We start from the raw sequence: 222,577 nt of genomic DNA, 5'->3' as shown, positions 1-222,577 counted from the left end.
TGTGTTGTCATAATACTTAATCTGTTTTAAAGTTATTTAATTTGATATAACTGTCAGATTAAGTATTGACTAATTCAGGTTATGCTAAAAAATCTCCACCTTGCAGGTCGTATTTTTCATCATAAACTTGCTTTTTAAAATCTTTCATAATGAATTTTGTGCTTTCTTTTTTTCCTTTTTCTTTTGAAAAATATAATTAATCGTCAGAATTAGGGTAAGAACTCCAAAATTTTCAATGGAAAAAACAATTAAACGACTATTAAAATTGGAAATATATTTGTTTTTAGATCCTTTTAGAATATTTATTACAGCATTAATAATTTAGCCAGATAACTCTATTTTGTTCAGTTAAAAAATTATATTTCGTTTCTTCCTTTTTGAGAAAGAAATTTCTTCTGATTGAGTCAAGAGCTAAAGCCTCTTGTTTTATTCAAAACTTTATTGTAAAGCGTTTTGTGTTTTTCTCTTATATATTTTCTGTTCAATATTACAAGTAAAAAAAGAACCCACGCCGTTGTATATACTATTATGTATTTAGTGAGAGTTCATAACCTCACCCTACGGGTTTACAAGCACCCTCGTTATTTTTTTTAGCTATCCAATGATTAATTCGATACCAGCTTTTTCTGCTTTATATTTTATTTTGGTCTGTAATTCATAATAACTCCAGTTGCGAAGCACAAATTCCTGTTCTTTTGCGATACCAATTTTGTCCTCTTGATTTTTAAGAATTAGTGTGCCCGCCTGTTGCTGGATGCAGAAATCGATAAGTTTCCGGCTGTACACATGAAGTCGATGACTTACATATCGGCTCTCCAAATTTTCAGTTTTATACAATGCCTTTTGTTTGCGTTTAGCTCCTTTTCCAGAGCGCGCATAGGCAATACTGGATTGAATTCTCTTTTGACTTGCCTGAATGGCAAGCCTGCGATATAAAAACTCTTCTTTTGTGCCAATATTGATTCGTACATTGCCAGTTTTTGCAACTATTGGATGTTCCAGAGACAAGGAAGCCTCAGCGATGATTTCGGGTTTTAAATGATTCTCTTCTTTTTCAAATTCAAATACTGCAAGCCAATAGATTTTCCCGACTTTCAGCTGTATCTGTGATGTGCAAAGTTTTATTTCTCCCCTTAAAAGACGTTCCATTACTAAGCGCTTATCGGAGAAGTCTCTCCCTAAATATGTTTTAACGGGAATAGCAAACATGTTGAAACAAAACGCTTTCTTGTCAGGATCATACTTCATTTTGCTGATACATTTAACCGGAAGCGGAATGGGGATGTCTCTTTTATAGTTTCTAAGTGATTTTAAGCCCTGCCAGTAGTCGGCTTTGTTTTTAGAAAAAGTAGATTGAATGGTGTTATTAAGACTTCCCAGAATATCGGTCGGGACCTCTCCTTTAAAATGGTCAAATACCATACGTGCCGTTGTGTTTGTTTTCGAACGTGTAAATATTCCCAATTGATCTTTGTTTGCATCGGCCAGCTTATATTGGATTTTTTCTGTGAGGTAAAAGAAATCCTTAATCATTTCCTGAACATACAGATGGGAAACGATTAAATTAGCCGCTCGGAAACAGCGGTTCTGATAACGGTAGAGTTTTTCCCACATCTCTTTTTTTTCATTACTTGGAACGTCGATCAATAGCTGAATTTTTCGGGTAAGTGTAATCGTTGATTTTTCCATTTCAAAAAGGGATTTGAGAGGTATTTCGATTTTGTAGAAATTGATAAGCATATAGAAATTCCCGGTGGACCTGCTTTTCAGAAAGTTTGAGTTCCTTGGCAATTACTATGAAAGAAGATTTTTGTTCAACCCTCCTTTTTAATATCTCTAGCTGTTGACTACTAAGTTTATCTGGCTGCTCTTCATTACCGGAAGCTTTTTTCTGTGGCTCGAAAGACGTTCCTTTAATGATTTTCCGCAGATCATCTATGGCTCTGTTAACTTCGTTGCTTATATCTTTCACACTGCTTCCCATTGCTTCTGCAATTGGTTTATACCGGAAGCCATATTCAAGGCATAGTTTGATTAGCTGTCTTCTTTTGGGGTTTATCACCTTTAAAACCTTATTAACTTCATCAAAATCTTTTTGAGCGGATTCCTGACGTAGAAGATGTTCCTTGTCTTGCAGAGGATCATATCCGACAAGGTAATCCTGATAATTCTCAAAACTTTCAAGTGAAGCCGTTAAGCGAGCGAATTTATTTTTTGGAGCATTGAAATACGATATACAGTCTCTTTTCAAAACAAACCGTAAAAAGCCAAGAATATGATTCGGGGTTTCAATGGAATCACGGTGTAGCCAAAGTTTGAGAAATGTATCCTGAACAAGTGTTTCTACTACAAAATCATCCTCAAGCATTTGTCTTCCGAGCCACAAAAGAAGTCTTTTATATCGTAAATAAATATGTTCTAAAGAGGTTGGATTACCTTTTTTCAGCAGTTCATATAGCTGGTTATCATTTAACATGCGGGGCAATGGTAATGAATCTGTACTTTTCATAAGCAGTGTATTAGCTGAATTATTGCTGGAAGGAACTGCTTAGATAAAAAGAATTCACTACATCTTGCTCAAAAGAAAAGGCGTGGAACTCAACTTATTGACTAGAGGTACTGGTATACCCGTGTACGATAAGAGAGCCCACGCCGCGGTCGTGAGCTAATTTACTTATCTTCTCGTACACATAAAATTACCAGTTTTCTAGTCGAGAATCTAAGCAATAGCTTCGATTATTTTTTTGAAGTATTGCAAAGTTACCATTATTGTAACTTATTTAGCAAATATAAAACATTTTTCTTTATGTAGGTTAATTCGACTACAATAATTTATTTAGATTTTATCATTTTTTCTATTCAAAGTTAACTGCGATGGATAAATTAGAATTTAGAATAGCATTTGGTAAAAGAGTTGAGAAGTTTAGAAAAAAGTTGAGTTTGAGTTATAGAGAGTTGGCTCAGAAATGTGATGTAGATCATAGTAATATTAGTAAAATAGAAAAAGGGGAAGTAGATCTTAGAATTTCTACTATTCAAGAGTTAGCCAAAGGACTAGATGTGCATCCACAGGAGCTATTTGATTTTAAATTAAAATAAAAAAACTACTCTTAAACAATTTTTTAAATAAATAAATGAATGAAATACTAATGACAATTGGTATTTTATTGTCTTATAAATGTAATGAGAGTATTTTAAGTATTAAATCAGATCAGAGAACTAAATTTTACTTTGTGATGTAGCTCATAGATACTGAATAGGGAAGGGCTTGCTGATGGAGCATTGCTTGAAAATTCTGGTCACAATTAAAAAATGATTCTATGACAAATACATTAATAATAGATTTTTTATATTTGTAATTCGAAACTAAAGAGTTCTTTAGTCAAGATTTAAGATTTTGCAGAATATAAATATAGAGTTGTGTCAAATTCGTGGCAATTGTCTGGATTGTATTTTAATTATTCCATATTCAGATAGTTTTTGTTGCCAAGTTCGAATCCCTCACTCTCCGCTTAGGGGACGTTTATTTATTAACGTCTCCTTTTTTTATGTCCTAAATGGCTTGATTTCCGGTCAATTCATCTTTTCTTCTAATTCCCGCTTCAAAGTAGAAATCCGCTCATCTTTATCGTTATGATGCCAGCCCGGAGCATTGAATATATACCCCAGTTTCGCTTTCCATGTCGGTGCATTCCGGACATCCTTTATCATATTTCCAAACTCATCAAAGACGATATGAAAAACATTATAAGTATGAATATTATGATAGATTCCGTAATCCGTCGTTTTCTTTTCTTCCGCTTTGTATGTGCCGAAAAGATGATCCCAAATCATCAGAATGCCCCCATAATTATTATCTAAATCCTCAATTTTTCGGGAATGATGCACCCGATGGTTGGATGGAGAATTGAATACTTTATCGAAGCACCCTAATTTTCCAATAGCATTGGTATGCGGCCAAAATTGAAAAATCAAATTAAACTGATGCATCATAGCCACCATAATAGGATGAAAACCAATCATGATAAAAGGGATATACCAAATGTCCCGATATATAATTTCAAACCATCCCTGACGCAATGCAATAGCAAGACTCAAATGAGTAGCCGAGTGATGATTGACATGACCTGTCCAGAATAATCTGATTTTATGACTCAACCGATGATGCCAGTAAAAACCAAAATCCTGAACAATCATAACCAATAACCACAACCACCAGTGATCTGCATGCCATTGTAAAGTGAAGAATTTATTGAAATCTTTGATCCCGAAAATATCGGTAAGTCTAAAATGATTGTAAATCCAAAAAAAGTAGGATAATGATATAGCTTTCATCCCAAAGTCTAACATTACTGCCCCTATCCCCAATCCGATACTCGATACATTATCTTTGATGAGTCTTTTTGTGAATACTTTTTGAGGAATCTGATACAAAAATATTTCCCCTACTATCAACAAGATAAACACAGGAATAAAATAAGTAACAGGATCAGTAAAATCCAATGGATAGAATAGGGCAATACTATGAAAAAACCGGTTATCTTTTCTTTTCATAAGTCTTGATTTTATCGGATAATTCTGTTCTTTTTTTCAATACCAACCACTCCCAGCACCAAAATCAATTGGGCTAAAACATAAGTAATCATCACAACAAGTTCTTTCCCAATACTACGCTGTACAAACATATTAATGGCCAATACAGAATCTGATATTACAAACAAAACAGCTCCCAGGATTAATAATAAAGAATAAGTTCTGATACTAAAATACAGCATCGTAGCAATGGTAATTCCGTAAATCACCACGGGGATCTTCATTTCGTTTAAATAAGGAAATATATAGTAAATAAATGAGCCTAAATAAAGCAAAACAAAGGGAAGCCAAATCCAGACATTTTTCTTTTTAATCCTTAAAAAATAAACGATGTAACAAATATGAGCCAACAAAAAGCTTCCCAAACCGGGCATAAATCCCCATCCAAATAACAAAAACACATCACCCAAAAAGCTCAGAATTAATCCAGATAAAAACCATTGGTTGATCCGAAATACATTTTGTTTAGCATAAGTAAAATAAAACCAGATAATAACAGGTAACAACAGTGGTTTGGTAAAAAACCGCCAGGAACTATGATCCATAGCAATAAATACTAAGTCAAATGCAAAAACAATGGAAAGAAGGGCTAATAACAATTTGATATTGAAAGATTTTATCATGGTATTATTTATCTTTTTACTTGTTACAATATCGATATCTCAGGTTTGCACCAAATTATTCTATATTCGACACTTAGCTCAGATTGTTAAATTACAAATAAAATGAAGATAAAAATACTTTTGAAATGTAAAATACAATGCATCACACTTTAGTTTATTTTATATTTTAGAAATACACTATTATTTGAAATATTGTTTAAGTTTATACAGTTTAATCACATCTTTTCCAAAGTAATTTTCGAATTTTTTGGAAAATTCTTCATCCTTGAACTTTAGGGTTGCATGACTACTATCAAAAGTGTTAAAGATGGGATTAGGAGTTCGACAGGGCTCCCTTGCGTTTAGGGAGACGTTAATAATAAACGTCTCCTTTTTATGACCTAAATTGCTTGATTTCCGGTCGGCTATACCCTGGTAGCTTGGTCTGGATTTTGTATTCAGATTTGAAAATAACTAATAACCAAAACATGTAATAAGTTAGAGTTTATTATTAATAATTTTGTTATGATAATCAATGAAAATTTTTTACTGGAGTTCGGTGCAGAATGTTTTGACTTTTTTCCTGAGAAGGTCTTATGCAATAAAGATGAGATCACTCTTTATTTTTTTTCAATTAAAAACAGTATAGTTGAACTGATCGGTTACCACAAGGATGGTACAGACCTCAATATTCTTCACACAGACAGAATTTGAGGAAATTCAACATAAGACAATACTATTAAATACGAAATTATCTCAATCTAAAACGTTATCAATATGCTTTGGACTGTATGTATTTTGTGTATGACCATCTTAGGACTGATGTTTTTACTGAAGAAATTTAATCAGCCCTATCTTATTGCCTATATTGTTGCCGGGGTGTTATTGGGGCCTTATGTACTAAAGCTATTTAACAAACCGGAAGAAATAGAAACGATTGGCGAAATAGGAATATTACTGCTGATGTTTTTTATCGGAGTGGAAATCAATATTCCCAATAAAAAGAGCCTTATCATTAAGCCATTATTGGCTCAGGGGATGAAAATACTCTTAAGTTTTATATTTGCGTATTTTGTGGGTGAATTACTCCATCTGAATATTGAAAGTGTGCTCCTCATTGCCATTCTGTTTATGTTCAATAGTACTGCAGTGGTAGTCGAGTTTCTGAAGAAGCACGGAACCCTGCATACTGCCTTTGGAATCATTATCCTCAATATTTTGTTATTACAGGATCTACTTCTGGCTCCGGTGCTCACGGTGTTGAAATTTTGGAATAGCAAAGAGTTCAGTATATTGAATATGATGCTTCCGATAGCGATATGTCTCGGCATTTTTTTGATATTCCGGAAAATCAGACATCTGAAGGAAATCAAATTGTCAAGTACATTCCTTGAAAATGACCATGAGCTTCAGGTATTTTCAGGCTTACTGATCTGTCTCGGCTTTGGTCTTATAGCAGAAACGGTAGGTATGAGTGCTGCACTTGGAAGTTTTATGGCAGGGGTCTTAGTCGGAAAAATTCAGGCATTTCAATGGCTGGAACATTCCTTGCTTCCATTCAAGGTTTTCTTTGTGGCATTGTTTTTTGTATCCATTGGTTTACGGCTGGACATCAATTATCTGTTATCGAATTATAAGCTGATCACGATAGGAACTTTAATTGTACTGATAAGCAACAGTATTATGTCGGCTCTCTTTTTCAGAATGCTGAATTTTAAATGGCAGGATAGTTTTTATGGAGGTGCTCTGCTTTCTCAAACAGGTGAATTTGGAATACTGGCTATTTCGATTGCTTACAAAACCGGTATGGTAGAGTACGATCTTTATAAAGCCGGCCTGGGTATTACCTGCTTATCACTTTTATTGTCCACAATATGGATCAGTTGCGGTACGTTTTTCAGGCTTCGTAAAAATTTTTCGTATTGAGAATAAAGAATAAAAACAAAAGAGTAATGAATGTTCTAAGGATCAGGGTTTTGTGTCAGAAATTCTGAAAAAATGACAGAAAACCGGAAAAAATTTCATTCGAACTCAAATGGTATTTTTTTTGTAAAATTTTATGTACAGCTGGCCAGCTGACGTGTTTTTAATGATTGTTAAACTTAATTAAAAATGATTACAATGAATAATCTAATAAGAAGAAACGGAAACAGCAACCTGGGCTTTTCAAATGTCTTTGACGATTTTTTTGGTCGTGAACTTTTTAACTGGGGCAATAACAATTACTCATCTACCAGTACAACCGTACCATCGGTAAATATAAAGGAGAATGGAGATGCTTACGAAGTTCAGGTTGCAGCTCCAGGTATGAATAAAAATGATTTTCAGATCAGGCTGGATGGTAACCTGCTTACCATTTCATCAACGAAGGAAGATCGTAAAGAGTCAAAAGATGACAATTTCACACGAAGAGAGTTCAGTTACCAATCCTTCCAGAGAAGTTTTGAGCTTCCAAAAGATGTGGTGGATCAGGATAATATTAATGCAAAATATGAAAATGGCCTTTTAATGTTAACCATCCCGAAAAAAGAAGATGCGAAGCAGAAACCTCCAAGAATGATTGAAATATCATAGAAAAATTATAAAAAAATTGGCTACTAAAAAGTAGCCAATTTTTTTATAATTTTTAAGAGGGCAGATTAACTTAAATCTTTGAATCGAATGATTCACGGTCTTTAATTGTAGCATATACTGTGACTGCCAGAAAATCTATTCTATCCAAAAATGCCCTGCAGAATACGTTTGGGCTTTCCCTGCCACAATTACTCTTTCATTTTTATTTTCACAATAGAGCTGACCACCTCTTTCAGAGATCTGGCGGGCAAAAAGCTTATCCTTCCCTAATCTTGATGACCAGAAGGGAATCAGTGAACAGTGTGCAGAGCCTGTAACAGGATCTTCAAGAATAGAGGACTGCGGGGTAAAGTATCTTGATACAAAATCACTGTCAGTGCCTGCTGCTGTCACGATAACACCGCCCGGGTCCAGGTTGATAAGGTCAAAAACGGATCTTTCAATGTTGATATTTTTTACATCTTCTTCAGAATCGTATACCAGAACATAATCTCTTGCTTTGAAAACTTCCTTAGGCTGTATATTAAGTGATCTGGATATGATTTCCGGAAGAGTAGAGGCTTCGGGCATTCTGGACGGAAAATCCATATAATACATCCCATCTTTAACATCAACTGTCAGTTCGCCACTTTTGGTTTCAAAAATGATTCTATTGCGCTCATAATTTAAGATGGAAACAAGACAATGGGCAGTAGCCAGGGTAGCGTGGCCGCATAAATCCATCTCTATTTCAGGGGTAAACCATCTCAGGTGAATGCTATCACCGTTATCAATGAAAAAGGCGGTTTCTGCCACTGCATTTTCACGGGCTATTTTTAAAAGGATTTCATCGGGTAACCAGTTTTTTAATGGCACAACACATGCCGGATTTCCATGGAAAACAGATTCTGTAAAAGCATCTATCTGATATAATTCTAACTTCATTATTAATAAAAATTTCGTTCCCTATAAAGATAATCTATTTCTGAGATAAAGTCCTTATTTGTCTATAATTCCATACAACATTTAATGGTCTCTGATTTATTTTCTTATACAGATAAATATTTATTCCTTCGTTCTCCGGTTTGTAATAATTTTTCCACAACCGGATGGCCATTTTCTTACAGATGTTTTTTGGGGCTGTAATTGTTCTTGATTGCTATAATTCATTATATTAGCTTTCTAAAGTATTTAATTTGCATTTATCATGTGCGTACTATTGTAGATGCAGCCATCTATTTTAGAGAAAAACTTAACCATAAAGAATTTAACCATGAAGCAGACTGTTGCTACAGCTTTCTTTTTCTTGTTTGTATTAGGTGTAAAAGCACAAACGCAATCTACTTCCCCTGATACAGTTTCTATTTTTTTCGATGAGTTAAAAACAGCTTCAAAGAAGAATATCGGACTTTGGAACAAAGATTTATATGGTCCTATGATTTTAATTGATCCGAAAACCAGGGAGCTTTTTGCCAATGAGCCGGATTTGGAGGGCATTCTGAAAGGTAACGGTACTACTTATTCTGGAATTTTACCTGCTGCTGTCAATATTGCCAATACCGCGGTCAATTGGGGTGGAAAAAGATGGGCAATGGCTATGCTCCCCCTTTCTGAAAATAAAGAAAACAGGATTAATCTTTTGGCTCATGAATCTTTTCATAGCATTCAGCCTTCATTGGGATTTACACTTAACAATGTGGAAAATAATCATCTGGATCAGAAGAAGGGCAGGATTTACCTGCGTCTCGAATTGGAAGCGCTAAAGCAGGCAATCCGCTCAAATTCAGAAAAAGAAATGAAGCAGCATCTCACCAGTGCCTTTACTTTTAGGAAATACAGGAATACACTTTACAAAGGTTCTGAAACAACAGAAAATCTGCTGGAACTGAATGAAGGAATTGCTGAGTTTACGGGGCTCATTGTGAGCGGCAGAAATAAAGAGCAGGCAAGGTCTTCTCTTTTGAATGGTATTGATGGTTTTATGAAAAATCCCACATTTGTACGTTCATTTGCTTATTATACAACACCTGTTTATGGATATTTGCTGTATCAAAAAGATCCGGACTGGAATAAAAAAATTGATGCAAAAACTAACTTGACCAGCTATTTCAGTAAAGCACTCGATATAAGAATTCAGGCTGACCTGCAAAAAGAAGTTAAGAAACGATCTGATCATTATAACGGACAATCAATTATAAAGGAGGAAACCGAAAGAGAAGAACAAACTAAGAGGCTTATTGCTGAATACAAGCTGAAATTCATTCAACAGCCTCATTTTGAAATCAAATTTGAAAAAATGAATGTTTCCTTTGATCCGAGAAATATTATGCCTGTAGAAGATCTAGGGACAGTATATCCCAATATCCGGATTACTGATTTGTGGGGTATTCTGACAATTGAAAACGGAGCATTAATGAGTCCAAACTGGGATAAAATTTCAATATCCAATCCAGTGAAAACTGAAAATAGAAAAGTGTCAGGTGACGGATGGACTCTTGAACTGAAGGATGGTTATACAATCACTAAAGATGAAGGCAGTGGAAATTATAAATTGAGTAAGAACTGATATCCATAAAAAAAGCATCACTGTTTCGGCGATGCTTCTTGTTTTGGTAATGAAATTAATGGTACCATTTCTTTTTCATAAATAAACTGGCTTTTACGAGAAGTATTAATACCGGAACCTCTACCAATGGACCAATCACCCCTACAAATGCCTGAGGCGAATGAATACCAAAGACTGAGATGGCCACAGCAATAGCCAGTTCAAAATTATTTCCGGTAGCAGTAAAGGCTATGGATGCATTTTTATCATAAGGAATTTTTAATGTTTTATTGATGATAAAACTTACAAAAAACATCAGAGCAAAATAGATTACCAAGGGGACTGCTACCTTAATGACATCCATTGGCAATTCCAGTATTTTAGAGCCTTTCAAACTAAACATGAGTACGATGGTAAATAACAGAGCGTACAATGTCACAGGAGAAATTTTAGGTGCAAATTTTCTGTTGTACCACTCAGCATCTTTTGATTTGATCAGGACATATCGGGTAAGAAAACCTGCAAGAAAAGGAATTCCAAGGTAGATCAATACACTTTCTGTGATATCCTGCATAGAAACACTCACATTAAAGCTTGCAAGACCTAACTGATCGGGAAGGACATTGATAAACAGCCATACCAGGAAGCTATAGGTGAATACCTGAAAGATACTGTTTAAAGCAACCAGCAATGCCGCATATTCTCTGTTTCCTTTAGCGAGGTCATTCCAGACAATCACCATAGCAATACATCTGGCCAGTCCAATGAGGATTAATCCGGACATATAATCAGGTTCATGTCTTAAAAAAAGAATAGCGAGAACAAACATCAGAACCGGACCAATAATCCAGTTGAGCAATAAAGAAATGCCGATTACTTTTTTATCCCTGAAAGCCAAGGGCAGGAGAGTATAATCAACCTTTGCCAGGGGCGGATACATCATCAGAATGAGACCGATGGCCAGAGGAATATTAGTGGTTCCAAGAGACTGTGAATTGATGATATCAGGAATAGCCGGGAAAAAATGCCCCAAAGCAATCCCTGTCCCCATAGCCAGAAAGATCCATAAGGTAAGATAACGGTCTAAGAATTTTAATCTGGACTGCATGATTATCTTTTGATTTTAGAAAAAACATACAACATTTCTTCTGCAATTTGTAAGCTTCTTTCAGTATATATTGCTGACTGTTCCGGTGTGTTATCTGAAATCTTTGGATCTTCAAAGGTGATCGGAATTCTTTTTTCCGCACCAGGGATAAAAGGACATCCGTCATCTGCCTGCGAACAGGTCATAATTGCTGCAAAATCAGATACAGGATTGAACGGACTGTCATATTTTTTTGAAAAACCAATTACCGGAAGACTGTTGTCATCATATTTTACAGCATATACAGAATTGGTGGTCTCAGCAATGCTGAAAACCGAAAAGCCTTGTTTCGCCAGGACTTCCGCGACTTTAGGAAATAATGCCGTTGTTTCCGTGCCTCCGGAATAGCAGTGAACTTCCGGAATGGCAAACAAAGAAGCCGCTGTCTGTGCCCAAACTTGTGCCAGATGGCTCCGGCGTGAATTGTGGGTACAGATAAAATTCAGGTTGATTTCTTTGCGGTCATCCACCTTTTGCTGGATAAAACTGATCAAAGGCTCCAGAACTTCTTTTCTGTCGGCATCTATACTTTCCCATTTCAGAGATTGAATCGTGTTTAATAATTCCTGATACATAATTAATAAAAATTAACAGCAGCCGGATCCCGGAGTGCAGGCCGATGTTGGGGTTACAGATAGTTCAGACAGATTTTTCTTTTGTTTTTCGGAAGGAATTCCGCAGGCGTCCTGAGCAAGACATGCTGTTGTTTTGCTTTTCAGTACGAAGTTTTTTCCGTTAAATTCAAGGTCATATTTACCAATGGTTTCTCCCTGATATTCAACTTCAATTTCCGAGTCTTCTATTCCAAGCTTTTCTTCGGAAAGCTGAATGATATGAAGTAACTTTCCAGGTTTTAGACGATGTTCGTAATCATCAGCATCCCAAAGTTGAAAATTAACCACTTTTTCATTTCTGATGACCCCGCCGCAGTCGATGAAATTTTTTGTGATCTGACCCACTTCTGTTACGTGGAAATGTTCTGGAACAAAATTTCCGTTTTCTAATTGAAATTCAACATTTTCCAATGCAGGAAGAATTTCTTTGATTTCTGATAGTCTCATAGTAGATTAAAATTTAGTGTTATAATTTTGTAATGATATATTGCAATATTACGATGTTCGTGTTCAAAAAAATGCCTTAACAGCATTGTTTTATAGTAACATCCTGATTAAAAAACAGGTTGAATTCATTCTGAAACTGTTTCCATGTACTTTCATTAATGCAGTAACATACAGACTTTCCTTCAATGGAACCTTTGATGATTCCTATATTCTTAAGCTCTTTTAAATGCTGCGAAATAGTGGCCTGTGCCAATCCTAGTTCTTCAACGAGATCATTACAGATACACGCTTTTTGATTAATGATGTACTGTAAAATAGCGATTCTTGCCGGATGTCCCAAAACTTTAAGCAGAGAAGCCAGCTTATTTTGTTCTTCAGTATAAAAGTCTGTTTTAGTAACTCCCATTGTTGTAATTTTATATTGCAATATTACGATGATAAATTAATATAACCATGAAAAAACTTATTAATTTCAGATAAATAAAATTAAATTATTGAATTTCAGTATATTAAAATTGTTTTGTTATGAATGATACAGTTGTAAATCAAAAAAGATGAAGCCTGTTTCCGCTTCATCTTTTAATTTATTGTTAGGGTAAACTAATCTTTTTACCCTGTTCCGGGAAGATATACCTCACTTTTAGAGGATTGTTCTCTAATAATTCCTTTTTGATCAATTCTGGATTATCACCTGTCGGCTTTCTATGAGTAACCACAATATTAAGGCCTTCAAGGCTGCTTTGTCCGGTCTTTTCTTTAAGTTTACTCAATTCCTCAATCAGCAGATTCGGAGTAAGGTGCCCGAACAGCAGATGTTCTGGCTGACTGTTGGGGAAAGAAACTTCAATTAATATCGTGTTGAGCTGTCTTTTTTTAACAAGTGGAGCTGTCCTATTCCAAAGTTGATCCAGACGGTCAGATTTTTCTATACGGTCTGCACCGGTATCTCCAAGATAAAGCAGATAATGATTTTCTCTTCTTACCAATGCGGCACTGCTTTTATATGGATTTACGTGGCTCAGTTCATAGCCAGTTATAAAAAAAGGTGTTTTAGGCGCTGGAATCTCAGTTCCTTCCTGGAGTTCATTATAATGGTATTTTCCAAGGATTGGTTTTTGTCCCTGATCTGCAAAATTAATCCAGGTATCTGTAATAAAGTAATGATTCTGTAAAATCTGAATCACAGGAGCTATGGCGAAAATATCTTTCTTGGAATCAGCCGGAGAATTGATGATAAGCCCTGACAGATGATCGAGATGACCGTGGGATACAAAATATCCTTTGATCTGATCTTTTAAAACCGTTTCTGCTGATCCTTCAAGACTTTTCAGTTCAATCGCTTTTCGTATTCCGGTATTTACGGTACCGGCATCCAGGCAGAGAAATGCATTGTCTTTTGGAGCGCCTACCAGATAGGCTGATAAATTGTCTTCCTGCTCACCACCATATATTCCTAAGGGAATTACATCAAAATTCTGTGCCTGGCAAACCATATTCAGAAGAACCAATAAAGAAAGTGCTGTTTTTTTCATAATACGTATAATAGAAAACCATCTTTTTCGGGATGGACAGGGCAAATTTACGCTATTTTTTTGACGACTGAAGCTGTCTATCAGTAAAGCCTGCTGAAATGAGCAGGCTTTATTCTTACGATTATTTTATTGAGGTTGTTGCTGGGTGACACAATGTACCATTCCGCCATTGGCAAATAAATTCCGGCAGTCTATACCAACCACCTGTTTGCCAGGATAAAGCTGTTGGATAATATTGTTGGCAACTGCATCGTTAGGGTCGTTATAATTAGGAACCAATACACGGTTATTGGCAATATAATAATTGATGTATGAAGCGCGGCCCACATTTTTCCCGTAAGTAGTGATCACATCATTTCTTGTTAAAGGTACTTTTACAAACTGATAGGCAGCTCCGGTTTTTGTGGTTGCATCATACAGTTTATCAATATCTCCATTGGGAACCTGCCAGTAGTTAAGATCGTCCGGATTCATTGTGATAATGGTAGATGAATTAGCAAATCGGGCAAATCCATCGATGTGCATGTCTGTGATATCCAGACCGGCTTTTCCATTCAGCCAGATAAATTTGGTTACTCCGAGGTTTTTAGTAAATATGGCTTCTGCCTGTTGTTGCGTCATTCCCGGATTTCTGTTATTATTCAGAATAGAACTTTTACAAGCCATCAACACTCCGTTTCCGTCAATTTCCACACTTCCTCCTTCATTGATCATGACTGAATTAAGATTGATTTTTGGTATATTGGTATCGGCTGCTATTTTTGAAGGTATTACGTTACATTTGCTGTAATCGGCTTTGTTTCCCCAACCGTTAAATCCCCAGTCCTGAATGAATAACTGCCCGTTCTGGTCTTTTACATAGATAGGACCATTGTCTCTTACCCAGAAGTCATCCGTTGGATAAATTTTGAAGTTGATATTGGTGAGAGAAACTCCAGCATTGTTGAGCAGACCTATAATACGATTCTTTTCTGCACCATCATAAGCAATAATGTGAACTTTTTCACTTTGTACAAGTTCTTTGGTCATCGCTAACCAGGTGGCATCCAGTCTGTTGCGGTAAGTCACTCCATACTGATACTGATGAGGCCATTGAAGCCAGGTTCCTTCATGTGGAGCTGATTCTTCAGGCATTTTGTAAACAATGGTTTCCGGATTTACCGTACCCGGTAATTCTGTTAAGTCCGCTGATGAGCAGGATAATAGAAGAAGAGGTAATAATGGGAACATGATTTTCTTTTTTTGCATAACTGATCTATTTTTAACAGGGCAAAATTAGATCGATTGTTTTTCTTAAAGTTGTCCCAAATTGACAACTTACTTCAAAGGTAATAAAATATAGGTCAGTTGTTTTTCCTGATCATCTTCGTTTTCAGCATGATTTTCATACTTTTCAATGATAGGAGTGTGTGAAAACTCAAGACCTGAATTGAAAATCCAGCGTGAATAGATCTTCGTATACGTGTCGTCTATTGTTTCGTAGCTTCCATGATGGGTAAAACGGGCATATTTACCTCCGAACATCATTTTTGAAGGTAGCTTTTTATTTCCGGACTGAACGGATGAGCATGCATCATAGCGGCAGTTGATTTCTGTTTTTATTAATGGTTCATCGGCTATAACTCCAAAATATTCTATCCCGGAGTCAGGAAAATCATTTTCCATGAACTTTTCCCACAGCACTTCAATCTCTTCATTGTTATAACAGGTGTTAATGCTCTGATAATATACCTGGACAGGTTTCAGATAAACAATTTCGGGTTCCAGCAAGACCTCTGAGGTAACAGGAATGATGGCACCTCCACAAAGGAGTTGTTCCTTACTTTGTCTTGCAGCTTTAGGGGAAATCCCAAAATGTTGTTTAAAAGCTTTGGAAAAGGAAGCGATATTGGCAAAACCAACTTCAATGGCAATGGAGGTAAGATTTTCCTGAGTATAAAGAATGCGTTTATAGGCATTTTCTACTTTTAATCTTTGCTGGAAAGTACCTATTGTCTCCCCACAGCTGTACTTGAAAATGCGCTGGATATTCCGGTAAGAATAATGAGAAATGTCTTCCAGTTCCTTTACAGAAACAGGCTGGTCGTAATTCTTCTCCATAAAATTGATAACTCTGTAAATACAATTCAGGTTGTCTTCCATAAGCATTGAACTTTTTCAGAAACTGGTGATATGAAATAAATTACAAATAAAAGAAATAAAAAAATATCTTGACAATATTGTAATTTAGCTTTCGGTAAAAATAGATTTAAAAAAAATGAATTTTACCGCTCTAAAACGAAAAACCAAGAAATACTATTAAATATGGAAAAAGATTTGTCAGAATTAACGGATCAGGAGTTGATAGAGAAAAAAAGAACTATTGAAGCCAGAAATGTTGTGAATGCTATCATCCTGGGAGTATTGGCTGGAATTGCTATTTATAGTACCATAACCAAAGGGATCAGTTTCACTACTTTTTTACCGATACTTCTTGCTTTTTTTGTGGCCAACAGCTGGAATAAAGGTAAGAAAGGCTTGAAAAGGGAAATGGACTCCAGAAATGTGAAGTAATGCAGGAATTTAACAGAAAAACAGAAACTGGTGCTGTAGCCTATTTTCGGCATTGCATCAGAAACGGAGATGTAAAAGGAGCATTAAGTTGTTTTCATCCAGAAGCAGTCTACATAGACCGCGATGGAAGAGAGTGGAGAGGGTTTGAGCAGATAGAAAGGGCAATGAATGAGATTTGCCGCTTACAACTGGATATTCAAGGTGAAACTCCACATATCACTGTTGTAAATGATCTGGCGATGTGGCAGGATCAGTGGGAAATAACGGGAACTGCTCCGGATGGGCATTCTATTCATATGACAGGCAATACTTCCTGTATCATGAAAAGAAATGAAGAAGGAGAGTGGCTATGGTTGGTTGACAATCCTTTCGGTTCTGCTGTGCTTAAAAATGACAATCTGGTATAAAGTCTTTCAGAAACAAATAAAAAACCTTCAGATGAACTGAAGGTTTTACTTTTATATTATTTTACTGATTTTTAGTTACGTAAGAATTGGCCAATCCCGGGAGAATCAAAAGTGAATGCATTCTGATTTTCAGATTTGTCAATTTTATTGCTGATCGTTAATGCCCAAAGCACCAGTTCTTTGCAGAAGTTCTGATCTTCTTTGCTCAATTCGGAAGCATTTTCTTCCACTACAGTTGTCAGAGGTTCTATCTTATCAAGTTTAGCATAGAATTCTTCATCTGTATCATTGTAATTAAGTTCTAAATGATTTTTGTTGAACCACCTGATCAGGTCAGTGTACGGTGTTTTGATCCCTTCTTTTTCCAGTTTTGAAATACGTGGGAACAGGCTTTCAAATTGGGTAATTACGGCTTTATCAATTAAGATTTTGGCTACGTAATCAGCACCTTCCTGTTCACCTTCATAGACCAGTTCGATTTTCCCTGTGATTGATGGAATGATCGACATGAAGTCAAGCAGACGTACAGTAGTTCTCTCTGCTCCGGATTCAATTAAACGTAATTTGGCTGCTGCCATTAAATTTTCCATAGCACTGATGGTAAGACGGGCACTGACACCACTTTTCGCATCCACATATTCGCTGATACGGGCTGCAAAAGCAACTTCTTCCAGGAGATCTTTCGCCAGATCAGGAATCTGGATCTGTGCTTTATCTTCAGCAGAAATCAATGCTTCCTGTTCTGTAATTTGTCTTGCAAGAGCGATAGTTTTTGGATAATGGGTGAAAATCTGAGACCCGATCCTGTCTTTCAGCGGTGTTACAATACTTCCTCTGTTGGTATAGTCTTCCGGATTGGCTGTGAAAACAAACTGAATATCAAGCGGCATTCTCAGCTGGAATCCACGGATCTGAATATCTCCTTCCTGTAAAATATTAAACAGGGAAACCTGGATTCTGGCCTGCAGATCCGGCAATTCATTTAAAACAAAAATAGAACGGTTGGCACGTGGAATCATTCCGTAATGTAAAACACGTTCATCGGAATAGGGTAGTTTCAAGGTAGCTGCTTTAATAGGGTCTATATCACCAATTAAATCTGCAACATTCACATCGGGAGTAGCCAGTTTTTCGTAGAAACGATGAGAACGGTGTACCCACGAAATTGGAGTTTCATCTCCTAATTCAGCAAGCAGATCTTTGGCAAACTTTGAAATGGGATGAAACGGGCTGTCATTGATTTCAGACCCTTTTACGATAGGCATATATTCATCAAGCAGATTTACCATGCTTCTTGCAATCCTGGTTTTTGCCTGTCCGCGCAGTCCCAGTAAATTGATGTGGTGTCCGGCAAGAATTGCCTTTTTCAGTTGGGGAACAACCGTGTCTTCATAGCCCCAAAGCCCTTCAAACACAGGTTCTTTAGATTTGATTCTGGCAATCAGATTGGCCTGGATTTCCTCATTAATCGTTTTGTGAGTATAACCGGATTTTTTTAATTCTTTGAATGTAATATCGTTTTTCATTGTCTTGTAATACTATTTATCTGATGAGATTTTTATTTTTAAATAATGTAAAATCTGATCTTTATATTCTTCTTATTCTGTTTTTTTCGTAATCTTCAAAAATCATCTGCCCTAATCCTGACAGTCCGGTCAGGAAGGCTTTTCCTTTATTCTGGGCTGTAAACTCTTCCACAAACTGACGCAGGTAAGGATCCTGGGCAATCATGAAAGTCGTGATAGGAATTTTCAGTTTTCTCGCCTGCGCTGCTCTGTTGAAACATTGGTTGACAATCTTTTCATCCAGCCCAAAGCTGTTCATATAAAACTCACCGCTGGGCAACTGAATACAGCTGGGTTTTCCGTCGGTGATCATAAAAATCTGCTTGTTGGTATTTCTTTTTCTGCGAAGGATATCCATGGCGAGTTCCAGACCTGCTACGGTATTGGTATGATAAGGACCAACTTTTAAATAGGGAAGGTCTTTGATCTTAATCGGCCATGCCTCGTTTCCAAAAACAATAATATCGATGGAATCTTTAGGATATTTTCTTTTAATCAATTCTACGAGTGCCATGGCTACTTTTTTGGCCGGCGTAATCCGGTCTTCACCATATAAGATCATAGAATGGCTGATATCAATCATCAGAACAGTACTCATTTGTGCCTTATGCTTGGTTTCCTCTACGATCAGATCATCTTCTGTGAGACGAAGGTCTGAGATTCCGTTGTTGATCTGTGCATTCTTTAAACTTTCGGTCATGTTCACAGCAGCAAGATCATCCCCGTATTGGAAAGAACGGTTTTCACCATCACGTTCATCTCCGATTCCTGTTTTATGGGTACGGTGATTTCCGGCTCCGTTTTTCTTCAGTTTACCAAAGATCTGATCCAACGCATATTCACGAAGGGCAGCTTCCAGTTTAGGGGTTAATATATTTTTACCTTTTCCACTTCCCGTATTGCCTTTTTCAGGGTCTTCTTCCCTGATATAACCTCGTTTTTTCAAATCCTCTTCAAAATCCTGAAGGGTATACTCATCATTGAAAATATCATATTCCTGATCAAGCATGTCCAGCCAGTCGAAGGCTTCTTCAATATCTCCGGAGGTATGGGTAAGCAGATCTTTGAAAACATCAAAGACACGCTCAAAATGTGATAATTCCTCCGGCACATGTTTGCTGAATATCAAGCCTTTTCCGGGATTAAAATTTTTATCTGTCATAAGATGATAAAGCGGTTTTTGCAGTTAATTGCTTTTGAACATTTCAGAGAATTCGGTGAATGGTCTGAAGTATTCTTTAATTCCTTTCAAACTGAAAAGTTAGGAAAATATCACCTCATGTTTCCCTTAGAAAAATAGAAAATACTAATGATTATAATATGGAATCGAAATATAATTCTGGGCTTTTTTGCTTACTGTGAATTTTACATCTGAACTTTATCAAAGTTTTGTGAGTTTCTAATGTGTTTATTTTCAAATGTTTGAATTGTTTTTTGGAATGAAATAAACAGAAAAAGAACATTTTGCCGGAAGCCTGCTTTTTTGCTATTGATCTAAAAAAATAGATTTACATACATAAAACTGAATGTTGAGAAGCAGTTTTAATTGTAAAAAGAATTAAATTCTGTGTGTTTTATCAAATATTCATTATTAGTAAGAAGACAAAAATTACTTTAACTTTGCCAGTTAGATAATATATGGCTATTATGAAATTACTGAAAATAATGCTATATTGTTGAAGACTAATATCTAATGGACTTATGTAGTCAGGAAATTAATTTAACTGATAAACAAATATGAAAAATAAATTCTTAAATTTTAAATTGAGAAAACTTGTTCATTATTCCTTGATCCTTTGTATTTTACTGATACAGGTGATTATTGCCATATTTTTCTACAACGAATTTGTCAACGGGAAAAAGCTGAAGTTTATAAAAGATCAGCTTGAAGAAAGCCGTGCCCTGGGAGGATTAACTGATAATTCCAGGAAAGATTTCATGGATGCACAGGATCATCTTCAGAAATATATGGCGACTCAGGATAATGATGATCTGCAGCTCTATTTCCAGTCGCTGAGAAAACTTAAAACTAATTTTGATAAAATTGGTGAATACGAAAATACAAGTCCAAGATTGAAAAAAAATCTGGCTATTCGTAGTAAGGATACCTTAAAGACCGCAAAACTGAAGACGTTAATAGATTCAGTGTACCAGACATCCCTCAATCCGCCGGCAAAAATTGAGGACAAACAATATGAACCTGCCAAGTATAAAAACGATTTTGAAGATTTCAATATTCAGACCCGTACTTATGCGGATACCATTAAAAAGAAAGGCTTTTTCGGGCGTCTGAAAGATGCGGTAACAGGGAAAGTGGATGTTCAGAAGGAGAGTACTGTAATCACAATGACCAATAACAAGACTCTGGATATTTCTCAGGTAAAATCCAAAATGGACAATACCCTAAAATCTATGGACAAGCATTACGCTGCCGAAGTAAAAAAGGTTCAGCTGCTTGCGGCCATTAGTCAGAAGAATAATTTACAGTTTTACAGCAATTTCAGTAAGCTGCTGGTATATAGTAATAACTTAATAGAGGTTTACGAAAATGCCATCAAGGATTTTCAATCTGAACTGGAAAAAGAATACAACGACCAAAGCTCTAATAATAACAAGATAAGAACCTATCTGGTATTGGGACTGATGATTCTGATGTTTATTGTTTCTATTCTGATTATGTATTTTACAAGAATGGCGTTTATTTATGAACAGAAACTGGATGCTGCCAATAAAGAGATTAAAAAGAATCTTAATTTCAAAAACAGGATTCTGGGAATGTTAAGTCATGACCTGAGGTCTCCTTTAAAAATCATCAATATTTTCATTGACAAAATCCACAGAACCACCGAAGATGAAACGATAAAGGATTATCTTAAATCCATCAAGTTCACCAACAGTACCTTGCTTCTGCAGTCTAATCAGATTCTGGAATATACCAAAAACGAGAATGCTGAAAAAGAGCTTATACAGTCGGTCTTCAATCTTAAAGATGAAATCAGCTCTATTGTAAAGGTCATTACCCCTTATCTGGAAACGAGAAACAACAGGTTTGCTGTGACAGACAGAATCCCTGAAAATCTGGTGGTCTATTCGGATAATATCAGAATCAATCAGATTTTTATGAATATTCTGGGGAATGCCAACAAGTTTACAGAAAACGGACAGATTGATCTTGTATTGGCTACAGAATCCCTTGGAGAAAATAAAATTTGCCTGATCACAACAGTAGCAGATACGGGAGTAGGAATATCAGAATCTGATCTTGGTAAAATTTTTGATCCTTATTATCAGGGGATGGTTTCTGATGAAGTAGATAATCTGGGAGCAGGACTTGGGCTTAACCTTGTAAAAGAAATTGTAGAGCTTTTTGACGGTAATATATCGGTTGAAAGCAAATTACATAAAGGAACTAAAGTGACATTCAGGATCAATTTAAATATTAATAATAATGGAAACACCAATACAAAATAAAGAGATTATATTCCTTCTGGCAGACGATCACAGCATTGTACGCCAGGGAATGGAGATTGTTATCAGCGATATTGTTCCTAACGCTAAAGTTTATCAAACTTCATCCTTACATCAGGTATTGGAACTGATAGAATCGAAAGGAATCGAGATCGCTGTTATTGATGCCCATTTCCCGGACGGAAACAGTCTTCATATTTTGCCACAGATGAAAAGCGTAAATCCTGATATTAAAATTTTGATTTTTACAGGACTTGAAGAAGAGCTGCACGGCCTTAAATTTATTAAAGCCGGTGCTGATGGCTACCTGAGTAAACTGAGTGAGGAAGAAGACGTAAGAAAAGCAATTACAACCTTCATCGAAAAAGGAGAGTACTTCTCTGATCTTCTGAGAAACCTGCTGGTACAGTTTGTTTACAATCCGGATCTGATAAGCCCGCTCAACAGTTTAACCAAAAGAGAAATGCAGATTGCAGAACTTTATGCTGAAGGATATGGAAACCTGGAAATTTCAAACAGTCTGAATATCAAACAAAATACAGTAAGCACAATCAAAAAAAATATCTTTGAAAAACTCAAGATTGAAAATATGGTTGAGCTTGTGGACCTTGTCAAAACCCACCATAAACTATAGTGTTTTTTAAGGTGATCTCCACTTCTTATTGTCAGGGTATTATATTTCATCGATAAATATCTATAAGTCGATCGACATGTATCGATGGGGTTTATAGAGAATTTTATTTGGAAATGTTGTTCCTTTGTAATGTAAAATTTAAGTAATGAAAAACAACTGAGAAATGTTTTTTAACTTCTTAAGTTTCACAAGCAAAAACAACAAATGATGATAACTCAATAAATGGTGGTTATTAGAAACACAAATGATGAAAAATTAAAAAACACTGATGAAATTAAAGAAGTGTATGAAAAACCTTAGACGGACTTCTTAAAAAAGCCAAATGATCAGAAAAAAACACAAACACATATAGTGAGGTTCAGTTAACAGGTTACAGTACAAACACAAAAAGGAGGCATACAGCCTCCTTTTGTGTTTTTGGGCAAGAAATATATTTTCTCACTTCAACAGAACCATTGTGTTTTTTATCAAATGATAAACAAATACTGCCATCTATCCCTTAGTTTTGTATCAAAAAAGATGTCAGGAGAGAAAGACTTGGCCATACTGATTCAGAATATGGAACCAGTATTGAATACCGGAGAATATGTATTTTGTACTGTTGAAATTTTAGCAGCAATACCGGATCTCGAAAAGGTTCTGTTTTTTTTCCGGGAAAATGAAGCCGTTACCATTGTGGTAGAAAAAACAGTAGCAGATGAATGGAATATGGATTACAGTTATATTTCTTCATGGATTACCCTTACTATTCACTCTTCTCTGGAAGCTGTGGGGCTTACTGCAGCTTTTGCCAATGCTTTGAAAAAGGAAAATATCAGTTGTAATGTCGTTGCCGCTTACTTCCATGATCATATTTTTGTTGCCCGAAAAGATGCTGAAAAAGCAATGGAAGCCCTTTATGCATTGAGATCAGCTCAGGAGCTGTAAAATAATTTTTTTGGAGAAATTTTATTTCACCTTTTAAAATGTCTGATTGAGCTGCTAAAATGTCCTCTTGATAATGAAATTGAGTGTTCTGCCTGTTTTTGTGTTTTATGTTTGCACCATAATCATACAAAAATAAACAACAATGAAAACAATCAGAAAAATCTCAGCCTTAAGCTTATTATGTTTAACTCTTTTTACTGTAGTGACAGTTTCCTGCACTGAGGAAAATGAGCCTCCCACGGCGCAGGAGATACAAAACAGAAACCACCAGACTGCCAAAACCCAATTCATAACCGTTAAAGGAAATGCCATCGCATACCGTGTTTTAGGAAAAGAAGACGGGATTCCTTTGGTTCTCCTTCCGGGATTAGGCGGCTCAATGGATGACTGGGATCCTGCAGTGACAGATGGACTGGCTAAAAACTATAAAGTCATTATCTTTGATAACAAAGGAGTCTCTTCCTCAAAAGGAACCACTCCCAATACGGTTCAGGCGATGGCTGACGATGCGGTAGACTTTATTAAGGCTTTGAACCTGACCAAAGTGAATATCATGGGATTTTCTATGGGAGGATTTGTCGCACAGCGAATAGTACTTACCAATCCGTCACTGATTAATAAAGTGATTTTAACAGGTACAGGGCCTCAGGGAGCCATAGGATTGTCTAATCTGCCCAATATTATTGCCGGAACTGCTGGCTTAAGCCCGGAAGCTTCATTCCTGAAATTTGGTTTTACAGAATCAGCTCAGAGTATTGCGGAAGGAAAAGCTTCTTTTGCAAGAGTTCAGCTTCGTACGACGGACAGAGATCTTCCGTTAAGTGATGCTGCCTCCGGTGCTCAGTTTACTGCAGTATTGAGCTGGGCTCAGCCTGATGCTGATGCGCTTACAGAAATAGAGAAGATTAAAAATCCCGTACTGATTGTGCATGGTGAAAATGATCTTCCGGTATCTGTTCAGAATGCAAAAAATATGGCTCAGCATTTAGACCATGCAGAACTGGTGATCTTCCCGGATTCAGGACACGCTTCTTTTTATCAATATCACGATACATTTGTTGCGAAAGCTACAGAATTCCTTGGAAAATAAATATGTTCTTAAAAAATTATAACAAGAAGACCCGCTGATGAACAGCGAGTCTTTTTTATTGATATCAGGATTTAGCCGAATTTCTTCACAGCCTCTTCACTTACCGGAGTAAAAAAGTTAATCATATTGCCATCCGGATCACAGAACAGGAGAGATCTGTTTCCCCATGGCATCGTTGTCGGCTCCTGAATAATTCGGGAAGTCATACTTTTAATCCTTTCGTATTCTTCGTCAACATTTTTAACCATAAATTCAATAATGGTTGATTTTGTTCCTGCGAAATCTGTAAGATCTTCTGAGAACATTTGCATGGTCCGGGTACTTCCGATAGCAATTGTGATAGAATCAGTAGAGAGTTCTGCAAAATCTTCTGTATACCATGTGGCAGAAAATCCGGTAATCTGTTCATAAAATTGTACTGCTGCTTTAATGTCCTTACTAATGAGTCTTAATGAGGTAAGTTTCATAAGAATATTTATTTAAATTTTAAAAAACAAAGGTATGAGCTTGTTATGACAGTAAATTGTCAGTAGCCATTAACAGTCTTTATTTTTTTTGATTAAATTTGATAGCGCCAAAATCATAACCTATGAAAATCAAAGTATTAACTCTTTTTCTTCTTTTCCTTAGTCATGCCTTTTATGGCTGCAGTATGTTTAAAATGACCCATAAGGGAAAGACAATCGTTGGAAATAATGAAGATTGGGTAAGTCCCAATGCTGAAATCTGGTTTGAGCCTAAACAGCAGGATAAATACGGAGTAGCCTATGTCGGTTTTATCAATCGGTTTCCTCAGGGAGCCATGAACGAAGCCGGGTTAGTTTTTGATGGATTTGCCACTCCGGAAGTTTCAGTTCCCAAACAGGAAGGAAAGATTCAAAAGCCGGTTCGGGATATTGTACATTATGTGATGGCAAATTTTAATACAGTTCATCAGGTAAAAGACTATCTGTTTACCGTAGATATGAGTTTTCTGACTTCCAGTGTGATGATGTTTGTTGATAAAACAGGAGAATATTTACTTGTAGAAGGCGGAGCTTTGGTTCTTGGAAATCAGGAATACTATATCCAGTCGAATTTTAATCCTACAAAAAGTACCGTTGATGAAGATAAGAAAAAGCTGGATTATTATATGAAAGGTGTCAGCTTTCTTAAAGCCCGGAAACCCGACGGAACGCCAGCTTTCTGTTCTTCAGTGATGGATCAGATGCAGGTGAAAGATACACAGTATACCAATATCTATGATCTGAATAAAGGAACAATACAACTTTTTCTCCATCATGATTTCTCTCAGTCAGTCGAGATTAATCTTGAGGAAGAATTGAAAAAAGATACCCATTCCTACATGATGGCAGACCTTTTTCCTGCCACTTCAGAAGGAGTATTATTTTATAAAAAATATAATAATGCAGATAATCCTGCGGGATACCTTCAGGATATCTGGGCAAAAGGAACAGCTGGTAAAACCAAAGAAGAAATCGAAAATTATAAAGCTACATCAGGTTTAGCCTGGCTCAGCAATTATATCGGATATGAATGGATGCGGGACAAAAAACAAATAGGCGCGGCTATTAAGATTTTTACCTTTGCTACAGAAATGTACCCTGAAAATGCTAATTTATTTGATAGTCTGGGAGAGGCTTACTGGATGGCAAAAGATTATAAGGCTGCTATTATGAACTATGGTAAATCATTATCCCTTAACCCTAAAAATCTGGATGCTATTGATATGCTCATGAAAATCAAACAAGAGCAGGAAAAAATTGAAAGCAAAAAGATAAATTAATAAAAATTAGCGATATGAATTAATCGCTTAATATCAGTAATTTGTATTTTCCGTCCTTCAGATCTGATCAGTTTTTCCTGCTTGAAATCATTGATGATACGGGCTAAGGTTTCTCTTGCTGTTCCCACCATATTGGCAAGATCCACACGGGAAAGGGTAATGAATACTTCATGGTCAGGTGTGTCATTTGATGTATACTTATCATGAAGAATCAGTAAACTGAGAGCAGCTCTTTCACGGACTGTACGGTGGGATAAAACTGCAATAAGGTTCGCCATTACGCTGAATTCATGGCTTAAAGATTTCAGCAGCAGCCTCGAAAGCACTGATGACTGACTCAGAATATCCAGAAAACTGTCTTTTGAAATAAATGAGATCACAGAATTTTCAAGGGTTGAGGTCGTATCTCCGTAAGATTCATTGCTCAGAATAGCAGAATATCCGAAAAATTCACCGGAACTGTAAATGTAAATAATCTGCTCCCTTCCGTCATTATCAACCTTGTATTTCTTTATTTTACCTTCGTTCAGGTAGTAAACGCCATTGGGTTTCGTTCCGTCAGTAAATATGGGTTCATTTTTACGATAGTTCCTGGTTTTCATAGCTCCTGTAAGAAGATTTTTATCATACTCAGGGAGTTCATCAAAAAGATACTGATTGTTAAAAATAAATTTTGAGATCATAATTTTTCTATACAGGATATTGGGTGTACGTTCAGTTTTTAACTTAAATCACATTTTAAACCGATCTAAATCACAAGATTTTTTTCCTGAACGAATTACTTTTACAAAAGTAATGAAATTGATTCTGAAATAAGAAAAAGAAGATCTCACAGAGGCCTTGAAGCCTTTTCAGAATCATTATTTATTACTAAAAAATAGGATTTTACGTTAAAGGGGAAATAGTAGACCTATAAAGAACACTGGATAAATATTTAAGCGGACATGTTTTTCACAGTTTGACGCTGACATTTCTAATTATTTTTTTTACTTATTTATTTTATCCGGTTGTTCTTTTCCTGAAGGAGAAGCCCCTATAGAAATTTAAAATGTTCAGACACAGAGGGAAAAACAGAACCTATTTTCACAATCTTAAGCTTGCATCAGTACTTTCATTTGTTGCAGGGATAGTGAATATTGCAGGTGTTTTATCTGTGAAAGTGCTTACTACGAATATAACCGGACATTTTGCCTTCTTTTCTGAAGAAATTCTTCTCGATCATTACAACAAGGCACTCACTTATTTTATCTTTATTATATGTTTTCTGGGAGGAGCATTTTCATCCAGTTTTATGGTTGAGTTTTCGTCCGGACACAAAATGTTCCGTCCGCATCTCATTCCTTTGATCACCGAAATTCTGATTTTAGGTTTTGTGGGAATAACAGGTGAGGAAACATTGAAACTCTCAATATCTCCCTATGCAATTGCCGGGCTTTTGCTTTTTGCAATGGGGGTTCAGAACTCACTGGTAACAAGAGTATCACAATCTGTGGTAAGAACCACTCATCTTACGGGCTTATTTACTGATCTGGGAATAGAGCTTTCAAAACTTTTTTTTAAGGAAAGGGAAAACGAAAAGAGGCAGCTTAAAAAAAATATCGCCCTGAAACTGGTGGTTATCGCCTGCTTTTTTGCAGGATGTATGATTGGCGGTTTTGTGTACAGCATGATTCAGCTTAAAACGCTGCTTGTAACTGCGGGATTGCTCTTTGGCGTAATCAGGTATGATAAGTTCCTGTACCGGTATTACGCTTTAAAAAGGAAATTCAGATAGAATACAATAAAAGAAGGATATTCCGTTGTTGGGAATATCCTTTTTAAATTTATGGCGTTACAGGCTGGATCACAAAAGTTTCCGTATCTGTTGTGTGGGCTGAAAAATAGCCTAATGCTCCGTTGCTGATATTACTCGGAGGATTAGCTGGAGTAGCAGTTCCGCCGTTGCCGCCCGAAATCTGAAGCAATGCACTGTAATAAGTGAACACATTGGTGTCGATAGACTGCATTTCCACATGGATTTTGTCTCCCGGCACTACTTCATGGTCGCGGCCCTTGTTATCGTCATTGGGAAGAATCAGAGGCTGTTGGTTCGGTAAGCCGTTATTGACATTGTCTGAAAAAGTATTCATGTATTTTTTAGGCAAATCATTAATCGTAAAACTAAAAAGATAACGGTTTCCTAGTGGCATCGGGTCTGTAAAGAGTGGTAAAAGAGTGTAGGTGGTCTTATCACCAAATTTAAAAGAACTCTGTTGCAGTCCGTCAAAATATACTACTTCAGGCATTGTACTCTGAGCTGTATATTGTTTTCCTTCTGCCTGTATTTTTAATGTATACGTTCTTCCGGGCGTACCTACAAAAGTAGTGGTCTGATACATTCCGTTTCCTGTATAGTGAAGCGTTTCAGTCTGGCCTGTATCATCGCTTAAAACCACCTGGGCTCCGGTTACTGCCGGATACTGATTAGGTTCTGAAAACCCAACGGACTTTGTGATTTTTACAGTATAAGGTCCTGACTGATTGGTTACATTGCCTTCAATGACAATATTCCCGCTCTGATCGTTCAGATCCAGGTCTATTTCCTTTTCACAGGAGGTTAAGGCAAAGAGGGAAACTATGATATAAAAAGTATTTTTCATGAGTTAGAATTTGAAATTATAAGTGATATTAGGGACCCATCGGAATAAGGAGGTCTGCATGGCACGTGTTGTTCCCGGGCGGTCAGGATTGTCTTCAAAATTGATGGTATAAGCATTTTCTCTGCCGTACAGGTTGTAAATACCAAATGTCCATGAACCACGGAACCGCTTATTGGAACTTGGTTCATAAGTCGCACTCAGATCCATTCTGTGATATGCAGGCATTCTGTCTGCATTTCTGTTGCTGTACTGGAAGACTGTTTGTCCGTTCAGCTCATATTTTCCGGTAGGGAAGGTAACTGCATTTCCGGTACTGTATACAAATAATCCTGAAAAACTCCATTTCGGATTAAGCTGATACGTTGCAACGACGGATAAATCGTGGGTTTTATCCATTCTGGCGTTATACCATTCATTATTATTGATTCCGTTGATCTTTCTTTCTGTTTTAGAAAGGGTATAGGAGATCCATCCTGTCAGTTTTCCGCTCTTCTTTTTGGCGATAAGTTCCAGACCGTAGGCTCTTCCTTTTCCGAACAGCAACTCGCTTTCTACATCAGCTCCTGTGTCAAAACCAATCTGAGCACCATTTTTGAAATCGATCTGGTTTTTCATGTCTTTATAATAGACCTCAGCGTTCAATTCGTAATTATTGTTGTTGAAGTTTCTGCTGTATCCTAAACTGATCTGATCTGCAATTTCCGGTTTTACCGTATAGCTGCTTCCTATCCACTGATCGGTAGGATTTCCACTGTTGCTGTTGCTTAAGAGGTGAAGATTCTGAGTGTTCCTGGAATAACCTGCTTTTACACTGCTCACTTCGTTGATGCGGTAGTTGGCGCTGATACGCGGTTCAATATTCACATAGGTCTTCCCGAATTTTCCTTTCTCTAAAAATTTACTGTCGGTAAGCACACCGTTTTCATAGGTATTGAAAGTATCTCCTCCCAATATACTGAACATGGAAAGCCTTGCTCCATAATTGATGGTCAGCTTTTCCGTTGCTTTATAATCATCATTAATGTAAACGGCATTTTCCCACGAGTATCTCGGATTTCTGGCAAAACTGCTCACGGTGGTACCGGAAGCACTGCTCGGAGTAAGGGTATGATAAATAGACTGCAGACCGAAACGTACAGAATGCTTATTTCCGGCAAACCAGGTAAAATCCTGCTTAAGATTCCAGTCACGGATTTTTGAATTTAAATCAAATACCGTATCATCATTTTTCAGACTGATCTTATAGTCATAATTACTGTAAATAAATGAAGTATTGGAGAATAGCTTACTGCTGATGATGCTGTTCCATCTCAAAGTGGCCGTCGTATTTCCCCAGTCTGTATTGAAAGTATCTCCCAATCCCAGAACATCTCTTCCAAAATACCCGGACAGGTAAATACGGTTGTTTTCGTTGATCTGATAATTGGCTTTCAGGTTCAGATCGTAAAAATATAATTTGTTGTCTTTATAATCTTTATTGGCTTTAAGAAAAAGATCCGCATACGTTCTTCTTCCCGAAACAATGAATGATGATTTTTCCTTTTGAATAGGCCCTTCCACACTCAGCCTGCTGCTGATAAGTCCGATTCCTCCGTTAACGTTATAATCTTTGTTGTTTCCGTCCTTCATTTTAACATCCAATACAGAAGAAAGACGTCCTCCGTATTGTGCGGGGCTGTTTCCTTTGATAATGCTGGCATCTTTCAGGGCGTCACTGTTGAATGTACTGAAAAAACCAAGAAGGTGAGAGGCATTATAAACAGGAGCTTCATCCAGCAGGATCAGGTTTTGGTCGGTAGCACCTCCTCTTACACTGAATCCGCTGCTTCCTTCACCGTTACTTTTAATCCCGGGTAAAAGCTGTATGGTTTTCATGACATCTTTTTCACCAAAAAGTACAGGAAGTTTCTCTATATTTTTAATACTTAACGTTTCTGCTCCCATTTGAGCTGAGGTCAGGTTTTTATCCTTTTTGATACCCGTTATCACCACCTCATCAATGGCTTTTTCTACAGATTCTGATGGAAGCAGCGGAAGATCGAGCTTTATATTTTGATCCACATTGATCTTCTGTTCAAAATCCTGATATCCCGGGTAGGAAATAATCAGGGTATAATTTCCTTCAGGTAATGAAAGAGAATAAAATCCATATTCGTTGGCAACAACATTAATGGTGGGATCTTCGCTTACTTTTACAGAGACTCCGATGAGCAATTCCCCGTTTTTTTTGTCTTTCACGGTTCCACTTACGGAATACGTTTGTTGGGCCATTGCCAGTGTACTGAAGCAGAGCGCAGCGGTGGCAGCGGTAATTTTTAGAAAGGATGTTTGCATTAGTTTATTTTAAAGTAGTAGATCTCTTGTCTATGAGTTAATGTTTTGATACTGTTCAATGAGTTGGATGAATAGGGGATTTGTTACAGGTAACAAATTAATTATGAAATAAATCCATTGGAAAAGCAGACTTCAGGAAATGATAATGGCAAGGATAAAAGAGGACTGTCAGATAAAAAGCAGTATTATGCATTGGATATTAATTTATTGTTGTTTTTTTGGTAGATTTTATTGAAAAACAAATTATTAACGACTGTTATTTAGTTTTTATTATTACCCGGAATTAAAAAAATACAAATAAGCTTTTACAAGACTGTACGATGCTATCTGCTTCTGAGCCGGCTTGGCAGGATATTGAATTTTCGTTTAAATGCTGATGAAAAATGTCTCGGATTTTTATAGCCGATATGATCAGAAATTTCACTGATATTCAGATCGCTGTCGAGAAGCATTTTTTTGGCCTGCTCCATTTTGAGATCATTCCAGAATCCGAAAACGGTAGTCCCGAAGAGCTCTTTGAATCCTTTCTTTAAAGTAAATTCGTTGGTTCCTACCAGATGGGCAAGATCATTCAGAGAACTATCTGCATTCAGGTTTTTTACAATATAATCCCTCACAGCGTACATTTTCTCTATATCTTTTTTCTGAAGAGAAGAAGATGAGGATTCACTGTCAAAAAACTGTTCAAGCTGCAACAGAAGAAGTTCATTTACTTTAGCTTCAAGATAAATTCGTTTGAAAGCCCCTTTTCTGTTGCAAAGAATGATGTCGTTCAGAATCTGATACATATCATGGGTGATGCGGATATGCTCAGTCTGAATGAGAGATGAATTCTGCTTGTCAATCGAATTTCTGAATATTTCAAACAGTCCTGAATACTCAGGTAGAAATTTTTTAAAGAACTCAGGAGCAAGATTGATTTCGAATACATACATTTCCGGACCTTCGAATTCCATCCTGCCTTCCATATGATGGGCATAAATAATATTGTGCTGGTAGTTATCAAACACTATTGTTTTTTGAAAGTTACCCGAAATGGCTTTGCTTTTTCCTTTCAGGGTAAAATGCATTTCTACCGAATCAAAATCACTCTCAAGGTACAATTGAAGCGGTTTATTCAATACAATATTCCCAAAACTGATGTGGACATGGGTAAAGCTTATTTCGTGATAAAAACCATTTCCATAAGGAGGAGTCAGCTGGGTAATGGATTCCTGGATGCCTCCATCATCTAAGAAATAAGAGGAAGGATAATCCCGCTCCATAAGCATGTTTCCAAAGTTTTCATCATATAGCCGTACTGTCATTTCCTTTTGTTTGTTTGAATTTCCTTTTTACGGACTTTTTATTCCGTTTTACAGACCCTTTCTGTTGAATGTTTAGACTAAGTTTGCACAAAGGTAATGATTATTTAGAATCGTTCTTAATAATTAAATTGCTTTTAAATAAAAGAAAGAAATAATGAAACGATGTACATCTTATATACAATTAATTATTAAAAATTATGAAATATTCAGGTAAAATAAACTGGTCTTTTGCTGCAGCAATAGCAGTGTCAATATGTTGGATTATTGGTGATATTTACGTTGCCGGATTTGATCCAGATCCATCAGATTATCCTTTGTTTTCAAAAACCTATGCAGATCAGGTAAATCTGGAATTTGCAACTTTAATGCTGGAAGGTTCCACTCCAAGGCTGATGTTTGGAGCTTTGATTGGTGCTCTTACCGGGCCTTTACTGCTTCCTGCCACGTGGCTGGTGTATCAGTTTTTCAAAGACACTCAAAAATGGTATGCAGTCTTTGTGTATTGGATCTTACTGGCAGGGGCGGTTTTATCACCTTTAGGACATGCCGGATTTTTCTATGTGGGGGAGATTTATAAAGCAGTTTATCATACAGACTCTGTCTCTCACCCTTATCTTCTGGAGATGGGAAGAGGTTTCATGAAAATGCTGAACATTGCCTGGGGAACAGCTATTGGTATACTGGCAGTGGGATGGATTTCCTTTGCTGTTTGTATTCTTTTCAATAAAACCCTGTTGCCGGGGTGGATGGCTCTGCTGACACCATTTGCCCTTACTTTGTTTATCATTCCTATAAAAAATCTTTTACCGCTTCCTTTTTCAGGATGGGTAGGAGGAGCCATATTCAATATTGCCTATCTGACATTTTTCAGTTCACTGCTTTTCTTTTTCAGAAAGAAATTGCTGAACAGGATTTAGCTATAAAAAATATGACCATGATCTTAACTTGAAATAAATGGAGAGGAAAGCCTTTAAATCTTAGAATTTAAAGGCTTTTTTACATTAAAAACTATCTTTTTGGGAATATTGATCGGAATATTAACCTTATATTGGCTGGGAATTAAGCGGAAGAATATGAAAAATCTGAAGATCTGGTTAAGAAAAAATGCTTCTACGGCAGTACTTACCGTATTGTTTATTATCGTTTTGGTGAATAAAGATGCAAAGGCATGGCTGATGAGGCAGGTGGCTTCCACCGGAATTCTCAATTCCAGCATATCAGAACCACAAAAAAAACAGAATAATGCAGCCAAAGTTTCCTATGCCGGATTGATGCTGAAAAATGAAGAAGGAAAAATTGTAGATACTTCTGCTTTACAGAACAAAGTGGTCTTTATTAACTTTTGGGCATCGTGGTGCCCTCCGTGCCGTGCTGAGTTTCCGTCTGTTCAGAAACTATATGACCGGTACAAAAGCAATCCCGATATGGTATTTATTACAGTGAACCTTGATGATACTTCTGCTCCTGGAAAATCTTATTTAAAGGAAAAAGGTTTTACAGTTCCTTTTCTTACACCGGCTGGAAATATACCTGATGCATTGTATAGTGGTTCATTGCCAACGACTGTTGTATTAGATAAAAAAGGAGAGATCCGTTTGCATCATAAAGGGCTGGCAGATTATAGTAAAGATTCATTTTATAAACAAATTGATGAATTGTTGAAAGAAAAGCCATAATTTTTAATAATGATGATTCCCTTTATACTGCCTGCTCCTACTGCAATAGAAAATGAAATCCTTAAAGAAAAAAGCGCCGTGCAGAACTTTCCAAAGGTTATAGATTTTCCTTTCTCTGAAAACTATAAAAGGCTGGTTACTCAAATAAAAACAACAGAAATCTCTTCTGAAACCATTCTGTACAATTCAGTGGATGCAGTCAATGAAAATAAAGAATTTAACTTGCCGGAGTACTGGTGTTTTGCTGGCAACGGACAAGGTGACCGATGGTTTCTGGATAGGGATCAGAAGGTTTTTTTCTATGATCATGATGATGACGGGAAGCTGAAGCCGATGCATATTGATTTTGAAGAATGGCTGCAAATGGCATTCATTATCGGTCAGCTGGATGACTGTTTTGATCAATATGACCATATCCCGGAGCTGGTTCGGCAAGAGTTTTATAAAACCCTGAATACCATTCATCCTACATTAAGTGATGTGTATCCGTTTACATTGTAACGCTGGTTTCTACCCGTAATAATCTGAAGTTTTTTCTTACATTTATCTATACCAATTACAACATCCAAAGATCTTATGAATATTCAACTCTTTTCAAAAAATGCTTTAGTAGGAGGGGCAACCCAGGGAATTGGTGCCGGAATTGCCATTGAATTGGCAAAATGCGGAGCCAATGTTACCGTTATGGCTCGTAATGAAGCCAAACTTAAAGACTTTGTTTCATCTCTGCCGGTCATCAATACTGATCAGAACCATGGATATCTGGTAGCAGATTTTTCAGATTTTGAAAGTTATAAGAAAATTATAGGAAGATTTTTTAATAATCATTCTGTAGATATTCTGGTGAATAATACCAACGGTCCGGAACCCGGCCTGGCAGCTGATAAAAACCCGGATGATTATCAGAAAGCATTTGATCTTCTTTTTAAAACCGTTTGTGAAACAACATTGCTGGCTTTGCCTCATATGATCCAACAGAAAAAAGGGCGTATTATTAATGTTTCTTCTCTTTCAGTAAAAGAACCGATCGGAAATCTGGCCTTGTCCAATTCTATCCGTTCAGCAGTAATTGCGTGGGCCAAAACGCTTTCCAACGAAATTGCACAGCATAATATCACGGTAAATAATGTCTTAACAGGATATTTCGATACTGAAAGAATTCAGAAACTGGTAGCTCATGAAGCGCAGCAAAGTGGCAATTCTGAAGAAGAAATAAAAAAGGCGAGGGAAAATAAGATTCCGATGAAAAGATTCGGACAGCCTGAGGAATATGGTCATCTCGTGGCTTTTCTGGCTTCGGAATATTCAAATTATCTTACCGGAACAAGTATTCCTTTGGATGGAGGATTGAATAATACGTATTAAAAATTTACCATTTAAGAAATATAAATTCTTTTAAACCGCAAAAGTCACAAAAGTTTTTGAATTTGTTTCTAAGCTTTCTATTTTGAGTGTTAAAGTACACTTAAGTTATTTGAAATCTTTGCTTTACTTCTTCTTATATGAACTTTTTGCAGCAATGTTTTTAAACTTAATTAGACTACGCCAAGACTTTTATGACTTTTGTGGTTTGAGAATAAAACAAGGTAAATGTAATAAACCCTTTGTTTCAGTTGTCATATACATATTGGAAAATATGATATGAAAAACTGGTCTTTTAAAAAATGGAACACCGTACTGGGATGGTTCCTTTTCGCTATTGCGCTTATTACTTATCTTTCAACGATAGAACATTCTTTGAGTTTCTGGGACTGCGGAGAATATATCTCTTCAGCTGTAAAGCTGGAGGTAACGCATGCCCCGGGAGCCGCTTTATTCCAGATTGTGGGAGCGGCAGCGAGTATTTTTGCATTGGGAAATACTGAAAATTATGCTGTGGTGATCAATGCCATGTCGGCGTTATTCAGTGCATTTACCATTCTGTTGCTGTTCTGGACGATCACCCATTTTTTAAGACGGCTTTTGCATAAAGACTTTGAAGAGATTACAAAACATCAGGAAATCTCTATCCTTTTTGCCGGAGCTATCGGGGCCTTATGCTTTACCTTTTCAGATACCTTTTGGTTTTCGGCTGTAGAAGGTGAGGTGTACGCAATGGCTTCACTGTTTATTGCGTTGCTGGTATGGCTCATCACGAAATGGGAAAACGAATATAAAGCTATTGACAGTGAGAGATGGGTCATCCTTATTTTCTTTATCACAGGGCTTTCCGTAGGAGTACATATGATGTGTATGCTGGCTGTTCCGGCCATATGCCTGGTGTATTACGCCCGTAATTATACCTTTTCCTGGAAAAGTTTTATCATAGCGAATCTTGTTACTTTGGGAATTCTTGCCTTTGTGTTCAAGATTATTTTCCCTTTGATTATGACCCTCTTTGGACAGCTTGAAATTTTCTTTGTGAACGGTTTAGGACTCCCTTTTCATTCAGGGACAATTGCAGCGTTTGTTCTTATGTCCGTAATAAGTTATCTCCTGATTCAATATGCCAGAAAAACCAAAAAGAAGGTATATCAGACTGTGGTTTTATCCCTTGTCTATATGATCATTGGTTTTTCCTGCTGGCTGGTGATTCCCATCAGAGCCAATGCGAATCCACCGATGAATCTTAATGATCCGGATACCGCGATCGGAATGAGAGATTATTATAACAGGGTTCAATATGGTGACTGGCCTACGATTTACGGGCAGAATTATACCGCTTTTCTCGACAAAAACGGGCTGGAAAAAGAGGAAGACGGAAGTTATAAAAGAGACATCACCGGAGATATTTATGAAAAAGATGAAAAAACCGGAACTTACAGAAAAACCGGAGAAAGATTCAACTATGTTTTTAATAAATCTCACATAAGTTTTATGCCAAGGATGTTCAATGAAGATAAAGAAGTGATGGCTAATTATATCTCATTGTATGGAGCTCCTGATTTTACCTTCAATTACGATAATGAAGATGTGGCAGACAATCCTGAGGCTAAACGTATTTTTGAAGAACTGAGAGCAAAATATGAAGGAGATTCTATCACTGCAGAAGATTATCTGAAAGTAAAACCTTATGATCTGATTAAGGTACAGCGCCCTTCATTTGCTCAGAATATGGATTATTTTATTTCTTTCCAGAACGGATATTACTTTGTGCGATACCTGATGTGGAATTTTGTTGGAAGACAGAACGATCTTCAGGGACATATGGAAAATACCAACGGGAACTGGATTTCAGGATTTTCTTTTATTGATAATGCTCTGTTGGGTGATCAGGATCATATGCCTGCTCAATTTAAAAATGAAAGTACCGTAAAGTTTTTCTTTTTACCATTGATTCTGGGTTTGATTGGTTTCTTTTTCCAGCTGAACAGAGATTTTGGAAGATTTTATGCCATACTTTCACTGTTTATTCTGACCAGTGTGGGAATTGTTTTCTATACCGGAGTAAAACCGTTTGAAGTGCGGGAAAGAGACTATGCCATGGTAGGTTCATTCTATGCCTTTGCCGTGTGGATTGGTCTGGGAGCCGGAGCCATCCTTTGGCTGATTCAGTCTAAGATTAAATCCAATGCAGCCAACATTATACTGGGAGCTGTATTGCTGGGAATCCCTTTTATGATGGGATTCCAGAATTATACTTCCCATGACAGAAGCAAAAAAACGGCAGCCCGCGATTATGCCTATTCATTTTTACGGTCATTGCCTAAACATGGTATCATTTTTATTTATGGTGATAATGATACTTTTCCGGTGTGGGCTATTCAGGAAACAGAAAGATTCAGGGATGATGTGAAAACGGTCAATTTTACCCTTTTAGCCACTCCATGGAATATTGATCAGGTGAAAAGAAGAACCTACAATGCCATGGGAATTCCGGGTGAGCTGACCCATGAAGAATATAGAGACGGTGTCAATGATCAGGTGTATCTGATGAAAAAAGAAGATTGGGAAGGACTTTTCCAGATGCTGAAAGAACAGGGAGCGCCGGAAACGGCTTTCCAGGAGTTCAGAAAATATCTGACTCAGGATTCAATGATCCTGAAGGATGCTATAAAATTTCTGAAATTACAATCGTCCGAAAAAGATGAATTGCTGAAAATGTACTTCGGCGAACAACAATATGAAAAATACAATATTATTCCTGTCAGTAAATTTATTCTTCCTGTCAACAAAGAAAATGCCGTAAAAGCAGGAATTATTAAGCAGTCCGATCTTCCGGGTACTGTGGATCAGATTATAATCAATTATGAAGCGAATACCCTTTATAAAAGCAATCTGATGATGCTGGATATGCTGGCCAATTTCGACTGGAAGCGCCCGATAAGTTTCTCTTCAGGCGGAATGTATGAAAGCGAAAATATCTTTTATCTGGATGAATATCTGCAGTTTGACGGTTTCAGCTACAGATTGGTTCCCATTCATACGCCTCAGGGGCCTGATGGAGACAAAGGAAGGGTAGATGCCCAATCTCTTTATCAGGTGGTGAAAAATTTCAGATGGGGAAATTTTAAAGATCTGAGTATTTATTATGATGAAACAGCTACGTCAAATATTTTGGGCTACAGAATGTCGGTGAGTAGAGCTGTATCTGCACTTGTGGCAAGCGGGCAGAAAGCGAAAGCACTCGAGTTACTGGAACTTGCAGCAAAAGAAATTCCTGCTGAAAAATACAACGATCCACGTTCACTGAGCGCCATGGTTACCGGATATATTGTTGCAGGGCAGGAGCAAAAAGGTCTTCAGCTTGCAGAAATGCTCAAAAAAGGAATATTTGAAGAATATGATTATTACCAGAATCTTTCTCCTTCATTTAAAGCAATGGCGAAAAGACAGATGAGGTCCAAGCCGATGGAATATGCATTGGTGGTTTCTGCTGTTACTGAAGGCTACAAAAAGCTTGGGCAAAATGAAAAAGCACATGCGTATCTTTTAAAAGCAATGGAGCCTATCGACAAAAAATTCAATATCTTCATAAAAGGTCTGCAGCAGATGGGTAAAGAAAAAGCAATAAAAGAGTCTGAAAATGTACGCCAGATTGCTCCCTTTTATCAGTATCTGTTTAATGTTATGGAACCTTTTGATTCCACCTATTCCAGGAAAAAAGAAATTGAGATTACCAATGTGATGATGAAAGTGACACAGTAATAATCAGTGATAAAGCCTTTAAGCATAATGTTTAAAGGCTTTTATTTAATTCAGGGTCCAATTTAATCTGTAAAATTCTGAATGGCTTTATTGCTCTTCCTTAAATCAGAAGGTCTGGATTGGGTAAACTCATGGAAGGTGTCGCTAAAGGCACTGATAGAGCTGTATCCAACGTCATCCGCTATTTCATTGATAGGCTTATCGGTATTTAAAAGCAGTTCAATGGCTTTAATGATTCTTAATGTTTTCAGGTACTGCAGAAAAGAAATGTCCATATCCGCTTTGAAAAGACGCGACAAAGAGCGTTCACTCAAACCAAATTTACTGCTTACATTAGCCAGAGTCAGTTTTTCTCCGATATTCCATTCCAGATAAGATACGATTTTCATCATCTGTTTGTTATGAGTGGCAGGAAGAATAATAGGTAATGGCTGTTGATGGGTTTTGGGAAGGATCTTTTTTAATGCTACCAGAAATTCAAAGTTTTCATCTTTTGCAGTTACATGCTTTTCATCCCATATTTCAGAATATTTGATCATCTGAATCAGCAGTTCGGATGCAGGGTATATTCCTAATCTGTTATAAAAAGGATCTGAAAAATCATCGTGGGCATAAAAATAAAGGGAACGCAGGACTGTGGCTGTATGTCCGATCTCTAAAATATGTTCCATTCCCTGCGGAATCCAGAAAAAGTGTCTTGCCGGAACCACATAGGTCCTGTTGTCAATCGTAATATAGGCGATACCCCCTTCCACATAGCTCAGCTGTCCTTTTGTATGCTTGTGAAAAGGAATCAGTTTTTCAGATTTTTCGTGCATGACAAATACACTTTTATCGTCTTTATCAATATCAGGAAGCGCAGCAATTAATCCCATAAAAATTTAAAATACCAATAAGAATACAAATATAATCATTTGGCCGGAATCATGTAAAAGTTGACTATTTTAGATAAATAAAATTTCCGGATTGCCAATAAATTTGCAGTGCAATAATTCAAAAATTCAAATGAAAATTTATGTCGCCGGATTGCTGATGTTTGGAGTTTTCTCCATCGTATCAGCGCAGACTGGCAGTCCAGCAAAGGATACCATACGACTCTCCCTGAAGGAAGCATGGCAGAAAGCGGAGGAAAACAGCCGCCATATCAGAATCAATACAATCAACGTAGACATTGCCGAAGCCGAAGTAAAAGACGCTAAAAGAGAGCGACTCCCGGAAATAGAAATTAAAGGTTCTGCAGAAAAAGCTTCCAACATTCCTATCTATGAAAACGGAATCTTTTCCAAACCAACCCAGCATGAAGTTATCCATACGCTTTACAGAGCCGGAGCAGATTTTTATCTGAATATTTATAACGGAAACAAACTGAATCTTAAGATTAAGGAAAATCAAACGCTTCAGAAAATTAAGGATATCCGGAAAGAACAGTCCGTTTCAGATATTCACTACAAAACAGCATCACTTTATCTGGAATTACAGAAAACCTTAATTTTCAGAGATCTTATCAAGCAGGATATTGATGATCAGAAAACACAATTAAAAGAAATACAGACTCTTTATAAAAACGGAGTGGTTTTAAAAAGTGATGTTTTAAGGATTGAACTTGAACTTTCAAAACGAAAAATGGCACTGGTGACCATAGAAAATGATATCCTCATCGCCATGCAGAAACTGAATATTATTCTTGGAATTCCGGATGAACAGGTTGTTATTCCTGAAGCGCCGTTTAATCAGTGGAATGAGAATACAACGTACAACGAATACCTGAAACTGGCACTGGATCATTCCTTTGATTACCATGTTTCTGAACAGCAGACAGCGCTGAGTATTATCAAACTGAAACAGGTAAAAGCGAATGTAAGACCTAAAATAGGGATGTATGGCGAATTTTATTATGCCAATCCACAGATTTTTCTCTATCCGTACAATCCGTATTGGTATTCATTGGGGATTGTGGGAATTAAAGCTTCATTTTCCATCTCTTTCCTTTACCACAATACCCACAAAGTAAAGGCAGCCCAGCTTGAATTTGAAAAAGAAGAGGAAGTGCACAGGGATACGGAGGATAAAGTAAGACAGCAGGTGAAAGAAGCTTATTTAAGGTACCAGGAAGCTTTGGAACAGATAAAAGTGGCAGAAGCCAATGTCGCTCAGGCAAAGGAAAATGCACGTATTATCAAAAATACTTACTTCAACCAGACTTCTCTTATTACAGAATTGCTGGATGCAGATATACAGCTGCTTCAGACAAAATTTGAACTGGAAGCGGCTAAAATTATGGCACAGAACAATTATTATTTATTACAAAATATTACAGGCGTTTTATAAAACAATGAAAAAAAAATACACTCCCACCGATAGAATGATCACGAAGATCACAGGATGGATTTCAGTTGTAATCGTTGCTGCACTTGCAGTGTGGGGCGGGTTTACCTTAAAAAATTATTATGCCTATGAGCAGACTAATGATGCGCAGGTTCAGGAATATGTAAATCCTATTATTTCAAGAGCCGGAGGATTTATTGTTGCCGTGAAATTTGAAGAAAATCAGGAAGTAAAAAAGGGCGATACTCTTTTAATTATTGATAACCGTGAATATGTCCTTCAGGAAAAACAGACTCAGGCAGCCCTTCAGAAAGCCCGTGCCCAGCTGAGAGTATTGGAAAGTACTACAGGAACTACAGAAAAGGAAGCTGCCGCAGCGATGGCCCAGGTGGATGCCAATAAAGCAAAAGTCTGGAAACAGCAGCTTGATTATAACAGGTATAAAAAGCTGTATGATGAAGAATCTGCTACCAGACAGCGACTTGAAGATGTGAAAGCAACACTGGATGTCAACGAAAGTGATTATAAATCTTCGCAGGATAATTATGCAGCTTCTGTATCCAAGATTAATGATATAAGGGCAGAAAAAGCCGTTGTTCTGGCAGAAATTGCAAGACTGGAAGCATTGCTGGACCGTCACAAACTAGACGTAAGCTATACCGCTGTTACTGCTGCTTATGATGGAAGAATGGGACGACGAACCGTAGAAGTAGGGCAGATGATTGATGCCGGAGAAACGCTGGCATTCATTGTCAATAATGAAACTGATAAATGGGTAGTGGCTAATTATAAAGAAACCCAGATCAGGGATATGCATATCGGCGATCATGTGAAAATTGTTGCTGATTCTTATCCGGACAAAGAATTCCAGGGAACGATTATTTCCCTTTCTCCTGCAACAGGTTCAAGTTTTTCTTTGCTTCCACCGGATAACTCTACCGGGAATTATGTCAAGATTGTACAGCGTATTCCTGTGAGAATAAGACTGGATGGGCAAAGAAGCCAGATTGATGTTCTGAAAGTGGGAATGAATGTAAATGTTTATGCTAATAAAAAGCATTCCAATGGCTAAAAGACAAATGCCCTATTTCAAAAAATGGGCTCCGGAATGGTTGGTGAAAATCATTCTTTTTTCAATGACACTTCCTGGAATTATTATCTTTTTTCTCCCTTTAGCCAATATAAATGCAGCAGCAGGATATTACGGAAGTGAGCCGGCAGACATTCAGTTTTCGGTAGCATTATTTTATGCCGGGTATGTAGGTTTTTATAGCCTGGAAAGACGATTTTTCAGTTTTCTGGCTGCAAAAGAATATTTTCTTCTTTTTACCACACTGCAAATTCTGGCCTGTCTGCTATGCTATTCTACCCGTGAAATTTATATCCTGTTTCCGGTGCGTTTTATGCAGGGAATGTTGTTTGCCGGGAATGTAAACCTGTCACTAACCCTTATTTTCACCCGGCTGAGCAGTGAAAGGGGCCGGGAGATCAGCTTTTCAGTGTTTTTCGGGATCTTAATTTGTGCTTTGCCATTTAATAACCTTATAACCGCCGACCTCATAGATTCGTATAATTTTAATATTGTCTATAAAACAGCCATCTTCTCCTATCTTCCGGGACTTATTTTCCTCACCCTGGCGATGAGCAATTACAGAACCCATGCAAGATTTCATCTCTATAAACTCGACTGGCAGAGTTTTGGACTGTTCAGTACGATGCTGGTGCTCATAGGATATATAACCATTTTCGGGCAGGAATATTATTGGCTGGAGGATAACAGGATTTTGGGAAGTGTCATTGGAATTATTGTCCTGGGTGGAATATCAGTATTTCGCCAGCAGGCTATTAAAAGGCCTTATATTGATCTGCGTGTTTTCAGATACCGGAATTTTAAAGTAGGTCTGCTGATTCTTTTTGTGATGTATATATGCCGTTTTGCTTCAGGAATTGTCAATACCTATTTTGCATCGGAGCTGCATCTGGACCCATTTCATATTTCCTATATTAATATTTTCAATCTTACAGGGTTGGTTATGGGAGTCATTATTGCCTGCTGTATGGTTTTGCAGAAGAAAAATATACGGTATATCTGGGGACCGGGTTTTTTAATGCTGCTCATTTTTCATGCGGTCATGTATTATTCCTTTGATGTTCAGGCTGATGAGTTTAATTATTATATCCCGTTATTTATTCAGGGATTGGGTGTGGGATTGATTATGGTTCCGACGATTATCTTTATTATTTCGTCAGTTCCTGCAGCCATTGGCCCTTCTGCTGCGGCAACAGCATTAGCAATACGGTATCTTGGATTTTGTATCAGTATTGCCCTGATCAATTTTTTTGAACTGTTTGAGAAAAGCCGTCATTATAATGCCTTTCAGGATCATTTAAGTGCTGTCGATCCGGAAGTTAAAAGCTTTCTCCATCAGCAGACTGCTAAGCTTATTGCTCGCGGAATGCCGGAAGATAAGGCTGTTAAAGCTGCCAATAAGCTATTGATTGGCAGAATGAATGTTCAGGATCATGTCCGTTTTGCGATGGATTATTATGAAATGATGGTATGGCTTCTTGCCGCCTCACTGTTATTGATTTTCCTTTTCCCATATCTTAACCGCACTGCTCTTTATTTAAAATCACGCAGATTATCTCCTGCGTAAAGAGAATTTTAATGCTAATCATCGAAAAAGTATAGCTTGTAGCTAATTTTATAGTAGAGTGCTGAGACTGTCTGATAAGGCAGTCTCTTTTATTTTGATAAAGAATAGTAATTACTTCTGGCCGGAATTGTATGTTTTTTGTCATTGCAGACAAAATCCTTTCTTTCTACATTTGTACTCATACAGAACGAGATATGAAGAAAGAAGGGCGAAAAACAGGAATTAAAAATATAGTGCTTTTAGCATTGCCGGAGGTACAGCTGCTTGATATTGCCGGACCATGGGATGTTTTTACATCAGCAAACCGTTTTTTAAATGATAAACAGGATTCCGGTTATCATGTGTATCTGGTATCAGGAACTTCAGAAAAAATAATATATTCAGGTTCAGGAATGCCTTTATCATGCAGCCATACTATATATGATATTGATTTTCCTGTAGACACTTTACTGGTGGCAGGTACCACGTTGAATGTACTGGATGAGGTCAATCCGGACATTTATCACTACCTTCAAAATATAGCTCCCGGCGTGAGACGAATGGGATCTGTCTGTGTAGGAGCGTTCATCCTTGCCAAAGCGGGTCTGCTGGATGGCAAACAGGTAACGACTCACTGGAAGTTCGCAGATACTTTACAGAAATCTTATCCAAAATTGGATGTGAATATTAATCCTTTTTTTATCCGTGACAGGCCAATTTATACTTCAGGAGGTGTTTCTTCAGGGATGGATCTTGCATTGGCTCTATTGGAAGAAGACTTTGGAAAACCTTTGGCGGCCGAAGTTGCCCGTCATCTCGTCCTGTATTTAAAAAGATCCGGAGCACAGTCTCAGTTTGGAAATGCATTGCCGGAATATGAAATAATGTCTCCTTTTACAAAACAAATCCGTGATTTATTGAAAGATAAGCTTGGAGAAGCTATTACGGTGGAGTATATGGCAGAGTTCCTGAACATGAGTGCCCGTAACTTTTCCAGGGTATTTGTAAAAGAGTCAGGAATGACTCCCGGCAGATTTCTCGAAAAAATGAGGCTGGATCAGGCTAAAAATATGCTGGAATATACTGATATGAGTATCGACATGATAGCGGATAAATGCGGATTTAGCAATGCTGTTTCTCTCAGCCGCTTATTTCTTAAAAACATTTCCCTCTCTCCGGCACAGTACAGGAAGGCATTCAAGACTACAGGATAATAGCTTTTTCTTATTGATTTTACATAAAACTGGCAATCATCAATTGTCAGCAGGGAAGACCTGTGCCATGATCTGAAAATAATAATCTTAAATAATAAAATTATGAATCACGTACAAAACAGCAAGACAATGAATGTAGCATTTTTAATCTATGATCAGGTGGAAGCACTTGATCTAAATGGTCCTTTAGATGTTTTTGTTAAAGCGAATGTTCTGGAACCGGGCAGCTACAATTGCTTTACAGTTGGGAAAACAAAAGATCCGGTATATATGGAGGCAAACACAATGGCTCTTATTCCTACCTACGATATCCATACATGTCCTCAGCCGGATATGATTGTCGTTCCGGGAGCAAATCCTGAATACATTATGAAATATATTGAGGACAGGGACTTTCGGGAAACTGCCCTGAAATGGATTGAAAATCATTATGATGCGGGAATAGTAGTATTTACGGTATGCACCGGAAGTATGCTTCTGTCAGGGACAAAAATGCTTGCTGATTATGATGTTACTACGCATCATATGTTGTTGGATGCACTTGAACAGCATAATCCAGAAACCAATGTAATCAGGAATATACGGTATATTGACCAGGGCAGCCTGATAACTACGGCAGGTATCACAGCCGGGATAGATGCCGCCCTTTATCTGGTTGGAAAACATCTCGGACAGAAAACGGTGAACACGATTATAGAGATTTTTGAATATCAGAATGCAAAATCTGGAAACTTAGCGTAAAAGAGAATCTGTTGATTTGCAAATTTCGCCGATCTCTGATCGGCGAAATTTATATTTTAGATTGAGGTCTACTGACGAAAACTGAGTACTTTAATACAAAGAGGAATAAAACCAATTGACACCGCAATATAAACAGCAACCCGAATATAGTTAAGGGTTTTCCAAAGTGAAATTCTGTTTATGATTTCCTGTGAAACAGAAGAGGCGGATGCTAGGTTCTGAAACTGTATAATGTTCGGAGCAAAAAAAGCTAATGTCCAGAATCTTACAGCTGCGTGAATAATGAGTAAAATCAAAAGCCAGTTCCTTACCGGATCAATTTTCCAGCAAAAAGCAATCGCAAGGATAAAGGTTATTTCATGCAAAGAGTGAAGGATGATCCAAAAAAACTTCAGGCTTACTCCATTTCCGCCCTGAAGCAGCTTCAATGTATCGGGTGGGGAAGAAGCCCATTTGGGTACAAAGAGGAGGGTTTCGAAAATCTGTGCCCCGTTCATAAGAAAATAAAGTAATGTTGTAATGCAAAGCCATATTTCTGCACGGGTTATATAAGTAGCAGTTAAACTTTCCATGGTCGTGTATTGATTTATGGGTTATTTAAATGATCTGTTGTTTCTTTCATAAGAAGGGTGGCTTCCCTGAAATAACGTTCAATAGTTTCTATTTCCTTTTTAGAAAAAGTGGAAACGAGTTTCATGGTTTTTTGCTGCAGCTCTTCAAAAATAGGACCGAGTAATTTCATGCTGTTTTCTGTATTCGGGATGATCATTACTTTTCTGCGGTCTTCTTTAATAAACTGTCTTTTAAGAAGTTCTTTTTTCTCCAGCCGGTCAATTAAACCCGTAACAGCGCCGGTTGTAAGACCTGTCAGCTTAGATATTTCACCTGCTGTTATGGATTCGTACTGCAGAATAAGTCCCAGATATTTATGATCTGTGCTGGAAAGCCCTGCTTTTCTGGCAATGGCCTCATGCATAAAGATTGAAGCGTCAGAATAGGCTCTGCTGGCTTCACGGAAATTTTGTATATTATTTTTAGTCATTAATTAAATTATTTTATAATTATCTTAGTTGCTAAGATATTATTGTTTTTTGATTTATCAAAATAAATTTTTTGCTCAAAAAATGATATTATCCGTCAGCTACTATTAATGCTGGGAATTTGAATTAAAAAAAATAACAGCGTAATTAATTTATAAACAGGTGTTTGACTTTTTTGTTGCAAATTTTATGATAAAAAAGCTTCAAATAATTTGGATTTAATGAGGGTTTTCCTATCTTTGCAGTCCCTTAAACAAAGGGATTTACTTGAAAAAGTAAGTGGCCGACTCGGTAGCTCAGCTGGTAGAGCAATACACTTTTAATGTATGGGTCCTGGGTTCGAATCCCAGCCGGGTCACAATATTAAGATGCAAAAATAAAGCATCAGAAAAATACAAAAAAACCTGCAAATTATTTTTGCAGGTTTTTTTATTTATAGTTTTTGCTATAATGTTTCAAATGGCCGGTTATTATAAATTTGAATTAACTGATCCGTTTGATTGTTCTCGTTCTATTGCCATTGAAGTCAGCAATATCTTTACTCTTCATTTTTGGGTTTAAAATTTCTCCCGACTCCCTGGCGGAGAAATGTAATTTTTCCTTGTACTTTTTTTGCTTTTTCAAGGACTTCCAATGCTTTTGTTCTTTCGTTAACTTTGCCAGCGTGTGTTATATTGTCCTGACGTTCATTTTTTTTCATATATCAATATAGTGAATTTATTTGAAAAAAACAAATTATTGATAGTAAAGTTGTTTCAAATTTTATGAAAATAAGATTGTTTTGTTAATCGGACCACGAGAAACAAAGGGATTCACTGCATTTCTCAATTTTTTATTGAAGCCTTTTTGGTCCATTTTTGAAATTTACATTCAGAACCTCCTCAGGCGTGTGAAATTTTTGTGTCTGATATTGTAAAAGTTAGCGGAATCATAGGCATAAAATGTCCGGAAAGTATTGTAAATAAAGAAAAAGTTTCTATCTTTGCAGTCCCTTACAGAAAGGGATTTACTTGAAAAAGTAAGGGCCGACTCGGTAGCTCAGCTGGTAGAGCAATACACTTTTAATGTATGGGTCCTGGGTTCGAATCCCAGCCGGGTCACATAACAGGACAAATCATTTTTATGAATGGTTTGTCCTTTTTATTTTTCGTTATTTGTTGTCTGCCAAATGTATGTTGCAATTCGAAGCTATTCCACGATATTTTAATAATAAAAGCATCCATAACGAACATCATACAACAGATATAAATAGCAATTTTTGTTTTTATATCGGTTGTATATTGTAATGCTATTGTGGTCAATAACTACTTTTTTACATTGCCGGATCTTCCCTGCGTATTGTGCGCACTGTCTGAAACTGCTGCATTGATATTGGCTGTGCCATTACCCGTATTATTATTGCTCGTTTTTCTTCCCCCAACGTGATTTTTTGTATTAATACTGTCATTACCTGTTGTATTGTCTTGAGTATCCCTGACCGCAGATGCTGCTGTATCAGAATAATTTCTTTGCATGTTGACTGAATCGGCAACGGGGGTACTACTTGTTGTGTCCTTCTTTTTACAGGCCAAAATCATAAAACTGGCTGCTGCTATTGATAAAACTAATTTTTTCATAGGATTTTGTTTTGTGTATAGAGTGAAGCCAAATTTCGGTATTTAACCCTGACAGTGATATGAGCAGAATCATAATGGAGATCTAAAGGTGTATTACTGAAATAATGTCGTTTTTTATTACCGTTAAATGCTGTTCAAAATGTAAAAATTAAAATAAAAAACAAAAAATAGTTTATTTGTAAACTTATATAAGTATATTTGTGTACTAATTTGTTTGATATGAATTTTGAACTTATAAAATCAGTGGTAGAACTCGTTCAGCAATTTATGGAACAAAATGAAGGTAAGGCTCTATATAGCAATGATCTTCATGGTTTTACAGAATGGATCAATGCTGCTCATCAGCAGGATCTTGGAAATCCTGACTGGATAGGGAAGGAATCAGGAAGAAGCTCAGACAGTATTATAAATACTTTGCTGATCAGAATGAACAGATATGCAAAGTCTTATTCAAGATCAGCAGTAGGCAGTTCAGTTTTTTCCAGCCAGGATGACTTCATTTATCTTATCAGTTTGAAGAACATGGGAGCGATGTCAAAAATGGAGCTGATAAAACATAATGTACATGAGAAATCTTCAGGTATACTTATTATTAACCGGCTGCTCCATAATGGCTGGATTGAACAGGCAGTTTCCCCAAAAGATAAAAGAATAAAAAATATACAGATAACAGAGAAAGGGCTGGCGATACTGGATGAACATATGGAGGAAATCCGCAGGGCTTCCAGGGCTGTCGTAGGAAATCTTACCCATGCTGAACAAATGCTCCTCATTGCAGTGCTTTCCAAATTGGATGAATTTCATGATTCTTTTTACCGTATGAATCTGGAAACAAGGGATCTGCTGAACACCGTATATAAAAAGTTAAACTGATTGCGTAGTGAAAATGTCTTTAAACAACTGTTAAAAAAATGACGATGAGTACTGAAAATTCAAGAAAGAGAATAGCGGTAATAGGTTCAGGGTTCTCCGGGCTCTCTGCGGCTGCTTATGCGGCAAAGGCCGGAAATGAAGTACATGTTTTTGAAAAACATAATCAACCGGGAGGACGTGCAAGGCAATTTAAAACGGAAGAAGGCTATGTGTTTGATATGGGGCCGAGCTGGTATTGGATGCCTGATATCATTGAAGGATTTTTCAATGATTTTGACTGTAAAGCAGCTGATTATTTTAAACTGGTATCCTTAGACCCTCAGTTTGAAATGGTTTTTTCAGAAGAAAAGATTTCAGTTCCTGAAAAAAATGAAGACATCCGTGAGTTATTTGAAAATACAGAGGCCGGATCAGGTAAAAAGTATGATCAATTTATGCAGTCTGCTCAGTTTAAGTATGAGGTCGGGATGAAAGACTTTGTGACAAAACCCTGTTACAGCTGGCTGGAATTTGCTTCTTTAAAAATAGCGGGCAGTGCATTGAAGCTTGATCTTTTAAGTAATTTCAGGAAATATGTTTCAGGATATTTTTCTGATCCAAAACTCAGATCGCTGATGGAATTTCCGGTGATATTTCTGGGCGCTTCACCCCGTAATATTCCGGCACTTTACAGCCTTATGAATTATGGAGGATATGTATTGGGAACAAAATATCCTATGGGAGGTTTTTATCAGCTTGTTATGGCTATGAAGGACGTAGCCGAAAAGCAGGGAGTGACCTTTCATTTTAATCATGATGTTCAGAAGCTGAATACAGAAGACGGGAAAGTGATGTCTTTAACAGTAGGGGATAAAGACTATGAATTTGATGCAGTTATTGCTTCATCAGATTACCATCATACGGAAACATTAATTCCTAAATCTCTGAGAAACTATAATGATGCCTACTGGAAGACAAAAACCTTTGCACCTTCATGTCTGATTTATTACCTCGGCATCAAAGGAAAAATCTCTCATTTAAAACACCATACGCTATTCTTTGAAAATGAGCTTGATAACCATATAGACTGTATTTATGTTAATAAAAAATGGCCTTCCAGACCTCTTTTTTATGCATGCTGTCCTTCAAAAACAGATCCCGATGTAGCTCCGGAAGGCTGTGAAAATCTCTTTTTACTGCTGCCGCTTGCACCTGGAATACATGATGAGGAGGCTATAAGAGAAAAATACCTGAAGGAAATGCTTGAAAGAATCGAAAAACATACAGGAGAAACCGACCTTATTTCCAGGATTGAATACAAAAGAAGCTACTGTGTGAGTGATTTTATTTCGGATTATAATGCTTATCAGGGGAATGCCTACGGACTGTCCAATACTTTATCGCAGACTGCTGTTCTAAAACCTAAAATAAGAAACAAAAAGGTAAGCAATCTTTTTTATACCGGGCAGTTAACGGTTCCGGGGCCCGGAGTTCCTCCATCCGTTATCTCCGGGAAGATAGTAGCGCAAGAGGTTAATAAACTAAAATAAAATAATATGAAAAAGTTGTTTGATGAATTGTCTTACGAGGTCAGTAAGTGCACTACTCAAAAATACAGTACCAGTTTTTCATTAGGGATATTGGCTCTGAAGCCTTCTATAAGACCTGCCATTTATGCTGTTTATGGGTATGTACGCCTTGCGGATGAAATTGTTGATAGCTTTCATGGATATGATAAAGAAAAGCTATTGAAAAGATTAAAAGCAGAAACGTATGATGCATTACAGCAGGGAATATCACTCAATCCTATTTTACATTCTTTTCAGGAAACCGTGCGTCAGTATGATATCAATATTCAATTGATCGACCAGTTTCTGCACAGCATGGAAATGGATCTGCAGAAAATAGATTACAATTCAGATCTCTATAATGAATATATCTACGGCTCTGCTGAAGTAGTGGGACTCATGTGTCTGCAGATATTTACAGGAGGTGATAAGCAGCAATTTGAAAAACTTAAACCATTCGCTATGAAACTGGGTTCCGCTTTTCAAAAGGTTAATTTTTTACGTGATCTGAAAGATGATTACCAGATTTTGGGCAGAACTTATTTTCCATCATTGAATATGTCTGTCTTTGATAATACCGTTAAAGCTCAGATCGAAAAAGAAATTGAAGAAGAATTTAAAGAAGCATTGCAGGGTATCAGGAAACTTCCGGGTTCTTCTAAGTTTGGAGTGTATCTCGCATACAGGTACTATCTGTCATTATTTGAAAAGATCAAGAAAACAAGTTCGCAGCATATTTTGCAGCAAAGAATCAGGATTGCTAATTCACAGAAATTATTGGTAGCATTTAAAAGCTATATAAGATATAAATCTGCTTATTTCTGATCACTCATTTGTTTGGAAGATTCTTTAGAATTTATAAATCAATAAAAAAATAACGATGTACAGATTATATAGAGAACAACATTTGAATTGTGATATCGAGACCGCATGGAAATTCTTTTCCTCTCCTCATAATTTATCTGAAATAACACCAAAAAGCATGAATTTTGTGGTGCTTTCAGATATACAGGACGAATCTATTTTTGAAGGAATGGAAATAGATTATACCGTCTCTCCGGTATTGGGAATCCCGATGAAATGGAAAACGATTATCAGCCAGGTAAAAGAAGGCAGAAGCTTTACAGATTATCAGAAAGAAGGACCTTATAAGCATTGGAACCATTTTCATGAGTTCATTCCTGATCAGAACGGGGTATTAATGAAAGATACTGTATTTTATGAACTTCCGTTGGGGGTTCTTGGAAGGGCTGCTCATGGTTTATTTGTTAAAGAAAAGCTCAAAAACATTTTCGATTTCAGATACAGCGTTCTGAATGATCTTTTTAACCGTAAACATCATTAACATGAATTTCCTGATCGTTTTACTCGTTTTTATTTCCATGGAAGGAGCCACATGGCTTATTCATAGGTATATTATGCACGGTTTTCTGTGGAATCTGCATAAGGATCATCATGATCATAGCAACGAAGGGAAACTTGAAAGAAATGACCTGTTCTTTTTCATTTTTGCCAGCCCTGCTATTGCTTTGTTATATGCAGGAGTAAGGCAGGAATTCAATTATCTGTTTTTTGTCGGTTTAGGCATAAGCCTTTATGGAATGGCCTATTTCTTTGTTCATGATATTTTTATTCATCAGAGAGCAAAAGTTTTTACCAAAACAAAAAATCCGTATTTTCTTGCCATCAGGCGTGCCCATAAACAGCACCACAAACATTTGGGGAAAGAAAAAGGAGAGTGCTTCGGATTTTTGTGGGTTCCTATGATTTATTTTAAAATGTATTTCAATAAAAAATGATGCAATACACTTACATACTGATCAATTTTTTCACCGTCATCATCTGCTTTTTGGCTTCTTTTGACCGTAGGATACAGTTTAATAAGCTTTTCCTGAAGTTTTTCCTGTCGTCCACTATTGTAGCAGTTCCTTTTATACTATGGGATATATGGTTCACCGCAAAAGGAGTGTGGTGGTTTGATTACCGTTACACATTAGGATTTAAAATGGCAGGCCTTCCCCTGGAAGAATGGCTGTTCTTTTACTGTATTCCTTTTGCCTGTGTTTTTACATACTACTGCCTGGAAAAATTTTTTACATTCAATCGGGCAGACCTCTTTAATAATCTGATTGTTTTTACCTCAGTTATTGTTCTCAGTGTTGTGGGACTTCTTTACTACGACAGGATCTATACTTTGCTGACCGTTATTGTAACAGTGCTTACCCTTTCTTACCTGCATTTTATTGCCAAAAAAGAATGGATCGGTAAAGCAAGTTTTGTATATCTGGTTTTGTTGCCCGGATTTTTTGCAGTGAATGGAATCCTGACGGGATCTTTTATTCCGTCCCCTGTTGTGAACTACAATCCTGGTGACTTTTTAGGCGTCAGAATGGGGACTATTCCTGTTGAAGATGCTGTCTATGGTTACAGTCAGTTTTTACTCAATATTTACTTCTTTAAAAAAATAACTAAAAATGAAAAATAGAATCATTCTTACATTATTACTAAGCTTAGGGCTGTTAAACAGCTTGACTTCCTGTTCTTCCATGCCCGAAAAAGCGCAGCCTGTTGATCAGTTTGATGTGAACCGGTATTTGGGGACATGGTACGAGATTGCCAGATTTGATTATCGCTTTGAAAAAGACCTTGACAATGCAATCGCCCAGTATAGCCTTACTGAAGACGGAAATGTAAACGTAGTCAACAGCGGATATAATTTTAAAAAGGATAAATGGGTTTCCGCCAATGGTACTGCTAAATTCAGAGGAGAAAAAAATGTGGCAGCTCTGAAAGTGAGTTTTTTCGGACCTTTTTATGCCGGGTATAATGTAGTTGCTCTTGAAGAGTACAAATATGCACTGATTGCAGGAAAAAATCTGGATTATCTCTGGATTCTTTCCCGTGAAAAAACCATTCCTGAAAATATAAAGCAGAAATTTATCAGCAAGGCGCAGGAAATAGGGTATGATACCTCTAAGCTCATCTGGGTGAAGCAGGATAAGAAAAGTCCTTTTGATAAATAAATTCTCAAATTTAATTAAAATCGAAACGTATGCTTACAATACAGGCGCAATCAAAAATACCCACAGATTACGGACTATTCACTATATATGCATTCTCGGAAAATGAAAAAGACTGGAGTCCGCATTTGGTTCTGGTAGCAGAAAATACAGATTATGATAAGACTGTTAATGTCCGCTTTCATTCTGAGTGCATTACCGGAGAAGTTTTTCATTCTAAAAAATGTGAATGCGGTCAGCAGCTTGATGCAGCGATGAAATATATGTCTGAAAAAGGAGGAATGATTGTTTATCTCCGTCAGGAGGGAAGAAATATTGGGATCATCAATAAGCTGAAAGCATATGCACTTCAGGAACAAGGATTAGATACTGTTGAAGCTAATCTCAGACTTGGTTTGCCTGCTGACGGAAGAAATTTTGATGTTGCCGTGGAAATGCTGAATCTGCTGGATGTTAAGGAAATCAATCTGTTAACCAATAATCCTGATAAGATTAAATCTGTTGAGAACAGCAGCATCATTCTCAAAAGCAGGATTCCTTTGGAAATTGACTCCAATGAGATCAATGCAGGCTATCTTGTTAAAAAGAAAGACTATTTTGGTCATTTTTTAGAAAAAATATAATGGACTCAAACAGGCGGAATATTTATTGATCTGTTTAATGCAATAATTATGGAAAAAATACTGCTTACAGGAGCAACCGGCTATATCGGTAAAAGAATGATCAGTGTGATTGCCGCACAGGGATATAAAGTCGTTTGCTGCTGCAGGGATACAGGTCGTTTTACAAGAGATATGGATATCGACGACCAGCTCATTGAAGTTATTGAAGTTGATTTTCTAAAGCCGGAAACACTTAAAAATATTCCCGAAGATATTGCAGGTGCTTACTATCTGATGCATTCCATGAGCAATACTGCTGATTATGAAGACTCGGAAAAAAACTGTGCCGCCAACTTTTCCGGTTATATTGAGAAGACGCAATGTAAACATATTGTCTATCTTTCGGGGCTGGTGAATGAAAAAGAACTGTCAAAACATTTGAATTCAAGGTACGAAGTTGAAAAAATTCTGATGGAATGCAGGGTTCCCGCAACAGTTCTTCGCGCAGGAATTATCATTGGGTCAGGAAGTGCATCATTTGAAATTATAAGGGATCTTGTTGAAAAACTGCCTGTCATGGTGGCTCCCAAATGGCTGTATACACAATCTCAGCCAATAGGAATTGCCAACGTGCTCGATTTCCTGATTTTTGTTTTGTTTAAAGAAGCTGCTTATCAGAAAAATTTTGACATTGGATGTGATGATGTGCTGACTTACAAAGACATGCTGTTGCAGTTTGCACAAGTAAGAGGCCTTAAAAGAAAGATTTTTACACTACCTGTAATGACGCCCAGACTGTCTTCGTACTGGCTCTATTTTATTACTTCAACCTCTTATAACCTGGCCAAAGCTTTGGTTGGAAGCATGAAGGTAGAGGTGGTCTGCCGTCCCGAAAGTCTTGCTGAGATCAAATTAATTACCGGTGTGCAGCCGTTTTCATATGACACAGCACTGAAGAGAACTCTTGCAAAAATTCAGGCCAATGAAATCATTTCCAGCTGGAAAGACAGTTTCATCAGCAGCCGTCATGATTCAACCTTGAAAGAATACCAGGATGTACCGAAATACGGTTGTTTTACGGACCTCCGGAGTGAAGAGTATGATGACAGGGAAGCCTGTATGAGCCGGGTCTTTCAGTTGGGAGGCGAGCATGGATGGTATGGGCAGAATCTTTGGAAAATAAGAGGCCTTTTTGATAAACTTGTTGGTGGTCCTGGACTGAGAAGAGGGCGCAGGCATCCTTCAGACCTTAAAGATGGAGATGCATTAGACTTCTGGCGGGTTTTATATGCTGACCGTAAAGAAGGCAAGCTTATATTATTGGCTGAGATGAAACTGCCCGGAGAAGCCTGGCTGATGTTTAAAATTTACAGAAATAAGATCTGGCAAAAAGCTGTATTTCGTCCAAAAGGCCTTTGGGGAAGATTATATTGGTTCATGGTGCTGCCATTTCATGGTTTTATATTCAAAGGAATGATCAGGACCCTCAGTGGAAAGAAAAAATAAAGTTCTTTCATTTTTAATTTTAAGAATATTTTAACATAATGTCTGTTTTTTAGGCATGAACATTGTTTATTTATATACCAAATACCTAAATATTATATTATATTATGAATAATTCAGATTACAACAAAGCAGAAAATGCAGTAGACCAAACAGAAAACTCATTAAAAAATGCAGCTGATAATGCAAAATGGAAAATCAGTGAATTAGCGGATAAAGCTAAAGATTATATCAATGAAAAAAGAAATAATGATCAGGAAGCAACTCAGGAAGACTGGTTGGACAGAGTAAAATCAAACGTCTCAGATGCGTGGGAAGATATCAAGGATAAGGCAGATGAAGCATGGGAAAGCACGAAGGATGCCGCTGAAGATGTGAAGGCAGAATGGAGGAAAAAAACAAATTAAGGTTAGTTTAAAACAGATGGCCAGAATTTTTAAATTCCGGCCATCTGTTTTGTTTTATGGTTTATTTATAATCTATATTTAAAGAAATAAGATGAGTTTATGATAATGCAATCAATATACAGTTAGTATAAAATCCTGCGCCCCTCAAGTTTTATTATTTTATTATTCACCATTTTTTTTATCGTTCTGATGACGGTTTCAACCCTCAGCCCTGTAAGATCAGCAATTTGCTGACGGGTAAGTTCTATAGGAAAACAGTGCTGGCAGTCTCCGTCATGGTAGCTTTTCAGATAATCCATTACACCTTTCAGCCGTTGAATGGGATCTGCTAATGCCAGATTGCGGACCATTAAATTATTATAATACAGTCTTTGTGATAAACACATGTTCATATCCAGGGAAATATCCGGATTACTTTTAAGCATTTGCATAAAATTATATTTAGGCATTCTTATAATTTCTGTGATCTGTAAGCTGATGGCATTGGTAGGATATACTTTTTCAATAAAAAGAAGCGGATCTCCAAAACTTTGATTTTTACCTAATATATTATGAATAAATTCTTTTCCATTTTCAGTAAAGGTGTTCAGCTTTACTTTTCCGCTGATAATCTGAAAATAATATTGTGAATAATCACCTTCTTTGAAAATAAACTCTTTAGCCTTATAGATGACTTTTTCACCCCCGAACGAGTAAAGGATCTCCTGATCGATATTCATACAGCTTATTGTTTTTTTCATAATTATGGTTTTTCTGAAAATTAGAGAGAATCTTTAAAAATATTGTAAATAATTTCAATCATTATGCCATTGCTGTTTTTCTTAAAAAATGTGGTACGAAATCCTTATGCATAAACCTTTAAAAATTACTGTTTTTTCAAATATTGTGAGTATTTTTGAAGCTAAAGTATCCGTAACTAATTATTGATTTTAACTTCTATGATTTTAATTGTTGATGACAACCAAAGTAATCTTTATTCGCTTCAAAAATTACTTGAATCTAAAGATTTCCAGGTTGAAACGGCCAGCTCCGGTGAAGAGGCTCTCGGCAAAGCATTGAAAAATGACTATGCCTTAATTATTTTAGATGTTCAGATGCCTGATATGGATGGCTTTGAAGTTGCAGAAACTCTTGCAGACTACAGTAAAACCAAAGATGTTCCTATTATATTTTTATCCGCTGTTAATACCGATAAAAAATTCATTACCCAAGGTTACGCTTCTGGTGGTAAAGATTACGTAACCAAGCCCGTGGATCCTGAAATTCTTCTGCTTAAAGTGAAAACTTTTTATAATCTCCAGGAGCAGAATATTGCTATGAAAAAAACACAGCAGAATCTGGAACTGGAAGTAAAAGGAAGACGGGAATCTCAGGTGACCATGAAATCCCAGATAGACCATTTTCATCTTATGCTGGAGTCTCTTCCACAGATTGCATTTACTCTGAATGAAGAAGGTGCAGTTGATTTTGTTAATGGTAAGTGGTACCAATATTCAGACAATGAACAGGATTTTCCGGAAACACACCCTGATGATCATAAGATCAGCGAAGAACTGGAAAGATGCAGAAAAAAAGGAAAAGCTCTTGAATTGGAGATCAGAATTAAAAATGTTATTTCGGGCCATTACCGTTATCATTTGCTTAGGGTAACCCCTGTATATGATGAACACCGTATTAAAAACTGGGTAGGAACATTTACCGATATTGACGATCAGAAAAAAGTGGAAAAAGAAAAAGATGAATTCTTAAGTATTGCAAGCCACGAATTAAAAACCCCTTTAACCAGTATTAAAGCCTATGTTCAGCTATTGGAAAGAAAGCTGAAATTAGATAAAGACAGCTCCGAAGCAGGATTTGTTACAAAAGTCCAGAGCCAGATTGAAAAGCTGAATACACTCATCACGGATCTTCTTGATGTTTCAAAAATTGAAAACGGAAAACTGAAAATCAATAAAAAGCCGGTGAATCTGGAAAATGTGATCAGTAATGCCATTGAAACCATAAAACAAACCCATGAACGGCAGGTGAAAATTGAACGCCATGGGGTAAAACCTGATATTTTAATTCCCCTGGATGAAATCCGTATCGAGCAGGTGCTGATTAATTTCCTGACCAATGCGATCAAATATTCCCCTCATAATAACCAGGTGATTGTAACCACCTTTGTGGATGAAGAAGCTCAGGAGGTGAGAGTGAATGTTACAGATTTTGGAATCGGAATTCCTGACTTTAAACAGGAGGCCGTATTCAAGAAGTTCTATCGTGTGGAAGAATCTTCACTGCAGTTCCAGGGAATGGGAATCGGTCTGTTTATATGCTCTGAAATCATCAAACAGCACCACGGAAGTGTTGGTGTTTCCAGTATTGTAGATGAAGGATCTACGTTTTATTTTACCTTACCATTAAATTAATTTTCATGCCGAAAAAAATTATACGAAATCTCCAGTTTGGAATAGGTCTTTCGCTTTTGATATTGATAGCCAGTTCGATAGCTTCATACTGGAGTATTCAGAATCAAATGAATCACCGTGAGAGTCTTTCCAAAAGCAGGCGTTCTGTAACAGCTGTTAAGGATGTTCTGGTAGCCTTGCTGGATGCTGAAACAGGAAACAGGGGCTATCAGCTGACCGGAAGAGAAGATTTTCTCGAACCCTATAAACGCGGATTAAGAGAATACTCCAAAGCGCTGGTGCTTGCAGAATCATTGGGATTGAAGGATAAAAACCAACAGGAAAGACTTGCCGGATTAAAAGTAGCGGTGAGCCAGGTGATGGATAACCTGAAAAATCTTGTGGAAAACAGACGGAAGGGTATTGTGATGACCCAGCAGCAAATCGTTACCGGTAAAGCTTATATGGACGAGTGCCGTAAAATTGTAAAAGATTTTGTGCAGTATGAAGAGAGCCAGGTTGAAATCAAAAACAAAGATTTAACACGCTCATCAGAAACGACCGTTCTTTTTATTGTTTTTTCTGCGCTGGCTGCGGTAGTTGTGACCACATTTTTCTATTTTAAAATGAGGGCAGATCTCATCAGAAGAGATGAGCTGGAAAAAATGCTGAGGGATAAAGATCAGGAAATGACGCGCCGTGTAAGTGCCATTCAAAAAATTGCAAACAGAGTAGCCAATGGTGATTACAGTGAGAAAGCTGTGGATAATGCAGAGGATGATCTCGGAGATCTTGTAGAATCATTGAACCACATGACCGAATCTCTTAAAACATCTTTTGAAAAAATTAATAAAAGCGACTGGCGCCAGAAAGGTCTTGCTTTACTGAATGAGTCCCTTGTCGGAAATAAATCAGTAAAAGAAGTTGCCGGCAGGGCTTTACATCAGTTGATTGAATACGGAAACTGTATCAACGGTTCATTATATCTTTTTGACGAAGGTGTCCTGAAGCTCAACAAAGCATTTGGTCTGGAAGCCAATATGAAACAGACTTTTGAGCCGGGTGAAGGAATGGTGGGGCAGGCTTTTATGAATGCTAAAACACAGGTGTACAATAATCTTCATGAAGATGATTTTGTAGTAACCTTTGCGAGCAGTACCATTAAGATCTATGGCATCATTCTGATACCTGTTTTTGCAGACGGCCATGCCATAGGAGTCCTGGAATTAGGATCTACCTCTAATTTTGAAGAAGACAGAATCAGCTATTTTGAAGAGTGCTGCATCAATATAGGAATAGCCCTGAATGCGGCAAAAGGAAGAGAAAAAGAACAGCAGCTGCTGGAAGAAACCCAGGCACAGTCTGAAGAATTACAGGTACAGCATTCTGAGCTTGAAAACCTCAATACTGAACTGGAAGCACAAACGCAGAAGCTTCAGGCTTCAGAAGAAGAATTGAAGGTACAGCAGGAAGAGCTGATGCAGGCCAATGCCGAATTGGAGGAACGCTCACGATTGCTCGAAGAAAAGAATCATTTAATTGCTGAACGTAATAATGAGATTCAGAAAAAAGTAGAGGAACTGGCACTCAGCACCAAATACAAGTCTGAATTTTTAGCCAATATGTCTCATGAACTTCGTACACCGCTTAATTCAATCCTTCTGTTATCGCGGTTAATGGCAGAAAATCCGGATGAAAACCTTAACGAAGACCAGGTGGAATCTGCTAAAGTTATTCAAAGTTCAGGAACAAGCTTATTAACATTAATAGATGAGATTCTTGACCTGGCCAAAATAGAATCCGGTAAAATGACTCTGGAATATCAGGAAGTGGTTATTGAAGAAATTGTAAAAGATCTGAAGAGCCTGTTTAATCCTGTATTTCAGGAAAAAGCCCTTCCTTTCAATATCGAAATTGATTCGGACGTGAAGCCCGTTATTGAAAGCGACCGCCTCCGCATAGATCAGGTATTAAGAAACCTGCTGTCCAATGCTTTAAAGTTTACAACAAAAGGAAGCATCAGTTTATTGATTAAAAAACATTCTGAAAAACCTGATTTTATTATATTTTCAGTAAAAGATACCGGTGTCGGAATAGCTGAGGATAAGCAGAAAATTATCTTTGAAGCATTTCAGCAGGCTGACGGATCTACAAAAAGAAAATTTGGAGGTACAGGTCTGGGACTTTCAATAAGCCGTGAAATTGCAAGACTTTTAGGAGGTGAGCTTGTTCTGGAAAGTGAACTCAATAAAGGAAGTGAATTCAGCTTTATTATTCCTGTACATCAGGTAACTGAAATTGTTCATTCCGAAACGGATCAGGATCTGGTGGAAATTATACGGGAAGATGTTGAAGAAATTCAGAATATCCTTGATGAAGGAGAAACTGTTAAAACGAACACATTGGAAATTCCTGAAGATGTGGAGGACGACAGAGAGAATATTCAGAAAGGGGACAAAATCATCCTTATCATTGAAGATGATACCAATTTTGCAAAAGCTCTATTGAAATATGCCCGCTTACAGAACTATAAAGGGGTAGTGGTCGTAAGAGGAGATTATGGTCTTTCGGCGGCTCAGAAATATCATCCTCACGCCATTTTACTGGATATTCAGCTTCCTGTAAAAGATGGCTGGGAAGTCATGGACGAGTTGAAGTCTGATCCTCAGGTAAAACACATTCCGGTACATATGATGTCTGCGCTGCATGTGAAAAAAGAAAGCCTGTTGAAAGGAGCGGTAGACTTTATCAATAAGCCTGTGGCTCTGGATAAAATGACGGATGTATTCAGGAAAATTGAAGAGGCATTACAAAAAGGGCCTCAAAAAGTTTTAATTGTTGAAGAAAATGCCAAACATGCCAGCGCATTGTCTTATTTCCTGAGTAATTTTAATATTTCCTTATCAGTGGAACATAATGTGGAGGATAGTGTAAAAGCACTTACTTCAGACCTTGTCGACTGTGTAATTCTGGATATCGGAAGCACGAAAGCCAATGATTATCACGTCATAGAATCAATCAAAAGCTATGAGGGACTGGAAAATCTACCGATCATTATTTTTACGGAACATCATTTATCCAAAGAAGAAGAACTGAAAATAAAGCAATATGCAGATTCTATTGTCGTAAAAACTGCACATTCCTATCAAAGAGTTTTAGATGAGGTTGGTTTATTCTTACATTTGGTGGAAGAAAAAAACAGTTCGGCCGAAGGTAATACAGGCAGAATGCTGGGTTCTTTAACAGAAGTGCTGAGTGGTAAAAAAGTACTCATTACTGATGATGATGTCCGCAATATTTTTTCTTTAACCAAAGCACTGGAAAAATATAAAGTTGAGGTCATTGTAGCGATGGATGGAAAACATGCTTTGGAGCAAATCAGCCACAATCCGGATGTAGATGTTATTCTGATGGATATGATGATGCCGGAAATGGATGGCTATGAAACAATTAAGGAAATAAGAAAAATGCCGGCATTTAAAAGACTGCCTATTATAGCTATTACCGCTAAATCAATGATTGGAGAAAGGGAGAAATGTATTACAGCAGGAGCTTCAGACTATATTTCAAAACCTGTCGATATAGATCAGCTATTATCACTCCTTCGTGTTTGGTTGTATGAAAGTTAAACAGATAAAATTCTGATGAATAAGAAAATTTTAATCGTGGATGATGACCCACGCAATATATTTGCTTTAAAACTAACTCTTAAAGCCCGTGGATACACAGTAGAATCATGTACAATGGCACAGGATGCCCTGGAAATGATGAAGTCTGATCCTCTGTTTTCCGTTGTTCTTATGGACATGATGATGCCTGGCATAGACGGATATGAAGCTGTAAAAATGATAAGGGATACTCAGGAAATCAAACATGTTCCGGTGATTGCTGTCACCGCACAGGCAATGCCCGAAGACCGCCAGAAATGTCTGGAAGCCGGAGCTGATGATTACGTAACAAAACCCATTGATGTGGATCTTTTAATAACGGCAATAGAAAAACTTTCATAGATGCTGGAACCAAGTATCATAAAAGATGAAGAAGTAGAATATCTCATTAGAGATGTGTATGACAGGTATGGCTATGACTTTTCAGGTTATAGCAGGGCTTCATTTAAAAGAAGAGTTAACCGTATATGTCTTTTAGACAGGTTTACCAGTTTTGCAGAGCTCAGATACACTGTGATGAATGATACAGAGTACTTAAAACGTTTTGTAGAAGAAGTTACAGTAAATGTTACGGAAATGTTCCGGGATCCTTCCTTTTTTAAAGCACTGCGGGATAATATATTGCCTCAGTTGGGAACCTATCCGCTCATCAGGGTCTGGATTGCAGGATGTTCAACAGGTGAAGAAGCATATTCTATAGCCATTCTGCTGAAAGAAGCCGGTCTTTACAGTAAGTCTCTGATTTATGGAACCGATTTGAACCCCGCTGTTCTTGAAACAGCCAGAGCAGGTATTTTCCCTTTGCAGCAGATGAAACTGTATTCGGAAAATTACATGCTTTCAGGCGGATTAAAAGACTTTTCGGATTATTATACTGCCAATTATGATAGTGTAAGATTTGATAAAAGCTTACAGGAAAAACTGATTTTATCAACACATAACCTTGTGTCAGACAGCTCTTTCAATAGTTTTCAGCTGATTGTGTGCAGGAATGTACTGATTTATTTCGACAGAGAACTTCAGGAAAGGGTATTCAGACTTTTTGATAACAGCCTGGAAAATTTAGGTTTTCTCGCATTGGGAGCAAAAGAAACTCTTCGGTTTTCTGCTATCGACAAAAATTACCATCAGGTTGAAGATCAGAAAATCTGGAAAAAAATTGATCACCACTAGTAATGAGCGGAATGAAATCACAGACCAATACAGAATTAATCGTTATCGGCGGATCAGCAGGAAGTTTGCAGGTCATCATAGAAATGATCAAAAACCTGGGTAATACCATCCCTGCTCCCATTGTACTGGTGATGCATCGTAAAGCTCAATCGGGAGATATTCTGCGCACTTTACTGCAGCAGTTTACCAGAATACCTGTCATAGAGGTTGAAGATAAAACGGAGGTTGCTGGTAACACCATATATATTGTTCCCGCAGACTATCATTTGTTGTTTGAGAATATGCAATGGATGTCATTGGACAGCTCGGAAAAAATGAATTATTCCCGTCCCTCTATAGATGTTACTTTCAGGTCTGCAGCAGAAATTTATGGGGAAAATCTGATCGGTATCCTTTTATCGGGAGCTAATGCCGATGGAGTAGAAGGCTTAAGTTATATTAAAAAAAATAACGGGCAGGTATGGATTCAGGATCCGGAAACAGCAGAAGTGGAATTTATGCCGAAACATGCCATAGAAGAAATTGAATATGATTTAATTATCACGCCCGCCGGTTTAGCGGATTATATAAAACAATTATAATATTTCAGAATAGAATAATCTACATAATATGAGTAAAAAGAAGATTTTAATTTTTGATGATGAAGCGGCTATCTTAGAAGTGATCACCATCATATTTGAAGAAAACGGATATGATGTCAGAATCTCAGAAACTTCACACGATATCCTTGAGAAAGTGGCAGACTACAAGCCGGATGTTATTCTCATGGATAACTGGATTCCTAAAATAGGAGGGGTAGAAGCTACAAAACTTCTCAAAAGCACCGAAGAATTTAAACATATTCCGGTCATTTATGTTACAGCCAATAATGATATTGTTGCTTTGGCCTCAGAAGCAAAAGCCGATGATTATGTTTCAAAACCTTTTAATCTTGATGATCTGGAAGCAATGGTTGCGAAACATTTGAAAGAACAGGTATAATATCCGGTTACATTAAAAAATAAAAGATCTCTCAGGCTTTTGAGAGATCTTTATTCTTTTTCCAGTGCTCTGATGATCTGTCCCTTTGTTAAAGAGTGGGTATTGACATCATGAATGAGAGAAGCCAATAAAAGGTACAGCTCAGGATTTCCCATGACAGCATCTGAAAATGTTTTCACCAGAATTAATTTTCGGGAAACAATATTTTGTGCAGTAATATACTCACTGCTCACATTGATGTCTATATTCAATTCCTTTTTTATAGTTAAACTGAAGTATTTATCAACATAATCTTTATCTCTTACCAAATCTATTGGTTCGGTTTCTATATGATCCATACGCTTATTTTACTCCTGTCTATTTTCCAACAATTATTATACCGTGTTATATCGTAATACCACACAACAATTGATTGGAAAACTTTGATAACCAAAATGATCAGATTATCATTTCTTTTTATTCCAGATTTGGAGAAGATAAAAAACAAAGTATTATACAGGAAATACCCGTTCACCATTGCTCACAGAATCTATTCTATTTGCTTTAATCTTGCTTATGTATGAGGTAGATTTAGTATATTTGTAAACTATTTAATAGAAATGAATTACACGCTTATTAAAGATTATATAGACCTGCTGGAAGAGTTTGAAACAGAAGTCAGTAATAGCCCGGAGTCTTATCCGGTGACTATTCAGGGCTTTAAAGCATGGATTTCTGGTAAAGGGAATATTGAAGCACATCATCCTGAAGAGCCCTACTGGGAAGGCAAGGAGAATGGAAGAACGCCGGAGAGTGCCATCAGTACATTACTTGTTCATCTTAACCGGTATGCAAAAACCTATTCAAAGTCTGCCATCTCACATTCTGAATTTTCGACTCAGGAAGATTTTATTTATCTGATTAATCTTAAAGCTTTTGGGGAAATGTCAAAAATGGCGCTTATCAAAAAAAATATCCATGATAAGCCGGTGGGAATGCTTATTATCGCAAGACTTTTGCGTCAGGGACTTATAGAACAGACAGATTCTGATTTAGATAAACGCAGTAAATTAATCCGTATTACCGAAAGAGGATTACAGGTTCTGGAAAACCAGATGGAAAAGATCAGGCAGGCTACCAATATCGTTGCCGGAAATCTCAACCATTACGAGAAGATGGAACTGATCCGTATTCTTAATAAACTGGATCGCTTTCATTATCCTATTTTTTCACGGAATATCAATCCTGATGAGCTGATCAATACGGTGTATGATGAGTATGTATTTAAGGGTTCTTAATATTTAAAAATGATAATTAACCGAACCTTATTTTTATAATTAATTCCTTCAAAATTACCGGATCTGATGTGTGATTTGCAGGAAAATAAAGACTAAACAGACTGCAGGATGACTAATATATTTGAAAATTATCTGTCCTCAACAGGAGGGTTATCACCCGATGAAGTCAACTTTTCTTCACAGTTCTTCAAACCGGTTCACTTAAAAAAAGGTGATTTTTTTATTCATGAAGATGAAATCTGCCGTTATATCGGATTTATTGCCAGTGGCGCTGTAAAAGCATATGCTACCGATCAAGAAGGTAAGGAAAATATAACCTGCTTCAAGTTTGAAAATGAATTTGTCACCTCATTTCCCGGGTTTATAGCGCAGGAGAAATCCGGAAAAAGCTTCAGGGCTTTAGAAGACAGCATAATCTATAGAATAAGTTATCCAGACTATCAGCAGCTGCTGGAAAAGGTGGCTGCTCTGAACGGAGTTATAAAATCGGTGATTGAACAGGAGTATATTCAAAAGGAACGTTATCTTCTGAATTACAATAATAAATCCGCTGTAGACAAATACCGTCATGTCTTATTTGATGAACCGATGCTCGTAAAACGGATATCGACACAGGATCTGGCTTCATATCTTGGAATCACACAGCGATCGCTTACCAGGGCGAAGGGACAAATCCACAGACCCGGCATATTATAGGACAAATGTCCTTATGCCATACTGATCAGCAATGTAGATTTGCAGAAAAAAAATTATGCTACGTCAAATTGCTCCTGAAGTATTCCATATTCCACTCATGCCGCGAAACAGTATCAATTGCTATATTATGGAAGGTGTTCTGGTAGACTCGGGAATACGAAGTTCGTACACAACCATAAAGAAAGTCCTACGGAAATTCCCTGTTCATCAACATGTACTAACCCATGCCCATGCAGACCACCAGGGCTGCAGCGATCATATATGTGCAGAGTTCAACATACCCCTGCTCTGCCATCCCAATGAAGTTTTCAGGACTGAAACAGGTCTCGTAACCAACGACTATCCGGCTCCGCAGCATTGGCTGGCAAAGCTTCAGCAAAAATACTGGGCAGGTCAGGGACATAAAGTAGGGCAGACCATCGTTGAAAACGATAAAATCGGAAATTTTCAGGTAATAGAAACCCCAGGACATGCGGGAGGTCATATTTCCTTGTTCCGTGAGCAGGATGGATTACTGATCATTGGGGATGCCGCTACCAATATGAACCTGCTTACGACAGTGCCGGGACTTCGGCTTCCTCCCAATATGTTCACCACAGATCAGCAGCGCAATATCAAATCGCTTCAGAAACTGGCAGAATTGAATCCGGCTACTATCTGCTTTGGCCACGGACCGGTCTTACGAAATACAGATCGACAGTTTGAGAAATTTGTAAAGACTTTAAAAAATGATCAGGGTTAAATGGTTTAAAGAAAACCGTTTAACTTTTCTACCACATTAGCCCAAAGCCTGTCTTTCATATTTTTTTTGAAAAAACCGAAATGATCAATTTTTTTCAATCCTAATTCCGAAGGAACTAATTTTGTGAAGGTGATCTCTTTTTTACTGTCAATATGCTGCCAGTACGTTTCTGTGTTTTTCTGGCTTGAAATAGTATCATCGGTAGTCCAGAATAAATGAATGGGGAATGTATAATTCTTGAAATGCCCTACAGGTACATTTGTACCATAAAATTGAGCATCGAAAAAATAATCTTTCTTTTCAAGCCAGGTACGCCATTCAAACACTACATTCCTGGGTAGGTTTTCCATTAATCCAAAGGTTTTGGCTTTCACATAGCCAGTCATGAAAACACTTATCGGCGCAAAAATGTAAAAATAGAAATAAGCCTTCATCCTGTAATAAGGCGGCATATTCCTGTAATAACCTGCTGATACCGCAAAATTGACCATTCCTTTTACATTCTCCAGGTTTTTCATAAATCCTATTTGCTGTCCGCCGGCACTGTGCCCAACAATCATAAACGGAAGATCAGGAAATCTGTTATTCAGAAAATTTTTGATGGCGGGCATATCTTTTACTCCATAATCTGAAAAAGTAAACTCGCAGGATCTCAGATTGCAGGAAGAAGAATCTCCGCTTCCTCTGTAGTCCCAAAGACAGCACAGAAAATCATGTTCAGCAAGATAGGTGAGGAAAGACAGATAAAATTCTTTTCTAGTTGCGGTGCCGCAGTTAAACTGGATCACTGCCTTCGGATGCTCCGGAATAAGAAGAATGCCTTTAAGCTTTACACCGTCTTCACATACTGTTTCAAAATTTTCCGTTTTCATGTTTCAATTTAACTTAAAAAATTAATGATACGTTATAAATTAAACTGTATCCCTTTTCTCTGTTAAATTTAATAAATCCCCTGATTCCTTTATCATATTTAACTATGCAGTACCAGGTTTCTGTATCATGATTTTGAAAGTTATCCAGCTTTTATTCAGGTGTATATTTCATTACAATATAATTACTGGGATCTTTGGCAGAGGTATTTTTTACTTCCAAAAATCCTGTTTTTCTGTATAAATTGTACGCTTTGTCATTTCCGGGTGTAACTTCCAGGAAAATTTCAATATCATTAAACTGTCTGCCTGCTTCATGAATAACAGCTTCAATCAATCCCTGACCAATATTCTTTCCCTGGAACACTCTTTTTACATACATCTGGTAAAGGGTACCTGAGTTTTCGTTACTTTTAACAAAAGCACAGATTCCTATAAGCAGATCATCTGCGAATGCACCCACTACAAATTTTCCAAAAGTCTGTTCTTCAATGTCGTTTTCCATCTGAAATTTTTCAATTTTCCGGGCTTCCTGATAGGTTGCGCAAAATGACCCAGGAAACTGTTCCAGACTTTCCAGACGGATTGCCCGATATGCCTTACTTTCTTCAGGAAGAAGTTTGCGATAGCTGATATTATTCATGCTGATAAGATTTTTCATATGATCAATATACAAATATGGAGATAATTTTGTTTGTCAAAATAATTTATCAAAAATTATAAAACAACCTTATCTGCTTGTAACAAATATCGTTTCAGGTAGTCTTATTAAAATAAAGCATATACTTTTTGACAGAAAGTTCATAAAAGCAGTCTTTAAATGGTAAAAAGTGTTTGTTTAAATGAGAAATATTACAATATTTTATCTGAATGTTACATTTTTGCGAAATAACCTGTTTATTTCACAATGAACATGATAATTTATGTATATTTATAACACTGATTGGGGAATAATATTAGAATAACGATAGAAAATTATCAACTTATTTTTAAGTAAGTGAATAGGTAGATATGTAGATATACAGGGAAAAGTGGTGCTGATGGGAAAAATTAATGTAATCATTTTTAAAAATAAAACGATCCGCTCAAAGGCTATCAAAGAGATAATAGCCTTTACAATCTTCGTGGGGCTGCTTCTGGTTATGTTTTCATGTCATAAGGAAACTGATAATACAGACCGGGAAAATTTTGATATATCCCTGTTGACCCAAAGCTCTGAGCTTCAGCTGTCTGGTGAATATGAGGCTTTTGTTAAGCTTAATAAAGAATACCTGAAGAAAGCGGCAAAAATAAAATATACAGCAGGAAAAGGTCTCTGCTATCTGAATATGGCAGGCGTAAATGTTTCTGCAGGAAATTATGAAAAAGCCCGTTTTTTTTTCAATAAAGCAGAAAAAGATCTGATTAATTCAGGAAATGCTTACCATAAAGCAGTATTCTATGATGATTACAGTCTCTATTATTCTCATCTTAAATTAAACGATAAGGCTATAGAATGCAACAACAAGGCATTTTATTATCTCAAACAGGCTGGAAAAACAAAGCTTAGCCAAAAACTTCTACCCAGACTTTATGTAAACAAAGGAATTTATTATGCATGGAAAGGATGGCTGGGAACTTCTCTGAAATGCTTTACAAAAGCAAATGTGTTGGAAAATTCGGCGTACACCAATTGTATGGTGGCACAATACTATTTATTTACTCATAAACCTGATTCTGCCGGTATATACATCAGCAAAGCAGATGAAAAAATGATCAGTCAGAAAACTACAGATGTGGAATCTCTTTGGGTGTATTATACAATGGGATACTACTATAATGAAATTGAAAATAGCGAACAGGCTGAAAAAGCACTAAAAAAAGCACTGGAAATCAATATTAAGACAAGACGGACCTATTCTTCACATATCAAAGAAGTTTATAAATCACTTGCAGAATTATATAAGAAAAAAAATGACGGAGGGAAGGCCTATTTTTATCTGAAGAAATATATGGAGGAGGAGGGAAGATTTGATGCAGAACGATTTGCCGTCATGAATAAAGCTACCGAAGATTTTATTTCGGAAATGAAGCAGGAATCGGACTGGCATAAAAACGATCTTCCGTTGTTTATTGCATTGTCTATCACAGTACTTACTGTTTCAGGAGTATATGTACGGAAAATGATTAACAGATTACAAAAGAAGAAGAATACTTTAAAAGAACAAACCGACGCACTTAAAAATCACGTTCAGACAAAACAGCTTCAGGAGGTGACTGAACTTGCTAAAAGAAATGATTCTTCTTTCCTGCTGAAATTTAAAGAGCTCTTTCCTGAATTTATTAAATCGCTGCTGGCGATCAATCCGGATCTTGAAAATTCAGAACTGGCTTTCTGTGCAATGCTGAAATTACGTTTTTCATCCAAAGAGATTGCAGATTATACTTTTGTACAGCATAAATCTGTTCAACAAAAGAAATACAGGATCAGAAAAAGACTGAATATTCCCGGAGAAACAGATATTTACGATTTTTTTGATAACCTGGCAGAATAAAGAAATACATCACAATAAAAGCAGAATGATTCTGTTTTATGAAAAGATTTATTGTTGATCTCAGCAGAAATAACCATTGAGAATTTTAAAATTATACAGACTGTTTTTTCTCTGGAGAAATCATTATTTAATCATAATATATACATGAATTTAGCTTAATTAGAGAGACATATGATGCGTATTTTTCTTTTTGTGTTACTTTTTGTTTTAGTTTCGTGCCATTCCCATTCAAAGAAAGAGGCTGAAAAGAAATTTGACGTTGCTTTATTGAAACAGAATGAAAAGTTCAGACTTGGTGGAGAATATGATTCACTCATTAGTCTTAATAAAAAATATTACAAACAGGCTGATAAAATGAATTATCCGGATGGGAAGGCACTGTGCTATATCAATCTGGCAGAACTTAATATATCGCTTGAAAACTTCCAGAAGGCGCAGATTCTTTTTGATAATGCAAAGGAAATTCTGGATGATTCGGAAGACAACCTGCACAAAGCAAGATTTTACAACGTGTATGGCCGCTTCAATGTAGAGCTCCGAAGGCTTGATAAAGCTTTTCAGTATAATAATGAAGCAATGAGTCTTATCAGGAAAAGTGATCATTCCCCACTTAAAGACGATATCCTTTTCAGTATTTATTTCAGACAGGCTATTTATCTTGTTCAAAAAAAGCAATACCAAAAAGCACTCGGGTATTTCCATAAAGCAAAACGGCTGGACGATACCGGTCTTGCAGATTGTGCAATAAGCGATTATGTCTATATGCATAAAGACAAAGATTCTGCATATAAGTATATAACCATTGCTTATAATAAAGCCAATCTAAGAGGTAAAGAAGATGGAATAGCCCTCTATGCCAATACCATTTTGGGGGAATATTTTCTTTATGATAAACAATATGATAAGGCGGAACAGGCTCTGATTAAAGCATTGAAAATCAATAATAAAACAAAACGTATCTATGTTTATTATGGTAAGTATATCTATAACGATCTCAGAATGTTATATGAACGTACCGGAGATAAAGAGAAGGCCTATTTTTATTTGAAAGCCTATACAGAGGCTTTCGACAGAACCAACACCTCTTTGCTGGCTACCATTAATCAGGATATGGAGTCTTTTATTACAGTCAGCCAACAGGATGCGGATCAGCATAAAAGCAAAATATACTGGATTGTTTCCCTGTCGTTTTTGGGGCTTTGCCTGCTGGGGGTATATGCCTGGAGAATTAGTATTGCCTTGAGAAAACGAAAAAAAATTCTTGCCCGGGAAGCTGAAAATCTGAAAATAAGAATGAATGACAATAAGCAGGAGGAAATTATAGAACTTGGTAAAAAGAATGATCCTGAGTTTCTGGATCGTTTTAAAGAAACTTACCCTGAATTTATCGCTCAGCTTTTTATGATTAACCCCAACCTTGAAAATTCCGAACTGGTTTTCTGTGCGATGCTTAAATTACATTTTTCTTCTAAAGAAATAGCAAACTATACGATGGTTCAGCATAGAAGTATTCAGCAGAAAAAATACAGGATCAGAAAAAAATTGAATATTCCCGGGGAAACAGATATTTATCATTTCTTTGACACCTTACAATAATCAAAAAAAAACTGTCTGATTCATCAGGTCAGACAGTACTCGAAATATTCTCTTTTCACCACCCGGTCTTTTTTTAGTGGTCTCAGTGCTCAAATATGAAAATTTTTGACGGAAACATGAAAAAATACGATACTACACGGATACTACATGTTATATTTTGATTTTAAATATCTGATATTTAAATAATTATGATATTTTCTTAATTTGTTAATCCTTTTATGAAAAATAGCAGTAGTTCTTTGGACGTTTCTCCTTTTTTATACTGTATTTCTGATTATTTCTCTTTTTTACTTCTTCTTTTTTAGTTGATTTTCAATATGTTTTTTCATCCGTTTTTTAGCTTGGAATTGTATTCATCCTTACTTATAAAAACAGAATTTAGCAAGATAAAATTGAGTGTAAAATGTAATTGGCTGATAATTAATTAATTGTAAATGCTGTTGTATACGAGTAGTATCATTTATTTTTGTTTTTTATTGGGAATATACAAGTTTTGTGAAGCGATTTGTTGTGAATTTTTCATCATTGATTTGATTTTATTGAACTTATGATAATACTTGAGTGGATTTATCAGAATCCAAAATGATCTTTTGATAAAAAATGAGCTACCTAGAATCATACAACCAAAGTAATTTTAAATAAATCTATGAAAAAAAGAATTTTATTCGTTTGTGCATTAGCATCTTGTTTTACAGTTTTCAATGCTCAGAGGTGGGAAGCTGTCTCTCAGAAAACTTCACAGATAAGAGAAGGAGTAGAAGTACAACATTCTTATAGAGTGGATCTGAAATCTCTTCGCGAAATGCTGAAAAATGCTGAAGAAACCGGGAAAGGAGCAACGCCGGTTATTATTTCTTTACCCACGGTTGAAGGAAAGATTGAAAAGTTTGCTGTTTATAGCAATCCTGTACTTGATAAATCCCTGGCCGAAAGATATCAGCTTGGGTCATATGTAGGAGTGGGCGTAGATGATCCGTCTAAATATTTGAGATTCAGTACCTCTCCCTATGATATGCAGTCTATGATCATTAAAAATGGTATATTTCAGTTTATAGAACCAATAAGTGCTGATAAACAGACTTACGGTGTATTCTATAAATCAAAGAATGAAGGAGAACACGGCTTTAAATGTGATACAGGAGAACATGATTTTAAGAGTATTAATAAATTGGTAGAGAATGGTAAAAAAATGCTTTCCGGAGTGGGGATTGCCAGCAGACCTACCAATACAAAATACAGAGATTTTAGAATGGCATTGTCCGTTACAGGAGAATACAGCCAATATCAGTTAACAGCGGCAGGAACTCCGGCCAATGCGACCGACGACGTAAAAAAAGGTGTTGTACTGGCCGCCATGAATAATACGATGACCCGCATAAACGGAGTTTTTGAACGTGATTTCGGAGCTCATCTGACCGTTCAGAATCTTCCGGATATCATCTATCTTGATCCGGCTACAGATCCTTATTCTAATAATTTAAATTTACAGTTGCAACAGACCCTTACTTCTGTAGTAGGAAATGCCAACTATGATATCGGCCATGTTCTTAATCAGAATGCTGAGAGAAGCGGAAACGCAGGAGGAATCGGAATTGTCTGCATCGATCCGGCAACCAATACTGAAATAAAAAAAGGTTCTGCTTTCACCCAGGGGCCTGTTCCGGTGGGGGAAGTTTTTGATTTTACGGCAGCCCATGAGATGGGACATCAGTTGGGAGCTAACCACACATTTTCAAATACTTCAGTCACAGATGCCAATCAGGGTGCCAATGTAGAGCCTGGAGGAGGGACTACTATTATGGGCTATGCCGGGATTACCTATGATAATGTTCAAGCTAATGCTGACGGATATTTTCATTATAAATCCATTGATCAGGTATTAACTAATTTAGAAAGTAAAGTTAATTGCGGAGCCTCTCAAAATATTATCAACAATACTGCTCCAGCCATTAATCCTTTAGCTGCTTATAGTATTCCTAAAGGAACTGCTTATTATCTTGAAGCTTCAGCTACAGATGCTGAAAATGATTCTGTGAACTATTCCTGGGAACAGAATGACAGTACAGATGAATTTTCTACCATTTCCGGCGACAGCGGATGGGGATACAATCCAAAAGGAGCTTTGGCAAGATCAGTTCCCGGAACAGCAAACGGAAGAAGGTATTTTCCCAACTTTGCAAGTGTGATGAATGGAATCCTGACAGACAAACAGAGATGGGAAACAGTATCATATATCCCGCGCACATTGAACTATGCGGTAACGGTACGGGATCTGAACGCTCAGCGTCCTATGGTTTCAAGCTCAACAACCACAGTGACTGTAGGGAATGACGGGCCATTCAAATTCAACGGACTGACCACATCTTCAGTATTGTATAATGATGCACTAAACACTATCTATTGGGAGGTTGCCAATACAAATGCAGCCCCTTATAATACAGCGAGCGTGAAAATAGATTATACTACAGATAACGGTGCAACCTGGACAAATCTTGTAGCTTCAACTCCAAACATCGGAAGCTATAGTGTACAAATGCCGGGTAATATAAGCGGAGCAGTAAAATTAAGAGTGTCAGCTATAGGGAATATCTTTTATGCAGTATCTCCTGCTGTTACTGTGGGAAGTGCACCTACTTCGACTGCATCAGCGCCTACAGGAGTTTCCACGATAGATACTGAGGTTTTTAAAACAACAGCAAGGGTATCCTGGAATAGTGTTCCCGGAGCTGCTTACTCTGTTAATTACAGAAAAGCAGGAACGGCCAGCTGGTCTAATGTTGCTAGCCAGGCAAATTCTGTAGTTCTGAATAATTTAGAAGATGAAACCAATTACGAAGTTCAGGTAGCAGCTGTGGTAAATTCAGTTCCCGGAACTTTCTCTAATAATTATACATTTAAAACAAAAGGATTAAAGACTGGAGTTGATTACTGCCTTTTAAATTCAGGTTCACCTTATGTAGGAGCCATCTTAAAAGTTACCGTTGCGAATCTTGATTATAGTGATCTTACAGCAAAATCCTATAAAGATTTAAGCGAAGATCTTACTAAAATTGTTAACTTGACACAAGGCAGTAGCTATACGCTTACACCTAGAATAGGGAATCTGTTGCAAAACGGACTTCCGGTAAATGTATCTGCCTGGATTGATTACAATAGAAACGGAGTATTTGAATCTACAGAAAGGGTAGGACAGACTTCAGCGACAGCAAATGCAGGTAATATAGGATTACCAGGTTTTAACTTCACCGTTCCTGCTACCACTTACTCCGGAGATAAGACATTAAGAATGAGAGTCGTTGGTAAATTCGCAACGAGTGCCTTGAATAGCGTATGTGGTGAGTTGGCAAGCCAGGCTGGAGGTATTATGGATCTTCCTGTGAAAATTACTGCGAGTACACTTGCTGTGAGAGAAACGGTAGATACAAAATCATCAGAGGTTTCTGTTTATCCTAATCCTGCAGATACATTTGTAGAAGTGAAAAACCTTAAAGGTAAAGGTGACTATAAAATCTACAGTGCAGATGGAAGACTGGTTCAGGAAGGTAAGATTGATGGAAAAATCAATGTAGCTTCTCTGATCAAAGGAATGTATGTAATGACAATAAAAGATGACAAAAATACATATAACACAAAATTGATCAAGAAATAACATAAATGAATCTCCGTACCAGGATCTAAAAGCGGAGAGAAAAAGAATTTATTAAACCTAAAAAGGCTGTCTCTGGATGAGGCAGCCTTTTGTTTTGCTTATGAAGTCAGGTGGCCGTTGAAAAAATCAAGCATGGCGGTTAATGATTTGTCAGAATGCATCCGTTCTCCGTTTTCAAGGGATTCCTTTGTGGCTCCGGCGGCTCTCTTACGCATGTTATTTTCGTAGGCGGAAATAGCTTCCTTTACAGTAGTATAATTATTACCTGTTAAATGCTCGCTCAGTTCCAGGGCATCCAGCATCGCCATATTGGCACCTTCTCCTGCAAAAGGAGGCATCACATGTGCTGCGTCACCAATCAGAGTCAGGTTAGGCTGTGTTTCCCAGGTCTGATCCAAGGGCATAGAGTAAATCAGACGTGGAATAAAAGGAGTCATTGCATTTTCAAACAATTCTTCCCAGATAGAAGCCCATTCGGAATATTCTGTTTTGAACCATTTCAGCATCTGTGCCTGATCAGAGAAATCAAGACCGCTGGTGGCAGGCCAGTTTTCATCAGCTTTAAAGCTTGCATAAAATCCGAGATCCCCATTGCCTTTTTGCCCCATTAAAATATTTTGAGAATTTCCGAATGCCATTATTTTTCCACCTTTAATCAATGCATCAATCTGAGGTGCATTTTCTTTTGAAACATTTCCTTCCAGCATAATGATTCCGGAGTAAACAGGTTTATGGGTATGGAGATACGGACGGATTTTAGAATTGGCACCATCTGAAGCAATCACAATATCAGCATACACTGATTTCCCGTTTTTAAAATGCAGCAGCCATCCTTCATTCTGGCGTTCCATAGAAAGAAAATGACTGTTCCAGATTACCGTTTCAGGATGCAAAGATTCTAACAGCATATTTCGTAACGGGCCGCGGTCTATTTCAGGGCGGAAATGTTCATGATCAAAATCCTCTTCAGGTTTCGTCTCGTGATCATTAAAAAATATTTCTGCCTTTTCATTCATGATCAGCGTTCTGTCTGCGCCGGGACGGAAAGCCTGTTTAAACTCTTCCAGAAGTTCCGCTTTACGGATGGCTGCCAAACCTGAATCTTCATGCATATCGAGTGGAGAACCCTGTACGCGTGCATTTTTGTTGAAGTCTCTTTCATATACTTTTACATCTGCGCCTTTCAATTGTAAAAGTCTTGCCAGTGTAAGTCCTGCCGGACCGCCACCAACGATTGCTATTGATTTATTGTCTATCAGCATTGTTGATTTAAATTTTACATGGCAAATTTATCTTCCTTTCAACACGGATAATAGTACAAATCGGTCGTTTTCATTTTTGGATAATTCTTTGGGAGCAACCCCGGAAAACTTCTTTACTTCTTTGATGAAATGGTTCTGGTCTGTATAATTGAGTTCCGGGAAAAGCCTCCCTTGGGCAATATGTTCCAATGATGCTCTGAAACGCAAAATAGTAGAGTAGGCTTTTAATGACAGGCCAAGTTGTTTGGTAAAGTACCGGTTAATTTGTCTGCTGCTCCAGCCTGTTTTTTCAGAAAGTTCCTGCACGCTCATTTCTCCTTTTGAGGTATATACCAGCTCAAAAAGTTTCCGTTTTCTTTCATCTACTTTCAGTGGGAGCAGTTCTTTTATTTTTTGGGTTGCTTTCGTACAGCAATGGCTGAAATCCTTTATATCATCAGCTTTAAAATTCCAGAAATCAGGAGAAAGCTCTTTTCCGATATTCAATAAATCAGCAATGGAGGTATTCAGAATGTATTCAACTGCAAGAGGTTTGAAGCTTACAACAAAAGCGTTCGTATGCGGAGCAATAAATCTTTGTTCAGGATAAGTTTCCAATCCGAGAAGGGTAATATGAAAAGATTCTGAAGCCGACTGTGAGAAAAATAAATCAATTCTTCCGTCAGGAATAATCACAACCTCTTTAGCTTCATCCGAAAGATTCTGAAAAGTGCCCAGATTTTCAACGAAATCTGCAATCTCTTTATCAGGTTCTATGAAAACGTAAGTGAAGTCATTCTCCATAGTAATGCCTTGTGTTTTTTAAAGAAGAAAATTACAAAATACATCTGATCTATTAAAAAAGAATATAGTTTATTTTAATAGGTTATAAATGCTATTTTTGTCAGGAGAGATTTAAAAACAAATATGCTGCAGCTTTTACTTTATGGACAAATCATCACTTAACACCTATTTCCATTCTTTATTCAGTATCCAAGCTGAAGTAGTTGAAAAAATTACTGAAAAATTCAGTCATTTTGAGGTAAAAGCAAATACTGTTTTGCTGGATAAAGATACGATCAGTACCAAAACCTACTTCCTGGAAAAAGGCTATGTGCGGTCTTATATCCTGAATGAAGATAATGAGGAGATTACCACCAATATTTATACAGCTCCCTGCTTCGTTAATGATTTTCTGTCCTTTTTCAGACAGCAGCCTACCAAAGAAATATATCAGACGATCACCGAATGTGTCTTTTGGGAGACCGGATTGGAAAATGTCCAGCATAATTTTCATAATATTCCTGAATTCAGAGAGTTCAGCAGGCTTCTTTTTGTTCTTAATTATTATACGATCCATGACCGGCTCATCGAAATGGCGAGTCAGAAGGCTTCCACGAGATATTTTAACCTGATGAAAAAAGATCCGGATATTTTTCAACATGTTCCTTTGAAGGTGATTGCTTCTTACCTTGGTATCAAGGACAGTTCCCTGAGCAGGATCAGAAGGGATATTCATAAATTGTAATTTCTTTTCATTTGTCAAGTGATAGTTCAGGAATCATCGCTCATCTTTGCTTAAAAATAATTTCATGAACAAAAAACATATTGTTGTAGTAGGATTAGGTGGTGTAGGCGGTTATTTTGGATTTAAAATAAATCAGAATAATGAAACCACGGAAAAATATACCATTTCTTTTGTTGCCCGTGGAGAAACGTATGAGAAAGTGAAAGAAAACGGCTTGACTTTATTATCTCCCGAGCATTCTGATTCACAGACCCGTCCTGATGATATCGTGCAGAATATCAGTGAGATCAAAAATCCTGACCTGGTTTTGATCTGTGTAAAAGAGTACGATCTTGAAAATGTCTGTAAACAGTTGCAGGAAGTTATTAATAAAGATACTGTATTGCTTCCGATGATGAACGGAGCAGATATTTATGACAGAATCCGTAAAATAATTCCGGAACACACTATTCTTCCAACCTGTATCTACGTAGCTTCCCATATTAAAGAAAGAGGAGTAGTGGAACATAAAGGAAAAGCCGGAAAAATGATTGTGGGAAGAGATCCTGAGCATTTTTCTGCCCCGGTAGAATGGATTACAGAGCTATTGAGTGAAAGTAAAATCGATTTTGATTTTAAAGATAATTCATTATCAGATATCTGGACGAAATTTATTTTTATTGCCAGCTTCGGATTGGTAACAGCAAAGCATAATTCATCTATTGGAACTGTATGTACCGATGAACAGCAGCAGAAAGAAGCGGCTGAAATTATGAAAGAAATCAAACAGATTGCTGATAAGAAAGGAATCTATCTTCAGGAAGATATCATCGCTAAAACATTTGAAAAAGCCTCAACATTTCCTTTTGAGACTCCAACTTCCTTACAGCTTGATATTAATTCCGGAAAAAAGGATAATGAGCTGGAATTGTTTGCAGGTGCTGTATTGAAATATGGCACTGAAACAGCTGTAGAAACTCCTTTTACTCAAAAAATTTACACTGAGATTAAAGCAAAATAAGTGTAGGTGAAAGCTGATGGGAAAGAAAATATAAGAAGGCGGGCTTTAGCCCGCCTCCATTGAAAATTAAATATAAAAGATAGAAGCTGATTAAGCACTGTGCATGAATTTTTGTCTGTCCAATAGTACTTCTTCCGTTTCCCTGTGATCAGGATCATCCACACAGCAGTCTACAGGGCATACAGCCTTACATTGAGGCTCTTCGTGAAAGCCTTTACATTCCGTACATTTTCCGGATACGATATAATACACTTCATCTGAGACAGCAGGATGTTAAGCCTCAGCATCACCTTTTGTGCCGTCGGGGAATGTAATATGTCCTGAAAGCTTGGTTTTGTCTTTCCAGCGCCAGTCGATAGCACCTTCGTAAATGGCTGAGTTGGGGCATTCAGGTTCACAGGCTCCACAGTTGATACAGGCATCTGTTATTTTTATAGCCATATTGTTTGAATTTAAAGGGTTTAAAAAAGGGATTCCGTCAACGTTGAACGATTCTGAAATCCCTGCTAAACTTAAATGACAGCAGTTTAACACTGTTCTTTGAAAATAAGCAGCATAAAGTGTGCTATTTTTTATTTAAATCATTAATATGCAGTAATTTCTGCCGGTACTTAGTCACTAATGGCAATTTTTTTAGAAGATGCAATGCTGATAAGCTTGTCAAATTTACTGGAATACAGATCCGAAATTTGGGTGGATTGCTCATCCGTAAATAATGATGACCTGACAATCGGAACGCTGAATGGCAATGGCCAGGCACGCAATGATTTGGCTATAGAATCCATGGCGTTAATTCCCTGCATGGCCTGAAGACCATCAGCCCAGCATACCAGCCCTACAGTTTTATCCGTGAGATAAGGCTCGTACCAGTTGGCGGTTACTTCAAGCCAATCCAGACAGTTTTTCATTACTCCCGGAATGCTGCCGTGATAAAGAGGAGCCAGCCAGATATGCAGATCAGCATCAGTAAACATTTGAGCCATACGCTCTACGGCCAAAGGAGTTTTGGTAAGCGTGACATCGAATAAAGGAATGCCGGAATCAGCAAGTGTAAAAATATCAGTTTGAATTCCCAGTATTTTCAGGCGTTCAGAAAAATAATCTGAAATCAGTCCGGAAGTAGATAAAGTTCTTCTTTCCATCGATCCGTTGAATATGATTGCTTTCATTTTTTAATGTTTAAAAATTACTTTGGGTAACCCTATTTCACCATACATCAGTGTTTTCACCAGCGGTTTCAGTAATCCTGCTGCCAATAAATACAATGAAGGATCATGATGAGTACTTGCGCGGACAACCACTTTCTGATTTTTATACTGTTTCAGATCAGCATAGATAAGACGGCGTTTCCATAGATCCAGCAGAACAGTTTCTGCATTGTTTAAATCAGCATAAGAAGCGTAAGGAGACAATTTTTCCATAATCAGCATATAAGCCCAGGGTGGAATAATAGCATCCGTAGAACAGATGATCGCTACTGCTTTTTCATTGTAAACAGAAAAATCCACCGCAGCAATTGATTCTTTAAATTCTTTCTCCTTAACAATCATTCCCATAAAAAGATGTTCTTTGATATCCAGTTCTACAATTTCCGTAGTCGGTTTGTAATCTGAAAGGTCAAGAGCAATAATGCCTGCAGCCTTTGCTTTATTGATAAAATTTTCCTCAGTCATAATTCGTTTACTTTCAGTATTATTTATCTTACTTTTGACAAGGCTTCTTCATATTTTCTTTCAACAGCAGACCAATCCAGTACAGACCAGAAAGCATCCAGATAATCTGCGCGTTTATTTTGATAATTCAGATAATAGGCATGTTCCCAGACATCTATTCCCAGAATCGGAAAACCTCTGTTGGTGGAAAGAATATCCATCATCGGATTATCCTGATTAGGAGTAGAACTGATGGCCAATGAGCCGTTGAATTTTACATACAGCCACACCCATCCTGAACCAAACTGTGACAAACCTGTCTTCTTCATTTCTGCTTTTAGATTGTCAAGGCGCCCGAAAGTAGCTGTGATATCGTCATGAAGCATGCCTTCAGGATTCAGCTTGGGTTGTGGAGAAATAATTTCCCAGAATAAAGAATGGTTATAGTGGCCGCCACCATTATTTCTGACAGCATGACTGTATTCACTTATTCTTTGCAGTAATGAATCAAGGTCGGGATTGGTTTCATTGGTTTGTGCCAGTGCTACATTCAGATTATCTACATAAGCCTGATGATGTTTCTGATGGTGAATGGTCATCGTTTCTTTATCTATAAAAGGAGCCAAAGCATCGTAAGCATAAGGTAACTGGGGTAATGTAAATGGAGTCATTATATTTATTTTTTTGATTAATGTCTCACAAAGGTAGAAATATATTTAAATAAAACAACTTTATGGTTGTTTTATTTATTTTCTGATGAGCAGAAGTAAAATGTTGTAAATCTTTATTTTATCCTTGATTTTATAAGGTTATAGAAAATGACTATATTTGTTGTTGAAAAATAAAACAACCTAAATATTGTCAAATGAAGAAGCCGTCTGCGGATCGTATTCTGATGTTTTTAAAGATGAGAGGTGAGGCTACATCACTTCTTATTGCTGAAGAATTGTCGATCACCAAAGAAGGGGCAAGAAAGCATTTACTGAATCTTGCTCAGGAAGGATTGATCCGGTCTTCGGTGAAGAGCGAAGGGGTTGGGCGTCCATCTACATACTATACTCTTACAGAGAAAGGACTGGCTCAATTTCCGGATACCCATGCAGATGTTACAGTTCAGATTTTGAAATCCGTGAAAAATCTTTTGGGTGAAAATGCATTGGATTTATTAATCAGCGACCGGGAGAAAAATACCCATGAGCGTTATGAAAAAGTACTTTCAAAGGCAGAATCACTGGAACAGCGCCTCGAATCTCTTTCAAAAGTTCGTAGTGATGAAGGCTATATGGCGGAATGGAAAAAAGAAGGGGAAGTGTATTATCTGATTGAAAATCATTGTCCGATATGCGCTGCAGCAACAGAATGCCAGGGTTTCTGCCGCGCGGAGCTATCCAATTTCCAATCCCTGATAGGAAAGGAGTATACAGTGGAAAGAATAGATCATATTATTTCCGGAGGGCAGCGTTGTGTGTATAAAATCAGCCAATAAGTAATCACTTATAATTTATCATTCAAAAATGGCTTTAAAAGCAGTAATATTTGATATGGACGGTGTTCTGGTAGACTCAGAAAAATTCTGGACCCAGGCAGAACTGGATGTATTTTCATCTTATGGAGTGCAGGTTACGGATGATCTTGCGGCACAAACAAAGTATATGACCACTCAGGAAGTAACCGAATTCTGGTATAAAAGATTCCCCTGGGAAAATTTTGATGCCTCTGATCTTGAAAATAAAGTGGTTACAAGAGTAATCGAAATGATACGGACCGAAAACTGTACCATGTCTGGTGTAGAAAAGTTTATTAAAAATCTTAAGAATAAAGACTACAAAATAGGGCTGGCTACCAATGCTCCTTTACGGGTAGCACATGCGGTGCTTGAAAAACTGCAGGTTCATGACCTGTTTGATACCATTCACTCATCAGAGTTTGAAACTCAGGGAAAACCTCATCCTGCCGTATATCTTACTTCTGCAAAAAATCTTGGAGTTTCCCCGGAACACTGTATTGCTATTGAAGACAGTCAGTCAGGATTAAAAGCTGCGAAAGATGCAGGAATGCAGACCATCATTTTCACCAATAATGACGAAAATATAGATTCAAACCTTGCCGATTTTAAAATCCTGGATTTTAATACAGGTTTTCTGCCGTTATTTGGTGAATAGTGAATAGTGAATAGTGAATCCGCTTCGCTGTGAATTTTAACAGGTGTTATAAAAATTGACCATTGACTGCGCAGCAAATTGACCATTGACATTAAAAGTGAATAGTGAATCCGCTTCGCTGTGAATTTTAACAGGTGTTATAAAAATTGACTATTGACTGCGGAGCAAATTGACCATTGACATTAAAAGTGAATGGTGAATCCGCTTCGCTGTGAATTTTAATAGGTGTTATAAAAATTGACTATTGACTGCGTAGCAAATTGACTATTGACATTAAAAGTGAATAGTGAATCCGCTTCGCTGTGAATTTTAACAGGTGTTATAAAAATTGACTATTGACTGCGCAGCAAATTGACCATTGAGGAACCTCCGCATCTCGTATCTCGAACCTCATACCCCGTATCTCAACCTCAATACTTCGTCAACACCTCCATCAGCAACAGAATAGAAACCAGCTTTTTAGACGACTGATACTCAGGATTCAGCTGTTCACGGATTTCTCCCAAAGCTTTGCTTAATTTATTACTTACCGTTTTATTGCTGAGCCCCAGCGCTTCTGCTGTTTCATTAACAGACATATTTTTCCTGATTCTCATATCGTATACCTGCTGTTCCGTTGAGGGAAGCTGGGAAACGACTTCATCAATCATAGTCAATAAAGCACTGATCTCATTTTCTTCAAGGATTTCAAAATACTCGGAATCTGCTATTTCTATTTCATTCGGAATATCAAACTCGTCAATACTCAGCGTAGGAGGCGCTTTTTTGTAGCTGTTATAAAAATCAATAATCCGGTAATGAAGATGACGGAGAAGGTAGCCTTTGGCACTTTCTGTATCATCGGTTTGTATGGCATCCGTATTCTCAAGAATCTTCATCCACAGGTTCTGGAGGATTTCTTCAGAAACTTCCTTATCCCGTGTCCGTACATAAACAAAGCGATACAGACTATCCCAATACCGGTCATACAGCAGCATAAATGCAGGGCGGTCGCCTGATTTTATTTTCTTTAATAATATATAGTCTGTTGGGCTCATATTGTGATACAAAATTACCTAAAGGAAAATTAACTTTTTGTGAACTTTGGGTATGATAAGATTAAATATTTCTGAAAAACAGGCCGAAAATTGAACGTTAATGTTGGGTAAATGTGAAATATGACGAAAATTATTAACAATTTGGTTGTAATGTGAATATAACGTTAAGAATGCCCCGGGGAAGTTTTTCATTTTCACTGTCTTATAGATAGAAGTATCTGTGAATACATGAAAGACCCCTATGAAAAAACTTTTACCATATAAAAATATTGAAGCCTTTGTTTTCAGACTTTGGGAACGGGAAGTTTCGGAAGACTCAATTTCCGAAAAAGAAAATGAACTTTTAAAACAGTGGAAAAATCTTGCAGAAAAAGATCTGGACATTGTTCATCTTAAAGAATCCAGAGAAAGGGTATTGTCCGGACTGGAAAATTACTTTTCTCAAAAAGATATTGTATCTATCCCGTCAACAAAAAGCTTTAGAACACATCTTTATAAAATTGCGGCGGTTATTATTCTGCTTTTAACATTGGGCGGAGTTTTTACCTACTCCTTATTCATTAAGCCAGATGTTTATCTTGCAAAATCCGGAAATAGTATTGTTCGTCTTGAAGACGGATCTGTGGTTACTCTTTTACCAGGCGCTGTACTGACTGTAGAGAAATCTTTTCCTGCGTCCACCAGAGTCGTGGATTTAAAAGGCGATGCAATATTCTCTGTGGCAAAATCTAAAAAACATCCATTCATCGTTCGTGCGGATGGTTTTAGTACCAAAGTATTGGGAACGGTATTTAAGATTTCACAGTCAGGTAAGAAAAAAGCGGTTGATCTTTACGAAGGAAAGGTGGCTGTATCCACTCCCGGGGTTCCGGTTTCTTTCCTTAAGCCTAATCAGAAGTGGACCAACTTCGGAGTTGCTCATACTACAGCAGTTATTTCCCTGAAACCTGTAAAAAATTCAGCAGGCAGAATTACGTCAATATTGTCTCTGAGTTTTAACGATGTTCCTTTAAAGGAAGTAGTGACGGTCCTGGAAAGCAATTATCATACAAAGGTTCAATATCCTAAGGAAGCTGAAGATAAAAAAATTACTGCTGATTTTACGGGAGGAACGGTCGGAGAAAATATTGAATCACTGGCTTTCATCCTGGGACTGGAAGTACAGAAAAAAGAAAATACCTATATCCTTAAGAAATAAATCATTATAAAAAATAAATAATCATAATCAAGAGAACACTATTAAGTATGAAAAGTTTGAAATGTGGGATTACCATAGCAGCCTTATTTTTTACTGTAGCCGCAGAAGCTCAGGAGCTGGTTCAGAAAGTAACATTTTCTGTACCTGCCAACAGGCCGTTGATTGAAGTTTTGGAAGAATTTGCCGGAAAAACGGGAATGAGACTGGCATATTCCAAGGTAGACATTAAACAGCTGAAGGTAAAAGGAGTGAAATGTGAAAATACTTCTGTCAACAACTGTCTGAAGGACATTACCAATGGACTTCCTATTATTTACCGACTGCATGGTGATCTTATTTCGATAAAATATGAAAGCTCTACTATTTCCGCATTGGGAAACGGACGAATTTCCGGTAAAATAGTGGATGAAGTAGGAAATCCCGTTACCGGAGCAGAAGTCACTGTAGCTCAGAAAACAGTGGTCACTGATAATAACGGTGACTTTACCATAGATCTTCCTTCCGGAACTTATAATCTGACCATAAAAGCTCCTAAATATAATACGCTGAGAGTTGAAAAATTGTCTGTTATCAATAACGAAACCAGTTCTGTCTCATTTGCTTTAAATAAAGCTTCTGATAAAATTACAGATATCAAAGAAGTTGTGATTACGGCAGCCCGTAAAGCAGATACTCAGGCGGGACTTCTTGCCCAGCAGAAGAAAGCAGCCCAGATGAGTGATGGTATTTCAGCGGAACAGATTTCCAAGACACCCGACAGCGATGTGGGAGGAACTTTGAAAAGGGTAACAGGAATTACCACCATTGATAATAAATATGTAGTGGTAAGATCCATGGGAGAACGTTGGAACACCGCGGCCATGGACGGAATCAACCTGCCAAGCACGGAAGCGTATAATCAGAACTTTTCATTTGACATTATTCCTACGGCAATGGTAGAAAGTGTGGTGGTAAGCAAATCTGCCACTCCTGATATGAATGCCAGCTTTGCAGGAGGTTACGTAGAAGTGAGAACCAAGGATATTCCCAATGAAAACTTTACAACCGTTACATTAGGAACTTCATATAACGATCAGTCGGCCTTCAAAGAATTTCTGACCCGCAAGCGAGGAAAGTACGATTATTTCGGATATGATGACGGAACAAGAGATTTTCCCAAAGGACTGGAGCCGATGAACTGGACAGATCCAAGGTTTTTTGAACAGTCCAGGCAGTTTACCAATGACAATTTCAGCACCTATACAACCAGAGGTGATATGGGATCTAATATACAGCTGGCATTAGGAAGGACATATGCTCTTAAAAACAATAATAAATGGGGATTTGCCGGAGCATTTGTCATCAGAAATGAACAGAATAAACTGGATATTGACCATACGGGAAGAGGAAACTGGCTGGATACTACTGGAATGCCTGATGCAAACGGAGAGATTCCATTCTATAATTTCAAAAACAGTGGGGCCTCCTATAATTACAATTCGACACTGGCAGGAATGCTTAATTTTGGATTGCAACTTGGGAAAAACAGAATCTCATTCCGTAATTCATATACCCATATTTTTGATAATACGCTCACAAGAGTAACAGGCTGGAACGAATACTCAACGGGTAGTGGAATGGCATCCAATGCAGAATTAGCTTATAATTATTTTTATAACGGTGTCATCCCCAATAATGATCCGGCTCAGATCAAAAACTTAGACAGGCCTTATACCGATAATACCAATTACCCGATTTTTCAGACCCTTTTACAAAATAAACTGGAAGGAAGCCATAAAATAGGAAATACAGAGATCAGTTGGTTTGCGGCCCGTACAGGAGTAGCTTCTGATACTAAAGACTACACACAGTATATTACCAGGTACGACTTTATCGGAAATGAAATTCTCACATTTCATAAGATCTATAATTCCGGAGCCGATTTTTACAGAGGATATATAGAAAACAAAGAAACAGATTACAATTACGGTGCGTCTGTTAAGTGGGATATGGATGCAGGAAGCTTTAAAAATACCATTAAAACAGGATATGCCGGTGCTATAAAAAACAATACCAACCAGCAACAGAAGTTTTTTCTTCGTGTTGACGAAAACCGTGACGTTCCGAACAGCGAGAAGAACTATTTGACGATGTATGGTTCACTTGCTGACTGGTTTAATGGCTCCCATTATGTTCCGGGTGGTATTGGCTGGGAAACCAAAGCATTGTATAAAAATGACAAGTATGAAGGAGAGGTTAATCAACATGCGGTTTTTGTCATGTTTGATAACCGTTGGAAGAAATTAAGGTTAGTCTGGGGCCTTCGTGCAGAGTACTTTAAATATGATCTTATCTCACAACAATTAGATCCAAATGATACAAAGAATGTGGAAAGAGCAGCCGTTGAAGATAAACCGTGGCAATGGATGCCCTCAGCGAACTTTACCTACAGTCCTACCAATAAAATTAATCTAAGGCTTGCTTACAACAGATCTGTTATCCGCCCTCAGTTCAATGAAAGAACAGGACTTCCTTATTTCGATCCGGTGGCCAACGGTTTGATTTACAATACGGAAATGACTTCTTCTGTCATTAATAATTATGATTTCAAATTTGAATGGTTTCCAGGATTGGGAGAAATATTTTCGGCAGGATTGTATTATAAAAATATAGACAGACCTATCGAACGTGAAGGCCATATTTCCAGCGAGGGAAATCTTTTCCTGTATAATGGAAATTCAAAAAATGCAAAACTGATAGGAGTAGAGGCTGAGGTAAGAAAAAGTTTAGGCTTTATTGCTGACGTAACTTTTCTGGAAAAGCTTTTCATAAGCGGAAATTTTACGTATAACCATACCAAAGTAGTTGCTTTTAAAGATCTGTACAAAACAGGTGATAATGATGAAACCTATGAAGTGAAACGCCCGCTTTACGGACAGACTCCTTATGCTTACAATCTTGGACTGATCTATGATGGAAACCGTTTAGGGATGAGTTTTTTGTATAACGCAAAAGGAGACCAGTACATCACAGTAGGATATGCGTACAAAGGAGAAGAAATCCAGCGGCCTTATGCAGTGGCAGACGCTCAGATCTCTTATAAATTACTTCGTAACAGAAATCTGGAAGTAAAATTAAATGTAAGAAACATTTTTAACAGGGTAAAAGAATATTATAACAATTTCAATTCTTATCTGGCTGCAAAAGATGGAGGAGGAAGTAATGTAGGGACAGAAAGAGAAGCCTGGGATCTGCTTCCGGGAGCAACAGACAGATATGATAAAAATATTGACAAGATCATGTTCAGGGCATACAGTGGAAGAATGTTCAGCCTGAGTGTGAATTATACTTTTTAAAGAAGTATACCAGCGATACAGAAAGATATCTTAAATATAGAAGCGTACAGGTTTCGGGAACCTGATCAAAAACTGAAGAATACTGATGATGCGCACAGCAGTACAGTTCTGAAAAAACCGGACGTTAACAGCTTTTCCCAGGCATTAACGATTCTCATGGGAACGCCCGCAATGCAGTTCCTCCTGCAGCGATGGGATGAACACCAAAAAACAAATCGAAGGAATAGAGAGGAAGATATTCCTGAATAAAAAACTGATCTGGTATAAAAATAATACAGCCGGATTTATTAAAAATTATAACAATGAAAAGACTAACTCTAATTGCAGTGGCAGCATTATCTCTTACAGCTTGTCAAAATGATCAACTGGCAGATTCATCTTCTCCATTCGAAATGAAATCTACTTCTGCTGAGTACCTTACAGCTTCTGCGCTTCCGGTAACCAGTGTAAGTGGTGATATTACTTCAAATACTACATGGAGTGGAGTAGTTGAACTAAATGGAATTGTAACGGTAAAAAATGGAGCTACATTAACAATCCAGCCGGGTACATTCATTAAAGCCAAGCCAAGCGCAAACAATACAGCTACCGGAGTTTTGGTAATTGCTAAAACAGGAAAAATCAATGCAGCGGGTACAGAGGCTCAGCCTATTATTTTCACCAGCTACAAATTGTTAGACGGAAACGAAGATACAACTGCTGCTCCTGGTGACTTCGGAGGTGTTGTTATATTAGGTGATGCGCCTACAAACACTCCATTCACAAAAACAATTGAAGGATTATCCGGTCCTGATTTCTATTACGGAGGTACCAATGCTTCCCATAACGGAGGAACATTAAAATATGTTCGTATCGAGTTTGCAGGATATGATCTTTTAGCTCCGAATTCAGGTAACGAAATCAACGGTCTTACGTTAGGAGGAGTAGGAAACGGAACTACTTTGGATCATATTCAGGTTTCTTTCGGGAAAGATGACTCTTTTGAATTCTTCGGAGGTACTGTAAACGCTTCAAACCTTGTTTCTTTTGCTGCAGATGATGATAACTTCGACTTCGATAACGGATATACAGGAACAATCACTTGTGCATTAGCTTTGGCAGATTACAACTCTACACACAGTCTTAGCGGATCAAGCCCGGATTCTAACGGTATCGAGCTTGATAACAACGCAGAAGGTTCTTCTACAACATTGTTGACTCATCCGGTGATCAACAACCTTACTATCGTTGGTTCTAAGAACTCTACTAAAGGTGCTTTATATGAAAACGGTATCCACATCAGAAGACACGGAAGATTAACATTAAATAACGCTGTCGTTACAGGTTATCCTGTGGGTATCAAAGTAGAAGGTACAGGTTCTGAGCTTTCTTCAGCTTCAGCATACAGCACCATCCAGGTTCACGGATTTACTACTTCAGTTACAGGTACAGGTACAGCAGGAATCCCTGCAGCTAACCTGGCGACTGGTACTCCTGCAACTCTATGGGGTATGAGCCAGCCTTTCTTCAACGAAGGTGGTTGGAATGTTTCTCCAAGAAACTGTGGAAACTTCCAGGGACTTTGGACAAAATACAACTTCTCCATTGTAGAATAATAAAAACTTTAAAAAGCAGGGAACAGCACATGCTGATTCCTTGCTTTTACTTCAAAAATTTTAATCATCAGCATTATGAAAAAAATAATTTTATCATCTGTTCTGTTTTTATCCCACCTGGCTGCAGCACAGTCTCTGGTATGGGGAAATTCGTTTGATACTCCTGCCGATCTTCAGGGCTGGACTTTTCATGACCTTAATAGCAATGGAAACGGATGGGTACAGGGAGAAAACATCTATCACAACGGAACTACCTTGGCCTATGGAACTGCAGGTGTTCTACGCCATTCTATCAATTTGGTTCCAACTGGAAATGCTAACGGATTCACCACAGAAAATGACTGGATTATTTCTCCTCAGATTGACCTTACCAATACTGCAGGAACCATTACACTGGCCGCCTATATCGGGAGACAGAGATCTACTCACACGATTGTTGCCAGAGAACTTTTTATCTATGTAAGCACACCGCAGAAAGAAGTTCCAACGTTATCGGACTTTCAGGCAATGACCGTAGATGCAGACGGAAATGATGTTCAGAGTATGTATAAAATACAGGTAGGTGACTCAGCCAATCCTTTTCCGGCTGATCTTACTCAGTTTGTGGAATCCCTTGTAGATCTTTCTGCTTTTGCCGGGAAAAAGATCTATATCGGAATGTGGTCAAACAGAAAAACAAGCGGAAATAATGTCCAGAACATTAATATTGATGAAATCGGAATTTATGCTACTTCATTTTTGGGAACTAAGGATGTAAAAAGAAACAAAATTGTAACACAAATAGCAGAAAATCCGGTAAGAGAATCTTTACAGCTGCAGCTTAATCCGGCGTTGAAAGAAAATATAACTATGGTTAGTATTTACAATGCAGCAGGACAGAAAGTTCTTACCACTCAGTATTCTAAAGCGATCAGCACAGCAGAGCTTACATCCGGAGCGTATATTGCTGAAATTACGGATGGAAAAACTACGGAAAGGCTGAAGTTTATTAAAAAATAATCATTCTGTCCCCTTAGAATCTGATTTTTAGAAACACCATGAAATTTTAATATAAAAAAATGGGTAGCCTTCGCAAAAAGGTTATCCAGAACATATCCAACTAGTTTTTTTATAATTATATATTGCCCGGCCCATGGGCCGGGCAATATTTTTAAGTTTTACAAGAAATAATTGAAGAAAGATGAACAAAATCTTCGCATTACTACTGTTTTTCACTGTACTGTTTTCATGTACAGACAATAATACCATGGAGCTGTATGATAAAGTGCAGAAACCCGGAGACGTTAATATCAAAGGATTTTCCAAACCTGATGCACTTCAGCTGAGGTTCAACGGACAGCCCATATCTATTGATGGAAAAACATCTTACACCAATAAAATAGAAACCCGGCTTCAGTTTGTTCTGGATCAGGGAGAAACTAATAAATTGTCTGTCTATAATAATGATACAGGCGCTGAAATTGCAAAATACAATATTACATATGACAATATAAATGATTATAAAAACCTCTACTTTTTTAATCTTCCCGGAATTTATCTGCAGACCTATGCAGTAAAACCTCAGGTGAATCTCGGGAAAGTAGGTTTTGAATTTATTTTTCCCAATCTGGGAGAATTTTCCGGAAGCTCTCTCAAAGAAGTGAAAGGCATTTTGAAAAGAGAAAACGGAGTAGTACTTGCCGAGTTTGACAATATAGGGAAAGACAACTTTACGGCAGTGAAAATTTATAGCTTCTTCAGCTCAACAGCTCCCATATATCTTGAATTATACAAACCGGAAACTACAGAGCCTTACGCAGGATCTAAAATGATTCAGGTGAAATTAAAACAACACACGGGCGCCAATATGATTGTACTTCAGGAAAAAATGGAAAATGGAGAATGGGTGGTAAAAGGAGATATTGACGTAGCAGAATATCTGTAATTATATATGAAAAACTTTTTAAAACTTCAATATATTGCCATCGCAGTTTTTCTCATTTCGTGTACCAATAATAATGACGAAAGCGCACCCGTTTTTCCGGAAGGAAGTACCGGAGCTGTAAACCTTTGGGTTCAGGACAGTATGAAAAGATACTATTACTGGGCAGATGAGATGCCTGCAAAGCCGGATTATAAGCTTCCTGTAAAAGATTTTTTTAAAAGTCTGCTGTCTCCCAAAGATCGGTTTTCTTTTATGGTGAATACGGAAGATTCCTCTTCGTATCCACGTTCTATAAGGAATATGTACGGTTTTGACTATACCATTGTTCAGCTTGCTAATAATGAAGTGGTTACTGTAGTGAAGCTGGTGCTGCAAAACTCCCCGGCTTTCAATGCAGGACTGGAGAGAGGAATGATCATTACCAAAGTCAATGGAAAAGTAATGACAGCCGCGAATGCCGAAGCAATGGCTTCATCCATTAAAGACCAGACGGTTGTAGAGCTTACCGTTGGAAAATGGCAAAACGGAAGCGTTACGGATGAAAAAAACATCACCGTTTACTATGGTTTCTCTTTTGAACAGCCTGTTTTATCCAAAGTTTTTGAAAAAAATGGTAAAAAAGTAGGTTATATGTACATCTATGATTTCCCTGACGGAATGACTCAAACGCTATATCAAAAGTTTGGGGAATTGAAGGCCGCCGGAGTAAAGGAATTAATTCTGGATCTTCGATACAATTATGGAGGTTCGGTGTCATCTGCTGCAGCTCTTTGCTCCCTGATTCCTTCAGGATTATCATCCGCCTCGCCGTTCATCATTTTTAAAGGAAATAAAAATGGAGGTGAAGTAAAAAGAACATTTTCCCAGCAAATTGCCTATGATCCCAAAGCGCTGGACTTTGCAACGTTGCGTGCGAATGCGCTGGGATTACAGAAAGTATGTATTCTCACATCGAACAGTACGGCATCAGCTGCTGAAATTGTTGTGAATAATCTCAAACCTTATATGCAGGTGATTCAGATAGGAGATACTACGCTGGGGAAAGATATGGCCGGATTTGTAGTGGAAGACAAGCGTAAACCCAGAAAAATTTCCTGGCAGATTCATCCGGTGATTTATAAAGTCTTTAATGCCAGCGGAGCCGGAGAATACAGTAGTGGAATTTCCCCGCAGAGCAATGTCAATGAATTTACCGGACTGCCATTATTACCTTTGGGAGATCCCAATGAAACCCTTATTTCTTCTGCACTTAACGGAGGTTATTTCAAATCAGCAGACCACGAAAAGAACGGAAATATCAAAATTTTATTTCAGAGTGACGTGCCTCCGGTTATGATGGAGAAATAAGCTGGATTCAAAAAACAAAAAATAATATAAAAAATATCTTTATCCTTTACCCATTCACAAAATAACTAAAATGATAAAATCATGCAGGGAATAGAACCAAAACTTCACATGAACCTGACCAGCCGTATTGAATATTACCGTCTGCTGATAGAAGCGGCAGAAGATCCTGAAAGCCAGCCTTCAGAGGTTATTACTCAGATTTCAGAACTGGGACATCTGTACGAAGAGTATCTGCTTAACAAGAAAAATCTGGAAAACAGCATCAAAAACTACCGTGCCTATCATAACGATTTGAGAAAAAAGCTCACGTCAAGACTTAGGGAGCTCAGAAGAAAGGCTAGACAGAAATAAAGCCCGGAATGTACTTTATCGGTTGGTTTTACGGTGAAATTCATACCTTTATGACCATTAAGCTGAAGGATGAAAAACTTATGAATTTTAACCCAACAGAACTTTCCGGTTATTTACAGGTATTCTGGCAGTTTTCCTGGCCACAATGGTTGATATTCAGTCTGATCGTTAATATTTTCCTATATCTGTTTTCGATAGGGTCGTATATTTTTATCGAAAAGACTTGCCGTAAAAGTCAGTTGCAGGAAAAAAATCATCCTGTTACCCGATCTGACTTTTATCTTAGTCTGCTTACCATAGGATGTAACAGTTTTGTTATGCTTTTGGGGGCTTTTTTATGGAAAAAAGGATGGATTGTGCTGGGACAGACAGAATCAGTAATTGGAATAATAGCGGAAGTAGCTGTTTTACTCCTCTTAATGGATTTTCTGATGTATTTATTTCATTTTGCAGCACATTTACCCTTGGTCTATAAAGTTCTACACGGAAAACACCATGAACATATCAGTACCAACTTTTTAAGTCTTTTTGTTCTGCATCCTTTGGAAACCATAGGGTTCGGACTGATGATTCTGGTTATACTCATAGGATATGATTTCTCTGTCATTTCGATTTCCATCTATCTTTTGCTTAATCTGATCTGGGGAACGATAGGGCATCTGAACAGAGAATTTTTTCCGGTGTCTTTTGACCGCTTTTTTGTAGGAACAACAAGGTTTCATAACCAGCACCATTTGGATGAAAGTAAAAACTTTGGGTTTTATACTTCGATCTGGGACAGGTTATTCGGGACATATAAGTAACTATGGATACTACAGTTTTATATTATTCAAAACTTTCCCCAGCAGATAATTAAAGTTTTTTAATTCTTCAGAGGTAAGTATGGAAGCCGTCTGATGAGTGATAGCCTTACGGAAAGTTTCAGAATTATCTACAATAAACCTTCCTTTATCCGTTACTGAAAGATTGAATTTCCTGTGGTCTGCTTTCTCTTGTTCCCGGACAATCAAATCTTGACCGATCAGAAATTTCAGCTGTTTTGAAATGGCTGCCTGGCTAATGTTGAAAGCCAGTGATATTTCCCTTCCTGTTGCTGTTCCTTTCCTCATAATAAATTCAATAATATTATAATGAGCAGCAGTTACTCCGTTAATGTCACCCCGGTTCATGTGAGCCAGAATAAGACATTGGAAATCAGTAAATGTGTTAAAAAATTCTTTTTCAATGGGTTTCATTACAAATATGCTTAACTTAGTTAAATATTAACAAAGTTAAGTATTTTTATCATGGAAAATATAGAAATTACGAACGCCCGTCAGAATAATCTCAAAAATATTTCCATAAAAATTCCAAAGTACAGGATCGTGGTTTTTACGGGGGTATCGGGATCCGGGAAATCATCTTTGGTTTTTGAAACCATTGGAGCAGAAGCACAAAGACAGATTAATGAGACCCAGAACAGCTTTATCAGAAACCGCCTGCAGCATTATGGCCTTCCGGATGTAGATAAAATTGAAAACCTTAATGTTCCTATTATTATCAATCAAAAACGGTTGGGTGGAAATGCCAGATCTACGGTGGGAACGGCAGCGGATGTGTCTGCTTCTTTGAGACTGCTGTTTTCGAGAATGGGAGAGCCGTTTGTAGGGTACTCCAATGTTTTTTCATTCAATCATCCACAGGGAATGTGTCCTGAATGTGAAGGATTGGGATTTGTTCAGACTTTGAATGTAAATACTTTGATTGATCGTGAAAAATCCTTACATGAAGGAGCCATTCGTTTCCCGACATTTCAGCCTGGAGGATGGCGTTTAACAAGATATACTTTGTCCGGTTATTTCGATAATGATAAAAAGTTGAAGGATTTCACCGATAAAGAATGGGAAACCCTGTTGTATGCACAGGAACACAAACCGAAACGTCCTGATAAAGAATGGGGAAAAACGGTAAAATATGAAGGAATTGTTCCAAGGATTGAAAAAGCATTTCTGAAAAAAGATTCAAAAGAAAACATCACAAGAAAAGACGCTCTGAAGAATATTGTGATTACCAAAACCTGCCCGTCTTGCCAGGGAAAACGTCTGAACGAAAAAATACTGTCCTGTAAAATCGAAGGTAAAAGTATTGCAGATTGTATGGCCCTTTCAGTGGATGAACTGCTTGAGTTTATTACCTCACTGGATTCAAAAGCATATGAAGTCGTCATCAAAGAGCTTTCCGCAAAGCTGCAGAATATCATTACGATAGGATTGCAGTATCTGACTCTTGACAGAAGTACCAACACGCTTTCCGGAGGAGAATCCCAGCGTATAAAAATGGTGAGGAGTTTGGGAAACAGCCTGGTAGATCTGTTGTATATTTTTGATGAACCCAGTATTGGACTTCATCCGAAGGATCTGCAGAATATCATCACTATCATTCAGCAGATCAGAGACAAAGGAAACTCTGTTTTAATCGTTGAGCATGATCCGGATCTGATCAAAATGGCGGACAGGGTAATTGATATTGGCCCCGGTTCAGGAAGAAACGGAGGAGAAGTGATCTATGACGGGGCGGTTAAAGATTTAAAAAAATCGGCAGGTAAAACAGGTTCTTATTTCGCAACAAAACCTTCCATCAAACAAGAATTCAGAAAACCTGATGGCTATCTGGAAATTAAAAATGCCAACAGATATAATCTTAAAAATGTGACGGTAAATATTCCCACCGGGATAATGACAGTCGTTACCGGAGTGGCAGGATCCGGCAAAAGTACCCTGATAAATCGTATTCTCCCGGAACTCTATCCGGATGTAACTATTATTGATCAATCTTTGTTCGCTGCAAGTGCCCGCTCCAATTTGCTTACTTATCTCGGAATATCAGATATTGTACGTAAGCTTTTTGCACAATCTAACCATGTTTCAGATAAACTCTTCAGCAGAAACAGTGACGGAGCCTGCAAAAACTGTAAAGGTTTGGGAATAGAAAAGATTGACCTGGCTTTTATGGATGATATTGAGCAGCCATGCGAGGTTTGCGGAGGTTCAGGATTTGATCCTGATGTAATGCAATATACCTACAGCGGAAAAACAATTGCAGAAGTCATGAGCATGACGGTTTCTGAGGCCGCTGACTTTTTTAAGGAAGAATTGGTGCTCAGAAATTTTGATCTGCTGATACAATTAGGACTTGATTATCTGACATTAGGGCAAAGACTGGACAGCTTTTCCGGAGGCGAAAGACAACGCCTGAAGCTGACAAGAGAACTGAAAAATACCAATCAGATCATTATTCTTGATGAACCGAGCACAGGACTGCATCCAAGTGATACCCAAAAACTGCTTACGTTTTTTAATGGACTTGCAGATCAGAATAATACGCTGATTGTTATCGAACACAATCTTGATATTATTTCCCAGGCAGACTGGATTATTGATATGGGACCGGGTGCAGGGAAATTTGGAGGTGAAGTATTGTTTGAAGGAACTCCGGTGGATCTGTTGAAAAATAAAATATCATATACCGCGGAGTTTCTGAGGAAACATATTCAGTGAAAGGAATGAAAAATAAAGAGTATTAGAATGAGCTTTACTTTATAAGAATGGAATTAAATTTTAACGCAAAGTTTAAGAGATAATTTTTTACTTTTAAGGTAGCAAAGAGCTGCAGCAAGCTGCTTAAAAAGCTTATAGATAAACACCAGCTTCATCGGTTGATTGCAAATCAACTCTCTCTTAGCTTCCTAAAATATTGCTATCCTTAGAATCAACTTTGCGTTGAAAAACTTTTAAGATTATAAACCATTAAGAATAATGAAAAAATGAAGAGTATTAAGATGAGCAACCTGTCATTGCGAACCAAAGGTGAAGCAATCTCATACTTGTAACTCAACTTAATATTCTTAAAAACCTTATCAACCTTAATGGTTCAAGATTTTTTTATTTTCCAGCCTTTACCGCAGATTTAATGGCTTTTTCAATCACTCTCCAGTCATAATAATGAAATACTCTGCCATTGCTCATCGCAACAAAAACGCCTTTCGGGAATTTTGGATCCAAGTTAACATGGGTCACTTCAGAACCATCACTTTCTAATGTAGAAACCGGAATTTCTGCAATTCTCCCCTTTGATTGGTCTTCTCTTAAGTAGACATTGAAGGTATCATTCTGCTGATTCGAAACCAGAATATAACCTTTCCCTTTATCAGTGGGATAGATGGAAATTCCTTCCACATCAGATTTAAAATCACCTTTTCCGAAAACAGCTAATTCCTCATTACCTTTTTCCGGATCAGCATAGTATTTATGAACTCCAAACTGCTCATCAGAATAGTAGATATAGCCCATTTCGTCATCTACAGCAATGCTTTCAATCTCTTTCAGGCCACTGTATTTTCCGAATTTACGGACAACTTCTCCGGTGATAGAGCCATTTTTCTCCGTAAGCTTATATTGCCATAGGTAGCCGTCAGCAGGACCAGATTTTCTTCCTACAATGACAAATATTTCTTCTGTCTGCGGATTTTTATACATGGAAACTCCCATCGGACCACGTTCTGTTTCTCCTTCAAATACTGAGATTTCTCCCACTTCTTTCAGTTCAGGAAGCGAATATAATTTTACTTTGTTCGTTTCCCTTTCCGTTACGGCAGCGATGGCTGTTTTCTTTCCATTTAAAATAAAACCATATTCAATATCAACATTGTTGGGGCGTTTCAATCCTAATACTTTATGGATGATTTTTCCGTTAAGATCAAAGGCGTACAAACCTCCATCCGTATCTTTATCTGTTCCGATGATAATACTTTTTGAAGGATCCTGAGGATTGATCCATATGGCAGGATCATCTGTATCATGAACCACTGTTTCTGTGATAACAGCAGGTTTTAATTTTTCTATGGCTTCTTTCTGCCCTTTGCAGCTGATCACAAAAGGAAGAACTGCAAGAGCCAGTATATAATGTAGGTTTTTCATGTTTATTTTAAAAATCAAATTTCACTCCCATCGTAAACCTTGGTCTGTAATATTCAGCCTGTGCGGTTCTGCTTGGGATTCCCTGGTAGTATCTTAACGGCTGGTTCGTCAGATTATTGGCTTCAGCAAAAACTCTGAGCTGGCTCGTAATCTTGTAGGAAGCATTAGCATCAAGGAAAAACTGTTTGTCGTAATAACGGTCATCAAATGCCTTGCCACCGAGCTCATCAATATAATGAGAAGCATAATTCATGGAGATTCTTGCTGAAAAACGTTTGTTTTCCCATGATAAAGATCCGTTGAACATATGAGGGGCAGCTCCAGGAAACCCTACATCTGTTCTTTCAATGCCTTCTTCATTGGTAATTCCTTTTGCTTTGGATTTGGTGTAAGTATAGTTGACATACACTCCAAGTCCTTTCCAGAAAGCTCCGGGAATGAAATCAAGCTGTCTTTGTAGAGCGACTTCAAACCCATAAATATCTACATTGTCACCATTACGCTGCTGGGTAAATTTCCAGTTGCTTTCTCCTGCCGGAATAGGGTTGGTTTGTCCCGCAAAATCATTGGCAAAGTCATTCGCGGTATAGTTTCTTTTGGAATACGTATAAATGAAATCGTTAAGATTTTTATAGAAAACACCTCCGGAAAGAATCCCTACAGACTTGAAATATTTCTCTGCCATGAAATCAAAATTGTAGGCATAGGTTGCCTTCAGATTCGGATTTCCTGCTGCAACAATTTCATCTTCTGAAATAACATTCAGGTAAGGAACTAAAGAATAATAGTTCGGGCGGGCAAGAGCGGTAGTAAATGCTGCACGAAGTACAAGATCCTGCACCGGGACATATTTGAAGGAAATATTCGGAAGGACATTGGTATACGTATTGGTATTATTGATTTGTCCTACCAGATCCTTCTCATTCATCACATAGTTTCCGGTGTATTCAATCTGGGTTGTTTCAATACGGGCTCCAACGATCATCGATAGTTTATCATTAAAATCCTGATCCCAGCGGATATAACCTGCATAAATCTGCTCCTTTGCATTGTAGTTGCTGGAAAGATACTTTTCAGGTTTCAGCTTACCATTAAACAGAGCAGGATTGAATAAATCCAATCCGCCAAGGAAAGCGGGATCAACAAATGTTCCCGGAACATAATTTCCCGGCTGGAAGTTTTCACCATTAAGATGTATGGTTGGCGCCGATAAAAGGCTTCCCATATTGTTAACAGGGGTAAAAGCGTAGAAATCATTCTCTCTTTCCTTTTTCTTCAAACGCATGCGGAAACCGGTACGGAGACGTCCTTTTTGCCCATCAATTACAGAAAACGGAAAACGTACATTCACTTTTGCTCCCAGCTCTTTTTCCTGGGTAAAGTTATTGGCATCTGAGAGATCACTCAGTTTATAGCTTCCCAGATTGTCTGCTGCGAGAAGGTTGATCACAGGTTTCTCAGGATTGCTGAGGTCCGGAGAAAAGTTCATCTTGCTGTTTTCAAATTCTATATAACGTTGATGAGGCTTATCTTCACTGGCGATGGCGTAATTGACAGCCCAGTCGAGATCCACTTTAGATCCTAATAAATGTTCTCCTCTTAAAGCATAGTTCTGAACTTTTTGTTTTTCCAGACGGGTATTATCATTATCGGCATCACCTCCTTTATTCTGTCTTGTGATACTTCCTTTCCAGTCTGTAATCTCAGTTTCGTCGGCATTATAAACAGGTTTTATTTTATATCCTAAAGCAAATCTGGTTTCCTTATCATTCCTGAAGTTGTACATCGCAGAAGCATAGATCTTATTTTTGGAATTGAACTCATAATCCATATTGAGATCAAAACTGTGTCTGATACGGTGTTCATTATAATAGCGAACTCCCATTTTGCTTACATAAACCGTTTGGGCAAGATCATTGGCCTGGCTCCATACGGGTTCTATATTATCCGAACCAAAATTGTTGTTGTTATAGGAAAAACTGAATACAGCACCTAGTTTTTTATCCAAAAACCTGTTTCCATACACAAATCCGGCTGTATAATTTCCTTTTTCACGGATGGGATTGTATCCTCCGGCAACGGTTGCGGAAATCCTCTGTCCGTTCGGGGAAGCCCTGGTAATCAGGTTTACGGAGCCTCCGATGGCATCGGCATCCATATCCGGAGTTAAAGTCTTATTGACTTCTATAGTAGAAATCATATCAGAAGGAATCAGATCCATCTGTACATTACGGTTATCTCCTTCAGCAGACGGAATCCGGTCACCATTCAGCGTAACGGAATTCAGATTGGGAGCAAGCCCTCTGATAATAAGATTTCTTGCTTCACCCTGATCATTTTGTATCGTAATTCCCGGAACACGTTTCAAAGCATCTCCGATATTGGCATCCGGAAAACGTCCGATCTGATCAGAAGAAATCACATTGGTAATATTGGCATTATTTCTTTGTTTATTCAAGGCTCTTGCCTGATTTTTCAGAGTCGCTCCCGAAACTACAATGGCTGCAATGGATGTCTCTTTCTTATCGAAAATAATATTCTGACGGGTATTTTTTTCAGGTTCTACCGTTACAGTATACTCATGCACACCATAACCGAGGTAGTCAATTTTCATGGTATAGCTTCCAGGAGGAACATTCAGAAATACAAAGTTTCCGTGCTCATCCGAAGTGGTATATATATTTCCCGGGCTTAATGAGATCTTGGCTCCAGGCAGGGCTATCTTTGAATCATCATTGATATTTCCGGACAAAGAACCGTTTTGCGCATAGAAAAAAATAGAGGCACAAAATAAAACAGACGTAAAAATTTTCTTCACTTTTAATATTTTAGATAAAAATAACAGCAAAATTAAACGTCTGTTTGGCAAAGGAGTTGAAGAGAAAATTAAGAATATCTTAAGAATTGTTAATATAAAGGTCCTGAAATCCGAAATTTTATCTATTAAATTTAAAAAATGCTATCTGAAATGGGTTTGAAATTCTCTAAAAGTTTTGCCAAACTCTTCTGTTAGTTCATAATTGCTTAATTCATATTCTTCAAGTACACCCGTTTGAGTGGAAAATCGAATGTTTCCATAGCGTACGACAGGAATTTGATAATTACTTTTAAATCTTTTATCCCGGCTACCATTTTTATTAACTTTTGCCCAGGTTTGGCCTATGATTTTAGAGTCTCTGGGAACAGTTGATGTTTCAGTAAATCTCGTATAGGTTTGATGAAAATTAAGCTCGTCAATCCCTATAATTGCAAAATTGTTTTCATTGTTATACATAACAATAAATGTTGGATAGATATAAAAGTCTGCTCCATTTGCATTTTTCAGATATAATGCCTGGTAATCTGACTTGATATAAGGAATTGATTTCAATGCAAAATGTACTTCGCGTCTCTTTACTATTGTACTTGCTGAGGAGCGCATTGCCACCCTGTCTTGGTAATGAGAACTTGTAATATCCCATATCTTGTGAGAGGTTGTAAGTTTCTTGAAAGCTTCATGCACCAGTTCAAATTTTTTTTTAACTTCATTATCAAAATCAATTTCAAGGTTAACATAACATTTTTCAATCATCATTTTTATCTGTTCAATAGCTTGCTTTTGAGCTTTTATATCTCTATCAGAATTTTGCGGAATATTCTTATTAACAAAACCATAAAGAAATACAAAACTCAAAATTTTTTTTGTCTTTGTTAAAAAGAGCGTTCTTGAAGTTTTTTTAAGATCAGTAATTAATTCCTTTTTTTGTTGATGAGCTAAAATGATAGATTCTTTAATTCCCTGCATATTCTGACTTGTGATTTCATGAATATCAGCACTGAAAATATTTTCGTCATAATAAAAATTGTTGATAGGATTTTCCGGATACTGTGAAATTGGTTGATATTGGGATTTTGAACTGCTTTTGGATGCTGACTTAGGAGTAGATAATTTTTGTCGACTAGAAAAGCCAAGGATAGAAGTACTTAATGTTGTACCGGATTTGTTGAAATTAATACTGGCACCTTTTACACCTATTGTAGTAGATATACCTCTTTTACTAAAATTAAGATGTACTCCGGGAATTACCTTGATCCTTTTTCTATAGCTCCAAGCCATGATTATTGTTTTATTGGTTAGGTGTCAAAATTAAATAGTAAAACGATAGTCTTTTTACGGTTTTCCATAATGGCATATAATCAATTAAAAACTCTATCTTTCAGAACCTAAATTCTTCTCAACAGTATTCCCCTCTAGAAGTAAAGTCAATTCATTACATCGTATAATCTGATGATTCTGGATGGTAAATTCTGCCAATACTTTATGTACCACCTTACTTCCATCTTTTAGGGTGGATTTTGCTACATGGTGGGTAAATATGATATTCCCATTTTCAGCGTGACTAATGATATCAAGCTTCTGTTCAGCCACTTTTTCTTTCAGTTTTCTGATGTGAAGAACAAATTCATCATAAGTAAGCTGAGAATGATCAACAATCTGAATGTATTCTTTTGAAAAATATTTTTCGATTAATAATTCGTCAAATACCGGATTTTCTAATACTTCTTGGAATACCTGCCGGATAAAATGCTTCATAACTTTATTATTTTGAAGCAAAATTACTTGCCAGCTTATTGACTGGACGATAACAATTGTAAAGAAATTATCTTCGGTTGCGTATTCTGCTTAATGAAACACTTGTAATTCCAAGATAAGTGGCAATATAATGCTGTGGAAAGCGCAGAAGAAACTCCGGTCTGTTTTTGAGAAGCTGCTGATACCTTTCCTGAGGTGAATCTCTGATAAAAGAAATCAGCCGTTTATTAATTTCACTGAAACGTTTGTAAAAAAGTGGCTGGAAAGTGTGCTGGAATTCCTCATTTTCCATGAGCCTGTGAAAAGTTTCAGCGTGTAATTCATAAACAGTGGTTAATTCCAGAGTTTCAATGACAAGATCGCTGGGAATGCCATTCAGGAAACTGTCAAAAGATGAAACAGCCTGGTTTTCTGTTATAAATTCCAGGGTAAGTTCTTTTCCGTCCTGATAGAAGAATACTCTCAATGCTCCTTTTTTTACCAGGAACATCTTATCTGAAGTTTTTCCCTCTTCAAGCAGGATCGTTTTAGCAGGATAAGTAACTTCAGTGGATAAATGAAGTTCAGCTTTCAAAAAAGAATGAAGATCCGGAATGTGCATGGCTGAAGGATTAATGGGAGTCGTTCAGGAGATCCTCTACGATCATTTTAGATTTTTCAATCAGTTCATTGGATCTGTAAAGCTGACTGGTCAATATTGAACTTTCAAAAAGAAGATAGATATGAGCTGAAATCATATCGTTTTGAATATCTTCATTGAAGGATTCTCTCAACTTTATTTTATGATCACGGATTACTTTATGAATTTCTTCCTTATCTGCAGGAATTTCCGACAGAATATTCAGAAAACTGCATCCTCTGAAATCTTCTCTTTCATTCATGTCGATCAGGAAATCGAAGGATTTCCGGAACTTTTCTTGTAGTGTTTCTGCTTCTGCTGTGAATTTTTCAAGTTCAGACACCCAGTAATCATATCTTTTATTAAGAAATTCTATGCAAAGATCATCTTTAGACTTAAAATGCTGGTAAAAGCTTGCTTTAGATACATTAGCTTCATCAATGATTTGATTGATGCCCGTATTGTTGTAACCTTGCCGATGGAAGAGAACCATTGCAGTGCTTATTATTCTTTCACGAGGTTTGGGCATAATGTAAAATTTTTACAAATGTAGAAAATAAACAGACCGGTATGTTTGAAAAAGAACATAAATTTTAAATAAAACCTCTGGTATAATATAGCTGAATAACAAAGAAAAGTAAGGTAAAAAACCATACGATATAAGGATGATAAGTGAAGTTATTCTTCAGAATATAATGCAACGCTTTGAAAAGCTTGAAAATTCCGATAATTCCAATGATAATAAAAACCAGAAAGACCAGAAAGAACAGGTATTCTCTTGTACCATAGTTGCTTATCTTTCCCAGGCTTTCTATATAAGCATCTACATTCAAAGTTTCTCCAAGAAACATAGCCGAGCTGATTAATATAAAAAAAGGAGTAGAGGTGTATACGGTTGTATAAATAAAAGAAAATAATAAGGTCCGGAAGGTGACGGTATTCACTTTTTCTTTTTTGTACCATAATATCGCAACGGTGAATACTACCGCAGTAATATTATTCATCAAAAATATAAAGAGCGCTTTTTCTACCATACTGAGCCCTTTGATCTTTGAAATAATATTATGCTCACCACCATAATCCATTAAAATTACAGAGACAATCACGGAGGTATATACAGATAGTTTGATAGGAGAAAGGTAGTCGTGAAAACGTTCAGTTTCCTCTTTTTCCATCTCGTGAGCAGAAAGGTCATAACATCGGCGGGGATCCTGAAACAATTTGAAGATCGTTACAGGAACCAGTAAAATTTCAATAATAATCTGAAGGCACAGCTTCTCAAAGCTATCGATTAATTTTTCAAACATGTATGTGTATTTTTGTATTTAGGGAACGTTTGCAATTTAATTATTTTTTGCAATACATCTCAAAAGTGAATAAAAAAAGTGGATGATTCGCTCGGAATCATCCACTTTTTTATCTAAAAGGTTTTTATTTTGGCAGTCCTTTTTTCAAAGCGATATGGGCTTTTTCTACTGCTTTTCTTTCTTTCCAGTCCATATACCTTTTCTTGTATCTGGCTTTCATAAAGTTATCAAAATTACGCTGAACAGCAAGATTCCAGAGAGAATGTGCTTTTACCGCCCAGCTTTTATCCCAGGCACGCAGGGAAATAGAGAAAGATCCGTCCAGATATTTCATCCAGTGCCACCAGCCTGTAGGCATAAATAAGGTATCTCCGTGTTCCAGAAAACATTCAATGCCTTCAATACCATCTAATGCCGGAAATTTTTCAAAATCAGGATTGGCGATATCATAATCTTCCAGTGCATAGGTGGCATAAGGAAGTTTATACAGACGTGTTTTCCACTTGTATTCAAACAGAAGAACATGCTTTCTTCCATTAAAATGGGTATGGAAGATATGCGGCATATCAATATCGTAATGAAGGAAAGTCACAGACCCTTTGCCTCCGAAAAACATACTGGGATATTTATCTAAAAATCCACCCATAAGATTCTTTGGTGGAACATAGTCGTCCAACAGTTTGGGCGCAAATTTTATAGGGTCAAAGAAAAAAATTCTCAGATCAGTAGGCTCTTTCTGAATAAGATCAACATAATCACGAAAAGGCATTTTTGTAGTCGGAGTATTGATAGGAGCGGCAGGATCTGCTTTGGAACTATCATAAAGGGGAACTTCAACATCGCCTACTACTTCTTTCATGTAATCCATCGTCCATTTCTGATAAGCGGGCCACTTTCTTGCCATATTTCTGATTACCACCGGCTTACATGGCTTTAGATATTTTTCACGGAAATCTTCCTGTGAAATGTCATCTACAATATCAATTGGTTTAAGGATTATTCCCATTCGTTCAAATTATTAAGCTAAAGTATTAAATATTTGTGATAAAAAGATGGAAAGAATTAAAATTATTTGGAATTAATATAAATAAAGAGTAAAATGCAGATTTACACCTTACTTTTTTGGAGTTATTATGATGAGGATGTTTCTGTTATTCTTTTAATTCTATTGTGTGCAAACGATAAACGATATTTGTGGAATACAATAATTGTATGTATCATTGTTGTATTAAAAACAGCCATGAAGTGTATTTCGACTATTATTCTTTCGCTTGTATTTGCAAGTGCTTTTTCACAGAAATCAACAAGGATTTTTACTTCAGATATTGATAATTTTTGGGTGGCTTATGACAGCATTCAAAAAACAAATGATTATTCCGGAAAGCTTGATCTTATCAAACGACTCTATACTGATAAAGCAACAAAAGGCTTAAAAGCTTTTATGGATGCCAGAGATTATAACGATAGTGTATATGTGAAAGCCATAGAAAAATATCCTAAATTCTGGAATTCAGTCAGACCCAATACCTTAACGATAAAAACCAAGGCCAAAGAACTGGAAGCCAGTGTTGCAAGACTGAAGGAATTGTATCCTGAACTTAAAGATGCCGAAATGTATTTTACAATTGGGGCGCTTAACTCTGGCGGAACTGTGAGCGGAAATCAGGTGTTGGTAGGTGCAGAACTTGCCACCGGAACCGGGTCTACAGAGGTCTCAGAATTTGAAGATGAATGGCTGAAGGGCGTTTTTGCCAACCAGTCTCTGGATAATATCGTTTCCCTGAATATTCATGAATATATCCACACCCAGCAGAGCGGAAATCAAAACAGGGTTTTAAACCAGGCCATAAAGGAAGGATCATGTGATCTGATTGCCGAACTTGTGATGAATGAACCTTTGAAAAGGAAATATATTTCATACGGAATGGCGCATGAAGCTGAAATTAAAGTTCAGTTTAAAAAAGAAATGTTTAGTGATAATCTTGTCAACTGGTTTTATAATGGAAGACAAAAAGGAGAAGGAGCCGATTTAGGGTATTATGTGGGGTATGAAATCAGTAAAATGTACTACCAGAATGCCAAAGATAAAAAGCAGGCTATCAAAGATATTATTGAGCTGAATTATGATGATAATAAAGCTGTTGAAGATTTCCTGGACAAATCAAAGTTTTTCAAGGAAAAAACCGCTGATCTTTTGAAAGAATATCGTAAGAAGCAGCCATATGTTGTAAAAATAGATCCTGAAAATGGCTCTGCGAGCGTAAGTGCTGATATAAAAGAACTCAGAATTACTTTCTCACAGGAAATGGTACCCGGATACTATTCTTTCAATCTTTCTGATAAAGGAAAAGAATATATGCCGATGACCAAAGTGAAAGGAATGGAAAATAATGATAAAACGTTGGTCTTGGGAGTAGATGTAAAGCCCGGCAAAGAATATGAATTTATACTCACCAATAAAAGTTTCAGGTCTAAAGAAGGGTACCCTCTGAAAGATGAAAACTTTGTTATAAAATTTAAAACGAGGGAAAAATAGTTTGATTACAAACGATTGATAACCAGCTTTTATATACAGTTTCAATAGTTTGCTTTTTGGTTGCTATTATTTTTTTCAGTATTACAGAAGGCTTGGGGTAAATATAATTCTGTTTTGTTTATAGGGCTCGGTTTTATATTATCATTTGTTGTTTGGCAGAGTTCGAAAAAAGCTGCAAAAGTAAAAGCTTAGTTTGCTTTTCATAATTCCATTCATTAGAAAATCATTATATTCGGCTTCGTAAAAATAATGATATGCAAGTATATGAAGGGATTTCTGTGGGGTTGTATCTGTTATTAATGATAGGTATAGGCATATATTCTTATAGAAAATCAACAAGTAATTCAGAAGAGTTTTTAATTGGCGGCCGGAAAATGGGAGCTGCCGTAACAGCATTGTCTGCGGGAGCAGCCGATATGAGCGGATGGCTTTTGATGGGAGTACCAGGGGCGATGTATTTGTCCGGAATTTCAAGTTCGTGGATTGCGATAGGGCTAACCATTGGTGCTTATCTCAATTATATTATTGTAGCACCAAGACTCAGAATTTATACCGAGGTGGCACAGAATGCCATTACGTTACCTGTATTTTTTGAAAACAGGTTTAAAAATAAAAATCAGCTCCTGAAAATTACATCGTCTATTTTCATTCTGGTATTTTTTACCCTGTACACTTCTGCGGGAATGGTATCCGGAGGAAAATTATTCGAATCAGCTTTTGGAATGGATTATACGGCAGGCTTACTCCTGACAAGTCTGGTAGTAGTGCTGTATACATTTTTAGGTGGTTTTCTGGCCGTAAGTCTTACTGATTTTGTGCAGGGCACCATCATGGTGCTTGCATTGGTGATCGTTCCGATTGTAGCCATTACCCAGATCGGAAGCGTGGGAGAGACGTTTTCTCTGATTGAAGCAAAAAATCCAAAATATCTGGATCTGTTCAGAGGAACAACGACTGTAAGTATTGTTTCTTTATTGGCATGGGGATTGGGATACTGCGGCCAGCCGCATATTCTGGTACGTTTTATGGCCATTGATAAACCGAAAGATCTGATCAAAGCAAGACGCATCGGGATTACATGGATGATCTTTACTGTTGCCGGAGCTCTGGCCATAGGATTGGTAGGAATCGCTTATTTGCAAAAGTTCGATATGAATACCATGATGAAGTTTGACGGATCAAAGACGGAAGCAGAAACTATTTTCATCTATTTCTCCCGTATATTATTCCACCCGTTTATTGCAGGATTTTTACTTACAGCCATTCTTGCTGCGGTAATGAGTACGATTTCTTCCCAGTTATTGGTGACTTCAAGCTCGTTAACAGAAGATATTTACAAAGCTTTTCTGAATAAAAAAGCAACTTCAAGGCAATTATTAATAGCAAGCAGGCTTTCTGTTTTACTGGTAGCTGTCATTGCGGTACTTTTATCTCTTAATCCTAAGGATAGTATTCTTAATCTGGTGGGAAATGCATGGGCAGGCTTTGGCTCTGCATTCGGGCCCCTGATCCTGCTGTCGCTTTTATGGAAAAAGGCAACATGGCAGGGAGGCTTTGCCGGGATGATGGTAGGGGGAATTACAGTGTTAGCCTGGGTTTATCTGCAACATCCGCTGAAAGACTGGTACGAAATCATTCCTGGGTTTGTACTTTCTTTACTAACTAATGTGATCGTTTCTTTATTGACTTATAACCCTGATCCTGTGATTGAAAGTGAATTTCATGAAGTTCAAAAGATTATGCAGGAGTAATATAGAAGCTTTTCAATGATACAACAATAATAGACCCTTGCTGAACAGCGAGGGTTATTGTTTTAATATTTTTCAGACGATTTATAGGGGGAAAATTATTCATTATAAAATTTAATACTATTTAACAGTCTGTTTTAAAGGTGCTTTGCCATTTTTTTATTAATTTGTCATTTCAAACTAATAACTTATTTATTATGAAAAATTTAAAGAAAATCGCGAGACAAAGTTTAAAAACAATTACGGGTGGCCGTCCTGCCGCAGCCAGTGAATGTATAGCATGTGGCTGTCCAACAACCATCTGTTATTATCTTAATGGAAACGGCGGTGGTGGTGGCTGTGGAAATATTTTATGTGCATAATTATTTCTATAAACAAAGCCTTCCATTTCATGGAAAGCTTTGCTTTTTATTACAACTTAATGTCTGTTCCTTTTAACAAGCAGCACAATCATGGCAAGAACAAGACCGGCAATGCTTGACCACATAATATTTTCTATACCATAACGGTCAATCCAAAAACCTCCCAAAAGAGTACCTGCAGTAACCGCAAAATTCCCGCAGGAAGTAAAAATACTGTTGATGAACTCAGAGGTCTCTGATGAGGAAGACGTTACATTGATATTGCTGATCAGAAAACCTCCGGAATGAATAAGCCCCCAAAAAGTTACAATAAAAATCATCGGTGTAAAATAACTTCCGTAATGCCCAACCAGAAGGTGAATTCCGGATAATAAATCAGGAACACAAAAGTAGTCTGAAACGGAAACCTGCTCATATATTTTCCTGCAATTCTGTTTCCTGCAATTCCTGCGGTTCCAAACAGAAAAAATAGCATACTGATCTGTTTCCCGTTCATTTGGGTGACATTCTTTAAAAAATCTGCCATATAACCATAAGTTGAATACATGGCTGCAATGATGAAGAATGCCAGAAAAAGCCCGTTCCATAGATGTTTATTCCGGAATATTTTAATGGGAAATTTACCTGAAGATGTTTCCGGATTCTGAATGGATGGCAGATAAAACCATACTCCCGCCAGAGCGACTCCGTTAATAAAAGCAGTAAGCAAAAAAGAAGACTGCCAGGAGAAAAGGTCAGACATAAAAGTTGCCAATGGAACTCCTAAAACAGTTGCTAGTGTAAGCCCTGAAAAAATAATACTAACAGCCCTGGATTTCTCTGCAGGATCTGAGGTTTGCCCGGCGACAGATAAAGCAATGGACCAGTATACCGGATGAAAAAATGCAGGAATCATTCTAACGATGAGAAGGAGATAAAAATTGGTAATAAATGCAGACAGGATATTGGCAGCAACAAAAACCGATAAAGAAAAAATCAATAAGTTTTTCCTTTTGAAAGAAGACAATATAAGAAGCATGAAGGGCCCGAAAACAGCAACGATCAATGCAAATGCACTCAGCAGCCATCCCGCTTTTTCAATGGAAACCCGGAATGCGGAAGCAAGTTCGGGTAATACTCCAATCACTCCGAACTCTGTAGTGGTAATTCCGAAAACACCTAGTGCCAGTACATAAAGATTTCTGTTCATATTCATTATTTTTTTGCAAATTTGCAGAATAGACTATCAGAAAACTATATACTTACCTTTTAGTTCTATACTTACCTTTTTGAAAGTGTTAATCTAAAAAAACGTTGTTATGCCTGAATTTTTCCATGATAAAAGACTGTATTATACTCCTATTGAATTTGCATTAAGTCATATCGGCGGAACATGGAAGATGCCGATTTTGTGGAGACTGCAGGAGAAGCCACTCCGTTTTAGCGAGCTTAAAAAGGATATTCCTCATATTACAGATAAAATGCTCACCAGTCAGCTGCGTGAGCTGGAAGCTAAAGAGATGATTCACAGGGAAGTATTTCCCGTAATTCCTCCAAAAGTAGAGTATAGTCTTACAAAGAAAGGAGAGAAAGCCATTCCGGTTATTGAAACTATCATGAAATTTGGTTACGATCTGATTAAGGATGAGGGAATTGTTTTTCCTCCTAAAGAATGATAACATTTCATTTTCTGTTACATAAAGCTTTTTTCATACCTTCACCATAAAATTGATCCAACAGTATGAAGCTGAAATTAGGGATATTAGATCAGTCACCCGCCACCATGGGCGGCAGTGCGGCATCTGCATTGAAAAACAGTCTTAATCTTGCTGTAATGGCTGAAGAAACAGGGTTTCACAGCATCATGTATTCCGAACATCATGGAGTAGAAGCTTATGGAAGTTCCAGTCCCGAGCTTTTAGCTGCAATTGCTCTCAGTAAAACAAACCGGATCAAAATAGGAACTGCCGGAATCATGATGAGAAACTATTCAGCCTATAAGATTGCAGAATGGACCAAAATGCTGTCGACCCTATATCCTGAACGCTTTATTCTCGGCCTGGGAAAAGCTCCCGGAGGTTTAAAAGATGCTGTCATGGCACTGAACAATCATAAACCGGTAGTGTTATCCAATATGGAAACAAAGCTGGAGGAGATTATTCAATTTATAAAAGAGGAAGAAGGAGTTTATGATGGACTTATTGCACAGCCGACTCATGTACAGCATATTCCGGAAATTATGTGGCTGGGCTCAGGAATGACCTCCGCCCGGGAAGCTGCAAAGCATGGAGTTGGATATTCATTCGCTGCTTTTATGAATAGTGAGAACGGAAAGGAAAATACAGATACTTATCTCAGAGAATTTGACAGAACACAATATTTTTCCCAGCCTTCTCTGCAGGTTGCCGTATCGGTATCAGTAGCAGATACAATGGAAGATGCCAGACGGAATGCTTACGGAATGGCCTATCAGTTTTTACAATCCCGGAAATTAGAAAGTCCGGATGCGGTTCTTTCGCCGGAAGTGGTGGAACAGAAGATTCTGGGAACAAAGGATGAAGAAGAATTCTATACTGTTTTAAACAGAATTATTATAGAAACACCGGAATCTGTTAACCGGAGATTAGATGAAATTGCCCAAAAGTACAATACCGATGATCTCCTCATATTGTGTAATATGTACCGGGAAGAAGACCGCATCAACACGTATAAAAGTATCATTAAAAATAACAGATAAACTCCGCAGTATGAAATTCTGCTGTATGATGGAGTTTTATACTATAATTCAAACCCATGAAACAGAATATTTCAACATTCTATATCATTACCGGAGGTCCCGGAGCAGGAAAAACAACGTTGCTGGATGAATTAAGCCGCCGTGAAATGATAACTGTACCTGAAGAAGGAAGGAGAATCATTAAAGAACAGATGGATTCCGGTGGAGAAGGGCTTCCATGGCTTAACAAAGAACTTTTTGCAGAACTGATGTTCGAAGAATCCGTAAAAACCTACCTGAGAATAAGTCAGACAGCTTCTGCAAAACCTGTTTTCTTTGACCGTGGGATACTGGATGCACTGGGTTATATGAAACTTGAAAATATTCCTGTTCCGGAATCTATGGAGGTTAAAGCAAGAGAAATGATTTATCATAACAATGTTTTCATTCTGCCGCCATGGAAAGAGATTTACGAAAATGACCCTGAAAGAAAACAAACCTTCGAGAAATCTATGCTTACCTTTGAATGTATGAACGAAATTTATCAGGAATATGGTTACAATATTATAGAAGTCCCGAAAATTTCAGTAAAAAACAGAGCCCGTTTTATCCTTGACAAGCTCATATAAAGTATCATCATCACCTATTAATTATCACTCATCAATTATCAAGTATGAACCATCTTCCTTTTGAAAAAGAACTGATCGAAATGGCTGACAAAGACCTGTCCGTAAGAGAAAAACTATTGAAATCAGGAGCGCTTTCCGGAGGTTATCATCCCGAAATGGAAACTATTCATAGAGCCAATGCACAACGGCTGCGGGAAATTATTGCAGAAATCGGTTATCCTACCATCTCAAAAGTAGGTGAGGAAGCTAATGATGCAGCATGGCTGATCATCCAGCATGCTATCGGCGAACCCGAATTTATGAAAACAAGCTACGCTATGATGGAAAAGCATTGTAATGATATTAACCCTATCCATAAAGCCTATTTATACGACAGGATTCAGGTTTTTCAGGGTAAACCTCAAAAGTATGGTACTCAGCTGACCTCTGACGGAATAATTTATCCCGTAGAAAACAAAAAAAAGTTAAATACAGAACGCGAAAAGGTAAATCTGCGGGTCCTTTCCGAATCAGATATCAATAAAATCCCGGAGGTCCGAGACATTCCGGAAATTGATAGCAAAGACGCTGAATATACCGCCTGGAGGAAAAAAACAGGATGGATTTAAGACTCTTTTAATAAAGGTCTGGGATCAAACAGAACTTTTAAAGTACGGATCTTTCCATCCTTTATGTGATACCATCCCGAAGACTCTATTGTTTTTTCTCCCATATCAATATTGTACCAGAAACAAACATCTTCACCGGAAGTAAAAGTCTTAAGAATCTCATACTTAAACTTCATCTGCTTCATATCCTTGATGTAAACAGATGCGCCTTCTCTCTTTCCCATTACTCCTATAAATTTAAAATCAGGATCAAGACAGCTTTCTGCCTTATCAAAATTTTCTTCATTTAAATATTGGATAAAGAGTTCTGCTGTGTTTTGAGTTGTATTGTCCATAATATTCTGTTTATTGTCTATACAAAATTAACGGATCACCGGAGATTCTTCTTGTGACTATAATCATAAAGAGCTTATCTGTTTTAAAGCAATAATTCTTCCTTTTGCATAGGCAATCTGCTCTTTTTCCTTGTCCTGATCAGGATTGTTTTTGAGGTATGTCTGATAATATGTTGCGGCATTCTTAGGCTGCTTCAGATTGAGATCATAAAGAAGCCCCAAACGGTAATAAATAATATTGCTGGTACCAAAAGTTAATCCTCTTTTATAAGCTGTCAAAGCATCATTATACTGGTTTTTAGCTTCATAAATGCCTGCAAGTGCAGCATAATAAAGGTTGGTATGATCTGAAACAGCTTCGTCAATAGTCTTTTGTGCATAGATGGCAGCATTGTTATAATCTTTCAGTTCACGATAGCTCAGGGCCATAAAATATAATGTACCTTCATTTTGTACTCCCATATCTTCCAGTGTTTTATAAAGCGTGATACATTTCTGATAATCCTTTACATAAAAATAGGCCTGTCCGAGATCATTCATTACATTAACATCAGCATGGTTTTTCAGGAGCTTTTCACCTGTTTCAATCACTTCCGGATATTTGTGGAGTTGGTTGGCAGCCGGCAGTAGAGCCTGCAGTAAAGTAAAGTTCTCAGTATCGGCTGCAATGGCTGTTTTCAATACATCATATGCAGACTGGTATTGTTTGAGGCTGATGTAAGTTGCAGAAAGATCATAAGCAACATCGGGATCTGCAGAATTAAGGCTATTGGCTTTTTTGAGGTAAGAAAGTCTGGATTCAGGAGTTTCTGCATAAGCCGCAAGCTGTTTATAGGCACTGAAGTTAATACTGTCCAGCCGGATAATCTGTTGAAGATACGTTTTGGCATTGGAAACATTTCCCCGTCTGGAATTGATACTGGCCAAACTGAATAAGGTGGGCACACTGTCGGGTTGAATGGTGTTGATCTTCAGATAATTTTTTTCTGCTTCCGGTAGTTTTCCGGCCATCATATTACAATAGGCTATTTGTGACAGAGCTTTTATATCCTGTGTATCTCCGGGATATATACTCTGAAGATAAGTAGCTGCATCAGCATAACGTTGTGTTTCATAATACTCAAGAAGTTTTTCAGTATCAATTTTTGCAGACTGGGCAGTAAGATTTTTAAAGCTTAATAGAATAATACACAAGCAGATTCCTCTTTTCATCATGGTTATTTTTAACTAAAATATAGGTTATTTACCAGGCATCCAAATTTTAGTCTCACTTATCGGGGATTTTTTTATTCTGAATGGTTTATGATGAAACACTAAGTCAGATTTCTTATATTCACTTTATATAAAAATCAGGCAAAAGATATGGAAATAAAAACTGTACAGTCATTCATTGATTATTATGAAAAAATAAGAGAGAGAACCAACTGCATTATTGAAGTTGTTCCTCCTGAGCATATTGATTTTTCCTATAAACCGGGAAAATTTACCATTGGAGATCAGATAAGACATATTGCAGCCATCGAAAGGTATATGTACGGCGAAACCATATCAGGAAGGAAAAGTGCTTATCCGGGTTGTGGTAAAGACCTTGCCGACGGCTATGGGGATACCGTTAAGTTTTTTAACGAAATGCATAGGCAGACGCTTGAAATCATCACAGGGCTTTCAGATGAGGATCTTACCAGGAAATGCCTTACTCCTGCCAATCATGAAATTTCTGTGTGGAAATGGCTCCGGGCTATGATAGAACATGAAATCCACCACAGGGCAGAATTATATATCTATCTGAACCTTCTGGATGTAAAAACACCACAGATCTATGGATTTTCTGCAGAAGAAGTACAGGATATGAGTGTGAAACTATAGTGCTGAAAGGGAATAGCCGAAGAATATTCAATCGGTTGAGGTTAATTTGTATATTAGCCCATTCAAAAAAATAATAATGACCAGACCTCTTATCATTCCTCTTTTGCTATTCTTAAACAGTGCATATGCACAGACTCATCTGGAGCTTAAACCGGGAGACACCCTGAAATATTCACCACAAGCCCACAAACCATCATGGATTTCGGTACAGTCGGCTGATGCTAATCTGGGAATTGCTTTGTTCATGGATGGAAAGAAACTGAAAGAACAGGATGATTCCAGAGGAATAAAAAGTATCGAGCGCCTGTATTTTACTCCTGAAAAAGGAAAGAAATATGAAGTAAAGATCTGGGCTAAATCTTATCTTGAAAAAAGTAAAATCGCAAAAGTATCTATTGCCGAATCTAAAAGCGTACCTATTCTGAACGGCCAGTTCAGTTCCGATCAGTTTGTGGAAGATCTCAGAACATTCCGCCTGATCAGGGAAAAAGCAAATTCCGGACTCTATGTGTACAGAAGCAAAAAGCAGATAGACAGCATCTACCAGCAGGCGGAAGCAGAAGCCAGAAACAGTAAAAATATTTTTGATTTCTATAAAATCATTGCAAGACTTACCGGATTTGAAGGAAGCTGCCATAATTATACGGATTTACCTAATCACGCCTCCTATTATCTCACCCAGAAACCTGAATATTTGCCCATCACTCTGAAGAATATTGACGGACGCCTGCTTCAGGATTCAAAAGAGGCAGCAATACCTCTTGGTGCCGAAATTCTTTCCATCAACGGAGTTCCTGCAAAAGAAATGATCAGCCGTTTCTCGCAATACTATTTTTCTGATGGCTATTCCATGCCTTACAAGGAAACAACAGGTTTTGAAAGAGGAATGCTGGATAAATTTTATATGGAATTCGGAAACCATAAAAATTATGTGATCCGATATCAATGGAATGGAGCCGTAAAAGAAGTTTCTCTGGAAGGAATACCATTGGAAAGTTTCAAAAAACTTCAGGAATCAAGATATTCGCTTGCCTTTGACAAAAAACTGCTGTCTGAAAAATATAGCTTCAGCAAAGAAGGAGAAGGAATTTACAGATTATCTTTGAGAGGATTCGATTTTGCCACCGGAAAAGAAGATCCGGCCTATAAAAAATTCAGTGTTTTTCTTGATCAGATGATGGATACTCTGGAAAAGGAAAAAATACAGAATCTGATCATTGATCTCAGAGGAAATACAGGAGGCACAGGAGCTCTTTATGAAAAAGTATTCTCTTATCTTGCACAAAGACCTTTCCGTGACAGTCACTATGCTTACACCCAATTCAATGAAGTCCCTTTGGAGGAAAAACTCATTATAACTCCTCTTTTCCTTTCTAACGGCGTACAGGATAAACATGGCCTTAATGCCTATCTGAAACAGCTTTACCCTAAAAGTGTTCAGGGGAAATATTACTGGGCAGATGACAAGAATCCATCCGTTTTGCCTAATGAAAGAACTTTTAAAGGACAGCTGTATCTGCTTGTTGATCAAAGGGTAGCTTCTGCAGCTTCACACCTTGCTTCCCTTATTAAATCCTATACCAATGCTGTTGTGATTGGAAAAGAAACGGTAGGAGGCTATTATGAACATAATGGCCATCTTCCATTAGTGTATGAACTTCCCAATACCGGAATCCAGACAGGATTTTCTATTGTTCACGTCATTCAGGATGCTCAAAATCTTCCTGATCAGAAAAGAGGACAGGGGATTATTCCTCATGTGACAATACAGCAGACCGATCAGGAATTTCTTGATCAGACCGATGTTTATCTGAAAAAAGTAGCAGAACTTAGAAAACAATAAAAAGTTTTTCACACGCATAAAGCCAGCTGTAAATTCATTGTTTGCAGCTGGTTTTTTTATTCTAACAGTACAATAATATTTTATATTATTTCTATTTTAAGTGATAAATTTATCATTTTCATTTATTAAAAATTGTTAAATATTTATTTGATATAGAGGTGTTTATTTCTTTTTTTTTAATCATTTATTTTGGAATTATTGATGAAAAGTCGTAGAACTACGACAAAATTTCAGATTATCCATTGAAAATTTCCTGAATAGCAATTACCGCTTTATCTTTGTAATACCACCAATCCAATTACAAAAAATTAATAATGATTACAATCTGCATATTACAACAATAAAATCAGGTGAAATCCTGAATTTCAACAGGGATACAAAGTAAACTAATAGTTGTGCTTTTCCTTTTAACACCCTGTTACGACCTCAATATCCGGATTCCTCTTTACAGATGAAGCACGGATAGCGAAATGATCTGAACTTTTTGGTCGGATCAGTTTCAGTCTTAAAAAAATCTGACACCCAATCAATCAAAATATTACCATTATGTTTCAGGACGATCATTCACCCAAATTGCCTGTTTCCAAAGATAAAATTTCAGCTGTAAAAAATATTAAAGAAACATTGACAGATGAGGCCGTTAGCAAGACTGCTCAGGAAGTGCAGCAAAAATCGAGTGGAACCATTAAAAAAGCTTCAGAAAAAATGGCTCAGGCCCAGGCCTATACAGGGATGGCTCAAAACGGGTCCCAAATGTTTATGAACCAGGTTAAACAATCCAACCCTCCCACACTGGTAGAAGATAAAGTATGGGCTAAACAGCCAACTTCAGGAATTTATAATGCCAGCACGATACCGGGAAATCAGGTAGCCGGAATTAATCGTGTGGTAAAACTTGAAATCGTAATTGACGGAAAGGTCATTAAGCATTTCAAACATTTTCAGTTAAAACAAAGTGCTGTAAAACATCATGAATTTGATCTGATGCTGGCTCACGATAGTTTGGGAAATTCCGAAAACCACAATCTGGAAGAAGCTCAGAACTTTCTGGGAAAAAGAATTACGGTTATTTTCAGATATAAAGACGTTGAAGACGGTCCGGAAAGAAATTTCGTTGGAGTCATCACAGAAGTAGGTTTCAGCCAGGAAAAAGGAAGCCTGGGAAATATCGTTCTTACAGGATCCAGCCCTACGGTTCTTTTAGATGCAGCACCCCATATTCAAAGTTTTGGCGGAGCCCAGGAAATCAGTCTGAACAGTATTGCAGATCAGGTGATCAAAGAAGGTCTGGGACAAAATACGTTCGATTTCAGAGTAGACGCAGCCCATGGAAATGTTTCTTACAGCTCACAATATGAAGAAACTCATTATAACTATCTGGCCCGAATTGCGGAAGCCTACGGTGAACAGTTTTATTATGATGGCGAAGTACTGCATTTCGGGAAACTTCCACCGCAGGAAAAACCTGTAAAGCTAACCTATGGCAGCAGTGTGAGTGATGTCAAGATAAAAATGAAGGCACAGCACGTGAATCCGTCATTTTACGGTTACAACAGCAGTAAAAATGAAAAATTAACGGCTGGAAGCTCAAAGATTAATCACACCTCAGATATTGCGAAGAGAGCCTATGAAATTTCAGAAAAAACATTTACCACTCCATCGCTGAGGGTAGCTCCAATAAAAGCGGTGTCTTTCATGGATGTGGAAACTTCTCAGAAAGGAACTGCCGGAAGTAAGGCTGCTGAAGTCTTTGTTATTTCAGGAGTTACAACAGTACCATTCCTTTATCCCGGCTGTATCGCTGATATTGAAATGAGAAAAGCCGAAAGCAGTGAAACAACCTATTTTACCAAACTGATGATTACAGACATGTATCATGAGGTAGATGCCAGAGGATATTATACCGGCACTTTTGAGGCAATAGCTTCTGATACAGGATTTATTCCCCGTCCGGAGTTCCATACCCCCAAAGCGGATGCCCAGTTTGCCAAAGTAATTTCCAATGCAGATCCTTTAAACCAGGGAAGAGTGAAAGTGCAGTTTGACTGGCAGAATGGCTCTACTACAACAGAATATATCAGAGTGATGACTCCTGATGGCGGAGGCAGCGAAAAAGTGAGTAAAAATCGTGGATTTATGGCGATTCCGGAGGAAGGAGATCAGGTAGTGGTCAATTTTGCACACCAGCATCCTGACCGTCCGTTTGTGATGGGAGGAATGTTCCATGGCGGAGTTGGCGGTGGCGGCGGTGCCGGAAATAATATTAAAAGCTTAAGCAGTAAAAGCGGACATACCATGAGTCTGGATGATGCCGGTGGAATTACCGTAAAAGATAAAGATCAAAATTCTGTTTTTCTGGATGGAGCAGGAAATATAAGCATAGACAGCAAAATTTCCATTACGCTGAATTGCGGAAGCAGCTCGATTTATATGGATAAAGAGGGAAATATTCAGATTAAAGGAAAAGAAATATTCATACAGGGAGTCAATATTGGTGTTGGCGGCACAACGAGTATTGGAGTTGGAGTAGGTCCTGAAGACGGTGAACCTACTTCAGGTGTCGGAATCAAATCCGATACACTGGATATCGGAACCAATACGCTTTCCATGAGAGGTGATACTGAAGCCAATCTCAGCAGTGGAGGAAAAATCAATGTCGGTGGAGGAAGCGAGACGAATATTGTAAGTGGAACTGTAAAACTGAATTAATGAATCCGGTAGATTTGGAGTTGGTAAAATTAAAAAGACAATGGCAGAAAGTGGTTTCAAAGAATGAAGAAAAGCCTATGCTGATCTGTTTGGGAGAAAAACATGAAACCGATCTTTTTGATGGATTTATCAAGTCGAAACTTTCTGAAGATGAAGAAGGAGATGATGTTTTTTTACTCCATTACCAGGAATTTAACGGAATGAATTCCTTCGGACAAACCTTATTGGATGAATGGACTGAGTTCTGTGAAATGCTGAAGAAAAGCGAGGCAGATATTCCCCATTGGAATCTGGAAAAGCCGGATGAAAGTTTTAAAACAGATGCTTACAAAGCTTTTTACCCTTTGCTGGAACTAAAGAAAAACTTCCCGAATATTAAGGATTCTAAAATCTATATCTACATTGCTCCGCTCAGGATTAATGATACCGAAGAACTTTCTTTATGGGTGAAAGAATGGTGCAGGATCTGTGAAGCAACGGGAAATAAAGATATTAAACTGGTTTGGGCGGAACATCACCATTACAGGACTCTGCCCGATATCTCTTCAGCCCATAGCTTCAGAATAGAGGTAGACATTCATCAGTTAATGCAGAATACTGCCGCTCATACCAACCGTAAGAAGAACAGCCCGGATACAGACTTCCAGCAGCAGATTCTTATAGCGAGTAATCATTTAAGCAAAGAAAGATTCAAAGAAGCAGAGCACGCATTGAAAAAGGCGGTGAAGCTCGCCGGAGAACAAAAAAATAAACAGGGCGAAATTTCTGCCTATTTTATGCTTACCCAGGCATATATAGCGGACAGGAAGAAGGATAGGGCAGAAGATACCTATCGGACAATATTTGAAAAAGTAGAACCTGATACTCCTCTGGAAGTTCAGATGTATATGAATTATGGCAGCCATTTATTAGGCAACTCCAAAAAGTCCAGGGCAGAAAAAGCATTTGAAAAAGCCGCAGAGACGGCTCATAAAATAGGAGAATATGCAATGGCGATTGAGTGTTACAGGATCATCGCTACATTGAATGATACGGTGCTGACAAAAGATAAAATGATCCGGTATTTTGAAAAATGTCTGGATATAGCAAAACTGATGGATCCTTCAGCAAGAGAACAGAGCAGTCTGAGGTTTGTTGCCTCAATGCTTATTCTCAAATATGAAGGCGATACTGATAAAAAAACAAAACTGGATAGTGAAATGAAGACTTATTTTGGTGATGACTGGAAGGTGAGCGTGGAAAAACCAAAAGCAGGGTAATCTCAAATTAAAAGAATCATGGCAGATCTGAATAAAAAAACTGTAAAACCCATTAAAGTAGCAAAACCGGACATGAACCCAGACCGCTCATGGAAGATAAATACAGATGTTACTTCGGTAAGCTGGGGTAAAACCAAACAGGGATGGAAGAACGGAATGAAGAATAATTTCGATTCCCTGAATCCCGTTTCCATGGCCAAATCTATAGTGGGAGGAGATGCCGGACAGCCGGAAAAAAGCAGTGGAGGCGGAGGCGGAGGTGGCGACAGTGCCGTGACAGTAGAAAAGGCCGCTCCGGAAAGCAAAGTGAAACTGATTAAGGTTAATAATCCTGCAATGCCTTCCACAGCCATTCAGCATACAAGTAAACATTTTGATATCGTACTGGCCATTGATATCCACTGGACTCTCATACCGCCGCCACCTTCATTCATGTTTATTCCACTGCCGCTGCCTCATCCGTTTATCGGGATTGTTTTTGATATAATGGATTATATAACCATTAAAATTCCGATTCCGCAATTTGCCAGAAATCTGATGCCTTCTCTTCCGGAAAATATTCCGCTGGGTGGCTCTATATATGTTCATGGAAGGCACAAAGCAACCACCACAACCAGTGTGATGGGAGTGGTCATTCCGTTCAGACATGTCACATCGCTTATTCCGGTGTATATCATTCCTTTTCCTCAGGAAGCTCCACACGAAGGAGAAGTGTATTACGGTTCGCAGACCGTTCTGGCGCAGGGAAGTAAAATGAGCGGTAACCAGCCTCAGCAGGTATTAACCTGTATGGGATTTCCTTTCGGAATGACAATGCTGCCCGCAATGCCTGATAAGCCAAAAAAAAATCCATTGGCCTATTTTGCTTTTTATAATAACTTTTCAAGCATGTATATTCAGATCAATACGGGTGGACCGGTTTTGGTAGGAGGCGCTTTTGTACCCCATGTTTATACACCCGGAGAAATGCTGATGCGTCTTGCCGGAATGTTTTTAATGAGAAGTTTAACCAAGAAATTAGGAAAACTTGGTGCTAACGGTTTAAAAAAGCTAAATAACAGTGTTCTTAAAAAGGCACCTTTCAATAAATTCAAATTAGCCAATGCATTATCCAAAAAATTATGTCATTACGGCCTTGAACCTGTAAATTTTGCAACCGGTGCCATGGTTTTTGAATGGGATGATTTTATAATTCAGGGCAGTACACCTTTAAGCTGGAAAAATATCTGGCACAGCGACCGGCCTTATGATTTCGGACCTCTTGGAAATGGCGTTTTCAATAATCATGATCTGTTTATTCTTCCTGATGAAGATAATAAGTTTGCAGGCTGGATGCATCCGGACGAAAATATGGCAATGCTGATTCCTGCACCGGAGATTGGAGAAGAAATGACTTATTTCAGAGATCAGAAAATATGGCAGTACAGACCCAATAGCAGTATCTGGATTGTTCGTAAAGGAACTGATGTTTATACATATAAACGTTTTCATCATATTTCGGAAGGAGTTGTTTATAAGGTAACCCGTATTGAATATGGTGACGGAACAATCAGGGAATATGAGTATGAAGCCAGGAACATTGTACTGAAAAGTATAAAAGATGTAAAAACTGGCTGCAGTATAGAAACTGTAATTCACCCGACATATAAAAAAGTAACAGAAGTTTACTATTGTTATAAAAACCAGAGAGATCTGCAGGTTAGGTACGACTATGATGAACGTGGCAACCTTACCCATGTCTGGGATATTCACAAAAAGGCCATTGTGTTTGACTATGATGGAGAAAACCATGTTGTGAAAAGAACCAACCGGAACGGGATGAGCTATCAATGGGAATATGATAAAAACGGAAGAGTAGTTCATACCAAAGGTACGGATGGATATATGGAAGGAAGACTTCATTACCATGATGAGGAAGGTTACACAGAAGTTATCTATCCAAAGCAAAACAATAAAACCGAGGAATATCATTATGATGAAAACTTTCTGGTTTACAAAAAAGTAAATGGAGAAGGTGGAGAAACCTGGTACGATTATACAGCCCACAACGAGTTGAAAATGACGGGGTCCCCGGAAGGAAGAGTTCAGGGATATACCTATGATGAAATGGGAAATATTAAAATCTTCCATACCCCGGATGGAGAAGAATACCATTATCAATACAATGAATTCGGACAGGTAATTGCCCGTTTCTCTCCTTCGGGAGCTTCGGAAACATGGAGCTATGATGAAGAAGGAAAACTAATCAGCTATACCGACCCTGCTGAAGAAAGTGTATACTATGAATATGCAGACGGTGAAAGAATTCCTGAAAGAAGCAGCAGAGAAGAGATTGCTACTTATTATAAATATAACCAGAGAGGCCAGCTTACTCAGCTCACCAACACCGCGGGAGCCGAGCAGTACTGGAAATATGATGAGTATGGAAGGCTGACGGTGTTCAGTCCGGGCCCTTTGAACAGAACCCTCTGGAACAGGGATAAAATGGGAAGAGTGGTTGAAGTGAGCGAGCAGGGGCAATTCCCGTTAAAATTCCGTTATGATGCCTATGATCTTCCGGTGTATGCTACCGACGGGCGTGCAGAATGGCTCATGAGCTATACGCCGATGGGAAGCCTTAAACGTCAAGTCCGCAGGAATGCTCTTTCCCATAAAAAAGAAGAAACATTGTTTTTCGGGTATGATGCTTATGAAAATTTAATGAGCATTACCAATGAGAAAGGAGAAGTCTATTCTTTTGAAAGAAATAATAATAATGATATCATTGGTGAAATAGGGTTTGACGGCCAGAAAAAGTTCTTTGTAAGAGATAAAGACGGAATGGTTACCCAAACCAGGACTCCTCAGGGAAAAGATATTTTTCATGAATATGATCTGGGCGGAAGATTGACACAGACCCATTATCCCGACGGAACCTGGGAAGCCTATCAGTATGACACTTCAGGATTATTGGTTAAAGCAGATAATGAAAACAGCAGTGTCGCTTTTCAGAGAAATAAATTAGGACAGGTCACCAGTGAAAAACAGGGTGAGCATACGATTCAATATGAATATGACAGTCAGGCAAATCTGATCGGTTTGAAAAGCAGTCTGGGAGCCGAAGTAGACTATTCTTATAATGATCTGGGACAGCTTAAAACGGTAACTGCCGCAACTCCGGAAGTGCATGCACCCTGGCAGATGAATCTTGAGATCAGCCGGAATGGGCAGATGCATTCCCGTGAAATGACCGGCGGGGTGGAAAGCATTTTTGAATTTGACCATATCGGAATGCCGGTAAGTCAGAAAGTAACAGTGAATAAAACCAATACTACCTTCCATAAAGACTACAGCTGGGGAGCCGGAAACCGGTTGCTGCATACCCTGGACAGGGTGACGGGCGGAAGAACAAGATTTGATTACGATGCTTTCGGAAGCCTTGTTGCTGCAGAATATTCGAACGGAGAGGTGCAGTACAAAAATCCGGATGCTACGGGATGTTTATATGAAAGCGCCCGGCAGACTGACCGCGTCTACGACAAAGGAGGAAAGCTGATGCGTGATAAAAACTGGTTCTACCATTACGATGAAGAAGGAAATTTATTGTTAAAAAGTAAACGGCCAATCAACGATGCCAAGCCGGAGCATAAAGAAGAACAAGAGAATACACATCCTTATTATAAAACCATTGCTTCAGATTGGCTGAATAGCCCGAAACTGCCGGATGGAGCCGATTTACCCAATGTAACCGAAGACTCTCCAACAGAAATTCAAAGCCCGGAATGGTCTGCCAGAGACTGGGCATATTCCTGGAATGCCAACGGAATGCTGGCCAAAGTAAAGCGCCCCGACGGGAAAGAAGTAAGTTTTGAGTATGATGCCCTCGGAAGAAGAACCTCAAAAATTGGTCTGAAGAAAATAACTCGTTATATTTGGGATGGTAACGTTCTCCTGCATGAATGGAGCTATGATGCAGAAGAAGTTCCTGTAACGGTTGTAGATGATGACGGAAATGTCAGCGTTGGAAAAGAACCTGTGGAGAATGTGGTGACCTGGGTGTATGAAAGGGGAAGTCATGTGCCGAGTGCGAAAATAATAGATAATGAATGTTACACTATTGTTAATGACTATTTAGGAACGCCAATACAGGTTTACACTGAAAGAGGAGAAAAGGTTTGGGAGAGAGAACTCAACATTTATGGAGATATAAAAGTTGAAATTGGTGTTGAAAATTTTGTGCCTTTCCGTTATCAGGGACAGTATTATGATGTTGAAATTGATCTTTGCTATAATAGATTAAGATATTATGATGTAAAAAGTGGTTTATATATTAGCAAAGATCCAATAGATATTGATGGAGGTTATAATATCTATGCATATGTTCATGATTCTAACAACTATTTAGATATATTTGGTTTAGCCGGGCAAAGATGGGCTGGAAAAACTAAAAAAGATGGTACCCCTTATCAAAAGCCAGGACCGAAAAGTAAAGGAACTGGTGACCATAACGCTAAAATTGATGAAATCATAGCAAGAGAAACAGCCAAACCTGGAGTAGAGCATATTGGTGGAGGTTCTAAAACAGAAATAATATTAGAAGACTTAGGAGGGCATAAGGATGTGAGAAGAATGGATGCATCATTTAAAAATGCTGATGGAGATATATACCACATAAATGTTGGACGAACATTAGAAGATGGAAAAACAGGAGTAATAAGAGAAAGATTAGCTTTGGAAGATGTTAGAAATGCTGGCCATAATGTTACCTTTGAAGGATATGGTAAAGCATCTGCGTATAGATAATTTAAAATAGTAAATATAATAAATGGCAAGTAAAATAAGTGTTTTAAATACAATTGATAATGTAATAGAGTATGCTAGACCTCTTTTGGATAAGTATGAAGTTTACCTGTATATTGAATATAGAGATTCAGGAAAAGTGTGGTATACTTTGTTAGAAAATAATGTTAAAGAAATTGACATTAATGAAAGTTATAGTTGTTTTTTTCTATCCACAAAGTTAATTGATGTTTCACATAAAATAAGTTTTTATAGCGATGAGATATATGGTTATACAATAGAAGGAACCGGAGGTAGACAAGATGGAGATAATATTGAACAGACAGCATTAAGGATGATAAGCAAGACTCCTGAAAAAAATATTAAATCATTTTTTAATGCACTGCTTAATATGTTAAAGAAAGATACTGATTATGAGAAAGGCGTTTACTCTGGCGCGGGAACTTTTTACAAGGATATTTTTTATTTAAAAAGTATGGCACAGAGTAAAATATTCTGGTTTGACTTCAAAAGAAAAGATAAACCCATTCAAATTACTGGATAACCAGCTATTGGTTGATATAGAATTACTATAAATTGATTTTATACATGAATAGGTATTACATAAAAGAAAAATTAAATTTTCTTAAAGCCAATCCAGGGAAATTGAATACAATAGTACCAAAAGAGTTTTTTCTTAATCCTGTTATCCCCGAATCAGAAGTTTTTTCTATTGAAAATAACAATAAAATTAAGTTTCCTGAAGATTACAGAGATTTTATTACGAAAATAGGGAATGGTTGCATTGGGCCTGATTATGGCCTTTTATCATTACAGGAATCAATGATTGACTTTAAGCTCAGAACAAAACCTGCGATTGATTTATCAATACCTTTTCCTTATTCTGAAAGCTGGAATGAAGATTGGATTTTTGATATTGATTGGGATGGTGGAGAGCGGCCAAATGAAGACCAATTAAATCCATATATGGATACTAGCCATATAAATGGATGTTTACAGATTTGTCATATTGGGCATGGATGTACATATCTTTTGGTTGTAAACGGAAGTGAACGTGGAAAAATTTGGACTGATGACAGAGCTGATTATGGAGGCATAAATCCTTTACTGGATGATGATGGCTTGGCAATATCTTTTGAACGTTGGTATCTTGATTGGCTTGAGGAAGTTATTGATTAAAGTGAAGCAGGCTGAACGAGATCGAGCATTAAACTGAATAAAAACTATAATAATGTCAATCAAATCAGAGTACTTCAATTTACATGACTGGGATCGGGTAGAATTTTTAAAGAAAATTGAATTTGAAGATGAGCCATCCAAATGGGAATTATTGGATCATATTATTCAAGATGAAGAAGAGTATGATTTAGCCCGTACTGAAGCATCGAAAATTTTAGAAATTGCTGAAATTCCGGGTCATATAAAAGACAAGATTATGAAAACCCTCATTGGAGTTATCGAAAATACAGAAGATTACGATGTTAAAAACTATGCAACAAGTGCGATGGTAAATTTTGTAGAATATTCTCAAATAAGAACTGTCGCAAAAAATCTGGTTTTAAACATAGATGAAGATATTGATATACGTTATAATGCTTTTGACGTTATCAAGAAAACTTCTGACATAGATGAAAGAAATGAAATACTAAAGAAGTTACTTAATGATACGGATTTTCAGAAATCTGCTCGGACAGTTCTTAGTTTTTGAGGCAAGTATTGTAAAGTTTATTAAATCATTAGAATAAAAAATAATATGTAATCCAAATCCAATTCAAATATATTATGAAAAAAATATTCTCTGAACTTAAAGGTTTCGTGATATTCAGTCCACAGCTTTTAGCGCAGTATCTGCAGGATCATCAGCTTTCAGGTACTAATATTTTAAAATATTTCGTAGAAAATGAACATGGCGATGAAATAACAAAGTCGGGAATTGCTATTCCGATAATAGGGGTAGAAGAAGATTATTATGCATTCCGTGTTTCTGTGAATGATGAAAAGATTCTGAGTGATGAAGAAGTAGAGGTGGAATCAAAAGGCTGGATATTTCAGACGGCGAATAATGAAGTAAAAATTGTCGGCATTGGATATCTGAAGGATATCGCTGCCATCAGTGAAGAAAACAGTGTTACCCTTTCTCTTGAAAACGGGTGGTACTCCTTAAAAATAAGGGGCGGAAATAAAAATGGTGAAAGATTATTTGAACTGAATATGCAGAAACAGGACATGCATCCTGCTTTTAGTGGAGATATCACCACTGAATATTACTACGGATAGTATTTAAAGCTTAATACTTTCTGTGTAAGGATAAATAGCTGATGGTGAGTTCTTAATGTTTATGTTTGACAAACTTGAGAAAATAAAGATTTCTGCAAAGTTGCAGAAATACGAATTTTATTGAAAAAATATTTTGTCAGTAATAAAAAACTTTCTATATTTGCACCACTGAAAACAACGGTGCTACCGGAGTTTAAGGAGAGTTGGCAGAGTGGTCGATTGCGGCAGTCTTGAAAACTGTTGACTGTAACAGGTCCGGGGGTTCGAATCCCTCACTCTCCGCCAGGTTAGAAACCAAAATAAGCTAAAACGCTGTAAACATCAATGTTTACAGCGTTTTTTGTTTTAGCGCAGTATCAAAAAAAACCAAAATAGGTCACGATTTATATGACCTATTTCGTGTCCCATTAAAAAAATCACAAAAATGGGTCACGAAAAATCAAGGAAAGCCCGACCAATAGGCAGTTTAACGATTGTACATCTTGCAAAAAGTGGTAACAAAAAGTAAATTATTAAACCATTAAAGTTATCACACAATGAACAAAACATTCAACCTGTTATTCTTTATCAAAAAGAATAAAATCAGAACAAACGGAACCGCTCCCATCTACTTACGAATCACGATAGACGGCAAGGCAGCAGACATTGCCGCTAAAAGGTATATCGATCCGAAAAAGTGGGATGTTAAAGCACACAAGGCATTGGGTAATTCGCAAGAAGCCAAAACGCTGAATCTCTATCTTAAAACTTTGGAACAGAAAGTTTACGATTTCCACTACCTAATGCTGAAAGAAGAAAACTTCGTAACTGCAGAGAGTTTAAAATCTAAACTGCTTGGAACTGATATTGAGCAAAGAATGCTTATTCCAATATTCCAAGAGCATAATGACAAAGTGGAAGCCTTGGTCGGTCAGGATTTTGCACCAGGAACATTGGAACGTTACAAAACTTCTTTAAAACATACTCAGGAATTTATTAACTGGAAATACAAAGTTTCTGATATCGACATCACACAAATCGATCACGGTTTTATCAGTGATTATGATTTCTGGCTGCGCAGTGTGCGTAAATGTGGAAACAATACTGCTGTGAAATATCTCAAGAATTTCAAAAAGATCATCCGACTGTGTATGGCGCACGGCTGGATCACGAAAGATCCTTTTCTGGGTTACAAAGCAAAGATCAAAGCTGTGGAACGTCCTTACCTTACCAAAGAAGAAATTCAGATGATCTACGAAAAGGAATTTGCATCAGATCGATTGAACCAGGTTCGCGATATTTTTCTTTTCAGCTGCTATACCGGCCTGGCTTATGTGGATGTAAAGCAATTGTCAAAATCTAACGTCAATATCGGCGTTGATGGTGATCAATGGATCTTTACCCACCGTCAAAAGACAGATACCTCAACCAGAGTTCCGTTATTGCCTTTGGCTCAAGAGCTGGTTTTAAAATATGAGAATCATCCGCAGTGCGTCAATTCAGATTTGCTGTTTCCTGTTCTCAGCAATCAGAAAATGAATTCTTATCTGAAAGAAATTGCGAGCGTTTGTGGAATCAATAAGGATTTGACCTTCCATATCGCAAGGCATACTTTTGCTACTACCGTTACTTTATCCAATGGGGTTCCCATTGAAAGTGTAAGTAAAATGCTTGGGCATACGAATATTAAGACTACTCAGCATTATGCTAAGATTCTGGATAAGAAAGTGAGTGATGATATGGCATCGTTGAAGGAAAAATTTTTGGATAAGAAGTAATAGTCAAAAATTTCATCTTGAAGATTATTATGGTAAATTAGTAATAATGTTGAATATCAACTAATTTTACGCTTTACCATAATTTTTTTATAGCAATCTTTACTATTTTTGTTATTCATACTTTTTTGAATGGCTCAAAATAAAAATGCTCAAATCAGATACAAAACTCTTGAAAGATGTTTTTCAAATATTTATAAAAAGTATTTCATAAATGATTTAATTAAACATTGTTCAGGTGTACTTACTGATTATTACGTTGCAGAAACAACCATTTCCCGTAGGCAAATTTTAGCAGATATAAATTTCATGCGTAGTGAAGCCGGTTTTGATGCACCTATTGAAAGTTATAAAGATGGGAAAAAAGTATTTTATCGTTATTCTAATCCTAAATTTTCAATTTTAAAAAGCCCCCTAAATCCTTCAGAATTAAATTCCTTAAATGAAGCTATAGAAACACTATCTAGAATCAATAATCAATCTTTAGATATAAAATACAAAAGTTTTATTTCAGATCAAGAGAAAGTTTTAGTTGTTTCACCATATTATTTGAAACAATATAACAATCGATGGTTTTTATTTGGTTATAATAATCATTTGAATAAAATCCAAAATCTAGCACTTGATCGAATAATTAATATCAAGCCTTCTAAAGCAGAGTACAAAATTTGCGAAATTAATTTTGACGAATATTTTAGCGACATTATAGGTGTATCTAATGAGGAATCTAAAGAACCTGTTGATATAACTATTGAATTATCTGAAAACATAATTCCTTACATTAATTCAAAGCCTCTTCATGGATCTCAGAGAATTATAGGAAATGTATTGTATCTTAAGGTGAAACTTAATTATGAACTAGAATCTTTAATTCTTTCTTATGGTGAGAACATGTACATTTTACAACCTAAAGAATTGAAGTTAGTTATAAAAGATAGAATAGATAAGATTAAATTGGCAGATAGTGCGGTTGGAAATATATTTAAAACAAATATCTAGATAATTTGTAATTATCTATGCAGATTAGCTGCATAGATAACATTTACATTTGAAAAAAACTTTGATGAGCGAATTTATTAAAATATTACACGCAAGAAAATTGAGGTTTCATAATGGTCAGCCACTATGGAAATATAATATATCAGATTTTGAATTTGAACAGTTAAAAGTTAGATTCCAAACTGTTGAAAAAGTCTCAAATCTCGACCCACGTACTTGTGCACTATACTATGCAGAATGGTGGAAAAGGAATTACAATGGAGGATATCCTTCTAAAGTTGATGTATATAATTCTATAGGTGGAAAGTATTTGTGTTTTGACGTGGAAGAATTTTTCAAATTGGCAAAGAAAGGAGGAGACTACTTGAGTTTTAATTGGATTAAAATTCAAAATACTTTATATCTTAAAACACTACTTCTACAAGGAGGTTTACCCATAAATCATATTAAAAACAATAAAGGAAAATATCGAGATTTTCTACTAAAAATTATACATCTCAATCCAAATAGTATTGATGATTTTTCATCAGATACTGAGTTAATATCTTTTTTACCAAAGTCTAGTCAAAATCATATTATTTATTCGAGTTGTCTCGAAATTGTAAGAGCTGTTTTAGATAACGATGAAACAATCTTGCTGTCATTTCAGGAAAACAATGATTTAAAGGGAATCGCAGAAGATCTGATTAAAGAAAGAGATAAGGTTATTAGAAAAGGGAATTCTCTGAAATTTAAGTGGTTTTTTAATAAAATTCAAAAATCCTTTTTCTTAAATACTTCGTTGAATTCTAAAATCACAAAGCAAGACCTTCAATATTTTTTGAATGATACTCAACTGGAATTACAAAATGAATATAGACTTTTCGTTGATAGTGATTTAGTTGCTAAAATTGTTAAAAGAACAGATGGAACTTATAAGTTGATTCAAATTACAAATGTTGTAAAATATGAAAATTTAGATCCTGATATATATATTATTGATTCTACAGATAGAACTTATCCTGCAAATCATTTATTATATCATAAATTGTATTTCGATACACCCTCACTATGGAATAGTAGTGATAATGAAATTTACTTTTTAGAAAAATCACGCTATACTCGTAATAGTTCAGCATTTATATTATGTGACAATTCATTTTCTTGTCAAGGAAATGTAGAACTTAAAGAAGAATATTCAATAAATGAAAATAAATATTTTTTCATTAAGTTCAAAAATCAATTGCATCTTCAAAAAGAGGGTGGAAATGGCTATAAATTTAATACCAATATAGAAAGCTTTTTTGAGTGGACCATATTGGGAGATCGCCCTAAATGGATTCTTAAATCGAATTTGGAGATTGTAAGAAATCAACTGCGCGTGTTAGTTTATGATAAAAATGGACAAAGGATTTGTCACCCTCTTATTCAATGGAAGCCTTCGGATAAGCTTGAATGGAATTCTTTAAATACACCTCTTTCTAAGGGGGTTATAGATATTAAAATTACACATAATGAGATTGAAGAGTTCGATAGAGTTTTTAATATTGCCGATTTGGAGCTTACAGTGATTTCCAAAGATCACCTTTTTATTTTTGAAAATAGTCAACCTTTTACAATAGAAATTTATTCTTCCAATCTTTATGATTTTTTTATTAAGGATTTTGGCACTAAGTTTAATATTATTGACCACAGTTCATTTCCAACATCTATAAAAACTAGATTTAGTATAAACAGACAATCTGCAGGGCTTATTGCTGAAGTAACCTCTCCCTTTCAAGGTTTGTGCATAGTTGATCAAAACGGCCAGAAGATTGATAACGAAGTACTTTATTTAGACAATATCAGAGGCTGGAGGTTAATTTCTAATTTGTATGCAAGAGAATTTGAAATTTCTTTTAGAAATCACAAGAATGATGAAATTACGATTAATAAAACAATTGACAGAAAAGTAATTTCTTTAATTGAGTTTTCTGATACATTTAAATCCTTGTTTCAACTTTATAATGTGATTGATGATGACAATTATGTTGATGTTGCCATTTCCGAAATTTTTACCCATTCCAAACCTAAGAAGATTAAAAGTTTCATCATAAAACAATTTTCTAAAACGGTGATTTGGGAAGTAAATAAGCATAACAAAATTCGATTCATGGATGATGATCTTGAATTTGCAAATACAGTTTTTGCTTTGCCTCTAGATTGTGATTTGGATGAAATTGACAAAATAGAGCTTAAAAAAGAACAAGACTGTTTCTCTTTGCAGAAAATAAACATTGAAAAATTTATTCTCTTTTCTTCAAAAAATACTTTTCCAAAGATAAAACCTGTTTTTATAAGCGTGAATCCTGACAATGAATTTACAAATGATAATGATAGATCTTCAAGAATGATATCTTTTGCTGATCAGCTTTTGAATCAGGATTTTGAGAGTAATATTTGGAATAAATTCTGGGTGTATTATATTTTATGTAGAGAAAATGATTTGCCTTTTGCAACTTTTGATATTATAAAATCAATCACAACATCTTCGGAACTAGCAGCTAAAGCATTTGTATTCTTATCGGAAAAATTTGATAATGGACAATTTACTTTTTCCGGAAATAATTTTATCGAGCTTGAAAATGATTTAGGTTTCTCTTTTCATTGGATTAAACTTGAGCATTGGTATCAATACCCTCAAAATTTCGAAGCAATTGCTACAATGTTTGGGTATCATTTTCAAAATCTTAAAGTTTGCTTATTACAAAATAAAGTAAATAAGGGTTTTGTTTTTCTTGCAGAATTAAATAATGCGAGAGAAAGATTAGGCAACCGTGTATTAAATCAATTACCAAAGTATGATCTGACAAAAGATAGAAATATCTATTTAAAACCTATACCCAACCAACAATGGAGTGATCAGGTTAATATTTTGGTTATTGCACCTTTGGCAGTTGCTTCCTCAATAAGAAAAGAGAATCAGGGCTTATGGCATACGAACGGAGATAATTACCGCAGAATGATAAAATATGTTGAAAATATTGACAAAAAGTGGTACGAAGATTCATTGATTTATTACCTAAACTAAGCAGAAAAATTATAAAAACTAATAATTATGAGTGAACTTATTTTTAAAAAAATCTACACCGAAATTCAAGACAGACTCACAGATTCTATATTATCTCTTTGGGCGACAGGAGATGCGAAATTTCAGAATTATTTGGAAGAATTATTATGTCATGAAAATCTCTTAGCGGAGCCTGTATTTCAAAATACATTCCCATGGACTCCTGCGACAAAAACATTTGGAGAACTAACAGATTTATTTGATCAAAATCTTATAAAAAAATTAGATAAAATAAAAGGTGAATATGAATTTCCAAAAGATAGAAAACCTTATCTACATCAGATTATTAGTTGGGAAAAACTTCTTTCGGAAAAAAAGTCTATTGCTGTTACAACAGGAACAGGATCTGGTAAAACAGAATGCTTTATGTTACCTGTATTACAAGATTTATATCAAAACTGTAAAGATGAAATTGGTGTAAGGGCAATTTTTCTGTATCCTTTAAATGCTTTAATTGGCAGTCAAAAAAAACGTATTGACACATGGGTAAAAGCGATTGGCGGATTAAATTATGCTGTTTATAACGGAAATACAGATGAAGAGGCGACCGGAAATAATGCAAGAAACGCACTTCCAGAATTGATTTCTAGAAAGCAGATTAGAAATACACCTCCGCAGATATTATTTACAAACCCATCAATGTTAGAATATCTTTTAGTGAGAGATAAAGACGTTTCATTACTAGAAAACTCTAAAGGTAAATTAAGATGGATTTTGTTAGATGAAGCACATACATTGGTTGGGTCTGCTGCGACAGAAATGGCTTTATTAATCAGAAGAGTTGTAGATGCATTTGAAGTTAATGTGAAAGATTTACGATTTGCAATTACTTCGGCAACTGTTGGTTCTGGAGAAGACAGCAATCATAAGCTGAAAGATTTCATGGCCAATCTTTGTGGTATTGATAGTACTCAAATAGAAGTGATTACAGGAAATCGTCAGTTAACAGATTTGTCTGATGAATTTGAAATCGATAATAAGCCTGAGGTTCAACAATTAAGAAATCAAATTTATGCTTCACCAGCTATTAAATTATCAGAAATTTCTAATCATTTTGTTGCTGACGATGCTTCTACAGAGGAAAAATTGGAATGGTTAGATAGTCTTGTGGAAAAAAAAGATCTGCAAGAAAATTCTATACTTCCATTAAGAATGCATCTTTTTTCACGAGGCATAGGCGGAGTGTACGCTTGTTCAAATCCAGAATGCAATAAGCATCAGAATTTTGATAGCGTAAGTCACATGGGAAATTTAACAACTTATACTGAAAAAACTTGTTCTCATTGTAATTTTCCAATGTTTGAACTGGTTGCCTGCAGATCTTGTGGCAATGAATTATTAAAAGCAGAAAAAGAGAAAAATAGACAAGGAGTGGAAACATTGCAGCTACCTAGGTCAATTAATCAGGATAATTTTATAATAGATGACATTGATAACGACGAAGATTCTGAAGATAAACAAACTACTGAGTCTTTCTTTTTTACGCGAAAAAATGTGAATAAGAGGTTTGTTATTAGTACTAATGATTTTGGTATTGATAATTCGGGTACTGTAGATAGCAACAGAGCAGACTTTGTGGAAGCGGACAATGTCAAGGGAGAATGTGTTTGCCCTCATTGCGCGACATCATTAGAAAATCCTTTACATTTTAGAATTTCTTCATCGTTCATGAATAGAAACCTATCGGATATTTTTCTTGAAAACACACCTGAATCAGGCGAAATCAAACAAGAAACTTTGTGGAAAGGACATAAATATATTTCTTTTACTGATAGCCGACAGGGAACTGCCAAAATATCTGCACTTATCAATATTGACAATGAAAGCAATTGGATTCGTTCACAGGTTTTTCACAAACTTGCATTAGAAAATATTACAATTAGCACTCAAGATCCTGTAAGAGTTTTTTTGGAAACACAAATTAGGAACGCAACAAACCCTGTGATTAAACGAGATTATGAAAGACAGTTAGCTGAGTTGCCTGCACCGGTAGCAAACTCGGTACGATTAACATGGAAGCAAATTTATGATTTTGTTAATCCCAAGACAGATTTAAAGACATTATTTAGAAATAATAACCCTAGAGAAGAGGATATTGTGAACATTGAAAAATATTCACGAGCTCTTTTATTTGATAATTTTGCTAGGAGATTACCTAGAGAGCGTTCACTTGAAAATTTGGGAATGATAAGTTTGGTTTTTCCGGACTTAGACAATGTACAGTTGCCATCAATTGCGGAACGGTATAATATTTCTGTTGCAGAATGGAAAGCTCTTTTAAAAATTGGATTAGATTATATCATAAGAAATAAATTTAATTTTTTTATAGACCCAGTTATTTATCCTTATTCGACTTCATTTTTAAGAAGTTCATTAATCCATAATCCAAATTCAAATATTGTCGGAGCAGCAGAATGGCCTACCTTCGAAAGAAGCCATTTAAGACCTAATAGACTTGCTCTATTAATTTGTGTTGGTTTAGGATTTTCTGAAAGAGATGAAATAACACCTGAAGTTGAAGATGATATTAATGAGATACTAAAAAGTATCTGGCAGAATATAAGACCGATTTTAACCGAAGATGGAAATCAAGCATACAAGCTAAATTTAGAAGAAAAAACAAGATTTCAGTTAGCCAATGACTTGTGGTTGTGTCCAGTAAAAAAGCGTTTAATTGATGCTCATTTTAGAGGAGTATCACCATGGATAAATGGTGCTTTAACTGAAGAAAATGTTCGTCATTACAAACTTGAAAGTACCAATCCAGTTAAGTTTCCTAAATACAAATTAAAAACTGAAGGTGATATTACACAAACAGCAAAAGAATGGATTTCAGAAAACTCAGCACAATGGAAACAGAAAGGTATTTGGAATAATATTCATGAAAGAATTATTTTAAATAGACCCATTTATTTGTCTGGAGAACATTCAGCACAACAAACTGAAAAACGTCTGAAGCAACTAGAAAGTAAGTTTGAAAATTCCGAAATAAACATTCTAAATTGTTCTACAACAATGGAAATGGGTGTAGATATTGGAGGCATCTCAACAGTAGTAATGAATAATGTTCCCCCGGGCCCAGCAAACTACTTACAGCGAGCAGGACGAGCAGGACGTAGAAAAGAATCGAAATCTTTAGCTTTTACAGTTTGTGCTCCAAATCCTGTTGGTTTAAATGCTTTCAACGCACCTACTTGGGCTTTAACTCATAGAATAGCACCGCCTTTTATTTCGTTTAACAGCCAACAAGTTATTGAAAGGCATATCAATGCATTTTTCTTTGGAAAATTTGTTCAGACAGAACAAGTACGAGGAATTAGAGTAACTGATAAAATCACAGATTTTTTCTTTGCTGAATTCAATCCTATTGCTTCGAGGTTCGTAAGTTGGTTAATGAATGGAGAAACTACAACTTTACAAGATAAATTAAAAAGTATAACAATAAATACAACTTATGCAGAAAGAAATTTTAATTTTATTATTAATAAAGTTCTTTCAAATTTCAATAAAATATTAAATTATACACAATCTAAAAAACAAGGATTTAAAAATAAACTCGATGAGCTTGAAAATGAGTTTGGTCAAAATTCTCCGGCATATAAAGCTGTAAGCATCCAGAATAATCAGTTTTTAAATAAAAATGCGCTTACATTTTTAGCTCAGGAAGGCTTTCTTCCAACTGCAGGCCTGCCTACAGGAATAGTGGAATTTGAAACCACAAATATCGATAATCTAAATAAACGACAGAAAAGAGAAAATCCATCTTATTTCATAACCCGAGCATTAACAGAGTTCGCCCCAGGAAATCATGTTGTCATCGATGGAATGAATTATAAATCTGCTGGAATTACTTTAGATAACAATCGAGGTTCTCAGGCAAGTAAAGAAATTATCCAAATGTGTAATACTTGCGGCTATCAAAGAATTGTAGAGATTGCAGAAAATCAAACAATTGATTCTAACTGCCCCCATTGCAACGATCAAAGTTTTAGAGGATTAATTTTCAATGATGATGACAATAGAGGAAATTTTACCGAAATGATTCAACCAGTAGGTTTTGCTGTTGATATTTACCAAACTCCAAATAGAAAAATATCAGAAACTTCAAGAACGCAATATGTCGATCCATTACTTATAAATGTTAAGCCTTGGGATCAAAATACAATCAACGTTATTGATATTAGAGAAAGTGAAGATAACGGAGAGATTTTATATTATAATGTGGGAAATGGCAAAGGTTTCCATGTTTGCTTAAATTGTGGTAAAACAGGATTGTCATTAGAAGAACTTGATGATCATAGAAGATTAAGAGGGGGACAGGATAATCAAAATGGTGTTGTTTGCCAAGGAAATTATACCACAACTTCTATCCGTCCTAATGTGATTTTAGGGGGACGATTCAAAACAGATTTTTGTGAGATTAGAATCAAAGAAGATGATAGATATTCTAAAGATGAGACACTTCTTTACTCGTTGGGAACAATCTTTGTAAAAGAACTTGCGTCTTATCTCGCGGTTGAGGATTCAGAAATAGATTTTGGTATTAAGAAATATGACCATTATAGTACAATTTTTATTTTTGACACAACTAAAGGTGGAGCTGGGTATTCTACAAAATTCTTTTTATATGTTGAAGAAATACTAAAAGCGGCAAAAGAAAAACTGGAATGTACTTGTTCAGATGCTTGTACCAAGTGTTTGATTAATAGAAAAACACAATGGCATCTCAATCATTTAGATCGTAATAAAGCTTTAAGCTGGTTAAATCAGATAGATGAATTCATAATTCCACAAGAAGTATTAATTCAATATCAGAATCCAAAAAGAATTTTAGGAGGTATTCGAGTAGACATACTTAAAGTATCATATACTAACCCAATTGAAGAAATTTGGTTGGATGTTGATAATGAAATTTCTAATTGGGATTTAGAAAATATACTATTTTTAGAAAATATTAAAAAACAAACTAAAATCAATTTAGTTTTTAAAACTAGACCTGTGCTAAATAACCCTCAAAACGTTATGACATTGATTCAAGTCTCTTCATGGTCACAAATTTGGACTCAAAAAGAAACTCAAAATGGTGAAGTAATAGAGATTGCTTCGGTAAAATTATTAGATGGAAACTATTACTCATATTTTATTAATGGAGAAGCAAAACTTTCTTTAAATCAATTTTGGGGAGATACTGATAATGGTGAACTTTATAGAATAGTTGGATTAGTTACAAGGGATTTAGAGAAACTCAATGTTTTAGATTATATCCAAGGAAATCAAATTTTTGAAGTTAAACTTAATACAACGGAAAGCATCTCCTCAAAAAATCTTGCTAATCTTTTAGTCAATGGATTGGAAAGTAAGTTCGATTTAAAGTATTTCATGGATGGACAAAAATTTAAAGTTTCATATTATGATCGATATTTAAAAACACCTTTTGGATGCTTTTTAATGCTTCAATTTGTTAATGAGTTAAAATCATTACTTAATTTTGAACTGCAAGATTTTAATTTTTATGGTCAAGATTTCATAAATGAAAGAAATCCTTCAAAAGTATTTCATGATTTCCAAACCCAAGATTTGCGGAAATCTTTTATCCAATTATACAAATATGATCTTGGCATAGAAAACATGGAGATTTTAAATACCCAAATTCCACATTACCGGTATTTTGAATTTTCAAATGATAAATGTAAAATTATTATACGTCCAGATGCTGGGATTGAACATGGATGGCGTTTAGTTGAAAGTAATATTCAAATAGATGATTTAAGTAGCTTAAATCAATCTTTAGATATTTTGAAAATAAATAGCCATCCGATTTTATATACTGTAAGCTTTGACACAATAAATACTTAAAATAATCATATTTTTATATAGAAGTCATATTAACTTTTGAAAATTATACTTTTTATTTGGAATAAAAAAAGGATTAGGAAATTTAGTCGTTAAACCAAAAAATATCCCATCCTTTATGTTAAGTATTGCTCAAGATATAATAGAATCAGAAATTGTCCTTTATATCTATATCGGAAAAGAAGGTTTTCCTATCTGTGAAATTATTAACTGGATTTTATATAAACTCATGACAGGTATTCAGTGGAACCTTTTACCTGTATTATAATTGTTCAGCCAGGAAGTCCTCGATTCCAAAATAGTTTTTGGCTACTACGGCCAATAATGATACGAGGCTCGAGAAACTACTGCAGTGGTGTTTTATAGGGATAAATCTTAAATTGATTTGCTCAGAAGGAATGTAGGCGGTAGCCACGCAATGTCTTTAATAGGCGGCGAAGCATTTGATTATTAGCTAGGAATTATATTAAAAACATTTTGAAGAATCGACAGGTATTTCATTAGTGGATTTTTGAACTTATATTGGATTTAGCGCTGGGAATTTAAGGCTTCTATGTTAGTTATTTTCTACTAAATAGATTATTATTACAACTTAAATGCACTATTAACAGGTATCAATAATATTTTCAGAATGATATAGATATATTCAATTATTTATATAAAATATTAAAAAAATCGTATTAATTACTGTTTTCCGTAATCGATATAACGTTCTTTTAAATAACTTTGTCATATACTGCAACTTCGAAAAAAGTTGTATAAAAGTTTAATATGATACTATTTAACTAATGACCAAAAAAATCATAGCTCTGGAATTTCTTGAAGAATTAGAGAGTATTCATAAAAATGAATCTTTGCATTTGTCGATAAAATATCCTCAACTAAGAAGTTTATTAGAAAAAGTTTGTAAAAATATTACCTCAACAGCCTCGATTCAGTTTGCTAATTTTTTTTCACGTTTAAATTTTGTCTGCCAAGAACATAAGGTTAACAGGTCTATTCATGGATTACGTGTCACAGCTAACAAAGTACTGCATGAAGGTCTTATTCCTGATGAAACCAATTATAAATATCATATTTCTCTTTTTGCTGAATTTCTTCAGGTTGTATATGCTATCCATGTTCCCGATAGTTTGTTATTGAAGGAAAAACCTATTAAGGAATTTATTGCCATTAAGAATGTACGACTAAGCGAGGTTAAAGTCAGCATTGTGGAAAAGAGGGAGAATCATTTAGTTTGCCATATTGATGTTTTGAGTGTAAAGGAGCCTGCTTTCGAGTTCGCTCCGGATAAGCTCGTTACCGTCCAGATACTAGAAGATGGTATAAATGACGTAATTACGTCCTGTAAAGATTTTTGGGCAGGTGCTGTTTTATATCTTGTCGATATCGATATTGATGCGAATGAAGTTTTTCATCCTAAAATTATTGTGCTGGAACCGGATTATCTGTTGGATGTTTCTTCTGTGGCAGAGTGCATACAGGATTATGGAGAAACGGAGTTATTGTTTTTAAAGTCAAAGTTTGAGCCGGTGGCTAATACCAAGCATATATTGCTGGGTAATTTTGCCAATCTGGTCGTAGATGAGGTGTTTTCAAATCCTTTGGTTCCTGTGGAGTTCGGTGACACTTTTGCCAAGCATTTCAGAACTAGTCCGTTTGAGTATACTACCTGTAAGGATATTGCAGAGCGACAGCATTTTAGTGCCTATTATCAGGATGGCCAGAGGCAGTTTCTCAAAATTAAGAATACAATTGAAAATGAATTTTTGCAATTGGGTATTGATCTAGAAAATATTTCTTTGGAACCTTCTTTTTTGTCTGAGAAGTTTGGGTTGCAAGGAAGAATGGATATGCTTGATTGGAAAAAAGGTGGAGGTCTCTCCAAGATTATAGAATTAAAATCGGGTGGTACTCCTTTCCCAGATGATGGTATTAGCATTAAGGGTAACCATCAGGCGCAGTTGTTTATGTATTATCTTCTCTATTCGCAAGTAGAAAAGCTGAGTGTGGGACAGATCAACGCTAAAGTGCAGGGGTTTATTTTGTATTCGAAACCAGACCGAGGAAATATGAGGAATACCGGTGCTTTTCTCAACGGGTTCCAAAAGGTAATCAATCTGAGAAATAAAATTATTGCAATAGAACATCTTCTTGCAAAAGATAATGAACAGTCTACTGCCACTCTTTTAGCAATGATCAACGCCCAGAATATTATTCAGAAAGATATTCACCCTAATTTTAGAAATAAGATAGAACCTCAAGTAGATAATTTTCTTAAGCCAATAGCGTCAGCTTCAAATCTTGAAAAGAGCTATTTTATTTCTTTTTTAAACTATGTTTCCTATGAGCATTTTCTAAGTAAGGTGGGCAGTGCTGAACAGGATCGAGAAAATGGTTCAAATGGCCTAGCCAGACTTTGGCTGGATAGTTTTGAGGAGAAAAAGGAAAAATTTGAAATTCTGTATGATCTGGAAATTACAAATAATAAAATTGATGAGGCAGATCAAATTATTAAGTTCAAAAGGACAAATACGGAGAATAGACATGTAAATTTCAGGATAGGTGATATTTGTGTGTTATATCCTCGTAACAGCGAATCGGATCTGGTTTCCCATAGCCAGATTTTTAAATGTACTATTAAAGAAATTACTGCAGGTTCAGTTACAGTATATTTCCGATACAAACAACGCAATAAGGCATTTTTTACTTCTTTTGGAACCCATGCAAAATGGGCATTGGAGAGTGACTTTATGGAAATTTCTTTTAATTCTATGTACCGTAATCTTTATGGTTTTCTGAAAGAAAGTTCGTCGTTTAAAAATTTGATTTTAACGCAGGAGTCTCCCGGCAAGGGCAAAGATTATGGCTATAAAAATCCTTTTGTGAGTAATGAGCAGCAAACGGTTATTAATAAGGCTTTATCTGCAGATCGCTATTTTTTATTGAATGGTCCTCCAGGTACAGGGAAAACGTCCATTATTATCAAGAATCTGGTAAAAGAACTTATTGCCTGCGGCAAAAGTATTTTGGTATTGGCCTATACAAATCGTGCTGTTGATGAACTTTGCGATGCAATTAACAATGCCTGTGCAGGAACGAACGGTCGGAATTTTATTCGCTTTGGTTCACGGTTGTCTGCAGGTGCTGAATATCATGACAATTTGCTGGATGTGGTAATGGAAACGAGAGAAAAAGAGTTACGAGTATTGGGACAGAGGTTTGATCGTACTGAGGTATCCCGTATTATCAGGGAAAATAATGTGTATATATCTACGGTGGCTTCTTTAGGTAGCAAGGAATATATTTTTCAGGTAAAAAACTTTGATTATATATTGGTTGATGAGGCTTCTCAGATTTTAGAACCTCAATTGGTGGGTATTTTAGGGAAAGCTTCGAAGTTTGTGCTTATTGGCGATCATAAACAATTGCCTGCAATTTCGCTGCAGTCTGCTGAGCGCTCTAAAACCAATAACGGGTTGCTGGAGTCTATTGGGCTGTATAACAGAAAGAATTCTTTGTTTGAACGCCTTTATAAGTTTTGCGAAGAAAATAAGCATTTGAGTTCTTATGATACCTTGACTTATCAGGGGCGTATGCATAAAGACATTTCTTTATTTCCAAATTTTGCTTTTTATAAAGGATTATTGCGCGAGGCTTATGATGCGCCAGGTATTGATGCTCCCACTAAGACCGCATTGTATCGTCAGGTAGCAGATCTGCAGTTTTCAGAATCTGGCACCAATAGCGTCAGAAAGTTGCTGAGCCAAAAGAGGCTTGTCTTTTTTAACAATAAGAAGGTCAATGATCTTTATGGAAAAACCAATGCTTGTGAAGCTGATTTTGTTGTTTATGTTGTTAAGGAAATCATAGCTTTATATGAAGGTAATGATAAGCCATTTGATCCACTTACAACCGTGGGCATTATTGCTCCTTTCCGAAATCAGATAGCGCTTATCAAGCATAAGCTCGAAGAGGAAGGCATATCTAATTATGATAAAATCACTGTCGATTCTGTGGAGCGATTTCAGGGAAGCCAACGGGATATTATTATTTATTCTTTTTCTGTGAATAATCCATTCCAGTTGCGGGGAATGATTAATTTGAATGATGAGGGCGATGTGGATCGTAAGTTAAATGTGGCTCTTACACGGGCTCGTGAGCAGATGGTACTGGTCGGCAATGATGCTATATTATCGGATAATCTTATTTATCTGAGACTGATAGAGTATTGTAAATCAAAAGGCGGCTATAGTAATACGCCTTTGTCTGATATTTTGAAAGGCCAGCCTATTTATTTTCCTGACAGGACTTCTACTGCCGGGGAAACAGCGTTATCTGTGATTAGCGAACCTTTTAAAAGTGTATTTGAAAATAAGGTGGTGACTGTGGTTAAAAATGACAGACGAACTAAATGGCCTAATGAAATATTGGGGTTAAATACGGATTTTACACGCAACAATCTTATCCGGTATGGAACGGCCGATTTTGATGCACAAATTGATTTCAATTATGAGCAAAATGTAGGTTTTTTGGATAGCCAGAGTTTACTGGATTTTTATACGCCAAAAGAGAATGTCTTGTTGTATTGTTATTGGAATATGAGAAAGAATTTTGTTTCGGTACAGCATATTTTCCTTCAAAATAAGGCGTTCTTTTTGTCGAGATTTGAGCATACGGAAGGGCGAATAATGTTTATCGATTTTGGCTGCGGTCCCTTGACGGCTTCTCTGGCTTTTAATACTGTTTTTAAGGCTGAGGTCAGTCGGAAGGTGCATTATCTGGGTGTGGATGTTTCGAAGGCGATGCTGAACAAGGCGCAAGAATTTAGCGAATCAGGGGTTTTTAAAGCTATGGATACTTTTGATTTGTGTGAGGGATTGGAAAAGAATAATCCGGCTTATTATAAAGATGAGTTTACATTGCCTCATACGGTTGTGCTGACCTGCGCTAATTCTTTGTCTAATCTGGATCTTGAAGATGTAAATGGATTGGCTGGTTTTCTGAATGATTTTATGAGTCAATATCCGCTGAATAATTATATTCTGGTGTACCAGAATCCGGTGAATCGTGACCAGAATCTAAGGAAGCTGCTGGCAAAAGTCCCTAAACTTAATAAAGTTTTTATTGCCAGAGAAGAGACGGTGTCTTATGATAGTCCGGATCAGGATTGGTATGCTACTAATGAACATTTTAGCTATGAGCTGATTACGAATTAGCGTCTTAGGAATAAGATTATGGAACGCAATCGATCTTGTCCCATACTTTTTATCAACTGGTAGGCTTCTCTGTGGCAGTGTCTGTATTTTTTACTGCTTCCGCAAAAGCATTTTGAAGTGCGTGACGGGGTGTCGTTTTTATAGATATAAATTAGCAGCGAATATATTTTGTTTGTGTCTCTGGTTTTTAGCAGGTCATATAAAGATTCTAAGATGCCTTGCAGGCCATGGGATCGTTCGTGAAGAAAGTAGCCTTCTCTTTCTCTAAAACTTTGGTTGTGTAAATAAGACACAACCTGGTTTTGGATAAAAGAGGTAAGCGTAATTCCCTGTGCACAGTGAATGTATTCTTCTATGGGTGTGCAAATACAGAAATGTCCGTCATTATACAGATGCCAATCTATATTATGCGGCAATCTCCCTTGTGTTTCATATACGAGCGGAAAGCTATTAGGATAATCGGGAGAGCATTCTATGCGTATGGCATAAGTGTCATAAGCGGCTCTGTTTTCATCTAACAGGTTGATTTTGCCTTCCAGGAATGGCAGAGCATCTTCCCGACTATGTAAATGTAAGTCGGGAAAATTGCTTATGGCTTCTTCAGCTTCTTCAGTAAATCGGATGTATGCGTTATTCATGACCGAAAGGATAGGATGTGGCAGCTCCTGCCGCTGCTGCCGCTGAAGTACGTGAATTGTTTTCTTGTTTGTCTTCTCCCAGAGGAAATCTGTCTCCGAGATGTTTGCGCCACAGTTTGCTGGATTCTTTTTGATTCGTCTCCCGAATTGCTGAGTCTGCATCTGTTATGAATTTTTCGAGCGTTTCTAAAAACTTTTCTTTGTCTGAATAGTTTTCCAGCAAATCATCATTAGGTACAGCTGGGACGATGCATTCAAATTTATTATTTAAAGCTTTTTTGATTTCCTTTAAAATATCACGTGCCGTAATATCATCACGTTCATTCAATACAATTTTTTCTTTTGCATTGCTTGCAAGGATTGTCAATGCTAGTCCACTTGGCATTTTAAAATTCTGTTTGTCTGCCCATCCTTTCAGGTATTTGATGCTTCGTATTAATCGGCCCTCTTTGTCTTTTTTAGATACAAACCAGTCTACTACTGCTTTCGGGTCGCTATTTTCAAACCCAACACCTTTGACTGCGATTTTGTATTCCTGCCCGTCTATTTTGTAGTAAACCGGATGGTCTATTTCATAATCGTTGGCAAAAATGGAGCGTACACATTTTTTACGATTTTCTGGTGCTGTAGCGGTGTAGCCATCTACGGCTTGTCTTACCCATTCCTTGAGGGTTGACGCGGAGACATCGGGTTCCCGAAAGAAGTAGATGCCGTCATCGAGGTCACAGATATCTTCTGCTGTACGGATGCCGTTTTTCATTTTATAAGACCCTTGTATATAGAAGTAGGGTACATAATCCGGATGGTTTTCTTTGAACCAAGCCGTGATTCTTTTACGAAGTCCTTCTTTTGAATTCTTCATTTTCTCGTTCTTTTTTGAACCTATGGAGATATCGCTATGATATTCCTGAAATAAATTGTGACAGTTTGCCATTTTGTTATTGTTTTAAAAAGTTTAAAATTTCTGTTAATCTGTTTTTTGCTAATTCTTCGCCGATAGACTTCATGCGGTCTATGTGTTTTTGTTTGGAGGAGTTGAGTTCTATGTTGTCGCCTTTCATATCATGCTGGATACGCAAATGGCTGAATGTGTTGCCTATTTTACCTAATGCTCGCTGTAAAAAGAGTAAATATTGTTCTGTGATCTGTGCTTGTGTATCCAATACTAAGTCTACCAGTTTAGGATTTGGAAATAGCCAGTCGAATACGTTTTTTGGACGCCATGTGCGTTTTATGATTTGTTTTCCCTGACCCGTACCCAAAGATAAGACCGCTATATCACCAATGGAGATATTCAGCTTGTCGGTTGCTTCAAACACGCCTATCAATGCGGGATTGTTGGCGAATATTCCACCATCAATCATATTGATATTAATTCCTTCTCCAAATTCATTCTTAAATGAAAAGGTATGGGGCGGAAAATATACGGGTGCAGAGGCACTCGACATTGCTGCATGGTATGCCGGAAGTTTGTAGTCTCTCCTGTATTCCGGATGATGTTTAGTTTTGAGCACGTTTATAGCACCATCATTTCCGTTAAATGCAGGAATGCAGACTTTATTTTTGAGGTCGTTCATAAGCGGATCCTGACCACCATTTGCTTCTGCATAAACTTCTCTTAGCTTTTTTAGCAATTGCTTGTTGCTATAGATAGCATTAAAGAAAGCTCTACTTTTTCGGGGCAGAAAACGAAAGACAAATCTTGGGAAGATGATTTTTGCATGATCTTCATAGAATTTTGCCAGCTCTTTTGCTGGTATAGCCAACGCAAGACCTATAGCAAGTATGGCTCCTGTTGAGGTGCCGCAGATAAGATCGAAATGTTCATGCAGCGGCTTGTCTGGCTCTTCCTTTTGCAATTCTTCTTCTAATTCAGCCAAGACTTTGGCAGGGATAAGACCTCTTATCCCGCCTCCGTCAATGGAGAGTATTTTGAATTTTTTATTTTTCTCCATCTAGCACTTATTTTAATGGTGTTCCATAAATAGCTGCCCAATTTGGACCAAATTGACTCGATATGAATCTTTCAAGAGATATGTTTAATGTTGAGCATATCCTTTGGGCGTCATCTCTTCCTTCTGCAGCAGTCTTCGTTTGATGTATAAGAGTTGTGTTTGGTAAATGTACGTCAAGTCCCTTTTGGTCTTTGAAAACCTGCTTGTAGCCCAACTCAAACATCTTTTCTTTAAATTCCCGATGTTTGGAAGGAATGTCGTAAGTGATTATTGTTGCCATATTTTAAAAATTTGCTGTTAAAACGAACTATTTTCATTGGATAGTTCCGACTATTTATTTGATTTTTTTGTTTCTTTAACTGTTGTTTTAGGATGTTTGTCTGCATAGCTTTTCTTTACGAACTTTCCTGTTCCAGCGTCTCGATATACTGTCTTTTTGTTTTTCATTTCTACATTTTTTTTGTTAACTACTGTATTTAGGGCGAATTATATGCCAAGTGAAATTTTATCGTTTTTAGCTTGTTTTTGTCATAAATTTTATCAATATTTGATTTTTAATTATCAAAAAATGATATGAAAACATTAATATCTTGGATTGCAACTATGCATGACTTTTCCAGAAATCCAGAAACAAAACAGGTAAACGGAGTCAACGAAAGCGGCCCGACATTTAATTTTCATAAGGATTTCTATAAACATGACAGGCATGTTATCTTATCAGCTGAAAAAGGAATTGAACCCGATATTTATATTGAACAATTACGAACTGAGTTGAATAAAAAATATCCTGATCGCAAGATTGAAACACAATATCTGGATATCACAGACGTCATCGATATATCTCAAATAAAAAGTAAAGTAGAAGGTTTGTTGATAAGAGAATATAAAGACGATGAAATCAATATTTTTTTTTCACCTGGTACTTCCGCAATGCAAATCTCATGGTATTTGATTCATGAATCAGGGTTGTTAAATACAAAATTATATCAGGTACGTCCTGAAAGGCATTCCAAAACCGGTAAAGCCGAATTATTGGATATGCATGTTGTAAAATCTACAATTCCAGGTGGAAGTATAATTAAAGAAGAAAGTGTCGTATATCATAAAGAGAATTATCTTATAACTGCTTCATTGGAGCAAATTTATTCGAAAGCAGAGATGATTGCTAAAGCTGATCAGGTGACTACTTTAATTTTTGGTGAGAGTGGTTCTGGCAAAGAGCACTTGGCAAGTTATATACATAATAATTCAGCAAGAAATCAAAAGCCATTTGTAGCTATAAACTGTTCTGCTTTTACTGACGGGCTTCTGGAATCGAGATTGTTTGGCCATACAAAAGGGGCCTTTACTGGGGCGGTAACAGATCATAAAGGTTTACTGGAAGAAGCAAACGGTGGAACAATTTTTTTAGATGAAATTGGGGATATTTCCCCTTACATGCAACAGCTCTTATTGCGCGTTATTCAAGAAAAGAAAATTCTTAGAATAGGTGATGTCAAAGAAAAGAAGATTGATGTAAGAATTATAGCGGCGACAAATAGAAATCTTCCTCAGCTATGTGCAGAAGGTAGTTTTCGTTGGGATCTATTCTATCGTCTTGCTGTAACAGAACTTACTATTCCTCCTTTGCGTGACAGAGGAGCGAAGGAGAAGAAAGAACTGATTGATTTTTTTATAGAATCTAAAAGAAAATTATTTAAAAGACCTAAAAAGCTGCGTTTGGAGAAAGATATTGAACAATTTATATTAAATTATCCGTTTCCTGGAAATGTTCGAGAAGTTGAAAATTTAATTGAAAATCTTTATGTTTTTAATAACGAGGTTGTTTCGAGGGATACGCTTCCTGTTAGGCTTCTAAATCCTTCTGATGAATCCAAATTGGATTTGAAAACAGTTGAAAAATTACACATAATAAAAGTTTTAAAAATTGCGAAAAGTAAACAACATGCAGCAAAATTATTGGGCTGTGTAATTAATACATTAGAGAAAAAAATTAAAGATTATAATATAGAAAATTAATTAAAAATCTAATAGTGTTGAGGTAAGTTTGAATTATATGCTTTTTATGAAAAAACGGTAAATAGATTTGCAAAGATGAATTTAAATATCAAAGATATTCTTCACTAAAATGTACTTATAATTTTCGACTTGATCTATTTTTCTAAGGTCCTTGTTAAGATATTAAAACTTTTACTGCGGGCAAAATTTGTTACCCAGCTATTTATTAGCTATGATTTATTTAAACAACAAAAATAAAACTGTTAGAATTATCAACTAAAAATTTTCTCAGAATTTTTCCAATTATTATAAAATCCTGTGTGCTACAAAAAAGAAAAATCCCAACTCGTTAGGATTATATTTATCATTTATGATTTCAAATATTCTCTAATATCCTTATCTGTTATAGAATCAAAGGCCTCACCAAAATCAGCCATTGTAAAACCTAATGCTCCAATAATGCTAATTAATGTTATTGCTGTTGGGGATGTATTTCCATTTAATGTATCGTTCACTGTGGCCTTTCTAATTAAGGCATTGGTAGATATTGTATGATAACTGTATATGATTTTGTTATCAACAACATTTTTTTGCAAATTCTTTCCTCTCTCTAAAAGTTTTCTTAGAGAGATTATAATTTTAATTTTATTGATGTCATCTTCTGTTTTCACTAATGCAATTAACAATTTAATGAATAAAATATCGGCACGCTTTGCCGTACCGATATTTTGTTTTATATTTGGCATTATTATTAATAAATTATTATTTGTTAATTTTGCGATACTTCAAAGAATATTAGAAGCTATTGCTTAGAATCTCGCCATTGGAAACTGGTAATTTTTAGGAACGAGAGGATAAGTAAGCGGCTCACGACCTAGGCGTGAGTCTCTATCTCTTATCTGTTCCACGGTATACCAGTACCTCAATGGCTGATAATGTAGAGTACTCACGTCGTTTTATTTTCTTATGTAGTCCGCTGTCTCTACAATTCTCTAAGCTGCTTTTACAAAAGTCTGGCTATCCACCTGATTTACAGGAAAAAGCGGTTGATACCGTAATTACACAAGCGAAAATGTTAGTCGATGATTTAGTAAATAATGATTAATTAGCATCGTTTATATTTTATTCATATATGTTTTTAAGACACCATACTTAGTTACTAAAAATAAAAAAACAGAAGCCAAAGATAATTCGCTACCAAGCCCACCAGCCTAAATTCTGTCAAGATCAAGTCCTCCGGATTTTCAGAAAAACTTTTTACGTATAAAAATCTACGTAAAAACTTTTTCCAAAAAACCTTGACAGAATGCCACGCTCTTTTCAAAAGGCTTTCTTTTTTTCTTTTTTTTAATTTTTTTTCTTCGTTTTCTTTTAGAAATATTTCAACTGACAATTTAAGGTGCAAAAAGAAGGATTAAATTCTTTAATTGAACTCTAAAAAACTTGTTCAAAATTTGAACTTTTTACTTGCAGATTTGAGCAGAAATTTTTAGTTTTACTACGTAAAATTTAAATTAGGATTTTACTACTTTTTTGCAAATGTCCTATTTGAGGCCATTCACAGAGATGCTACAGCGAAAATCTTATCTATAAAGCGATGAGGAATGGGTACAAAATCCCCTCACTCTCCGCAAAAATCCTTGAATCAAATGATTCAAGGATTTTTTTATTGCTCATCATTCTAAAGAGCAATTCCTTAGAATCACATCTGATAAATGATTTTTCATATTCTGGACATTGTCCTGAATTCGGTAGGTCTCATATTGGTAAGTTGATAAAAATTATTGCTGAAATCGGCAATATGGGAGTACCCAATTTCATAGGTAATTTCAGTCATATTCAGATCGGTATCTTTAATTAATTCCATAGGCCGGAAAATCTTAAGCATTTTTTAGGATCAAGAAAAGAAAATATACATTATTAGAAAGCAGGTGATTCGTTAATGTAAATCTTTCAGATATTTTTAAGTTCAAGATTGGGAAAACGTAACTTTCATCTAATCCTGCAGAATCCCATTTTTGCAGGTTTTTTTGTTCTCTGATTTCCGAAATTTTCAGGTGTTTCCAGGTGCTGTTTTGTGGAGTGTTTTCATGTTTACATTCTTATATCATATTATTGTTTAGGCTGACTGTTTCGTAATTATTTGTAGTTAGAGCGTAAAAAATGGTAATCGAAAATGATGATTTGCCTCTTTTTTAATAATGAAAAGTGTGCTTTTTACATTTTTTTTTCGTGCAAAATGAAAAAAAAAATAATTGTTCTTATCATAATATTTATTCAGAAAAAAATAATCTTTTTAAGGGTATTGTGAAATTGCAATTGATTGTGAATTCATGTCTTATGAAATAAGTAAGTGTAAAATTAATGATAACCTTATCATATTTTTTATACAATTGATATCATAAAAATTCGATATGTAAATCATTGATAAGCAGTAGATAATAGCGGATTTATTTTTTTTATTCAGATGAATTTTTATATTTGTAATGTTACCAAAATGTTAACAAACTAATGAATCAGAACTTTATTCATACCTATGTCTCTGTAGATTGTGTTGTCTTTGGATTTGACCATGAAAACAGGTTGAATATATTACTAGTACAACGCCATGTTGATGACGTTCCGTTGGAAAAGCAGATCAAACTTCCTGGAAGTCTTATTTTCAGCGATGAGGATGTAGATGATGCAGCACAAAGGGTACTTCATGAACTTACAGGGATTAAAAAAATGGTTCTCAAACAGTTCAAATGCTTTGCCGATCCCATGAGAGCGAGCAATGCCCATGATATCAAATGGATGGATCAGGAATACAAACATCATATAGACAGGATCATTACAGTGGCCTATCTTTCTCTTTGTAAAATAGATCATAAGATCAACAGTACAAAATATGATACCGTAGACTGGTATCCTATTGATGAGGTTCCGGTACTGCCTTTTGATCATAACAAAATTATCACTGAATCTTTAATGGAGATCAGAAAATGGATTGAATCTGATTTCTCCATTATTTTTGAGCTGCTGCCTAAAAGATTCACCATAAGACAGCTTTATCAGCTGTACAGTGCTTTAAATGAAAAGAATATTGATATTAAGAATTTTCATAAAAAAATATCCTCATTCCCCTATATCGTTCCTTTGGATGAAATTCAAAAAGATGTATCACACCGCGCAGCAAGATATTACCGATTTGATGCTAAAATCTACAAGAAAAACAATACAAAACTTATAAAATAACCCTTTTAAAAAAATTATGTACTTACTAGGCTATGACATTGGCAGTTCTTCTGTGAAAGTGTGTCTCATTGAGGCGTCCAGCGGAAAAGTGATTGCTTCTGAATTTTCTCCCAAAAAAGAGATGAAAATCACTGCTATAAATCCCGGATGGGCAGAGCAAAATCCGGTAGACTGGTGGATCAATCTTAAGTTGGCACACGAAGCTGTCATGCATGAATCCGGAGTACATGCAGAAGATATTAAAGGAATCGGAATTACCTGGCAGATGCATGGGTTGATTCTTGTAGACAAAGATCAGAACCTTTTAAGACCATCCATTATCTGGTGCGACAGCCGTGCTGTACCTTATGGTGAAAAGGCTTTCAAAACCATAGGAGAAGAAAAATGTCTTTCACATCTGTTGAATTCACCGGGAAACTTTACAGCATCAAAGCTTGCCTGGGTAAAAGAAAACGAACCTGAGATCTTTGAAAAGATAGATAAAATAATGCTTCCCGGAGACTATATTGCCATGAGACTTTCAGGGCAGATAGGAATGACCATTGAAGGATTATCAGAAGGAATATTCTGGGATTTTAAGAACAACTGCATTTCGGAAGATATCATTAACCACTATGGAATTCCTGAAAGTTTTTTCCCGGAAATTGTACCTACATTTGGGATTCAGGCAACAGTTTCAAGGGCAGCAGCGGAAGAATTAGGCTTGAAGGAGGGTACACCTATTTCTTACAGAGCAGGAGACCAGCCCAACAATGCGCTTTCCCTGAATGTGTTTAACCCTGGAGAAATTGCCTCTACAGCAGGAACTTCAGGAGTGGTTTATGGAGTGCTGGACCAGCTGGAATATGATAAATTATCAAGGGTCAATACATTTGCCCATGTCAATTACACACCGGAACAGATCAGGCTTGGGGTTTTACTGTGTATCAACGGAACCGGAATTTTAAATTCCTGGCTGAAACACAATTTTGCAACTTCGCTTTCTTCCTATGGTGATATGAATGATATGGCTTCACTTTCACCCATCGGATCGAAAGGGTTAAGCATTATTCCTTTTGGAAACGGAGCTGAAAGAGTGCTGGAAAATAAGGATACAAGCTGTTCAATTCACGGAATAAACTTCAATATCCATTCAAAAGGCGATATTCTTCGTGCAGCACAGGAAGGTATTGTATTCTCTTATGAATACGGAATGGATATCATGAGAAATATAGGCATGGATATCCAGGTGATCCGTGCAGGAAATGCCAATATGTTTTTAAGCTCAATCTTTCGCCAGTCGCTATCCAGTGTCAGCAATGCGGTTATTGAACTTTATGATACCGATGGAGCGGTAGGAGCAGCAAGAGCTGCAGGAATGGGAATAGGATTTTATTCAGATTCCAGAGAAGCATTCTCTTCACTCGAAAAAATAGCGGTGATAGAGCCCGAACATGAAAAACAGGAACAATATTTAGAAGCCTATGCCAGATGGAAACATCATCTTAACGAAATAATCTAGGACCATTACAACAGCATTTTTCATTCTCTTACTGACTTTTCAGAATCAGTGAGAAGGGAATTTCTACGCAAAAAATTAAAAACAAAAATAAAAATAATCAAATAAATATGAACACTTTAACAGGTACAAAAGAGTTTTTTACAGGTATTGAAAAAATTAAGTTTGAAGGGAAGGAAAGTAAGAACCCGTTGGCGTTCCGTTACTATGATGCGGAAAAGATCGTGATGGGAAAACCTATGAAAGACTGGACAAGATTTGCGATGGCATGGTGGCATACCTTATGTGCCAACGGAAGCGATCCGTTCGGAGGACCTACCATTCACCATCCTTGGGATATCGGAAACGATCCGGTAACAAGAGCAATGCACAAAATGGATGCAGGTTTCGAATTCATGTCTAAAATGGGATTCAATTACTACTGCTTCCATGATATCGATCTGGTAGACCCTGCCAACAACTGGAAGGACTACGAGAAAAATATGCAGACTATTGTGGAATATGCAAAACAAAAACAGCAGGAAACAGGAATTAAGCTTTTATGGGGAACAGCCAATGTTTTCACTCATGAAAGATACATGAACGGTGCTTCTACCAATCCAAATTTTGATGTAGTAGCCTGTGCAGGAACTCAGGTGAAAAATTCAATAGATGCCACGATAGCGCTTGGTGGTGAAAATTATGTTTTCTGGGGTGGAAGAGAAGGATATATGAGCCTTTTGAACACAGACATGAAGCGTGAAAAAGATCACCTTGCCCGTTTCCTTTCCATGTCAAGAGACTATGCACGCCAGCAAGGTTTTAAAGGAACTTTCCTGATTGAACCTAAACCAATGGAGCCTACCAAGCATCAGTACGATTATGATTCTGAAACAGTAATCGGATTCCTTAGACATTACGGATTAGATAAGGATTTTAAACTGAATATCGAAGTGAATCACGCTACATTGGCAGGTCACACATTCGAGCATGAACTTCAGGTTGCAGTAGATGCAGGACTTTTAGGAAGCATTGATGCCAACAGGGGAGATTATCAGAACGGATGGGATACAGACCAGTTCCCAATTGATTATTACGACATGGTTCAGGCGTGGCTGGTGCTGCTTCCGGCAGGAGGTCTGGGAACCGGAGGGGTGAATTTTGATGCCAAAATCAGAAGAAATTCTATTGATGCTGAAGATCTGTTCATTTCCCACATCTCAGGAATGGATGTATTCGCAAAAGGTCTTCTTGCAGCGGCTGATATCCTTGAAAATTCAGATTACAAAAAGCTGAGGACAGACCGTTATGCTTCTTTTGATAACGGAAACGGAAAAGCATTTGAAGAAGGTTCACTTACACTGGAAGATCTGCAGAGAATAGCTCACGAAATCGGCGAACCACAGCCAAAAAGCGGAAAACAGGAATTGTTTGAAGCCATCGTGAATATGTATATATAATTAAAAATAAAAGGCTTATCAACACTAAGGATTTTTATACACAATAATTATTAAAGAGCCTTTTATTCAACAACTAATACTAAAATAATAATTATGAACCGATTTTATTTCAATAAAAGCAATAGAGCAGCACTGTTTTTTGCAATGACTCTATTGCCTTGCGGCATAGCATATTCACAGGTTAAGAAAGATACAGTAGCTAAAGAAAATAAAATAGATGAAGTTGTTGTGATAGGATATGGAACCCAGAGAAAAGAGGCTGTAACAGGTTCTGTAGCCACTGTAAAAGGAGATGCCCTGCGTGAAGTACCTTCTGCCAACATTACCCAGGCATTACAGGGAAGAACGGCAGGGGTAGATATCTCGCAAACCTCCACTAAACCGGGTGCTGCCATGCAGATCCGTATCAGGGGAACACGATCTCTGACAGGAGATAATAACCCATTGATTGTATTGGATGGTATTCCTTTCGTAGGATCACTGGGAGACATCAGCTCAAGTGATATCAAAAGTATTGACATCCTGAAAGATGCTTCTGCTACAGCCATCTACGGGTCAAGAGGAGCAAACGGTGTTATTCTCGTTACAACCAACAGAGGAGCAAAAGGGCAGAGGCCTAAATTTACCTATAACACCTTTACAGGAGTTCAGACCTTGTTTTCAAAATATCCGATGATGGATGGTCCTAAGTTTGCAAAACTGCGTGCTTATGCCATTCCTGCGGGAAATAAAACGCCATTGTATTCCAACGGGGCTGATGAAAATAACAGCGTCAATACTGACTGGCAAAGCCTGTTTTATAAGCCGGCGATGATGACCAGTCACGATGTAGGGGTTTCAGGAGGAACAGAAGGTGGAAATTATAATGTAGGATTATCCTATTTTAAACAAAATGCATTAATTCCTATTCAGAGTTACGAAAGATTTGCCCTGAGAATGGCGATTGACCAGCAGGTAGGATCTGTCTTTAAGTTTGGTTTTACAACCAATACAAACTATTCTGTCTCTGAAGGAAACGGAGTAAATCCGGGAGCGGTTCTGGGATATTCTCCGATTGCCAATCCTTACAATGCGGACGGAAGCCCGAAAAGAGTAATGAGCACCGCAGGCGGTATCGATCAGACATGGATTTATACCAGAAGAAGCCTGGAGAGCCTGGCAGAGAAATATATTGATGAAACCAAATCTTTTGCATCCTATAACAACCTTTACGGAGAAGTCAGCCTTCCAGTCAAAGGATTGAAATACAGGTTAAATGTAGGGTTGGATTTCCGTACTTCAAACAGTGGAAACTATAGTGGTGTAGGAGTTTTCAATACAAATCCTCTGGGACCGTCAGCGGCAGGAAAAGGGAATAACCAGACTTATCACTGGGTATTGGAAAACCTCCTGACGTACGACCGTACATTCGGAAAACATAAGATCAACGCAGTAGCATTATACTCTGCAGAACAGAACAAGTATACAAGCTCATACATGAGTGCAAAAAATGTCCCTGCAGACTTTTTCCAGTATTATAACTTAGGACAGTCACCACAGGCAGATATTACAGTAAGACCTGAAGACCAGGCGTACTGGAAAACAGGCCTGCTTTCAGCGATGGGAAGAATCATGTATACGTATGATAACAGGTACATGCTTACAGCCACACTCCGTGCCGACGGATCTTCCAGACTGGCACCGGGTAACAAATGGCATACCTATCCCGCATTATCATTAGGATGGAATGTTACCAACGAATCCTTCATGGAGAATATCAAAGCGATTAATCTCCTGAAATTCAGAGTAGGATGGGGGCAGACTTCCAATCAGGCAGTAGATCCATACACTACGATGGGAAGATTTAACGTGGCTCCTTATAACTACGGAAGCGCAGGAAGTGCAGGAATCTATGGAAATCAGCCGCCTAATCCAAACCTTGGATGGGAATATTCAAAAACACAAAACTACGGGGTAGACTTCGGGATCCTGAACAACCGCCTTACGGGAAGTGTGGAATATTACAAAACCCATACATTTGACCTGTTGACACAAAAAAGTCTTCCGGCAACAAGCGGTTGGTCATCCATCGTTTCCAATGTAGCCGAAACGGAAAATAAAGGGGTGGAAATTTCCTTGAACGGAGTTATTTTTGATAACCCGGATGGGTTTACATGGGAAGCCGGAGTTAATTTTTACACCAATAAAAACAAAATTTTATCTCTTGCATCCGGAACACAACGGGACATCAATAACTCATGGTTTGTAGGGCATAATATCAATTCATTGTATGATTATCAGTACATCGGTCTTTGGCAGGCTGGCGACCCGTATCAGAGCATTCTGGAGCCGGGAACTGCTGCGGATGTTATAGGATCTATCAAGGTTCTTTACACCGGAGGCTATAATGCTGACGGAACTCCGGTAAGAGCAATAGGACCGGATGACAGACAGATTTTTGATACCGCTCCGAAATTCCAGGGAGGATTTAATATGCGCTTTGCCTACAAGAATTTTGAACTGAGCACAGTAGGAGCTTTCCAGCACGGAGGAATCCTGGTGAGTACGATTTACGGATCTGCAAGTTATCTTAACAGATTAACGGGTAGAGGAAATAACGTGGATGTGGATTACTGGACAGAAGATAATACCGGTGCTTATTTTCCGCGCCCGGGACGTCATTTGAGTGGCGATAATCCAAAGTATTCTTCTACTTTAGCAATGTTTGATGCTTCTTACCTTAAGCTTCGTACCATTACATTAGGCTATAATGTCAATAAAGATTTTTTAAAGGATCTGAAAATTACCAGCTTAAGAATTTACTTTACGGTAACCAATCCTGTTGTGCTATTCTCACCTTATCATAAGTTCTCAGGAATGGATCCGGAACCAAACTCTTTCGGAAATGAAAACCAGGCAGTAAGCGGATATCCAAACCGCCAGCTTGTCATAGGAACGAACAACCCTTCCACAAGAAATTACTTAATGGGACTTAACTTAACCTTTTAAAACTGTACTGTCATGATAAATTTTAACAAAAAACTGCTATTAGGAGCAATCTTTTTATCCTTAACATTTACAGGTTGTAGTGAAATTCTTGATGAGCAGCCAAGAGCAATCTATACAGCTGACTATTTTAATACACCGGATGGAGTTAATCAGGGATTTACGGCTTTATACAGACAGATGAGATTACTGTATGGCAATGGCTACTTTATGAGCAATTGTCAGAACGGAACTGACGAATCTACCTGGGCACAAAGTGCGGATGGAAACTTCAAAGAATTGGATATGTCCGGAAACGGTATTATCAATTCCAATACTTTTCCTACCAGTATGGTCTGGAACTCCGTATTTCCATATATTAATACTGCCAACGGAATCATTGAAAAAGGACCTGGATTCGGAATTGCAGAATCTATGATTTCTGAAGCCCGTTTCTTCCGCGGATTTTACTACTTCATGCTCGTACAGACCTATGGAGGAGTTCCTCTGGATTTAGGAGCAGGGGAATTGAAATATAACACTCTGCCTTCCACCTCTTCTGTAAGAAATACCGTACCGGAAGTATATACAAAAACTGTTTTTGCTGACCTTAAAAAAGCAATAGAAAATTTACCTGCATCACCAAGGGTAACAGGTGGTGTAACTAAAAATGTTGCAAGATTGATGCTTGCCAAAGCTTACCTTACTTATGGATGGTGGCTGCAGAATCCAAACAGCATTCCAACTTATCCTGAAGTGGCAAGAACTGATCCTGACGGACACAATGCCCAGTGGTATTTCCAGCAGGCTTATGATATCGCCATGGAAGGAATCAACAATCCCGGACCTTATACGCTTCAGCCTACTTTCTATGATGTGAATGTAGGTTCCAATGACAGGAATACCGAATCTATGCTGTATGCAGACCATACACAGTCAAGTACATACTACAACGAAAGTGATCCTGTAGGATTTGGATCAGGCTGGGCTCCGGACAATTTTGCAGCATGGATGCAGACCTGGAACTATACTGCCATCAAAAGCAGTAAAACCACAGCGTGGGAAGGAGCGGACGTTGTAAGCGCCGTACAGAGAGAAGCAGCACAGCCATTGGGACGTCCATGGGTGCGTATGTGTCCTACCTTAGGTGTTATCAAAAATACTTTTGCAGATAAAACCAACGATTCCCGTTATGATGGAACTTTTGTAACCACCTACAGAGGAAACTGGAACAAGAATGGAACAGGCCTTACAACGGTTCCTGTACTTTATAATGCCAATAATTTACCTGTACAGCCGGGAGGAGCTATCTTAAGCTTCCTGAATGATGACAGTCAGACTCCTTCTTACCCTACAGGATCCGGACAAAGTGGTGTAGGAGCAGGAACCCTTCCGGGAAGAGCAGACTGGGTGATCGCACCGAACGGAATCAGCAGAATTGTATATCCGGGTCTTTGGAAAATAGGAACTTACCGTACCGATGATCCAAATGGATTAGGATATCCGAATGCAGGATTAACCCGTCCTTTCAGTGTTGCCAAATTTTCAGAATTCTATTTTATTGCCGCAGAAGCAGCTGTAAAAGGAGCTTCAGGAGCTATGACAGCCAGAGATCTTATCAACGTCATCCGTGCCCGTGCCGGAAAATGGAAGTTCAATAATGCACAGAATACCGCTTATGTGGCAGATAACAGTGCCGCAATGACTGCTGCTACGCCATCTGTAATTACCATTGATTATATCCTTGCAGAAAGATCCCGTGAATATTACGGAGAATTCTACAGATGGTATGATCTGGTACGTACACAGAAGTGGGGAGATTATGCGGCAAGTTATCAGATTGGAGGAGCTTCTTATGGAGATCATGATCCGCAGACGGTGACAAGAACAATAAAACCTTTTCATTATCTGAGACCGATTCCTCAGAATCAGATTGATGCGATGGAAGTATCGGCAGATATTAAAGCAAAATATCAGAATCCGGGATACAATTAATTTCATTCTACATTCATATCAGTAACAGAGTAGGTGTGAAAAGCACCTGCTTTGTTTATCTGAATTAAATTTTAAAACTATGGAAAAAACCTGGCGTTGGTTTGGCAAAAAAGACAAAATAGCACTCAGCACACTTCGTCAAATAGGAGTAGAAGGAATTGTTTCTGCCCTACATGATATCCCCAACGGAGAAATCTGGAATTCAGAGGCCATCAATGATTATAAAAACTATATAGAAAGCCACGGACTTCGCTGGTCTGTTGTGGAAAGTCTTCCCGTGAGCGAAGCCATCAAATACGGAGGTGAAGACCGTGACTCTTTATTAGAAAATTATATCATAAGCCTTGAAAATCTGGGTAAAGCAGGTGTTACAACAGTTTGCTACAACTTCATGCCCGTTCTCGACTGGGCAAGAACCGACCTCTTTCACGAATGGGAAGATGGTTCATCCTCACTTTATTTTGACAAAGCCAAGTTTGCGTACTTCGAAATTCATATCCTTAAAAGGGAAGGTGCAGAAAACGATTATGACCCGGAAATACTTCAAAAAGTAGAAGAATTAAAAAATACATTAACGGAAAAAGATAATCATGACCTGATCGATTCAGTCATTGTAAAAACACAGGGTTTCGTGAATGGAAATATCAAAGAAGGAGAATTGAATCCTGTAGAAAAGTTCAAAAGTCTGCTGGCTTTGTACGATGGTATAGATAAGCATCAGCTTCGCCAAAACATGAAATATTTTCTTGAAAAAATAATGCCTGTATGCGAAAAATGGAATATCCAGATGTGTGTACATCCTGATGATCCGCCTTTTTCATTACTGGGCTTACCCAGAATAGTAACCAATGAAGAAGATATCGACTGGCTTCTGAAAGCTGTTGATAATCCTCACAACGGATTAACATTCTGTGCCGGATCTTTAAGCGCCAACCTTCAGAATGATGTTCCAAAGCTTGCGCAAAAATTTGCTCACCGTACCAAATTCGTTCACCTGAGAAGTACAAATGTCTTTGAAAACGGTGATTTTATCGAAGCTCATCACCTGGGAGGAAGAGGAAAACTCATTGAAGTAATCCGTGTATTCGAAAAAGAAAATCCTGATCTTCCGATGAGAATTGACCATGGAAGACTTTTAACGGAAGATATTGACAAAGGATATAATCCCGGCTATTCATTTTTAGGAAGAATGCTGGCATTGGGCCAGATCGAAGGAGTAATGGCTGCAGTACAGTCGGAATTACAAAAAAATTAATCTGCGTTTGTAATAAATAATAAAAAGTAAAATGAAAGACCTGTTTAGTATTGAAAACAAAGTAGCAGTCATCACAGGGGCTTCGGGCGTTTTGGGAGGCAGCCTTGCCAAAAGTTTTATAGAGGCCGGAGCAAAAGTTGTTGCACTGGGAAGAAACCAGGAAACATTGGATGCCCGGGTAAAAGAACTGACAGATTTGGGTGGGGATACACTTGCTGTAGAAGCCAATGTGATGGATATTGAAAGCCTTGAAGCCGCTTCAGTGAAAATAAAGGAAAAGTATGGACGTATTGATATTCTGCTCAATATAGCGGGTGGAAATATTCCGGCAGCCACCTTATCTCCCGAACAGTCATTTTTTGATATGGATATGAAAGGATGGGCAGAGGTTACCGATCTGAATATCAACGGAACTGTTTATCCGAGCTATGTTTTCGGAAAAGTAATGGCTGAGCAGGGGAGCGGAAACATTATTAATATTTCTTCCATGGCTGCCTATTCAGCAATTACAAGAGTGGCCGGATATTCTGCCGCCAAATCAGCAATTACCAATTTTACGCAATGGCTGGCTTCTGACCTGGCATTGAAATTTGGAGATAAAATACGCGTTAATGCCGTGGCTCCCGGATTTTTCATTGGAGATCAGAACCGCGCAATCCTTCTGAATCCGGATGGAAGCTTAACGGAAAGAAGTAAAAAAGTAATGGCGAAAACACCTATGCAGAGATTTGGAGAAGTAGAAGAACTGAACGGGGTTGTACAGTTTCTGTGTTCAGATGCAGCAAGTTTTATCACAGGAGCACTGATTCCTGTTGATGGAGGTTTCAGCGCATTCAGCGGAGTATAAAAAGCTAATTTCTTCATATCATCAAACAGGACCTTAGTGGTTTCATTAAGGGTTCTGTTTTTAAATGTAGACACCTAAGTGTTGTGAAAATCATTGATTTTCATCTTATGTGAACTTTTCTGCATAATCATAATTGAAGTGTTCTAAAAACAAAGCTTTTGTGACTTTTGTGGTTTTGCAGAGTGTAAACAAGTTAATTAAAATCCAGGATTGTAAAAATAAATAATGAGTAATTCCATTAAAAATAAAGATGTTTTCGGAGAACTGTTTTTGCTTGAATCAGCAAAGGCAGAAAATTTGTATTTCGGATATGCCAAAGACATGCCGGTGATTGATTATCACAATCATCTGGAGCCAGATGTTATTTCTGCCAATCAAAACTTCCGTTCTCCAGCAGCTATCTGGCTGGATGGTGACCATTACAAATGGAGAGCCATGAGAAATTTTGGTACTGATGAACAGTTTATTTCCGGAAATGCTTCAGATCAGGAAAAATTCATGAAATGGGCCGAAGTGGTGCCTTATACCCTTCGCAATCCGCTGTTTCACTGGACGCATCTGGAACTCAAAAACCCTTTTGGTATCAACGAATATTTATCACCCAATAATGCAGATACGGTGTATCATCAGATGAATGAAAGTCTGCAGACACCTGGTTTTTTACCACAATCCATCATTCAGAATTTTAAAGTAGAAGCCTTATGTACTACAGATGATCCTGCTGATGATCTGGTTCATCATAAAGCTTTAAAACACAGTGGGTTTAAAACAGCTGTTCTTCCTGCTTTCCGCCCTGATGCTTATATTAATATAATTAATCCTGAACGGTATCTTTCAGGAATTAAAAAACTTGAAAAAGTTTGTGAATTTTCCATCGTGTCAGCTTCTGATCTGTTGAATGCACTTCAGTCCAGAATCAATTATTTTGTGGAAGCAGGGGCAAAAGTAGCCGATCACGGCTTTGAATATTTTCCGGATACCACAAAGTGGAATCAAAACCTTGAAAAAGAGTTTTCAGAATTCCTGAAAGGGAATATTTCAACATTTTCCGATCCGGATGCCTTATGTGGCTATATGCTGAAAGAGCTTTGCAAAATGTATGCAGAAAAAGGCTGGGTACAGCAGTTTCATGTAGGGGCAACCCGAAACAACAATTCAGAAATGTTCAGAAAAATGGGCGCCAATGCAGGATATGATGCCATTGGAGAACCATATTATGCACAGCGATTGAGTGTTTTGCTGGATGCATTGAATTCAGAAGAAAAACTGGCCAAAACCATTATATACAATCTGAATCCGGCATTTAATGAAGTTTTGGCATCCCTTGCCGGAAACTTCAATGAAGGAGGCATCAAATCCAAAGTACAGTTTGGAGCAGCCTGGTGGTTTCTCGATCAGCTCGACGGGATGACGAAACAGATGAATACACTTTCCAATATCGGTCTGATCAGCACTTTTGTCGGCATGCTGACCGATTCCCGAAGCCTGCTGTCATTCTCAAGACATGATTATTTCAGAAGGCTTTTGTGCAATCTGTTCGGAAGTGAAATGGAAAGAGGTCTTCTTCCCGATGATGAAAAATGGGTAGGAAAGATCATTCAGGATATCTGTTATCACAATACAAAAAATTATTTTGAAATCTAATACCATGCAGGACTCGACGAAAATACTATGTTTCGGGGAACTGCTTCTCCACTTTGCCCCGGATTCCGAAGGAAACTGGTTGAACGAGCAGTCTCTGAAAATGTATGTGGGCGGTGCCGAATACAATGTAGCGGCAGCACTTTCCCAGTGGAAGAATTCTGTGAAATTATTATCAGCTTTACCTGAGAATTTTGTTGGAAATCACTTAGAATTTCAGCTTAACAATAAAGGAATAGAAGTCCTTGCAGAAAAAACTCAAGGGAGAATAGGAACATTTTACCTTTCTTCTGATGGAGATATGCAGAACGCTTCAGTGGTTTACGACCGATTTCCGTCTGTTTTTACCCAGTCGGATTTTGAAACTTTCAGTGATGATGAGATATTTTCAGGAGTAAAATGGCTGCATATCAGTACCATCACACCGGCTTTGAGTGACAATGCATTCCGCAAATGTTTACAGATCATGAAAGAAGCCAGAACAAAAAATATTACAGTTTCTCTGGACCTGAATTACAGAGCATTGCTTTGGCAAAACCAGAATCCTCACAAAATTAAAGAGCTGATGCCTTTTGTGAACGTTCTTATGGGAAATATATGGTCTGTGGAGCAGTTTCTGAATATTCCTGTTGAATATGAACTTAACGGAAAATTTGATGATGAAAATCTTCTGAAGCAGGCCAAAAAAACAGCTTTGGAAATCAGGAGACAATTCCCGGGGGTGGAAAAAATAGCGAATACTTTCCGCTTTACAAACGGGGAACAGGTGAATTACTTTGCCACCTTATTTGCTGATGAACAGCTTTTGATTTCAGAAAAATATAATTCAGATACCATTGAAGAAAGGGTAGGAAGCGGTGATTCTTTCATGGCCGCTTTGATTCATGGAATTTTAAAAGGAAATCCTGACCAGCAGATCTTGGAGGATGCTACAAAAGTTGCTTTTAAAAAGCTTTTTGTAAAGGGAGATACCATTGATGAAAGCATAAATATCGAGAAATTATGAGTGAAATACTACAAAAAATAAAAGACCAGAAAATAGTTCCGTTATTCTATAACGAATCGTTTGAGGTCTCAAAAAATATCATAAAAGCTTTATACGAAGCAGGAATCCGTGTGATAGAATATACCAACCGCGGCCATCAGGCATTGGAAAATTTCACTAAGCTGAAAGAAATTTCCCATACAGAATTTTCTGACCTTCTGTTAGGAATCGGGACGGTGAAAAACATAAAAGAAATGGATGATTATGCTCATGCAAAAGCAGATTTTATCATTACACCAGTGATCAGTGAAGCATTGGTAAAACATGCCCTCGAAAAAAATATACTTCTGATTCCGGGCTGTTTTACCCCTTCCGATATCAATATTGCCTATCAGAAGGGTTTAAAACTGGTTAAAATATTCCCGGCTGATTCTTTAGGGAAGAACTACATCAAATCGGTACAGCCTGTTTTTCCGGGAATGAATTTCATGCCCACCGGAGGAATCCATGCTGAAACTGAAGATATCAGTGAATGGCTCAATGGAGGTGCCATAGCAGCAGGGCTGGGAAGCTCTCTCATCGGAAAAGATAATAATGAAGAAGAACTGACGCTGAAAACAAAAAAATTATTACAACAACTTAATCAATAACTCAATGCATGCTCCTCACAACCGCAATATAAGATGGTGGATGCTGTCCCTTGTCTTTCTCGCCACTACGATCAATTACCTTGACCGTCAGGTAATGGGTTTGCTGAAACCTGTGCTGGAAAAAGAATTCAGCTGGGATGAAAAAGATTATAGCTATATCGTCATGGCTTTTACCACGACTTATGCCATCGGTTATATGGCCATGGGAAGGTTTATAGACAAGGTAGGAACCAAAATCGGGTATGCGGTTTCTCTTATTGTATGGAGTTTGGCCTCTATAGGACATGGTCTTGTAAAAAGTACCATCGGATTTATCATTGCGAGAAGTACCTTAGGCATCAGTGAAGCAGGAAACTTTCCTGCCGCCATCAAATCAGTGGCTGAATGGTTTCCCAAAAAAGAAAGAGCACTGGCAACGGGAATTTTTAACTCAGGAGCGACGGTGGGAGCTATTTTAGCCCCGCTATTGGTTCCGGTCATTCTTGGGCATTACGGCTGGAGACAGACCTTTGTATGGATTGGTGCTTTGGGCATGGTCTGGATTATTCTTTGGTGGAAATTTTATACCGTACCGGAAAAAGCCAAAAATATCAGCAAGGAAGAACTGCAGTATATAAAAAGCGATCAGACTGAAAAAACAGAAGAGAAAACCAAAATTCCTTTATCGGAATTACTGAAATATAAAGTAACATGGTCATTTGCCATCGGTAAGATATTAACCGATCCTATCTGGTATTTCTTCATGTTCTGGCTGCCGGCCTATTTCTCGGATGTATTCAAAATGGATTTAACCAAACCATCTCTTCCGTTAATTATTATTTACAGCGGAACCACGATCGGAAGTATTGGTGGAGGATATCTCTCATCATTTCTGATCAAAAAAGGCTGGGCTATCGGAAGAGCCAGAAGCATTACCATGTTATTGTTTGCTTTGATGGTAGTTCCGGTCATGTTCTCAAAATATGTAGATAATATGTGGATGATCACAATCATCATTGCCTTTGCAACAGCTGCACATCAAGGATGGGGAGCCAATCTTATGACTACGGTCGGAGATCAGTTACCCAACAATTATGTCAGTTCTGTCATTGGTTTTGGCGGAATGCTGGGCTCAGCGGCAGGAATCATTTTTCCCCTTTTTATCGGAATTGTTCTCGACGCTTTTAAAAAATCAGGAAACATCAACGGGGGCTACAACATTATATTTTTCATAGCCGGAATATCCTATGTTACAGCCTGGGGATTGATTAAAATAATCAACCGCAAGAAAACCTTATAAAAACTATTAAATAATGATCTGTAATCGATTATAATAATAAAATATGATACGCATTGCTGAGTGTAACGCCCTTGTGAACCTTATTAAGGATGTAGTTAAAAAATTTGCGGACTTAGCGTTAAAAAGAACAACACCTATTCAAAAATATACATTTTAAAAACTATAAAAAAAGAATAACAATGAAACAGAATATAATGAATTTAGCTTTCTTCAGAAATAAAACGAATATCCTTGCAGCAGCTGCTTTGCTATCGGTGACTTCGATTTCTGCCCAGACATTCTCAGACTTTAATTACCGTGGAAACGATAAAATATATAATGACAACCCTCTTAAACCGGACGAATTTTATTCTCCGATTTTACAGGGCTGTTATCCCGATCCAAGCATTACAAAAAAAGGCGACGATTATTATCTGGTAAACTCTTCTTTCTCAATGTTTCCGGGCGTTCCGATTTTTACGTCTAAAGATCTGGTAAACTGGAAGCAGGTAGGGCACGTTTTAGACAGACCTTCCCAGCTTAAAGTTGAAAATTCGGGCGTTTCGCATGGAATTTATGCACCGGATATCAAATACAATAAGCACAACGATACTTTTTATATGATTACTACCCAGTTTGCAGGTGGTATCGGAAATATGGTCGTAAAAACCAAAGATCCGTCAAAAGGATGGAGCGAAGTCCAAAAGCTAAACTTTGACGGTATTGATCCTTCTATTTTCTTTGATGATGATGGAAAAGCATATATCGTTCACAATGATGCTCCGCCGAAAGGTACTGAGCAGTACAACGGCCACCGTGTTATTAAGATTTGGGACTATGATCTCGAAAAAGACCAGGTAGTTGCGGGCTCGGATAAGATTATTGTAAACGGAGGCGTGGATCTTTCCCAAAAACCGATCTGGATTGAAGGTCCCCATATTTACAAAAAGAACGGTAAATACTACCTGATGTGTGCAGAAGGCGGAACCGGAGGCAACCATAGCGAAGTGATTTTTATGGCAGATTCTCCGAAAGGACCGTTTGTTCCCGCTAAAAATAATCCAATTCTTACGCAAAGATATTTTCCGAGAGACAGAAAGGAAAAAGTGGATTGGGCAGGTCATGCAGATTTAGTGGAAGGTCCGAACGGACAATGGTATGGCGTATTTTTAGCAATTCGTCCGAATGTCAGCAACCGTGTTAACAAAGGCCGTGAAACGTTCATTCTTCCTGTAGACTGGAGCGGAACGTATCCTGTTTTCCAAAATGGCCTGGTTCCGATGAAACCAAAATTGAAAATGCCACAAGGTGTTCAGAATCAAACCGGACAAACCGGATTTTTCCCGAACGGCAACTTTACATACAACGATAAACTAACCGATAAAAACCTCGATTTCCGTTGGATTGCCATGCGTGGTCCTCGTGAAAACTTCATTACTGCAACAAAAAATGGTGTAAAAGTAAACCCTTTTGCAACCAATATCAAAGCATTGGCCCCGGTTTCGGCATTATTCCACAGATTACAACACGAAGATTTTGAAACCTCTGTAACCTTGGATTTTAAGCCTAAATCAGGAAAAGAGCTGGCAGGAATTACCTGTTATCAAAGTGAAACATTCAATTATGTTTTCGGAATCACAAAAAAAGATAAAGATTTCTACATCGTATTGGAAAGAACAGAAAAAGGGCAATCAAAGCTGATCGCCAGCGAGAAGATTTCATTATCCAAACCGGTTAAACTGCAGGTTGTTGCCGATAAAGATGAACATAGCTTTAATTATTCACTGGATGGCACGAATTATAAAAATTTGGGAGGACCGGTTTCAGGAGATATTCTTTCTACTGATATAGCGGGAGGCTTTACAGGAAGCCTTATCGGGCTTTACAGTACATCTTCCAATGATATTGTACCGAATTAAGTTAGTATTAGCAATGTCACACTGAGCTTGTCGAAGTGTTCCTTTTAAGATTGTAAAGAATTAAATCGAACCAAAATATCAAAACCTTGAAAATCAAAAAATCTTATATAGTTTCTTTATTGGGATTTATCGGGCTGAATCTTCTTTCAGCCCAGGTAAATCCTTCCGGAAAACAGAGTACTGCATTTACCAATCCCATCATCTGGGCAGATGCACCGGATTTATCCATTACCAGAAACGGAAACGATTTTTACCTGATCAGTACCACCATGCATCTGATGCCGGGAGCTCCGGTAATGCATTCCAGGGATTTGGTACATTGGGAAATGTCTGGTTATGTTTTCGATACTTTGAATGACAACTCGAAATATGATTTATTGAACGGAACCGTTTACGGCAGAGGTCAATGGGCTTCTTCAATCCGTTATCATAAAGGAAAATATTACGTTTTATTCTCTCCGAATGATGAACCTTTCAAATCTTATTTCTATGTGACTGATGATCCTGAAAAAGGAAAATGGAAGCTGATCACCAGAACACGGCATTTTCATGATGCTTCACTGTTTTTTGATGACGATAACAGAATATATGTTTTCACTTCCAACAAAGTTTTTGAACTGAGCCCCGATTTTAAAGAAGTGATCGGAAATCCGGATGGAACTGAGGTATTTCAGAAAGATGCCTCGGAAACCGGGCTTCTGGAGGGAAACCAGATCATCAAAAGAAACGGGAAATATTATATGATGATGATATCCTGGCCCAAAAACGGAAAACGCCGCCAGGTCGTCTACAGAGCTGATAAAGTGACAGGTCCTTACGAGAAAAAAGTCGTTTTGGAAGACAATTTTTTAGGGTTCTCTTACGCAGGTCAGGGCGCTTTGATTGATGATAAAAACGGAAACTGGTATTCTCTTATTTTTCAGGACAGAAATGGAGTAGGACGTGTTCCTTTGCTGCTTCCCGTACAATGGGAAAACGACTGGCCGGTATTGGGAGATAACGGAAAAGTTCCTTTGAAAGGAGAAGTTCCGCTTCCGCTATTCAAAGCAAAAAATCATTTGGTGGAAAGCGATGAGTTCTCTGATAAAACAATGAAAATCCAGTGGCAATGGAATCATAATCCGGTGAATGAAGCCTGGTCTTTATCCGAAAGAAAAGGCTTTCTGAGACTGAAAACCAGCAGAGTCGTAGACAATCTGTACGCTGCACCCAATACTTTAACCCAGAGAATGGAAGGTCCAACCTCTTCAGCAGTTATCGCAATGGACCTTAAAGGAATGAAAGATGGAGATGTAGCGGGTTTCAGCGCCTTCAACGGGGATTCCGGGATCTTGTCAGTAGTGAAGGAGGGTGAAGAAAAATTCATTGTTTTTTCAACCAACGAAGTGAGCCTGGACAATAAGACAAAAGCCATTACTGGAGTTAAAAAAGAAGAAAAAAAACGGATTCCTCTCAATTCGGATAAGGTTTTTCTCCGTATTGATGCTGATTTTAACCTCGGGAAAGATCTTGCAGACTTTTATTACAGTACGGATCAGAAGAACTGGACGGAAATGGCAAAAGATTACAAAATGATCTTTGATTACCGTAGATTTTTTATGGGATCAAAATTAGCAATTTTCAATTATGCCACTAAAAATACCGGAGGCTTCGTAGATGTGGATTTTTTCAGAGTCAATGAAGCCGGAAAATAAGAATCAAAAGCAGAGAAAAATCTGTTGTAAACAGTAACTAAAATATACGCTATTATTTTTTTATCTCAAGTAATAAGTGTAAAAAATACAAATAAAAATCATGAATAAATCAGTTATATGGGCTTTAGGACTTGTTTTGTCGGGAATGTTCGTTTCCGCACAAACTCTTGATCAACAGGCGCCGCAGGGTTTCGATGTGGAAAATGCTGCTATTTCCCACGGAAAAATTGACACGATTCAATATCCGTCAAAAACCGTTGGAACAACAAGAAAAGCTTTGGTTTACACACCGCCGGGATTCAAAAAAGGTGAAAAATATCCTGTTCTTTATCTTCTTCACGGCATCGGCGGGGATGAAAAAGAGTGGTTCAATCAGGGAAAACCCAATATTATTCTGGATAATCTGTATGCACAGGGAAAACTGCAGCCGATGATTGTAGTACTTCCCAACGGCCGTGCGATGAAGGATGACAGAGCGAAAGGAAATATAATGGCTCAGGATAAAGTGGAAGCGTTTGCAACTTTTGAAAAAGATTTACTGAATGATCTGATTCCGTTTGTAGAGAAAAAATATCCGGTTAAAAAAGACCGTGAAAACCGTGCTTTGGCAGGATTGTCAATGGGAGGCGGACAGACACAGAATTTTGCTTTCGGAAACATTGATAAGTTTGCCTGGCTGGGCGCATTTTCTTCTGCACCCAATACAAAAGAGCCCAATAAGCTTTTACCCAATCCACAGGATGCATTAAAGCTGAAGCTGATCTTTATTTCCTGCGGTGATGCAGACGGGCTGATGCCTTTCAGCAAGAGAACCAGCGATTATCTGAGAAAAAATAAAATCCCTCATATCTTTTATATAGAACCGGGCGGCCATGATTTTAAGGTTTGGAAAAATGATTTATACATCTTTTCACAGCTGTTGTTTAAGCCTGTTGATACAACGAAGTTTGAAGGATTTACCGTTTTGGGAACTCCTGCAGCAACCAATATAAGAAATGCCCAGTATCCTCAAATCCTTCCCGACGGAAGGGTGATGTTCAAAGTGAAGGCACCGGAAGCGCAAAAAGTTCAGATCGATTTAGGGAAAAAATATGACCTGAAAAAAGATGCTGATGGATTCTGGACAGGTATAACTGATCCGCAAAGCGGAAGCTTCCATTATTATTCTCTGCTGATTGATGGTGTTGCGGTTGCTGACCCGTCCAGCGAAACATTCTACGGAATGGGAAGGTATGCCAGTGGAATAGATATTCCTTTCGAAGGAGATGATTTCTATGCATTAAAAGACGTCCCTCATGGGGATATCCGTATTAAAAATTTCTATTCCAAAGTCACAAACTCATGGAGAAGAGTTTTTATTTACACCCCGCCAGGTTACGACCAGAATCCTGTTGAATCTTATCCCGCACTGTATATTTTACATGGCGGAGGTGAAGATGAAAGCGGCTGGGCCAACCAGGGCAAAACCAATCTGATTCTGGATAATCTCATCGCAGAAGGAAAAGCAAAAAAAATGGTCATCATTATGCCGGACGCCAATATCGGACAGGGCGGAATCCGGAACTTTGGAGAGCGCAATCTTCAGATGTTTGAAAAAGAGCTGAAAGAATCCATCATTCCGTTTGCCGAATCCAATTACAGGATAAAAAAAGGTAAAGAAAACCGTGCGTTGGCAGGACTTTCCATGGGTGGAATATATACGCTGTATGCCGGAATTCAGAACTCTGATATGTTTTCCGGTCTGGGAGTTTTCAGCTCAGGATATATGTTGCCGATGCTTCAGGATGTTGCCGATAAACAGTACAAATTTTTAAATGAAAATAAATCTGCTTTTTCATCCAACATCAGAAATTTCTGGATTTCAATGGGTGGAAAAGATGATATTGCTTATGAAAACGGTCAGAAAATGTTGAAAGAACTGGATAAAATAGGAATTAAATATTCTTACACCGATTATCCGGGAGGCCACACATGGCCGGTTTGGAGAAATAGTCTGCATCAGTTTGTCCAGATACTTTTTAAATAGTAAAGTGACTTAAACTTTATAAAACCACAAAAGTCACAAAAGCTTTCATTTTAAAACACTTGAGTTCACTTAAGTAAGTTTAAAATGATACCGCAGAAAAGTTCACATAAGACGAAAATCAAAGATTTTCACAAAAACTTAGGTGTACTTATTACGCATAAGGCCTGGCTCTGAAAAAACTTAAGTGTTTAAAACTTTTGTGCCTTTTGTGGTTAAAAATAATGAATATAAAAGTTGCAACAGCTTCAATGTTTTAAGGTAATGATATAATAATTCAAATTTAAAATGAAATGAGCTTTACAAAGATGAACATCAAAACTTCCATTATTACAGTAATCATGTTTTCCGGAATGGTAAATGTCAGTGCGCAGTCTTATCAGAAAACAGATTCAGGATTGAAGTTTTTCGCTGATCATATGAATGTTGAAGTGAAATTTTATGGAGAAAATACGATCAGGATTATTAAATATCCCGCAGGCAGATTATTTGTCAAAAATAGTTTGTCGGTCATTAAACAGGAGCAGAAAATCAAATTTTCAGTTTCAGAAAAAAATAATATTATTTCATTAAAAACAAATGACCTTCTGCTTTCCATTAATACTAAAAATGGAGTGATCACCTATACATTGCCATCCGGAAAAGAGCTTTTGAAAGAAACCGGAAATGATTTCAAGCCATTTAATGATGCCGGAACACAGACTTATTCTGTAAGACAGGATTTTCAGCTTGAAAAAGACGAACCTGTTTACGGTCTGGGAATTCTGCAAAACGGAAAAATGTCCCAGCGGAATACCGATGTAAAAATGATTCAGAATAATACCTGGGATTTTGTGCCTTTCTTTCAGTCTGTAAAAGGATATGGCGTCTTTTGGGATAACTATTCACCCACACAATTTACCGATACGTCTCAGAAAACCTCTTTCTCATCTGAAGTGGGAGACGGTATTGATTATTATTTTATCTATGGTAAAAATGCCGATGGCGTAGTGGCTGGAATGCGTGACCTCACAGGAAATGTACCCATGCTTCCTTTATGGACATATGGCTACTGGCAAAGCAAAGAACGTTACAAAAGCCAGGATGAACTGACAGAGGTGGTTAAAAAATACCGCGATTTGAAAGTTCCTTTAGACGGAATTATACAGGACTGGCAATACTGGGGAAACAATTATCAATGGAACGCCATGGACTTCATCAGTCCCGACTTTCCGGATGCTAAAAAAATGGTACAGGAGATCCATGATATGAATGCCCATCTTTCAGCTTCCATCTGGTCGTCATTCGGACCAATGACCAAACAGTACCGTGAAATGGATCCAAAGGGGATGCTTTTCAACATCAGTACCTGGCCGGAATCAGGCCGTGATGTCTGGCCTCCGGATATGAATTATCCTTCCGGTGTCCGTGTTTATGATGCTTACAATCCTGAAGCGAGAAATATTTATTGGAAATATCTGAACAAAGGCGTTTTCAGCCTTGGTGTAGATTCCTGGTGGATGGATTCAACAGAACCCGATCATCTCAGCCAGAAAGCGGAAGATCTGGACACTAAAACCTATCTTGGCTCATTCAGAAAAGTAAGAAATGCGTATCCGTTGATGACAGTAGGCGGTGTTTACGATCATCAGCGTGAAACCACCGGTGATAAAAGGGTTTTTATTTTAACAAGATCAGCGTTTGCAGGCCAGCAGCGATATGCGGCCAATACCTGGTCCGGAGATGTCAATTCTTCCTGGGAAACATTGCGCAAACAGGTGCCGGCAGGATTGAATTTCAGTCTTACAGGAAATCCGAATTTCAATTCCGATATCGGAGGTTTCTTTGCTGGTACTTACAAAAGAAATGGAGGCTCAAAAAATCCAATGTTCCAGGAACTGTATGTCCGATGGCTGCAGTATGGAGCCTTTACGCCGATGATGCGTTCGCATGGAACTGATGTTGCGAGAGAAATTTATCAGTTTGGGAATAAAGGAGACATTGTTTATGATGCGATAGAAAAATTCATCAGGTTGCGTTACAGTATGTTACCGTATATCTATTCTGTTTCCCATGATGTTTCAAAAAACGGGTCCAGCTTTATGAGAGCCCTTTCCATGGATTTTCCTTCAGACAAAAAAACATGGGATATGAATAATGAATATCTTTTTGGAAAATCATTGTTGGTGACACCTGTTCTCAATGCCCAATATACTCCTGAAAAGACAGTTAAAACTGATGAAAATGAAGGCTGGAATAAAACCGACAGCAATAAGGATAACTCGGTCTCAAATATAGATTTTACTCAAAACAAAAGCGTGAAAGTTTACCTTCCGGAAGGAACAGATTGGTTTGATTTCTGGACCAATGAAAAATACAGTGGAGGGAAAGAAATTCAGAAATCTGTTAATCTTCAGACTATTCCTTTGTATGTAAAAGCAGGAAGCATCATTCCCTTTGGTCCCGATGTTCAATATGCCACTGAGAAAAAATGGGATAATCTTACGGTAAAAATCTATCCGGGAGCAGATGCAGATTTTATCTTATATGAAGATGAATTCGATAATTATAATTACGAAAAAGGAGCCTATACGGAAATACCTTTTCATTGGAATGAAAAATCAAAAACACTGACAATAGATTCCCGAAAAGGGAAGTACCAAGGAATGATTGAGACAAGGAGTTTTAACCTGATTCTTCCTGATGGCCGACAGAAAACGGTAAATTATTCAGGGCAAAAAACAGATATCCATTTTAAATAAACTTAAAATATTGAAGTATGAAAAATTTAAGTTTGATATTAGCATTGGGATTTTTCCAGATTTGTTTTGGTCAAAATCCGATTATCCAAACCAAGTATACTGCCGACCCGGCACCGATGGTTTATAAGGATACGGTTTATCTTTATACGAGCCATGATGAGGACGATGCTTTCGGATTCAAAATGAAAGACTGGTTGCTCTACACTTCCACAGATATGGTCAATTGGACAGACCACGGTGTAGTGGCTTCGCTCAAAGATTTTAAATGGGTAAATACCGACAACGGCGCCTGGGCACCACAGGTTATCGAAAGAAAAGGAAAATTCTATATGTATTGTCCAATGCCGAACAATATGGGGATTGGTGTTTTAGTGGCGGACAGTCCGTACGGTCCTTTCACCGATCCTATTGGTAAGCCTTTGATCAAAAATTCTCTGGATGATATCGATCCCACAGTTTTAATTGATGACGACGGGCAGGCTTATCTGTACTGGGGAAATCCCAATCTTTGGTATGCTAAACTGAATGAAGATATGATATCTCTTGCCGGACCAATCACCAAAGACCCTTCGTTTGCGAAGGTGAAAGACCAGCCAGATCCTTTCAAGTATCAGGAAGGACCTTGGGTTTGGAAAAAAAATAACCATTATTATATGGCTTACGCATCAAAATGTTGCCCGGAAGGGATTGGTTATGCTATGGCAAAATCACCTACAGGACCCTGGAATTATGGAGGCGTGATTATGGATGGCGACCAGAGGTCCAGCGGAAATCATCCCGGTATTATAGATTTCAAAGGCAGATCTTATGTTTTCGGATTCAACCATATGCTTAGGATGCAGACCATGAGCAAGCATTACGAACGCCGGTCTGTCAGTGTTACAGAAATTACCTACAATGCAGATGGAACCATTCAGAAGCTTCCTTTCTGGACTGCGGATGGCGCAAAAAGAGTGGGTACTCTGAATCCTTATAAAAAAGTTGAAGCAGAAACTATGGCTTACAGCGAAGGCCTTAAAACAGAAATGGTCACAGAATGGGAACGCAATCAACCATATAACAGAGGCAAAAAAATCACAGACCGTATCATCGTTACCTCAATTAACAATGGTGATTATATTAAAATCCAGGGAGTAGATTTTTCCAAAGGCGTAAAATCTTTGGATGTGAATGTCGCTTCTCTTTATGGAGGAAAAATAGAAGTACATTCAGATGCTCTTAATGGACCTATGCTTGGCGTTGTTAACGTTACAGGAAAAGGTGAGGGCGACTTATATAAGACTATTAATACACTTCTGAAAAGTGTAAAGGGAATCCATGATTTATATTTTGTTTTTAAGGGAGAAAAAGACCTTTTCTATTTCGATTGGTGGAAATTTAAAAATTAAAGCTGAATTCAGGAATATCAATAGGAATGGGCTTTAGTCCATTTTATAAAGAAAGAATATGGATGGCTTTAGCCAAAACTTAAGTCATTTGTTATGAGTTACAATTAATATATCAGTTACAATTTAAAAAATGTTCAGATTTAAACTCTTTATTTTCAGTTTTTTAATTGCCGGATACTGTTTAAATGCGCAGTCAACCGTTTGGTTAGACCAGTTGGATTTGAGCGTTGTAACACAGGGGCACGGAAAACCGGGCATCAATACTTCGGTGGACGGAAAACCTATAACCATTGCAGGCGAAGTTTTCAAAAGAGGCTTTGGAACCCACGCTGAAAGTTCTTTGTTGATTAGATTAAATGGCAAAGCAAAAAGCTTTACCGCAATGGTGGGATTGGATGATGAAATCAAAGGGCAGAATCCCGCTGCCGAATTTGAAATTTACGGCGACAACAAAAAACTTTGGTCAAGCGGGGTCATGAAATTAGGCTATAAAGCAAAGCCTGTTTCCGTTTTGCTGGAAGGTGTAAAACAATTAGAATTAGTCGTAACAGACGGCGGAAACGGACCTTATTATGATCACGCCGATTGGGCAGATGCTAAGTTTGAAACAGCAAACGGTGCAAAACTGATAACATTTAATCCGATTTCATCAGTACCTTATATTTTGACGCCAAAACCTGTGGCAACTCCAAAAATTAATTCAGCAGGCGTTTACGGAGTTCGTCCTGGCTCACCTTTTTTGTTCAGGATTGCAGCAACGGGTGACAGACCAATGACTTTTAAGGCAAAAAATCTTCCGAAAGGTTTAACAATAGATTCACAGACCGGAATCATCACTGGAAAAATAGATTCTAAAGGAAGTTATGAAGTGACTTTGAATGCTAAAAATGCGAAAGGTTCAGCTTCAAAAAAATTAAAAATAGAATGTGGGGACAGAATCGCTCTCACGCCTACAATGGGCTGGAATAGCTGGAACTGCTTCGGACATGAAGTTTCTGCCGACAAAGTGAAACGTGCAGCAGATGCCCTTATAAAGTCGGGACTGATCAATCACGGCTGGAATTATATCAATATCGATGATTCCTGGCAGTATAACAGAGATGGAAAAGACCCTTCATTCCAGGGAAAGATGCGTGATGAAAACGGGTATATCCTGACCAATTCCAAATTTCCTGATATGAAAGGCCTTGCAGACTACATCCATAACAATGGCTTGAAAATGGGAATTTATTCTTCCCCCGGTCCATGGACCTGTGGCGGATGTACCGGAAGCTACGGTTACGAAAAACAGGATGCTGAAAGCTACGCCAAATGGGGTGTTGATTACCTGAAATACGACTGGTGCAGTTATGGCGGAGTGATTGACGGGATGCCGGATAATGACCCCAATAAAGTTCCTTCTCTTGCTTTTGAAGGTGGTGGGGATCCGGATAAAGGCGTGAAACCATTCAAACTGATGGGAAGTCTTTTGAAGCAGCAGCCGAGAGACATCGTGTATAACCTCTGCCAATACGGAATGGGTGATGTATGGAAGTGGGGTGATGAGGTCAGTGCACAATCCTGGCGTACCACCAACGATATTACAGATACCTGGTCAAGCGTAAAGAATATTGCCCTTGCTCAGGACAAGGCAGCTCCTTTTGCGAAACCCGGAAACCGGAACGATCCGGATATGCTGGTTGTTGGCGTTGTCGGCTGGGGAAATCCACATCAGAGCCGGTTGAAGCCTGATGAACAGTATCTTCATATGAGTCTGTGGAGTATTTTTTCAGCCCCGTTGCTGATTGGCTGTGACCTTGAGAAACTGGATGATTTCACTTTAAACCTTCTGACGAATGATGAGGTTATTGCCGTCAATCAGGATACTTTGGGAAAACAGGGTGTTTGTTTGCAGACCATTGGTGAGCTCAGAATTTATGTCAAAGATTTGGAGGACGGAAGCAAAGCTGTGGCTTTTGCCAATTTCGGAAGAGAAAAAGTGACGCTACCCTATAAAGATTTCAAAAAATTAGGGATTTCAGGTGTTCAGACGGTTCGTGACCTTTGGAGACAGAAGGATATTGCAGAAATCAATACGGACAAAAAAGGTCTTTCATTGGACATTCCGGCACATGGTGTTGCCTATTATAAATTCATTTCACTCAAATAAATAAGATTAAGATATGAATTCACGAAACTTAAAATATATCACACTTTCTTTTCTGCTGGCAGGGATTGGTATTTCTGCGCAGAATCCGGTTATTCAGACCCATTTTACACCAGATCCGGCTCCCATGGTCTATAAAGAGAAAATGTATGTTTATACAGGGGATGATCAGCCGGGATTTGATTTTTATACGATGACCAAATGGCGGGTGTATTCCACGGAAGATATGGTCAATTATACAGACCATGGTTCGCCTATTTCTTTAGAGTCTTTCAGCTGGGCGCGGGATAGGGCCTGGGCAGCGCAGTGTATTGAAAGAAATGGCAAATTCTACTGGTATATCTGTGCACAGACTGTTGACAACAATATGGCTATTGGTGTTGCGGTGTCTGACAGTCCTACCGGGCCTTTCAGAGATGCTTTGGGAAAACCTCTGATTTCAACCGGAACCTGGGATAATATTGACCCTACGGTTTTTACAGATGATGACGGACAGGCTTATCTGTATTGGGGAAACAGTAAATTATTTTATGTGAAGCTCAATAAAGATATGACTTCCTATCAGGGGAAAATCACAGAAATTCCGCTATCGGTGGAAGCTTTCGGCGGGCTGAGACGTCCCGGGAAAAGTGATGAGGTTCTGCAAAAGCAGGAAAAATTTGATGATGTATATGTAGAAGGACCATGGCTTTATAAGCGTAACAATCAATATTATATGATGTATGCCGGAATGACCGGAAGAACAGAATGTTTATCCTATTCAACCAGCCCATCGCCAACCGGGCCGTGGAAATATCAGGGGAAAATAATGACCGACCAGCCTACTAACAGCTTTACCAACCATGGCGGAATTATCGATTTCAAAGGAAAGTCCTACCTGTTTTACCATACCGGACTATTGCCGGCCGGAGGAAGCTACGGACGCTCAACTGCTGTAGAAGAATTCAGATATAATGCTGACGGGACTATTCCGAAGATCACCATGACCAAAGAAGGTGTAGCTCCGGCTGGAACCTTAAATCCATATCAGAGAACAGAAGCCGAAACTATGGCATTGTCGGAAAAATGCAGCACTTCCGAAAACAGAAACACCGGAGTGTATGTCTCCGATGCCAGAGCAGGAGGGTATATCAGGGTCCGTTCGGTGGATTTTGAAAAAGGGGCTTCTGCATTTTCAGCTTCCGTTGCCGCAGGAATTGATGGTGGTATTCTGGAAGTTCATCTGGATGATGTTAAAGGACCGAAAATAGCCCAGATTGAGATTCCGAGAACCGGTGGCTGGGAAGAGTTCAAAACCCTGACCTCAAAAATTTCAGAATCTGTTTCCGGTGTTCACGATGTATACTTTGTGTTCCAGGGCAAAAATATTACGGCAGGAAGAAAGTTATTTAATTTCGATTACTGGAGCTTTCAGAAAAAATAAAACTGACTATGAAAAATACAATACAATATATACTGGGGCTTTGTCTGATAGGTTTTTCCGAAGGCTTATCAGCGCAGAACCCTATTATTCAGACCAATTATACTGCAGACCCTGCACCGATGGTCTACAATGACAGGCTGTATGTGTACACCACACACGATGAAGACAATTCCACCTGGTTTACCATGAACGACTGGAAAGTGTATTCCACCAATGATATGGTGAACTGGACAGATCACGGAACAATTCTCTCGTATAAAGATTTCGACTGGGCGAAACGCGATGCCTGGGCCGCACAATGTGTAGAAAGAAACGGAAAGTTTTTTTTATACGTTCCGATGTGGTCCAAAACCAATAACAAAGGCGCTATAGGGGTTGCTGTTGGCGACAGTCCGTTGGGGCCTTTTCATGATCCGCTGGGAAAACCTCTTGTTCAGAGCGAATGGGGAGATATTGATCCAACCGTTTTTGTGGATGATGACGGACAGGCCCATATGTACTGGGGAAATCCTAAGCTTAAATACGTAAAGCTGAATGAAGATATGATCTCCTATTCCGGGAATATTACAGAAGTTCCGATGACCGAAGAATCATTTGGAAAAAGGGATGGCAAACCTAACCCGGAAAGACCTGCAAAATACGAAGAAGGCCCATGGCTGTACAAAAGAAAAAACCTGTATTATCTTTTCTGGCCGGGCGGTCCGCTTCCTGAATTCATAGGATATTCTACAGGTAAAACAGCACAGGGCCCCTGGAAATATGGAGGAATTGTGATGCCTACAGAAGGGAAGTCATTCACCAATCATCCCGGTGTTATTGATTTCCGCGGGAAAACGTATTTCTTTTATCACAATGGGGCATTGCCGGGCGGAAGCGGGTTTACAAGATCGGTAAGTCTGGAAGAGCTTACATTCAATAAAGACGGTTCTATTTCGCCATTTAAAATGACTAATGGAATTACAAAAGCTATCGCAGCAGTTAATCCTTATTCGTTTAATCAGGCAGAAATGATTGCATGGTCGGAAAATGTAAAATCCTATCAGAATAAAGAGGCTGGTGTTTTCATCAAAGCAAAGAAAAATGGAGCGTATACCAGTGTAAAGAATGTGGACTTCCGGAAAAAAGGAGCTGGTGCTTTCTCTGCAAGAGTAGGAACGACCCATAACAGTGAAGTAACAATGACCATTCATCTGGATGCAATGAACGGCCCGGTTGCCGCAACGGTAAAGGTTCCGCTGACGGGCGGGGATGACCGCTGGGAAACCGTAAAAGTTCAGCTTACTGAAAAGATTACCGGCATTCATGATCTGTACTTTGTATTCAATGGAAAAGCCTCAACAGATATTATGTATTTCGATTACTGGACGTTTCTTGAAAATAATTAATTATGAGAAAAAAAGTTTTATATATCATATTCAGCCTGTTCCTGATCAGCAAAAGCTTTGCGCAGGTAGCCGAAATTTCAAGCCCGGATGGACACCTGAAGCTTCAGGTTTTTTCAGAAGAGGGAAAAGCCTTGTATAATGTTATCCTTCAGGGAAAAACAATGCTTGAAAAATCCCCGCTGGGTTTGGTAACCAATGAGTCCGATTTTTCAAAGAATCTGAAATTTGTGGACAGCAAAAAAGATAGCATTTCTAAGAAATATACAAACGAAAAAATCAAAAAATCTGAGATTGATTACAAAGCCAATACTTTATCGGTTAATTTCATCAATACAGATCAGCATGGGATAGGCATTGAATTTCAGGTCAGCAACAACAATATTGCTTTCCGCTATAATATTCCACCAATGAAAGAACGGCTGAGTGTTGTGGTACAGTCAGAAACTACAGGATACAGATTCCCGTCACAAACCACTACTTTTCTTTCACCTATGATGAAGCCGATGACAGGCTTTGCACGCACGGCACCAAGTTATGAAAGTGGATATAAAGCTGATGCTGAGCTGGGAATATCGTCTGATTACGGCTATGTTTTCCCGGGTCTGTTCCATATCGGAAATGAAGGCTGGGTATTACTTTCTGAGACAGGAGTGAACAGTACATATTGTGCCTCACACCTTGAAACCACAGCAGAAAAAAGCCTTTACAAAGTCGCTTATCCGAACATTGCTGAAAATAACGGCTTCGGAAGTACCGGAGCAGCTGTTTCTCTTCCCGGAAAGACACCGTGGAGAACAATTACAGTAGGCAGCTCCCTGAAACCCATCGTAGAAACTACCATTCCTTTTGATGTGGTAGATCCGATGTATGAGCCTTCACAGGAGTATCAGTTCGGAAAATCTACCTGGAGCTGGATTCTTTGGCAGGATAACAGTATGAACTATGATGATCAGATGAAATTCATAGACCTTGCTGCGGCGCTGAAATATCAGTTTATTCTTATTGATGCGCTTTGGGATAAAAATATAGGGAAAGACCGTATGAGAGAGCTTATTCAATATGCAAAATCGAAAAATGTCGGGGTATTGCTTTGGTATAATTCCAATGGAGCAGCCAATGATGCACCGATGGGACCGAGAAACAAAATGAGTTCATCCGTTGAACGGAAAAAGGAAATGAAATGGCTGAAAGAAGCAGGCGTAAAAGGACTGAAAGTGGATTTCTTCGGAGGAGACAAACAGGAAACCATGCGTCTTTACGAAGATATTCTGTCAGATGCCAACGATTTTGGACTAACCATTATTTTCCATGGAGCTACTTTACCGAGAGGCTGGGAAGTAATGTACCCGAATTATGCAGGAAGTGAGGCCGTTCTTGCCTCAGAAATGCTCTATTTCTCAGAAGATGTACGGAAACAGGAAGCTTTTTTTGCCACACTTCATCCTTTCATCAGAAATACAGTGGGAAGTATGGAGTTTGGCGGAACTTTCCTCAACAAATATTTAACGAAATCCAACAAGGATAAAAATAAAAGACATACTACGGACGGCTTTCAACTTGCTACAGCAGTCCTGTTTCAGAATCCCGTTCAGATGTTTGGCATCATGCCGAATAACCTGACCGATGCTCCGGAATTTCAGCTCAGCTTCATGAAAGAAGTTCCAACACTTTGGGATGAAACAGTTTTCATAGACGGCTATCCCGGGAAATATGCCGTGGTTGCGAGAAGACATGCAGATCAATGGTATGTGGCAGGCGTAAATGCTGAGAAGCAATCCCAAAAACTGAAAATAAAGCTTCCGATGTTCGCCGGGAAAAACTTGAAACTTATCAATGATGATGCAAAAGGAAATACATCAAAAAAAGAAGTGAAAGTGAATGCAAAAGGTGATTTTACTATTGAAATTCAGCCGAACGGAGGATTTGTAGTAAGAAATTAAAGATTGATAAAACGAAAAACAGAAAAAATGCGCTTCAAAAGCTTATATATCTTTATCATTTCGGGATTTTTGATTTCCTGCTCTTCCTCCCGGAGTCTGGAAAAGCAGTCATCCAAAGGCCAGTGGCTCACTACCTGGGCAACGGCTCCCCAACTGGTGGAACCCAAGAATCTTCCGCCGGAACCGGGACTTTCAGGAAATACCTTGCGTCAGATTGTGCGTGTATCTGTGGGTGGGAAAAAACTGCGGTTACGTTTCTCCAACAAATATTCCATGGATAGCCTGGAGGTAAAAGCGGTTTCCATTGCTGTGCCGTCCGATAGCAGCAATGTGGATGCAGCTACCATCAGATCATTAACGTTTGAGAAGAAAAACAGTTTTAAAATTGCTCCCGGATCTGATATTTATTCTGATGAAGTGAACTTTAACCTGAAGGCTAATTCGCTGCTGGCCATTACCATTTCCTATGGAAAAGTAACCCAATCTGTCACCGGGCATCCGGGTTCACGAACAACCTCTTTTATTGTTAAAGGTGTGCAAGCGAGTGCTGCTATATTTAAAAATCCTGTAAAAACAGATCATTGGTATTCGCTTTTTAACATTGATGTAAAGACAGGTGAACCCTCGTATGCGGTGGCTATTATGGGAAATTCCATTACCGACGGAAGAGGATCGGGAACCAATAGACAGAATCGCTGGCCGGATATTTTTTCGCAGCGGTTACTGGCGAATCCTTCAACCAGGAATGTAAGCGTCCTTAATTTCGGGATTGGTGGGAATTGTGTGGTGCGTGGCGGTTTGGGTCCTACAGCATTAGACCGTTTCGATTATAACATCCTCAATCAGCAGGGCGTAAAATGGCTGATCATTCTGGAAGGAGTGAATGATCTGGGAGGAACAAGAGATCCTGATGATGCCTCCAAAAGAACAGAAGAACTGATTGCCGCTTATCAGGTGATGATTGATAAGGCACATGCTAAAGGGATCAAAGTGTACGGAGCAACAATTCTTCCTTTTGGAAAGTCGTTCTATGACAAACCTTTCCGTATCGAGGCCTGGAAAAAAGTAAATGACTGGATAAGAAACAGCGGAAAATTTGATGCCGTCATCGATTTTGCAAAACAAATGCAAAGTGAAAATCCGGAAGTCATCTTAAACGATATGCACGATCATGATTTTCTTCATCCCAATGAGGCCGGCTACAGGAGAATGGGAGAATTTGTGGATCTGAACTTATTTAAAAATTAAATCAAAAAGATATAGTATGAATTTTACAAAAAACATTTCGCTGTTTCTTACGTTGTTGTTTATATTTTTTGTAAAAGCAACCGAACCATTTATTTCTTTTGCTAAGACAGAAAATTCGGTGGTATTGAAAGAGCGTAATTCAGGTTTGATGCTTTTTTCAGACAGTGATTCGGATAAAGGAATTTTGCGTGCCGTTGCGAATCTTCAATCTGATTTTCAAAAAGTAACCGGTGCCCAGCCTAATCTGGTTTCCCAAAACCCTGGAGTGAACGGGATGATCATCATTATTGGTGAAGCAGGTAAAAGCAAAACCATTGATGCTTTGATCAGGCAAAAAAAGCTGGATGGAAAAGCATTAATAGGGAAAAGAGAAAAATATATCATTCAGAATGTCAGTAATCCTTTTCCGGGCGTTTCTGAAGCCATTGTGATTGCAGGAAGTGATAAAAGGGGGACGATTTACGGAATTTATGAAATGTCTCAGCAGATAGGTGTTTCACCATGGTATTATTGGGCAGATGTTCCGGTTGAGAAAAAAGAAAATGTATACTTTAAAAAAGGAATTTACACAGACGGAGAGCCTGCTGTAGAGTATCGCGGTATTTTCCTTAACGATGAAGAACCTTCATTGGGAGGCTGGGCAAGAGCAACTTTTGGCGGAGTTAATTCTAAATTTTACGAAAAAGTTTTTGAACTGATCCTGCGTCTTAAAGGAAACTATATATGGCCGGCAATGTGGGGGAAAGCATTCTATGATGATGACCCTTTGAGCGGCCCTTTAGCAAATGAAATGGGTATTGTCATGGGAACTTCCCACCATGAGCCTATGGCTTTGGCACAAACCGACTGGCACAGGTATATCAAAAAAAATAACCTCCCGAATATCTGGGATTATGCTAAAAATGCAGAAGTTTTAAAGAAGTTCTGGAAATCCGGACTCGAAAGAAGCAAGAGCTGGGAAAAGCTTGTTACAGTCGGAATGCGTGGTGATGGTGATGAAGCGATGGGAGAGGGAACTAATATTTCCCTGCTGGAAAAAATTGTAAAAGATCAACGTAAAATCATCGCAGATGTTACCGGAAAGAAAGCTGAAAAAACACCTCAGGTCTGGGCATTGTATAAAGAAGTTCAGGACTATTATGATAAAGGAATGAGGGTTCCGGATGATGTGATCCTGCTGTTCTGTGATGATAACTGGGGAAATGTAAGAAAGCTTCCTGACCTTTCAAAACCTTTGCATAAAGGAGGCTATGGAATCTATTACCATTTTGATTATGTAGGTGGCCCGAGAAACTCCAAATGGATCAACATCAGTCCCATCCAGAGAGTCTGGGAACAGATGAACCTTTCCTATGAACATAAAGTAGATAAGCTTTGGGTCGTGAATGTAGGAGATTTAAAACCCATGGAGTTTCCGATCAGTTTTTTCCTGGAAATGGCCTGGAATCCGAAGCAGTTTAATGGTAAAAATCTTTTGGAATATACTGAGAAGTGGGCTGCTCAGCAGTTTGGTGAAAAACACGCCAAAGAAATTGCCGGGATGATTAATCTGTATGCCAAATACAACAGAAGAGTAACCCCTGAAACCCTTGACAGTAAAACATACAGCCTAGAGAATTACCATGAATTTGAAACGGTCTTAAATGATTACAGAGCATTGGCCGTAGAAGCTTTACGGTTAAAAGAACAGATTCCTGCCGATTATCAGGATGCGTATTATCAGCTGGTTTTGTACCCGATTGATGCATGCAGTAATTTATACGAAATGTACTATGTTGTTGCAAAAAACAGGGAACTGGCAGCGAAAAAAGATCCGGGAGCCAATTTTTACGCAGATAAAGTGAAGGCATGTTTTGAAAGAAATGCTTATCTGGACAATCAATACAATAATGTGATTGCCGGCGGAAAATGGAAGCATATGATGGATCAGATGAGGATAGGATATAAAAGCTGGGCAGACGGAAAAGAAAATATAATGCCTGAAGTCACCTATATTTCTGAAGCTGAGGTTCCCAAAGAAAAAATATTTCAGGAGAAAAACGGCTATGTTTCCATTGAAGCAGAAAGTTTTGTAAGAATGAGCAATTCTGACCGAATCCATTGGGAAGTGATTCCTGATTTTGGAATAACAAAGTCGGGAGTGACAACGTTTCCGCAGAATGCCTATCCAAAAGCCGATGAAAATATCTGGCTGGAATATGATATCAATTTTGAATCAAAAGGGGAGTTTGAAGTCCAATTATTATTAGCTCCGACTTTAAATTTTAATCATAATAAAGGATTGCGTTACGAAATTTCTTTTGACAACGAAACTCCGCAAATTGTCAACTTCAATGGCCATTACAAAGGAGAATTGGGAAGATGGCAGTCCGAGCATATTATTAAATCTGTTACAAAGCATTCGGTTCAGCAGGCTGGAAAGCACACGTTACGTTTCAGAGTGCTGGAACCCGGCATTGTCCTTGAAAAGATACTGATCAACACCGGAGGATTAAAACCCTCTTACCTGGGCGCTCCCGAAAGCGAAATGCTTCACTGATTGGCCCAATACTCATCACAAACAACACTTTAATTATGAAACACTAACCTTAATTCACATTCCAATCTGAAATACAGTTCCCTCACAGAGAATGAAGAGAAAGAACAGCGAATGATTTTGTAAGCAACTTTATTTAACAGATCGCTGCCTGATATCATTCAGGGTATTTTCCTGACGGTTTTTGAAAATCAACCGTCTTGATGGGGAATCTATTGCCCTTACTTTAATTGTTTACGATCAAAATCACGACTATCTAAAACTAAACCATTATGAAAAAAATTTTAAGTCTTGTAACCATTCATTCTATAGCTCTGTTTTGCAGCCTGATGCTTCATGGACAGCTTACAACCGTAAAAATTGATAAGAATATTCCTTATCAGAAAATAAAAGGATTCGGAGGATTTGTCTGCAGTCCGCAGTTTGCGTATAACCACATGTCTACCTCAGAGATTCAGACGCTTTGGGGAACTTCCAGTGAAGGTGGATATAATATTATGAGATTGTATATTCCCGAAAACAGCAGTAACTGGAGCTCAGTACTGGCTACAGCACAGCTTGCCAAATCTATGGGGCTTACCATTTTTGCTTCGCCCTGGACCATGCCCGCAGCCTGGAAAACCAATAACCATGTAAATGCTGTTTATACTGACGCTAACGGAGTACAACAGATCGGATATTTAAAGCCGGAAAATTATCAGGATTATGCGCTTTATCTTAACAGCTTTGTTACCTATCTCCAGAACAATGGAGTAGATCTTGATTATATCTCCATTCAAAATGAACCGGATGAAATGGCACAGTATCAGGGATGTATCTGGACTCCTGCGCAAATTACCACCTTCATCAAAAATTACGGACAGCTTATCAATTGTAAAGTGATTGCCCCAGAAAGTGTAGGATTTACGGATAATTTTGCCAGTGCTTTGCTGGATCCTGCGGCAATGGCCAATTTTGAAGTTTATGGGGGGCATCAATACGGGCTTATGCAGTCTGCCTACAAACAATTCCAGAATTACAACAAAGAAATCTGGCAGACAGAGTATTTGATCAACTGGAACTCTTCATCCACCCAGCCGGCACGAGATTTCAGCTGGAATACAGATGCATTTACCTTTGCCAGCAGTGTCAACAATGCATTATTAGGTAATGTCAATGCCTGGATTCATTACTCTGCCAAACGTTATTATGGCTTAATGGGTGATGGAACTTACGGAACTCCTGCAGGTGTAATGACCAAAAGAGGCTATATTCTTTCACATTATGCCAAGTACACAACAGAAAAAACGAGAATAGATGCCAAATGGGATGACAAAACAGGTGTTTTACAGGGTTCTTCCTATATTTCTCAGGATGGAACCCAGGTTGTTCTTATGGTCATTAATCCTTCTCAGAACTCCTATAGTTTGAAGGTTGACCTGCCTTTTTACACGACTTCGGGAACAAAAATATTGACCAATACACAATCCAATATGGTGAGTACTCCTCTTTCTTTGAGTGCAGCAACGTTCCGGCCAACGGCTGATATCAGCCCTTCCAGTGTCATGACTTTTGTTTTTAATAAAAGCGGCGACAGACCTGCTTCTCTGATGACAGGCGGAGATATTCATTATAATAAAATCGAAACACAAACTGCTACCAGTACAGCTTTTGGGACAGGATTCAATATCAGCAATACAACGGTGACGTTCTCTAATCCAAGCCCCCTTATCAGCAATAATATGACTGCTGCTAACGGATATCTTCAGCTTAATGACAGGTACAATAAACTGATCCTGCATGTAAACAGCTATACAACGGCGGGGCAAAGCTATTCGGACAATACGACTTTATATTACATCAACAGTCAGGGCGTAACAAAATCATATAATTACGGCAAGATTAATTTTCCGCAGGGAGGAAATTTCGATATCACATTCGATATTTCAAGACAGGTGCTTACAGACGGATGCAAAGGAATTTTAGGATTGAGAAATTCCAATTACAGCTCTGTACTTACCCTTAATCTGGGTGATGTTTATTTCAATGTAGGGAATGAAATTGCTTCTAAATTCGCAGGAACCTATTCCGCAAACGACAGCTATCTGATGGATGCACTGGAAAATGGCTATTACACTTCTGTAGACTTCAGAAATGCAGCAGGAGTTACTTCCTCCAATAACTGGCAGCCTATGAGCGCCAATACTAACAGCATTTATTATGTGAATTCAAACGTAAGTTCATCTGCCAATAATGTGATTTCAGGTACTACATGTTCAAATCTTGTCCTTTCCGGTCAGGGTAAGGATTTTCAGGTGCCGTTTAACTTCACAGCCAATACAGCTTCTTACAGCCGTACATTTAATGGTTATGACGTGCTGATCTTACCATTCCAGGCTAATATACCTTCCGGGGTTACTGCTTATATGATGTCTCCGGATGCAAGCAATATCAATTGTACCGCAATTTCAAACGGGATCATTCCTGCGAATACTCCGGTAATCATCAATGCGACAGGAAATATTACTTTCAATGGTTCAGGAAATGTTTCCACACCCAAAGCAATCACGGTCAATCAGCTGAACGGAGTATATCAGAGCATTAAAGTTCCGGCGAATGCTTATGTGCTGAAAACAGAAAACGGAGTAACAGGCTTTTATAAAGTAACTGCCGGAAGTGAGCCTGCAATAGGATCTTTCAAAGCATATCTTACAGAAGAAAATGGCTATTCTGCTAACGTTCTTCCTTTAAATTTCGGATCGTTAAGTGCCAGAAACATTTCTGCTGAAGCTAAAAAAGAAGAGATAAAAATATATCCTAACCCGGTAAAAGCAGACCTTTTCATTGATTCTGATTTGTCAGAAGCTGCTGCCACCATTTTTGATGGAAGAGGAGGTGTCATCAGATCCGGGTTGAAAATAAATTCAGGGAAAAACCAAATTAATGTGGGAGATTTCCCGGCCGGTATTTACTTTATTGAGGTTACTCAAAAAAATAATACAGTCGTAAAACAAAAATTCATCAAAGAGTAAATTGAGTCCAAAGCCATCATGAGCATTGCTTATGGTGGCTTTATTTCCACAATTTGGTAGATGAAAACCAAAAGTAAGTAGGATTTATTCTTAATTTAAGTGTATTATTTACATTTATTTAAAATAGAACGTTATATTTGTTTTTCATTGCGTTGTTGCTGAATAATACTGGCAATTTGTATAAAATAAGAATGAAAATATAATTATCCGTAAAAATCTGTAAAATCAGTGGATTGAAAATGATTAATCACAAAATCAACAGCCATTTTTCGGACTTTATTGAAACCATATTACCTATGAAAAGAATTGTATTAATCCTATGTGCAACCCTGGCAGCCCCTTTATTTTTTGCCCAGAGCCATTATAAATACCCATTCAGAAACCCGGATCTTCCGGTTAATGAAAGAATTGAGAATCTCCTTTCTTTACTCACAACAGAAGAAAAGATAGGGATGATGATGGATAACTCCCAGGCAGTTCCCCGTTTGGAAATTCCTGCCTACGGATGGTGGAATGAAGCACTTCACGGAGTGGCCAGAGCAGGAACAGCCACAGTTTTTCCTCAGGCAATCGGGATGGCAGCCACATGGGATGTTCCGGAGCATTTTAAAACCTTTGAAATGATCTCTGATGAAGCACGGGCAAAATACAACAGGTCTTTTGATGAAGCTCTAAAAACAGGACGCTATGAAGGACTTACCTTCTGGACACCCAATATTAATATTTTCCGTGACCCAAGATGGGGAAGAGGCCAGGAAACCTATGGTGAAGACCCTTATCTTACCTCTATTCTCGGTGTTGCTGCAGTAAAAGGTCTGCAGGGAAACGACCCGAAATATTTTAAAACCCACGCTTGTGCCAAACATTTTGCAGTACATAGCGGACCGGAATGGAATCGCCATTCTTACAACGCAGAAATCTCAAAAAGAGATCTGTATGAAACATATCTTCCTGCTTTCAAAGCATTGGTTCAGGAAGGGAATGTAAGAGAAGTAATGTGTGCTTACAATGCTTTTGACGGGCAGCCATGTTGTGCAAACAATACTTTACTTACTGAAATTCTCCGTGGAAAATGGAAGTATGACGGAATGGTAGTCTCAGACTGCTGGGCACTGGCCGATTTCTTTCAGAAAAAATACCACGGCACCCATCCTGACGAAAAAACAACCGCAGCAGATGCCTTGAAACATTCCACGGATCTGGAATGTGGAGATACTTATAACAATCTGAATAAATCTCTGGCCAGCGGACTGATTACCGAAAAGGATATCGATGCATCAATGCGCAGAATCCTGAAAGGCTGGTTTGAACTGGGAATGCTTGATCCGAAATCTTCCGTTCACTGGAATACAATTCCTTATTCTGTAGTCGATTCCGAGGAGCATAAAAAACAGGCACTGAAAATGGCACAAAAATCAATTGTGCTGATGAAAAACGAAAAGAATATTCTGCCTCTCAGCAGAAATATTAAAAAAATTGCCGTTGTAGGACCAAATGCTGATGACGGATTGATGCAGTTGGGAAACTATAACGGAACGCCTTCTTCCATTGTAACGATTTTAGACGGAATCAAAACCAAATTCCCGAATGCTGAAATGATCTACGAAAAAGGAAGCGAAGTAACAGATCCTTCTTCCAGAACGTCATTATACCAGAATTTTATCAGTCAGAAAAACGGCGCAAAAGGAATGAAAGTAGAGTTTTTCAATAATAATGAATTCAAAGGGCAGCCGGCCAATACTTCCGTAAATTCTACTGCCATCAGCTACAACAGCTTTGGAGGAACCCATCTTGCACCCAATGTAGGAAGAGAAAATACCTCAGCGATCATTTCAGGGATTTTCAAAAGTACCTATACAGGAGAGGTCGTGTTTTCTGCTTCCACTTCCGATATCTATACCCTTTTCGTGGACGGAAAAGAAATCGCAACAAGAAAGGGACCTGACGCAAGACATCCTTCAGAGTTTCCTGTAAAAATGGAGAAAGGAAAAGAATATCAGATAGAACTTCGCCATACACAAAAAGGGAAATATGTAAGCATCAGCTTTGAAGTCTACAGAAAAGACCCTGTTAATTTTGCTTCGGTAAGAGAAAAGGTGAAAAATGCAGACGTCATTGTCTTTGCGGGCGGACTTTCTCCAAGCCTGGAAGGTGAAGAGATGATGGTGAATGCAGAAGGCTTCAGAGGAGGTGATAAAACTTCCATTGCCCTTCCTAAAGTTCAGCGGGACCTGTTGGCGGAGCTTAGAAAAACCGGAAAACCTGTTGTCTTTGTTCTTTGCACCGGAAGCGCGCTGGGATTGGAGCAGGATGAGAAAAATTATGATGCATTGTTGAATGCCTGGTATGGCGGGCAATCCGGAGGAACGGCTGTAGCAGATGTTTTGGCAGGGGATTATAATCCTTCCGGAAAATTACCCATTACCTTTTATAACAATATTGAACAGCTGGACAATTCCCTTTCAAAGACAAGCAAGCATCAGGGATTTGAAAATTATGATATGCAGGGAAGAACCTACCGTTATATGACGGAAAAACCTCTTTATCCGTTTGGACATGGCCTGAGCTATTCAAAATTTGTTTACGGAAACTCAAAACTCAGCAAAAATATGATCAATACCAACGAAAATGTGACGATCACAATTCCGGTAACTAATATTTCAGAAAGGGATGGTGAAGAAGTCGTTCAGATTTATATCAAAAGAAATAATGATGCCCAGGCACCTGTAAAAACGTTAAGGGCTTTTGAAAGAGCTTTAATCAAATCTAAAGAAACAAAAAATATTGAGCTGACCCTCTCCAAAGACTCATTTGCCTTCTATGATGAAAAAGCAGATGATCTGGTTTCAAAACCCGGCGAGTATACCATTTTTTACGGCGGAACTTCTGATGATGCAGGGTTGAAAAGTATTCCGTTAACAGTAAAATAAAAATTGATTCGGAACAATTGAAACCATTGCAAGCCTACAATAGCTTTCAAAAATATATGACCTATGACAACAAAAAATAAAATACTTTCCATCGCGATTTCCCTTAGTGCTGCTTTTTTTTCGGCTCAGAATAATACAGTCCGTACTTTTAATCTGGATCTGAAAGAAACTCCGGCACCTGTTAAAATACAACCTACCATGTACGGGATTTTCTTTGAAGACATCAATTTTGCAGCTGATGGCGGATTGTATGCGGAGCTGATTAAAAACCGCAGTTTTGAATTTGACGAACCTTTCACAGGATGGAAACAACCCAACACAAAAACCCTTTCTCCTAATCTGGATTCCGGATTTCTGACCATTTATTCCGATCCTGCCAAAACCAATAAGAATTACGCGAGAATTACCGTTCTGAATGATAAAAATTATATTCTGGAGAATGAAGGATTCAGGGGAATAGGCCTTCATCAAGGAGAACAATATGATTTCATTTTTGATCTGGAGAATGTTTCAGGAAATGTTGCTGCGGTAAATGCAAGTCTTGTTGATGAAAATGGAAAGGAAATTTCTTCAGTTTCTACGCTCATAAAAGGAAAGGGATGGCAGAAGTATACAGCCGTTTTCAAATCACCACAAACCGTAGAAAAAGCAAAACTGCGGATTACATTTACCGGAAATGGCATTGTCAACATGGATATGATCTCACTTTTCCCTCAAAATACCTGGAAAGACAGAAAAGGCGGATTACGAAAAGATCTCGTTCAGAAACTATATGATTTACAACCCGGATTTTTGAGATTTCCGGGAGGCTGTATTGTAGAAGGAAGAACTCTGGCAGAACGGTATCAGTGGAAAAAAACAATAGGAAATGTGGCAGACCGTGAATATCTCATCAATAAATGGAGTACTGGATTTCCGCATAGGCTTACACCGGATTACGGGCAGTCTTTCGGGTTAGGATTTTATGAATATTTCCAGCTTTCCGAAGATCTGGGCGCAGAACCTGTTCCTATTCTCAGCTGTGGCATGGCCTGTCAGTTCAATACCGCAGAGCTGGTGAAAATGGAAGATCTGGATCCTTATATTCAGGATGCCCTTGACCTGATTGAATTTGCCAACGGAGGTTCCGGAACAAAATGGGGTAAAATCCGTACTGAAATGGGGCATCCAAAGCCTTTTAATTTAAAATTTATCGGAGTGGGAAATGAACAGTGGGGAGCGGATTATATCGAACGCTATAAAGTATTTGAAAAAGCCATTCACACAAAATATCCTGACATTAAGATTATTTCCGGAAGCGGACCATCACCCGACGGCGAGTTCTTTGAATATGGCTGGAAAGAACTGAAGCAGCTTAACGCACAGATTGTAGATGAACATTATTACAACTCACCCGACTGGTTTATGAAAAATGCCGGAAGATATGACCATTATGACCGTTCCGGGCCAAAAGTCTTCGCCGGAGAATATGCAGCCCAGTCTGTAGGAGTGGTAAAGCCTGATAATAAGAATAACTGGTTAACAGCTCTTTCAGAAGCCGCTTTTATGACCGGTCTTGAAAGAAATGCAGATGTGGTGTATATGACTTCTTACGCACCGCTTTTTGCCCATGCTGACGGCTGGCAGTGGACACCCGATCTCATCTGGTTCAATAATCTGAAATCTTACACGACACCGAATTATTATGTTCAGAAATTATTCTCCAACAATAAAGGAACGGATGTACTGAAAATAGAAAGTAATGGAAAAGCAGTATCTGGCCAGGAAAAATTATACGCTACAGCAGTAAAAGACGCGAAAACTCACGAGATTATTATTAAAATGGTCAATACTGATACTCAGGCTAAAACAGTAAATATCAAACCGGGAACTTTGAAAACAGGTAAGAAAATAATCAAAATCCTTCTATCCGCACCACAGCTTTCTACTGAAAATAGTTTCGATGCTGAACCCATAAAACCTAAAGAAGAGATTTCTGAAGCCAAAAATGGGGAAATTTCAACGGAAATTCCGGCCAATTCTTTAGTTGTTTTAAAGGTAAAAATAAATTAATTATTTGATATACAGTATTTTGTTAAAAATAAGTGTGTTTTTTACATTTATTTAAAATAGAATCTTATATTTGTTTTTATCTCATCAGGAGAATTTAAAATCTCAATAATCAAAAACGTTTCACCACCATGAAAAAATATGTTATCGGGCTGGACTACGGTACAGATTCCGTACGGGCCGTTCTTATTGACACTGAAAACGGTTCTGAAATAACTTCTTCAGTCAGCTATTATCAAAGATGGAAAGAAGGTAAATTCTGTAATCCCTCAGCTAATAGTTTCAGACAGCATCCTTCAGATCATATTGAAGGTCTGGAGAAAACTATTTCAGAAGTTGTAAGAGAAAGCGGGATACCGGCAGAGCAGATTGTTAGTATCTGCATTGATACTACAGGCTCTTCACCGTTACCAGTAACAAGTGATGGAGTAGCCTTAGCACTGGTTCCGGGATTTGAAGAGAATCCGAATGCCATGATGGTTTTATGGAAAGACCATACCGCTATCCGCGAAGCTGAAGAAATCAATACCCTTGCAAGAACCTGGGGTGGAGAAGATTATACAAAATATGAAGGCGGTATTTACTCCTCAGAATGGTTCTGGGCCAAAATACTGCACATCAGCAGAGTGGATGCAGGGGTAAAAAATGCTGCTTATAGCTGGATGGAGCACTGTGATTATCTGACTTTCCTTTTATCAGATCATAAAGACCTGGCTACCTTTAAAAGAAGCCGTTGTGCAGCTGGCCACAAAGCCATGTGGCATGAGTCATGGGATGGTCTGCCTTCCGAAGAATTCCTCAACAGGCTTGATCCTTCTCTGGGAGCACTCAGAGCAAGATTATACAGGGAAACCTATACTTCAGACGAAGCTGCCGGCTATCTGAATGAAGAATGGGCCGCAAAAACCGGTCTTACCACCAAAACCATTATTACGGTAGGAACTTTTGATGCCCATTCAGGAGCTGTAGGAGCCAGGGTGGAAGAAAATACCCTGATCAGGATCATGGGAACTTCCACCTGTGACATTATGGTAGCCTCACAGGAAGCCATTGGGGATACAACCGTAAAAGGGATCTGCGGTCAGGTTGATGGCTCTGTGATTCCCGGACTGATAGGGCTTGAAGCAGGGCAGTCCGCCTTTGGAGATGTTCTGGCATGGTATAAAGATATTCTGATGTGGTCGGTTCATCAGGTGATGATGCATTCCGAAAGTATTTCAGAGGAGCAGAAGACAAAGCTTACTGAAGAAATGGAGGCCGGACTTATCAGAAAATTGACCCTTGAAGCAGAAAAAATTCCTCTTTCAGATACTGTTCCGGTTGCCTTAGACTGGGTAAACGGAAGAAGAACACCGGATGCAGATCAGGAACTTAAAGCAGCGATCACTCAGCTTTCTTTGGGAACAAAAGCTCCCCATGTTTTTAAAGCTTTGGTGAATGCCATTTGCTTCGGAGCTAAAAAGATCGTAGACCGTTTTGAAGAGGAAGGTGTGAAAATCAATAAAGTGATCGGAATCGGAGGAGTAGCAAGGAAATCACCGTTTATCATGCAGACCCTTGCTAATGTTCTGGATATGCCGATTGTGGTTGCCGCTTCGGACCAGACTCCCGCGTTAGGGGCTGCTGTTTATGCAGCTGTATCAGCAGGAATTTATCCAACCGTACAGGAAGCAAGCATGAAAATGGGCTCCGCATTTGAAGCGGAATATCAGCCGAAAGCGGAAGAAGTACAGCACTACAGAGAATTAATGCAGCAATACCAGAAGCTCGCTGATTTTGTAGAATACAATACCAAACTGAAAAACAACAGGAAAGAACTTCAGAACTCCTGATTTTCCATTTTAACCTTTTGAATGATACTCAAAATGAATACCTATAAAGAACTCCAAAGAGAATGTTATGAAGCGAATATGCAGCTGGATGCCCTGAAGCTGGTGGTCTATACTTTCGGGAATGTAAGTGCTGTAGACCGTGATAAAGGCATTTTTGCCATTAAACCAAGCGGTGTCCCTTATGACATTTTAAAGCCGGAAGATATGGTGATTCTGGACTTTGATGCCAATGTCATTGAGGGCAGGCTCAGACCTTCTTCAGATACCAAGACCCATGCTTATCTGTATAAAAACTGGGAAAATATCGGTGGAATTTCCCACACCCATGCGATCTATTCCGTGGCGTGGGCACAGGCACAAATGGATATTCCTGTTTTCGGGACCACCCATGCAGACCATTTAACAACAGATATTCCCTGCGCTCCACCGATGCGGGATGAGCTGATCGAAGGAAACTACGAATACAACACAGGAATACAGATTCTGGAATGCTTTAAAGAAAAACAGCTCTCTCCGGAAGAAGTGGAAATGGTTCTTATCGGCAATCACGGTCCGTTTACCTGGGGAAAAAATGCTGAGAAAGCAGTCTACAACAGCAAAGTGCTGGAGACCATTGCCGAAATGGCTTATCTCACCAGACAGATCAATCCTGATGCGGAACGTCTGAAAGACTCACTTATCAAAAAACATTATGAACGTAAGCACGGCAAGAATGCCTACTACGGACAGGAATTTAAACACTAAACACTTTAAGATAAACAACTATTAACGATCAACAAAACTATGTTAACACCTCTCAATACCAAAGAAGTCTGGTTCATCACAGGAAGTCAGCATTTATACGGACCAGAAACACTGGCGCAGGTAGCAGACCACTCAAAAAAAATTGGGGAAGAACTTGAAAAATCTTCTTTCATTCCGGTAAAAGTCATTGTAAAGCCAACGGTAAAAACTACCGAAGAGATATTTGAAACCATTGCATCCGCTAATCATGCAGAAAACTGTATAGGAGTAATCACGTGGATGCATACCTTTTCACCCGCCAAAATGTGGATCAGAGGATTAAAAATTTTACAGAAACCTCTTCTGCATCTGCATACCCAGTTCAACAGAGATATTCCGTGGTCTACCATGGATATGGATTTTATGAATCTCAACCAGGCAGCTCACGGAGACCGTGAATTTGGTTTTATGGTAAGCAGGCTCCGAAAGAACAGAAAAGTAGTGGTAGGGCACTGGTCGGAAGAAAGAGTTCAGAAGCAGATCGGCGACTGGAGCCGTGTTGCTGCAGGCTGGGACGACTGGCAGGGAGCTAAATTTGCGCGTTTCGGAGATAATATGCGGTTTGTAGCCGTTACAGATGGAGATAAAGTAGAAGCTGAAACCCGGTTCGGCTTTTCAGTCAATACCTGGGGAATCGGTGATCTTGTCGGAGTTATCAATTCAATAAGCGAAGGAGAAATAAAAAGCCTGATGGAAGAATATGAATCTTCTTATCACATGGCAGCTTCCCTTTTGGAAGGAGGAGCCAACAGAAGTTCGCTGCACACCGCTGCAAAAATTGAATTAGGACTTGAAAAATTTTTAAAAGAAGGTGGATTTAAAGGATTTTCAGATACCTTTGAAGACCTTCACGGGCTGGAACAGCTGCCGGGAATTGCCGTACAGAGACTGATGCAGAAAGGATACGGATTTGCAGGCGAAGGAGACTGGAAAACAGCGGCGCTCGTACGTGCCATGAAAACAATGGGGCAGGGCCTTGAAGGAGGAAATGCTTTTATGGAAGATTATACCTATCATTTAGATCCTTCCAATCCTTCTATTCTGGGCTCCCATATGCTGGAAGTAGATCCTGTGCTGGCAGCCGGGAAACCTTCATGTGAGATCCATCCGTTGGGAATCGGAGGAAAAGCAGATCCCGTTCGTCTTGTTTTTAACTCCAGAGGAAATATTGACTCTCTGAACGCTGCATTGATGGACTTTGGAAACCATTTCAGACTGCTGATCAACAAAACCAGAGCATTGGAAATTACAGAAGAGCTGCCAAAACTTCCGGTAGCAAGAGTCTTATGGAAACCTCTTCCTGATTTATATACAGCTGCAGAAGCCTGGATACTGGCAGGGGGGGCACACCATACATGTTACAGTGAAAATATTTCGGCAGAACAGCTGGAAGATTTTGCTGAAATAGCAGGAATTGAATCATTAGTCATTGATGAAGATACCAGAATGCGTGATTTTAAAAATACACTTCGTTGGAATGAAATGTATTATCGTTAATTAATTGTAAAAAATATGTAAATAATTATGAAAAAAACAACATATAACGGCATTTTTATTTTATTATTTTTAATTATTTTCGGCTGCAGAAAAGAAAATAACAAACAGGATATTTCAGGAAAAATGGAGAATGTTCAAACTTCAGACTATGGAGTGACGCCCAAAGGCGATTCTATTAAAAAATACACATTAAGCAATAAAAACGGGATGAAAGTTGAAGTCATCAACTTCGGCGGGATTATCACTTCTTTAACAGCTCCTGATAAGAACGGGAAATATGAAGACGTGGTTCTGGGTTTTACAAAACCTGAAGGATATTTCGATGGAAACCCTTATTATTTCGGTGCTTTGATCGGAAGATACGGCAACAGAATTGCCAATGCCCAATTTACACTCGATGGCAAAACCTATGAAATCAACAAAAATGATGGCCCTAACAGCCTTCACGGAGGAAAAGAAGGGTTTCACACCAGATTCTGGAATATTGAAGTCGTAAAAGATGCAAAATTTCCGACATTGAAATTATCTTATACCAGTGCAGATGGTGAAGAAGGATATCCGGGGAAATTAACAACAACCGTTTTTTACACGCTTACAGACGACAATGCATTGGAAATTTCGTATGAAGCTGAAACAGATAAGCCTACTGTAGTGAATCTTACCCAGCATTCCTATTTTAACCTGTCAGGAAATTTTACTAAAACGATTACCGATCATGAACTGCAGATTAATGCAGATCATTTTCTTCCGGTGAATGAAACCTTGATTCCTACCGGTGAACAGAAAGCCGTAAAAGGAACTCCTTTTGATTTTACGGTTTCAAAGTCTATCGGAAAAGATATCAGTGCAGATGATGATCAGCTGAAAAAAGGAAAAGGATATGACCATAACTGGATTTTGAATGGAAAAGGTTTGAGAAGTATCGCAAAAGTGTATCACCAGGGAACAGGAAGATTAATGGAAGTCTTCACAGATGAACCCGGTGTGCAGTTTTATTCCGGAAATTTTCTTGACGGAAAGTTTGATACCAAAACCGGTGGTAAAAATGAATTCAGAACAGGGTTCTGCTTAGAAACACAGCACTTCCCGGATTCACCGAACCAGCCTTCTTTTCCTTCTACAGAATTGAAGCCCGGACAGAAATACCACTCGAAAACCATCTATAAATTCTCCGTAAAAAAGTAAACTATGGGAAAATTAGCAACTATTGATATCATCATATTCCTGATCTATTTTGTAGTGGTAGCTTCTTACGGATTATGGATCTATAAAAAGAAAAAATCCGAATCTACAGGAAGTAAGGATTATTTCCTTGCGGAAGGATCTTTGACATGGTGGGCGATCGGAGCCAGCTTAATTGCCTCCAATATTTCTGCTGAGCAGTTTATCGGAATGAGTGGTGAAGGTTTCTTTGTAGGAATTGCTGTTGCTGCTTATGAATGGATAGCTGCTCTTGCGTTAATCATTATTGCGGTCTGGTTTATTCCGATCTATCTTAAAAATAAGATCTATACCATGCCCCAGTTTCTGGAAAGAAGGTATAACAAATCTGTTTCGCTCATCATGGCCGTATTCTGGCTGTTTCTGTATGTTATCGTGAATCTTACCTCCATTCTTTACCTTGGTGCTCTTGCCATCGATACTTTACTGGGAGGAGAGCATCTTCACGGTATTATGATCGCTCTTTTGCTTATGGCCCTTCTGATCGGTCTCGGAGGAATGAAAGTAATTGGATATACAGACGTTATACAGGTGGCTGTCCTTATTATCGGAGGTTTTGCAACGGTGTATATGGCGTTGCAGATCGTGGATCAGAGAATCAACGGAGCCGCTGTAGGAAATGCGCTGGCAGGATTCAATACCCTGATCAATGAGGCTCCGCAGCACTTTAAGCTGATTCTTCAAAAACCAACAACTACGACTACTACTTTGGCAATGCCTCAGAACCTTGAGGTACAGAAATATGTAGTGTTACCGGGTCTGGCCATGTATTTTGCCGGGCAGTGGATTGTTAACCTGAACTATTGGGGATGCAATCAGTATATTACACAGAGAGCTTTGGGAGCAGATCTCAAAACGGCAAGAACAGGAATTTTATTTGCAGGTTTTTTGAAACTATTCATGCCTGTAATCGTAATGCTTCCGGGAATCGCTGCTTATGTTTTATATTCCAAAGGACACCTTCCGGGATTCAACGGAGTGAAAGACGGGGCATACTCTGCAATATTAGGATTTTTACCTGTTGGACTTAAAGGATTGGCTATTGCAGCATTGACCGCAGCAATTGTAGCTTCACTGGCAGGAAAAGTGAACAGTATCTCAACCATTTTTACCCTGGATATCTATAAGAAATACCTTAAAACAGATGCCACCGAAATTCAGATGGTGAGAACAGGCCGCTGGGTCATTATTATTGCAATGATGGCAGCACTGGCCTTTACCTGGACAGATGTTTTAGGAATTGGTGGTGAAGGAGGTTTCACATTTATCCAGAAATATACAGGCTTTATCAGTCCGGGAGTTTTTGCCATGTTCCTTCTGGGAATGTTCTGGAAAAGAACGACTGGCATAGCTGCTTTGGTAGGAGTGATTTTAGGATTTGTCCTGGCGATCTTCTTCAACAGTTTTGCCGTTGAAATTTTCGGGAAAGAGACGTGGATGTATACAGCATTCACTTATGAAAAGCTGGAAAATGGGGTGGTTCATACCATTACCGAAATTCCTTTCCTGATTAATATGGGATGGTCGTTTTTTATCACCATAATTGCCATGATCCTGATCAGTCTTGCAGGTCCAAAAGTAAACCCTAAAGCCTTTGCCATTGATGTAGCAATGTTTAAAGTAGACAACAGGACATTAGTTTTGATTGTGATGACGCTGCTTTTACTGACCGTCTTGTATGTAAGATTTTGGTAAACGTAGAAATATGTTATAAGTGAATAGTCAATAGTGAATTCGTTTCACTGTCAATTTTAAAAATTCATCATTAACTTGTGAAGCAAAATTGACTTTTTAAAAGTGAATGGTAAATAGTGAATTTGTTTCACTTGTCAATTTTAAAAATTCACCATTGGCTGCGAAGCAAAATGACTTTTCACACATTATTAAAAATAGGATGCTTTTTGAGCATCCTATTTTTTTGTTTCAGAATTAGCTATATGCACTTCTATTGCGCTTAGTTCATCTCAATATATTTGAATCTGAACTTTAGTTTTGATCGTATGCAATGCTTTTGCTGATTATTTTGTGCAGATTGAATATATGACAAAAGTGAATAGTCAATAGTGAATTCGTTTCACTGTCAATTTTAAATTCATCATTGACTGCGAAGCAAATTGACTTTTTAAAAGTGAAAGGTCAATAGTGAATTCGTTTCACTTGACAATTTTAAAAATTCACCATTGACTTGCGAAGCAAAATTGACTTTTTAAAAGTGAATGGTCAATAGTGAATTCGTTTCACTGTTAATTTTAGAAATTCATCATTGACTGCGAAGCAAAATTGACTTTTCACATCAATAAAAAAACCAGGATGCTTAAAAAGCATCCTGGTTTTTTTATTATATCTTCTGACAATTAGTTCATTCCAATATATTTGAACTTGAACAATTGACATGAAGTACCGTAATAATCCCAAAGGTGTAAGTTTGAATTGCCATCCATGGTACAGTTGGGAATGTCCCAGCCACGTGTAGGGTCCACCTTGGACAGGATTTTATAATAACCATTGGAGACAGCAACTACCTGCCAGGCTTGTGCATCATTACCATAGTTCTGCCAAAGCCTGATCGAAGTTCCCAGTGTATTGCTGTTACTGGCTAAATCAATGCAGCGATTGGTTGCACTCGCTTTGGATACAAAACGCCAGTAACCATTGCCGGCGTCAATTGCAACCCAGCGTTGTGCGGCAGCACCATTCCTTGTCCATGGTCTTAACACTGCGCCATTGGCATCCTCTCCGGATTTTAGATCAACTACTTTATTGGCATCGGTCTGAAACTCGATCTCGTAAATACCATTATTAACCAGGCTGCTGGTTGTATTACAGTTTCCAACAGGATAATTGGAGGATGCATATTGCTGGAACCACTGTTTAACTGGTGCGGCGCAGGCTTCCCAATCGTTGTTGTAGGCTGTTCCTGCATTAGGATCGCCTTTGTGGAGGAGATTATCCGGGGCAAGAACATTCCAGCTTACATTGCCTGACTGATCCACGATATATTTTAAATTAGCGCCAAATCCGCTTCCGCCTGCGGTACCTGTTGTACCGATGCCGAAGGTACCATATCCCTGAGGTGCCCAGTCGGTCTCGGTAATGGCAATCGGTGCTATGTCTGCAATCGGTTTAACATTGATATTCCATGCATTCTGAAAGGCTTGATAGTTGCTGAGACCGCCCCAGTAACCCGGATAGATATGAACAGCATAACCAATATTACCACCTGTAATCTGGTTATTGACATAGCCTTGATAATGGGATTGCCATCCTGTGCCCGGTATCCAGCAAACATTATTGGCTCCATTGTTGCGAATGATGTTAACCAGTGGCTGGAAGAAGTTTTTAAGTGCTGCAAAGTGCTCGTTTCCAGTCGATCCCCATGTGCCATTTGTGCCCAGAATCTCAACAGGTTCGTTGGCTAATTCGAACATTACATTGTCAGCGTTCTTTAGGCCCGGATGTTGAGAAAGGAAAGTCCATACCGTCTTAAGATAGCTATGGTACGCATCATTCACTGCAATACGGCTCGGACATACGCCTGGCGGACGTAGGATGACATACATTCCCAGGCTGCGGGCATGGTTAATCAGTGGGATTATTACCTGATCTGTATAAGTTACCAGGCGGTTATAATTGAATCTTGAGATATCGTTCTCAGGGATAGCCGGTCCGGGATCATTGGTCCAATACGGGTCAATATGAAGGCGGATGTAATTGAGATACCAGCCATCAGCAGTGCTGCTGAGCTTGTTCATAACAGCTTTATTATAGTTCAGTGCGCCCTGTACATTGTAATTATCCCAGGTACAGTAGCCGGAATTGGCGCCATACTGACAGCCATTGAACCAGGGGCTTGGAGTTATGGCGACACCATGTAAGACAACATTATTGTTACAGGGGTCTTTAAGGTATTTGCCTCCGACATGCAGCATTGGTGTTGCGGCCAATGCTCTTGCGCTAGCGCCGGCACTTAAGTTGGTGTCAGGGTCTTCTAGTAAATTTTTTTCATCCATCGTAGAACAGCTGGAAAGAATAATTAACAGAAAGGCCAGAAAAAGCCACATTTTGTTTGTTCTCATAATTTGATATATTTAAAGTTTGGTCTTATTTTTTAGCCGTCAATATTTTGATTCTCCCTCCCGCGCAGGAGTATTGCGCAGATAAGTAAAACTTCTTAATTTTTATTAACGGTGGATTTGAATAAGGATTGATTTTCAGATTACTAAACCGTTTAACCTGTTTGTCTCCATATCTCCTTACCTAAATACCGGTTTCAGGTAGAATACTGGAATCATTTCTATTCAGTTTGCAATTTGAAAATCTTTTTCTCTCTTTTTCTGGTTGCCGCGAAGTTAAGTTCGGGGTTTGTGAAAATTTGAGTTGTTATTAAATATGGTTATTAGTTTTGTATAAAAATACACATAATATTAAATATAAATCAATATTTTATCAAAAATTAACAAAAAATTACATATCATAAATAGGATTGTAAACCATATAATTATAACGCCTTGTGTGGTAGGAAAAAAGAAAAAACCTTATCATAAATTTTTATGACGATCATTCTGAAAAAAGACAAAATAACTGTTTGTCCTGCTGGAGATTTCCGCCAGGAGCACAAAAAAAATCTCACAAAAGTGAGATTTTAATAAGAGTATGCTGAATTTTCTATCATTCTAAATTGTTAATTTTCTGGAATACTTTTTCCAAAATTAAACAGGTTGGTCTATCAGATTTTAAACATAAATCCCCGCGAGATTTTTTTATTGTATTTTTTTTCATCAAACCGATAAAGAAAAGACCCTTTTCTGGATGACGTCATATCCTTTTTATTCGTATTCACAAGGATATCCATACTGTTGATCTTGCTGGTAAAATTCCGCTTGTCAAATTTTTCATCAAAAATAGCTTCATAAAGATTCTGAAGATCTTTCATTGTGAACTTTTCAGGAAGAAGCTCAAATCCTATAGGTCCTGTGGAAGCTCTTCTTCTTAATCTTGCTACAGCATCCTTTACCATTTCGTTATGATCGAAAATAAGGTCAGGAGCTTTCTGCAGTTCCACCCATTTTGCACTGTACTGCTCATTGATCTGGATGTTTTTCTCAATATTGATCAGTGCATAATAGGAGATAGACATGATTCTGGCTGTCGGCTCACGGTTAATTTCCGTATAACATTTCAGCTGTTCAAGATAAATATTTTCAAGACCGGTCAATGTACACAGAACTCTGTTGGCCGCCTCATCAGAGGTTTCCTCACTGCCAACGAAGCCACCCATCAACGACCATTCGCCCATTTGAGGTTCAAAATTTCTTTTTACCAAAAGTATTTTAAGATTTTCGCCGTCAAAACCGAAAATGATACAGTCAACAGCAACAAGGTGTTTGGGATATTGGGAGTAATCCTCAGTCATCTTTTATATTTTACTACAAAGGTAAAGCTTTTATGAATATGATATTATATAAATGTGATTCATACACTTTTTAATCTGAATGATTTATTTCATTAAAATTATTTCTAAAGGATATTTTGGGAGGTAAAACCGTTATCAAAACCGGAAAATATCACAGAAATCAGGTTAATCATACATGAATTGAATGTTAAAATTGTGTTAAAATTAAAAATAAGATTGATAATAGTCAAGAAAAGGGACTTAACGTTAAAAATACGATAAGGTATTTGCTATATCTTTGAAATTTTTGCCAAAACATGTTCTGAATTCATTTTCATAGGGAATCATATGGTTTTAAGGTTTTGTTTTTCTGTGAATTAATTATCTTATTTTTTATGATAAGGTAGTGTGTTTTTTGTTGTTTTCAGGGCTTTATTGAAAGTTTTAAATGAAAAAATTAGTCAAACAGACTCAGGAAATGTTTCGTATATAGATTCTTTCTGTTATTTTAGAAATGTTGAATTAACATTTATCCATGACCCCAAAACTTTCGGTTATTTTATTGTGTTTTGCTTCATTTGCCTCAGCGCAGATGAATAAGAAAATTCATTATTTCCCTTTGGAAACTGTAAAGTTATCAGAGAGTGTTTTCAATAAAGCTATGATGGCAGACCGTCAATATCTCATGGCAATGGAACCTGACAGGCTGCTGGCTCCTTATCTTAAAGAAGCCGGGTTGAAACCCAGGGCAGATAATTATCCCAATTGGGAAAATACAGGACTGGACGGTCACATAGGAGGACATTATATTTCCGCATTATCCCTGATGTATGCTTCTACAGGAGATACTGCGATACAACAGAGAATTGATTATATGATCAATGAACTGGAACGGTGCCAGAAAACCTCTCCGGACGGATACATTTCAGGGATTCCTAACGGGAAAAGAATCTGGAAAGAAATAAAACAGGGAAATATTCGCACTTCAGGCTTCGGTTTGAACGACCGCTGGGTACCTTTATATAATATTCACAAACTTTACTCAGGGCTGCGCGATGCGTATTGGTATGCCAAAAATGAAAAAGCAAAGGCAATGCTTGTAAAGCTTACAGATTGGATGATGAATGAAGTGTCGGATCTTTCTGATGAACAGATACAGGATATGCTGCGCAGTGAACATGGAGGGCTCAACGAAGTTTTTGCAGATGTTTACGATATCACTCATGATAAAAAGTATCTGAAACTGGCTCACCGTTTTTCCCATCAGGCTATTCTTACACCGCTTTTATCAGGAGAAGATAAACTTACAGGACTGCATGCCAATACACAGATTCCAAAAGTAATCGGCTATAAACGTATTGCCGATCTTGAGAATAATACGTCCTGGAGTAATGCCGCTGATTTTTTCTGGCATAACGTTACAGAGAAAAGATCTTCAGTTATTGGCGGAAACAGTGTTAGTGAGCACTTTAACCCTGTCAATGATTTCAGCAGCATGATCAAAAGTATTGAAGGTCCCGAAACCTGCAATACCTATAATATGCTGAAGCTGACCAAAGAGCTTTATGCAACGCAGCCCGAATCGTATTATATAGATTATTACGAAAAAGCTTTATACAATCATATTCTTTCCACAGAAAATCATGATCAGGGAGGCTTTGTGTACTTTACGCCAATGCGTCCCGGACATTACCGTGTGTATTCGCAGCCTCAGACCAGCTTCTGGTGCTGTGTAGGATCCGGAATGGAAAACCATGCCAAATATGGAGAAATGATTTATGCCCGGTCGGATAAGGATTTATATGTGAACTTATTTATCCCTTCCACATTGACATGGAAACAGCAAAAAGTAGTGCTCCGCCAGGTCAATAACTTCCCGGAAGTTCCTGAAACAACATTGATCTTTGATGCTGCAGGAAAATCAGAATTTGATGTAAAACTTAGATGTCCCGAATGGACTACACCTTCGGAAGTAAAAATTCTGATCAACGGAAAACAGGAAAAAGTACAGCGAGGTTCTGACGGTTATTTTACGCTGACTAAAAAATGGAAAAAAGGTGATGTCGTAAAAATGATTTTACCTATGCATCTTTCCGCAGAACAGCTGCCTGACCGCTCCAGTTATTATGCATTTAAATACGGCCCTGTGGTGCTTGCCGCAAAATACGGGACCGAAAACCAACAGGGACTTCTTGCGGACGATAGCAGAGGAGGCCATATTGCTCATGGTCCGCAGATTCCTTTAAACGAAATTCCTGTTATCCTCGGAAATTCTTCAGAAGTTGTCAGTCATGTTGAGCCTTCGAACAATAAACCGCTCAACTTTACCGTTACAGGTCTTTATCCGTCTGAAAAATTCGGGAAAGGGCTCAGTCTTGTGCCGTTTTACAGTATTCAGGCAGAAAGATATATTTTATACTGGCCTCAGGCTGATAAAAACGGAATAGAAAATATTTTGAAGCAAAGGGCAAAAGAAGAAGCAGAAACCAGAAAGCTGGATATGATCACCGCAGATAAGATCCAATTGGGCGAACAGCAGCCGGAATCAGACCATTTTATAGAAAGCAAAGACTCTGGTACAGGATATATGGAAGACCGCCATTTCCGTGATGCCAAAGGCTGGTTCAGTTACCGGATTAAAAATACCGGAAAAAATGCTTCATACCTTTACCTGCTGTACTTTGATGCGAATACCAGCCGTACGCTGAATATTGAGATCAACGATAAAAAAATCATTACCCAAAATCTGGAAGGAAAGTCCGGAAGTTTACCTCAATATCTGATTGTTCCGATTCCGGATTCAGAAAAGAATAAAGAAAATCTTAGTGTAAAATTCCTTGCAGATGAAAAACTCATGACCGCTAAAGTCATTGAAGTCCGTTTACTGACAGAAAATTACGAAAAGAAATAAAGCTGAACCAACATTAAAAACAGATTTTTTCCATGAAGAACAGAACTATATATTTATTATTTTTTCTTGCAGCTATTTGCAGTTTTCATGCAAAGGTAAGGCTTCCCGCATTGGTTTCAGACGGAATGATCCTTCAGAGAAATCAGGATCTTAAAATCTGGGGATATGCAGATGCAGGAGAAAAAATTACAATTAAGTTTATCAATAAAACCTATAATGCCACAGCAGACCAAAGGGGAAACTGGTCTCTTATGATTCCAAAGCTTAATGCCGGAGGTCCATATACCATGATGATTAATGAGATCACCCTTAAAGATATTCTTATTGGTGATGTATGGGTAGCCTCAGGACAATCCAATATGGAACTTCCGATGCGCAGGCTGACACCTTTGTATGAAAATGAAATTAAAAACGCCAATAATCAGAATATAAGATTCTTCACGGTTCCGCAGAAATATAATTTTAAAGCTCCGCAAAATGATCTTGACGGAGGGAAGTGGGAAAGTACCAATCCTCAGACTATTCTTGATTTTTCAGGCGTTGCTTATTTTTTTGCGAAAGAACTGAATGACAAAAACAAAGTTCCTGTAGGAATCATTCATACCAGTCTGGGAGGTTCTCCGGTTCAGGCCTGGATGGATGAAAAATCACTCAAAAAATACCCGGAATACCTGGCTGAAGCAGAAAAATGGAAAAATGATGATCTGATACAATCTACAGAATCCCAGGAAAGATCATTAAGTAAAGCATGGTATTCAGAGCTGGATCAGAGCGACATTGGCTTCAATCAGCACTGGGAAAAAGATAACGCCAGTGATTCCGGGTGGAAAACTATGATGGTACCAGGCTCATGGGAAGATCAGGAAGGCTCGTTTGACGGTTCGGTATGGTTCCGCAAAGAAATTATTCTTCCAAAAGGAGTGGATCAGAAAACAGCGTTTTTGAATCTGGGAAGAATAAAAGATGCCGATATTACTTACATCAACGGAATCAAAGTAGGAAATGTAACCTATGAATATCCGCCGAGATGGTACGACATTCCGAAAGGTGTTTTAAAAGAAGGAAAGAACATCATCACGATAAGAGTCATCAATGGCAGCGGAAAAGGGCAGTTTATCGCTGATAAACCGTATTACTTAGAAATTGATGGACAAAAAACAGACCTTAAAGGCGAGTGGAAATATAAAATAGGAGCAAAAATGGAAAAAATGGCTCCCGGACAGACATTTATCCGCTGGAAACCGGTAGGTCTTTACAATGCCATGATTAATCCGCTGATCAATTATAAAATCAAAGGATTTATCTGGTACCAGGGTGAAAGTAATACAGGAAAACCAAAAGAATATGGAGATTTATTGTCAACAATGATTTCAGACTGGCGCTCAAAATGGAATAAGAATGATCTGCCGTTTTTCATTGTGCAGCTGGCCAATTTCATGGAGAAAAAAGATGAACCGATTGAAAGCAACTGGGCTGAGCTGAGAGAACAGCAGAGACAGGTTTCTCTTAATGTTCCTTATTCAGGACTTGCGGTAACGATTGATGTGGGAGAGTGGAACGATATTCATCCGCTCAATAAAAAATCAGTAGGTGACAGGCTAGCTTTACAGGCCCTGAAAATTGGGGAAGGCAAAAAAATCATAGCTGACGGCCCCGTTTATCAGTCGATGAAGACAGAAGGCAATACCATTATTTTATCCTTTAAACCCGGGACGGACGATCTGATACAGGGAAGTCTTAAAGGTTTTGCCATACAGCAGAAGGATGGCAGCTACCAATGGGCAAAAGCAGAAGCAAAAGTAAATAAAGTGATGGTATGGAATGATCAGTTAACCAGTCCTGTCAATGTACGTTACGACTGGGCAGACAACCCAGACGGCAATCTTAAAAACAAAAGCGGGCTTCCGGCTTCACCTTTTACAACAGAAAAAAATTAATTTAACATAGAAACCTTATTAGAATCAATGGATCATCAACCACAAAAAATATCGGTAATAGAAAAAGTAGGGTATAGCCTGGGAGATCTGGCAGCCAACCTTGTTTTTCAGACCTTAGTCACCTATCTGACCTATTTTTATACAGATATTTACGGACTCAAAGCAGAAGATGCTTCTGTCATTACCCTTACTGTAGGTTTAATTGCCGGGTTTGGCTTTAATCCGCTTATCGGAGCACTGGCAGACCGTACAAGCTCACGATGGGGGAAATTCCGTCCATGGATTTTATTTACCGCTGTTCCGCTTGGTATTGCAGCACTTTTGGCCTTCAGCACGCCTCACTTTTCCTACCAGGGTAAAATGATCTATGCTGCGGTTACCTATTCATTATTATTGTTATTATATGCTTCCAATAACTTACCATATGCTGCTCTGAGCGGTGTTATCACGGGAGATATGGGAGAAAGAAACAGTATTTCTTCGTACCGTTTTGTAGCGGTGATGTTTGCCCAGTTCTTTGTACAGGTATTTATGTTGCCAATCATTCTATATGTAGGACACGGAGATAAAGCGCAGGGGATCGAGACCGTTATGACATGGCTGGCGGTGATCGGATCCGTCATGTTACTGATTACCTTTTTTACCACCAAAGAAAGAATCATTCCCAAACCGGAGCAGAAATCAAGTCTGAAAGAGGATTTAAAAGATTTATTCCAGAACAGGCCGTGGATTATTATGCTTACCGTGACTGCATTTATATTCATCACGCTGGCCATGAAAGGAGGTTCTTACGTATATTATTTTAACAACTATGTGGATGAAAATGCTCTCAAAAGTTTTATCTCACCCATTACAGCATTTTTTAATTCTGCAGGGATGAATTTCTTTGGGGAAGACCCGAAATCTGCAGGGTTCGGATTATTTAATGCAGGAGGAATTGTGATGATGATTGTAGGGATTACTTTCTCTAAAAAACTGGCAGACCGGTTTGGAAAGCGTGACACTTTTATTGCGTCATTATTCATTTCTACATTATTTATCCTCGCTTTTATATTTTACCCTCCGAAAGCAGTGGGAATGATGTTCCTGTCACAGATTTTACACGGATTCTTTTATGGAATCAGCACACCGCTTTTGTGGGCAATGATTGCTGATGTGGCCGACTATTCGGAATGGAAGAACAACCGCAGGGCAACCGCTATTATCTTTTCTGCCATGATGGTAGGATTGAAAGTAGGTCTAAGCATCGGAAGCTCTCTGGTAGCTTTGATCATTGGAAAATACGGATACATTTCAGTACACGGGAGCGAACAGGTTATTCAGCCTGAGACAGTGGCAGCAGGAGCGAAGATGCTTGTGAGTATTTTCCCGTCCATACCGTTTTTCATTGCCTGCGGACTGCTTTTATTTTACAAAATCAATAAAAAAATGGAAGTTCAGATTGAAAAAGATCTGGCTGAAAGAAGAAAATAAAAAAATAACTATGAAACGTATTTTAATTGGTTTGGCGGCTCTTACCGCTTCCGGGCTGTCGGCGCAGAAATCCGATGGTACTTTAAAAAAAGCATTTCAGGATAAATTCTATATCGGAACTGCCATGAGCCTTCCCCAGATTGACGGGACAGATCAGAAAGCAGCGGCGATTATCAAAAAACAATTCAGCTCTGTTGTTGCGGAAAACTGTATGAAATCTATGTTCCTGCAGCCTCAGGAAGGAAAGTTCTTCTTTGATGACGCTGATAAATTTGTTGATTTCGGGATGAAAAATAAGATGTTCATCATCGGACATACGTTAATCTGGCATTCACAGTTACCAAAATGGTTTTTTGTGGACAACAACGGAAAAGATGTTTCTCCGGAAGTATTGAAACAGCGCATGAAAAACCACATTACAACCGTAGTTTCCCGTTATAAAGGAAAAGTAAAAGGATGGGATGTGGTCAATGAGGCCATTCTTGAAGACGGATCCTACAGAAAAAGTAAATTTTATGAAATCCTGGGTGAAGATTTTATTCCTTTGGCATTTCAGTATGCACAGGAAGCCGATCCCAATGCAGAATTATATTACAACGATTATAATGAATGGTATCCTGAAAAGGTAAAAACAGTCATTGCAATGGTTGAAAAACTTAAATCAAGAGGAATCCGTATTGATGGGGTAGGAATGCAGTCCCATGTCGGGATGGATAACCCTTCCATAGATGAATACGGGAAAGCAATTCTGGCATATTCCAATGCAGGAGTTAAAGTCAATATTACAGAACTTGAAATCAGTGCACTGCCTTCTCCATGGGGAAGCTCTGCCAATGTTTCGGACACTGTTGCCTATCAGAAAGAAATGAATCCCTACACCAAAGGACTTCCCAAAGAAGTAGAAATGAAATGGGAAAAACGTTACCTTGATTTCTTTGGCTTGTTCTTGCAACATAAAGATAAAATAAGAAGGGTGACCTTATGGGGAGTTACCGATAAGCAGTCCTGGAAAAACGATTTTCCGGTAAAAGGAAGAACAGATTATCCGTTGCTGTTTGACAGGAAAGACCAGGAGAAACCTGTGGTACAAAAAATAATAAAATTGGCAGAGAAAAATTAAAATCAATAGAATTTTTACTTAATGAAAAAATCAAAATATTTATTCCCGGAAGATTATATGGCAGATCCTTCCGTTCATGTTTTTGAAGATAAAATCTATATCTATCCTTCTCACGACCGCGAAAGCGGAATTGAAGAAAACGATAACGGGGATCACTTCGATATGAATGATTACCATGTTTTCTCAATGGATGATGTGGACAGCGGAGAAATTAAAGATCATGGCGTAGTGCTTTCGGTAAAGGATATTCCATGGGCGGGAAGACAGCTTTGGGATTGTGATGTTGCTTTCAAAGACGGGAAGTATTATATGTACTTTCCCCTGAAAGACCAAAATGATATCTTCAGAATCGGTGTTGCAGTGAGTGATAAACCTTACGGACCTTTCATTCCTGAAAAACATCCGATGATGGGAAGTTACAGCATCGATCCCTGCATTTTTGAAGATAAAGGAAAATATTATATGTACTTCGGAGGAATCTGGGGTGGACAATTGCAGCGCTATAGAGATAATAAAGCACTTGAATCTGCAATAATTCCTGAAAATGATGAACCTGCGATCCACTCAAAGGTGGCTTTGCTAAGCGATAATATGCTTGAGTTTGCCGAAGCACCTAAAGATGTTATCATCATCGATGAAAACGGAAAACCGCTGCTTCATGGAGATAAGCACCGCTTTTTTGAAGCTTCATGGATGCATCAGTACAATGGCAAATATTATTTTTCTTATTCTACAGGGGACACCCACCTGATTTGCTATGCAACCGGGGATAATCCTTACGGTCCGTTTACTTTTCAGGGTGAAATTCTTACTCCGGTGGTAGGATGGACTACCCATCACAGCATCGTGGAGTTCAAAGGAAAATGGTATCTGTTTTTCCATGATTCTGTTCCTAGTGGCGGTAAAACATGGCTGAGAAGTATGAAGGTTGTTGAACTGGAATACGATAACGAAGGCAAAATCAAAACGATTGAAGGTCTTGATGACCAGGCATAGCCATCTTTAATAATTTAAAATTTTTCAATGCGATATCTGAGACTCAACATTCTATTTTTGCTGATATTTCCTTTGCTGGTTTTCGCGGAGGACGGAAGTCAGCTCTGGCTTCGGTTTCCTGCAAAAAACGGAATATCGGCAGATCAAATTATTTCCAAAGGCAGCAGTCCAACCCTGAATATTGCCAGAAAAGAGCTGGGCAGCCACTGGCAGGGACAGACGGTGGAACTTCGTACAGAAAACAAAGAGAAAAACCTGAAAGACGGTTACAGGATTGTTTCCACGCCTGAAAAAATTGTTATTTCTGCAGGAAAAGAAATAGGACTGTTGTATGGAGTCTATCATATCTTACGATTGCAGCAGACAAAAGTCGATCTGTCTCATTTAAATACGATAGAAAAACCCTCATACGATGTAAGGGTTCTGGATCATTGGGATAATCTGGATGGAAGTATTGAAAGAGGATATGCCGGAAGATCGCTTTGGAAATGGGAAGATCTGCCTGGAAAAATTTCTCCGCGTTATGAAGAATATGCAAGAGCCAATGCTTCTGTAGGAATCAATTCCGTTGTTTTGAATAATGTGAATGCATCGCCCAATATGCTTAGGGAAGATTATCTTAAAAAAGTAAGGGTTTTGGCTGATATTTTCAGACCTTACGGCATCAAGGTATATCTTTCCGTGAATTTTTCTTCACCTAAAGTGCTGGGCGGATTACAAAATTCAGATCCGTTGAATAAAGACGTACAAAAATGGTGGAAAGATAAAGCGGCTGAAATTTACAAGTTAATTCCCGATTTTGGTGGATTTTTGGTGAAAGCCAATTCCGAAGGGCAGCCGGGCCCTCAGGATTACGGAAGAACTCATGCAGACGGAGCCAATATGATGGCTGATGCCCTGAAACCTTACAACGGGATCGTGATGTGGAGAGCCTTTGTTTACAGTCCAAGCAAAGACGACAGAGCCAAACAGGCTTATCTGGAATTTGTTCCTCTGGACGGTAAATTCAGGGATAATGTAATTATTCAGATCAAAAACGGACCTGTTGATTTCCAGCCGCGTGAAGCGTTTAATCCACTCTTCGGAGCTTTGAGAAAAACTTCCGAAATGTTAGAGTTTCAGATCACCCAGGAATATCTGGGCTTTTCAAATCATCTGGTTTTTCTGGCACCTTTATTCAAAGAAACACTGGATAGCGACACCTATTCTGACGGACAGGGATCCACGATTGCAAAAATTACAGACGGTACGTTAAGACCTGCAAAATTGACAGCCATTTCAGCCGTTGCCAATATCGGGGAAGACACGAACTGGACGGGGCATCATTTTGCACAGGCCAACTGGTATGCATTCGGCAGATTAGCATGGAATCACGAGCTGAGCTCAGAGCAGATTGCCGATGAATGGATTAAAATGACCTTCACAGACGATCAGAACTTCCTGAATCCGGTAAAAGAAATGATGCTTTCTTCCAGAGAAACCGCTGTGGATTATATGATGCCTTTAGGACTTCATCATATCTTTGCAGGAGGACATCACTACGGCCCTGAACCGTGGGGAGATTATAAAGGCGGAAGACCGGACTGGTCCCCTGTCTATTACCATCAGGCTGATGCTAAAGGAGTAGGTTTTGACAGGACAAAAACAGGAAGTAATGCTGTTTCACAGTATTTTCCGCCACTGAATGAAAGGTATGGAAATATCTCAACCTGCCCGGAGAATCTTATTCTTTGGTTTCATCATGTTCCGTGGGATTATACAATGAAAGATGGAAAATCTTTGTGGGATGAGCTGTGCTATACGTATGATTCAGGAGTGAAAAAAGTAAGGGAATATCAGAAAACCTGGGATAGAATGGAACCGTATATTGATGAACAGCGATTTGCCGATGTTCAGTCAAAACTCAGAATTCAATCTAAAGATGCGGTATGGTGGAAAGATGCCTGTCTGCTGTATTTCCAGACTTTTTCCAAAAAGCCGATTCCTTATGATATAGAACGTCCTGTTCACGAACTGGAAGATCTGAAAAAGATTAAACTGAACATGGGTCATCATAATTAAAAAATGAGGCAGCTCTTTTTCCTGATTGGAAATGAGCTGCCTCAAAACAATAAACTGTAAGTAAAATTTTAATCCAAAATAATTGGAATGATCGATAGGTCAATCTATCTGTATATATTCCGTTTTATCGGAGAGAAATTATTTTATTAAAAACATTTCCGTTTTCTTCAACCTGGATGATATACTGATCTGCTGTTTTAGGATCAAGATCAAAAGTGATATCCACCTTGCCGTCAGCATATTTTTTGTTCGAAGTATAATATGTTGTATTGGAAAGATCATATACTGAAATGCTTACGGGTCCTTTTACATCAGACATGTGAAGTTTGGCCATATGCCCGGAAATTGTATATTCAGGCTTATGCACAGCGCTTACAGGTGTTTTTTCCACCTCCATTACATTATCAGCATTGATTTTAATCTTGTATTTTTCGATCTTTGCTTCTGATTCTGCTACCAGATAATACGTCCCCGGTGTAAAGCTCTGGAAGTCATAAGTCTTGATCACATGATCTCCATCTGCAAGATTTTCGGAAAATAGTTCGTCATGTGCAGTGTTATAGACAAAAACAGAAACACTTTTAGCATTTGAAAGCTCAAAATTCAAGGTTTTGTCTTGTACGTTTCCAAAGGAAAGGGAAAAATCTCTGTCCTTACTCATTACATTTGCTGAAAACAATAAGGCTCCTGCAAAAAATACGGCTTTTAATAATGTGCTCATGGGTTAAGGCTTTTAGGATTAATACTGCAAAGCTATGGCAGCAATAATTCTCAGGCTATAATTAAATTTTCATATTAATGTACTATATTAACCTTGTTTAATGATATTAGTGTATTATTTGTTAATTTTGCATATGAAATTATTTGTATTTGGCCTATGAAACATGTAAATCCTTCTTTTGAGGCGGTAAGACCTACTATAGGAAGCAGTTTTACCAGCCTTAAATTTCTGACTAATGAGAATATAAAATCTCATGTCTGGCATTACCATCCCGAGGTTGAGCTGATTTTTGTATGCAAAGGCTCCGGGAAAAGACAGATCGGAAGCAGTATCACTTATTTTTCAGAGGGAGATCTTGTACTGATAGGAAGTAACCTTCCACATTGTGGACTGACCAATGAAAGTACACATAATGAGTATGAAATGGTGATTCAGTTTAAGCCTGATTTTTTAGGAGAACCGATCTGGAATATTCCGGAGATGCAAAGGATTTCTGCACTGCTGGAAAAGTCAAAAGCAGGAATCGTATTCGGGGAAGAAGTGAAGAAAACAATCGGGAAAGAGATTACGGAGATGCATGATGCTTCCTCCCTCGACAAGCTGTGCAGATTTCTGAAAATATTGGATGAACTGTCTGTTACCCAGGATTACAGGATTTTAAATGCAGGGAAATATTACCTTCAGACACAGATTGAAGATAATGAAAGAATCAATCTTATATTCAATTACGTTAAAGATCATTTCAAAGAAGCCATAACCCTCGAGGAGATGGCTGATCTTGCCAATATGAAAGTGCCGTCTTTCTGCCGGTATTTTAAAAAAATTACCAATAAAACCTTTACACAGTTTGTCAACGAATACAGAATTACCCATGCTCTTAAGCTTCTGGCAGAACAGCCTTTGAGTATTACGGAAGTCTGCTTTGAATCGGGGTTCAATAACTTCAGCTATTTTAACAGGACTTTTAAAGAGTATATCAGTAAAAGCCCTTCTCAGTACAGAAAAGAATTTAATTATTTTATGGAGTAATTCACAGTCGGGTTTAAAAATAAATTGCTGTGTTGGAATGTATTGAAATTTAAGTGTATATTTAACACTTATAATAATGTTTAAAAGTATAATTTCTCTGTTATAAATTCAGTAGTTTTATACTTAAGATCCCCAGGATCTGTTTGATCAGAAAAGATTGATATGGATGAACAGTTAATCAACCCAACCCTGCAAAAGTTTAGGACCGAATTCAAAGAAGAGCCTGAACATATTTTCCTTTCTCCCGGAAGAATTAATATTATTGGTGAGCATGTAGACTATAGCGACGGCTTTGTATTGCCTGCTGCCATAGACAAATACATCTGTTTTGCTGTCCGCAGACGGCCACAGACCAATTTGTGCAGGATCATAGCCAAGGATCTTGGAGAAGAATATACATTTGATGTTACAAAAGAGGTAAAACCGGTACAGCAGATGTGGATGAACTATATTCTAGGCGTTTTCAGTCAGCTGCAGAAACCCGAAAATCAATTTTGCGGAATGGAAATTGTTTTCAGCAGTACCATCCCGATGGGATCCGGGCTTTCCTCTTCGGCCGCTCTTGAATGCGGTTTTGCCTATATCCTTAATGAACTTTTTGATCTGCGGCTGTCAAAAAAAGAAATCGCGGTGATCGGGCAAAAATCCGAACATACTTTTGCAGGAGTTCAGTGCGGAATTATGGATCAGTTTGCCTCCGTTTTCGGAAAGGAAAATAAGGTCATTATGCTTGATTGCAATTCCCTGGAACATCAATATTTTGATGCTGACCTTAAAGGATACAGCTTATTGCTTTTTGACAGCTGTGTAAAACATAGTCATCTGACATCCGGCTATAATGAAAGGCGTAAAGATGTTGAGCATGGAAAAAAAGTTTTATGGGAAAAATTCCCCGAAGTAGAGAAGTTCCGGGATTTTACCACAACTATGCTTGACAGTGTTAAAGAGAAAATGGGAAGTGTTTCACATAAAAGATGTCTCTACTTACTGAAAGAAATAAAGAGGGTAGAAATGGCGGCAAAAGCTATTTCAGAAGGAAATGTTGAGCATCTGGGAAGACTTCTCACGGAAACTCACGCCGGGCTGTCCACTGAATTTGAAGTCAGCTGCGAAGAACTTGATTTTTTGGTTGAAAACACATTGCAGCAGGGAGGTGTACTGGGAGCAAGAATGATGGGAGGAGGTTTCGGAGGCTGCAGCATCAACCTGATTCAGGAAGATAAAGTTGAGGAAGTAATTCAGGCCATCAGTGAAAAATATTTTGAACACTTTAATATTGAGATGAAAGTTTACCAGGTTAAAATTTCAGACGGGATAAAAGAATACACCAATGAATACATTATTTGACCCTAAAAAACATCCCCACAGAAGATACAATCCTCTTTTGGATGAATGGATACTCGTTTCCCCACAACGGGCAAACAGGCCATGGCAGGGGCAGAGAGAAGAAACAGTAACAGAAAACCGTCCTGAATATGCCCCGGACTGCTATCTCTGCTCAGGAAATATTCGTGCTAATGGAGACCGTAACCCTGAATATAAAGGAACCTATGTCTTTAACAATGATTTTGGAGCATTGCTGAATGAAGAAGTTGATTTTTCTGAACAACAGTCAGGATTTTTTACTCTACTTCCGGAACGAGGAATCAACAGGGTGGTTTGTTTTTCTGAAAACCACAGCCTTACTTTGCCGGAAATGTCTTTGGAACACATCAAAAATGTGGTGGATGTATGGCAGGAGCAGTTCAATGAGCTGGCCGCTCTGGACCATATCAACTATGTT

The 222,577-nt window shown here is 37.9% G+C and carries 176 protein-coding genes, 3 tRNA genes and 1 pseudogene; 122 read left to right on the top strand and 58 right to left on the bottom strand.

The window, feature by feature from the left end:
• Positions 1 to 594: 594 nt before the first annotated feature.
• Positions 595 to 1,689 (bottom strand): hypothetical protein, encoded by a 1,095-nt coding sequence (locus AC59HC_RS07905; protein WP_429815422.1) that lies wholly within the window; start codon positions 1,687 to 1,689, stop codon positions 595 to 597.
• 1 nt (position 1,690) lies between these two features.
• Positions 1,691 to 2,509: an RNA polymerase sigma factor gene (locus AC59HC_RS07900; RefSeq protein ID WP_227941650.1), complete on the bottom strand. Its 819-nt coding sequence runs from the start codon at positions 2,507 to 2,509 to the stop codon at positions 1,691 to 1,693.
• A 365-nt stretch (positions 2,510 to 2,874) separates the two neighbouring features.
• On the opposite strand from AC59HC_RS07900, the gene AC59HC_RS07895 reads away from it, so the two are divergent.
• Positions 2,875 to 3,099, top strand: coding sequence for a helix-turn-helix domain-containing protein (locus AC59HC_RS07895; RefSeq protein WP_227941649.1), 225 nt, complete (start codon positions 2,875 to 2,877; stop codon positions 3,097 to 3,099).
• Between the two features lie 474 nt (positions 3,100 to 3,573).
• On the opposite strand, the gene AC59HC_RS07890 is transcribed toward AC59HC_RS07895, so the two are convergent.
• Positions 3,574 to 4,554: a sterol desaturase family protein gene (locus tag AC59HC_RS07890; RefSeq protein ID WP_496558401.1), complete on the bottom strand. Its 981-nt coding sequence runs from the start codon at positions 4,552 to 4,554 to the stop codon at positions 3,574 to 3,576.
• Positions 4,555 to 4,565: 11 nt separating this feature from the next.
• The gene (locus AC59HC_RS07885; RefSeq protein WP_496558402.1) at positions 4,566 to 5,138 is read right to left on the bottom strand and encodes a lysoplasmalogenase; all 573 of its coding nucleotides are present in this window, start codon (positions 5,136 to 5,138) and stop codon (positions 4,566 to 4,568) included.
• A gap of 582 nt (positions 5,139 to 5,720) precedes the next feature.
• Between AC59HC_RS07885 and AC59HC_RS07880 the strand changes: the two genes are divergently transcribed.
• The 3 genes from AC59HC_RS07880 (at position 5,721) to AC59HC_RS07870 (ending at position 7,769) form a co-directional block, all read left to right on the top strand.
• Positions 5,721 to 5,909 carry a hypothetical protein gene (locus AC59HC_RS07880; RefSeq protein WP_496558400.1) on the top strand — a complete coding sequence of 63 codons (189 nt, stop codon included), beginning with the start codon at positions 5,721 to 5,723 and terminating at the stop codon, positions 5,907 to 5,909.
• Positions 5,910 to 5,972: 63 nt separating this feature from the next.
• The gene (locus AC59HC_RS07875) at positions 5,973 to 7,121 is read left to right on the top strand and encodes a cation:proton antiporter domain-containing protein (RefSeq protein ID WP_496558399.1); all 1,149 of its coding nucleotides are present in this window, start codon (positions 5,973 to 5,975) and stop codon (positions 7,119 to 7,121) included.
• Between the two features lie 195 nt (positions 7,122 to 7,316).
• Positions 7,317 to 7,769, top strand: a complete 453-nt coding sequence (locus AC59HC_RS07870) for an Hsp20/alpha crystallin family protein (RefSeq protein ID WP_062671580.1) — start codon at positions 7,317 to 7,319, stop codon at positions 7,767 to 7,769.
• A gap of 135 nt (positions 7,770 to 7,904) precedes the next feature.
• Here the strand turns inward: AC59HC_RS07870 and AC59HC_RS07865 are convergent, their stop codons facing one another.
• Positions 7,905 to 8,693, bottom strand: coding sequence for a PhzF family phenazine biosynthesis protein (locus AC59HC_RS07865; RefSeq protein ID WP_496558398.1), 789 nt, complete (start codon positions 8,691 to 8,693; stop codon positions 7,905 to 7,907).
• Positions 8,694 to 9,021: 328 nt separating this feature from the next.
• On the opposite strand from AC59HC_RS07865, the gene AC59HC_RS07860 reads away from it, so the two are divergent.
• Positions 9,022 to 10,314 carry a hypothetical protein gene (locus AC59HC_RS07860; RefSeq protein ID WP_343643019.1) on the top strand — a complete coding sequence of 431 codons (1,293 nt, stop codon included), beginning with the start codon at positions 9,022 to 9,024 and terminating at the stop codon, positions 10,312 to 10,314.
• A 55-nt stretch (positions 10,315 to 10,369) separates the two neighbouring features.
• Here the strand turns inward: AC59HC_RS07860 and arsB are convergent, their stop codons facing one another.
• From arsB to AC59HC_RS07825, 7 genes are all read right to left on the bottom strand, one after another.
• Positions 10,370 to 11,401, bottom strand: coding sequence for an ACR3 family arsenite efflux transporter (gene arsB / locus AC59HC_RS07855; RefSeq protein WP_496558397.1), 1,032 nt, complete (start codon positions 11,399 to 11,401; stop codon positions 10,370 to 10,372).
• Between the two features lie 2 nt (positions 11,402 to 11,403).
• The gene (locus AC59HC_RS07850) at positions 11,404 to 12,015 is read right to left on the bottom strand and encodes an arsenate-mycothiol transferase ArsC (RefSeq protein WP_496558396.1); all 612 of its coding nucleotides are present in this window, start codon (positions 12,013 to 12,015) and stop codon (positions 11,404 to 11,406) included.
• A gap of 12 nt (positions 12,016 to 12,027) precedes the next feature.
• Positions 12,028 to 12,501, bottom strand: coding sequence for a DUF6428 family protein (locus AC59HC_RS07845; RefSeq protein ID WP_110009676.1), 474 nt, complete (start codon positions 12,499 to 12,501; stop codon positions 12,028 to 12,030).
• 76 nt (positions 12,502 to 12,577) lie between these two features.
• Positions 12,578 to 12,907 carry an ArsR/SmtB family transcription factor gene (locus AC59HC_RS07840; protein ID WP_110009677.1) on the bottom strand — a complete coding sequence of 110 codons (330 nt, stop codon included), beginning with the start codon at positions 12,905 to 12,907 and terminating at the stop codon, positions 12,578 to 12,580.
• 184 nt (positions 12,908 to 13,091) lie between these two features.
• Positions 13,092 to 14,033 carry a 3',5'-cyclic-nucleotide phosphodiesterase gene (locus tag AC59HC_RS07835; RefSeq protein WP_496558395.1) on the bottom strand — a complete coding sequence of 314 codons (942 nt, stop codon included), beginning with the start codon at positions 14,031 to 14,033 and terminating at the stop codon, positions 13,092 to 13,094.
• Positions 14,034 to 14,159: 126 nt separating this feature from the next.
• Entirely contained in the window at positions 14,160 to 15,281 is a 1,122-nt protein-coding gene (locus AC59HC_RS07830; RefSeq protein ID WP_496558394.1) for an agmatine deiminase family protein, read from the bottom strand.
• A 69-nt stretch (positions 15,282 to 15,350) separates the two neighbouring features.
• Positions 15,351 to 16,175: an AraC family transcriptional regulator gene (locus AC59HC_RS07825; protein ID WP_202843779.1), complete on the bottom strand. Its 825-nt coding sequence runs from the start codon at positions 16,173 to 16,175 to the stop codon at positions 15,351 to 15,353.
• Positions 16,176 to 16,337: 162 nt separating this feature from the next.
• Here AC59HC_RS07825 and AC59HC_RS07820 point away from each other — a divergent pair, with 162 nt between their 5' ends.
• Together AC59HC_RS07820 and AC59HC_RS07815 are read left to right on the top strand one after the other, a co-directional pair.
• Positions 16,338 to 16,586, top strand: coding sequence for an FUSC family protein (locus AC59HC_RS07820; protein ID WP_110009680.1), 249 nt, complete (start codon positions 16,338 to 16,340; stop codon positions 16,584 to 16,586).
• Positions 16,586 to 16,993, top strand: a complete 408-nt coding sequence (locus tag AC59HC_RS07815; RefSeq protein ID WP_110009681.1) for a YybH family protein — start codon at positions 16,586 to 16,588, stop codon at positions 16,991 to 16,993. The genes AC59HC_RS07820 and AC59HC_RS07815 overlap by 1 nt, the downstream gene beginning before the upstream one ends.
• A 71-nt stretch (positions 16,994 to 17,064) precedes the next feature.
• On the opposite strand, the gene AC59HC_RS07810 is transcribed toward AC59HC_RS07815, so the two are convergent.
• The gene (locus tag AC59HC_RS07810; RefSeq protein ID WP_343643003.1) at positions 17,065 to 18,519 is read right to left on the bottom strand and encodes a sigma 54-interacting transcriptional regulator; all 1,455 of its coding nucleotides are present in this window, start codon (positions 18,517 to 18,519) and stop codon (positions 17,065 to 17,067) included.
• Positions 18,520 to 18,580: 61 nt separating this feature from the next.
• Complete coding sequence (locus AC59HC_RS07805; RefSeq protein WP_202843170.1) at positions 18,581 to 19,720, bottom strand: vWA domain-containing protein; 1,140 nt, start codon at positions 19,718 to 19,720, stop codon at positions 18,581 to 18,583.
• 575 nt (positions 19,721 to 20,295) lie between these two features.
• Between AC59HC_RS07805 and AC59HC_RS07800 the strand changes: the two genes are divergently transcribed.
• The 4 genes from AC59HC_RS07800 to AC59HC_RS07785 all read left to right on the top strand — a co-directional run bounded on the left by AC59HC_RS07800 (position 20,296) and on the right by AC59HC_RS07785 (position 24,677).
• A complete protein-coding gene (locus tag AC59HC_RS07800; protein WP_202843168.1) occupies positions 20,296 to 22,029 on the top strand; it encodes a sensor histidine kinase in 1,734 nt (577 codons plus the stop codon).
• The gene (locus AC59HC_RS07795) at positions 22,007 to 22,660 is read left to right on the top strand and encodes a LuxR C-terminal-related transcriptional regulator (protein ID WP_202843166.1); all 654 of its coding nucleotides are present in this window, start codon (positions 22,007 to 22,009) and stop codon (positions 22,658 to 22,660) included. The genes AC59HC_RS07800 and AC59HC_RS07795 overlap by 23 nt, the downstream gene beginning before the upstream one ends.
• A gap of 519 nt (positions 22,661 to 23,179) precedes the next feature.
• Positions 23,180 to 23,587 carry an ACT domain-containing protein gene (locus tag AC59HC_RS07790; protein ID WP_429815400.1) on the top strand — a complete coding sequence of 136 codons (408 nt, stop codon included), beginning with the start codon at positions 23,180 to 23,182 and terminating at the stop codon, positions 23,585 to 23,587.
• Positions 23,588 to 23,729: 142 nt separating this feature from the next.
• Complete coding sequence (locus AC59HC_RS07785; protein ID WP_429815397.1) at positions 23,730 to 24,677, top strand: alpha/beta fold hydrolase; 948 nt, start codon at positions 23,730 to 23,732, stop codon at positions 24,675 to 24,677.
• Between the two features lie 71 nt (positions 24,678 to 24,748).
• Here the strand turns inward: AC59HC_RS07785 and AC59HC_RS07780 are convergent, their stop codons facing one another.
• Positions 24,749 to 25,144, bottom strand: coding sequence for a VOC family protein (locus AC59HC_RS07780; protein WP_343642996.1), 396 nt, complete (start codon positions 25,142 to 25,144; stop codon positions 24,749 to 24,751).
• A 122-nt stretch (positions 25,145 to 25,266) separates the two neighbouring features.
• Here AC59HC_RS07780 and AC59HC_RS07775 point away from each other — a divergent pair, with 122 nt between their 5' ends.
• Positions 25,267 to 26,463, top strand: coding sequence for a hypothetical protein (locus tag AC59HC_RS07775; RefSeq protein ID WP_429815394.1), 1,197 nt, complete (start codon positions 25,267 to 25,269; stop codon positions 26,461 to 26,463).
• Here AC59HC_RS07775 and AC59HC_RS07770 read toward each other — a convergent pair.
• The gene (locus AC59HC_RS07770) at positions 26,460 to 27,146 is read right to left on the bottom strand and encodes a Crp/Fnr family transcriptional regulator (RefSeq protein ID WP_202843153.1); all 687 of its coding nucleotides are present in this window, start codon (positions 27,144 to 27,146) and stop codon (positions 26,460 to 26,462) included. The two genes, AC59HC_RS07775 and AC59HC_RS07770, sit on opposite strands and share 4 nt — an antisense overlap.
• Before the next feature lie 365 nt (positions 27,147 to 27,511).
• Between AC59HC_RS07770 and AC59HC_RS07765 the strand changes: the two genes are divergently transcribed.
• On the top strand, positions 27,512 to 28,237 hold the full coding sequence (locus tag AC59HC_RS07765; RefSeq protein WP_496558393.1) for a YoaK family protein: 726 nt from the start codon (positions 27,512 to 27,514) through the stop codon (positions 28,235 to 28,237).
• Between the two features lie 49 nt (positions 28,238 to 28,286).
• Here the strand turns inward: AC59HC_RS07765 and AC59HC_RS07760 are convergent, their stop codons facing one another.
• The 3 genes from AC59HC_RS07760 to AC59HC_RS07750 form a co-directional block, all read right to left on the bottom strand.
• Positions 28,287 to 29,102: a DUF4249 domain-containing protein gene (locus tag AC59HC_RS07760; protein WP_496558392.1), complete on the bottom strand. Its 816-nt coding sequence runs from the start codon at positions 29,100 to 29,102 to the stop codon at positions 28,287 to 28,289.
• A 3-nt stretch (positions 29,103 to 29,105) separates the two neighbouring features.
• Complete coding sequence (locus tag AC59HC_RS07755; protein ID WP_496558391.1) at positions 29,106 to 31,436, bottom strand: TonB-dependent receptor; 2,331 nt, start codon at positions 31,434 to 31,436, stop codon at positions 29,106 to 29,108.
• A gap of 323 nt (positions 31,437 to 31,759) precedes the next feature.
• On the bottom strand, positions 31,760 to 32,743 hold the full coding sequence (locus AC59HC_RS07750; protein ID WP_496558390.1) for a helix-turn-helix transcriptional regulator: 984 nt from the start codon (positions 32,741 to 32,743) through the stop codon (positions 31,760 to 31,762).
• 197 nt (positions 32,744 to 32,940) lie between these two features.
• Between AC59HC_RS07750 and AC59HC_RS07745 the strand changes: the two genes are divergently transcribed.
• From AC59HC_RS07745 to AC59HC_RS07725, 5 genes are all read left to right on the top strand, one after another.
• Complete coding sequence (locus AC59HC_RS07745; protein ID WP_496558389.1) at positions 32,941 to 33,660, top strand: DUF6796 family protein; 720 nt, start codon at positions 32,941 to 32,943, stop codon at positions 33,658 to 33,660.
• 156 nt (positions 33,661 to 33,816) lie between these two features.
• Positions 33,817 to 34,419, top strand: a complete 603-nt coding sequence (locus AC59HC_RS07740; RefSeq protein ID WP_496558388.1) for a TlpA family protein disulfide reductase — start codon at positions 33,817 to 33,819, stop codon at positions 34,417 to 34,419.
• 9 nt (positions 34,420 to 34,428) lie between these two features.
• Positions 34,429 to 34,920 carry an SMI1/KNR4 family protein gene (locus AC59HC_RS07735; RefSeq protein ID WP_496558387.1) on the top strand — a complete coding sequence of 164 codons (492 nt, stop codon included), beginning with the start codon at positions 34,429 to 34,431 and terminating at the stop codon, positions 34,918 to 34,920.
• 75 nt (positions 34,921 to 34,995) lie between these two features.
• A complete protein-coding gene (locus tag AC59HC_RS07730; RefSeq protein ID WP_496558386.1) occupies positions 34,996 to 35,784 on the top strand; it encodes an SDR family oxidoreductase in 789 nt (262 codons plus the stop codon).
• Positions 35,785 to 36,060: 276 nt separating this feature from the next.
• On the top strand, positions 36,061 to 39,546 hold the full coding sequence (locus AC59HC_RS07725) for a glycosyltransferase family 117 protein (RefSeq protein ID WP_496558385.1): 3,486 nt from the start codon (positions 36,061 to 36,063) through the stop codon (positions 39,544 to 39,546).
• 62 nt (positions 39,547 to 39,608) lie between these two features.
• Here AC59HC_RS07725 and AC59HC_RS07720 read toward each other — a convergent pair whose 3' ends face one another.
• Positions 39,609 to 40,421, bottom strand: a complete 813-nt coding sequence (locus tag AC59HC_RS07720) for a helix-turn-helix transcriptional regulator (protein ID WP_496558384.1) — start codon at positions 40,419 to 40,421, stop codon at positions 39,609 to 39,611.
• A 130-nt stretch (positions 40,422 to 40,551) separates the two neighbouring features.
• Between AC59HC_RS07720 and AC59HC_RS07715 the strand changes: the two genes are divergently transcribed.
• The 5 genes from AC59HC_RS07715 to AC59HC_RS07695 all read left to right on the top strand — a co-directional run bounded on the left by AC59HC_RS07715 (position 40,552) and on the right by AC59HC_RS07695 (position 46,462).
• A complete protein-coding gene (locus AC59HC_RS07715; RefSeq protein WP_496558383.1) occupies positions 40,552 to 41,874 on the top strand; it encodes a TolC family protein in 1,323 nt (440 codons plus the stop codon).
• Positions 41,875 to 41,878: 4 nt separating this feature from the next.
• Entirely contained in the window at positions 41,879 to 42,943 is a 1,065-nt protein-coding gene (locus AC59HC_RS07710) for an HlyD family secretion protein (protein WP_202843129.1), read from the top strand.
• Positions 42,936 to 44,528 (top strand): efflux MFS transporter permease, encoded by a 1,593-nt coding sequence (locus AC59HC_RS07705; protein ID WP_238349694.1) that lies wholly within the window; start codon positions 42,936 to 42,938, stop codon positions 44,526 to 44,528. The genes AC59HC_RS07710 and AC59HC_RS07705 overlap by 8 nt, the downstream gene beginning before the upstream one ends.
• A gap of 194 nt (positions 44,529 to 44,722) precedes the next feature.
• A complete protein-coding gene (locus AC59HC_RS07700; RefSeq protein WP_496558382.1) occupies positions 44,723 to 45,721 on the top strand; it encodes a GlxA family transcriptional regulator in 999 nt (332 codons plus the stop codon).
• 102 nt (positions 45,722 to 45,823) lie between these two features.
• Entirely contained in the window at positions 45,824 to 46,462 is a 639-nt protein-coding gene (locus AC59HC_RS07695; protein ID WP_496558381.1) for a DJ-1/PfpI family protein, read from the top strand.
• Positions 46,463 to 46,530: 68 nt separating this feature from the next.
• Here the strand turns inward: AC59HC_RS07695 and AC59HC_RS07690 are convergent, their stop codons facing one another.
• Together AC59HC_RS07690 and AC59HC_RS07685 are read right to left on the bottom strand one after the other, a co-directional pair.
• A complete protein-coding gene (locus AC59HC_RS07690; protein ID WP_496558380.1) occupies positions 46,531 to 47,034 on the bottom strand; it encodes a transposase in 504 nt (167 codons plus the stop codon).
• A gap of 14 nt (positions 47,035 to 47,048) precedes the next feature.
• Positions 47,049 to 47,504 carry a MarR family winged helix-turn-helix transcriptional regulator gene (locus AC59HC_RS07685; protein ID WP_496558379.1) on the bottom strand — a complete coding sequence of 152 codons (456 nt, stop codon included), beginning with the start codon at positions 47,502 to 47,504 and terminating at the stop codon, positions 47,049 to 47,051.
• Positions 47,505 to 47,787: 283 nt separating this feature from the next.
• Between AC59HC_RS07685 and AC59HC_RS07680 the strand changes: the two genes are divergently transcribed.
• Positions 47,788 to 47,860 (top strand) — tRNA-Lys (locus AC59HC_RS07680).
• 180 nt (positions 47,861 to 48,040) lie between these two features.
• Here the strand turns inward: AC59HC_RS07680 and AC59HC_RS07675 are convergent.
• Positions 48,041 to 48,202 carry a hypothetical protein gene (locus AC59HC_RS07675; protein ID WP_171006229.1) on the bottom strand — a complete coding sequence of 54 codons (162 nt, stop codon included), beginning with the start codon at positions 48,200 to 48,202 and terminating at the stop codon, positions 48,041 to 48,043.
• 327 nt (positions 48,203 to 48,529) lie between these two features.
• Here AC59HC_RS07675 and AC59HC_RS07670 point away from each other — a divergent pair.
• Positions 48,530 to 48,602 (top strand) — tRNA-Lys (locus tag AC59HC_RS07670).
• A gap of 204 nt (positions 48,603 to 48,806) precedes the next feature.
• Here the strand turns inward: AC59HC_RS07670 and AC59HC_RS07665 are convergent.
• A complete protein-coding gene (locus AC59HC_RS07665) occupies positions 48,807 to 49,118 on the bottom strand; it encodes a hypothetical protein (protein WP_202843118.1) in 312 nt (103 codons plus the stop codon).
• Positions 49,119 to 49,337: 219 nt separating this feature from the next.
• Here AC59HC_RS07665 and AC59HC_RS07660 point away from each other — a divergent pair, with 219 nt between their 5' ends.
• The 10 genes from AC59HC_RS07660 (at position 49,338) to AC59HC_RS07615 (ending at position 57,070) form a co-directional block, all read left to right on the top strand.
• Positions 49,338 to 49,991: a MarR family winged helix-turn-helix transcriptional regulator gene (locus AC59HC_RS07660; RefSeq protein ID WP_202843117.1), complete on the top strand. Its 654-nt coding sequence runs from the start codon at positions 49,338 to 49,340 to the stop codon at positions 49,989 to 49,991.
• A 44-nt stretch (positions 49,992 to 50,035) separates the two neighbouring features.
• Entirely contained in the window at positions 50,036 to 51,520 is a 1,485-nt protein-coding gene (gene crtID / locus AC59HC_RS07655; RefSeq protein ID WP_496558378.1) for a bifunctional phytoene desaturase/3,4-desaturase, read from the top strand.
• 6 nt (positions 51,521 to 51,526) lie between these two features.
• Positions 51,527 to 52,363 carry a phytoene/squalene synthase family protein gene (locus tag AC59HC_RS07650; RefSeq protein WP_110009706.1) on the top strand — a complete coding sequence of 279 codons (837 nt, stop codon included), beginning with the start codon at positions 51,527 to 51,529 and terminating at the stop codon, positions 52,361 to 52,363.
• Between the two features lie 55 nt (positions 52,364 to 52,418).
• Complete coding sequence (locus tag AC59HC_RS07645; protein ID WP_496558377.1) at positions 52,419 to 52,883, top strand: SRPBCC family protein; 465 nt, start codon at positions 52,419 to 52,421, stop codon at positions 52,881 to 52,883.
• A 1-nt stretch (position 52,884) separates the two neighbouring features.
• Entirely contained in the window at positions 52,885 to 53,337 is a 453-nt protein-coding gene (locus AC59HC_RS07640; RefSeq protein ID WP_202843109.1) for a sterol desaturase family protein, read from the top strand.
• A complete protein-coding gene (locus AC59HC_RS07635; protein ID WP_496558376.1) occupies positions 53,334 to 54,023 on the top strand; it encodes a lycopene cyclase domain-containing protein in 690 nt (229 codons plus the stop codon). Before AC59HC_RS07640 ends, AC59HC_RS07635 begins: the two co-directional genes overlap by 4 nt.
• On the top strand, positions 54,013 to 54,561 hold the full coding sequence (locus AC59HC_RS07630) for a lipocalin family protein (protein ID WP_202843099.1): 549 nt from the start codon (positions 54,013 to 54,015) through the stop codon (positions 54,559 to 54,561). The genes AC59HC_RS07635 and AC59HC_RS07630 overlap by 11 nt, the downstream gene beginning before the upstream one ends.
• Before the next feature lie 29 nt (positions 54,562 to 54,590).
• The gene (gene ribA, locus AC59HC_RS07625) at positions 54,591 to 55,181 is read left to right on the top strand and encodes a GTP cyclohydrolase II (protein WP_496558375.1); all 591 of its coding nucleotides are present in this window, start codon (positions 54,591 to 54,593) and stop codon (positions 55,179 to 55,181) included.
• A gap of 48 nt (positions 55,182 to 55,229) precedes the next feature.
• Positions 55,230 to 56,666, top strand: coding sequence for an SDR family oxidoreductase (locus AC59HC_RS07620; protein ID WP_496558374.1), 1,437 nt, complete (start codon positions 55,230 to 55,232; stop codon positions 56,664 to 56,666).
• Positions 56,667 to 56,770: 104 nt separating this feature from the next.
• On the top strand, positions 56,771 to 57,070 hold the full coding sequence (locus tag AC59HC_RS07615; RefSeq protein WP_202843093.1) for a hypothetical protein: 300 nt from the start codon (positions 56,771 to 56,773) through the stop codon (positions 57,068 to 57,070).
• 122 nt (positions 57,071 to 57,192) lie between these two features.
• Here AC59HC_RS07615 and AC59HC_RS07610 read toward each other — a convergent pair whose 3' ends face one another.
• Positions 57,193 to 57,810 (bottom strand): Crp/Fnr family transcriptional regulator, encoded by a 618-nt coding sequence (locus tag AC59HC_RS07610; protein ID WP_496558373.1) that lies wholly within the window; start codon positions 57,808 to 57,810, stop codon positions 57,193 to 57,195.
• 198 nt (positions 57,811 to 58,008) lie between these two features.
• Between AC59HC_RS07610 and AC59HC_RS07605 the strand changes: the two genes are divergently transcribed.
• The 6 genes from AC59HC_RS07605 to AC59HC_RS07580 are packed head-to-tail and all read left to right on the top strand — an operon-like array spanning position 58,009 to position 65,282.
• Positions 58,009 to 59,481, top strand: a complete 1,473-nt coding sequence (locus tag AC59HC_RS07605) for a hybrid sensor histidine kinase/response regulator (RefSeq protein WP_202843091.1) — start codon at positions 58,009 to 58,011, stop codon at positions 59,479 to 59,481.
• 5 nt (positions 59,482 to 59,486) lie between these two features.
• Positions 59,487 to 63,089 (top strand): response regulator, encoded by a 3,603-nt coding sequence (locus AC59HC_RS07600; protein ID WP_496558372.1) that lies wholly within the window; start codon positions 59,487 to 59,489, stop codon positions 63,087 to 63,089.
• 15 nt (positions 63,090 to 63,104) lie between these two features.
• Positions 63,105 to 63,470, top strand: a complete 366-nt coding sequence (locus AC59HC_RS07595; RefSeq protein WP_202843084.1) for a response regulator — start codon at positions 63,105 to 63,107, stop codon at positions 63,468 to 63,470.
• Entirely contained in the window at positions 63,471 to 64,301 is an 831-nt protein-coding gene (locus tag AC59HC_RS07590) for a CheR family methyltransferase (protein WP_110009717.1), read from the top strand. It abuts the gene before it with no gap.
• 2 nt (positions 64,302 to 64,303) lie between these two features.
• Entirely contained in the window at positions 64,304 to 64,882 is a 579-nt protein-coding gene (locus AC59HC_RS07585) for a chemotaxis protein CheB (RefSeq protein ID WP_202843082.1), read from the top strand.
• Positions 64,883 to 64,910: 28 nt separating this feature from the next.
• A complete protein-coding gene (locus tag AC59HC_RS07580) occupies positions 64,911 to 65,282 on the top strand; it encodes a response regulator (RefSeq protein WP_343640463.1) in 372 nt (123 codons plus the stop codon).
• Between the two features lie 50 nt (positions 65,283 to 65,332).
• Here AC59HC_RS07580 and AC59HC_RS07575 read toward each other — a convergent pair whose 3' ends face one another.
• A complete protein-coding gene (locus AC59HC_RS07575; protein ID WP_202843078.1) occupies positions 65,333 to 65,620 on the bottom strand; it encodes a hypothetical protein in 288 nt (95 codons plus the stop codon).
• Between the two features lie 261 nt (positions 65,621 to 65,881).
• Here AC59HC_RS07575 and AC59HC_RS07570 point away from each other — a divergent pair, with 261 nt between their 5' ends.
• The 3 genes from AC59HC_RS07570 to AC59HC_RS07560 all read left to right on the top strand — a co-directional run bounded on the left by AC59HC_RS07570 (position 65,882) and on the right by AC59HC_RS07560 (position 67,997).
• Positions 65,882 to 66,559, top strand: a complete 678-nt coding sequence (locus AC59HC_RS07570) for a MarR family winged helix-turn-helix transcriptional regulator (protein WP_202843076.1) — start codon at positions 65,882 to 65,884, stop codon at positions 66,557 to 66,559.
• Between the two features lie 108 nt (positions 66,560 to 66,667).
• Complete coding sequence (locus AC59HC_RS07565; RefSeq protein WP_202843074.1) at positions 66,668 to 67,255, top strand: Crp/Fnr family transcriptional regulator; 588 nt, start codon at positions 66,668 to 66,670, stop codon at positions 67,253 to 67,255.
• Between the two features lie 55 nt (positions 67,256 to 67,310).
• Positions 67,311 to 67,997 (top strand): MBL fold metallo-hydrolase, encoded by a 687-nt coding sequence (locus tag AC59HC_RS07560; protein ID WP_496558371.1) that lies wholly within the window; start codon positions 67,311 to 67,313, stop codon positions 67,995 to 67,997.
• Between the two features lie 5 nt (positions 67,998 to 68,002).
• On the opposite strand, the gene AC59HC_RS07555 is transcribed toward AC59HC_RS07560, so the two are convergent.
• Positions 68,003 to 68,869, bottom strand: coding sequence for an alpha/beta hydrolase family protein (locus tag AC59HC_RS07555; protein ID WP_496558370.1), 867 nt, complete (start codon positions 68,867 to 68,869; stop codon positions 68,003 to 68,005).
• Positions 68,870 to 69,020: 151 nt separating this feature from the next.
• The gene (locus tag AC59HC_RS07550) at positions 69,021 to 69,527 is read right to left on the bottom strand and encodes a GNAT family N-acetyltransferase (RefSeq protein ID WP_238349693.1); all 507 of its coding nucleotides are present in this window, start codon (positions 69,525 to 69,527) and stop codon (positions 69,021 to 69,023) included.
• A 379-nt stretch (positions 69,528 to 69,906) separates the two neighbouring features.
• Between AC59HC_RS07550 and AC59HC_RS07545 the strand changes: the two genes are divergently transcribed.
• The 3 genes from AC59HC_RS07545 (at position 69,907) to AC59HC_RS07535 (ending at position 76,645) form a co-directional block, all read left to right on the top strand.
• On the top strand, positions 69,907 to 71,400 hold the full coding sequence (locus tag AC59HC_RS07545; RefSeq protein WP_202843068.1) for a tetratricopeptide repeat protein: 1,494 nt from the start codon (positions 69,907 to 69,909) through the stop codon (positions 71,398 to 71,400).
• A 171-nt stretch (positions 71,401 to 71,571) separates the two neighbouring features.
• Positions 71,572 to 72,996, top strand: a complete 1,425-nt coding sequence (locus AC59HC_RS07540) for a tetratricopeptide repeat protein (protein WP_202843066.1) — start codon at positions 71,572 to 71,574, stop codon at positions 72,994 to 72,996.
• Between the two features lie 646 nt (positions 72,997 to 73,642).
• Entirely contained in the window at positions 73,643 to 76,645 is a 3,003-nt protein-coding gene (locus AC59HC_RS07535; RefSeq protein ID WP_496558369.1) for a reprolysin-like metallopeptidase, read from the top strand.
• A gap of 98 nt (positions 76,646 to 76,743) precedes the next feature.
• On the opposite strand, the gene AC59HC_RS07530 is transcribed toward AC59HC_RS07535, so the two are convergent.
• Positions 76,744 to 77,907 (bottom strand): FAD-dependent oxidoreductase, encoded by a 1,164-nt coding sequence (locus AC59HC_RS07530; RefSeq protein ID WP_496558368.1) that lies wholly within the window; start codon positions 77,905 to 77,907, stop codon positions 76,744 to 76,746.
• A gap of 27 nt (positions 77,908 to 77,934) precedes the next feature.
• Positions 77,935 to 78,690 (bottom strand): helix-turn-helix domain-containing protein, encoded by a 756-nt coding sequence (locus AC59HC_RS07525; protein ID WP_202843055.1) that lies wholly within the window; start codon positions 78,688 to 78,690, stop codon positions 77,935 to 77,937.
• 142 nt (positions 78,691 to 78,832) lie between these two features.
• On the opposite strand from AC59HC_RS07525, the gene AC59HC_RS07520 reads away from it, so the two are divergent.
• A complete protein-coding gene (locus AC59HC_RS07520) occupies positions 78,833 to 79,414 on the top strand; it encodes a Crp/Fnr family transcriptional regulator (protein ID WP_343640444.1) in 582 nt (193 codons plus the stop codon).
• A 64-nt stretch (positions 79,415 to 79,478) separates the two neighbouring features.
• A complete protein-coding gene (locus AC59HC_RS07515; protein ID WP_496558367.1) occupies positions 79,479 to 80,414 on the top strand; it encodes a ketopantoate reductase family protein in 936 nt (311 codons plus the stop codon).
• Positions 80,415 to 80,504: 90 nt separating this feature from the next.
• Here AC59HC_RS07515 and AC59HC_RS07510 read toward each other — a convergent pair.
• The 4 genes and pseudogenes from AC59HC_RS07510 to AC59HC_RS07495 form a co-directional block, all read right to left on the bottom strand.
• Positions 80,505 to 80,855: pseudogene (locus AC59HC_RS07510) on the bottom strand (4Fe-4S dicluster domain-containing protein).
• Between the two features lie 170 nt (positions 80,856 to 81,025).
• Positions 81,026 to 81,583, bottom strand: coding sequence for an NADPH-dependent FMN reductase (locus AC59HC_RS07505; RefSeq protein ID WP_496558366.1), 558 nt, complete (start codon positions 81,581 to 81,583; stop codon positions 81,026 to 81,028).
• A gap of 3 nt (positions 81,584 to 81,586) precedes the next feature.
• A complete protein-coding gene (locus AC59HC_RS07500; RefSeq protein ID WP_496558365.1) occupies positions 81,587 to 82,087 on the bottom strand; it encodes a DUF2480 family protein in 501 nt (166 codons plus the stop codon).
• Between the two features lie 23 nt (positions 82,088 to 82,110).
• On the bottom strand, positions 82,111 to 82,737 hold the full coding sequence (locus AC59HC_RS07495) for a superoxide dismutase (protein ID WP_496558364.1): 627 nt from the start codon (positions 82,735 to 82,737) through the stop codon (positions 82,111 to 82,113).
• A gap of 194 nt (positions 82,738 to 82,931) precedes the next feature.
• On the opposite strand from AC59HC_RS07495, the gene AC59HC_RS07490 reads away from it, so the two are divergent.
• Together AC59HC_RS07490 and hxpB are read left to right on the top strand one after the other, a co-directional pair.
• Positions 82,932 to 83,552: a helix-turn-helix transcriptional regulator gene (locus tag AC59HC_RS07490; RefSeq protein WP_496558363.1), complete on the top strand. Its 621-nt coding sequence runs from the start codon at positions 82,932 to 82,934 to the stop codon at positions 83,550 to 83,552.
• Between the two features lie 28 nt (positions 83,553 to 83,580).
• Positions 83,581 to 84,228: a hexitol phosphatase HxpB gene (gene hxpB, locus AC59HC_RS07485; RefSeq protein WP_496558362.1), complete on the top strand. Its 648-nt coding sequence runs from the start codon at positions 83,581 to 83,583 to the stop codon at positions 84,226 to 84,228.
• A gap of 410 nt (positions 84,229 to 84,638) precedes the next feature.
• On the opposite strand, the gene AC59HC_RS07480 is transcribed toward hxpB, so the two are convergent.
• Positions 84,639 to 85,265: an RNA polymerase sigma factor gene (locus AC59HC_RS07480; RefSeq protein ID WP_496558361.1), complete on the bottom strand. Its 627-nt coding sequence runs from the start codon at positions 85,263 to 85,265 to the stop codon at positions 84,639 to 84,641.
• A gap of 241 nt (positions 85,266 to 85,506) precedes the next feature.
• Here AC59HC_RS07480 and AC59HC_RS07475 point away from each other — a divergent pair, with 241 nt between their 5' ends.
• The 8 genes from AC59HC_RS07475 to AC59HC_RS07440 all read left to right on the top strand — a co-directional run bounded on the left by AC59HC_RS07475 (position 85,507) and on the right by AC59HC_RS07440 (position 95,818).
• Entirely contained in the window at positions 85,507 to 86,463 is a 957-nt protein-coding gene (locus tag AC59HC_RS07475) for a FecR family protein (protein ID WP_343640427.1), read from the top strand.
• 47 nt (positions 86,464 to 86,510) lie between these two features.
• Entirely contained in the window at positions 86,511 to 89,798 is a 3,288-nt protein-coding gene (locus AC59HC_RS07470) for a TonB-dependent receptor (RefSeq protein ID WP_496558360.1), read from the top strand.
• Between the two features lie 302 nt (positions 89,799 to 90,100).
• Positions 90,101 to 91,393 carry a beta-helix domain-containing protein gene (locus AC59HC_RS07465; RefSeq protein WP_216444871.1) on the top strand — a complete coding sequence of 431 codons (1,293 nt, stop codon included), beginning with the start codon at positions 90,101 to 90,103 and terminating at the stop codon, positions 91,391 to 91,393.
• Between the two features lie 75 nt (positions 91,394 to 91,468).
• Complete coding sequence (locus tag AC59HC_RS07460) at positions 91,469 to 92,392, top strand: T9SS type A sorting domain-containing protein (protein WP_496558359.1); 924 nt, start codon at positions 91,469 to 91,471, stop codon at positions 92,390 to 92,392.
• A 181-nt stretch (positions 92,393 to 92,573) separates the two neighbouring features.
• The gene (locus AC59HC_RS07455; RefSeq protein WP_496558358.1) at positions 92,574 to 93,317 is read left to right on the top strand and encodes a hypothetical protein; all 744 of its coding nucleotides are present in this window, start codon (positions 92,574 to 92,576) and stop codon (positions 93,315 to 93,317) included.
• A 6-nt stretch (positions 93,318 to 93,323) separates the two neighbouring features.
• Positions 93,324 to 94,664 (top strand): S41 family peptidase, encoded by a 1,341-nt coding sequence (locus AC59HC_RS07450; RefSeq protein ID WP_496558357.1) that lies wholly within the window; start codon positions 93,324 to 93,326, stop codon positions 94,662 to 94,664.
• An 81-nt stretch (positions 94,665 to 94,745) separates the two neighbouring features.
• On the top strand, positions 94,746 to 95,015 hold the full coding sequence (locus AC59HC_RS07445; protein WP_062670440.1) for a hypothetical protein: 270 nt from the start codon (positions 94,746 to 94,748) through the stop codon (positions 95,013 to 95,015).
• Positions 95,016 to 95,023: 8 nt separating this feature from the next.
• Positions 95,024 to 95,818, top strand: coding sequence for a sterol desaturase family protein (locus AC59HC_RS07440; RefSeq protein ID WP_496558356.1), 795 nt, complete (start codon positions 95,024 to 95,026; stop codon positions 95,816 to 95,818).
• A gap of 9 nt (positions 95,819 to 95,827) precedes the next feature.
• Here AC59HC_RS07440 and AC59HC_RS07435 read toward each other — a convergent pair whose 3' ends face one another.
• The gene (locus tag AC59HC_RS07435; protein ID WP_277694562.1) at positions 95,828 to 96,250 is read right to left on the bottom strand and encodes a MarR family winged helix-turn-helix transcriptional regulator; all 423 of its coding nucleotides are present in this window, start codon (positions 96,248 to 96,250) and stop codon (positions 95,828 to 95,830) included.
• Between the two features lie 51 nt (positions 96,251 to 96,301).
• Between AC59HC_RS07435 and AC59HC_RS07430 the strand changes: the two genes are divergently transcribed.
• On the top strand, positions 96,302 to 98,551 hold the full coding sequence (locus AC59HC_RS07430; protein WP_496558355.1) for an ATP-binding cassette domain-containing protein: 2,250 nt from the start codon (positions 96,302 to 96,304) through the stop codon (positions 98,549 to 98,551).
• Between the two features lie 384 nt (positions 98,552 to 98,935).
• Here the strand turns inward: AC59HC_RS07430 and AC59HC_RS07425 are convergent, their stop codons facing one another.
• The 8 genes from AC59HC_RS07425 to AC59HC_RS07390 form a co-directional block, all read right to left on the bottom strand.
• Positions 98,936 to 99,970 carry a phytase gene (locus AC59HC_RS07425; protein ID WP_496558354.1) on the bottom strand — a complete coding sequence of 345 codons (1,035 nt, stop codon included), beginning with the start codon at positions 99,968 to 99,970 and terminating at the stop codon, positions 98,936 to 98,938.
• 7 nt (positions 99,971 to 99,977) lie between these two features.
• A complete protein-coding gene (locus AC59HC_RS07420) occupies positions 99,978 to 102,788 on the bottom strand; it encodes a TonB-dependent receptor (RefSeq protein ID WP_496558353.1) in 2,811 nt (936 codons plus the stop codon).
• Positions 102,789 to 102,929: 141 nt separating this feature from the next.
• Positions 102,930 to 104,066, bottom strand: a complete 1,137-nt coding sequence (locus tag AC59HC_RS07415) for a DUF4236 domain-containing protein (protein ID WP_496558352.1) — start codon at positions 104,064 to 104,066, stop codon at positions 102,930 to 102,932.
• A gap of 93 nt (positions 104,067 to 104,159) precedes the next feature.
• Complete coding sequence (locus tag AC59HC_RS07410; protein WP_496558351.1) at positions 104,160 to 104,543, bottom strand: hypothetical protein; 384 nt, start codon at positions 104,541 to 104,543, stop codon at positions 104,160 to 104,162.
• A gap of 67 nt (positions 104,544 to 104,610) precedes the next feature.
• Complete coding sequence (locus AC59HC_RS07405) at positions 104,611 to 105,144, bottom strand: Crp/Fnr family transcriptional regulator (RefSeq protein ID WP_496558350.1); 534 nt, start codon at positions 105,142 to 105,144, stop codon at positions 104,611 to 104,613.
• 10 nt (positions 105,145 to 105,154) lie between these two features.
• Entirely contained in the window at positions 105,155 to 105,691 is a 537-nt protein-coding gene (locus tag AC59HC_RS07400; RefSeq protein ID WP_496558349.1) for a TetR/AcrR family transcriptional regulator, read from the bottom strand.
• A 64-nt stretch (positions 105,692 to 105,755) separates the two neighbouring features.
• Complete coding sequence (locus tag AC59HC_RS07395) at positions 105,756 to 106,469, bottom strand: hypothetical protein (protein ID WP_496558348.1); 714 nt, start codon at positions 106,467 to 106,469, stop codon at positions 105,756 to 105,758.
• A 124-nt stretch (positions 106,470 to 106,593) separates the two neighbouring features.
• Positions 106,594 to 107,475 (bottom strand): cupin-like domain-containing protein, encoded by an 882-nt coding sequence (locus AC59HC_RS07390; RefSeq protein WP_395973204.1) that lies wholly within the window; start codon positions 107,473 to 107,475, stop codon positions 106,594 to 106,596.
• A 234-nt stretch (positions 107,476 to 107,709) separates the two neighbouring features.
• Between AC59HC_RS07390 and AC59HC_RS07385 the strand changes: the two genes are divergently transcribed.
• The 3 genes from AC59HC_RS07385 to AC59HC_RS07375 all read left to right on the top strand — a co-directional run bounded on the left by AC59HC_RS07385 (position 107,710) and on the right by AC59HC_RS07375 (position 111,115).
• On the top strand, positions 107,710 to 109,005 hold the full coding sequence (locus tag AC59HC_RS07385; RefSeq protein ID WP_496558347.1) for an Ig-like domain-containing protein: 1,296 nt from the start codon (positions 107,710 to 107,712) through the stop codon (positions 109,003 to 109,005).
• A gap of 254 nt (positions 109,006 to 109,259) precedes the next feature.
• A complete protein-coding gene (gene putP / locus AC59HC_RS07380) occupies positions 109,260 to 110,756 on the top strand; it encodes a sodium/proline symporter PutP (RefSeq protein ID WP_202842987.1) in 1,497 nt (498 codons plus the stop codon).
• 194 nt (positions 110,757 to 110,950) lie between these two features.
• Positions 110,951 to 111,115, top strand: a complete 165-nt coding sequence (locus AC59HC_RS07375) for a bacteriocin-like protein (RefSeq protein ID WP_227941554.1) — start codon at positions 110,951 to 110,953, stop codon at positions 111,113 to 111,115.
• A gap of 56 nt (positions 111,116 to 111,171) precedes the next feature.
• On the opposite strand, the gene AC59HC_RS07370 is transcribed toward AC59HC_RS07375, so the two are convergent.
• Both AC59HC_RS07370 and AC59HC_RS07365 read right to left on the bottom strand, forming a co-directional pair.
• The gene (locus AC59HC_RS07370) at positions 111,172 to 111,435 is read right to left on the bottom strand and encodes a hypothetical protein (protein ID WP_496558346.1); all 264 of its coding nucleotides are present in this window, start codon (positions 111,433 to 111,435) and stop codon (positions 111,172 to 111,174) included.
• Positions 111,432 to 112,304 carry an MFS transporter gene (locus tag AC59HC_RS07365; RefSeq protein WP_496558345.1) on the bottom strand — a complete coding sequence of 291 codons (873 nt, stop codon included), beginning with the start codon at positions 112,302 to 112,304 and terminating at the stop codon, positions 111,432 to 111,434. Before AC59HC_RS07365 ends, AC59HC_RS07370 begins: the two co-directional genes overlap by 4 nt.
• A gap of 109 nt (positions 112,305 to 112,413) precedes the next feature.
• On the opposite strand from AC59HC_RS07365, the gene AC59HC_RS07360 reads away from it, so the two are divergent.
• The 4 genes from AC59HC_RS07360 (at position 112,414) to AC59HC_RS07345 (ending at position 115,047) form a co-directional block, all read left to right on the top strand.
• Positions 112,414 to 112,770 (top strand): winged helix-turn-helix transcriptional regulator, encoded by a 357-nt coding sequence (locus tag AC59HC_RS07360; protein ID WP_110009755.1) that lies wholly within the window; start codon positions 112,414 to 112,416, stop codon positions 112,768 to 112,770.
• Positions 112,771 to 112,835: 65 nt separating this feature from the next.
• Complete coding sequence (locus AC59HC_RS07355) at positions 112,836 to 113,831, top strand: MsnO8 family LLM class oxidoreductase (protein WP_496558344.1); 996 nt, start codon at positions 112,836 to 112,838, stop codon at positions 113,829 to 113,831.
• A gap of 56 nt (positions 113,832 to 113,887) precedes the next feature.
• Positions 113,888 to 114,439: an AAA family ATPase gene (locus AC59HC_RS07350; RefSeq protein ID WP_496558343.1), complete on the top strand. Its 552-nt coding sequence runs from the start codon at positions 113,888 to 113,890 to the stop codon at positions 114,437 to 114,439.
• Between the two features lie 44 nt (positions 114,440 to 114,483).
• Positions 114,484 to 115,047 carry a DUF6624 domain-containing protein gene (locus AC59HC_RS07345; protein WP_496558342.1) on the top strand — a complete coding sequence of 188 codons (564 nt, stop codon included), beginning with the start codon at positions 114,484 to 114,486 and terminating at the stop codon, positions 115,045 to 115,047.
• Here AC59HC_RS07345 and AC59HC_RS07340 read toward each other — a convergent pair.
• Both AC59HC_RS07340 and AC59HC_RS07335 read right to left on the bottom strand, forming a co-directional pair.
• Positions 115,044 to 115,382 carry a nuclear transport factor 2 family protein gene (locus tag AC59HC_RS07340; RefSeq protein WP_343640373.1) on the bottom strand — a complete coding sequence of 113 codons (339 nt, stop codon included), beginning with the start codon at positions 115,380 to 115,382 and terminating at the stop codon, positions 115,044 to 115,046. The genes AC59HC_RS07345 and AC59HC_RS07340 overlap by 4 nt on opposite strands.
• A gap of 63 nt (positions 115,383 to 115,445) precedes the next feature.
• Entirely contained in the window at positions 115,446 to 116,597 is a 1,152-nt protein-coding gene (locus tag AC59HC_RS07335; protein WP_496558341.1) for a tetratricopeptide repeat protein, read from the bottom strand.
• A 147-nt stretch (positions 116,598 to 116,744) separates the two neighbouring features.
• Here AC59HC_RS07335 and AC59HC_RS07330 point away from each other — a divergent pair, with 147 nt between their 5' ends.
• The 15 genes from AC59HC_RS07330 (at position 116,745) to AC59HC_RS07260 (ending at position 147,028) form a co-directional block, all read left to right on the top strand.
• Positions 116,745 to 117,248, top strand: coding sequence for a DinB family protein (locus tag AC59HC_RS07330; RefSeq protein ID WP_202842970.1), 504 nt, complete (start codon positions 116,745 to 116,747; stop codon positions 117,246 to 117,248).
• 76 nt (positions 117,249 to 117,324) lie between these two features.
• Positions 117,325 to 119,091, top strand: coding sequence for a S41 family peptidase (locus tag AC59HC_RS07325; RefSeq protein ID WP_496558340.1), 1,767 nt, complete (start codon positions 117,325 to 117,327; stop codon positions 119,089 to 119,091).
• 546 nt (positions 119,092 to 119,637) lie between these two features.
• The gene (locus AC59HC_RS07320) at positions 119,638 to 121,800 is read left to right on the top strand and encodes a type VI secretion system Vgr family protein (protein ID WP_496558339.1); all 2,163 of its coding nucleotides are present in this window, start codon (positions 119,638 to 119,640) and stop codon (positions 121,798 to 121,800) included.
• On the top strand, positions 121,800 to 123,059 hold the full coding sequence (locus tag AC59HC_RS07315; RefSeq protein WP_496558338.1) for a tetratricopeptide repeat protein: 1,260 nt from the start codon (positions 121,800 to 121,802) through the stop codon (positions 123,057 to 123,059). The genes AC59HC_RS07320 and AC59HC_RS07315 overlap by 1 nt, the downstream gene beginning before the upstream one ends.
• An 18-nt stretch (positions 123,060 to 123,077) precedes the next feature.
• On the top strand, positions 123,078 to 127,841 hold the full coding sequence (locus AC59HC_RS07310; protein ID WP_496558337.1) for an RHS repeat-associated core domain-containing protein: 4,764 nt from the start codon (positions 123,078 to 123,080) through the stop codon (positions 127,839 to 127,841).
• 22 nt (positions 127,842 to 127,863) lie between these two features.
• Positions 127,864 to 128,382 (top strand): hypothetical protein, encoded by a 519-nt coding sequence (locus AC59HC_RS07305; RefSeq protein WP_496558336.1) that lies wholly within the window; start codon positions 127,864 to 127,866, stop codon positions 128,380 to 128,382.
• Positions 128,383 to 128,426: 44 nt separating this feature from the next.
• Complete coding sequence (locus AC59HC_RS07300; RefSeq protein ID WP_496558335.1) at positions 128,427 to 129,017, top strand: SMI1/KNR4 family protein; 591 nt, start codon at positions 128,427 to 128,429, stop codon at positions 129,015 to 129,017.
• A 52-nt stretch (positions 129,018 to 129,069) separates the two neighbouring features.
• Positions 129,070 to 129,546, top strand: coding sequence for a hypothetical protein (locus tag AC59HC_RS07295; RefSeq protein WP_496558334.1), 477 nt, complete (start codon positions 129,070 to 129,072; stop codon positions 129,544 to 129,546).
• A gap of 74 nt (positions 129,547 to 129,620) precedes the next feature.
• Positions 129,621 to 130,115: a hypothetical protein gene (locus tag AC59HC_RS07290; protein ID WP_110009767.1), complete on the top strand. Its 495-nt coding sequence runs from the start codon at positions 129,621 to 129,623 to the stop codon at positions 130,113 to 130,115.
• A gap of 197 nt (positions 130,116 to 130,312) precedes the next feature.
• Positions 130,313 to 130,400, top strand: a tRNA-Ser gene (locus AC59HC_RS07285).
• 251 nt (positions 130,401 to 130,651) lie between these two features.
• The gene (locus AC59HC_RS07280) at positions 130,652 to 131,872 is read left to right on the top strand and encodes a site-specific integrase (protein WP_496558333.1); all 1,221 of its coding nucleotides are present in this window, start codon (positions 130,652 to 130,654) and stop codon (positions 131,870 to 131,872) included.
• A 129-nt stretch (positions 131,873 to 132,001) separates the two neighbouring features.
• Entirely contained in the window at positions 132,002 to 132,868 is an 867-nt protein-coding gene (locus tag AC59HC_RS07275; RefSeq protein WP_496558332.1) for a helix-turn-helix transcriptional regulator, read from the top strand.
• A 64-nt stretch (positions 132,869 to 132,932) separates the two neighbouring features.
• Positions 132,933 to 135,917, top strand: coding sequence for a hypothetical protein (locus AC59HC_RS07270; protein ID WP_496558331.1), 2,985 nt, complete (start codon positions 132,933 to 132,935; stop codon positions 135,915 to 135,917).
• A 27-nt stretch (positions 135,918 to 135,944) separates the two neighbouring features.
• Positions 135,945 to 141,812 carry a DEAD/DEAH box helicase gene (locus tag AC59HC_RS07265; protein WP_496558330.1) on the top strand — a complete coding sequence of 1,956 codons (5,868 nt, stop codon included), beginning with the start codon at positions 135,945 to 135,947 and terminating at the stop codon, positions 141,810 to 141,812.
• A 785-nt stretch (positions 141,813 to 142,597) separates the two neighbouring features.
• A complete protein-coding gene (locus AC59HC_RS07260; RefSeq protein ID WP_496558329.1) occupies positions 142,598 to 147,028 on the top strand; it encodes an AAA domain-containing protein in 4,431 nt (1,476 codons plus the stop codon).
• Here the strand turns inward: AC59HC_RS07260 and AC59HC_RS07255 are convergent.
• The 4 genes from AC59HC_RS07255 to AC59HC_RS07240 are packed head-to-tail and all read right to left on the bottom strand — an operon-like array spanning position 147,025 to position 149,901.
• Complete coding sequence (locus tag AC59HC_RS07255; RefSeq protein WP_496558328.1) at positions 147,025 to 147,666, bottom strand: SEC-C domain-containing protein; 642 nt, start codon at positions 147,664 to 147,666, stop codon at positions 147,025 to 147,027. The genes AC59HC_RS07260 and AC59HC_RS07255 overlap by 4 nt on opposite strands.
• Positions 147,659 to 148,600, bottom strand: coding sequence for a cyclic GMP-AMP synthase DncV-like nucleotidyltransferase (locus tag AC59HC_RS07250; protein ID WP_496558327.1), 942 nt, complete (start codon positions 148,598 to 148,600; stop codon positions 147,659 to 147,661). The genes AC59HC_RS07255 and AC59HC_RS07250 overlap by 8 nt, the downstream gene beginning before the upstream one ends.
• Before the next feature lie 4 nt (positions 148,601 to 148,604).
• Positions 148,605 to 149,621 carry a CBASS cGAMP-activated phospholipase gene (locus tag AC59HC_RS07245; protein ID WP_294333862.1) on the bottom strand — a complete coding sequence of 339 codons (1,017 nt, stop codon included), beginning with the start codon at positions 149,619 to 149,621 and terminating at the stop codon, positions 148,605 to 148,607.
• Between the two features lie 7 nt (positions 149,622 to 149,628).
• Positions 149,629 to 149,901 carry a hypothetical protein gene (locus tag AC59HC_RS07240; RefSeq protein ID WP_294333858.1) on the bottom strand — a complete coding sequence of 91 codons (273 nt, stop codon included), beginning with the start codon at positions 149,899 to 149,901 and terminating at the stop codon, positions 149,629 to 149,631.
• 293 nt (positions 149,902 to 150,194) lie between these two features.
• Here AC59HC_RS07240 and AC59HC_RS07235 point away from each other — a divergent pair, with 293 nt between their 5' ends.
• Positions 150,195 to 151,640, top strand: a complete 1,446-nt coding sequence (locus tag AC59HC_RS07235; protein ID WP_095439071.1) for an RNA repair transcriptional activator RtcR family protein — start codon at positions 150,195 to 150,197, stop codon at positions 151,638 to 151,640.
• Positions 151,641 to 151,987: 347 nt separating this feature from the next.
• Here AC59HC_RS07235 and AC59HC_RS07230 read toward each other — a convergent pair whose 3' ends face one another.
• The 3 genes from AC59HC_RS07230 to AC59HC_RS07220 form a co-directional block, all read right to left on the bottom strand.
• Positions 151,988 to 152,365, bottom strand: coding sequence for a hypothetical protein (locus tag AC59HC_RS07230; RefSeq protein ID WP_496558326.1), 378 nt, complete (start codon positions 152,363 to 152,365; stop codon positions 151,988 to 151,990).
• Between the two features lie 63 nt (positions 152,366 to 152,428).
• The gene (locus AC59HC_RS07225; protein WP_165585125.1) at positions 152,429 to 152,569 is read right to left on the bottom strand and encodes a hypothetical protein; all 141 of its coding nucleotides are present in this window, start codon (positions 152,567 to 152,569) and stop codon (positions 152,429 to 152,431) included.
• A 773-nt stretch (positions 152,570 to 153,342) separates the two neighbouring features.
• Entirely contained in the window at positions 153,343 to 153,486 is a 144-nt protein-coding gene (locus tag AC59HC_RS07220; protein ID WP_496558325.1) for a helix-turn-helix domain-containing protein, read from the bottom strand.
• Positions 153,487 to 154,130: 644 nt separating this feature from the next.
• Here AC59HC_RS07220 and AC59HC_RS07215 point away from each other — a divergent pair.
• From AC59HC_RS07215 to AC59HC_RS07070, 30 genes are all read left to right on the top strand, one after another.
• A complete protein-coding gene (locus AC59HC_RS07215; protein ID WP_047430953.1) occupies positions 154,131 to 154,856 on the top strand; it encodes an NUDIX hydrolase in 726 nt (241 codons plus the stop codon).
• A gap of 16 nt (positions 154,857 to 154,872) precedes the next feature.
• Entirely contained in the window at positions 154,873 to 156,357 is a 1,485-nt protein-coding gene (locus tag AC59HC_RS07210; RefSeq protein WP_227941534.1) for a xylulokinase, read from the top strand.
• Between the two features lie 107 nt (positions 156,358 to 156,464).
• Positions 156,465 to 157,793, top strand: a complete 1,329-nt coding sequence (gene xylA, locus AC59HC_RS07205) for a xylose isomerase (protein ID WP_110009770.1) — start codon at positions 156,465 to 156,467, stop codon at positions 157,791 to 157,793.
• A 93-nt stretch (positions 157,794 to 157,886) separates the two neighbouring features.
• On the top strand, positions 157,887 to 160,781 hold the full coding sequence (locus AC59HC_RS07200; RefSeq protein WP_343643302.1) for a SusC/RagA family TonB-linked outer membrane protein: 2,895 nt from the start codon (positions 157,887 to 157,889) through the stop codon (positions 160,779 to 160,781).
• Between the two features lie 12 nt (positions 160,782 to 160,793).
• The gene (locus AC59HC_RS07195; protein ID WP_343643303.1) at positions 160,794 to 162,752 is read left to right on the top strand and encodes a RagB/SusD family nutrient uptake outer membrane protein; all 1,959 of its coding nucleotides are present in this window, start codon (positions 160,794 to 160,796) and stop codon (positions 162,750 to 162,752) included.
• A 79-nt stretch (positions 162,753 to 162,831) separates the two neighbouring features.
• Complete coding sequence (gene uxuA, locus AC59HC_RS07190; protein WP_343643304.1) at positions 162,832 to 164,007, top strand: mannonate dehydratase; 1,176 nt, start codon at positions 162,832 to 162,834, stop codon at positions 164,005 to 164,007.
• A 31-nt stretch (positions 164,008 to 164,038) separates the two neighbouring features.
• Positions 164,039 to 164,854 carry an SDR family oxidoreductase gene (locus AC59HC_RS07185; protein ID WP_343643305.1) on the top strand — a complete coding sequence of 272 codons (816 nt, stop codon included), beginning with the start codon at positions 164,039 to 164,041 and terminating at the stop codon, positions 164,852 to 164,854.
• A gap of 225 nt (positions 164,855 to 165,079) precedes the next feature.
• Positions 165,080 to 166,498, top strand: coding sequence for a glucuronate isomerase (gene uxaC / locus AC59HC_RS07180; protein WP_496558324.1), 1,419 nt, complete (start codon positions 165,080 to 165,082; stop codon positions 166,496 to 166,498).
• On the top strand, positions 166,488 to 167,501 hold the full coding sequence (locus tag AC59HC_RS07175; protein WP_496558323.1) for a sugar kinase: 1,014 nt from the start codon (positions 166,488 to 166,490) through the stop codon (positions 167,499 to 167,501). Before uxaC ends, AC59HC_RS07175 begins: the two co-directional genes overlap by 11 nt.
• Complete coding sequence (locus AC59HC_RS07170; RefSeq protein ID WP_496558322.1) at positions 167,498 to 168,130, top strand: bifunctional 4-hydroxy-2-oxoglutarate aldolase/2-dehydro-3-deoxy-phosphogluconate aldolase; 633 nt, start codon at positions 167,498 to 167,500, stop codon at positions 168,128 to 168,130. Before AC59HC_RS07175 ends, AC59HC_RS07170 begins: the two co-directional genes overlap by 4 nt.
• Positions 168,131 to 168,134: 4 nt before the next feature.
• Positions 168,135 to 169,409 carry an MFS transporter gene (locus tag AC59HC_RS07165; protein ID WP_496558321.1) on the top strand — a complete coding sequence of 425 codons (1,275 nt, stop codon included), beginning with the start codon at positions 168,135 to 168,137 and terminating at the stop codon, positions 169,407 to 169,409.
• Positions 169,410 to 169,588: 179 nt separating this feature from the next.
• Positions 169,589 to 171,307 carry a glycoside hydrolase family 43 protein gene (locus AC59HC_RS07160; RefSeq protein WP_496558320.1) on the top strand — a complete coding sequence of 573 codons (1,719 nt, stop codon included), beginning with the start codon at positions 169,589 to 169,591 and terminating at the stop codon, positions 171,305 to 171,307.
• 86 nt (positions 171,308 to 171,393) lie between these two features.
• The gene (locus AC59HC_RS07155; protein WP_496558319.1) at positions 171,394 to 173,001 is read left to right on the top strand and encodes a glycoside hydrolase family 43 protein; all 1,608 of its coding nucleotides are present in this window, start codon (positions 171,394 to 171,396) and stop codon (positions 172,999 to 173,001) included.
• 100 nt (positions 173,002 to 173,101) lie between these two features.
• Positions 173,102 to 175,027 carry an alpha/beta hydrolase-fold protein gene (locus AC59HC_RS07150; protein ID WP_496558318.1) on the top strand — a complete coding sequence of 642 codons (1,926 nt, stop codon included), beginning with the start codon at positions 173,102 to 173,104 and terminating at the stop codon, positions 175,025 to 175,027.
• 290 nt (positions 175,028 to 175,317) lie between these two features.
• The gene (locus AC59HC_RS07145) at positions 175,318 to 177,765 is read left to right on the top strand and encodes a glycoside hydrolase family 31 protein (protein ID WP_496558317.1); all 2,448 of its coding nucleotides are present in this window, start codon (positions 175,318 to 175,320) and stop codon (positions 177,763 to 177,765) included.
• Positions 177,766 to 177,782: 17 nt separating this feature from the next.
• Complete coding sequence (locus tag AC59HC_RS07140) at positions 177,783 to 179,153, top strand: glycoside hydrolase family 43 protein (protein WP_496558316.1); 1,371 nt, start codon at positions 177,783 to 177,785, stop codon at positions 179,151 to 179,153.
• Positions 179,154 to 179,283: 130 nt separating this feature from the next.
• Positions 179,284 to 181,302 (top strand): NPCBM/NEW2 domain-containing protein, encoded by a 2,019-nt coding sequence (locus tag AC59HC_RS07135; protein WP_496558315.1) that lies wholly within the window; start codon positions 179,284 to 179,286, stop codon positions 181,300 to 181,302.
• 13 nt (positions 181,303 to 181,315) lie between these two features.
• Positions 181,316 to 182,722, top strand: a complete 1,407-nt coding sequence (locus AC59HC_RS07130; protein ID WP_496558314.1) for a glycoside hydrolase family 43 protein — start codon at positions 181,316 to 181,318, stop codon at positions 182,720 to 182,722.
• Positions 182,723 to 182,730: 8 nt separating this feature from the next.
• Entirely contained in the window at positions 182,731 to 184,107 is a 1,377-nt protein-coding gene (locus AC59HC_RS07125) for a glycoside hydrolase family 43 protein (RefSeq protein ID WP_429815226.1), read from the top strand.
• A 2-nt stretch (positions 184,108 to 184,109) separates the two neighbouring features.
• Entirely contained in the window at positions 184,110 to 186,047 is a 1,938-nt protein-coding gene (locus AC59HC_RS07120; protein WP_496558313.1) for a glycoside hydrolase family 97 protein, read from the top strand.
• A gap of 27 nt (positions 186,048 to 186,074) precedes the next feature.
• Positions 186,075 to 187,295 carry an SGNH/GDSL hydrolase family protein gene (locus tag AC59HC_RS07115; RefSeq protein WP_496558312.1) on the top strand — a complete coding sequence of 407 codons (1,221 nt, stop codon included), beginning with the start codon at positions 186,075 to 186,077 and terminating at the stop codon, positions 187,293 to 187,295.
• A 16-nt stretch (positions 187,296 to 187,311) separates the two neighbouring features.
• On the top strand, positions 187,312 to 189,834 hold the full coding sequence (locus AC59HC_RS07110; RefSeq protein ID WP_496558311.1) for a glycosyl hydrolase 115 family protein: 2,523 nt from the start codon (positions 187,312 to 187,314) through the stop codon (positions 189,832 to 189,834).
• Positions 189,835 to 190,103: 269 nt separating this feature from the next.
• Entirely contained in the window at positions 190,104 to 192,842 is a 2,739-nt protein-coding gene (locus AC59HC_RS07105) for a T9SS type A sorting domain-containing protein (protein ID WP_496558310.1), read from the top strand.
• Between the two features lie 296 nt (positions 192,843 to 193,138).
• Positions 193,139 to 195,772: a beta-glucosidase gene (locus tag AC59HC_RS07100; RefSeq protein ID WP_496558309.1), complete on the top strand. Its 2,634-nt coding sequence runs from the start codon at positions 193,139 to 193,141 to the stop codon at positions 195,770 to 195,772.
• A gap of 63 nt (positions 195,773 to 195,835) precedes the next feature.
• Positions 195,836 to 197,824: an alpha-L-arabinofuranosidase family protein gene (locus AC59HC_RS07095; protein WP_496558308.1), complete on the top strand. Its 1,989-nt coding sequence runs from the start codon at positions 195,836 to 195,838 to the stop codon at positions 197,822 to 197,824.
• Between the two features lie 128 nt (positions 197,825 to 197,952).
• Positions 197,953 to 199,653 carry a ribulokinase gene (locus AC59HC_RS07090; protein ID WP_343643300.1) on the top strand — a complete coding sequence of 567 codons (1,701 nt, stop codon included), beginning with the start codon at positions 197,953 to 197,955 and terminating at the stop codon, positions 199,651 to 199,653.
• A gap of 33 nt (positions 199,654 to 199,686) precedes the next feature.
• Positions 199,687 to 200,397: an L-ribulose-5-phosphate 4-epimerase gene (locus AC59HC_RS07085; RefSeq protein WP_002978734.1), complete on the top strand. Its 711-nt coding sequence runs from the start codon at positions 199,687 to 199,689 to the stop codon at positions 200,395 to 200,397.
• Between the two features lie 39 nt (positions 200,398 to 200,436).
• Positions 200,437 to 201,933 (top strand): L-arabinose isomerase, encoded by a 1,497-nt coding sequence (araA, locus tag AC59HC_RS07080; RefSeq protein ID WP_343608899.1) that lies wholly within the window; start codon positions 200,437 to 200,439, stop codon positions 201,931 to 201,933.
• A 27-nt stretch (positions 201,934 to 201,960) separates the two neighbouring features.
• Positions 201,961 to 203,118 carry an aldose epimerase family protein gene (locus tag AC59HC_RS07075; protein WP_202842888.1) on the top strand — a complete coding sequence of 386 codons (1,158 nt, stop codon included), beginning with the start codon at positions 201,961 to 201,963 and terminating at the stop codon, positions 203,116 to 203,118.
• Between the two features lie 3 nt (positions 203,119 to 203,121).
• The gene (locus AC59HC_RS07070) at positions 203,122 to 204,849 is read left to right on the top strand and encodes a sodium:solute symporter family transporter (RefSeq protein WP_411413874.1); all 1,728 of its coding nucleotides are present in this window, start codon (positions 203,122 to 203,124) and stop codon (positions 204,847 to 204,849) included.
• 659 nt (positions 204,850 to 205,508) lie between these two features.
• Here AC59HC_RS07070 and AC59HC_RS07065 read toward each other — a convergent pair.
• Positions 205,509 to 207,230, bottom strand: a complete 1,722-nt coding sequence (locus AC59HC_RS07065) for an RICIN domain-containing protein (protein ID WP_343643297.1) — start codon at positions 207,228 to 207,230, stop codon at positions 205,509 to 205,511.
• 650 nt (positions 207,231 to 207,880) lie between these two features.
• On the bottom strand, positions 207,881 to 208,567 hold the full coding sequence (locus AC59HC_RS07060) for an NUDIX hydrolase (RefSeq protein WP_110009792.1): 687 nt from the start codon (positions 208,565 to 208,567) through the stop codon (positions 207,881 to 207,883).
• Positions 208,568 to 209,081: 514 nt separating this feature from the next.
• Between AC59HC_RS07060 and AC59HC_RS07055 the strand changes: the two genes are divergently transcribed.
• Genes AC59HC_RS07055 through AC59HC_RS07030 form a run of 6 tightly spaced genes read left to right on the top strand, consistent with a single transcriptional unit; the run spans position 209,082 to position 219,044 of the window.
• Entirely contained in the window at positions 209,082 to 211,457 is a 2,376-nt protein-coding gene (locus AC59HC_RS07055) for a beta-L-arabinofuranosidase domain-containing protein (protein ID WP_496558307.1), read from the top strand.
• A 32-nt stretch (positions 211,458 to 211,489) separates the two neighbouring features.
• Complete coding sequence (locus AC59HC_RS07050; protein WP_496558306.1) at positions 211,490 to 213,394, top strand: sialate O-acetylesterase; 1,905 nt, start codon at positions 211,490 to 211,492, stop codon at positions 213,392 to 213,394.
• A 27-nt stretch (positions 213,395 to 213,421) separates the two neighbouring features.
• Positions 213,422 to 214,867 (top strand): MFS transporter, encoded by a 1,446-nt coding sequence (locus AC59HC_RS07045; protein ID WP_411413878.1) that lies wholly within the window; start codon positions 213,422 to 213,424, stop codon positions 214,865 to 214,867.
• Between the two features lie 10 nt (positions 214,868 to 214,877).
• Complete coding sequence (locus tag AC59HC_RS07040; RefSeq protein WP_496558305.1) at positions 214,878 to 215,987, top strand: endo-1,4-beta-xylanase; 1,110 nt, start codon at positions 214,878 to 214,880, stop codon at positions 215,985 to 215,987.
• A 21-nt stretch (positions 215,988 to 216,008) separates the two neighbouring features.
• The gene (locus AC59HC_RS07035) at positions 216,009 to 216,983 is read left to right on the top strand and encodes a glycoside hydrolase family 43 protein (RefSeq protein ID WP_496558304.1); all 975 of its coding nucleotides are present in this window, start codon (positions 216,009 to 216,011) and stop codon (positions 216,981 to 216,983) included.
• A 27-nt stretch (positions 216,984 to 217,010) separates the two neighbouring features.
• The gene (locus AC59HC_RS07030) at positions 217,011 to 219,044 is read left to right on the top strand and encodes an alpha-glucuronidase (protein ID WP_496558303.1); all 2,034 of its coding nucleotides are present in this window, start codon (positions 217,011 to 217,013) and stop codon (positions 219,042 to 219,044) included.
• 124 nt (positions 219,045 to 219,168) lie between these two features.
• Here AC59HC_RS07030 and AC59HC_RS07025 read toward each other — a convergent pair whose 3' ends face one another.
• Complete coding sequence (locus AC59HC_RS07025; protein ID WP_202842866.1) at positions 219,169 to 219,765, bottom strand: hypothetical protein; 597 nt, start codon at positions 219,763 to 219,765, stop codon at positions 219,169 to 219,171.
• A 156-nt stretch (positions 219,766 to 219,921) separates the two neighbouring features.
• Here AC59HC_RS07025 and AC59HC_RS07020 point away from each other — a divergent pair, with 156 nt between their 5' ends.
• The 3 genes from AC59HC_RS07020 to galT all read left to right on the top strand — a co-directional run.
• Positions 219,922 to 220,794 carry an AraC family transcriptional regulator gene (locus tag AC59HC_RS07020; RefSeq protein WP_202842864.1) on the top strand — a complete coding sequence of 291 codons (873 nt, stop codon included), beginning with the start codon at positions 219,922 to 219,924 and terminating at the stop codon, positions 220,792 to 220,794.
• Between the two features lie 162 nt (positions 220,795 to 220,956).
• Positions 220,957 to 222,141, top strand: a complete 1,185-nt coding sequence (galK, locus tag AC59HC_RS07015) for a galactokinase (protein WP_202842862.1) — start codon at positions 220,957 to 220,959, stop codon at positions 222,139 to 222,141.
• Positions 222,125 to 222,577: galactose-1-phosphate uridylyltransferase (galT, locus tag AC59HC_RS07010; RefSeq protein ID WP_496558302.1), on the top strand; the 453-nt coding region annotated here is incomplete at its 3' end. The genes galK and galT, both read left to right, overlap by 17 nt.

Source organism: Chryseobacterium sp. DZ-32, from assembly GCF_059587025.1.
Note: the sequence above shows the minus strand (reverse complement) of the source record. Positions and strands in the feature narration are given on the sequence as shown.

Excerpts from the sequence above, each read along its gene's own strand:
- AC59HC_RS07710 (WP_202843129.1), top strand. The coding sequence starts at position 41,879 with ATGAAAAAAAAATACACTCCCACCGATAGAATGATCACGAAGATCACA.
- AC59HC_RS07100 (WP_496558309.1), top strand. The coding sequence starts at position 193,139 with ATGAAAAGAATTGTATTAATCCTATGTGCAACCCTGGCAGCCCCTTTA.
- AC59HC_RS07830 (WP_496558394.1), bottom strand. The coding sequence starts at position 15,281 with ATGCAAAAAAAGAAAATCATGTTCCCATTATTACCTCTTCTTCTATTA.
- AC59HC_RS07685 (WP_496558379.1), bottom strand. The coding sequence starts at position 47,504 with ATGACTAAAAATAATATACAAAATTTCCGTGAAGCCAGCAGAGCCTAT.
- AC59HC_RS07360 (WP_110009755.1), top strand. The coding sequence starts at position 112,414 with ATGCCTGAATTTTTCCATGATAAAAGACTGTATTATACTCCTATTGAA.
- AC59HC_RS07785 (WP_429815397.1), top strand. The coding sequence starts at position 23,730 with ATGAAAACAATCAGAAAAATCTCAGCCTTAAGCTTATTATGTTTAACT.
- AC59HC_RS07850 (WP_496558396.1), bottom strand. The coding sequence starts at position 12,015 with ATGTATCAGGAATTATTAAACACGATTCAATCTCTGAAATGGGAAAGT.
- AC59HC_RS07315 (WP_496558338.1), top strand. The coding sequence starts at position 121,800 with ATGAATCCGGTAGATTTGGAGTTGGTAAAATTAAAAAGACAATGGCAG.
- AC59HC_RS07675 (WP_171006229.1), bottom strand. The coding sequence starts at position 48,202 with ATGAAAAAAAATGAACGTCAGGACAATATAACACACGCTGGCAAAGTT.
- AC59HC_RS07020 (WP_202842864.1), top strand. The coding sequence starts at position 219,922 with ATGAAACATGTAAATCCTTCTTTTGAGGCGGTAAGACCTACTATAGGA.
- AC59HC_RS07040 (WP_496558305.1), top strand. The coding sequence starts at position 214,878 with ATGAAACGTATTTTAATTGGTTTGGCGGCTCTTACCGCTTCCGGGCTG.
- AC59HC_RS07495 (WP_496558364.1), bottom strand. The coding sequence starts at position 82,737 with ATGACTCCATTTACATTACCCCAGTTACCTTATGCTTACGATGCTTTG.
- AC59HC_RS07260 (WP_496558329.1), top strand. The coding sequence starts at position 142,598 with ATGACCAAAAAAATCATAGCTCTGGAATTTCTTGAAGAATTAGAGAGT.
- AC59HC_RS07535 (WP_496558369.1), top strand. The coding sequence starts at position 73,643 with ATGAAAAAAAGAATTTTATTCGTTTGTGCATTAGCATCTTGTTTTACA.
- AC59HC_RS07690 (WP_496558380.1), bottom strand. The coding sequence starts at position 47,034 with ATGGAAAGTTTAACTGCTACTTATATAACCCGTGCAGAAATATGGCTT.
- AC59HC_RS07375 (WP_227941554.1), top strand. The coding sequence starts at position 110,951 with ATGAAAAATTTAAAGAAAATCGCGAGACAAAGTTTAAAAACAATTACG.
- galK (WP_202842862.1), top strand. The coding sequence starts at position 220,957 with ATGGATGAACAGTTAATCAACCCAACCCTGCAAAAGTTTAGGACCGAA.
- AC59HC_RS07120 (WP_496558313.1), top strand. The coding sequence starts at position 184,110 with ATGAGAAAAAAAGTTTTATATATCATATTCAGCCTGTTCCTGATCAGC.
- AC59HC_RS07355 (WP_496558344.1), top strand. The coding sequence starts at position 112,836 with ATGAAGCTGAAATTAGGGATATTAGATCAGTCACCCGCCACCATGGGC.
- AC59HC_RS07610 (WP_496558373.1), bottom strand. The coding sequence starts at position 57,810 with ATGAAAAAAACAATAAGCTGTATGAATATCGATCAGGAGATCCTTTAC.
- AC59HC_RS07370 (WP_496558346.1), bottom strand. The coding sequence starts at position 111,435 with ATGATTTTTATTGTAACTTTTTGGGGGCTTATTCATTCCGGAGGTTTT.
- AC59HC_RS07400 (WP_496558349.1), bottom strand. The coding sequence starts at position 105,691 with ATGCCCAAACCTCGTGAAAGAATAATAAGCACTGCAATGGTTCTCTTC.
- AC59HC_RS07505 (WP_496558366.1), bottom strand. The coding sequence starts at position 81,583 with ATGAAAGCAATCATATTCAACGGATCGATGGAAAGAAGAACTTTATCT.
- AC59HC_RS07775 (WP_429815394.1), top strand. The coding sequence starts at position 25,267 with ATGAAAATCAAAGTATTAACTCTTTTTCTTCTTTTCCTTAGTCATGCC.
- AC59HC_RS07435 (WP_277694562.1), bottom strand. The coding sequence starts at position 96,250 with ATGAAACCCATTGAAAAAGAATTTTTTAACACATTTACTGATTTCCAA.
- AC59HC_RS07715 (WP_496558383.1), top strand. The coding sequence starts at position 40,552 with ATGAAAATTTATGTCGCCGGATTGCTGATGTTTGGAGTTTTCTCCATC.
- AC59HC_RS07860 (WP_343643019.1), top strand. The coding sequence starts at position 9,022 with ATGAAGCAGACTGTTGCTACAGCTTTCTTTTTCTTGTTTGTATTAGGT.
- AC59HC_RS07030 (WP_496558303.1), top strand. The coding sequence starts at position 217,011 with ATGCGATATCTGAGACTCAACATTCTATTTTTGCTGATATTTCCTTTG.
- AC59HC_RS07150 (WP_496558318.1), top strand. The coding sequence starts at position 173,102 with ATGAATAAATCAGTTATATGGGCTTTAGGACTTGTTTTGTCGGGAATG.
- AC59HC_RS07595 (WP_202843084.1), top strand. The coding sequence starts at position 63,105 with ATGAATAAGAAAATTTTAATCGTGGATGATGACCCACGCAATATATTT.
- AC59HC_RS07770 (WP_202843153.1), bottom strand. The coding sequence starts at position 27,146 with ATGATCTCAAAATTTATTTTTAACAATCAGTATCTTTTTGATGAACTC.
- AC59HC_RS07815 (WP_110009681.1), top strand. The coding sequence starts at position 16,586 with ATGCAGGAATTTAACAGAAAAACAGAAACTGGTGCTGTAGCCTATTTT.
- AC59HC_RS07900 (WP_227941650.1), bottom strand. The coding sequence starts at position 2,509 with ATGAAAAGTACAGATTCATTACCATTGCCCCGCATGTTAAATGATAAC.
- AC59HC_RS07075 (WP_202842888.1), top strand. The coding sequence starts at position 201,961 with ATGAAAAAAACAACATATAACGGCATTTTTATTTTATTATTTTTAATT.
- AC59HC_RS07345 (WP_496558342.1), top strand. The coding sequence starts at position 114,484 with ATGAACCATCTTCCTTTTGAAAAAGAACTGATCGAAATGGCTGACAAA.
- AC59HC_RS07045 (WP_411413878.1), top strand. The coding sequence starts at position 213,422 with ATGGATCATCAACCACAAAAAATATCGGTAATAGAAAAAGTAGGGTAT.
- AC59HC_RS07745 (WP_496558389.1), top strand. The coding sequence starts at position 32,941 with ATGAAATATTCAGGTAAAATAAACTGGTCTTTTGCTGCAGCAATAGCA.
- AC59HC_RS07425 (WP_496558354.1), bottom strand. The coding sequence starts at position 99,970 with ATGAAAAACCTACATTATATACTGGCTCTTGCAGTTCTTCCTTTTGTG.
- AC59HC_RS07095 (WP_496558308.1), top strand. The coding sequence starts at position 195,836 with ATGACAACAAAAAATAAAATACTTTCCATCGCGATTTCCCTTAGTGCT.
- AC59HC_RS07545 (WP_202843068.1), top strand. The coding sequence starts at position 69,907 with ATGGGAAAAATTAATGTAATCATTTTTAAAAATAAAACGATCCGCTCA.
- AC59HC_RS07810 (WP_343643003.1), bottom strand. The coding sequence starts at position 18,519 with ATGAAAAACGATATTACATTCAAAGAATTAAAAAAATCCGGTTATACT.
- arsB (WP_496558397.1), bottom strand. The coding sequence starts at position 11,401 with ATGCAGTCCAGATTAAAATTCTTAGACCGTTATCTTACCTTATGGATC.
- AC59HC_RS07550 (WP_238349693.1), bottom strand. The coding sequence starts at position 69,527 with ATGAAAAATCTTATCAGCATGAATAATATCAGCTATCGCAAACTTCTT.
- AC59HC_RS07890 (WP_496558401.1), bottom strand. The coding sequence starts at position 4,554 with ATGAAAAGAAAAGATAACCGGTTTTTTCATAGTATTGCCCTATTCTAT.
- AC59HC_RS07650 (WP_110009706.1), top strand. The coding sequence starts at position 51,527 with ATGAAAAAGTTGTTTGATGAATTGTCTTACGAGGTCAGTAAGTGCACT.
- AC59HC_RS07755 (WP_496558391.1), bottom strand. The coding sequence starts at position 31,436 with ATGCAAACATCCTTTCTAAAAATTACCGCTGCCACCGCTGCGCTCTGC.
- AC59HC_RS07340 (WP_343640373.1), bottom strand. The coding sequence starts at position 115,382 with ATGGACAATACAACTCAAAACACAGCAGAACTCTTTATCCAATATTTA.
- AC59HC_RS07795 (WP_202843166.1), top strand. The coding sequence starts at position 22,007 with ATGGAAACACCAATACAAAATAAAGAGATTATATTCCTTCTGGCAGAC.
- AC59HC_RS07805 (WP_202843170.1), bottom strand. The coding sequence starts at position 19,720 with ATGACAGATAAAAATTTTAATCCCGGAAAAGGCTTGATATTCAGCAAA.
- AC59HC_RS07780 (WP_343642996.1), bottom strand. The coding sequence starts at position 25,144 with ATGAAACTTACCTCATTAAGACTCATTAGTAAGGACATTAAAGCAGCA.
- AC59HC_RS07570 (WP_202843076.1), top strand. The coding sequence starts at position 65,882 with ATGAATTACACGCTTATTAAAGATTATATAGACCTGCTGGAAGAGTTT.
- hxpB (WP_496558362.1), top strand. The coding sequence starts at position 83,581 with ATGGCTTTAAAAGCAGTAATATTTGATATGGACGGTGTTCTGGTAGAC.
- AC59HC_RS07405 (WP_496558350.1), bottom strand. The coding sequence starts at position 105,144 with ATGCACATTCCGGATCTTCATTCTTTTTTGAAAGCTGAACTTCATTTA.
- AC59HC_RS07275 (WP_496558332.1), top strand. The coding sequence starts at position 132,002 with ATGGCTCAAAATAAAAATGCTCAAATCAGATACAAAACTCTTGAAAGA.
- AC59HC_RS07895 (WP_227941649.1), top strand. The coding sequence starts at position 2,875 with ATGGATAAATTAGAATTTAGAATAGCATTTGGTAAAAGAGTTGAGAAG.
- AC59HC_RS07255 (WP_496558328.1), bottom strand. The coding sequence starts at position 147,666 with ATGAATAACGCATACATCCGATTTACTGAAGAAGCTGAAGAAGCCATA.
- AC59HC_RS07845 (WP_110009676.1), bottom strand. The coding sequence starts at position 12,501 with ATGAGACTATCAGAAATCAAAGAAATTCTTCCTGCATTGGAAAATGTT.
- araA (WP_343608899.1), top strand. The coding sequence starts at position 200,437 with ATGTTAACACCTCTCAATACCAAAGAAGTCTGGTTCATCACAGGAAGT.
- AC59HC_RS07125 (WP_429815226.1), top strand. The coding sequence starts at position 182,731 with ATGAAAAATACAATACAATATATACTGGGGCTTTGTCTGATAGGTTTT.
- AC59HC_RS07560 (WP_496558371.1), top strand. The coding sequence starts at position 67,311 with ATGCTACGTCAAATTGCTCCTGAAGTATTCCATATTCCACTCATGCCG.
- AC59HC_RS07170 (WP_496558322.1), top strand. The coding sequence starts at position 167,498 with ATGAGTGAAATACTACAAAAAATAAAAGACCAGAAAATAGTTCCGTTA.
- AC59HC_RS07730 (WP_496558386.1), top strand. The coding sequence starts at position 34,996 with ATGAATATTCAACTCTTTTCAAAAAATGCTTTAGTAGGAGGGGCAACC.
- AC59HC_RS07905 (WP_429815422.1), bottom strand. The coding sequence starts at position 1,689 with ATGGAAAAATCAACGATTACACTTACCCGAAAAATTCAGCTATTGATC.
- AC59HC_RS07665 (WP_202843118.1), bottom strand. The coding sequence starts at position 49,118 with ATGAAAAAATTAGTTTTATCAATAGCAGCAGCCAGTTTTATGATTTTG.
- AC59HC_RS07350 (WP_496558343.1), top strand. The coding sequence starts at position 113,888 with ATGAAACAGAATATTTCAACATTCTATATCATTACCGGAGGTCCCGGA.
- AC59HC_RS07875 (WP_496558399.1), top strand. The coding sequence starts at position 5,973 with ATGCTTTGGACTGTATGTATTTTGTGTATGACCATCTTAGGACTGATG.
- AC59HC_RS07430 (WP_496558355.1), top strand. The coding sequence starts at position 96,302 with ATGGAAAATATAGAAATTACGAACGCCCGTCAGAATAATCTCAAAAAT.
- AC59HC_RS07270 (WP_496558331.1), top strand. The coding sequence starts at position 132,933 with ATGAGCGAATTTATTAAAATATTACACGCAAGAAAATTGAGGTTTCAT.
- ribA (WP_496558375.1), top strand. The coding sequence starts at position 54,591 with ATGCTTACAATACAGGCGCAATCAAAAATACCCACAGATTACGGACTA.
- AC59HC_RS07700 (WP_496558382.1), top strand. The coding sequence starts at position 44,723 with ATGAAGAAAGAAGGGCGAAAAACAGGAATTAAAAATATAGTGCTTTTA.
- AC59HC_RS07085 (WP_002978734.1), top strand. The coding sequence starts at position 199,687 with ATGAATACCTATAAAGAACTCCAAAGAGAATGTTATGAAGCGAATATG.
- AC59HC_RS07590 (WP_110009717.1), top strand. The coding sequence starts at position 63,471 with ATGCTGGAACCAAGTATCATAAAAGATGAAGAAGTAGAATATCTCATT.
- AC59HC_RS07640 (WP_202843109.1), top strand. The coding sequence starts at position 52,885 with ATGAATTTCCTGATCGTTTTACTCGTTTTTATTTCCATGGAAGGAGCC.
- AC59HC_RS07215 (WP_047430953.1), top strand. The coding sequence starts at position 154,131 with ATGAATCAGAACTTTATTCATACCTATGTCTCTGTAGATTGTGTTGTC.
- AC59HC_RS07325 (WP_496558340.1), top strand. The coding sequence starts at position 117,325 with ATGACCAGACCTCTTATCATTCCTCTTTTGCTATTCTTAAACAGTGCA.
- AC59HC_RS07410 (WP_496558351.1), bottom strand. The coding sequence starts at position 104,543 with ATGAAGCATTTTATCCGGCAGGTATTCCAAGAAGTATTAGAAAATCCG.
- AC59HC_RS07460 (WP_496558359.1), top strand. The coding sequence starts at position 91,469 with ATGAAAAAAATAATTTTATCATCTGTTCTGTTTTTATCCCACCTGGCT.
- AC59HC_RS07035 (WP_496558304.1), top strand. The coding sequence starts at position 216,009 with ATGAAAAAATCAAAATATTTATTCCCGGAAGATTATATGGCAGATCCT.
- AC59HC_RS07750 (WP_496558390.1), bottom strand. The coding sequence starts at position 32,743 with ATGACAGTACGGCTATATGATGAAAACTTTGGAAACATGCTTATGGAG.
- AC59HC_RS07115 (WP_496558312.1), top strand. The coding sequence starts at position 186,075 with ATGCGCTTCAAAAGCTTATATATCTTTATCATTTCGGGATTTTTGATT.
- AC59HC_RS07390 (WP_395973204.1), bottom strand. The coding sequence starts at position 107,475 with ATGGGAATAATCCTTAAACCAATTGATATTGTAGATGACATTTCACAG.
- AC59HC_RS07705 (WP_238349694.1), top strand. The coding sequence starts at position 42,936 with ATGGCTAAAAGACAAATGCCCTATTTCAAAAAATGGGCTCCGGAATGG.
- AC59HC_RS07415 (WP_496558352.1), bottom strand. The coding sequence starts at position 104,066 with ATGGCTTGGAGCTATAGAAAAAGGATCAAGGTAATTCCCGGAGTACAT.
- uxuA (WP_343643304.1), top strand. The coding sequence starts at position 162,832 with ATGGAAAAAACCTGGCGTTGGTTTGGCAAAAAAGACAAAATAGCACTC.
- AC59HC_RS07090 (WP_343643300.1), top strand. The coding sequence starts at position 197,953 with ATGAAAAAATATGTTATCGGGCTGGACTACGGTACAGATTCCGTACGG.
- AC59HC_RS07540 (WP_202843066.1), top strand. The coding sequence starts at position 71,572 with ATGATGCGTATTTTTCTTTTTGTGTTACTTTTTGTTTTAGTTTCGTGC.
- AC59HC_RS07600 (WP_496558372.1), top strand. The coding sequence starts at position 59,487 with ATGCCGAAAAAAATTATACGAAATCTCCAGTTTGGAATAGGTCTTTCG.
- AC59HC_RS07870 (WP_062671580.1), top strand. The coding sequence starts at position 7,317 with ATGAATAATCTAATAAGAAGAAACGGAAACAGCAACCTGGGCTTTTCA.
- AC59HC_RS07160 (WP_496558320.1), top strand. The coding sequence starts at position 169,589 with ATGAAACAGAATATAATGAATTTAGCTTTCTTCAGAAATAAAACGAAT.
- AC59HC_RS07235 (WP_095439071.1), top strand. The coding sequence starts at position 150,195 with ATGAAAACATTAATATCTTGGATTGCAACTATGCATGACTTTTCCAGA.
- AC59HC_RS07800 (WP_202843168.1), top strand. The coding sequence starts at position 20,296 with ATGAAAAATAAATTCTTAAATTTTAAATTGAGAAAACTTGTTCATTAT.
- AC59HC_RS07720 (WP_496558384.1), bottom strand. The coding sequence starts at position 40,421 with ATGGGATTAATTGCTGCGCTTCCTGATATTGATAAAGACGATAAAAGT.
- AC59HC_RS07725 (WP_496558385.1), top strand. The coding sequence starts at position 36,061 with ATGAAAAACTGGTCTTTTAAAAAATGGAACACCGTACTGGGATGGTTC.
- AC59HC_RS07520 (WP_343640444.1), top strand. The coding sequence starts at position 78,833 with ATGGACAAATCATCACTTAACACCTATTTCCATTCTTTATTCAGTATC.
- AC59HC_RS07305 (WP_496558336.1), top strand. The coding sequence starts at position 127,864 with ATGGCAAGTAAAATAAGTGTTTTAAATACAATTGATAATGTAATAGAG.
- AC59HC_RS07185 (WP_343643305.1), top strand. The coding sequence starts at position 164,039 with ATGAAAGACCTGTTTAGTATTGAAAACAAAGTAGCAGTCATCACAGGG.
- AC59HC_RS07885 (WP_496558402.1), bottom strand. The coding sequence starts at position 5,138 with ATGGATCATAGTTCCTGGCGGTTTTTTACCAAACCACTGTTGTTACCT.
- AC59HC_RS07585 (WP_202843082.1), top strand. The coding sequence starts at position 64,304 with ATGAGCGGAATGAAATCACAGACCAATACAGAATTAATCGTTATCGGC.
- AC59HC_RS07060 (WP_110009792.1), bottom strand. The coding sequence starts at position 208,567 with ATGACTGAGGATTACTCCCAATATCCCAAACACCTTGTTGCTGTTGAC.
- AC59HC_RS07065 (WP_343643297.1), bottom strand. The coding sequence starts at position 207,230 with ATGAGAACAAACAAAATGTGGCTTTTTCTGGCCTTTCTGTTAATTATT.
- AC59HC_RS07295 (WP_496558334.1), top strand. The coding sequence starts at position 129,070 with ATGTCAATCAAATCAGAGTACTTCAATTTACATGACTGGGATCGGGTA.
- AC59HC_RS07135 (WP_496558315.1), top strand. The coding sequence starts at position 179,284 with ATGTTCAGATTTAAACTCTTTATTTTCAGTTTTTTAATTGCCGGATAC.
- AC59HC_RS07575 (WP_202843078.1), bottom strand. The coding sequence starts at position 65,620 with ATGGATCATATAGAAACCGAACCAATAGATTTGGTAAGAGATAAAGAT.
- AC59HC_RS07470 (WP_496558360.1), top strand. The coding sequence starts at position 86,511 with ATGAAAAGTTTGAAATGTGGGATTACCATAGCAGCCTTATTTTTTACT.
- AC59HC_RS07320 (WP_496558339.1), top strand. The coding sequence starts at position 119,638 with ATGTTTCAGGACGATCATTCACCCAAATTGCCTGTTTCCAAAGATAAA.
- AC59HC_RS07280 (WP_496558333.1), top strand. The coding sequence starts at position 130,652 with ATGAACAAAACATTCAACCTGTTATTCTTTATCAAAAAGAATAAAATC.
- AC59HC_RS07250 (WP_496558327.1), bottom strand. The coding sequence starts at position 148,600 with ATGGCAAACTGTCACAATTTATTTCAGGAATATCATAGCGATATCTCC.
- AC59HC_RS07140 (WP_496558316.1), top strand. The coding sequence starts at position 177,783 with ATGAAAAATTTAAGTTTGATATTAGCATTGGGATTTTTCCAGATTTGT.
- AC59HC_RS07620 (WP_496558374.1), top strand. The coding sequence starts at position 55,230 with ATGGAAAAAATACTGCTTACAGGAGCAACCGGCTATATCGGTAAAAGA.
- AC59HC_RS07500 (WP_496558365.1), bottom strand. The coding sequence starts at position 82,087 with ATGACTGAGGAAAATTTTATCAATAAAGCAAAGGCTGCAGGCATTATT.
- AC59HC_RS07475 (WP_343640427.1), top strand. The coding sequence starts at position 85,507 with ATGAAAAAACTTTTACCATATAAAAATATTGAAGCCTTTGTTTTCAGA.
- AC59HC_RS07310 (WP_496558337.1), top strand. The coding sequence starts at position 123,078 with ATGGCAGATCTGAATAAAAAAACTGTAAAACCCATTAAAGTAGCAAAA.
- AC59HC_RS07300 (WP_496558335.1), top strand. The coding sequence starts at position 128,427 with ATGAATAGGTATTACATAAAAGAAAAATTAAATTTTCTTAAAGCCAAT.
- AC59HC_RS07145 (WP_496558317.1), top strand. The coding sequence starts at position 175,318 with ATGAGCTTTACAAAGATGAACATCAAAACTTCCATTATTACAGTAATC.
- AC59HC_RS07440 (WP_496558356.1), top strand. The coding sequence starts at position 95,024 with ATGTACTTTATCGGTTGGTTTTACGGTGAAATTCATACCTTTATGACC.
- AC59HC_RS07740 (WP_496558388.1), top strand. The coding sequence starts at position 33,817 with ATGAAAAATCTGAAGATCTGGTTAAGAAAAAATGCTTCTACGGCAGTA.
- AC59HC_RS07660 (WP_202843117.1), top strand. The coding sequence starts at position 49,338 with ATGAATTTTGAACTTATAAAATCAGTGGTAGAACTCGTTCAGCAATTT.
- AC59HC_RS07025 (WP_202842866.1), bottom strand. The coding sequence starts at position 219,765 with ATGAGCACATTATTAAAAGCCGTATTTTTTGCAGGAGCCTTATTGTTT.
- AC59HC_RS07565 (WP_202843074.1), top strand. The coding sequence starts at position 66,668 with ATGACTAATATATTTGAAAATTATCTGTCCTCAACAGGAGGGTTATCA.
- AC59HC_RS07105 (WP_496558310.1), top strand. The coding sequence starts at position 190,104 with ATGAAAAAAATTTTAAGTCTTGTAACCATTCATTCTATAGCTCTGTTT.
- AC59HC_RS07110 (WP_496558311.1), top strand. The coding sequence starts at position 187,312 with ATGAATTTTACAAAAAACATTTCGCTGTTTCTTACGTTGTTGTTTATA.
- AC59HC_RS07265 (WP_496558330.1), top strand. The coding sequence starts at position 135,945 with ATGAGTGAACTTATTTTTAAAAAAATCTACACCGAAATTCAAGACAGA.
- AC59HC_RS07210 (WP_227941534.1), top strand. The coding sequence starts at position 154,873 with ATGTACTTACTAGGCTATGACATTGGCAGTTCTTCTGTGAAAGTGTGT.
- AC59HC_RS07635 (WP_496558376.1), top strand. The coding sequence starts at position 53,334 with ATGATGCAATACACTTACATACTGATCAATTTTTTCACCGTCATCATC.
- AC59HC_RS07130 (WP_496558314.1), top strand. The coding sequence starts at position 181,316 with ATGAATTCACGAAACTTAAAATATATCACACTTTCTTTTCTGCTGGCA.
- AC59HC_RS07070 (WP_411413874.1), top strand. The coding sequence starts at position 203,122 with ATGGGAAAATTAGCAACTATTGATATCATCATATTCCTGATCTATTTT.
- AC59HC_RS07490 (WP_496558363.1), top strand. The coding sequence starts at position 82,932 with ATGAAGAAGCCGTCTGCGGATCGTATTCTGATGTTTTTAAAGATGAGA.
- AC59HC_RS07555 (WP_496558370.1), bottom strand. The coding sequence starts at position 68,869 with ATGAAAACGGAAAATTTTGAAACAGTATGTGAAGACGGTGTAAAGCTT.
- AC59HC_RS07615 (WP_202843093.1), top strand. The coding sequence starts at position 56,771 with ATGAATAATTCAGATTACAACAAAGCAGAAAATGCAGTAGACCAAACA.
- AC59HC_RS07240 (WP_294333858.1), bottom strand. The coding sequence starts at position 149,901 with ATGGCAACAATAATCACTTACGACATTCCTTCCAAACATCGGGAATTT.
- AC59HC_RS07580 (WP_343640463.1), top strand. The coding sequence starts at position 64,911 with ATGAGTAAAAAGAAGATTTTAATTTTTGATGATGAAGCGGCTATCTTA.
- AC59HC_RS07525 (WP_202843055.1), bottom strand. The coding sequence starts at position 78,690 with ATGGAGAATGACTTCACTTACGTTTTCATAGAACCTGATAAAGAGATT.
- crtID (WP_496558378.1), top strand. The coding sequence starts at position 50,036 with ATGAGTACTGAAAATTCAAGAAAGAGAATAGCGGTAATAGGTTCAGGG.
- AC59HC_RS07840 (WP_110009677.1), bottom strand. The coding sequence starts at position 12,907 with ATGGGAGTTACTAAAACAGACTTTTATACTGAAGAACAAAATAAGCTG.
- AC59HC_RS07630 (WP_202843099.1), top strand. The coding sequence starts at position 54,013 with ATGAAAAATAGAATCATTCTTACATTATTACTAAGCTTAGGGCTGTTA.
- AC59HC_RS07820 (WP_110009680.1), top strand. The coding sequence starts at position 16,338 with ATGGAAAAAGATTTGTCAGAATTAACGGATCAGGAGTTGATAGAGAAA.
- AC59HC_RS07825 (WP_202843779.1), bottom strand. The coding sequence starts at position 16,175 with ATGGAAGACAACCTGAATTGTATTTACAGAGTTATCAATTTTATGGAG.
- putP (WP_202842987.1), top strand. The coding sequence starts at position 109,260 with ATGCAAGTATATGAAGGGATTTCTGTGGGGTTGTATCTGTTATTAATG.
- AC59HC_RS07605 (WP_202843091.1), top strand. The coding sequence starts at position 58,009 with ATGATTTTAATTGTTGATGACAACCAAAGTAATCTTTATTCGCTTCAA.
- AC59HC_RS07385 (WP_496558347.1), top strand. The coding sequence starts at position 107,710 with ATGAAGTGTATTTCGACTATTATTCTTTCGCTTGTATTTGCAAGTGCT.
- AC59HC_RS07455 (WP_496558358.1), top strand. The coding sequence starts at position 92,574 with ATGAACAAAATCTTCGCATTACTACTGTTTTTCACTGTACTGTTTTCA.
- AC59HC_RS07645 (WP_496558377.1), top strand. The coding sequence starts at position 52,419 with ATGTACAGATTATATAGAGAACAACATTTGAATTGTGATATCGAGACC.
- AC59HC_RS07365 (WP_496558345.1), bottom strand. The coding sequence starts at position 112,304 with ATGAACAGAAATCTTTATGTACTGGCACTAGGTGTTTTCGGAATTACC.
- AC59HC_RS07450 (WP_496558357.1), top strand. The coding sequence starts at position 93,324 with ATGAAAAACTTTTTAAAACTTCAATATATTGCCATCGCAGTTTTTCTC.
- AC59HC_RS07220 (WP_496558325.1), bottom strand. The coding sequence starts at position 153,486 with ATGGAATTAATTAAAGATACCGATCTGAATATGACTGAAATTACCTAT.
- AC59HC_RS07880 (WP_496558400.1), top strand. The coding sequence starts at position 5,721 with ATGATAATCAATGAAAATTTTTTACTGGAGTTCGGTGCAGAATGTTTT.
- AC59HC_RS07230 (WP_496558326.1), bottom strand. The coding sequence starts at position 152,365 with ATGCCAAATATAAAACAAAATATCGGTACGGCAAAGCGTGCCGATATT.
- AC59HC_RS07835 (WP_496558395.1), bottom strand. The coding sequence starts at position 14,033 with ATGAAAAAAACAGCACTTTCTTTATTGGTTCTTCTGAATATGGTTTGC.
- AC59HC_RS07530 (WP_496558368.1), bottom strand. The coding sequence starts at position 77,907 with ATGCTGATAGACAATAAATCAATAGCAATCGTTGGTGGCGGTCCGGCA.
- AC59HC_RS07445 (WP_062670440.1), top strand. The coding sequence starts at position 94,746 with ATGCAGGGAATAGAACCAAAACTTCACATGAACCTGACCAGCCGTATT.
- AC59HC_RS07480 (WP_496558361.1), bottom strand. The coding sequence starts at position 85,265 with ATGAGCCCAACAGACTATATATTATTAAAGAAAATAAAATCAGGCGAC.
- AC59HC_RS07335 (WP_496558341.1), bottom strand. The coding sequence starts at position 116,597 with ATGATGAAAAGAGGAATCTGCTTGTGTATTATTCTATTAAGCTTTAAA.
- AC59HC_RS07290 (WP_110009767.1), top strand. The coding sequence starts at position 129,621 with ATGAAAAAAATATTCTCTGAACTTAAAGGTTTCGTGATATTCAGTCCA.
- AC59HC_RS07465 (WP_216444871.1), top strand. The coding sequence starts at position 90,101 with ATGAAAAGACTAACTCTAATTGCAGTGGCAGCATTATCTCTTACAGCT.
- AC59HC_RS07735 (WP_496558387.1), top strand. The coding sequence starts at position 34,429 with ATGATGATTCCCTTTATACTGCCTGCTCCTACTGCAATAGAAAATGAA.
- AC59HC_RS07200 (WP_343643302.1), top strand. The coding sequence starts at position 157,887 with ATGAACCGATTTTATTTCAATAAAAGCAATAGAGCAGCACTGTTTTTT.
- AC59HC_RS07790 (WP_429815400.1), top strand. The coding sequence starts at position 23,180 with ATGTCAGGAGAGAAAGACTTGGCCATACTGATTCAGAATATGGAACCA.
- AC59HC_RS07245 (WP_294333862.1), bottom strand. The coding sequence starts at position 149,621 with ATGGAGAAAAATAAAAAATTCAAAATACTCTCCATTGACGGAGGCGGG.
- xylA (WP_110009770.1), top strand. The coding sequence starts at position 156,465 with ATGAACACTTTAACAGGTACAAAAGAGTTTTTTACAGGTATTGAAAAA.
- AC59HC_RS07330 (WP_202842970.1), top strand. The coding sequence starts at position 116,745 with ATGGAAATAAAAACTGTACAGTCATTCATTGATTATTATGAAAAAATA.
- AC59HC_RS07865 (WP_496558398.1), bottom strand. The coding sequence starts at position 8,693 with ATGAAGTTAGAATTATATCAGATAGATGCTTTTACAGAATCTGTTTTC.
- AC59HC_RS07055 (WP_496558307.1), top strand. The coding sequence starts at position 209,082 with ATGACCCCAAAACTTTCGGTTATTTTATTGTGTTTTGCTTCATTTGCC.
- AC59HC_RS07515 (WP_496558367.1), top strand. The coding sequence starts at position 79,479 with ATGAACAAAAAACATATTGTTGTAGTAGGATTAGGTGGTGTAGGCGGT.
- AC59HC_RS07395 (WP_496558348.1), bottom strand. The coding sequence starts at position 106,469 with ATGTTTGAAAAATTAATCGATAGCTTTGAGAAGCTGTGCCTTCAGATT.
- AC59HC_RS07195 (WP_343643303.1), top strand. The coding sequence starts at position 160,794 with ATGATAAATTTTAACAAAAAACTGCTATTAGGAGCAATCTTTTTATCC.
- AC59HC_RS07165 (WP_496558321.1), top strand. The coding sequence starts at position 168,135 with ATGCATGCTCCTCACAACCGCAATATAAGATGGTGGATGCTGTCCCTT.
- AC59HC_RS07695 (WP_496558381.1), top strand. The coding sequence starts at position 45,824 with ATGAATCACGTACAAAACAGCAAGACAATGAATGTAGCATTTTTAATC.
- AC59HC_RS07050 (WP_496558306.1), top strand. The coding sequence starts at position 211,490 with ATGAAGAACAGAACTATATATTTATTATTTTTTCTTGCAGCTATTTGC.
- AC59HC_RS07760 (WP_496558392.1), bottom strand. The coding sequence starts at position 29,102 with ATGAAAAATACTTTTTATATCATAGTTTCCCTCTTTGCCTTAACCTCC.
- uxaC (WP_496558324.1), top strand. The coding sequence starts at position 165,080 with ATGAGTAATTCCATTAAAAATAAAGATGTTTTCGGAGAACTGTTTTTG.
- AC59HC_RS07765 (WP_496558393.1), top strand. The coding sequence starts at position 27,512 with ATGTTCAGACACAGAGGGAAAAACAGAACCTATTTTCACAATCTTAAG.